This window comes from Corynebacterium testudinoris, assembly GCF_001021045.1.
Classification (GTDB): domain Bacteria; phylum Actinomycetota; class Actinomycetes; order Mycobacteriales; family Mycobacteriaceae; genus Corynebacterium; species Corynebacterium testudinoris.
Genome location: NZ_CP011545.1, coordinates 2,170,905 through 2,396,759, shown reverse-complemented (window position 1 = coordinate 2,396,759; position 225,855 = coordinate 2,170,905). Strand labels below are relative to the sequence as shown.

Annotated in this window: 214 protein-coding genes, 10 tRNA genes, 3 rRNA genes and 1 pseudogene (2 of these 228 running past the window's edge); 135 read left to right on the top strand and 93 right to left on the bottom strand. The window is 63.2% G+C overall.

Annotation, left to right across the window (positions count from 1 at the left end; all coding sequences use genetic code 11):
* The 3 genes in view from CTEST_RS13145 to CTEST_RS11520 are tightly spaced (at most 22 nt apart) and all read left to right on the top strand, a layout consistent with a single transcriptional unit that may run on beyond the window.
* Positions 1–728: the 3' portion of a DUF6779 domain-containing protein gene (locus CTEST_RS13145; protein WP_144413280.1), read on the top strand. 256 nt of this gene lie to the left of the window's left edge; 728 of the gene's 984 nt are visible here — the last part of the coding sequence; the start codon falls outside the window, past its left edge; its stop codon occupies positions 726–728.
* 22 nt (positions 729–750) lie between these two features.
* Entirely contained in the window at positions 751–1,479 is a 729-nt protein-coding gene (locus CTEST_RS11525; protein WP_047253851.1) for a 6PGD fold domain-containing protein, read from the top strand.
* Positions 1,476–2,288, top strand: a complete 813-nt coding sequence (locus CTEST_RS11520; protein WP_047253850.1) for a pantoate--beta-alanine ligase — start codon at positions 1,476–1,478, stop codon at positions 2,286–2,288. Before CTEST_RS11525 ends, CTEST_RS11520 begins: the two co-directional genes overlap by 4 nt.
* Here CTEST_RS11520 and CTEST_RS11515 read toward each other — a convergent pair.
* The 4 genes from CTEST_RS11515 to CTEST_RS11500 form a co-directional block, all read right to left on the bottom strand.
* Positions 2,285–3,256 (bottom strand): ArsA family ATPase, encoded by a 972-nt coding sequence (locus CTEST_RS11515; protein WP_047253849.1) that lies wholly within the window; start codon positions 3,254–3,256, stop codon positions 2,285–2,287. The two genes, CTEST_RS11520 and CTEST_RS11515, sit on opposite strands and share 4 nt — an antisense overlap.
* Positions 3,247–3,507 (bottom strand): cory-CC-star protein, encoded by a 261-nt coding sequence (locus tag CTEST_RS11510; protein ID WP_047253848.1) that lies wholly within the window; start codon positions 3,505–3,507, stop codon positions 3,247–3,249. The genes CTEST_RS11515 and CTEST_RS11510 overlap by 10 nt, the downstream gene beginning before the upstream one ends.
* Before the next feature lie 12 nt (positions 3,508–3,519).
* Complete coding sequence (locus CTEST_RS11505) at positions 3,520–5,235, bottom strand: carbon starvation CstA family protein (RefSeq protein WP_047253847.1); 1,716 nt, start codon at positions 5,233–5,235, stop codon at positions 3,520–3,522.
* A gap of 259 nt (positions 5,236–5,494) precedes the next feature.
* Complete coding sequence (locus CTEST_RS11500; RefSeq protein ID WP_047253846.1) at positions 5,495–7,576, bottom strand: PhoX family protein; 2,082 nt, start codon at positions 7,574–7,576, stop codon at positions 5,495–5,497.
* Positions 7,577–7,771: 195 nt separating this feature from the next.
* Here CTEST_RS11500 and CTEST_RS11495 point away from each other — a divergent pair, with 195 nt between their 5' ends.
* On the top strand, positions 7,772–8,947 hold the full coding sequence (locus tag CTEST_RS11495; protein ID WP_047253845.1) for a globin domain-containing protein: 1,176 nt from the start codon (positions 7,772–7,774) through the stop codon (positions 8,945–8,947).
* Here the strand turns inward: CTEST_RS11495 and CTEST_RS11490 are convergent.
* On the bottom strand, positions 8,944–9,138 hold the full coding sequence (locus CTEST_RS11490; RefSeq protein ID WP_047253844.1) for a hypothetical protein: 195 nt from the start codon (positions 9,136–9,138) through the stop codon (positions 8,944–8,946). The genes CTEST_RS11495 and CTEST_RS11490 overlap by 4 nt on opposite strands.
* A gap of 10 nt (positions 9,139–9,148) precedes the next feature.
* The gene (locus CTEST_RS11485; protein ID WP_047253843.1) at positions 9,149–10,123 is read right to left on the bottom strand and encodes an SPFH domain-containing protein; all 975 of its coding nucleotides are present in this window, start codon (positions 10,121–10,123) and stop codon (positions 9,149–9,151) included.
* 189 nt (positions 10,124–10,312) lie between these two features.
* Between CTEST_RS11485 and lysS the strand changes: the two genes are divergently transcribed.
* A complete protein-coding gene (gene lysS / locus CTEST_RS11480) occupies positions 10,313–11,905 on the top strand; it encodes a lysine--tRNA ligase (protein WP_047254438.1) in 1,593 nt (530 codons plus the stop codon).
* A 6-nt stretch (positions 11,906–11,911) separates the two neighbouring features.
* On the opposite strand, the gene CTEST_RS11475 is transcribed toward lysS, so the two are convergent.
* Positions 11,912–12,511 carry a hypothetical protein gene (locus CTEST_RS11475; protein ID WP_047253842.1) on the bottom strand — a complete coding sequence of 200 codons (600 nt, stop codon included), beginning with the start codon at positions 12,509–12,511 and terminating at the stop codon, positions 11,912–11,914.
* A 359-nt stretch (positions 12,512–12,870) separates the two neighbouring features.
* Between CTEST_RS11475 and CTEST_RS11470 the strand changes: the two genes are divergently transcribed.
* Together CTEST_RS11470 and CTEST_RS11465 are read left to right on the top strand one after the other, a co-directional pair.
* The gene (locus CTEST_RS11470; protein ID WP_052844389.1) at positions 12,871–14,139 is read left to right on the top strand and encodes a DUF418 domain-containing protein; all 1,269 of its coding nucleotides are present in this window, start codon (positions 12,871–12,873) and stop codon (positions 14,137–14,139) included.
* Positions 14,140–14,234: 95 nt separating this feature from the next.
* Positions 14,235–15,668 carry an MDR family MFS transporter gene (locus CTEST_RS11465; protein WP_047253841.1) on the top strand — a complete coding sequence of 478 codons (1,434 nt, stop codon included), beginning with the start codon at positions 14,235–14,237 and terminating at the stop codon, positions 15,666–15,668.
* Positions 15,669–15,672: 4 nt separating this feature from the next.
* On the opposite strand, the gene CTEST_RS11460 is transcribed toward CTEST_RS11465, so the two are convergent.
* Entirely contained in the window at positions 15,673–16,710 is a 1,038-nt protein-coding gene (locus CTEST_RS11460; RefSeq protein ID WP_047253840.1) for an SDR family NAD(P)-dependent oxidoreductase, read from the bottom strand.
* Between the two features lie 231 nt (positions 16,711–16,941).
* Here CTEST_RS11460 and CTEST_RS11455 point away from each other — a divergent pair, with 231 nt between their 5' ends.
* Positions 16,942–19,668 (top strand): ATP-dependent Clp protease ATP-binding subunit, encoded by a 2,727-nt coding sequence (locus CTEST_RS11455; RefSeq protein ID WP_047253839.1) that lies wholly within the window; start codon positions 16,942–16,944, stop codon positions 19,666–19,668.
* Positions 19,669–19,686: 18 nt separating this feature from the next.
* The gene (locus tag CTEST_RS11450; RefSeq protein ID WP_083985758.1) at positions 19,687–19,857 is read left to right on the top strand and encodes a DUF4236 domain-containing protein; all 171 of its coding nucleotides are present in this window, start codon (positions 19,687–19,689) and stop codon (positions 19,855–19,857) included.
* A 5-nt stretch (positions 19,858–19,862) separates the two neighbouring features.
* On the opposite strand, the gene CTEST_RS11445 is transcribed toward CTEST_RS11450, so the two are convergent.
* The gene (locus tag CTEST_RS11445; RefSeq protein WP_047253837.1) at positions 19,863–20,726 is read right to left on the bottom strand and encodes an HhH-GPD family protein; all 864 of its coding nucleotides are present in this window, start codon (positions 20,724–20,726) and stop codon (positions 19,863–19,865) included.
* Positions 20,727–20,767: 41 nt separating this feature from the next.
* Between CTEST_RS11445 and CTEST_RS11440 the strand changes: the two genes are divergently transcribed.
* Positions 20,768–21,394, top strand: coding sequence for a carbonic anhydrase (locus tag CTEST_RS11440; protein WP_047253836.1), 627 nt, complete (start codon positions 20,768–20,770; stop codon positions 21,392–21,394).
* A 64-nt stretch (positions 21,395–21,458) separates the two neighbouring features.
* On the opposite strand, the gene CTEST_RS11435 is transcribed toward CTEST_RS11440, so the two are convergent.
* Positions 21,459–21,656: a hypothetical protein gene (locus tag CTEST_RS11435; protein ID WP_047253835.1), complete on the bottom strand. Its 198-nt coding sequence runs from the start codon at positions 21,654–21,656 to the stop codon at positions 21,459–21,461.
* Between CTEST_RS11435 and CTEST_RS11430 the strand changes: the two genes are divergently transcribed.
* The 3 genes from CTEST_RS11430 to CTEST_RS11420 all read left to right on the top strand — a co-directional run bounded on the left by CTEST_RS11430 (position 21,656) and on the right by CTEST_RS11420 (position 23,065).
* Entirely contained in the window at positions 21,656–21,970 is a 315-nt protein-coding gene (locus tag CTEST_RS11430) for a hypothetical protein (RefSeq protein WP_047253834.1), read from the top strand. The two genes, CTEST_RS11435 and CTEST_RS11430, sit on opposite strands and share 1 nt — an antisense overlap.
* 21 nt (positions 21,971–21,991) lie before the next feature.
* On the top strand, positions 21,992–22,321 hold the full coding sequence (locus CTEST_RS11425; RefSeq protein WP_047253833.1) for a hypothetical protein: 330 nt from the start codon (positions 21,992–21,994) through the stop codon (positions 22,319–22,321).
* A gap of 69 nt (positions 22,322–22,390) precedes the next feature.
* Positions 22,391–23,065 (top strand): hypothetical protein, encoded by a 675-nt coding sequence (locus tag CTEST_RS11420; RefSeq protein ID WP_047253832.1) that lies wholly within the window; start codon positions 22,391–22,393, stop codon positions 23,063–23,065.
* Here CTEST_RS11420 and CTEST_RS11415 read toward each other — a convergent pair.
* Complete coding sequence (locus tag CTEST_RS11415) at positions 23,052–25,040, bottom strand: sucrose-specific PTS transporter subunit IIBC (protein ID WP_047254436.1); 1,989 nt, start codon at positions 25,038–25,040, stop codon at positions 23,052–23,054. The genes CTEST_RS11420 and CTEST_RS11415 overlap by 14 nt on opposite strands.
* Positions 25,041–25,166: 126 nt before the next feature.
* On the opposite strand from CTEST_RS11415, the gene CTEST_RS13710 reads away from it, so the two are divergent.
* A complete protein-coding gene (locus CTEST_RS13710) occupies positions 25,167–25,319 on the top strand; it encodes a hypothetical protein (protein ID WP_158408168.1) in 153 nt (50 codons plus the stop codon).
* Positions 25,320–25,401: 82 nt separating this feature from the next.
* Here the strand turns inward: CTEST_RS13710 and CTEST_RS11410 are convergent, their stop codons facing one another.
* The 4 genes from CTEST_RS11410 to CTEST_RS11395 all read right to left on the bottom strand — a co-directional run bounded on the left by CTEST_RS11410 (position 25,402) and on the right by CTEST_RS11395 (position 29,910).
* Positions 25,402–26,763 carry a glycoside hydrolase family 32 protein gene (locus CTEST_RS11410; RefSeq protein WP_047253831.1) on the bottom strand — a complete coding sequence of 454 codons (1,362 nt, stop codon included), beginning with the start codon at positions 26,761–26,763 and terminating at the stop codon, positions 25,402–25,404.
* A 29-nt stretch (positions 26,764–26,792) separates the two neighbouring features.
* Positions 26,793–27,860, bottom strand: a complete 1,068-nt coding sequence (gene disA / locus CTEST_RS11405; protein ID WP_047253830.1) for a DNA integrity scanning diadenylate cyclase DisA — start codon at positions 27,858–27,860, stop codon at positions 26,793–26,795.
* An 11-nt stretch (positions 27,861–27,871) separates the two neighbouring features.
* The gene (gene radA, locus CTEST_RS11400; RefSeq protein WP_047253829.1) at positions 27,872–29,275 is read right to left on the bottom strand and encodes a DNA repair protein RadA; all 1,404 of its coding nucleotides are present in this window, start codon (positions 29,273–29,275) and stop codon (positions 27,872–27,874) included.
* Between the two features lie 77 nt (positions 29,276–29,352).
* Positions 29,353–29,910, bottom strand: coding sequence for a hypothetical protein (locus tag CTEST_RS11395; protein ID WP_144413278.1), 558 nt, complete (start codon positions 29,908–29,910; stop codon positions 29,353–29,355).
* Between the two features lie 270 nt (positions 29,911–30,180).
* Here CTEST_RS11395 and CTEST_RS11390 point away from each other — a divergent pair, with 270 nt between their 5' ends.
* The 6 genes from CTEST_RS11390 to CTEST_RS13985 all read left to right on the top strand — a co-directional run bounded on the left by CTEST_RS11390 (position 30,181) and on the right by CTEST_RS13985 (position 35,253).
* Positions 30,181–30,765 carry a CarD family transcriptional regulator gene (locus CTEST_RS11390; RefSeq protein WP_047253827.1) on the top strand — a complete coding sequence of 195 codons (585 nt, stop codon included), beginning with the start codon at positions 30,181–30,183 and terminating at the stop codon, positions 30,763–30,765.
* 7 nt (positions 30,766–30,772) lie between these two features.
* Positions 30,773–31,501, top strand: coding sequence for a 2-C-methyl-D-erythritol 4-phosphate cytidylyltransferase (gene ispD / locus CTEST_RS11385; RefSeq protein WP_236686178.1), 729 nt, complete (start codon positions 30,773–30,775; stop codon positions 31,499–31,501).
* The gene (gene ispF, locus CTEST_RS11380; RefSeq protein WP_047253825.1) at positions 31,498–31,986 is read left to right on the top strand and encodes a 2-C-methyl-D-erythritol 2,4-cyclodiphosphate synthase; all 489 of its coding nucleotides are present in this window, start codon (positions 31,498–31,500) and stop codon (positions 31,984–31,986) included. The genes ispD and ispF overlap by 4 nt, the downstream gene beginning before the upstream one ends.
* Before the next feature lie 302 nt (positions 31,987–32,288).
* Positions 32,289–33,170: a PRD domain-containing protein gene (locus tag CTEST_RS11375; protein WP_047253824.1), complete on the top strand. Its 882-nt coding sequence runs from the start codon at positions 32,289–32,291 to the stop codon at positions 33,168–33,170.
* Complete coding sequence (gene nagE, locus CTEST_RS11370) at positions 33,167–34,756, top strand: N-acetylglucosamine-specific PTS transporter subunit IIBC (RefSeq protein WP_047253823.1); 1,590 nt, start codon at positions 33,167–33,169, stop codon at positions 34,754–34,756. The genes CTEST_RS11375 and nagE overlap by 4 nt, the downstream gene beginning before the upstream one ends.
* An 11-nt stretch (positions 34,757–34,767) precedes the next feature.
* Complete coding sequence (locus CTEST_RS13985; protein WP_047253822.1) at positions 34,768–35,253, top strand: PTS sugar transporter subunit IIA; 486 nt, start codon at positions 34,768–34,770, stop codon at positions 35,251–35,253.
* A gap of 123 nt (positions 35,254–35,376) precedes the next feature.
* Here CTEST_RS13985 and CTEST_RS11360 read toward each other — a convergent pair whose 3' ends face one another.
* The 5 genes from CTEST_RS11360 to CTEST_RS11340 all read right to left on the bottom strand — a co-directional run bounded on the left by CTEST_RS11360 (position 35,377) and on the right by CTEST_RS11340 (position 41,896).
* Positions 35,377–35,814, bottom strand: a complete 438-nt coding sequence (locus CTEST_RS11360) for a helix-turn-helix domain-containing protein (RefSeq protein ID WP_052844388.1) — start codon at positions 35,812–35,814, stop codon at positions 35,377–35,379.
* Between the two features lie 602 nt (positions 35,815–36,416).
* Positions 36,417–37,199, bottom strand: a complete 783-nt coding sequence (locus CTEST_RS11355; protein WP_047253821.1) for an ABC transporter ATP-binding protein — start codon at positions 37,197–37,199, stop codon at positions 36,417–36,419.
* Positions 37,199–39,175: a dipeptide/oligopeptide/nickel ABC transporter permease/ATP-binding protein gene (locus CTEST_RS11350; protein ID WP_047253820.1), complete on the bottom strand. Its 1,977-nt coding sequence runs from the start codon at positions 39,173–39,175 to the stop codon at positions 37,199–37,201. The genes CTEST_RS11355 and CTEST_RS11350 overlap by 1 nt, the downstream gene beginning before the upstream one ends.
* Positions 39,175–40,140 (bottom strand): ABC transporter permease, encoded by a 966-nt coding sequence (locus CTEST_RS11345; RefSeq protein WP_047253819.1) that lies wholly within the window; start codon positions 40,138–40,140, stop codon positions 39,175–39,177. Before CTEST_RS11345 ends, CTEST_RS11350 begins: the two co-directional genes overlap by 1 nt.
* Before the next feature lie 133 nt (positions 40,141–40,273).
* The gene (locus CTEST_RS11340) at positions 40,274–41,896 is read right to left on the bottom strand and encodes an ABC transporter substrate-binding protein (RefSeq protein ID WP_047253818.1); all 1,623 of its coding nucleotides are present in this window, start codon (positions 41,894–41,896) and stop codon (positions 40,274–40,276) included.
* A gap of 289 nt (positions 41,897–42,185) precedes the next feature.
* Between CTEST_RS11340 and CTEST_RS11335 the strand changes: the two genes are divergently transcribed.
* The gene (locus CTEST_RS11335) at positions 42,186–42,899 is read left to right on the top strand and encodes a FadR/GntR family transcriptional regulator (RefSeq protein WP_047253817.1); all 714 of its coding nucleotides are present in this window, start codon (positions 42,186–42,188) and stop codon (positions 42,897–42,899) included.
* Here the strand turns inward: CTEST_RS11335 and CTEST_RS11330 are convergent.
* Genes CTEST_RS11330 through CTEST_RS11320 form a run of 3 tightly spaced genes read right to left on the bottom strand, consistent with a single transcriptional unit; the run spans position 42,896 to position 45,436 of the window.
* A complete protein-coding gene (locus tag CTEST_RS11330) occupies positions 42,896–43,591 on the bottom strand; it encodes an N-acetylmannosamine-6-phosphate 2-epimerase (RefSeq protein ID WP_047253816.1) in 696 nt (231 codons plus the stop codon). The genes CTEST_RS11335 and CTEST_RS11330 overlap by 4 nt on opposite strands.
* Positions 43,592–43,594: 3 nt before the next feature.
* Positions 43,595–44,500 carry an ROK family protein gene (locus CTEST_RS11325; RefSeq protein ID WP_047253815.1) on the bottom strand — a complete coding sequence of 302 codons (906 nt, stop codon included), beginning with the start codon at positions 44,498–44,500 and terminating at the stop codon, positions 43,595–43,597.
* A 6-nt stretch (positions 44,501–44,506) separates the two neighbouring features.
* Positions 44,507–45,436 carry a dihydrodipicolinate synthase family protein gene (locus tag CTEST_RS11320; protein ID WP_047253814.1) on the bottom strand — a complete coding sequence of 310 codons (930 nt, stop codon included), beginning with the start codon at positions 45,434–45,436 and terminating at the stop codon, positions 44,507–44,509.
* Between the two features lie 151 nt (positions 45,437–45,587).
* Between CTEST_RS11320 and CTEST_RS11315 the strand changes: the two genes are divergently transcribed.
* The 4 genes from CTEST_RS11315 to rlmB are packed head-to-tail and all read left to right on the top strand — an operon-like array spanning position 45,588 to position 49,905.
* On the top strand, positions 45,588–46,742 hold the full coding sequence (locus tag CTEST_RS11315) for an N-acetylglucosamine-6-phosphate deacetylase (RefSeq protein ID WP_047253813.1): 1,155 nt from the start codon (positions 45,588–45,590) through the stop codon (positions 46,740–46,742).
* A 16-nt stretch (positions 46,743–46,758) separates the two neighbouring features.
* Entirely contained in the window at positions 46,759–47,553 is a 795-nt protein-coding gene (gene nagB, locus CTEST_RS11310; protein WP_047253812.1) for a glucosamine-6-phosphate deaminase, read from the top strand.
* 10 nt (positions 47,554–47,563) lie between these two features.
* Positions 47,564–48,955, top strand: a complete 1,392-nt coding sequence (gene cysS / locus CTEST_RS11305; protein ID WP_047253811.1) for a cysteine--tRNA ligase — start codon at positions 47,564–47,566, stop codon at positions 48,953–48,955.
* Positions 48,956–48,963: 8 nt separating this feature from the next.
* Entirely contained in the window at positions 48,964–49,905 is a 942-nt protein-coding gene (gene rlmB, locus CTEST_RS11300; protein WP_047253810.1) for a 23S rRNA (guanosine(2251)-2'-O)-methyltransferase RlmB, read from the top strand.
* Between the two features lie 8 nt (positions 49,906–49,913).
* On the opposite strand, the gene CTEST_RS11295 is transcribed toward rlmB, so the two are convergent.
* On the bottom strand, positions 49,914–50,771 hold the full coding sequence (locus CTEST_RS11295) for an alpha/beta hydrolase family esterase (RefSeq protein WP_236686091.1): 858 nt from the start codon (positions 50,769–50,771) through the stop codon (positions 49,914–49,916).
* A gap of 47 nt (positions 50,772–50,818) precedes the next feature.
* On the opposite strand from CTEST_RS11295, the gene CTEST_RS11290 reads away from it, so the two are divergent.
* Positions 50,819–51,910, top strand: coding sequence for a LacI family DNA-binding transcriptional regulator (locus CTEST_RS11290; RefSeq protein ID WP_047253809.1), 1,092 nt, complete (start codon positions 50,819–50,821; stop codon positions 51,908–51,910).
* Here CTEST_RS11290 and otsB read toward each other — a convergent pair.
* From otsB to thrE, 5 genes are read right to left on the bottom strand one after another with little or no spacing between them, the layout of a single operon-like run.
* Positions 51,870–52,619 (bottom strand): trehalose-phosphatase, encoded by a 750-nt coding sequence (gene otsB, locus CTEST_RS11285; protein ID WP_047253808.1) that lies wholly within the window; start codon positions 52,617–52,619, stop codon positions 51,870–51,872. The genes CTEST_RS11290 and otsB overlap by 41 nt on opposite strands.
* 58 nt (positions 52,620–52,677) lie before the next feature.
* Complete coding sequence (locus CTEST_RS13140; protein ID WP_052844387.1) at positions 52,678–53,130, bottom strand: hypothetical protein; 453 nt, start codon at positions 53,128–53,130, stop codon at positions 52,678–52,680.
* Entirely contained in the window at positions 53,127–54,539 is a 1,413-nt protein-coding gene (locus CTEST_RS11275; protein ID WP_047253807.1) for an alpha,alpha-trehalose-phosphate synthase (UDP-forming), read from the bottom strand. The genes CTEST_RS13140 and CTEST_RS11275 overlap by 4 nt, the downstream gene beginning before the upstream one ends.
* A 9-nt stretch (positions 54,540–54,548) precedes the next feature.
* The gene (locus CTEST_RS11270; protein ID WP_047253806.1) at positions 54,549–54,878 is read right to left on the bottom strand and encodes a hypothetical protein; all 330 of its coding nucleotides are present in this window, start codon (positions 54,876–54,878) and stop codon (positions 54,549–54,551) included.
* Between the two features lie 48 nt (positions 54,879–54,926).
* On the bottom strand, positions 54,927–56,387 hold the full coding sequence (thrE, locus tag CTEST_RS11265) for a threonine/serine exporter ThrE (RefSeq protein WP_047253805.1): 1,461 nt from the start codon (positions 56,385–56,387) through the stop codon (positions 54,927–54,929).
* 79 nt (positions 56,388–56,466) lie between these two features.
* On the opposite strand from thrE, the gene CTEST_RS11260 reads away from it, so the two are divergent.
* The 4 genes from CTEST_RS11260 (at position 56,467) to CTEST_RS11245 (ending at position 58,680) form a co-directional block, all read left to right on the top strand.
* Positions 56,467–56,539 (top strand) — tRNA-Thr (locus CTEST_RS11260).
* Positions 56,540–56,739: 200 nt separating this feature from the next.
* On the top strand, positions 56,740–57,108 hold the full coding sequence (locus CTEST_RS11255) for a hypothetical protein (protein WP_052844386.1): 369 nt from the start codon (positions 56,740–56,742) through the stop codon (positions 57,106–57,108).
* A 275-nt stretch (positions 57,109–57,383) separates the two neighbouring features.
* A complete protein-coding gene (locus CTEST_RS11250) occupies positions 57,384–57,638 on the top strand; it encodes a hypothetical protein (RefSeq protein ID WP_047253804.1) in 255 nt (84 codons plus the stop codon).
* Positions 57,639–57,717: 79 nt separating this feature from the next.
* Positions 57,718–58,680, top strand: a complete 963-nt coding sequence (locus CTEST_RS11245; protein ID WP_047253803.1) for a diaminopimelate dehydrogenase — start codon at positions 57,718–57,720, stop codon at positions 58,678–58,680.
* Here CTEST_RS11245 and CTEST_RS11240 read toward each other — a convergent pair.
* Genes CTEST_RS11240 through CTEST_RS11230 form a run of 3 tightly spaced genes read right to left on the bottom strand, consistent with a single transcriptional unit; the run spans position 58,643 to position 61,861 of the window.
* Positions 58,643–59,953, bottom strand: coding sequence for an MFS transporter (locus CTEST_RS11240; RefSeq protein WP_047253802.1), 1,311 nt, complete (start codon positions 59,951–59,953; stop codon positions 58,643–58,645). The genes CTEST_RS11245 and CTEST_RS11240 overlap by 38 nt on opposite strands.
* Positions 59,954–59,970: 17 nt before the next feature.
* Positions 59,971–60,486, bottom strand: coding sequence for a TetR/AcrR family transcriptional regulator (locus CTEST_RS11235; protein WP_047253801.1), 516 nt, complete (start codon positions 60,484–60,486; stop codon positions 59,971–59,973).
* Positions 60,476–61,861: an MFS transporter gene (locus CTEST_RS11230; protein ID WP_047253800.1), complete on the bottom strand. Its 1,386-nt coding sequence runs from the start codon at positions 61,859–61,861 to the stop codon at positions 60,476–60,478. The genes CTEST_RS11235 and CTEST_RS11230 overlap by 11 nt, the downstream gene beginning before the upstream one ends.
* Positions 61,862–61,942: 81 nt before the next feature.
* Between CTEST_RS11230 and CTEST_RS11225 the strand changes: the two genes are divergently transcribed.
* The 5 genes from CTEST_RS11225 (at position 61,943) to CTEST_RS11205 (ending at position 67,735) form a co-directional block, all read left to right on the top strand.
* Positions 61,943–63,694: a pyruvate dehydrogenase gene (locus tag CTEST_RS11225; RefSeq protein ID WP_047254431.1), complete on the top strand. Its 1,752-nt coding sequence runs from the start codon at positions 61,943–61,945 to the stop codon at positions 63,692–63,694.
* A 4-nt stretch (positions 63,695–63,698) separates the two neighbouring features.
* Positions 63,699–64,703 (top strand): alanine racemase, encoded by a 1,005-nt coding sequence (locus CTEST_RS11220; protein WP_047253799.1) that lies wholly within the window; start codon positions 63,699–63,701, stop codon positions 64,701–64,703.
* 41 nt (positions 64,704–64,744) lie between these two features.
* A complete protein-coding gene (locus CTEST_RS11215) occupies positions 64,745–65,500 on the top strand; it encodes a MerR family transcriptional regulator (RefSeq protein ID WP_047253798.1) in 756 nt (251 codons plus the stop codon).
* 82 nt (positions 65,501–65,582) lie between these two features.
* Positions 65,583–66,299 carry a response regulator transcription factor gene (locus CTEST_RS11210; protein ID WP_047253797.1) on the top strand — a complete coding sequence of 239 codons (717 nt, stop codon included), beginning with the start codon at positions 65,583–65,585 and terminating at the stop codon, positions 66,297–66,299.
* 101 nt (positions 66,300–66,400) lie between these two features.
* The gene (locus CTEST_RS11205) at positions 66,401–67,735 is read left to right on the top strand and encodes a sensor histidine kinase (protein ID WP_047254430.1); all 1,335 of its coding nucleotides are present in this window, start codon (positions 66,401–66,403) and stop codon (positions 67,733–67,735) included.
* Here the strand turns inward: CTEST_RS11205 and trpB are convergent.
* A complete protein-coding gene (gene trpB / locus CTEST_RS11200) occupies positions 67,732–69,066 on the bottom strand; it encodes a tryptophan synthase subunit beta (protein ID WP_047253796.1) in 1,335 nt (444 codons plus the stop codon). The genes CTEST_RS11205 and trpB overlap by 4 nt on opposite strands.
* A 278-nt stretch (positions 69,067–69,344) precedes the next feature.
* Here trpB and CTEST_RS11195 point away from each other — a divergent pair, with 278 nt between their 5' ends.
* From CTEST_RS11195 to CTEST_RS11185, 3 genes are read left to right on the top strand one after another with little or no spacing between them, the layout of a single operon-like run.
* Positions 69,345–70,019, top strand: coding sequence for a TetR/AcrR family transcriptional regulator (locus tag CTEST_RS11195; protein ID WP_047253795.1), 675 nt, complete (start codon positions 69,345–69,347; stop codon positions 70,017–70,019).
* On the top strand, positions 70,016–70,942 hold the full coding sequence (locus CTEST_RS11190; RefSeq protein ID WP_047253794.1) for an ABC transporter ATP-binding protein: 927 nt from the start codon (positions 70,016–70,018) through the stop codon (positions 70,940–70,942). Before CTEST_RS11195 ends, CTEST_RS11190 begins: the two co-directional genes overlap by 4 nt.
* Entirely contained in the window at positions 70,939–71,763 is an 825-nt protein-coding gene (locus tag CTEST_RS11185; RefSeq protein WP_047253793.1) for an ABC transporter permease subunit, read from the top strand. The genes CTEST_RS11190 and CTEST_RS11185 overlap by 4 nt, the downstream gene beginning before the upstream one ends.
* A 10-nt stretch (positions 71,764–71,773) precedes the next feature.
* Here the strand turns inward: CTEST_RS11185 and CTEST_RS11180 are convergent, their stop codons facing one another.
* Genes CTEST_RS11180 through CTEST_RS11170 form a run of 3 tightly spaced genes read right to left on the bottom strand, consistent with a single transcriptional unit; the run spans position 71,774 to position 73,073 of the window.
* Positions 71,774–72,058, bottom strand: coding sequence for a 2Fe-2S iron-sulfur cluster-binding protein (locus tag CTEST_RS11180; protein ID WP_047253792.1), 285 nt, complete (start codon positions 72,056–72,058; stop codon positions 71,774–71,776).
* Positions 72,046–72,615 carry an esterase/lipase family protein gene (locus CTEST_RS11175; protein WP_236686089.1) on the bottom strand — a complete coding sequence of 190 codons (570 nt, stop codon included), beginning with the start codon at positions 72,613–72,615 and terminating at the stop codon, positions 72,046–72,048. The genes CTEST_RS11180 and CTEST_RS11175 overlap by 13 nt, the downstream gene beginning before the upstream one ends.
* Before the next feature lie 32 nt (positions 72,616–72,647).
* Positions 72,648–73,073, bottom strand: a complete 426-nt coding sequence (locus CTEST_RS11170) for an HIT family protein (RefSeq protein WP_047253790.1) — start codon at positions 73,071–73,073, stop codon at positions 72,648–72,650.
* Between the two features lie 69 nt (positions 73,074–73,142).
* Between CTEST_RS11170 and purD the strand changes: the two genes are divergently transcribed.
* From purD to purL, 10 genes are all read left to right on the top strand, one after another.
* Entirely contained in the window at positions 73,143–74,420 is a 1,278-nt protein-coding gene (gene purD / locus CTEST_RS11165) for a phosphoribosylamine--glycine ligase (protein WP_047253789.1), read from the top strand.
* Between the two features lie 41 nt (positions 74,421–74,461).
* Positions 74,462–75,580, top strand: a complete 1,119-nt coding sequence (locus tag CTEST_RS11160; RefSeq protein ID WP_047254429.1) for a pyridoxal phosphate-dependent aminotransferase — start codon at positions 74,462–74,464, stop codon at positions 75,578–75,580.
* Between the two features lie 16 nt (positions 75,581–75,596).
* Positions 75,597–77,036 (top strand): adenylosuccinate lyase, encoded by a 1,440-nt coding sequence (gene purB, locus CTEST_RS11155; protein WP_201774849.1) that lies wholly within the window; start codon positions 75,597–75,599, stop codon positions 77,034–77,036.
* Positions 77,037–77,080: 44 nt separating this feature from the next.
* Entirely contained in the window at positions 77,081–77,974 is an 894-nt protein-coding gene (locus CTEST_RS11150; RefSeq protein WP_047253787.1) for a phosphoribosylaminoimidazolesuccinocarboxamide synthase, read from the top strand.
* Between the two features lie 31 nt (positions 77,975–78,005).
* A complete protein-coding gene (locus tag CTEST_RS11145) occupies positions 78,006–80,114 on the top strand; it encodes a S9 family peptidase (RefSeq protein WP_047253786.1) in 2,109 nt (702 codons plus the stop codon).
* 54 nt (positions 80,115–80,168) lie between these two features.
* On the top strand, positions 80,169–80,807 hold the full coding sequence (locus CTEST_RS11140; protein WP_083985589.1) for a DUF2334 domain-containing protein: 639 nt from the start codon (positions 80,169–80,171) through the stop codon (positions 80,805–80,807).
* A gap of 55 nt (positions 80,808–80,862) precedes the next feature.
* On the top strand, positions 80,863–81,357 hold the full coding sequence (locus tag CTEST_RS11135; protein WP_047253785.1) for a glutathione peroxidase: 495 nt from the start codon (positions 80,863–80,865) through the stop codon (positions 81,355–81,357).
* An 83-nt stretch (positions 81,358–81,440) separates the two neighbouring features.
* Positions 81,441–81,686, top strand: coding sequence for a phosphoribosylformylglycinamidine synthase subunit PurS (gene purS / locus CTEST_RS11130; RefSeq protein ID WP_047253784.1), 246 nt, complete (start codon positions 81,441–81,443; stop codon positions 81,684–81,686).
* Positions 81,683–82,354 carry a phosphoribosylformylglycinamidine synthase subunit PurQ gene (gene purQ, locus CTEST_RS11125; RefSeq protein ID WP_047253783.1) on the top strand — a complete coding sequence of 224 codons (672 nt, stop codon included), beginning with the start codon at positions 81,683–81,685 and terminating at the stop codon, positions 82,352–82,354. Before purS ends, purQ begins: the two co-directional genes overlap by 4 nt.
* A 15-nt stretch (positions 82,355–82,369) precedes the next feature.
* Entirely contained in the window at positions 82,370–84,646 is a 2,277-nt protein-coding gene (purL, locus tag CTEST_RS11120; RefSeq protein ID WP_047253782.1) for a phosphoribosylformylglycinamidine synthase subunit PurL, read from the top strand.
* A gap of 63 nt (positions 84,647–84,709) precedes the next feature.
* On the opposite strand, the gene CTEST_RS11115 is transcribed toward purL, so the two are convergent.
* On the bottom strand, positions 84,710–85,213 hold the full coding sequence (locus CTEST_RS11115) for a BLUF domain-containing protein (protein ID WP_236686088.1): 504 nt from the start codon (positions 85,211–85,213) through the stop codon (positions 84,710–84,712).
* Entirely contained in the window at positions 85,206–85,409 is a 204-nt protein-coding gene (locus CTEST_RS13615) for a hypothetical protein (RefSeq protein WP_144413277.1), read from the bottom strand. The genes CTEST_RS11115 and CTEST_RS13615 overlap by 8 nt, the downstream gene beginning before the upstream one ends.
* 160 nt (positions 85,410–85,569) lie before the next feature.
* On the opposite strand from CTEST_RS13615, the gene trhA reads away from it, so the two are divergent.
* Positions 85,570–86,253 carry a PAQR family membrane homeostasis protein TrhA gene (gene trhA / locus CTEST_RS11110; RefSeq protein WP_047253780.1) on the top strand — a complete coding sequence of 228 codons (684 nt, stop codon included), beginning with the start codon at positions 85,570–85,572 and terminating at the stop codon, positions 86,251–86,253.
* Here the strand turns inward: trhA and CTEST_RS11105 are convergent.
* Positions 86,204–86,698: an acetyltransferase gene (locus CTEST_RS11105; RefSeq protein WP_047253779.1), complete on the bottom strand. Its 495-nt coding sequence runs from the start codon at positions 86,696–86,698 to the stop codon at positions 86,204–86,206. The genes trhA and CTEST_RS11105 overlap by 50 nt on opposite strands.
* A gap of 290 nt (positions 86,699–86,988) precedes the next feature.
* On the opposite strand from CTEST_RS11105, the gene CTEST_RS11100 reads away from it, so the two are divergent.
* Positions 86,989–88,341, top strand: a complete 1,353-nt coding sequence (locus CTEST_RS11100) for an HNH endonuclease signature motif containing protein (protein ID WP_144413276.1) — start codon at positions 86,989–86,991, stop codon at positions 88,339–88,341.
* 38 nt (positions 88,342–88,379) lie between these two features.
* Here CTEST_RS11100 and CTEST_RS11095 read toward each other — a convergent pair whose 3' ends face one another.
* Positions 88,380–89,372, bottom strand: a complete 993-nt coding sequence (locus tag CTEST_RS11095) for an acyl-CoA thioesterase (protein WP_047253778.1) — start codon at positions 89,370–89,372, stop codon at positions 88,380–88,382.
* A 34-nt stretch (positions 89,373–89,406) separates the two neighbouring features.
* Between CTEST_RS11095 and CTEST_RS11090 the strand changes: the two genes are divergently transcribed.
* From CTEST_RS11090 to purM, 3 genes are read left to right on the top strand one after another with little or no spacing between them, the layout of a single operon-like run.
* On the top strand, positions 89,407–89,790 hold the full coding sequence (locus CTEST_RS11090) for a sterol carrier family protein (RefSeq protein ID WP_047253777.1): 384 nt from the start codon (positions 89,407–89,409) through the stop codon (positions 89,788–89,790).
* A gap of 35 nt (positions 89,791–89,825) precedes the next feature.
* Positions 89,826–91,316 (top strand): amidophosphoribosyltransferase, encoded by a 1,491-nt coding sequence (purF, locus tag CTEST_RS11085; protein ID WP_083985752.1) that lies wholly within the window; start codon positions 89,826–89,828, stop codon positions 91,314–91,316.
* A 34-nt stretch (positions 91,317–91,350) separates the two neighbouring features.
* A complete protein-coding gene (gene purM / locus CTEST_RS11080; protein ID WP_047253775.1) occupies positions 91,351–92,415 on the top strand; it encodes a phosphoribosylformylglycinamidine cyclo-ligase in 1,065 nt (354 codons plus the stop codon).
* 87 nt (positions 92,416–92,502) lie between these two features.
* Here purM and CTEST_RS11075 read toward each other — a convergent pair whose 3' ends face one another.
* Both CTEST_RS11075 and ygfZ read right to left on the bottom strand, forming a co-directional pair.
* Positions 92,503–92,733: a DUF3073 domain-containing protein gene (locus tag CTEST_RS11075; protein ID WP_047253774.1), complete on the bottom strand. Its 231-nt coding sequence runs from the start codon at positions 92,731–92,733 to the stop codon at positions 92,503–92,505.
* Between the two features lie 214 nt (positions 92,734–92,947).
* On the bottom strand, positions 92,948–94,021 hold the full coding sequence (ygfZ, locus tag CTEST_RS11070; protein ID WP_047253773.1) for a CAF17-like 4Fe-4S cluster assembly/insertion protein YgfZ: 1,074 nt from the start codon (positions 94,019–94,021) through the stop codon (positions 92,948–92,950).
* Between the two features lie 43 nt (positions 94,022–94,064).
* On the opposite strand from ygfZ, the gene CTEST_RS11065 reads away from it, so the two are divergent.
* Positions 94,065–94,973 (top strand): aminodeoxychorismate lyase, encoded by a 909-nt coding sequence (locus tag CTEST_RS11065; protein ID WP_236686087.1) that lies wholly within the window; start codon positions 94,065–94,067, stop codon positions 94,971–94,973.
* On the opposite strand, the gene CTEST_RS11060 is transcribed toward CTEST_RS11065, so the two are convergent.
* Positions 94,970–95,629, bottom strand: coding sequence for an FABP family protein (locus CTEST_RS11060; protein ID WP_047253771.1), 660 nt, complete (start codon positions 95,627–95,629; stop codon positions 94,970–94,972). The two genes, CTEST_RS11065 and CTEST_RS11060, sit on opposite strands and share 4 nt — an antisense overlap.
* A gap of 40 nt (positions 95,630–95,669) precedes the next feature.
* Between CTEST_RS11060 and CTEST_RS11055 the strand changes: the two genes are divergently transcribed.
* A complete protein-coding gene (locus CTEST_RS11055; protein ID WP_047254427.1) occupies positions 95,670–96,707 on the top strand; it encodes a diacylglycerol/lipid kinase family protein in 1,038 nt (345 codons plus the stop codon).
* On the opposite strand, the gene CTEST_RS11050 is transcribed toward CTEST_RS11055, so the two are convergent.
* Positions 96,704–97,462 (bottom strand): LmeA family phospholipid-binding protein, encoded by a 759-nt coding sequence (locus CTEST_RS11050; RefSeq protein ID WP_052844383.1) that lies wholly within the window; start codon positions 97,460–97,462, stop codon positions 96,704–96,706. The genes CTEST_RS11055 and CTEST_RS11050 overlap by 4 nt on opposite strands.
* Positions 97,463–97,496: 34 nt before the next feature.
* Here CTEST_RS11050 and mshD point away from each other — a divergent pair, with 34 nt between their 5' ends.
* The 5 genes from mshD to pstB all read left to right on the top strand — a co-directional run bounded on the left by mshD (position 97,497) and on the right by pstB (position 102,740).
* On the top strand, positions 97,497–98,393 hold the full coding sequence (gene mshD, locus CTEST_RS11045; RefSeq protein WP_047253769.1) for a mycothiol synthase: 897 nt from the start codon (positions 97,497–97,499) through the stop codon (positions 98,391–98,393).
* Between the two features lie 224 nt (positions 98,394–98,617).
* On the top strand, positions 98,618–99,736 hold the full coding sequence (pstS, locus tag CTEST_RS11040; RefSeq protein WP_047253768.1) for a phosphate ABC transporter substrate-binding protein PstS: 1,119 nt from the start codon (positions 98,618–98,620) through the stop codon (positions 99,734–99,736).
* Between the two features lie 182 nt (positions 99,737–99,918).
* On the top strand, positions 99,919–100,977 hold the full coding sequence (pstC, locus tag CTEST_RS11035; protein ID WP_047253767.1) for a phosphate ABC transporter permease subunit PstC: 1,059 nt from the start codon (positions 99,919–99,921) through the stop codon (positions 100,975–100,977).
* Positions 100,978–100,992: 15 nt separating this feature from the next.
* Positions 100,993–101,919 (top strand): phosphate ABC transporter permease PstA, encoded by a 927-nt coding sequence (pstA, locus tag CTEST_RS11030; protein WP_047253766.1) that lies wholly within the window; start codon positions 100,993–100,995, stop codon positions 101,917–101,919.
* A 47-nt stretch (positions 101,920–101,966) separates the two neighbouring features.
* Entirely contained in the window at positions 101,967–102,740 is a 774-nt protein-coding gene (gene pstB, locus CTEST_RS11025; protein ID WP_047253765.1) for a phosphate ABC transporter ATP-binding protein PstB, read from the top strand.
* A 68-nt stretch (positions 102,741–102,808) separates the two neighbouring features.
* Here the strand turns inward: pstB and phoU are convergent, their stop codons facing one another.
* Positions 102,809–103,546, bottom strand: coding sequence for a phosphate signaling complex protein PhoU (phoU, locus tag CTEST_RS11020; protein WP_047253764.1), 738 nt, complete (start codon positions 103,544–103,546; stop codon positions 102,809–102,811).
* Between the two features lie 68 nt (positions 103,547–103,614).
* Entirely contained in the window at positions 103,615–104,763 is a 1,149-nt protein-coding gene (gene dusB / locus CTEST_RS11015) for a tRNA dihydrouridine synthase DusB (RefSeq protein WP_047253763.1), read from the bottom strand.
* Between the two features lie 265 nt (positions 104,764–105,028).
* Between dusB and CTEST_RS11010 the strand changes: the two genes are divergently transcribed.
* The 3 genes from CTEST_RS11010 (at position 105,029) to CTEST_RS11000 (ending at position 107,334) form a co-directional block, all read left to right on the top strand.
* On the top strand, positions 105,029–106,531 hold the full coding sequence (locus tag CTEST_RS11010; RefSeq protein WP_047253762.1) for an acetyl-CoA hydrolase/transferase family protein: 1,503 nt from the start codon (positions 105,029–105,031) through the stop codon (positions 106,529–106,531).
* A 134-nt stretch (positions 106,532–106,665) separates the two neighbouring features.
* Positions 106,666–106,738: transfer RNA gene (locus tag CTEST_RS11005), tRNA-Lys, on the top strand.
* 92 nt (positions 106,739–106,830) lie between these two features.
* Positions 106,831–107,334 (top strand): hypothetical protein, encoded by a 504-nt coding sequence (locus CTEST_RS11000; RefSeq protein ID WP_047253761.1) that lies wholly within the window; start codon positions 106,831–106,833, stop codon positions 107,332–107,334.
* A gap of 19 nt (positions 107,335–107,353) precedes the next feature.
* Here the strand turns inward: CTEST_RS11000 and CTEST_RS10995 are convergent, their stop codons facing one another.
* From CTEST_RS10995 to CTEST_RS10985, 3 genes are all read right to left on the bottom strand, one after another.
* The gene (locus tag CTEST_RS10995; RefSeq protein ID WP_047253760.1) at positions 107,354–108,028 is read right to left on the bottom strand and encodes a DUF6891 domain-containing protein; all 675 of its coding nucleotides are present in this window, start codon (positions 108,026–108,028) and stop codon (positions 107,354–107,356) included.
* 54 nt (positions 108,029–108,082) lie between these two features.
* Complete coding sequence (locus tag CTEST_RS10990) at positions 108,083–108,460, bottom strand: MmcQ/YjbR family DNA-binding protein (RefSeq protein ID WP_047253759.1); 378 nt, start codon at positions 108,458–108,460, stop codon at positions 108,083–108,085.
* A gap of 68 nt (positions 108,461–108,528) precedes the next feature.
* Positions 108,529–108,972, bottom strand: coding sequence for a DUF6069 family protein (locus CTEST_RS10985; RefSeq protein ID WP_047253758.1), 444 nt, complete (start codon positions 108,970–108,972; stop codon positions 108,529–108,531).
* 94 nt (positions 108,973–109,066) lie between these two features.
* Between CTEST_RS10985 and CTEST_RS10980 the strand changes: the two genes are divergently transcribed.
* On the top strand, positions 109,067–109,537 hold the full coding sequence (locus CTEST_RS10980) for a MarR family winged helix-turn-helix transcriptional regulator (protein ID WP_052844382.1): 471 nt from the start codon (positions 109,067–109,069) through the stop codon (positions 109,535–109,537).
* A 15-nt stretch (positions 109,538–109,552) separates the two neighbouring features.
* On the opposite strand, the gene CTEST_RS10975 is transcribed toward CTEST_RS10980, so the two are convergent.
* Complete coding sequence (locus CTEST_RS10975; RefSeq protein WP_047253757.1) at positions 109,553–110,230, bottom strand: cation transporter; 678 nt, start codon at positions 110,228–110,230, stop codon at positions 109,553–109,555.
* A 26-nt stretch (positions 110,231–110,256) separates the two neighbouring features.
* On the opposite strand from CTEST_RS10975, the gene CTEST_RS10970 reads away from it, so the two are divergent.
* Positions 110,257–110,589: a thiol-disulfide oxidoreductase DCC family protein gene (locus CTEST_RS10970; RefSeq protein WP_047253756.1), complete on the top strand. Its 333-nt coding sequence runs from the start codon at positions 110,257–110,259 to the stop codon at positions 110,587–110,589.
* Here CTEST_RS10970 and CTEST_RS10965 read toward each other — a convergent pair whose 3' ends face one another.
* On the bottom strand, positions 110,590–110,925 hold the full coding sequence (locus CTEST_RS10965) for a metal-sensitive transcriptional regulator (RefSeq protein WP_201774811.1): 336 nt from the start codon (positions 110,923–110,925) through the stop codon (positions 110,590–110,592).
* Between the two features lie 93 nt (positions 110,926–111,018).
* On the opposite strand from CTEST_RS10965, the gene CTEST_RS10960 reads away from it, so the two are divergent.
* The 5 genes from CTEST_RS10960 (at position 111,019) to CTEST_RS10940 (ending at position 112,417) form a co-directional block, all read left to right on the top strand.
* Positions 111,019–111,091: transfer RNA gene (locus tag CTEST_RS10960), tRNA-Glu, on the top strand.
* A gap of 23 nt (positions 111,092–111,114) precedes the next feature.
* Positions 111,115–111,188: transfer RNA gene (locus CTEST_RS10955), tRNA-Asp, on the top strand.
* A gap of 633 nt (positions 111,189–111,821) precedes the next feature.
* Positions 111,822–111,895: transfer RNA gene (locus CTEST_RS10950), tRNA-Asp, on the top strand.
* Positions 111,896–111,924: 29 nt separating this feature from the next.
* Positions 111,925–111,997 (top strand) — tRNA-Phe (locus tag CTEST_RS10945).
* A 129-nt stretch (positions 111,998–112,126) separates the two neighbouring features.
* The gene (locus CTEST_RS10940) at positions 112,127–112,417 is read left to right on the top strand and encodes a GNAT family N-acetyltransferase (protein ID WP_047253755.1); all 291 of its coding nucleotides are present in this window, start codon (positions 112,127–112,129) and stop codon (positions 112,415–112,417) included.
* 5 nt (positions 112,418–112,422) lie between these two features.
* Here CTEST_RS10940 and epsC read toward each other — a convergent pair whose 3' ends face one another.
* Together epsC and cysK are read right to left on the bottom strand one after the other, a co-directional pair.
* Positions 112,423–112,989, bottom strand: coding sequence for a serine O-acetyltransferase EpsC (epsC, locus tag CTEST_RS10935; protein WP_047253754.1), 567 nt, complete (start codon positions 112,987–112,989; stop codon positions 112,423–112,425).
* 85 nt (positions 112,990–113,074) lie between these two features.
* The gene (gene cysK / locus CTEST_RS10930; RefSeq protein WP_047253753.1) at positions 113,075–114,007 is read right to left on the bottom strand and encodes a cysteine synthase A; all 933 of its coding nucleotides are present in this window, start codon (positions 114,005–114,007) and stop codon (positions 113,075–113,077) included.
* 307 nt (positions 114,008–114,314) lie between these two features.
* On the opposite strand from cysK, the gene ramA reads away from it, so the two are divergent.
* The 7 genes from ramA to CTEST_RS10895 all read left to right on the top strand — a co-directional run bounded on the left by ramA (position 114,315) and on the right by CTEST_RS10895 (position 126,388).
* The gene (gene ramA / locus CTEST_RS10925; protein ID WP_047253752.1) at positions 114,315–115,157 is read left to right on the top strand and encodes an acetate metabolism transcriptional regulator RamA; all 843 of its coding nucleotides are present in this window, start codon (positions 114,315–114,317) and stop codon (positions 115,155–115,157) included.
* Between the two features lie 29 nt (positions 115,158–115,186).
* Entirely contained in the window at positions 115,187–116,440 is a 1,254-nt protein-coding gene (murA, locus tag CTEST_RS10920) for a UDP-N-acetylglucosamine 1-carboxyvinyltransferase (RefSeq protein ID WP_047253751.1), read from the top strand.
* 625 nt (positions 116,441–117,065) lie between these two features.
* Positions 117,066–118,595, top strand: a 16S ribosomal RNA gene (locus CTEST_RS10915).
* A 464-nt stretch (positions 118,596–119,059) separates the two neighbouring features.
* Positions 119,060–122,157: ribosomal RNA gene (locus tag CTEST_RS10910) — 23S ribosomal RNA — on the top strand.
* Between the two features lie 187 nt (positions 122,158–122,344).
* Positions 122,345–122,462: ribosomal RNA gene (rrf, locus tag CTEST_RS10905) — 5S ribosomal RNA — on the top strand.
* The 16S, 23S and 5S rRNA genes sit together here, the layout of an rRNA operon.
* A 467-nt stretch (positions 122,463–122,929) precedes the next feature.
* A complete protein-coding gene (locus CTEST_RS10900; protein WP_083985588.1) occupies positions 122,930–123,805 on the top strand; it encodes an ABC transporter ATP-binding protein in 876 nt (291 codons plus the stop codon).
* 12 nt (positions 123,806–123,817) lie between these two features.
* On the top strand, positions 123,818–126,388 hold the full coding sequence (locus CTEST_RS10895; RefSeq protein ID WP_047253750.1) for an ABC transporter permease: 2,571 nt from the start codon (positions 123,818–123,820) through the stop codon (positions 126,386–126,388).
* Here the strand turns inward: CTEST_RS10895 and CTEST_RS10890 are convergent.
* The 3 genes from CTEST_RS10890 to CTEST_RS10880 are packed head-to-tail and all read right to left on the bottom strand — an operon-like array spanning position 126,380 to position 128,434.
* Positions 126,380–126,706: a fluoride efflux transporter FluC gene (locus CTEST_RS10890; RefSeq protein WP_047253749.1), complete on the bottom strand. Its 327-nt coding sequence runs from the start codon at positions 126,704–126,706 to the stop codon at positions 126,380–126,382. The genes CTEST_RS10895 and CTEST_RS10890 overlap by 9 nt on opposite strands.
* Positions 126,703–127,002, bottom strand: coding sequence for a fluoride efflux transporter family protein (locus CTEST_RS10885; RefSeq protein ID WP_047254423.1), 300 nt, complete (start codon positions 127,000–127,002; stop codon positions 126,703–126,705). The genes CTEST_RS10890 and CTEST_RS10885 overlap by 4 nt, the downstream gene beginning before the upstream one ends.
* A 13-nt stretch (positions 127,003–127,015) precedes the next feature.
* Complete coding sequence (locus CTEST_RS10880) at positions 127,016–128,434, bottom strand: alanine/glycine:cation symporter family protein (protein WP_047254422.1); 1,419 nt, start codon at positions 128,432–128,434, stop codon at positions 127,016–127,018.
* A 185-nt stretch (positions 128,435–128,619) separates the two neighbouring features.
* Between CTEST_RS10880 and pgm the strand changes: the two genes are divergently transcribed.
* The 5 genes from pgm (at position 128,620) to CTEST_RS10855 (ending at position 131,950) form a co-directional block, all read left to right on the top strand.
* Positions 128,620–130,281, top strand: a complete 1,662-nt coding sequence (gene pgm, locus CTEST_RS10875) for a phosphoglucomutase (alpha-D-glucose-1,6-bisphosphate-dependent) (RefSeq protein ID WP_047253748.1) — start codon at positions 128,620–128,622, stop codon at positions 130,279–130,281.
* Between the two features lie 75 nt (positions 130,282–130,356).
* A complete protein-coding gene (locus CTEST_RS10870; protein WP_376701801.1) occupies positions 130,357–130,857 on the top strand; it encodes a DoxX family protein in 501 nt (166 codons plus the stop codon).
* A gap of 30 nt (positions 130,858–130,887) precedes the next feature.
* Complete coding sequence (locus CTEST_RS10865) at positions 130,888–131,616, top strand: DsbA family protein (RefSeq protein ID WP_047253747.1); 729 nt, start codon at positions 130,888–130,890, stop codon at positions 131,614–131,616.
* Between the two features lie 153 nt (positions 131,617–131,769).
* Positions 131,770–131,842 (top strand) — tRNA-Ala (locus tag CTEST_RS10860).
* Positions 131,843–131,877: 35 nt separating this feature from the next.
* A tRNA-Ala gene (locus tag CTEST_RS10855) sits at positions 131,878–131,950 on the top strand.
* A 309-nt stretch (positions 131,951–132,259) separates the two neighbouring features.
* On the opposite strand, the gene CTEST_RS10850 is transcribed toward CTEST_RS10855, so the two are convergent.
* Entirely contained in the window at positions 132,260–132,910 is a 651-nt protein-coding gene (locus CTEST_RS10850; RefSeq protein ID WP_047253746.1) for an NAD(P)-dependent oxidoreductase, read from the bottom strand.
* Positions 132,907–133,833 carry an EamA family transporter gene (locus CTEST_RS10845; protein ID WP_083985587.1) on the bottom strand — a complete coding sequence of 309 codons (927 nt, stop codon included), beginning with the start codon at positions 133,831–133,833 and terminating at the stop codon, positions 132,907–132,909. Before CTEST_RS10845 ends, CTEST_RS10850 begins: the two co-directional genes overlap by 4 nt.
* Positions 133,834–133,911: 78 nt before the next feature.
* Between CTEST_RS10845 and CTEST_RS10840 the strand changes: the two genes are divergently transcribed.
* Positions 133,912–134,793: a LysR family transcriptional regulator gene (locus tag CTEST_RS10840; protein WP_047253745.1), complete on the top strand. Its 882-nt coding sequence runs from the start codon at positions 133,912–133,914 to the stop codon at positions 134,791–134,793.
* 1,271 nt (positions 134,794–136,064) lie between these two features.
* On the opposite strand, the gene CTEST_RS10830 is transcribed toward CTEST_RS10840, so the two are convergent.
* Positions 136,065–139,250, bottom strand: coding sequence for a DEAD/DEAH box helicase (locus CTEST_RS10830; protein ID WP_047253743.1), 3,186 nt, complete (start codon positions 139,248–139,250; stop codon positions 136,065–136,067).
* An 80-nt stretch (positions 139,251–139,330) separates the two neighbouring features.
* On the opposite strand from CTEST_RS10830, the gene CTEST_RS10825 reads away from it, so the two are divergent.
* The gene (locus tag CTEST_RS10825; RefSeq protein ID WP_047253742.1) at positions 139,331–140,683 is read left to right on the top strand and encodes an FAD-dependent oxidoreductase; all 1,353 of its coding nucleotides are present in this window, start codon (positions 139,331–139,333) and stop codon (positions 140,681–140,683) included.
* A gap of 71 nt (positions 140,684–140,754) precedes the next feature.
* On the opposite strand, the gene CTEST_RS10820 is transcribed toward CTEST_RS10825, so the two are convergent.
* Both CTEST_RS10820 and CTEST_RS10815 read right to left on the bottom strand, forming a co-directional pair.
* Entirely contained in the window at positions 140,755–141,618 is an 864-nt protein-coding gene (locus CTEST_RS10820; protein ID WP_144413275.1) for a nucleotidyl transferase AbiEii/AbiGii toxin family protein, read from the bottom strand.
* Positions 141,615–142,172 carry a type IV toxin-antitoxin system AbiEi family antitoxin domain-containing protein gene (locus tag CTEST_RS10815; protein WP_047253741.1) on the bottom strand — a complete coding sequence of 186 codons (558 nt, stop codon included), beginning with the start codon at positions 142,170–142,172 and terminating at the stop codon, positions 141,615–141,617. The genes CTEST_RS10820 and CTEST_RS10815 overlap by 4 nt, the downstream gene beginning before the upstream one ends.
* A gap of 273 nt (positions 142,173–142,445) precedes the next feature.
* Here CTEST_RS10815 and CTEST_RS10810 point away from each other — a divergent pair, with 273 nt between their 5' ends.
* The gene (locus CTEST_RS10810; protein WP_047253740.1) at positions 142,446–143,012 is read left to right on the top strand and encodes a dihydrofolate reductase family protein; all 567 of its coding nucleotides are present in this window, start codon (positions 142,446–142,448) and stop codon (positions 143,010–143,012) included.
* A gap of 15 nt (positions 143,013–143,027) precedes the next feature.
* Positions 143,028–144,002 carry an NAD-dependent epimerase/dehydratase family protein gene (locus tag CTEST_RS10805; protein ID WP_047253739.1) on the top strand — a complete coding sequence of 325 codons (975 nt, stop codon included), beginning with the start codon at positions 143,028–143,030 and terminating at the stop codon, positions 144,000–144,002.
* Here the strand turns inward: CTEST_RS10805 and CTEST_RS10800 are convergent.
* Positions 143,953–145,722 carry an ATP-binding cassette domain-containing protein gene (locus CTEST_RS10800; RefSeq protein ID WP_052844381.1) on the bottom strand — a complete coding sequence of 590 codons (1,770 nt, stop codon included), beginning with the start codon at positions 145,720–145,722 and terminating at the stop codon, positions 143,953–143,955. The genes CTEST_RS10805 and CTEST_RS10800 overlap by 50 nt on opposite strands.
* Positions 145,722–146,783, bottom strand: coding sequence for an ABC transporter permease (locus tag CTEST_RS10795; RefSeq protein WP_083985585.1), 1,062 nt, complete (start codon positions 146,781–146,783; stop codon positions 145,722–145,724). Before CTEST_RS10795 ends, CTEST_RS10800 begins: the two co-directional genes overlap by 1 nt.
* 93 nt (positions 146,784–146,876) lie before the next feature.
* Here CTEST_RS10795 and CTEST_RS10790 point away from each other — a divergent pair, with 93 nt between their 5' ends.
* Entirely contained in the window at positions 146,877–147,584 is a 708-nt protein-coding gene (locus CTEST_RS10790) for a TetR/AcrR family transcriptional regulator (protein ID WP_083985583.1), read from the top strand.
* Here CTEST_RS10790 and CTEST_RS10785 read toward each other — a convergent pair.
* Complete coding sequence (locus tag CTEST_RS10785) at positions 147,504–148,271, bottom strand: SDR family NAD(P)-dependent oxidoreductase (RefSeq protein ID WP_047253738.1); 768 nt, start codon at positions 148,269–148,271, stop codon at positions 147,504–147,506. The genes CTEST_RS10790 and CTEST_RS10785 overlap by 81 nt on opposite strands.
* A gap of 52 nt (positions 148,272–148,323) precedes the next feature.
* On the bottom strand, positions 148,324–149,349 hold the full coding sequence (locus CTEST_RS10780; RefSeq protein WP_047253737.1) for a zinc-dependent alcohol dehydrogenase family protein: 1,026 nt from the start codon (positions 149,347–149,349) through the stop codon (positions 148,324–148,326).
* A gap of 128 nt (positions 149,350–149,477) precedes the next feature.
* Here CTEST_RS10780 and CTEST_RS10775 point away from each other — a divergent pair, with 128 nt between their 5' ends.
* Complete coding sequence (locus CTEST_RS10775) at positions 149,478–150,356, top strand: helix-turn-helix transcriptional regulator (protein ID WP_047253736.1); 879 nt, start codon at positions 149,478–149,480, stop codon at positions 150,354–150,356.
* A gap of 8 nt (positions 150,357–150,364) precedes the next feature.
* Entirely contained in the window at positions 150,365–151,582 is a 1,218-nt protein-coding gene (locus CTEST_RS10770; protein WP_083985582.1) for a chloride channel protein, read from the top strand.
* Here the strand turns inward: CTEST_RS10770 and CTEST_RS10765 are convergent.
* The 4 genes from CTEST_RS10765 to CTEST_RS10750 form a co-directional block, all read right to left on the bottom strand.
* Positions 151,518–152,549 carry a helix-turn-helix domain-containing protein gene (locus tag CTEST_RS10765; protein ID WP_236686086.1) on the bottom strand — a complete coding sequence of 344 codons (1,032 nt, stop codon included), beginning with the start codon at positions 152,547–152,549 and terminating at the stop codon, positions 151,518–151,520. The genes CTEST_RS10770 and CTEST_RS10765 overlap by 65 nt on opposite strands.
* Positions 152,550–152,558: 9 nt before the next feature.
* Positions 152,559–153,521, bottom strand: a complete 963-nt coding sequence (locus CTEST_RS10760) for an alpha/beta hydrolase (RefSeq protein ID WP_047253733.1) — start codon at positions 153,519–153,521, stop codon at positions 152,559–152,561.
* A gap of 87 nt (positions 153,522–153,608) precedes the next feature.
* Positions 153,609–154,229 carry a response regulator transcription factor gene (locus tag CTEST_RS10755; RefSeq protein WP_047253732.1) on the bottom strand — a complete coding sequence of 207 codons (621 nt, stop codon included), beginning with the start codon at positions 154,227–154,229 and terminating at the stop codon, positions 153,609–153,611.
* On the bottom strand, positions 154,226–155,386 hold the full coding sequence (locus CTEST_RS10750) for a sensor histidine kinase (protein ID WP_047253731.1): 1,161 nt from the start codon (positions 155,384–155,386) through the stop codon (positions 154,226–154,228). Before CTEST_RS10750 ends, CTEST_RS10755 begins: the two co-directional genes overlap by 4 nt.
* Before the next feature lie 152 nt (positions 155,387–155,538).
* On the opposite strand from CTEST_RS10750, the gene CTEST_RS10745 reads away from it, so the two are divergent.
* Positions 155,539–156,588, top strand: a complete 1,050-nt coding sequence (locus CTEST_RS10745) for an ABC transporter permease (protein ID WP_047253730.1) — start codon at positions 155,539–155,541, stop codon at positions 156,586–156,588.
* On the top strand, positions 156,585–157,277 hold the full coding sequence (locus CTEST_RS10740) for an ABC transporter ATP-binding protein (protein WP_047253729.1): 693 nt from the start codon (positions 156,585–156,587) through the stop codon (positions 157,275–157,277). The genes CTEST_RS10745 and CTEST_RS10740 overlap by 4 nt, the downstream gene beginning before the upstream one ends.
* Here the strand turns inward: CTEST_RS10740 and CTEST_RS10735 are convergent.
* The 3 genes from CTEST_RS10735 to CTEST_RS10725 all read right to left on the bottom strand — a co-directional run bounded on the left by CTEST_RS10735 (position 157,208) and on the right by CTEST_RS10725 (position 159,816).
* On the bottom strand, positions 157,208–158,164 hold the full coding sequence (locus CTEST_RS10735) for an alpha/beta hydrolase (RefSeq protein WP_047253728.1): 957 nt from the start codon (positions 158,162–158,164) through the stop codon (positions 157,208–157,210). The two genes, CTEST_RS10740 and CTEST_RS10735, sit on opposite strands and share 70 nt — an antisense overlap.
* Before the next feature lie 64 nt (positions 158,165–158,228).
* Positions 158,229–159,218, bottom strand: a complete 990-nt coding sequence (locus CTEST_RS10730; protein WP_047253727.1) for a MerR family transcriptional regulator — start codon at positions 159,216–159,218, stop codon at positions 158,229–158,231.
* The gene (locus CTEST_RS10725; protein ID WP_047253726.1) at positions 159,205–159,816 is read right to left on the bottom strand and encodes a HEAT repeat domain-containing protein; all 612 of its coding nucleotides are present in this window, start codon (positions 159,814–159,816) and stop codon (positions 159,205–159,207) included. Before CTEST_RS10725 ends, CTEST_RS10730 begins: the two co-directional genes overlap by 14 nt.
* Positions 159,817–159,968: 152 nt before the next feature.
* On the opposite strand from CTEST_RS10725, the gene CTEST_RS10720 reads away from it, so the two are divergent.
* Entirely contained in the window at positions 159,969–160,391 is a 423-nt protein-coding gene (locus CTEST_RS10720; protein ID WP_047253725.1) for a pyridoxamine 5'-phosphate oxidase family protein, read from the top strand.
* 7 nt (positions 160,392–160,398) lie between these two features.
* On the opposite strand, the gene nadE is transcribed toward CTEST_RS10720, so the two are convergent.
* Positions 160,399–161,235: an ammonia-dependent NAD(+) synthetase gene (nadE, locus tag CTEST_RS10715; RefSeq protein WP_047253724.1), complete on the bottom strand. Its 837-nt coding sequence runs from the start codon at positions 161,233–161,235 to the stop codon at positions 160,399–160,401.
* A gap of 205 nt (positions 161,236–161,440) precedes the next feature.
* On the opposite strand from nadE, the gene ykgO reads away from it, so the two are divergent.
* The 4 genes from ykgO (at position 161,441) to nrdE (ending at position 165,242) form a co-directional block, all read left to right on the top strand.
* On the top strand, positions 161,441–161,563 hold the full coding sequence (gene ykgO / locus CTEST_RS10710; protein WP_005511141.1) for a type B 50S ribosomal protein L36: 123 nt from the start codon (positions 161,441–161,443) through the stop codon (positions 161,561–161,563).
* Positions 161,564–162,216: 653 nt separating this feature from the next.
* On the top strand, positions 162,217–162,450 hold the full coding sequence (gene nrdH / locus CTEST_RS10705) for a glutaredoxin-like protein NrdH (RefSeq protein ID WP_047253723.1): 234 nt from the start codon (positions 162,217–162,219) through the stop codon (positions 162,448–162,450).
* A 152-nt stretch (positions 162,451–162,602) separates the two neighbouring features.
* A complete protein-coding gene (gene nrdI / locus CTEST_RS10700; protein WP_047253722.1) occupies positions 162,603–163,043 on the top strand; it encodes a class Ib ribonucleoside-diphosphate reductase assembly flavoprotein NrdI in 441 nt (146 codons plus the stop codon).
* A gap of 51 nt (positions 163,044–163,094) precedes the next feature.
* Positions 163,095–165,242, top strand: coding sequence for a class 1b ribonucleoside-diphosphate reductase subunit alpha (gene nrdE, locus CTEST_RS10695; RefSeq protein WP_083985744.1), 2,148 nt, complete (start codon positions 163,095–163,097; stop codon positions 165,240–165,242).
* 68 nt (positions 165,243–165,310) lie between these two features.
* Here nrdE and CTEST_RS10690 read toward each other — a convergent pair whose 3' ends face one another.
* Positions 165,311–166,021: a FadR/GntR family transcriptional regulator gene (locus CTEST_RS10690; RefSeq protein ID WP_144413274.1), complete on the bottom strand. Its 711-nt coding sequence runs from the start codon at positions 166,019–166,021 to the stop codon at positions 165,311–165,313.
* A 330-nt stretch (positions 166,022–166,351) separates the two neighbouring features.
* Here CTEST_RS10690 and nrdF point away from each other — a divergent pair, with 330 nt between their 5' ends.
* The 7 genes from nrdF to CTEST_RS10655 all read left to right on the top strand — a co-directional run bounded on the left by nrdF (position 166,352) and on the right by CTEST_RS10655 (position 174,809).
* Positions 166,352–167,356 (top strand): class 1b ribonucleoside-diphosphate reductase subunit beta, encoded by a 1,005-nt coding sequence (gene nrdF, locus CTEST_RS10685; protein ID WP_047253719.1) that lies wholly within the window; start codon positions 166,352–166,354, stop codon positions 167,354–167,356.
* A gap of 132 nt (positions 167,357–167,488) precedes the next feature.
* Complete coding sequence (locus CTEST_RS10680; protein ID WP_047253718.1) at positions 167,489–167,701, top strand: heavy-metal-associated domain-containing protein; 213 nt, start codon at positions 167,489–167,491, stop codon at positions 167,699–167,701.
* Positions 167,702–167,703: 2 nt separating this feature from the next.
* The gene (locus CTEST_RS10675; protein ID WP_201774810.1) at positions 167,704–169,686 is read left to right on the top strand and encodes a heavy metal translocating P-type ATPase; all 1,983 of its coding nucleotides are present in this window, start codon (positions 167,704–167,706) and stop codon (positions 169,684–169,686) included.
* A gap of 366 nt (positions 169,687–170,052) precedes the next feature.
* Entirely contained in the window at positions 170,053–171,804 is a 1,752-nt protein-coding gene (gene ctaD / locus CTEST_RS10670) for an aa3-type cytochrome oxidase subunit I (RefSeq protein WP_047253717.1), read from the top strand.
* 131 nt (positions 171,805–171,935) lie between these two features.
* Positions 171,936–173,219 (top strand): phosphoserine phosphatase SerB, encoded by a 1,284-nt coding sequence (gene serB / locus CTEST_RS10665; protein WP_047253716.1) that lies wholly within the window; start codon positions 171,936–171,938, stop codon positions 173,217–173,219.
* On the top strand, positions 173,216–173,947 hold the full coding sequence (locus tag CTEST_RS10660) for a peptidyl-tRNA hydrolase (protein WP_047253715.1): 732 nt from the start codon (positions 173,216–173,218) through the stop codon (positions 173,945–173,947). The genes serB and CTEST_RS10660 overlap by 4 nt, the downstream gene beginning before the upstream one ends.
* 85 nt (positions 173,948–174,032) lie before the next feature.
* Positions 174,033–174,809, top strand: a complete 777-nt coding sequence (locus CTEST_RS10655) for a hypothetical protein (protein ID WP_047253714.1) — start codon at positions 174,033–174,035, stop codon at positions 174,807–174,809.
* On the opposite strand, the gene CTEST_RS10650 is transcribed toward CTEST_RS10655, so the two are convergent.
* The 3 genes from CTEST_RS10650 to CTEST_RS10640 form a co-directional block, all read right to left on the bottom strand.
* Positions 174,797–176,764: an ATP-dependent DNA helicase gene (locus CTEST_RS10650; protein WP_047253713.1), complete on the bottom strand. Its 1,968-nt coding sequence runs from the start codon at positions 176,762–176,764 to the stop codon at positions 174,797–174,799. The two genes, CTEST_RS10655 and CTEST_RS10650, sit on opposite strands and share 13 nt — an antisense overlap.
* Positions 176,765–176,771: 7 nt before the next feature.
* Positions 176,772–178,094, bottom strand: coding sequence for a nicotinate phosphoribosyltransferase (locus CTEST_RS10645; RefSeq protein ID WP_047254414.1), 1,323 nt, complete (start codon positions 178,092–178,094; stop codon positions 176,772–176,774).
* 72 nt (positions 178,095–178,166) lie between these two features.
* A complete protein-coding gene (locus CTEST_RS10640) occupies positions 178,167–178,706 on the bottom strand; it encodes a CAP domain-containing protein (protein ID WP_047253712.1) in 540 nt (179 codons plus the stop codon).
* 174 nt (positions 178,707–178,880) lie between these two features.
* On the opposite strand from CTEST_RS10640, the gene clpS reads away from it, so the two are divergent.
* The 10 genes from clpS (at position 178,881) to purU (ending at position 185,891) form a co-directional block, all read left to right on the top strand.
* Positions 178,881–179,168: an ATP-dependent Clp protease adapter ClpS gene (gene clpS, locus CTEST_RS10635; protein WP_047254413.1), complete on the top strand. Its 288-nt coding sequence runs from the start codon at positions 178,881–178,883 to the stop codon at positions 179,166–179,168.
* Positions 179,169–179,183: 15 nt separating this feature from the next.
* Positions 179,184–179,726: a DUF2017 domain-containing protein gene (locus CTEST_RS10630; RefSeq protein WP_047253711.1), complete on the top strand. Its 543-nt coding sequence runs from the start codon at positions 179,184–179,186 to the stop codon at positions 179,724–179,726.
* Positions 179,727–179,730: 4 nt separating this feature from the next.
* Entirely contained in the window at positions 179,731–180,696 is a 966-nt protein-coding gene (locus CTEST_RS10625; protein ID WP_047253710.1) for a P1 family peptidase, read from the top strand.
* Between the two features lie 13 nt (positions 180,697–180,709).
* On the top strand, positions 180,710–181,369 hold the full coding sequence (locus CTEST_RS10620) for a rhomboid family intramembrane serine protease (protein WP_376701802.1): 660 nt from the start codon (positions 180,710–180,712) through the stop codon (positions 181,367–181,369).
* A gap of 81 nt (positions 181,370–181,450) precedes the next feature.
* Positions 181,451–181,930: a MarR family winged helix-turn-helix transcriptional regulator gene (locus tag CTEST_RS10615; protein ID WP_047253708.1), complete on the top strand. Its 480-nt coding sequence runs from the start codon at positions 181,451–181,453 to the stop codon at positions 181,928–181,930.
* A gap of 19 nt (positions 181,931–181,949) precedes the next feature.
* Positions 181,950–182,777: a glutamate racemase gene (murI, locus tag CTEST_RS10610; RefSeq protein ID WP_083985576.1), complete on the top strand. Its 828-nt coding sequence runs from the start codon at positions 181,950–181,952 to the stop codon at positions 182,775–182,777.
* Between the two features lie 57 nt (positions 182,778–182,834).
* Positions 182,835–183,602: an MBL fold metallo-hydrolase gene (locus tag CTEST_RS10605; protein WP_047253706.1), complete on the top strand. Its 768-nt coding sequence runs from the start codon at positions 182,835–182,837 to the stop codon at positions 183,600–183,602.
* An 18-nt stretch (positions 183,603–183,620) separates the two neighbouring features.
* On the top strand, positions 183,621–184,352 hold the full coding sequence (rph, locus tag CTEST_RS10600; protein ID WP_047253705.1) for a ribonuclease PH: 732 nt from the start codon (positions 183,621–183,623) through the stop codon (positions 184,350–184,352).
* Positions 184,352–184,963 carry a non-canonical purine NTP pyrophosphatase gene (locus tag CTEST_RS10595; RefSeq protein WP_047253704.1) on the top strand — a complete coding sequence of 204 codons (612 nt, stop codon included), beginning with the start codon at positions 184,352–184,354 and terminating at the stop codon, positions 184,961–184,963. Before rph ends, CTEST_RS10595 begins: the two co-directional genes overlap by 1 nt.
* A 10-nt stretch (positions 184,964–184,973) precedes the next feature.
* Positions 184,974–185,891: a formyltetrahydrofolate deformylase gene (gene purU / locus CTEST_RS10590; RefSeq protein ID WP_047253703.1), complete on the top strand. Its 918-nt coding sequence runs from the start codon at positions 184,974–184,976 to the stop codon at positions 185,889–185,891.
* Here purU and CTEST_RS10585 read toward each other — a convergent pair.
* The 3 genes from CTEST_RS10585 to CTEST_RS10575 are packed head-to-tail and all read right to left on the bottom strand — an operon-like array spanning position 185,888 to position 187,318.
* Positions 185,888–186,502 (bottom strand): hypothetical protein, encoded by a 615-nt coding sequence (locus CTEST_RS10585; RefSeq protein ID WP_047253702.1) that lies wholly within the window; start codon positions 186,500–186,502, stop codon positions 185,888–185,890. The genes purU and CTEST_RS10585 overlap by 4 nt on opposite strands.
* Before the next feature lie 28 nt (positions 186,503–186,530).
* Positions 186,531–186,890: a DUF3817 domain-containing protein gene (locus tag CTEST_RS10580; protein WP_047253701.1), complete on the bottom strand. Its 360-nt coding sequence runs from the start codon at positions 186,888–186,890 to the stop codon at positions 186,531–186,533.
* On the bottom strand, positions 186,887–187,318 hold the full coding sequence (locus tag CTEST_RS10575) for a membrane protein (protein WP_047253700.1): 432 nt from the start codon (positions 187,316–187,318) through the stop codon (positions 186,887–186,889). The genes CTEST_RS10580 and CTEST_RS10575 overlap by 4 nt, the downstream gene beginning before the upstream one ends.
* A gap of 79 nt (positions 187,319–187,397) precedes the next feature.
* Here CTEST_RS10575 and CTEST_RS10570 point away from each other — a divergent pair.
* Positions 187,398–187,482, top strand: a tRNA-Leu gene (locus tag CTEST_RS10570).
* 629 nt (positions 187,483–188,111) lie between these two features.
* Positions 188,112–189,047: a DUF559 domain-containing protein gene (locus CTEST_RS10565; RefSeq protein ID WP_047253699.1), complete on the top strand. Its 936-nt coding sequence runs from the start codon at positions 188,112–188,114 to the stop codon at positions 189,045–189,047.
* Here CTEST_RS10565 and CTEST_RS10560 read toward each other — a convergent pair.
* Genes CTEST_RS10560 through CTEST_RS10545 form a run of 4 tightly spaced genes read right to left on the bottom strand, consistent with a single transcriptional unit; the run spans position 189,044 to position 194,258 of the window.
* Complete coding sequence (locus CTEST_RS10560; RefSeq protein WP_083985574.1) at positions 189,044–190,093, bottom strand: zinc-binding dehydrogenase; 1,050 nt, start codon at positions 190,091–190,093, stop codon at positions 189,044–189,046. The genes CTEST_RS10565 and CTEST_RS10560 overlap by 4 nt on opposite strands.
* A complete protein-coding gene (locus CTEST_RS10555) occupies positions 190,090–190,944 on the bottom strand; it encodes a PRD domain-containing protein (RefSeq protein WP_047253697.1) in 855 nt (284 codons plus the stop codon). The genes CTEST_RS10560 and CTEST_RS10555 overlap by 4 nt, the downstream gene beginning before the upstream one ends.
* A gap of 8 nt (positions 190,945–190,952) precedes the next feature.
* The gene (locus tag CTEST_RS10550) at positions 190,953–192,347 is read right to left on the bottom strand and encodes a glycoside hydrolase family 1 protein (protein ID WP_047253696.1); all 1,395 of its coding nucleotides are present in this window, start codon (positions 192,345–192,347) and stop codon (positions 190,953–190,955) included.
* 27 nt (positions 192,348–192,374) lie between these two features.
* Positions 192,375–194,258: a beta-glucoside-specific PTS transporter subunit IIABC gene (locus CTEST_RS10545; RefSeq protein ID WP_047253695.1), complete on the bottom strand. Its 1,884-nt coding sequence runs from the start codon at positions 194,256–194,258 to the stop codon at positions 192,375–192,377.
* Positions 194,259–194,470: 212 nt separating this feature from the next.
* Between CTEST_RS10545 and CTEST_RS10540 the strand changes: the two genes are divergently transcribed.
* The 3 genes from CTEST_RS10540 (at position 194,471) to acpS (ending at position 205,663) form a co-directional block, all read left to right on the top strand.
* Entirely contained in the window at positions 194,471–195,430 is a 960-nt protein-coding gene (locus CTEST_RS10540) for a Gfo/Idh/MocA family protein (protein ID WP_047253694.1), read from the top strand.
* Positions 195,431–195,765: 335 nt separating this feature from the next.
* Positions 195,766–204,813, top strand: coding sequence for a type I polyketide synthase (locus tag CTEST_RS10535; RefSeq protein ID WP_047253693.1), 9,048 nt, complete (start codon positions 195,766–195,768; stop codon positions 204,811–204,813).
* 448 nt (positions 204,814–205,261) lie between these two features.
* Positions 205,262–205,663, top strand: coding sequence for a holo-ACP synthase AcpS (gene acpS / locus CTEST_RS10530; protein ID WP_047254412.1), 402 nt, complete (start codon positions 205,262–205,264; stop codon positions 205,661–205,663).
* Here acpS and CTEST_RS10525 read toward each other — a convergent pair.
* From CTEST_RS10525 to CTEST_RS10515, 4 genes and pseudogenes are all read right to left on the bottom strand, one after another.
* Positions 205,660–205,950, bottom strand: a complete 291-nt coding sequence (locus tag CTEST_RS10525; protein WP_047253692.1) for a winged helix-turn-helix domain-containing protein — start codon at positions 205,948–205,950, stop codon at positions 205,660–205,662. The two genes, acpS and CTEST_RS10525, sit on opposite strands and share 4 nt — an antisense overlap.
* Positions 205,947–206,381, bottom strand: a complete 435-nt coding sequence (locus CTEST_RS13865; protein ID WP_047253691.1) for a hypothetical protein — start codon at positions 206,379–206,381, stop codon at positions 205,947–205,949. The genes CTEST_RS10525 and CTEST_RS13865 overlap by 4 nt, the downstream gene beginning before the upstream one ends.
* A gap of 60 nt (positions 206,382–206,441) precedes the next feature.
* Positions 206,442–206,555, bottom strand: a pseudogene (locus CTEST_RS13860) (TetR/AcrR family transcriptional regulator); the annotation flags it as partial.
* Positions 206,556–206,718: 163 nt separating this feature from the next.
* On the bottom strand, positions 206,719–207,864 hold the full coding sequence (locus CTEST_RS10515; RefSeq protein WP_047253690.1) for an ABC transporter ATP-binding protein: 1,146 nt from the start codon (positions 207,862–207,864) through the stop codon (positions 206,719–206,721).
* Positions 207,865–208,162: 298 nt separating this feature from the next.
* Between CTEST_RS10515 and CTEST_RS10510 the strand changes: the two genes are divergently transcribed.
* From CTEST_RS10510 to CTEST_RS10495, 4 genes are all read left to right on the top strand, one after another.
* Entirely contained in the window at positions 208,163–209,488 is a 1,326-nt protein-coding gene (locus CTEST_RS10510; protein ID WP_047253689.1) for an ABC transporter substrate-binding protein, read from the top strand.
* 77 nt (positions 209,489–209,565) lie between these two features.
* Complete coding sequence (locus CTEST_RS10505; RefSeq protein WP_047253688.1) at positions 209,566–210,411, top strand: carbohydrate ABC transporter permease; 846 nt, start codon at positions 209,566–209,568, stop codon at positions 210,409–210,411.
* Positions 210,408–211,289, top strand: coding sequence for a carbohydrate ABC transporter permease (locus tag CTEST_RS10500; RefSeq protein ID WP_047253687.1), 882 nt, complete (start codon positions 210,408–210,410; stop codon positions 211,287–211,289). Before CTEST_RS10505 ends, CTEST_RS10500 begins: the two co-directional genes overlap by 4 nt.
* Before the next feature lie 13 nt (positions 211,290–211,302).
* Positions 211,303–211,908 (top strand): MusI family membrane protein, encoded by a 606-nt coding sequence (locus CTEST_RS10495; RefSeq protein ID WP_047253686.1) that lies wholly within the window; start codon positions 211,303–211,305, stop codon positions 211,906–211,908.
* A gap of 3 nt (positions 211,909–211,911) precedes the next feature.
* Here CTEST_RS10495 and CTEST_RS10490 read toward each other — a convergent pair whose 3' ends face one another.
* Together CTEST_RS10490 and bcp are read right to left on the bottom strand one after the other, a co-directional pair.
* Positions 211,912–212,583, bottom strand: coding sequence for a TetR/AcrR family transcriptional regulator (locus CTEST_RS10490; RefSeq protein ID WP_047253685.1), 672 nt, complete (start codon positions 212,581–212,583; stop codon positions 211,912–211,914).
* Positions 212,584–212,589: 6 nt separating this feature from the next.
* Complete coding sequence (gene bcp / locus CTEST_RS10485; protein ID WP_047254411.1) at positions 212,590–213,060, bottom strand: thioredoxin-dependent thiol peroxidase; 471 nt, start codon at positions 213,058–213,060, stop codon at positions 212,590–212,592.
* A 118-nt stretch (positions 213,061–213,178) separates the two neighbouring features.
* On the opposite strand from bcp, the gene CTEST_RS10480 reads away from it, so the two are divergent.
* Positions 213,179–213,457 (top strand): DUF3618 domain-containing protein, encoded by a 279-nt coding sequence (locus tag CTEST_RS10480; protein WP_047253684.1) that lies wholly within the window; start codon positions 213,179–213,181, stop codon positions 213,455–213,457.
* A complete protein-coding gene (locus tag CTEST_RS10475) occupies positions 213,457–214,050 on the top strand; it encodes a DUF305 domain-containing protein (protein ID WP_052844378.1) in 594 nt (197 codons plus the stop codon). The genes CTEST_RS10480 and CTEST_RS10475 overlap by 1 nt, the downstream gene beginning before the upstream one ends.
* Here the strand turns inward: CTEST_RS10475 and CTEST_RS10470 are convergent.
* The gene (locus tag CTEST_RS10470) at positions 214,047–214,613 is read right to left on the bottom strand and encodes a nicotinamidase (RefSeq protein WP_047253683.1); all 567 of its coding nucleotides are present in this window, start codon (positions 214,611–214,613) and stop codon (positions 214,047–214,049) included. The two genes, CTEST_RS10475 and CTEST_RS10470, sit on opposite strands and share 4 nt — an antisense overlap.
* Before the next feature lie 48 nt (positions 214,614–214,661).
* Here CTEST_RS10470 and CTEST_RS10465 point away from each other — a divergent pair, with 48 nt between their 5' ends.
* The 3 genes from CTEST_RS10465 (at position 214,662) to CTEST_RS10455 (ending at position 216,965) form a co-directional block, all read left to right on the top strand.
* Complete coding sequence (locus CTEST_RS10465) at positions 214,662–215,912, top strand: glutaminase (RefSeq protein ID WP_047253682.1); 1,251 nt, start codon at positions 214,662–214,664, stop codon at positions 215,910–215,912.
* Positions 215,909–216,232 (top strand): hypothetical protein, encoded by a 324-nt coding sequence (locus CTEST_RS10460; protein WP_047253681.1) that lies wholly within the window; start codon positions 215,909–215,911, stop codon positions 216,230–216,232. The genes CTEST_RS10465 and CTEST_RS10460 overlap by 4 nt, the downstream gene beginning before the upstream one ends.
* Positions 216,233–216,302: 70 nt before the next feature.
* Entirely contained in the window at positions 216,303–216,965 is a 663-nt protein-coding gene (locus CTEST_RS10455; protein ID WP_047253680.1) for a membrane protein, read from the top strand.
* 219 nt (positions 216,966–217,184) lie between these two features.
* On the opposite strand, the gene CTEST_RS10450 is transcribed toward CTEST_RS10455, so the two are convergent.
* A tRNA-Lys gene (locus CTEST_RS10450) sits at positions 217,185–217,260 on the bottom strand.
* Positions 217,261–217,529: 269 nt separating this feature from the next.
* Between CTEST_RS10450 and CTEST_RS10445 the strand changes: the two genes are divergently transcribed.
* The 4 genes from CTEST_RS10445 to CTEST_RS10430 all read left to right on the top strand — a co-directional run bounded on the left by CTEST_RS10445 (position 217,530) and on the right by CTEST_RS10430 (position 221,882).
* Positions 217,530–218,711 carry a L,D-transpeptidase gene (locus CTEST_RS10445; protein WP_047254409.1) on the top strand — a complete coding sequence of 394 codons (1,182 nt, stop codon included), beginning with the start codon at positions 217,530–217,532 and terminating at the stop codon, positions 218,709–218,711.
* 27 nt (positions 218,712–218,738) lie between these two features.
* Complete coding sequence (locus CTEST_RS10440; RefSeq protein ID WP_047253679.1) at positions 218,739–219,278, top strand: GNAT family N-acetyltransferase; 540 nt, start codon at positions 218,739–218,741, stop codon at positions 219,276–219,278.
* A 14-nt stretch (positions 219,279–219,292) separates the two neighbouring features.
* Positions 219,293–220,153 carry a MurR/RpiR family transcriptional regulator gene (locus CTEST_RS10435; protein WP_047253678.1) on the top strand — a complete coding sequence of 287 codons (861 nt, stop codon included), beginning with the start codon at positions 219,293–219,295 and terminating at the stop codon, positions 220,151–220,153.
* Positions 220,154–220,223: 70 nt separating this feature from the next.
* Positions 220,224–221,882 carry an NAD-dependent malic enzyme gene (locus CTEST_RS10430; RefSeq protein ID WP_047253677.1) on the top strand — a complete coding sequence of 553 codons (1,659 nt, stop codon included), beginning with the start codon at positions 220,224–220,226 and terminating at the stop codon, positions 221,880–221,882.
* A gap of 372 nt (positions 221,883–222,254) precedes the next feature.
* Here CTEST_RS10430 and CTEST_RS10425 read toward each other — a convergent pair whose 3' ends face one another.
* The gene (locus CTEST_RS10425) at positions 222,255–223,493 is read right to left on the bottom strand and encodes an IS256 family transposase (RefSeq protein WP_047253676.1); all 1,239 of its coding nucleotides are present in this window, start codon (positions 223,491–223,493) and stop codon (positions 222,255–222,257) included.
* A 47-nt stretch (positions 223,494–223,540) separates the two neighbouring features.
* Here CTEST_RS10425 and CTEST_RS10420 point away from each other — a divergent pair, with 47 nt between their 5' ends.
* The 4 genes from CTEST_RS10420 to CTEST_RS10405 form a co-directional block, all read left to right on the top strand.
* Positions 223,541–224,575 carry a threonine/serine exporter family protein gene (locus CTEST_RS10420; RefSeq protein ID WP_330217652.1) on the top strand — a complete coding sequence of 345 codons (1,035 nt, stop codon included), beginning with the start codon at positions 223,541–223,543 and terminating at the stop codon, positions 224,573–224,575.
* A gap of 114 nt (positions 224,576–224,689) precedes the next feature.
* Entirely contained in the window at positions 224,690–225,274 is a 585-nt protein-coding gene (locus CTEST_RS10415) for a TetR/AcrR family transcriptional regulator (RefSeq protein ID WP_158408167.1), read from the top strand.
* Entirely contained in the window at positions 225,271–225,630 is a 360-nt protein-coding gene (locus CTEST_RS10410) for a DoxX family protein (protein WP_047253674.1), read from the top strand. The genes CTEST_RS10415 and CTEST_RS10410 overlap by 4 nt, the downstream gene beginning before the upstream one ends.
* Positions 225,631–225,677: 47 nt before the next feature.
* Positions 225,678–225,855: the beginning of an MsnO8 family LLM class oxidoreductase gene (locus tag CTEST_RS10405; RefSeq protein ID WP_047253673.1), read on the top strand. The gene runs 728 nt beyond the window's last position; 178 of the gene's 906 nt are visible here — the first part of the coding sequence; the start codon lies at positions 225,678–225,680; the stop codon falls past the right edge of the window.

Here is a 225,855-nt window from a genome sequence, read left to right as displayed (position 1 = left end):
GGGCCGGAACCCCCTCCCAAGAACTGGAGCTTCTCCAGGAGATGCGGACCCGCGAGTCCGAAGTCCTGGCCGATATCCAACGCGAGCTCAAAGCCCTGCGCGCCCAATTGGAAGACCTCTCGGGCCGCGAGTTCGGCTATGAACCTGCCTCCCTGCGCGCGGAGGCCCGCCGGATCCTCGAGTTGGAGGACGCCGCTGCCGTGGCTGCAGCGCCCACGCCGGAACCCGAGCCCGAGCCGGAGCCCTACGAGTCTCCCGTGCCGGACTTCAGTCACATCCACACCGGCCCGCCGTCCTCCGATGCCGTCGCCGGTCGCCTGGGCCAGCAGGAGACCCCGTCGCGCCCGATCCCGAACCCGTTGGCCGAGCTCATTGCAGAAAACCAGCGGCGCGAGCAGGAAACCACCCGGGCTTTCAGCACGGGCGCCTTCGAAGCCGTGTCCTGGGAACAGGGTGGGGTGCACCGCACCGAGGAATCGTTCACCGAAACGTTCACCGAGACGTTCGCAGAGGTGGAAACCCCCGAAGAGGAGACCCCCGAGGTCACCCCAACCTATGTGGGGCGGCATGGCGCTGGGTTTAACGTCGTCACGGAGGAACCCGATGTAGCTGAGCCCGTCACTCCCGAGCCGGTGATCAACGAGGGCCGACGCGGGCGTCGCCGCCGCGATGAACAGGGCGGAGTCTCCGTGGCTGAGCTCCTCGCCCGTTCCCAGCGCAACGAGTAGAACTAACCACTGAGGAGATTTCATGCAGGCACCCCGGATGCGGGTGGGCGTGTACGTCGATAGTGACCAACACCATCGTGAGCAGTTGGCTCGGCTTCCGGAATTAATGGAAAGCGCGGGCCATTACCTGCATTGGCCCGTGGGAGGTTCCCTGCCGTGGGAGGACATGGACTTGATCCTTCTCATGGTGCGAGAGAGCTCCTTGGCGGAAGCAGTGGATGCTCTTGAGCCGCATATTCGACGCGGCCAGATTGTCGTTCATCTGTGCCTTGCCCAGGGCGTGCAGGTCCTTGACCCACTCGAGGTGAAAGGCGCAGTGGTCATCGCGGCCGGACGGTTGAGCGATACCCACTGGGCTGTGACCACGGTGGATGAGATGGGCTATTCCGTCGCCGAAATCATGCTTGCGGAGATCGGAGCCAACGTCATTCACGTGGCTGATGGCGAGCGGTTGGCCCTCGCTGCTGCCATGACCTATGCGGATGCCATTCGAAGCCTGCGCCACGATGCCGTTGACATGGTAACCAATGTGCTCGGGAATGAAGAAAAAGCTGAGGAGATCATCAACTCCGATTTCTACTTCGCTGGACCACCTCCCGTCATGGGACCCGGTGGTTTGTCTGAGCAGTGGAAATCTATTTCCGACCCCGGGTTCGCGCGGATCTTCCGCGATACGCAGCGCCGCTTGGGCGAATTAACGCAACAAGACGATGTAGAGCTGTGGGCGATCGGCCGGGAGGGGCTGTCATGAGTTTTGAGTTTGGGCAGGCACACGAGTTCTCCACCGCGAACATCTCTGTCTTCGCGCGGGCCATGCGCACGACGGGGCGCCCCGTGGTGTTGGTTCCGTTGGGAGAAGGTCTGCACGCGGGACACATTGCCCTGATTAGAGCCGCGCGACGCCTTCCGCGGGCGGTCGTCATTGTGGCCTGGGCTGGAACGGATGTCCCGGCTGAGCTGGCGGCGGAAAACGTCGACGCCGTGTGGGCTTATTCCGCGGAGGAATTGTGGCCCAAGGGCCTGCGGACTGTTGTCCGCCCGGCTGATCACCGCCTGGAACCGGTGGACGAGCTTGCCCGCGTGCTCACCCAGCTGCTCACCCAGCTCAACATCGTTGGCCCGAGCGATATCGTCGTGGGGGAGAAGGATTACGAGCAGATCCGCGCCCTGCAATCAGCCGTCACGGACCTGCATGTACCGGTCATGGTGCATGGCGTGCCGACGGTGCGCATGCCCGACGGGATCGCGGTGTCCCTCCGCAATGCGAACGTGGACGAGGCTGCACGAGAACAAGCTCTCGCTCTTTCCGCGGCGCTCACCGCGGGTGCACACGCCGCTGAACAGGGGGCGGACGCCGTGCTGGACGTCGCCCGGTCAGTGCTGGCGACCGCGGGTGTGGAGCCGGAGTATCTGGAGGTCCGCGGCCCCGACCTCGGGGAAGCGCCAGATAGCGGGGATGCCCGGCTGCTCGTCGCCGCCACAATCGGCGGCGTACGCCTAATCGATAACGTGGGCCTGCCCTTAGGTATCGGCTTCCGCAATTTAGGGCAAGAGCACTAGCGCAGCAGCGCGGCGAACTCCTCGACTCCGGCGAGTCCGGTGATCTCCCCGGACTGGAGGGGGAGCTGGACCACGGGGACGTCGTTAAGCGATAGGGCCCGCAGGGCCTGCTCTTCCAACGCATGCCGATGCGCGAGGAAGTCACCTTGGTCGACGGGTGAGCGACGATTGACAATGCACCCGCCGACGCGGACGCCGGAGGACCGCAGCTCCCGATAGAACTCGTGGGTTTCCTGGACGGGGAGGCGCTCGGCGGTGAGCACGATGAAAAACACACACTGCTGAGGATCGGTGAGCACGGAGCGGAGTTTTTCAAAGCGGGCGCGGCGGGCGAGCAGCAGGGAACGCAGCTGTTGATTGCGCCGATCGACGGGGTTGAGCGCGCCGGTGACAATGTGATCGCGACCAGTCGGGGCCAACCCACGCGCCACCGATGACAGGTGCTCGGACTTGGCGCGCCGGTCGAGAAGGCCATCGGTCCACGCCGCCATGAGCTCCGGGAGGGCCATGAGGCGGGAGGTATGCCCCGAGGGAGCGGTGTCGAAGACAACGTGGTCATAGTTGTCGGCTTCGGTGTCCACCAGGGAGGCGATCCGCTCCAGGATCGCCGCCTCGTGGGTGCCGGGGGACTGAGCGGCCAACTCCAGGTGCTTTTTCACCTCGCCGTGGAGGTGCTCCGGCATCATCCCCCGGATCGTGTGACCGACGTCCTTGAGGTGCTGGGCCGTCGTGGCTGCCGGGTCGAGCTCAATGACATCGAGGTTGTCCCGCACGGTGGTGATGCGGTCGCCGATGCGCCGCTCCCACAGGTGGCCCAAGTTGTGCGCGGGGTCGGTGGAGACCAACAAGACCTTCTTGCCGGACTGTGCGAGGGCCGTGGCGGTGGCCGAGGCCACCGTCGTCTTGCCCACCCCACCCTTCCCGCCGAAGAAGATAACGCGGGTGGAGTCAGTGAGGTCTAACAGCATTGAATGTTCTCCAAGGGTGAGTGTTCCATGTTCATCCGGCGGTGCCAGTCATGGAAGTCCTCGTAGATGATCGGCAGCATCTCTAGGGTGTAATAGCTGGCGGGGTTCGGGACGCCGAGGGCTTCGGACATGACCAGCATCATGAACAGGTCATCTTCTTGTTGCTGAGCTTTGACAAACATGGCCCGGTAGGGGCCCGCGTAGTACTCGGTGAGCCCGTCCGTGAATGCCTTCAGCTTGTCCCGAAACATCGACACAGAGACCTAGCCCTTCTGCGATACCGAGGCAGGCAGCGGGGCATCGGTGTCATCGTCGGTCCACACCACCGGCTCCTCGTTGCGGGCCCGGTTCATCGCGGCGAAGGCCTCGATGGTGACCCAGATGGCGCAGATGATGATGACGATGTCGAGGGCGAGCAGCAGCCAGTTCTGGGCATCGTAGAAGCCGCGGATCTGAACAACTGCGGCCCACATGGAGACCACGAGGACGAACACCAGCGGGATGAGGACCGGCCAGGTTGGGCGGCGCAGGCGGGTGAGGATGACGCAGATGATGGACAGCGTCAGGGCCGCCATGAGCTGGTTCGTGGTACCGAAGAGCGGCCAGATGAGCATGCCGCCGGAACCGTCGCCGCCCGCGGAGAAGGTGAGACCCAGGGCCACGATGATGACGATGAAGGTGGCTACCGCGCCGGTGATCTTCACCCCAACGATCTCGCCGATTTCCTGGACCACGAAGCGCTGAAGGCGGACGCCGGTGTCCATCGTGGTGGCCGCGAAGAGCACGGCCATGGTGGCGAGGATGGTGGCGGACAGGGAGTTCGGGATACCCAGGCCCTCGTTGATGAGGTTGCCGCCGCCTTCGACGAAGGCGTTGACGCCACCCTTGTTGAAGGCGGTGTAGATGGCTTCCCAATCCTGAATGGTCTTGAAGCCAGCGGTGGTGGCGATGATCGTGCCCAGGGAGAGCAGACCCTCGCCGATGGCGCCGAAGTAGCCGACGAAGCGGGCGTCGGTTTCCTTGTCCAGCTGCTTGGCAGAGGTACCGGAGGCGACGATGCCGTGGAAGCCGGAGATCGCACCACAGGCGATGGTGACAAAGAGCAGGGGCCAGATCGGCGGGGTGCCCGCGGGCAGGTTCGCGTTGACGGCCGGGGCGACGATGGTCGGGGCGGTGAAGATGAACGCGGCGTAGAGAATGCCCAGGCCGACGAACAGCTGGAGGCCGTTGATGTAGTCACGCGGCTGGAGCAGCACCCACACCGGCAGGAGGGAGGCGATGCCGCCGTAGATGAACAGGACGACGATCCAGAAAGCGTTCGGGCTCATGCCGAGGACGGAATCCGGCAGGGCGATGGGGAAGCGGTCGCCGATGATCATGAGGGCGTAGAGGACGACCACGCCGACGACGGAGACGAGCGGCAGGTTCCACTTGAAGCGGTAGATGGCCTGGCCGATGAACAGGGCGACGATGATCGCGCCCCACGTCGGGATGACGGCGCTCGGGGTGGAGACGAGCAGGTTGGAGATCACCACCGCGAAGGCCGCGACGACCATGAGCAGCAGCAGGAAGATGACCACCAGGAAGAGGTTGCGGCCGCGGGCGCCGATGTAGCGGCCCGACAAGGTGCCGATGGACTGGCCCTTGTGGCGCTGGGACGCCCACAGTGCGCCGAGGTCATGCATGCCGGCGATGAAGACGGTGCCGATGGTCACCCACAGGAATGCAGGCAGCCAGCCCCAAATAACAGCGACGGCCGGGCCGACGATGGGGGCGGCTCCGGCCACGGAGGTGAAGTGGTGTCCCCACAGCACGAACTTGTTGGTGGGGACGTAATCCACCCCATCGGTCATCGTGTGAGCAGGCGTCTTATAGCCATCGGAGAGCTGGTAGACCTTCTTCCCGAGGAATCGGGAGTAAAGGAAGTAGCCAGCCAGCATCATGCCGACGCCGATGAAGACAAGGATGAGTGAGTTCATCTGGTTCCTCGGTTGGAGTGAAAAGGCCGCGGAATCGTCAAAGACGGCGCCGTACGCCAGGTTTTGTCAAGGTCACTGCTAACCTTCTCACATAAAGTGGCATAGGTCACCCGGGGGGTAGGGGATGGGATGACAATCACTGATCCGCCCAGGATATAACCACCCACATGGGCCGCCCATTCAGCGCGTGGGGGTAGAAGCACATGCGGAAACAAGGCCCCACAGTGGGCAACTGTGGAGCCTTGCAAAGGGAAGGTGGCTAAGCCTTAGCCACGCCGATCTGACCGCCGTCGGCCTTCCAGACCTGCGCCACGGCGGGGCGCGGTGCCGAGCTGCCACCGTCCGGCCAGTGGGAAGCAGGCTTTTCGACGGTCGCGTCATCCGTCTCACCCGGGTGCTGGACGTTAACGATCACCCGGTTTTTCTCTACGATCGGCCCACATGTCTCGGCCGCAAACGGCACGGTAAGGAAGCACTTCACCTCGCCGCGGTTGTTGCCCTCGACGGTCATGGCGTACAGGCCGTCGTTAGAACCGAGGGCGTTGCCGTCGGTGGAGATCCACAGGTTGCCAAACTCGTCGAAGGCCAGGTTGTCTGGGCAGGAGATCGGAGAGACCTTGGCCTTGTCGAAGCCGCCGAAGTAGGTGTACGCCTCATCCGGATCGCCGCAGACGAGCACGAGATCCCAGGTGAATTTCTCGCCCGCGTGATCATCGTCGATCTCCATGACGAGGCCGTTCTTGTTCTCCTTGATCGGGGCGTACTCCCGGACGTCTTCCTTCGACTTCTCGGCTGCGCCGCGGTACTTGTTGTTGGTCAAGGCCATGTAGACCTTGCCGGTGGTGGGGGAGATCTCCACATCTTCGGGGCGGTCCATCTTGGTTGCGCCGACGGCATCGGCGGCCTCGCGGGTGAAGATGGCCACCTCTTCGCCGCTGAACCCATCGACGTGGGATTCTGCCTGGCCATTGGCATCAACCGTCATGAGCTTGGCCCAGCGGCCCTCGCCGTCGAAAGCTCCATCGGACGGCAGCTCGCCGGAACCGTCGATCTCACTCTGCGGGGAGTTGCCCTCCATGATCGCGACATAGAGGGTGCCCTCGTCGAGGATGGTCATGTTGTGCGCCTTATCGCCCTCCTTCATCTTCTTGGCGGAGACGAACTTGTACAGGTACTCAAAGCGGGCGTCATCGCCGGAGTAACACACGATCGTGCCGTCATCGGTGATGTGGATGTTGCCGGCCTCATGCTTGAAGCGGCCGTTGGCCATGTGCTTGACCGGGGTGGAGGTGGGATCAAAAGGATCGATTTCCACGAGGTAGCCGAAGCGGTTGAACTCGTTGGGTTCCTTGGCTAGATCAAATCGGGGATCGAAGCGCTCCCACTTACGGTCCGACTCACCTTCGGAGGCGCCGAAGCGGTCGACGGAGGTGCGGGTCCGCTCGTCGCTGACCCCGTCGGCGTTGGCGAAGTAGATGTCGAAGTTCTCTTCGCCGGAGAGCATCGTGCCCCACGGGGTCAGACCGCCGGCGCAGTTGTTGAAGGTGCCCAGCACCTTGGTGCCGGTGGAATCGGTAGAGGTTTTCACGTAGTCAGAGCCAGCGCCCGGGCCGACGAGGCGGAACTCCGTCGTGCCGGTGATACGCCGGTTGAGGGGGCCGAACTCGCGCTTGAGTTCCCCGGTCTCGCCGACCTTGGACACCTCGAGGATGGTGTGGCCGTGGTTGGCGATGCCGATGCGGGCCTGCTCCTCCGTCGGGTTCTCCGGGTCATAGTTGGGGAACATCTGCGGCTCGGTGGTGTATTCGTGCGAGCAGACATACACCATGCGGTTGGGGTCCGAGGGGTGCTCGAACAAGCCAGCAAAGTCATTGTTAAAGCCGAACTGCTGCTCGGCGGCCGCGAGGGTCTGGTTGTTGATGTCGAACTCCGGGGCACCCTCGATGACCGGGTCGCCCCAGGCGATAAGGACGGACTGTTCGTAGCCGGTGGGGACGGTGACCTTGTCATCCTCGTTGGGGGCGACGACGTCGAATTGCAGACCCTTGGCTGACTGGTGGTCCGCGCCGGTGGAGTCCGTGGTGGCCGTCGCAGAGGCTCCGCTGGCGGCCGTTTCGTTGGCGGGGGAGCAGGCGGCGAGGGCAGCGCCGCCGCCGACGGTGAGCACGGTCAGTCCGCCGGCCTTGAGTGCCGAGCGGCGGGAGATGAGGTCACCGAAGTAGGGGTTGTCAGTCGGGTTCTCGCATTTACCGAAGCACGCATTGCCGCACTTGTACGTGCAGGTCAGGGAACTGCGGGAGCTGGTGAACTTGCTGGAAAGAAGGTTGAGACCCTTCAACATCGTGGTGCCCTCCAAGGCTTAAACCGAAAATGAGACGGACTGAACGTTAGGGAGAGCAGGTGTCCAGGCGGCCATATTGAGGTGAAGAGTCAGTGAACTCCGCCACTATTAATTAAGTACGGCAAAAGCCGGGTAAAATCGCCTCCACGTCCAGAATGGACGGTACCCAGCAGCCAGAAGGAGTGACCTGACCTCGTGTTTGTCCCTACCCAACCCACCTCCCGCCACCGCCAATTAACTCCCGAGCATGAGGAGACCATCAAGGCCACCCTCCCGCTTGTCGGCGGGAACATCGCCACCATCGCCCAGACCTTCTACCGCACCATGTTTGCCAAGCACCCCGAGCTGCTGGCACACACCTTCAACCGCGGAAACCAGAAGTCCGGCGAACAACAGAAGGCGCTGGCCGCCTCCGTGGTCACGTTCGCGAGCATGCTCGTCGACCCCACTGCCCCCGATCCGGTGGACTTGCTCGCTCGGATTGGGCACAAGCATGTATCACTGGGAATCACGCCGGACCAGTATCAGATCGTCCACGACAATCTTTTCGCCGCGATCGTCGAGGTGCTCGGCGCGGACGTTGTCACCGCAGAGGTAGCCGAGGCGTGGGACGAAGTCTATTGGACGATGGCGGAGATCCTCATCTCCTTCGAGGAGGCGCTCTACGCCTCCGATGGCGTCGCGCCGGGCGACGTCTTCCGCGACGTCACCGTCACCGCGAAGGAGGAACTCAGCCCCACGGTCACCTCTTACACCCTGCGCGGAAACCTCACCGAGCACCGTCCTGGCCAGTACACCTCCATCGGGGTTGTGCTTGACGACGGTGCGCGTCAGTTGCGGCAGTACTCCATCATCGGTGGTACGGCCACCGAATACACCATCGCGGTTGAGACCGAAGGTGAGGTATCGACCTTCCTGCGCGAGCGCATCGAGGTCGGCGACACCATTCAGGCCACCCTCGCCGCCGGCGACTTGGTGCTGGAGGATTCCGACGCCCCCGTCGTCCTCATCTCCTCCGGCATCGGCTCCACCCCGATGGTGGGCATGCTCGCCCACCTCGCCGAGACCGGCTCCGATCGTCCGACCCTGTACCTTCACGCAGATGCCTCCGAGCATGAGGACGCTCAACGCGCTCAGGCCCTGGCCTTGTTAAATAAACTGCCCCGTGCGGAGGCGGAGATTGCTTACCGCGCGGAGGGGGAACGCGTGGACGTCGATACGCATGACCTTGCTGGTGCTGATGTCTACCTCTGTGGTGGCAACGACTTCCTCCAGGCGGTGCGCGGCGACTTGCTGGAATTGCCCGCCGACAAAGCCCCCAAGTCGGTGCGCTTTGAGCTGTTCTCGCCGAATGACTGGCTGCTGAGCTAGTCCTGTTTGGGCGGCCGCCCACGCCGCGGCAGGTCACCCACCCCACGGGGAAGGCGACCCGCCCGGCGTAGGCTATCGCGCAGCATGACCTCAATCTGAGCGTTCACGCTGCGCGACTCGTCGTTTGCCCAGCGCGCAATGGCCTCGTGGACCGCCGGGTCCACGCGCAGGGGAATGTTCTTCCGTGCCATCGCGGAAAACCTAGGAGTACAAGCTACCGGTGTTGATGATGGGCTGGGCGTTGGAATCTGAGCACAGCACGACCAGGAGGTTCGACACCATCGCGGCGCGCCGCTCGGGATCGAGCTCAACGATGTCCTTCTCCTCCAGCTGGTCGAGCGCAGCTTCGACCATGGTGACGGCACCTTCGACGATGGTCTCGCGGGCATCAACGATCGCGCTGGCCTGCTGGCGCTGCAGCATTGCCTGGGCGATCTCCGGGGCATAGGACAGGGCGGAGATCCGGGCCTCGAGGATCTCCAATCCGGCCACCTTCACGCGAGCCGCGACTTCATCGGCGAGTTCCTGCGACACCAGATCCGTGGAACCCGACAGCGAGGGATTGTGCGACGTGCCGCCATCATAAGGATGCGACGTCGCGACATGGCGCAGAGCCGACTCGGCCTGAGAATGAATGAACTCATCCATGTCCTCCACCGAGAACGTCGCCTTCGCGGTATCGGCGACCTGCCACACGATGATGGCGCCGATGACCACCGGGTTTCCGCCTGAGTCATTGACCTTGATGGTGTTCGTTTCAAAGTTACGAACGCGCACGCTCACCTTGGTCGAGTTGGCCAGCGGGGGAATGAGTGACAAGCCGGTGCGCCGATTGGTACCCAGGTAGCGGCCGAAGAATTGGACCACTCGCGTATGACCGGGCGAGATGATCTTGACCATCCCGAACATCACGAGCGAAATGATGAAGATGGGCACCGAAAGAATCAGGAGACCGACTCCACCGTTGCCTGCGTCGGCGAGAATGATCGCCCGGATGAACATGGCAATGCTGCCAATAAATAGGAGCGCGGCGACGATGATGGTGGCTCCGGCGAGGCCGGGACCGCCCGTCCATCCGTCCTGCTCGGTGACGTTGACTTTCACGCCGTCGTGGCCGACGGGGCGGTCGGCCACCTCGGCCTCGGGGATGTTGGTGTTCGGTGTCGATGGCGACATGGTGGTGAGTCCTTTCTTGCTTAGAGCGGACAATTAATCTGATATCAGAATACATAATCTGATATCAGATAACAAGGGGCGGCTGATCTTCCTGATCGGACGACGAGCTTTGTGGAGCCGACGAACGCACAAAGTGCCTCCCGCGCAGCGTTCTGTATCGGTGACCTCGATGGACTAGTCTTGGGTGTCGTGACTGAGCAGAAGAAGCCCCAGGTAAAAAAGGCCGAGACCGGCAACGATCTTCCCGAGCAGCTGCGCATCCGCCGCGAGAAGCGGGCGCGCCTCATGGAGTCCGGCATCGATCCTTACCCCGTTGTCGTCGACCGCACTATCTCTTTGCGTGACCTGCGGGAGAAGTTCGTCGTGGTGGCGGAAGGAGAGGACGTCGACAAGCAAGAAGGCGTTACCTACCTGCAGGCCGGCGAGGAGACGGACGCCGAGGTGGCCGTCACCGGCCGCCTGATCTTTATGCGCAACACCGGCAAGCTGTGCTTTGCCACCCTGCAGGACGGCGACGGCACCCAGGTGCAGGCTATGTTGTCGCTGGCCATCGTCGGCGAGGAGTCCCTCGCCGCCTGGAAGTCGGACGCCGACTTGGGCGATTTCGTATCGGTCCGCGGGCACATCATTGCTTCTCGACGCGGCGAGCTGTCCGTCATGGCCACTTCCTGGCAGATGGCCTCGAAGTCGTTGCGTCCCTTGCCCGTCTCTTTTGCTGAGATGAGCGAGGACACTCGGGTGCGTCACCGCTACACCGACCTCATCATGCGGGAGCAGGCGCGCAACAATGCCCTGACGCGCATTAAGGTCATGCGGGCGTTGCGCCATCACCTAGAGGACGAGGGCTTCCTTGAGGTAGAAACCCCGATGCTGCAAACCCTGCACGGTGGTGCGGCGGCGCGCCCGTTCCAGACGCATTCCAATGCCCTGGACATTGACCTGTATCTGCGTATTGCTCCCGAGCTGTTTCTTAAGCGCTGCGTGGTCGGCGGCATTGACCGGGTGTTTGAGGTCAACCGCAATTTCCGCAACGAGGGAGTGGATTCTTCCCACAGCCCGGAGTTCGCGATGCTGGAGACCTACCAAGCGTGGGGTGATTACAACGATGGTGCGCGCACCATCCGCGAGCTCGTGCAGGCCGTCGCCATGGACGTGTTTGGCTCCACCACGGTGACGTTGGCCGACGGCAGCGAGTACGACCTGGGCGGAGAGTGGACGACCATTGAGATGTACCCCTCGCTCAACGAGGCGCTGGCGCGGAAGTTCCCTGGCCAGCCGGAGGTCACCATCGACTCCAGCGTGGAGGAACTGAAGGCAATCGCCGAAGTCGTCGGGCTCGATGTTCCCGCTAAGGGTGGCTGGGGGCACGGCAAGCTCGTCGAGGAGATCTGGGAGGTGCTGTGTGAGGATCAGCTGCACGGCCCGATCTTTGTCAAGGATTTCCCGGTTGAGACCTCACCCCTGACCCGTCAGCATCGGTCCAAGCCGGGCGTGACCGAGAAGTGGGACTTGTACATTCGCGGCTTCGAGCTGGCCACCGGCTACTCCGAGTTGGTGGACCCGGTTATCCAGCGCGAGCGTTTCGAGGACCAGGCCCGCCTGGCCGCCGGAGGCGACGACGAGGCCATGGTCTTAGACGAGGACTTCCTCCGCGCGATGGAGCAGGGCATGCCCCCGACCGCTGGTTGCGGCATGGGCATCGATCGGCTGCTCATGGCCCTGACCGGCCTGGGTATTCGGGAGACGGTGCTCTTCCCCATCGTCAAGCCGGAACAAAAGTAGGTCAGCCTAGAGGGCGGTGAAGGCGCCGTCCTTGAAAGTGAAGCCGCTGCCGTCGTAGATACCGGTGAAGGTGCCGTCGGCGGATTGGGTGAAGCGGAAACCGAACAGGTCGACGCTCTCGCCCGCCGCGAGGCGCTCGCCACCGATGCCCATTGTGTGGGGGCCGGAGGTAAACCCTTCGTGGAACCCGATCTCCGGGTTGTAGGCAACGATGTTGGATGGGACCGTGGTGTTAAACCAGGGAACCTCGGGCGGGTCCTGATAGGTGGCGCCGCAACGTTCGAAGCGCGGCGGGTGATTATCCACGGGGTTGGGGGCTCCGTGGACTTCCTTAAACGTGCACTGCAGGGTGTTATCTGCCGAGGTGACCATCCACCAGGTGACGTAGTTGTTGTCCACGACGGTGAACTCGCTGGGGTAGCGCTCGGTGGTGTAGGCCGGCTGTTCCGGCGCGATGGCGCGCGTCGTTCCCGTGGAACTGGGCGTGGCGGAGGTGGTGCTGGCCTCAGTGCTTGTGGCGTCATCGCGCGCTTCGCCGATGGTGCATCCGGTGAGGAGTAGACCGGCGGCGAGGAGTCCCGCGAGGGCGGGGCGGCGCGAGAGCATGGCGGTGGGGACCTCCGACGGATAGTTCAGATCTTGGCTGAAGACTACGTGGCCAGTGCACAGGATTGTCGACGGCTGGCGTGAGTGTCCAACCTCGAATATCTTACTCCCCCTGATGGGGGTGGTTGGCCTGGCGGTGACGCGGGCCGGGGCTGGGAGCTTGCTGTACGAGCCCGCTCCGGGGGAGTGGCGTGCGATATGCGGGGACGGGATATGGCCTGGTGGGACTTCCGGCTATCTCAGGAGCCATTCAGGATTGGCCTGAGGTTAAGTTAAGGGAAGTGGGGAGTCCCTTAGTCTGACATCAGTGCTTTTAAGCCCATTCTTAACTGACTGACTCTGACCCTGAGGAGCCCGCCGTGACAGGCACCACCGCAGAACCCACATTGGCACCCGTATCTAAGGCCCGTCGCATCCTCGCGCTCGACGTCTTGCGCGGAATTGCCATCCTGGGCACCTTGCTCACCAACATTTGGATTTTCTCCGGCTCCGTCGTCACCGAAGTCCCAGAAGTAGACGGCTTCCTCGGATCCTTCAACCGTGTCTCCGGCACCGTGCTCAACCTGTTCACGGATGGCAAGTTCATTGGATTGCTCACCATCATGTTCGGCATTGGGTTGGAGATCCAACGCCAATCCGCCATCCGCCGCGGGGAGCCCTGGCCGGGCCGCTACCCCTGGCGGGCCCTCGTGCTTATTCTCGACGGCCTGCTCAACTACATCTTCATCTTCGAGTTCGACGTCCTCATGGGTTACGGCCTCACCGCACTCGTTGTCGCCGCCGTCATGGCGCGCAGCCCTCGAGCGCAGAAAATCTGGATGTACATCGGCCTTGGCGCCCACCTCTTCTTCATTGCCCTCTCATTCTCTGGGACGTGGCTGCTGGGCAAGCTCATGCCCGACTTTGCTGATGCTGGCGAGCGGGGCTCAGACATTGTGGAGCCTGGGCGCGACGTGTTTATCGCGCCCAGCACTACGGATTCCTACTGGGAAATGGTCGGTGACCGTCTGAGCAACTTCCTCGGTGGTCGGGGCGAAATCCCCATCATGTTCGTCATGGGATTGGGGCTCTTCCTCGTCGGTGCCCATCTCTATCGCGCTGGACTCTTCCTGCCCGAATCGGTCCGCCTGCGCCGCATTGTCATGGCGGTCGGCTTCGGCATCGGTATCCCGCTGGACTGGACCTTGCGGTTGACCGAGTTCGGCGCGGGGTACGCCACCCGCTATGGCACCTCCCCGCTGGTGGCCTTCGGTGTGCTCGCTGCCGTCGCCGCGTTCTATGCCAACCGCGACAAGCTCGGGCTGTCCGGAAAGTGGCTCTCTTTAGTGGGGCGAATGGCGCTGACCTGCTACATCCTGCAAAACCTCATCGCCTCCATCATCTTCTACGACTGGGGATTCGGTGTGGCGGCCAAGATCCAGGGGCAGTGGTACACCCTGGCCACCCTGGGTATCTATGTGGGAATCAGTGCCTTCCTCATCGCGCTGTCGGCGGTGTGGTTGCACTACTTCCGCCGGGGGCCGGTGGAACTGCTGTGGCACCGGGGCGTGGATGCGATCGCTGACGCGGCGGATGCCGCGAAGGAGCGGCGACGCGGGCGTCGAGAAGCGGCGAAGCCGGTGGGGTAACCCTCCGGACCAGGGGAGATCGCTAGATTTGCGTTCATGTCAACAAAGCGCTAGTGTGGTGATCTTTCCCCTGATCCATTTTGAGAGGACCCAACGTGAGTTCCCGGACCACCTCCCGACCCGACAAACTGCCCGCAGATGTCAAGGTCATCCTCACCGTGTTGGTCACCTCCGCACTGGTGATGTTCCTCAATGAGACCATCCTGTCGGTCGCGCTGCCGTCCATCATGGAGGACTTTAATATTCAGGCCACCACGGCCCAGTGGCTGACCACCGGATTCCTGCTCACCATGGCCGTGGTCATCCCCACCACCGGCTGGGTGCTGCAGCGCTTTAGCACCAAGCAGGTATTCCTCGCCGCCGTGTCCAGCTTCCTCGTTGGCACGATCGTGGCGGCGATTGCCCCCAGCTTCGAGATTCTGCTCACCGGCCGCATCATCCAAGCCGCCGGTACCGCGTTGATCATGCCGCTGCTGATGACCGTTGCGCTGACCGTCGTGCCTGCCAATCGACGCGGCTCCATCATGGGCATCATCTCCATCGTCATGTCCGTCGCCCCGGCGCTCGGCCCGACCGTGTCCGGATTCATCCTCAACCGGTTCACCTGGCACTGGCTGTTCTGGATGGTCGTGCCCCTGATTACGCTCGCGCTGGTCTTGGGCGCCTACTTCATCCGCAACGTCGGGGAGACCACCACGGCGCCCCTCGATCCGCTCTCCGTCATCCTCGCCGCGTTGGCGTTCGGTGGACTGGTCTACGCACTTAGTTCTCTGGGCACGCACCCGCAGATGGCGATGACCCTCGGGGCGGTTGGCGTGGTGGCGCTGGCCATTTTCGTCTGGCGCCAGCTCAAGCTGGAAACTCCGCTGCTCAACCTCAGCCCCTTCACCATCCGCAACTACACCGTCTCCGTGGTGGTGGCGCTGCTGGTCATGGGTACGTTGCTCGGCGTGGTCATGGTCCTGCCGATCTACCTCCAGACCGCCCTCGGCGTCTCCGCGCTGGTGACCGGCCTGCTGGTCATGCCGGGCGGCCTCGCTTCCGGGCTCCTCGCGCCCTTCGTCGGTCGCCTCTACGACCGTGTTGGCCCGCGTCCCCTGGTCATCCCCGGTGCGCTGTTGCTGACGGCGGGCGTGTGGTCAATGACCCGCCTGGACATCAACTCCACCACTGTTGAAGTGGTCACCATGCACCTGACGTTCTCGCTGGGATTGTCGTTGCTCATGACTCCGCTGATGACCACCGCGTTGGGCTCGCTGCCCTCGCACCTCTACGGGCACGGCACCGCCATCCTCAACACCCTGCAGCAACTGGCGGGCGCCGCAGGCACCGCCGTGCTCATCGCCGCGCTGTCCTTCGGCACGCAAGCGGCCATGCGCGGCGGCGCTGACCTGGCTCAGGCCACTGCCGATGGCGCGCACACCGCCTTCGTTGTCGGCGGCATCTTCGCCATCCTCGTCCTCATCGCCAGCCCCTTCGTGGCCAAGGTGGCGGAGGAACAAGACAGTAACAAGACAGTGCAGCAGTGAGGAATTAAATCGCCGACCAGCCGCCATCGTTAGGCAAGATTGCACCGTTGACGCTCGCCGCGTCATCGGAAAGCAGCCACACGATGGCGGCTGCCTGCTGCTCCGCAGTGCTAATCGACGTCGTGTTAGACCGGTAAGCTGCCAGCCGTTCGCTGCCGAAGGCACCCACCTGTTCGGGAATGGGAATGCCCGTCATCACCGCACCGGGGGCGACGGCGTTCGTGCGAACTCCAGCGTCGGCGTACATAACAGCCATCGACTTCGTGATGCCCACCACCGCATGCTTGGACGCGGTATACGCCACGCCCGCGCAAGAACCGCGCAGGCCTGCTTCGGAGGCAACGTTGACAATGGACCCGCCGCCGTTGGCCAACATGTGAGCGCTCACGGCGCGGCTGAGCCGAACTAACCCATCGACATTGACGGCAAAGACCCGCGACCACATCTCATCAGACACCTCATGCAGGGCAGAAAAGTCATCCATGATGCCGGCGATATTGGCCAAGCTCGCAATCCCGTCGCCCGCGGCAGAAAGGATCTCCTCGGCGGCTCCTGCTGCCGTGAGATCGGCCGTGACGGTGACCAACTGCTCGGGGGTGGTGCCGGCGGCGTCGACAAGCTCGGTGAGGCGCTGCGCAGAGACATCAACCGCAACCACCCGCGCGCCCTCACCGAGGAGTTGCAGAGTCGTGGCGCGGCCAATGCCGTTGGCGGCGCCGGTGACAATAACCGTCTTGCCCGCGAAGCGGCGGCCCGCGATGGCCGGAGTCGCCTCCGCATCGATCGTCGGAGGGAGGTGACCGCCATTGGCCTCGGCGACGAGACCATCAATGGCGTCGCGGGTCATTTTCCCACCCGACAACTCCACCAGCTTGCCCAACGGCAGGCTATAGGCGGGTTTGAGGGCATCGACATCGGAGCCGGCGGACTCCAGGAAGGACCTTAAGACAGGCCCTCCGGTGGGATGGTTGAGCCACGCGTCGATGGTGTCGTTGGCGGTGATGGGGGAGCTGGCGGGGGAGCTGGCCTGGGATGCGTTCAACGTCGTACTCCTTTGATAGTGCAGTGAGGTGGAGCAGGTGAAGTCCTTGACAAAAGCGTAGCTGCGATCGCGAAAAAGAGGCCCACAAAGGCCTGTTCGCTACCGGCGTACATGCCCTCTACCAGGGAGAATGAGCGAAAAACGGACCTTGATAAACCGAGACGCAAATAGAATGTCCGTTGCGAGCGTTAGAGTAGTTAACAAGTTAGGAACAAAAGGTTAGGGGTAGACATGTTCGAACGGTTCACCGACCGCGCACGTCGCGTTATCGTCCTCGCACAGGAGGAAGCGCGCATGCTCAACCACAATTACATTGGCACGGAGCACATCCTGCTCGGCCTCATCCATGAGGGTGAGGGCGTGGCAGCGAAGGCTCTGGAGTCCATGGGTATTTCCCTGGATGCCGTGCGCTCTGAGGTCGAGGAGATCATCGGCACCGGAACGCAGCCGCACACCGGCCACATTCCTTTTACTCCGCGCGCCAAGAAGGTCCTCGAGCTCTCCTTGCGTGAGGGGCTGCAGATGGGACACAAGTACATCGGTACTGAGTTCCTGTTGCTCGGCCTGATCCGTGAGGGTGAAGGCGTGGCCGCCCAGGTGCTGGTCAAGCTCGGCGCTGATCTGCCGCGCGTGCGCCAGCAGGTTATCCAGCTGCTCTCCGGCTACGAAGGTGGCCAGGACAATAACCCGGAGGTGACCCCGGATGCCGCCGCTGGCGGTCCCGTCGGCGCCGGCGCTGGTGCCGCTCGCGGTGGCCAGCAGGGCCAGGGAGGGACGGGCGATCGCTCGAACTCGCTGGTGCTGGACCAATTTGGTCGCAACCTCACCCAGGCTGCCCGCGATGGCAAGCTTGACCCGGTGGTGGGGCGTGAGAAGGAAATTGAGCGCATCATGCAGGTGCTCTCGCGTCGTACCAAGAACAACCCGGTGCTCATCGGTGAGCCCGGCGTGGGTAAGACCGCTGTTGTTGAGGGCCTGGCGCTCGACATTGTTAATGGCAAGGTGCCGGAGACGCTGAAGGATAAGCAGGTCTACTCACTCGACCTGGGTTCTTTGGTGGCCGGTTCCCGCTACCGCGGTGACTTCGAAGAGCGCCTGAAGAAGGTGCTCAAGGAGATTAACCAGCGCGGCGACATCATCTTGTTCATCGATGAGATTCACACTCTCGTTGGTGCCGGTGCCGCTGAAGGCGCTATCGACGCTGCCTCCCTGCTCAAGCCGAAGCTGGCTCGCGGTGAGCTGCAGACCATCGGTGCCACGACGTTGGATGAGTACCGCAAGCACATTGAGAAGGATGCTGCGCTGGAGCGTCGTTTCCAGCCGGTTCAGGTCCCGGAGCCTTCCGTCGAGCTGACCATTGAGATTCTCAAGGGTCTGCGCGACCGCTACGAGGCACACCACCGCGTCTCCATCACTGATGGTGCTCTGGTCGCCGCCGCCAACCTCTCCGATCGCTACATCAACGATCGTTTCCTGCCGGACAAGGCCGTCGACCTCATCGATGAGGCCGGAGCTCGCATGCGCATCAAGCGCATGACTGCCCCGGAGGGCCTGCGCGAGATCGACGAGCGCATCGCTGACGTGCGCCGCGAGAAGGAAGCCGCGATCGATGATCAGGACTTCGAGAAGGCAGCCGGCCTGCGCGATAAGGAGCGCAAGCTGGGCGAGGAGCGCGCTGAGAAGGAAAAGCAGTGGCGTTCCGGCGACCTCGAGGAGATCGCGGAGGTCGGCGAGGAGCAGATCGCCGAGGTCCTGGGCACGTGGACCGGCATCCCCGTGTTCAAGCTGACCGAGGAAGAGTCCTCTCGCCTGCTGCGCATGGAAGATGAGCTGCACAAGCGCATCATCGGCCAGGACGATGCCGTCAAGGCCGTCTCCCGCGCCATCCGCCGTACCCGGGCAGGCCTCAAGGATCCGAAGCGTCCTTCCGGCTCCTTCATCTTCGCCGGTCCCTCCGGTGTGGGTAAGACGGAGCTGTCCAAGGCTCTGGCCGAGTTCCTCTTCGGTGAGGATGACGCGCTCATCCAGATCGACATGGGCGAGTTCCATGACCGCTTCACCGCCTCCCGTCTGTTCGGTGCACCTCCCGGATACGTCGGATACGAGGAAGGTGGCCAGCTCACCGAGAAGGTCCGCCGCAAGCCGTTCTCTGTTGTCCTCTTCGACGAGATCGAGAAGGCCCACAAGGAGATCTACAACACCCTCCTGCAGGTCCTCGAAGATGGTCGTCTCACCGACGGCCAGGGTCGCGTCGTCGACTTCAAGAACACCGTGCTCATCTTCACCTCGAACCTGGGTACGCAGGACATCTCCAAGGCCGTGGGCATGGGCTTCACCGGCTCCTCTGAGACCGACACCGATGCGCAGTACACGCGCATGAAGAACAAGGTCAACGACGAGCTGAAGAAGCACTTCCGCCCCGAGTTCCTCAACCGCATCGACGAGATCGTGGTCTTCCACCAGCTCACCCGCGAGCAGATCGTCGAGATGGTCGAGCTGCTCATCGGTCGCGTCGAGCGTGCCCTAGCCCCCAAAGACATGGGCATCGAGCTCACCGACAAGGCCAAGGCCCTGCTTGCTCAGCGTGGCTTTGACCCGGTCTTGGGTGCTCGTCCGCTGCGCCGCACCATCCAGCGGGAGATCGAGGACGCCATGTCCGAGAAGATCCTGTTCGGTGAGCTCGGCGCCGGCGAGATTGTCACCGTCGATGTCGATGGTTGGGACGGCGAGGACAAGAACGTCGACTCGGCTGTCTTCACCTTCACCCCGCGCCCGAAGCCACTGCCGGAGGGAACCTTCTCGGAGATTTCCCCCGAGGCAGCCGAGGCAATCCGCGAGGTAGAGACCGACCTGGTTGTGTCCGACACCCCGGACACCATCCCGGATGATCTCAGCGAGGTTGGCAGCAACACCGACGAAGGCCCGCAGGGCGGCGCGCAGCCGCAACCACAGGTCTAAGCGTATAGAATGCCCACCATGGGCATCACCTATCGCAAGCGCAAAAAGGTTGGCAAGAACAGTTGGATCAACATCTCCGGCTCGGGCGCCTCGGCGTCCACCCGGGTTGGCCCACTGACCATCAATAGTCGTGGTGGCCTGTGGGTCAGCCTGCCCGGCGGCTTGAACTTCCGCGGCCGCTGGAAGTAAGTCAACTACTGCGGCAGCAAGAAATGCCCGTCGCTGTTCTGCTCGGCTAGCCCGTCCACCAGCAACGACTCCAACGCCCGTGTGCGTTGACCCTCCTTCGGCCACACCAGGTCGATGTCGGTCAGCGGCACGGGCGTTTCGGCATTCCGCAGCACATCCATGATGAGCCCCCGCACCTGCCGATCCGTGCCCGTGAACTTTTGCACCTTCTTTTTTGCCAGCTCCTCCGGGAGTGGTTCCGGGCGGCCGGCGGCGACCCACGCGCACGTCGATAAGAGCGGACAAGCACCGCACTTCGGGTTCGTCGCTGTGCACACCAACGCACCCAGCTCCATCATCGCGGCGGAAAACCGCGGACCATCCTCTTCGGGGAGGAGGTCCGCCACCTTGGCCAACTCGCTTCTCGACGCCGCCCCTGCCAGGTACTTCCCCTCCACCGCCCGGCGGTACACCCGCCGCACATTGGTATCCACCACCGGCACATTGTGCCCATAGGCAAAACAGGCCACCGCCCGCGCGGTGTAGTCACCGATCCCCGGAAGCTCCAACAGCTTATCGACGTCCCCCGGAACCCGCCCTGCGTGTTCCTCCACGATGACAGCAGCACATTCCAGCAATCGCAAGGCCCGCCGCGGGTAGCCCAGCTTGCCCCACGCCCGCAGCACATCCGCCGGGCTGGCCTGCGCAAACGCCTCCGGAGTGGGCCAACGCTCCATCCACTCCCGCCAGATCGGCTCCACACGCGCAACCGGAGTCTGCTGGCTCATCACCTCCGAGAGCAACACACCCCACGCCGTCGTGCCGGGCTCGCGCCACGCCAAGGGGCGTTCGTGATCGTCGAACCATTGAAGAAGTGCAGGGGCGAACATGATGATCGAGTCTAGGTGCCCCAGGGCTTACACTTGTAGTTATGCCGATGAAAGAAGTTGCCCACCAACCGCAAGCTGTGTGGGAAGCCCTCCAAGCCGGAAACAAGCGCTTCGTCGAGGAGGCACTCCAGCGACCCAACCTTGACACCGTTCGCCGCATGGAACTGCGCTCCGGACAATCCCCCCGCGCGGTCATCCTCTCCTGCTCTGACTCCCGCGTGCCCGTCGAGCTGGTTTTTGACGTCGGCCTCGGCGACCTCTTCGTCGTCCGCACCGCCGGCGAAATCCTCGACCCCTCCGTCCTCGGGTCCATCGAATACGCCATCAAGAGCCTCGAAGTTGACCTCGTCGTGGTCATGGGCCACGAATCCTGCGGCGCCGTAGCCGCCACCGCCGAAGCCCTCGACGGCGGCGCCATCCCCGACGGCCTCGAACGCATCCTCATCGAAAAAGTCGCCCCCTCCATCCTCGAAGCCCGAGCCCGCGGCATGTCCACCACAGACGACTACGAACGCCAACACATCGAAGAAACCGTCGTCCAGATCAAGCACCGCCTCTGGTCCCTGCGCGACCGCATCGACGACGGCCGCTGCGCCATCGTCGGCCTGCGCTACCGCCTCTCCGACGGCGCCACCGAACTGGTCATCGCCGACGGGGTGTCGCCCTAATCCTGGTCACCGACGTGGGGCGGGGAGCAATGGAACCAATAGTTCTTGCTGAGGATGTTTTCCGCTACTGCCCCGCGGCGTTGTTGAAGCCGTCCGCAAGCTGTTCACCGACCCCAAAGAGTGGTCCGAAGTCGAGATAGCGAAAGCGAATCGGGTGCTGGATAGAGTTGCGGCGCTGGGTCGGGGCGTTTAACCAAGAGATCTCTTGTGAGCTGATAGCGACTGTTTGTTTTCCAGAAGATTGCAAGGAGGCGAAACTCATTGACTGACGTACATCTTCACAGTTGGACTTTTAAATCGTTTCCGGCAGAAGCCGCCTTGCTCAGCTACTCGGATGATCCTGATTGGGCGTACAGCGTCTCATTCTCTATGGTCGGCGGTGAGTACGAGGACGGGGTTGATGAGATGCTTGACCTTCTTGACTTACGCCAGGTCACCCCGGTACCTCGCGACGTTGTTGAAGCCGTCCGCAAGCTGTTCACCGACCCCGAAGAGTGGTCCGATGAGGAGATAGAGAAAGCGAATCGGGTGCTGGATAAAGTTGCGGCGCTGGGTCGGGGCGTGGAGTTTTCTTAGTGGCCGTAAAGAGGAGTTCAGATGACCAACGAACTACACCCCGACGTGTACAGGAACGCGGCGGCGGAGGCTGCTCTTCTCGAATACGCCGACGATCCGGACTGGGCCTTCTCGGCATCTATGGATATGGTGTGCGGCGAGTACGTCAACGGCGTGGAGGACCTGCTGGACATGTTCGACCGTTTGCAGGTGACCCCAGTCCCGCACGATGTCATCGAAAACGCTCGGAAGGTGCTCACTAACCCCGAGGAGTGGTACGAAGTTGAGATAGCGAAAGCTAACCGCGTTCTCGATAAGGTTGCCGCACTAGGTGAAGGCGATCCCGGCGCAGGGGTCGTTGGATCATCCTGACCCTTCACCTTGGGACACGCTACGGCGGGGTGCCGCAGGTTAGGCGCACAAAGTTTTAGAGTGTTAGGCGTGAGCAACCACAATCCCCGCCGACTCCCCGCCGAGATCTACGCTCGACGCCGCGTCGCCGCCATCGTGATCGTGTTGGTGGTCGTCGGCCTGCTCGTGTGGGGAATGGTGTCCTTCGCCAACCGTGGTTCGACGACGGACCCGGGAGCTACGGCGGCGTCGACAAGCGTGCCGACGACCTCGGCTACTTCTTCACCGGCCACCACATCCGAGACGTCAGAGGCTCCCACTTCTTCTAGTGCGAAGCCCTCGCAGAGCAAAGAGCCGAACCCCAACGCGAAAGACTCCTGCGAGCTCGCCGATCTTCGCATCACCGCGACTAGCGACCGACCAAACTACGTCGGCGATGTGCAGCCGAAGTTCTTCATGACAGTGGAAAACCCCACTGCCGCAGATTGCGTGGTCAACCTCGACGAGGATGAGCTGCGCTTTGAGGTCTATGACTTGGCCACCAACAACCGCGTGTGGGCCGACATCGATTGTTACCCCTCTGTACTCACTGGCGAGGAAACCTTCGAGGCCGGTTCCGAGCGCTCCTTCCAGGCCGTGTGGTCTCGCTTGGGTTCGCAGCCCGGTCAGTGCAATAGTCGCCAGCCGGTGCCAGCTGGCTCCTACTTCCTGCACGGTGTGATCGGCAATAACGCCTCTGACGCCTACCCGTTTAACCTGAGCTAGTTACCGCTGGTTGGGGATCCACCGTCAGCAAGCCTTGTCCCGCCGAGATAAGCCCCGGCACGTTGAGTTCGGGAGCGGGCAGAACCGGCCCCGTGCGCTTGGAGTTGGACACGACCACGGGGGTGGTCACCTCGTAGCCTGCTCCGGTGATGCCAGCGATGTCGAACTCGCAGAGGACGTCACCGGCCTGCACTTCCTGGCCCTGAGTGGCTAGCGGCGTGAAGTGCTGGCCTTTGAGGTTGACGGTGTCGAAACCGATGTGCATGAGGACATCGACGTTTTTCCCGTCTGCGCCCTGGGTACGGATGGCGAAGGCGTGTCCGGAGGGGAAAGCGACGATAACTTTGCCACTGACCGGGGCGATGAGTTTGCCCTCATCGGGGATGATGGCCAGACCTGCTCCCAGCTTCCCCTGGGCAAACATGGGATCAGAGACTGAGCTTAGGCTGGTCACGGTTCCGGTGAGCGGGGCAATGATTCCGAGGGCATCATCAGAGGCGACCTGGGTGGGCAGGGCCTCCTCGGCACTGGTTGCGGCAACAGCCGGGGCGTCGGGATCGATCGTTCCCTTGGTTCGCTTGAGGTAGATCGCGTAAGCAAAGGCGGCGGCGAAGGCGATGATAAACGTAATGACGGCGCAGACGAGGAACATCGGGATGTCATTGGCCCGGATGGACACGACGCCGAGGAAGCCGGCGGCACCGAGGGCGACGGCCTTGACGTCGAAGATCGCGATGAGCGCGCCACCGATCGCGGCGGCACCCATGCCGATGAAGAATGGCCAGCGCAGTCGAAGGTTGACACCGAAGATTGCGGGCTCGGTGATGCCTAGGACAGCGGAAACGCCGGAGGCGCCGGCCAGGCCCTTGAGCTTCTCATTCTTAGTGTGGAAGAACACCGCGAGCGCCACTGCACCTTGGGCGATATTGGCCATGGAAGCGGTGGCGAAGATGAAGGAACCACCCTGGGCGAACAGCTGCAATTCCACCGGCGGGAACGATTGGTGTAGGCCAGTGATGACGATCGGGGAGTAGATGAGGCCGAAGAGGAAGCCACCAACTGGGCCGCCAAAGTCATAAACGTTCTGCAGCCCGACAGCGAGCATGTCACCCAGCCACCGCATGGCCGGGCCGACCGCAGCGAAGGTGAGGAAACCGGTGATCAGGAGTGTCACAACCGGGGTAATGAGGAAGTCCGCCGTGCCCTTGAGCTGCTTGTGCAGGAATTTTTCAATCGTTGCCAGGATCCACGAGACGACTAGCACCGGAAGCACAGTTCCCTGGTAGCCGGCCTGCGCCACGTCCAGGCCGAAGATCGACCAGAACGGCATCTGCCCGGCTTCCAAGGTCGCGGCCACGTCGTAGCCGTTGACCAGCGCCGGCATCACCATCGCCATACCCATACCGGCGCCGAGGAACTCGTTGCCGCCGAAGCGCTTGGTGGCGGTGAAGCCCACGAGGATCGGCAGGAAGGCGAAGGGGGCAGAGGCCAGGAGGTTGATCAGCTCGGCCATACCGGAAATGGATGGCCAGCGCTCAACGAGCGACTGCGGACCAAAAAGATCCGGCGCAGTCAGGATGTTGTTGATCGCCATGAGGAGACCGCCACCGACGAGGATGGGGATCAGTGGGACGAAGATATCGGCCAGCACCTTGATGGCGCGGGTGAACCAGTTGCCGCCCTGCGAGGCGACGTCCTTCAGTTCTTCCGTGGATACAGCGATGCTCTTCGTGGTGATGTCGTCGAGCTCCCGGAAGACGTTGTTGACGTCACCTGGGCCGACGATGATTTGGAACATTCCGCCGGTCTCAAAAGTGCCTTTGAGATCCGGGTCATCCTCAAGTGCCTGCTTATCGACGATCGCGGTATCGCGCAGCACCATCCTCAATCGGGTCGCGCAGTGGGCGGCGGCCACCAGATTCTCCTCGCCGCCGACGGCGACGAGGATCCTCTCCGCCACTTGCCGGTGCTCCATGTTGGTTCCCTTCCGTTCGGACATGATCGGGCATCTGCCCTCATTCAACCGGGCTGAGCAGGAAAGAGCAAGGATTATCACTACGGAAGGCCAAATGTGTCACATCTCTCAGGTAGCGTGGGTAAGATGAAAAAGCTCCTGGTCTTCGCCATCGTCCTCATGCTCTTGGCCACCGTGCTGAAGGCAAACCTCGGACCGATCGAGTTGGCCATCATCCTTATCGTGGCTGTCCCCTTGGCGTGGCTGGTGGCCCGAAGAGTTGGCACAAAGCCCCGCTAGGGGAAAACACGTTGTGGGAACGGCGCGCGCAGCTGCGCACACTACAGCGCCCGGAGCAGGGAAAATGCAGGGGCGTACTGTTTTAGCCCGCGCCGTGGGTCCGAGTGATCGGCTCCCAGGTCGCACCCTCAGTGGGGAAGACCACGCTGCTGAAGCACACCGTTCCGCCTCCGGCGCTGATTTCCAGGGCGCAGCCGTCGAGGAAGATTTCTACGTCGCCGGGTTGGCAGGCGACGGTGCGGGTATCGCCATCAATGCTCAGTGAGAGCTGCGGTGTGGGCCCGGGGCGATACGTCAGCTCCGCTCGGTCTTCACCGGCGCTATCGCGCACCACGAACGTGACGCTGCGATCGTGGAGGTGGTCGCGCACCACCTCCACCGGCGTGATGAGCTCTTGGCGCAATGCCCGATCGGACAGGGTGAGTCGGCGGGGAACGGTGAGACAATGCACCCAGCCCTCGGCCTCCACGGACGGAGTGTCGTCTTGGTCGGGGAGGCCCATCCACCCCAGCATGAGGGCGGAGTCCGGGCCGTTCTCGGCGATGACCTGAGGGGCGTAGAACTGGTGCCCGAAGTCGAGTTCGCTGAATCCGCGGAGGACCTCGAAGGTGGTGCCGTGAAGTCGGCCGACGAGGTACCCGCAGTTGTCTTTGCTGGCGTAATGGGTGGTGCCGTCGACGTCGACAAGCGGATCGAGACCCTGCGGGCAGATGATGAGGACCTCAAGGTCCTCGCCGGTCGATTGATCACGCATGCTCAACAGGTTGGGGCATTCCCACATGTAGCCGCCGGGGATGAGATCCGGTGCGGTGCCCGGTTCGGCGCCGGAAACATCGAAGGTTAACTGCCCGGCGAAATCCCAAGAGACCAGGTCATCGGAACGGTAGAGGACCACTGCGCCAGTTTCGTTCGAACGCTGAGCTCCCAACACCATCCGCCAGGTGGTGCTACCGGTGGGGTCGACGGTGATCATCGGATCGCGGTAGTGGCTGGTGAAGCCGGGGGCGGGGGCGTCGATAAGCGGATTGGCAGGGTGGCGACGATAGAAGCCACCCTCGGGGCCATCCGGGCTCTGCACAGTGACCGAGTTTTGAGTGGCCTGGCGCAGCGGCGGGCCATCCTCGCGGGTGACCTTGAGGTTGCCGGTGTAGAAGAGGTGAACCGTGCCGTTCTCATCCCGGACTGCGCCGCCGGAATAGCATCCGTGCAGGTCATAAGGGGCATCTGGGTAGAGCGCGTCGGGGTGGTGCTGCCAGATGAGGGCGTGCTCACCGCTCAGGGTCGTGGTGGCGTGACCCCACCCAGTTCGCTTGGTGCCGAAGGGAAACGCCGGGTCCTTTTGGTAGTACACGTGCAGGGTATCGCCGCTGAGGAAGATGCCATTCGGGTCGTTGAGGCGACCCGTGGGGGCAGTGAGGTGATAGCGGGGGCGCGCAGTAGCCATGCACCCCACAGTAGCGGGGCGCAGTGGGGCTATTTTCTAATTCGACGCAACCCCTCATGGATGTGCCGGGCCCACAAATGCCCGACGTTATCGATCCCAGCCAGGTCCTCCTCCGACGCTGACACCAGGGCGTTGAGGTCGCCGCAATGGCCGATGATCTTGTTCATGAGGAACATCTGCACGCGGGGCACCCGGCTGAGCAGCCGGTAACCGCGCGGCACGATCCACTGCGTGAGGGATTCCTCGGTGGCGGGCAGGCCCAAAATGCGGGCGACGTTGGCTGGTTTGAGCAGGTCAGCATCGCTGAGGCTATCCAGAGCGGCCGTGGCCTGGGCGACTTCTTCCTTCGTGGGCGGACCCGCGGTGATGAGGTAGTCCCGGATGAGCAGGTCGATGTCGTGATCGTTGTCGCCGCGGAGCTCACTGAGCTGCAGCTCCAGTTGGCGCCCGGCGGTACCCAGCTCGAGGACGTCACGGTCTAGATCCAGGCCGACGCGCTTGACCATGAGCTCACGCTGCAACACCGACACCACATCGGCGACGGTGGCGTAATCATTGACTTCGGCGACGAATAGCCGCTGGTTAGCGTGGTCGAGGCGGGAACGATAGCGCTCCAACGTGCCCAGGGCTTGATTGGCGCGGGTGACAATAGTTGCCGGCGCATCGAGGACGTGGCGGCCACCCTCCACATACAAGGTGATCACGCTCATGGATTGGCTCACCGCGATGACCGGCCGCCCGGTCTGCAGGGCGGTGCGCTCGGCGGAACGATGCCGGGTGCCGCTCTCCTTCGTGGGAAACGTGGGGGAGGGCATGAGTTGGACGTTGGCGCGGCGGATGCGGGTGCCATCGGTAGAGAGGATGACAGCGCCATCCATTTTGGACAGCTCTCGGACTCGGGTGGCGGCGAAGGCGACATCGAACTCGATCCCACCATCGCACAGGCCGGTGACCTCGGGGCCATCACCCAAGACGATGAGGGCGCCGGTGTGCCCGCGGACGATGCGGTCGAGGCCGTCGCGCAGCTCGGTGCCGGGCGCTAGGTGCTGCAGCGTTTCCCGCAGGGTTGCCGCGGGCAGGGGAGAACTATCGCTCATGAGGGGTGATTCTATCCTTTCGCCGCTAGTTCAATGGCCTCGCGCAAAGTGGCCGCCTGGACCACCCGCATCCCGGCCACGGTGATCTTCTCACCGGCGGGAACGATGGCGAAGTCATAGCCCAAGCGGGCGGCCTCAGCCAGGCGACGGCCCACGGATGGCACCCGGCGGATTTCCCCGGCCAAACCGACCTCGCCGATGACCACCGTCTTGGGCGGCAGCGGTTTCTCGTGCAGCGAGGACCAGGTGGCCAGCGCGACGGCCAGGTCCGTAGCCGTCTCGGAGATCCGCATCCCGCCCACGGTGGCCAAGTAAGCGTCCTTCTCGTTGGTCCGCTCGCCTGCCCGGGCCTGCAACACCGCCAACACCATGGGCACGCGGTTGTTGTCCAACCCGGTGACTACACGCCTAGGGTTCTTCGCCACTGGATCGACGGTGAGGGCCTGGACTTCGGCGAGCATCGGCCGGACCCCATCCATCGCGACGGTGACGGCTGAACCGTCAGGAGTCTGCCCGCGGTGGGAGAGGAACAGACCAGACGGGTCCGGGACCTCGCGGATGCCCTCGGCGGTTTGCTCGAAACAGCCAACCTCATCCGTGGCGCCGAATCGATTCTTCATGCCCCGCAGCATGCGCAGTGAAGATTGACGGTCTCCCTCAAAGTTGAGGACCACGTCCACCAGGTGCTCCAGTACACGGGGGCCGGCGACATTGCCATCCTTGGTCACGTGCCCCACCAACAGCACTGGGATGCCCGACGTCTTAGCCAGAGTGGTCAGCGCGGCGGTGACCGCACGGGACTGGGCCACCCCACCGGCCACGCCTTCCACCCCCGCGGCATGCATCGTCTGCACCGAATCGACGATGAGCAGGGACGGCTTGAGCTGTTCGACGTGCCCGAACACCACATCCAGATTCGACTCCGCCGCCAGATACAGCGAATCCTTCAACGCATCGGTGCGGCCCGCCCGCACCCTCACCTGCCCGGCTGATTCCTCCGCCGTGACGTACAAAGCAGTGCGAGCCTTGCCATCGCCGTCGGGCTGAGAGGCCCAGCGGCTAGCCACCTCCAACAACAACGTGGACTTACCCACTCCGGGCTCACCCGCCATGAGCACCACCGAGCCGGGCACCACTCCCGAGCCCAATACGCGGTCTAATTCCCCGATCCCTGAGGACACCGCCGTCGCCGCCGCCCCATTGATCTGGGTGATGGGCATGGCTGGGTTGGACGGCGTGAGGCCACGCGGTACCTCCCCCGACACCGCGGCCGTTGCAGCGCTACCCGCCTTAGACGCGACAGCCGATTCCACGAGGGTGCCCCACGACCCACAATCAGGGCAGCGGCCAAGCCACTTGGGGGAAGAGTAGCCACACTCGGAGCAGGTGTGGACAGAACGTGCTTTACGGGCCATGGGCTTAACAATAGAGAGGCACCCCGACACAACCGCATGGGGCCGTGCCGGGGTGCACTTAAACTGCGAAAAGAACTCTAGTGAGCATCGCCTTCGGTCTCCGGGCGAACAAATTCTCCGGACTCAATCTGCGGTGCAGAGATGGTGGCAACGACGTTGACGTCACCGGAGTCGAAGGAGAACACGACCGGGAGGTTGCCGCCGATAGCGAAGTCGGCGTTGTCCAGGGAGGTCGCGGTGTAGTCGATGCAGCCGACGCCGTCAGCCTGCGGCATGGCGCGCAGTGCCTCGGCGGAGTCGCCGACGAGGACGCACTCGCGGGCGAGGGAGGCGGTGGTCAGTTCGACCGGATTGCCGTCCACCTCGACGGATTCGAGGGTGTGGTCGACCAGGGCGGTGTCCTGGTTGATGGCGGTGAACTTGAGGGAGGCCCCGCCGTCCTCGTCCACGATGACGGTGACGTCGCGGACAGCGATGGTGCCATCCTCGGAGTCAGCCGAAGCGCCGTTCACCGCAGCCACCTGGGAAGAGGTCTGGGTGATCTGGCCGGCGGAGCACGATGCCAGTGCCAACGCAGAAAGGGCGGCTACGGAGATGATGCCGCCGCGGCGGGCGGCCGACTTCAGGGACTTCACGAGGGGTCCTCCAATGGATTGTTGTCACCTAAGTTCTATCAGCGTCTTACCTTAGTAGCTTTCAATGCTCCACACACAGTTCCTGTTAAACCTCTCTCGGAATGCGGGGGGAGTCGGGGGCAAACTTTCGACCTAGCTGCACCTGGGACGACAACCGCGCCGCTTCAAATCGGGCTGCCGCTGAGATAACTGCAGGTGGGAGGCGTGGTAGAATGGCCGATCAAGTATGCCGAAACACGGTGCCCCGCAGGGGGAGCACAAGGAGTGGGAATGGATTTCAAGGTCGGGGACGTCGTTGTCTATCCGCATCATGGCGCTGCCAAGATTGCTGATATCGAACATCGGGTGATGGGCGGCGAGGAACTGGAGTACTTGGTCCTGCAGATTAATCAGTCTGACTTGGTTGTCCGCGTGCCTTCCAAGAACGCGGAGCTCGTCGGTGTCCGCGATGTCGTGGGCGATGAGGGTCTGAAGAAGGTCTTTGGCGTGCTGCGGGAGACTGATGTGGAGGAGGCTGGCAACTGGTCTCGCCGCTACAAGGCTAACCAGGAGCGCTTGGCGTCCGGTGATGTGAACAAGGTCGCGGAGGTGGTGCGTGATCTGTGGCGCCGCGATCAGGATCGTGGTCTTTCCGCTGGTGAGAAGCGTATGTTGGCGAAGGCTCGGCAGATCCTCGTTGGTGAGCTCGCGCTCGCGGAGACGGTCGATGAGGCGAAGGCAAATGAGTTCTTGGCCCGCGCGGAGGCCTTCGTTGAGGCCGATGCCGTTGATGCTGAGGATCGGGTGCTGGAGGATGGCATTGACGCTGACCTCGATGATTTGAACTTCGACGATGACGACGAGCTCGACGACTAAGACCTCCATGCGGGTCATCGCGCTCGTCGCCGCCGCGGGGCAGGGGACGCGCCTCGGGGCGTCTGTCCCGAAGGCGTTCGTGCCGTTGCGGGGCCGTTCGCTCGTGGAGCGTTCCGTGACGGCGATGATCTTTTCGCAGGTCGTCGATGAGGTCATTGTGCTCATCAGCCCTGACATGGAGGGCTATGCGCGCTCGCTGCTTGGCTCCGCCGGACTTTTTGAGGCCGAGATCCCCGTTCGCCTCGTCCATGGCGGCGGCGAGCGCGCCGACAGCGTCTGGGCCGGCCTGCAGGCCATCCCCGATGACAACGCCGTGGTGCTCATCCACGATGCCGCCCGCGCACTCACTCCACCAGGCATGATCGCGCGGGTCGCGGGAGCCGTCCTCAGCGGATCCCCCGCGGTCATCCCCGTGATCCCCGTCGTCGACACGATTAAAAAAGTGCTTAACGACGCCGTCCTTTCCACCCCCGAGCGTTCCGCCCTCCGGGCGGTGCAAACCCCGCAGGGCTTTGACTTGGCCTCCCTCCGGGAGGCCAACCGGGCCTACTTTTCTTCGTCTGATGCGGGGTTCGTGGCCACGGATGATGCCAGTCTCATGGAATGGCGGGGCGTTGATGTCCGTACGGTCCAGGGTGATCCGATGGCCTTCAAGGTCACCACTCCCATTGACATGATGCTCGCTCGCACCATCACCGACGAAGCCGAACCCACCATTTTCGAGGTCCCTTCATGATTATTCCCCGCGTGGGTATCGCCACCGACGCCCATCAGATCGAGCCGGGCAAACCGTGCTGGATCGCCGGCCTCCTCTTCCCCGGCGTCGACGGCTGTGAGGGTCACTCCGACGGCGACGTGGTCTCCCACGCGGTGGTGGACGCGCTCCTTTCGGCGTCAGGCCTTGGTGACCTGGGCTCCTTCGTCGGTGTCGGGCGTTCCGAGTACGACGGGGTGAGCGGTGCACGCCTGCTCCGGGAATGCCGCGAGCTCCTCGAATCCTCCGGTTTCACCATCGGCAACGCCGCCGTCCAGCTGGTGGGCCAGTCCCCGAAAATGGGGCCGCGCCGGGAAGAAGCCGAGCAGGTATTGTCCGCCCTTGTCGGCGCCCCCGTCTCGGTCTCCGCGACGACCACTGACCACCTTGGGTTCACCGGACGCAGCGAGGGTCGCGCGGCCGTCGCCACGGCGGTGGTGTGGCGTCGTGATCCCGAAACACCGTGACCGCTAACCCCATTATGGGGCAATGTGTCCCCGGTCACTATTCGCGCCGTGGCGGGAAAACTCCCTGCGTGTGGGGCCAATGATCCCGAGAAACTACTAAGTAGTTCACAGGCAGACCTCATCGTTGCAGGTCGCCGACTCTGGATATCCGTACCCCAGGGGGTTACTCTCAGAAGTGTCCTTACCCCCTCTGGGTGTTACTGATCCGATCAGGCATTACTGGAAATTGGGCGCCACTACCCCGTCGTCGGGTGTCATCTGATGTCGGATGTGTGGAGTGCCCTGTTTACCTAGGAGCCACCGTGGTCGAGTCGCATCCCCGAGTTGTGCGAGTGCTCAGCAACAATGCTGTCCTCGCACGCGTGGGTGACGATGATTCCGATGACGGGGGACTCGTTCTCGTCGGAAGGGGAATAGGATTCGGCCGCCAGGTCGGCGACCCGGTGTCCGCCACCGCAGACCAGCGGCAATACATCGAGCTCAGCCCCGATAAGGTCCAGCTGCTCACGTCACTCAACGCCCTCGATCCTTACGTCATCGAGACCATCTCCACCGCCGTCGACTTGGCGGCCGACCTGCTTGGCGAGCTCCACCCATCGGTCTACCTCGTCCTCGCCGAGCACCTCTCCTACGCCGTCGATCGAGTCGGAAAAGGCGAGGTCATCCGCAACTCTCTCCTCGAGGAAATCAAAGCCGTCTTCAGCGCCGAGTTTGGCGCGGCCGAACTCATCGTCCAGTACCTCAATTCCCACCTCACCGTCGACCTGCCTATCGACGAAGCCGCGTTCATCGCCCTCCACCTCAACGCCGCCCGCAGCGGCGTCACCGTCAAACAACCCCTGGCCAAAGCCAACGAACTGGCCGGACTGGCCACCTTCGTTCGCCACCGCCTCCCCCGGGAGGTAGGGACGGCGTCGACAAGCGACGACGGCCTCATCACCACCCTGACCTACGTGCAACGCCGCGCCCGGGCCGGGCAATGGCGCGACAACCATGCCCAACGATCCATCGCCCGGGACCTCCCCCGCGAATACGACCTGGCTGAACAGGTCCTATGCCGCATCCTCGACACCGCAACGCTTCCCCGCGAAGCCGCCGGAGAAGCCGCATACCTCGCGGTGTTCCTCCACGGCTGGGAACAAACTTCACAACTTAAAACACATACGAGAAAGGAACAGTCATGAAAAACACAATCATGACCGCCCTCCAACGGCTAGGGCGCGCCCTCATGGGTGCCGTTGCCGTCATGCCGGTGGCCGCGATCTTGATGGGCATTGGCTATTGGATCGACCCCGTTGGCTGGGGCGAAGATAACATTGCTGCCGCAGTTTTGATTAAGTCTGGCTCTGCCGTTTTGGACAACCTCGGTTGGATCTTTGCCATTGCGATCGCCTTCGGCCTTGCCAAAGACTCGAATGGTGCCGCAGCACTATCGGGCTTCCTTGGTTTCGCCACGATCAAACTCCTCATCGGCCCAGAATCCGTCGCCGGGTACAAGGGGATTGATTTGGAAGCTCTTGAAGGTGACGCTGCACTGGACTGGGCCGCACATGGTTGGGCAGCAGTGAATGACAAGAACGTCCTCATCGGTATTTTCGTCGGCATCCTTGCTGCCTGGGTCTATAACCGTTTCCACGCTACAAAGCTGCCGGATGCCCTGGCCTTCTTCGCTGGCCGCCGCCTGGTACCAATCCTCACCGCAATCTTCTCGATCGCGCTGGCCGGAGTTCTTTACATCGTTTGGCCAGTGCTCTACAACGTACTGTTCAACTTTGGCGAGTGGATCCAAGGTATGGGAGCCGTCGGCGCCGGCATCTATGGTTTCGTCAATCGTCTCCTCATCCCGACCGGTCTGCACCACGCCCTCAACTCGATCTTCTGGTTCGATGTCATTGGCATCAATGACATCGGCAAATTCCTTGGCGGCGGAGAGACCATCGCCGCTGCCGCCGCGGCTACGTCCGCCATGGACTGCCCCGGTGTCTGGGCCGACGGCGTGTGCCAAGTCGAAGGAATTGTCGGCCGCTACCAAGCAGGCTTCTTCCCGATCATGATGTTCGGACTCCCCGGCGCAGCACTAGCTATGTTCCTGCGAGCCGACTCCCGTCGGAAGAAGGCAGTCGGCTCACTGATGCTGGCTGGTGCTCTTGCCTCCTTCTTCACCGGCGTGACCGAGCCGCTCGAGTTCTCCTTCATGTTCCTCGCCCCGCTGCTCTACCTCGTGCATGCAGTGCTCACTGGCATTTCCGTCGGGATCGCGGCAGCCTTCGAATGGACCGCAGGCTTCGGCTTCTCCGCAGGATTTGTCGACATGTTCTTGTCCTCCCAGAACCCGCTCGCCAATGAGTGGTGGATGCTCCTGGTGATGGGCGTGTTCTTCTTCGCCCTGTACTTCGTCATCTTCTACTTCCTCATCGGGGTGCTGAACATTAAGACACCCGGTCGTGGTGACGAAGACATCGATGCTGGTGCGACCCTTGACGAAGATGCAGAGGTGTCCGATGTTGCCCGCCAAATCATCGCCGGACTCGGAGGGGAAAATAACATCAACTCCATCGACCACTGCACCACTCGGCTCCGCGTGACCACCAAGGACTACGTTAAGGTCGACGAAGGCGAGATCAAGAGAGCCGGAGTCGCCGGAGTGATCCGACCCTCACAGAACAACGTCCAGGTTGTCATCGGCACCAATGTCCAGTTCGTCTACGACGAAGTCGCCCGCCAACTGAAGTCCAGCAACGCTGTCCTGCAGGGCGAACAAGAGCTTTAGGAGCCTGAGAAATGTTCGGCTTTAACAAAACCACGATTGACCTTCACGCTCCCTTTGACGGCACGGTCATTCCCGTCAACGAGGTTCCTGATCCCGTCTTCGCGCAGGCCATGGTTGGGGATGGTTTCGCCCTCATCCCCGACGAAACCTCCGACGTCATCGAAGTCTGCGCGCCTGCGGACGGCAAGCTGGTCAAGGTATTCAATACCCTCCACGCCTTCGCGCTGGTAACCCCAGAGGGGTTAGAAGTCTTGGTCCACATCGGATTGGACACTGTCGAACTCAAGGGAGAAGGCTTCACCGCACTGGCCGCCGTGGGAGACTCCGTGATGGTGGGGCAACCCATCATTCGGGTTGATGCGGCGGCTCTCCGAGGTCGGGGAACTCAGCTGACCACCCCAGTCGTGATGACTAACAAGAAGCAAATTGGTCGGATGAAAGTCTCGGCTGGTCCTGCCAACAGCGGCGCGCATGCGTGCACGGTGACGATGGCCTAGCTGCTACACGAGGGGCGGTTCGCGTTAGTCGCGGGCCGCCCCTTTTTCGTGCGGGAAGCCGCAGGGGAGTAAGTCCGGCGCTAATACCGATTGCCAAGGATTTGCTCTGATGAAAGCGGATTTCTAGCTCCGTGACTCCTGTTTCTCGAGCTCATCTTCCAGCCCCATTAGTTTAAAGATTTCCCGTTGCTTTTCTTCTTGAAGCTTCTCGCGGAAGGTAACGACGTCTGCGGACAGGAGCCTGTGGTGGCTTCCGACCTTGTGGGCAGGAATTCTTCCGTGCCGTATGTGCTTCATCAACGTGGGCCTGGTTATGCCGAGCATGGAGGCCGCAGTTGTCGTAGTCACTTCCCGGGGTAGCGTCGAGACGGAAATGGGGAGATTTTCCTTGATGGAGGGGAGCATCGTGGCGATCACGGCATTTAACTCTGGGGGCAGCACGCGTCCGGTGGAGGTCTGGAACTCTGAAGCGTCTCCACCGAGGGCGTCGATGAATGCGGCGGCGGATCGTTGTTCCTCCGAGGTGAGGAGGATAGTCCGTTCGCTGATGGTGATGCTCATTGGTGTGCTCCCGTCAAGTGCTGCACGACCCTGCCTTGGCAGTGCCCGGCAAAGGATATGTGCCTAGTGTACGGCGTTTCACTTACAAGTGAAAGGGCCATGACTTGAAACATTGATTATTGGACAAATCCTGTCCCAACTCCGACCCGGTGCCGGGGCATCGTCCAGGTCAACGCTGTGACTGAGTAAGAAGGGTGCTCGCGGAAATAGTGCGGAGACCGCGGTTCCGCCCATCGTCAGCCAGCCGCAAGGATCTGGCTCCGCTGGGCGACGAATCCAGCACTTCCTAACAACTTCGCGGGTGTGGAAGGGGGTTTGACCTCGGAGTTGTTAGGAAGTGCGGGTTTCGGGTTTCTCGCGCGAGCCGCCCGAGCAGTGTCCGTAGGGTCGAGGGACAAGAGACGCCGGGGCTCGGCTTTGCACCGCTGGGTCGGCGAAAACAGCGCTTCCTAACAACTTCGCGGGTGTAGGAGGGGGTTTGACCCCGGAGTTGTTAGGAAGTGGTGGTTTTGGGTTCGACCGACACAGGATCGCATCTTTGGAACTATTCAGGCGGTGACGCGAAAATGGGGCCCGCAGGCCCCTTTTCCACCTTCTAAGGCCTAAAGCAGGGAAGGCGTAGCTGCAAGTAGCGTTCGCGTGTAGTCCTGCTGGGCGTTATGGAAGATCTCTTGAGTGGTGTTCTCCTCAATGATTTCGCCCGCCAGCATAACGCAGATGCGGTCGGAGACGTAGCGCACGGTGTTGATGTCGTGGCTGATGAACATGAGGCCGAGGCCGAGCTCCTTCTTCAGATCGAGAAGGAGATTGAGCACCTGGGCACGGACGGAGACGTCGAGGGCCGAGGTGGGTTCGTCGGCGATGATGATGTCCGGGTCGAGGGCGAGGGCTCGGGCGATGGCGACTCGCTGACGCTGGCCGCCGGAGATCTGGCGGGGCAGGACATTGAGCGCGGATTGGGGGAGGCCGACGAGCCCGACAAGTTCCCGGACACGCTTGACCTGCTCGGCGCGGGTGCCGATCTTGTGGACGTGGAGGGGCTCGAGGAGCTGTTCCTCGACACTCATGCGTGGGTTGAGTGAGGTCGAGGGATCCTGGAACACGACGGAGACGGATTTGCCCAGCTCGGTGCGTTGCTTGCCGCGGCCGGTCATGGGTTTGCCCTTGAACAGGACTTCGCCTTCGGTGGGGCGTTGCAGGCCGACGACGACCCGGGCGAGGGTTGATTTGCCACAGCCGGATTCGCCGACGACGCCGACGACCTCGTCACGGTTGATGTGGAAGTCGACGTGGCGGTTGGCGTGGACAAGGTTGGGCTTGAAGAGCTTGCCGGTGCGCGCCTTGTGGATGACGGAGACGTCGCGAAGCTCGATGACGGGGGTCATTACTTTCCTCCCAGCTGGAGCAGGGCATCGGTGGTGGCGTAGTAGTGAGTGCCGTCGATGAGTCGCATGGTGGGCTTCTCATCGGCGCCGACGCCGCGTTTAGCGGAGCGAGGTGCGAAGCGGTCTCCCTCGACGAAGTCGCTGGGGGAGGGGACGGTGCCGGGGACCTGGTAGAGGCGGTCGGCACCGGCTTCGATGGATAGGACGGATCCGAGGAGCCCACGGGTGTATTCGTGGCGTGGGTCGGAGAGGATCTCGCGGGTGGTGCCTTGCTCGACGACCTGACCGGCGTACATGACGGTGATCTTGTGGCTGAGGCGACCAACGAGGGCGAGGTCGTGGGAGACGAAGACCATGGCGAAGCCGAGCTTCTCGCGCAGGTCATTGAGCAGATCGACGACCTGGGCCTGGACGGTGACGTCGAGGGCGGTGGTCGGCTCGTCGGCAATGAGCAGGCGCGGGTTGCGGGTCAACGCCATGGCGATGAGGACGCGCTGGCGCTGGCCACCGGACAGCTCGTGCGGGTAGGACTTGAGCGTGCGCTCGGGGTCGAGACCAACGAGCTTGAGCAGGTCCTCGGCGGAGCGCTGGCCACCACGGCGGGTGAGCTGCTTCATCTGGCTGCTGATGAGCATCGATGGGTTCAGGGAGCTCAGGGCGTCCTGGTAAATCATGGCGATGTCATGGCCGCGCAGAGCGTTGTGCTGCTTGGCGTTGAGCTTGAGCAGATCTTGGCCATCAAACAGGATCTCGCCGGTGATGCGCGCGGTGGGTGGCAGCAAGCCCATGATCGCCATGGCGGTGATGGACTTGCCACAGCCGGACTCGCCGACCAGACCCATGGTTTCACCCGGGGCGACGGAGAAGCTGACGTTGTCAACGATGTTGACCTCGCCGTGCGCGGCAGGGAAGGCAATGGAGAGGTTCTTCACCTCGAGCAGCGGGGTGGGATCGCCGGTGAATTTCAGGCGGCGATCGTCGTTGAGCTCGGCGTCACGCAGGGCGGACAGGGAGAGGTTGAGGGCTTCGGCGGCCTCCTCCTCGGTGATCTGACCGAGAGCGTTGGAGGTGTCGGCGACCTCTTCGTCCTTTTGGACGTTGGGGCGGTACTTGATGGTGGGGGACGCGAGGGCGTCGGTAAGCCCCTCGGAGAGAATGTTGAGCGACAACACGGTGATGAGGATCATCAGGCCCGGGAAGAAGGTCGGCCACCAGGCGCCGGAGAGCAACAGCTGCTTGCCGTCGGCGAGGATATTGCCCCAGGAGGGCTCCGGCGGCTTCACGCCGGCGTTAATGAACGACAGGGACGCCTCGAACACGATGGCATCGGCGACGAGCACCGTGGCAAACACGGCAATCGGGGCAATACAGTTACGGGCGACCTGCTTAACCAGGATGCGGGCGGTCGAAGCGCCGAGGACCTGGTTGGCGGCGACGTAATCCTCGCCGAACTCGCTGAGCACGTTAGCACGGACCACGCGAGACAGCTGCGGGACGTAGAGGAAGCCGATCGCGAAGACGAGGACCGGGAGGGCGTTGCCGAAGACGGCGACGAACACGGCGGCCAGGGCGATACCGGGGAAGGACATGATGATGTCGAGGATGCGCATGAGCACCTCAGACACGACCTTGCCCCCGGTGGCGGCGATGGAACCCAGGACGGCAGCCACAGCCAGGGCAGCACCCGTGGCAGCGAGGCCGATGATGAGCGAGGAGCGGGCGCCGTAGACCACGCGCGAGAAGATGTCGCGGCCAATGGCGTCGGTGCCAAACCAGTGCTCACTGCTGGGGGACTGGACGGGGATGCCCGAAGCCAGCGGATCGTAGTTGGTCAACAGAGGAGCGAAGATCGCGCCCAGGCCGACCAAAGTGAGGATGACCAGGGCAATCTTCGAGGACAAGGACATATTCTTGAAGCCGGTGAAACGGCCGCCAGCCTTGGCTTCGAGCTTGGAGGTGGTTTTCCCGCGTAGCATCAGATGCTCCTGATTCGTGGGTTGACGAGGACGTAGAGCATGTCCACGACGATGTTGACGAGGATGAAGGCGATCGCCACCGTCAGGGTGACACCCTGGACAAGGTAGACGTCATTGCGGGTCACGCCGTCGAGAATGAGCTGGCCCATGGCCTGGATGTTGAAGATGATTTCAATGATGACCGCGCCACCCATGAGGTAGCCGACGCGCAGGCCCAGCACCGTGATCGGGGTGATCAAGGCGTTGCGCAGCACGTTGCGGGAGATAACTTCGCCCTTGGGAATGCCTGCACCGATGGCGGTACGAACATAGTCCTTGTCCAGCTCTTCGACCATGGCGGTACGCACCACGCGGGCGAGGGAGCCGGCGACGGGGACCGCGAGAGCGAGGGCGGGCAGGAAGATGTTGTTGAGGTAGATCTGCGGATTCTCCGCAAACGGCACCCACCGGGCGACGAGCGCGGGGAACATACCCCAGCCGCCGGGAATGTCACCCAGCCACTGGATGAGCAGGATCGCCAACCAGAAGGAGGGGGTAGCCAGCGCGGCAATGGAGAACACGCGGATGAGCTGGTCAGGCCAGCGGTCACGGTAGAGGGCAGCGATAACGCCGAAGACGAGCGCGATGATCACCGCGATGAACAAACCGAGGAAGGTCAGCTGCAAGGTGATGGGGAAGGCCTTGGCGACGACGTCGGTAACTGAGGCGTTACCGGTGGTCGTGCCCAGGTCGCCCTGCAGCATGCCGCCGAGGAAGTGGAAGTAACGGATGAGCAGCGGATCGTTGAGGCCATTGGCCTCGCGGTAGGCCTCGAGAGCATCGGGGGAGGCGGATTCGCCGAGAGCGAGTCGCGCCGGGTCCGCCGGGCTGAAGGACATGATGAAGAAAACGAGGAAGGTGACGCCGAGCACCATGATGGGGAGGGCGAGGAGGCGTCGGCCAATGAGTCTGAGCAAATTGGACATGAGGGCTAGGGGCTCCTGTGGGAAGGCACATGCGAATTGCACGCAAAAACCGGGGCCTGAGCAGACGGTCGGTCTGCGACCGGACCCCGGTTGCTGGTGGTGATGCGGGTAAAGAGGGTTACCGAAGAACCGACTATTCGGTGGTGCCCACGTTGACGAAGCTCAGGCCGGTCAAAGCGATCGGCTTGAAGTCAACCAGAGTGTCGGCGTTCCACGCGGTCGGGGCCTTGCGGTGGAACAGCGGGTAGAGGGGGACCTCCTCGGACAGCAGATCGAAGATCTGGTTCCAGGAGTCCTGCGCATCGGAGGTGTCGGTGGCCTTGATGCCGGCGTCGAGAAGCTCTTGAATCTTGTTGTAGGACTCGGAGCCCTTCCAGTGCATACGGGTGTCGGTCCAGGTGTCACCGGCGTACCACCAGCGCAGGAGCAGATCGGGGTCGTTGCCGAAGACGGACGGGTCACCGGGGGCGATGACGACATCGTAGGATTCCGGCTTACCGTCGATCGTGTTGTACACGTCGGAGGACTTGCGCTCGGTGAACTCCACGGCGATACCGAGGTTGGTCAGCGACTCCTGGATGAGCGGGGTGCACTTCTTCACCCAGTCATGGTCGGTGCACAGCATGCGCAGGCTGGTAACACCGGCCTCCTCGAACAGCGACTTCGCCTTGGACTCGTCGTAGGTGTAGACCGTGGACGCCTCGTGGTAGTTCGGGTGCTCCTTCTGTAGGAAGCTGGTGGCGGCAGTGGCCTGGTCGAGCATCGCGGTGGTCAACACGTTGTCCATGTTGATGCCGTACATGAATGCCTGGCGGGCCTTGACGTCGCTGAACTTGTTCGACGCGTCGTGGTTGAACATCGCGAACAACAGACCGAAGCCCTGGATGGACTCGACGGAGCTGTTGGCCTTGAGCTGATCGATGTTGAGGTACGGCACCGAGTCGATCGCCTGGGCGGAACCGGACTGGATGGAGTTGATGCGGGTGGAGGCATCCGGGATGATCTGCCACTCCATCGAAGCAGCGCGAGCGGGGTAGTTGCCGGTGTAATCGGCGAAGCGCTCGAACTTGACGGACTTGGAGGTGCCGCCGTTGTCGGTCATCTTGTAGGGGCCGGTGCCGGTCGGGACGGCGTCGAAGGCCTTGGCGTCGGCTTCCACGATGGCCTTGGGCACGATCTTGACCACGGCGAGGCGGTCGGCGAACAGGCCGGTGGAGTGCTTGAGGGTGAAGGTGACGGTGTTGGCGTCTTTCGCCTCGACCTTCTCGATGAAGGGAATGAAGGAGGCGTAGAGCGACTTGTTCGCCGGGTCGAGCACGCGCTCGAAGGAGAAGACGACATCGTCGGCGGTGACGGGGGAACCGTCGTGGAAGACGGCGCCGTCACGGAGCTTGACGTCGTAGGTAGTGCCATCGCTGGCTGCCGGGAGCTCGGAGGCGAGGGCGGCGTAGATCTCGCCGGTGGCGGGATCCATCTCCGTGAGGCCTTCGAGGGTGTGCCAGTTGGCGGCGATGGTCAGCGCGGAGGTGGTGATCATCGGGTCATAGCCGTTGGTGCCCAGCTCGTAGGAGATGGCGGCGTGGATGGTGCCATCCTCTTTGGGGGTACCGCCGCCGGCGGCGCCGGAGGTCTGGCCGCTGGACGAACCGCCGTTGTCAGACGGGGCACAGGCGGCCAGGCCGGCCGACACGCCAGCAGCGGCCGCGAGGACACCGGTCAGTCGCAAAAACTGGCGGCGGGAGACGTTGGAGCTCATAGTCTGGTTCCTTTCCCTTAAGGGATGGCAGGGATCATTGTTAAGTTATGAGGTGTCTAGGGCGAGGCGGAGGACCAACCTCTGCCTCAAACCATACATCAGACATCTGATGTGTTCTATGATCTGATGTAGTTAACATAGAAACATCCATCACACCCCCGCTGTTCCTGCCGTTGAGGTCACAGTTTTAGACTTAATGAGACATCAAACAAGGCGGAACTGCACCCCCAAGCGGGGGCGAGAGTGTCGGGCTTCCCGCCCAAGATTCGCCCCAAAGAGAGGATTGCTCATGGTTCGCAAGCCACGCAACGCGGCGCGCGAGGCAGAAGAAGGCATCAAGGATTACATCCGGACGCATCGCCTCCGAACTGGGGATCTTCTGCCCTCCGAATCCGTCCTCTGCGAAGAACTCGGCTGCTCCCGCTCCTCCCTGCGCGAGGCAGTGCGCACGCTATCCAGCCTCGACGTCGTCGAGGTGCGCCACGGCCACGGAACATTCGTCTCCGACATGTCGCTGGCACCCCTGCTTCGGGGGCTCATCCTGCGGATCACGCTGGATTTGGAGAACTCGCTAGAAAACCTCATTCACGTCATCGACACCCGCCAGGCCCTCGACCTCTCCGTCGCAGAAGAACTCGCGGCCGCCTACCGCGGTAAGTCGATGGACCACCTCCACCTCCTCGTCCAAGGCATGCGCGACCAGCATCAAGCCGGACGGTCCTTCGCCACCGAGGATCGAAGATTCCACGCGACGCTCCTCTCGCCGCTGGAAAATCCCCTGGTGAAGGAACTCTCGGAGGCGTTCTGGCAGGTCCACATGCAGGTTCTGCCGCAGTTGAAGCTGTCCATGCCGGAAGACATCGAGCTCACCATCGAGGCCCACGCCGACATGCTCGACGCCCTCGCAGCAGACGACCCGGAGGCCTACCGCGAGGTCGTGCTGCGGCACTATGCGCCGCTGCGCCGCCTGCTCGGCATGGGGCAGCGCGACAAGTCCGCCTAGCGCAATTGCGCCGCGAATTGTGCGGTGATCCACCCGGGGTCGGTGATCGAGGTGCCGACGATGATCGCGTCGGCGCCGGCGATGAGGCCGTGGGCGGCTTCGGCGGGGGTGCGGTAGCGGCCTTCGCCGATGAGGAAGGGCTCGTCGCCGAGGAGTGCTCGGGATTCGCGCACGCAGTCAAGGTCGGGGCCGTCGGTTTTTGGCCGGTCGGGGGTGTAGCCGGCCATGGTGGTGGACATGAGGTCGACGCCGGCTTCGAAGGCGGCGCGGACTTCGTCGGGGGTGGCGCAGTCGGCCATGATGAGTGCGCCGGCGGCGTGGGCGGCGGCGACTTGGTCGTCGAGGGTGGAGCCGTCTTGGCGGGGGCGGAAGGTTGCGTCGACGCAGACGACGTCGGCTCCGGCCCCGGCGACGGCCTCGACGGAGGCGACGGTCGGGGTGATGTAGACGCCTTCGGCGCCTTCTTTGGTGAGGCCGAACACGGGGACTTGGCCCTTTAGCTTGTCGACGATCGCGCGGATGTCATCCAGCCCGCCATAACCGCCGCAGCGGATCGCCGCGGCCCCGCCGTCGACGCAGGCCCGGGCGACGGTGGCCAGGGTGTGGGTGTCGCGCATGGCGTGGCCGTCGGGGGCTTGGGCGGAGACGATGAGGCGCCCGCGCAGGGAGGTGGTGAGGTCGGTGGCGTTCATGAGTTACTCCTTGGAGCGGGCGTAGGCGGCCGCGGCGACCAGGGGTGCCGTCGGGCCCAGGGTAGTGGTGTAGACGGGGACGTCGGCGTTGACGGGCAGGCTGCCGTGGCGCAGGCCGCGGGCGAAGGGCTCGCGGATGAAGTCGCCGATGGCGCCGACGCCGCCGCCTAAGACGACGGCGGAGAGGTCGAGGAGGGTGACCAGGGCGCCGATGGCGCGGCCGAATCCGGCGAGGTTTCCTTCGATGACGTCGGTGGCCAGGCGGTCGCCGCCGCGGGCGAGGGTGATGATCTCGGGCAGTTCGAGCGGGGCGGCGCCGGAGCGTTCGTTGTAGTAGCGGGTCAGGCCGGTGCCGCTGGCGGAGGTTTCGCAGCCGACGGCGTGGCCGTCTAGGTCCGCGCACACGAAGTGGGCGGACTCGCCGGCGCTGCCCGTCGGGCCGCTGAGAAGCTGATGCTTATCGACGATCGCGCCACCCACCCCAGTCCCCAACGACAGGTAGAGCACACGGCCACCACCAAGGTGTTGTCCCGCGCCGAGAAGGTGCTCGCCGAAGGCCCACACGCGGACGTCATTGTGGCAGGCCACGGGCGTGCCGGTGAGGGTGGCGATGGTTCCCACGACGTCTGTGCCCGCCCAGCCGGGGATGGTGTCGCCGTTGTAGACGATGTCATTGTCGCGGACGACGCCGGGGGCGCCGACCCCGACGCGGGTGATGCGCAGGTTGAGCTCGGCGGCGTCGGCAAGCGAGCGGCGCGTGGCCTCCGCGACCTGACTCAGCGTGCGGCGTTCCGCGACGAGGCTGGGGACGCGCCCCGGCCGCAGGATCTCACCGGGGTGATCGTCGGGGACGAGGCCGTGGGCGATTTTCGTGCCGCCGATGTCGAGGGCGAGAGTCGCGCTGCGCATCGGGGCCTACTTCAGGCCGTACTCGTCGACGACGCGGCCGATGACGGCCAACTCCTCGTCGTTGAGGGCCTGGTGCGGCGGGGCCATCCGACCGCTGTCGAACACACCGAGGTGGACCAGGGCGGCCTTGAAGCCGCCGAGCCCGGCCGAGGATCCACCCATGCGGGCCGGATCGCCCGCGGTGGCGATACCGAACAGGCTGGTGATCTTCGTCTGCAGCGCAGCCGCCTCTTCCCACCGCCCTTCGGTGCACAGGCGAGCTAGCTCGACGTAGCCGGCCGGATCGACGTTGCCCAGGCCGGGAACGACGCCGTCGACGCCGCACAGGTAAGCCAGGTCGACGGTGGTTTCTGAGCCGGTGAGCACGAGGAACTCGTCCAGCCCGGCGGCGCGCTTGGCATCGACCATGGCGCGGGTGGCGGCATCGACGCCGCCGGAATCCTTCACGCCGTGGATGTAGCCGGCCGCGGCCATCTCGATGAGCAGCCCGGCGTCGAGGGTGTAGTGAACGCAAATGGGGATGTTGTAGGCGAACAGCGGTACATCGGGGGCCATCTCGTGGATGAGGCGGAAGTGCTCGATGACCTCATTGCGGTGGGTGCGCACGTAGAACGGGGCGGTGGCGACGAGGCCCTGGGCGCCGCTGGCGAGGGCGTCGGCGACGTGCTCGGCCACCCGCGGGGTGGTCATGTCGATGACGCCGGCGATGACGGGGACGCGCCCGGCGGCCTGATCAACGATGGTGGACACGGCGACGCGGCGGTTCTCGCGGGTAAGGAAGGCCATTTCAGCGGAGGAGCCGAGGGCGAAGAGTCCATCGACCCCGCCGTCAATGAGCCGGTCGACGAGTCGGCGAAGGCTTTCAGTGTCAACGCTGAAGTCGGCGTTAAAAGGGGTGAGGACGGGTGGGATGACACCGCGGAACGTGGCGGTCATGGGGTTCTCCTGGAGGTGGGCCGGGAAGGACGGTTGTTAAAGGTGGGCGCAGGCGGCGTGAGAAATTCCCGCGGTCACCAGGGCAAGTTCCTAGACATAAGACATCATACCTCTAGTGGACAGGTCTTGTCTCCCGCCCTATTCTGGAGACGTGAAAGAGTTCATTGGAAAGCTCGTCAACGCGCACGGCGTGATCCCCTACGCCCGCCTCAGCATCGACGGCGCGGACATCGCCGCCATCGACCCGCTCCCCGGCCTTCCAGATGACAAGGCCCTCACCTTCGTCCCCGGCTTCGTCGACCTCCACAACCACGGTGGCCTGCGGGGATCCTTCCCCACCGCCACCGCCGAGGAAGCCCGCATCGCCGCCAACTACCACCGCGCGCACGGCACCACGACGATGCTCGCCAGCTTGGTCTCCGCGACGGAAGCCTCAATCCTCGCGCAGGTCCCCGTCCTGGCAGACCTCTGCGACGAGGGTGTCCTCGCCGGAATCCACCTCGAAGGCCCCTTCGTCAACGCCTGCCGCTGCGGTGCCCAAGACCCCGCCGCCATCATCCCCGGCGACCCCGACCTGCTCGACCGGGCAGCGCGCGCCGGACGCGGGCACGTCCGCCAGATCACCTTCGCCCCCGAAACCGCCCACGCCCACGCCCTGCTGGAGGTGTGCGCAGCCCACAACATCATCGTCTCCCTCGGGCACACCGACGCCTCCTTCGAGCAGACCAGGGACTTTATTAGTGACGCCGTGGCAGCCGACGTCACCATCACCGCCACCCACCTGTTCAACGCCATGCCCCCGCTGCACCACCGCGCGCCGGGTGCTGCCGCCGCACTCATCGCCGCCGCAGCCGAAGGCAAGGTCAGCGTGGAACTTATTGCCGACGGCGTGCACCTCGCCGATGGCACCGTCGACATGGTTATGCGCGCCGTCGGCGACGAAGCCTTCTTCATCACCGACGCCATGCAAGCCGCCGGTATGGACGACGGGGCATACAACCTCGGCACCCTTGATGTCGTCGTCGCCGGGGGAGTGGCCCGACTGGCCACCACCGACGGCAGCGAAGGCGCCATCGCCGGGGGCACCTCCACCCTCGCGGAGCAATTCACCCGCCACGTGGCCCGCGGCGTCGACCTCACCACCCTCGTGGCAGCCACCTCGACCACCGCCGCCCGCGTGCTCGGGATCGGCGATCGCGCGGGGCACCTCGCCGTGGGATCCCCGGCCGATATGGTGGGGCTGGATGCGGATGGCAACGTCGCCGTTGTGGTCGCCGCCGGCCAGATCATTACTGATAACCGCTAAGAAGGAAACAGACACTGTGGAATTGATCATTCGCCCCACCTCCGCCGACGTCGCCGTCACCGCCGCGGACGTCCTCGCCGAGCACGTCCGCCGGGGAGCCACCCTCGGCCTGGCTACTGGCTCCACCCCCGTGGCCACCTACCAAGAACTCATTCGCCGATATGACGCCGGCGAGCTCAGCTTCGCCCAGTGCCGTGCCTTCCTCCTCGACGAATACGTCGGCCTGCCCCGCGATCACGAGCAGAGCTACTACCGCACCATCCGCCGCGAATTCACCGAGCACATCGATATTCCCGATGCCCGCGTGCAAAGCCCCGACGGCACCGACCCGAACCCCACCGCCGCGGCCGACCGCTACGAGATGGCTATCGTCGAGGCCGGGGGCATCGACATCCAGCTGCTGGGCGTGGGCACCAACGGCCACATTGGCTTCAATGAGCCCGGGTCCTCACTGGCATCGCACACGCGCCTGAAGACCTTGCATCCGCAGACCGTCGCCGACAACGCCCGCTTCTTCGATTCCGCCGACGAGGTTCCCATCCACGTTCTCACCCAGGGTTTGGGCACGATCCGCAACGCCCGGCACCTGCTCCTGCTGGCCACTGGCGAGGGTAAGGCAGACGCCGTCCGCCGCCTCGTCGAAGGCCCTGTCGCGGCATTCTGCCCGGCCTCAGTCCTGCAGCTCCACGAGTTCGCCACCGTCATTGTTGATGAAGCCGCCGCCAGCGACCTGCAGTACAAGGAGTACTACCGCTTCGCCGAAACCAAGAAGTCGCAGTGGCAGGGCTGGGGCGGGTGGAATCTCGCCTAGACTTGTCCACGTGACATTACGCATATTCGACACCGCCACCCGCACCCTCCGCGATTTCGAGCCTGTCCGCGCCGGACATGCCTCGATCTACCTGTGTGGCGCCACCCCCCAGGCGGTGCCCCACATTGGGCACGTCCGCTCCGGGGTGGCCTTCGATATCGTGCGCCGCTGGCTCATGGCCCAGGGCTATGACGTCGCCCTCGTGCGCAATGTCACCGACATCGATGACAAGATCCTCACCAAGGCCGCCGAGCATGATCGGCCCTGGTGGGAGTGGGTGTCCACCCATGAGCGCCACTTCACCTGGGCCTACGACCAGCTAGGTGTTCTGCCCCCATCGGTCGAGCCGCGCGCCACCGGCCACGTCACCCAGATGGTGGAGTACATGGAGCGGCTCATGGAGCGCGGCTACGCCTACGTGGTCGACGGCTCGGTGTATTTCGACGTCGCCGCCTGGGTCGCCACCGAAGGCTCGGACTACGGTTCGCTGTCGGGCAACCGGGTCGATGAGATGGAGCAAGGGGAAAGCGATAACCAGGGCAAGCGCTCGCCGCAGGACTTCGCGCTGTGGAAGGCCGCCAAACCGGGTGAGCCGTCCTGGCCGACCCCGTGGGGCGCGGGCCGCCCCGGCTGGCACCTCGAGTGCTCCGCGATGGCCACGTGGTACCTGGGCGAGACCTTCGATATTCACGGCGGCGGCCTCGACCTGCAGTTCCCACACCACGAGAACGAGATCGCGCAGGCCCACGCCGCTGGCGATGGGTTTGCTAACTATTGGATGCACAACCACTGGGTCACCATGGCCGGTGAGAAGATGTCCAAATCCCTGGGCAACGTGCTCTCGGTGCCGCACATCTTAGAGCTGGTGCGCCCGGTGGAATTGCGCTACTACCTGGGCTCTGCCCACTATCGCAGCATGTTGGAGTACTCTGAGGCGTCGCTGCTCGAAGCGGCTGCCGGATACCGGCGCATCGAGGACTTCCTCGCCCGCGTCGGCCCGGTCGAGCTCGGGGAATGGACACCTGAGTTCGCTGCCGCCATGGACGACGACTTCGCGGTGCCGCGCGCACTCGCCGAAATCCACACGGCGGTCCGTGCCGGTAATTCGGCGTTGGCTGCTGGAGCGGGCGATGATGCCGTCCGGCTCGCCGCCTCCGTCCGCCGCATGGCGGCGGTGCTCGGCGTTGACCCGCAGGACCCGCAGTGGGCTGAGGGGGCGTCGATAAGCGAAGGAGCGATGGCCGCTCTCGACGTCCTCGTTGGCGCTGAGCTGCAGCGCCGCACCACCGCCCGGAAAGACAAGGATTGGGCATCCGCCGACGACGTCCGTGACCGTTTAACGGCCGCTGGCATCGACGTCACCGACACCCCCGACGGCCCGCAGTGGTCGCTGAAGAATTAGGAAAAGATATGGCTAAGCAGGGACGACCCGGGGCACGCAAGACCAACAAAAAGGGTGCCGTCAAGGGATCCGGCGGGCAGATCCGCCGCGGGCTCAAGGGCAAGGGGCCGACGCCGCGCGCGGAGGACCGCGAGTACCACGCCGCGCATAAGCGCAAGAAGCTGGCCGAGCGCCGCGCTCAGGGACGCCACGTCAAGGAAGAAACCAACGAGCTCGTCGTGGGCCGCAACCCGGTCATCGAATGCCTGCACGCTCGCGTCCCCGCCTCGGCGCTGTTCGTTGCAGAAGGCACCGGCGCCGACGATCGCCTCTCCGAAGCTGCGACGCTGGCCGCCTCGCGCGGCATCCCGATCATCGAGGTCCCGCGCTTCGAGCTGGACAAGATGACCGGCAACGGCATGCACCAGGGGATTGGCCTGCAAATTCCCCCGTACAAGTACACCGACGTGCACACCCTCATCGCCGACGCCGCCCGCGAGGTGGAGCCCGGCATGTTCGTCGTGCTGGACAACATCACCGACCCCCGCAACCTCGGCGCCGTCATCCGCTCCGTCGCTGCCTTCGGGGGCCACGGCGTGGTCATCCCCGAGCGTCGTGCCGCTGGCGTGACCGCCGTGACCTGGCGCACCTCCGCCGGAACCGCCGCTCGCCTGCCCGTCGCCCGGGAAACCAACCTCACCCGCGTGCTCAAGCAGTTCAAGGACAACGGGTACCAGGTCGTTGGCCTCGACGCCGGTGGGGATTTCACCCTGGACACCTACGACGGCGGAACCGACCCCGTGGTCATCGTCGTCGGCTCGGAGGGCAAGGGCATCTCCCGCCTCGTCCGCGAGAACTGCGACGTCATCATGTCCATCCCCATGGAGGGCTGGGTGAACTCCCTCAACGCTTCCGTCGCGGCGGGCGTGGTGCTCAGCGAGTTCGCCCGCCAGCGGAGGGCAAGCAACTAGCAGTTGGGTTAGTCCCAGCCGAAGAACTGGGCGAGGACGTCCGCGGCGACGATGGCGTCCGTCCCCGGCCCAATCACCGTGGAGTGGATCACCTTCGGCGCCGGCACGACGTGCCCCATTCCCTCCACGCTCCACAACTCCACGCCCGGCTTGCCGTCGCGGGCCCAGGTATCGATGGATACCCCATCGAGCACCCTGCGCGCATGGTCTCCTGCACCCAGGCCATTGACCGTGGCAAAGGAGGCGGCCGAATCCTGCGCCGAGAGCAACTCCCCGCGCAGGTGCTCATGATCCAGGCCAGCGACCCCGCCTTCGTAGTGGACAATGGCGTCCGCGGTGCCATGAATCGCCAGGTAGGGCGTCGGTTCCGGCGTGCCCAAGCCATCGAGCAGATTGTTCGGCGCGGGCAGGGTGGCTGCGAAGGTGGCAGCCCGGGTGAGGAGGCCGGGGGCGTCGAAAAGCAAACGAATGACCATCTGACCACCGTTAGAGAACCCGCAGGCGAAGACCTGCGCGGGGTCGATGCCGCGGTGGGTGACGGCCCAGGAGACCAGCGCGCGAGTGAAGCCAACATCGTCGATGCTGAGCTCGCGGGTGCGCTCGCCCAACAGCAAGCGGGCATCATTGAAGTGGCGTTCCACCCCATCCGGGTAGATCAACACCGTCCCGGTGCGGGCGGCAATCGCGTCGAAGGTGCGGCCGGTGAAATTGCGGGCCACGTTGCCGTTTTGCAGTGACCCATGGAAGTAGAACAGCAGGCGCGGATTCGCCGGGAGCACTCGTGGAGTGACCATAACGAAGGTGCGTTCGCGGCCGCCGTGGCGTAGCTTCACGCGCTCGGAGGAGTACGGTTCCGGTTCCTTCACGGCGATCAGTCTAACCCCTGCTAGATTCCCCTGCTAGATTCAGACTCATGCTTAAACGTGGGCGGACAGTGGGGACTCTCGCGTCGTTGGCAGCGGAGTTGGGGGTGTCGCGGACGACGGTGTCCAACGCCTACAACCATCCTGACCAGCTGTCGAAGGATTTGCGGGAACGGATCCTCGCGGCGGCGGAGGCGCGCGGCTATCCCGGCCCGGACCCCATGGCGCGTTCCTTGCGCACGCGGCGGGTCGGTGCCATCGGCGTGCTGCTCACGGAGCATTTGTCTTATGCCTTTGAGGATCAGGCGTCGGTGGATTTCCTCGCGGGCATGGCGGAGGCGACGTATGGCACGGATTCTGCCTTGACGCTCATTCCGGTTGGTCCGGAATCGGGCGAGGATCAGGCGTCGGCGTCGGCGCTGGTGGGGCGCTCGGTGGTGGATGGGTTCGTGGTGTATTCGGTGGCGAAGGATGATGTGCATTTGTCGGCGGCCCGTGCTCGGCATCTGCCGGTGGTGGTGTGCGATCAGCCGACGGATACGGATCTGCCGTTCGTGGGCATCGATGATCATGCGGCGATTCAGCCCGCCGCCCGCGCGCTCATCGACGCCGGGCATACCAAGATCGGGGTGCTGTGCATCCGCCTGCATCGGGTGCGTCTCGATGGCCCCGTCTCCCCGGAGCAGCTCACCTCCGCCGACATGCACGTCCAGCGCAGCCGCGTGCAGGGGGCGTTGGAGCAGTTCGCCGCCGCGGGCATCACGGAGGTCCCCGTGGTCACCCGCCACATCAACGATCGGGAGCACTGCCTCGATGCGGCCCGTGAGCTGCTAGAAACCCACCCGGAGCTCACCGCCGTGCTGTGCACGACTGACTCGATGGCCATCGGCGTGCTCAATTACGCCGAGCAGCAGGGCCTGAGCGTGCCTGAGGATCTGTCGGTCACTGGGTTCGATGGCGTGCGGTTCGCGCTGTGGCGCGACCTCACCACGGTCATCCAGCCGAACCGGGACAAGGGGGCTGCGGCGGGCCGCATCCTCCAAGAGCTTATCGACGCCCCCCAGGATCACATCGCCCCCCGGCACATCCTGGAGACGACGTTTAATCCAGGCTCAACCGTCGCTGCTCCAGCAGCTCGCTAAAGAGCTTGCCGACGGCCGCGGTATCCGCAATCCGCATCGTCGCGGCAGTCTCCCCCTCACCGACTTTCACGCCTAAGTCCTGTGGGCGCAGGGCGAGGAAGCCATCCTCGTCCGTGGTGTCATCGCCGAGAAACAGGGCGCGGCTGGGTTGCAGGCGCTCGATCGTCGCGGCGATCCACGTGCCCTTGTTGACGTTGGCGACGGAGAACTCCACGATGTTCTTGCCCACAATCATGGACATCCCCGCGTGATCCAACGCCACGGCCCGGGCCAGCAACTGCTTCGCCGCCGCATCATCGGAGGTGGCCAACTTAGCCACGTGGAGCACCCGCTGGAACGGCTTGGCCTCCACGAACGCGAGCGGCTGCGCAGCGATGAGCGGGGCCAAACGATCCTCGATGTCGGAGAGCTTAGCCGCCATCTCCTCCGTCAACTCCACCCCATCAACGTCCGATTCCGCGCCGTGCGACCCGGAAAACATCACCGGCGGCTGCAGGTGACACACCTTATGCAACCCCTCGAGGTGCCGGCCCGACAACACCGCGACGTGCGTGTTGGGCAGCGCGGCGAGCTCCTGCAGGGCGATCACCGCCTCGGGGTTGACGGGGACGTCATAAGCGTCGGTGGAAAATCCGGCGATAGTCCCATCGAAATCACTGACAACGAGGAGGCTATCGGCGGTGGCGAGGTCGTGGAGGGAGGCGCTCATATGCCCCACCTTAATCAAGCCCGAGGCGCGGTTTCGGGGAATGAGACTAGATCAACGTCTATCCCAGCGACGACAGACCAATCGCAGGCCGGTCGATCTCGTCGCCGCGCAGCGTGAGAGTGAGCTCGGTGTCATGGGGTTGATACAGGTCAAAGGTCGCGCCGGGCACCAGGAGAGCACTGAGCTGCTCATGGGTCCACGCCGCGCGGCAGTCGGCGGGCGCGGCTTCGACCTCGATGCGATCAATGGTGACGGACTGGGCATCCTTGGCGGCCACCGTGGCACCATCGCGGGTAAACGTCACCGCGCCCTGAATCGGCGAGCAGCCCGTAGTACCAGCCAGGGAGGCCTCGCCGAACGCCAGCGCGCCACCGACCGGGACCGCCGCCGGGGCACCCGGATCAGTCCAAATATTCGTGACCTGCCAGGTGGCCTCGGTGATGGTGGGCGGCGGGGCGGAACAAGCGGCGAGCACGCCCACAGCCGCGATGGCTAACACCCGGGCCTTCATGACTCCACCTTAGCCAGGGCGTCGAGGAAGGACCCCGCCCACACATCGACATCGTGCTCCATCACCTGGGCGTGCATGGCCAGCATCCGCTCCCGGTGCACCTCCGGGGTCGTGCTCAATCCCGTGGCCGCTGTTGCGATCGCCCGCTTAATGGATTCCACATCGAAAGGGTTGCACAGGTTGGCCTGGGGAAGTTCGATGGCCGCTCCAGCAAACTCCGACAGCACCAGTGCTCCCGACCCATCGCCGTGGCAGGCTACGTACTCCTTGGCCACCAGGTTCATGCCGTCTTTAAATGGGGTGACCAGCATGATGTCCGCCGCCTCATAGTAGGTGCGCAGCTCCGCCTTGGGCAGTGATTGGTGCAGGTAGTGGACCACCGGATGGCCCATGGAACCGAAGCGGCCATTGATGCGGCCCACGGCTTCCTCCACCCGGGAGCGAGCCTGGCGATACTGCGCGATGCGCTCGCGCGACGGCGTCGCAATTTGTAAGAAAACCACCTCATCCGGGTCCAGCGCCCCGGATTCCAACAACTCCTCAAACGCGAGGAGGCGCTGCAAGATGCCCTTGGTGTAATCGAGCCGATCCACACCGAGCAGCACCGTCCGCGGATTGCCCAACGAGGCCCGCAGGGCCTCGACGCTGCCTTCCACCCCCTCGCCCAACGAGGTGGGGTCGATGGAGATGGGGAACGCACCGACGCCGACGCGGCGGCCATCGGTATGCACGTGGGCGTCGATAAGCCTGGTGGAGGCTGAACCACTCACCTCGTGGCCCGCACGACGAGCAAGATCGAGAAAGTTGTTGGCACCGGACTCGAGGTGGAAACCGATGAGATCCGCGCCAAGCAACCCACGGATCGTCTCATCGCGCCACGGCAGCTGACGAAACAGATCAGCGCCGGGGAAGGGGATATGCAGGAAGAAACCAATGCGCAGGTCAGGGCGCATCTGGCGCAAAATTCCGGGCAGCAACTGCAGCTGATAATCCTGCACCCACACCGTCGCACCCTCCGCGGCGACCTCCGCCACCTCCGTAGCAAAACGCAGGTTGACGTCGCGGTAGATGTCCCACCAATCGCGATGATAAATGGGGGTGACAATGAGATCGTGATAGAGCGGCCAGAGCGTGGCGTTAGAAAACCCCTCGTAGAAGCCCTCAAAATCCGCCGACGACAACCTCACCGGATGGAGGAGCACCCCACCATCAGTGCGGAAGGGCTCAGGCGCCTCATCAGCGACCCCCGGCCACCCAACCCAGCACCCCTCGTGGCGCTCCAAGACAGGCGACAGCGCGGCGACCAACCCACCCGGACTCGGAGCCCACGTGCGGGTGCCGTCGGGGGAGGTGTGCAGATCAACCGGAAGGCGATTGGCCACCACCACGAAGCTGTTGTCACCGCTCATGAGCAGAGACTAAGCCTTCTTGGTCGTCTTCTTAGTGGTCTTTTTAGTGGCCTTCTTTGTCGCCTTCTTGGTGGCTTTCTTAGCAGCCTTCTTCGTCGTCTTCTTCGCTGCCTTGCGGGTGCGCTTAGTGGGCTTCGGCTCCGCGTCCTCCAGCTCAGCGGCAACCTTCTTGTACACGAGGCCCTTCGGCTCCACGCCGAGCATGCACATCAACGTCACGCCATCGAGGAAGTCGGTCGAATACGTGGCGACGATGCGTCGAGCGCCGGCAGCGGTCTCCTCCTCCACGGCATGCATGGCTTCGGGGGTGGGGCGGGTATCGGTGACCTTGGGCGGCACAAATCCTCCTGTAAGCGGTCCGGGGTGGAACAGACAGTCAATTCTACGTCACGAGCGAGGAATTTTCCTCTTCCGGCGATCAATTTGCTGGAACGTCAGCCGGCGGCTCTGCCGGAAGTAACGATAAAGATTCAACGTCGGCGGGCGGCGCAAGCGACGGGCCACCCACTCGCCGAGGACCACGCCCGCCGCCAGGCCACAAGCAATAGCCAGCGCGAGCGCGATATTGGTGAAGCCCACGAGCATCTGCTCATGCATCGACGCGTACATGCCCCGATACACTGCCAGGCCCGGAAGGAAGGGCGTGATGCCCGCGATGGCCGTGATAAGCGGTGGAATAAGGAAACGACGGGCCAGCAGACCACCGGCGAGGCCAATGACGACCGCCGCAACCGAAGCCGCGACAACCGGACCAACGCCAAAGGGCAACAACGCGAAATAGTAGAAAGCGCTACCAGCCAGCGCCGTCAGCGCGGAGATCACCACCGAGGACCACTCCGCGAAACACGCAATGGCAAACCCGGCAGCCGCCACCGCACCGGAAAACACGCGCACCGAACTCGACGTGAAGTTCGGCGGAGGGCTCGTCTCCAGCGGCGGCAGAGAAATCCCCATCATCGCCGTCAACGAAATACCAATACCCACCCCAGCGACGATCGCCCCCGTAAACAACATCGTCTCAAAAAAGCGTGCCGACGCCGTCACCGGCGCCCCCGTAATCCCATCCTGCAACGACTGCACCAAGGTCAAACCTGCCAACAAAACAATGATGCCCGACGCGATGATCTGCGACGGCGTAATCCGCACACCCAGCTCAGCCGCCAACGAATAGATCACAGCCGCCGGCAGCGTAGCGACGATCCCGCCAAACACATTCTGAAAAAACGTCGGCAACTGCTTCCGGCCCAGCCACGTATTCATCGCCATGATGAGGCTCGACGTACCAAACGCCGTCGCCGCCACCAACCAACCACCGCCGAGCATGACAGCGACCGCACCACCCATCAACCCCCACCCCATGATGGACGTCCACGTCCCATACTGGGCAGGAGCAGCAGCCAACTCATCGAGAATCCGCTCCGCCACCTCCGGCGGCGTGGCACCCGCCTGGATCGAACGAATCAACCGGTCCACTTCCGACAACTTGGAAAAATCCATCGTCATCTTCCGCACCACCCGGAACACATTCACCGGAGTCTTCCGATTCTGCCCAATAGTGGTGAAGATCGTGATCGTGTTCATCGTGATATCCACATGGCAATAATGCAGACCATACGCCGACGTCACCGCATGAATCTGCGCCTTCGTATCCGAATTCGACGTCCCCGACGACAGCAAAATATCGCCGATCCGCGCCGCCAAATCCATCACCGCCGCCACCTGCGTGTGGTCAGTCAGATCAATAGGAGCCAGCGGGGAGGGCGGCGGGGCAGCCTTAGCGGCGTCGATTGTCGCGATCCGGCCCGAACCGGTGAGGAAAGACGCGAACTTCTCAGTCAACGTGGACACGGTGCGCAACCCTAGCAGTTTCCGACGCCGCCCACTGCTGCGGTACTATTCCCACTCAGCGGGGTGAGAGCTTCGCGGTGCTGGAGTGGCGCAATCGGTAGCGCAACGGTCTTGTAAACCGTAGGTTGCGAGTTCAAGTCTCGTCTCCAGCTCAGTGATTTGTAGCGGCCTGGGGTCGGGGGCTGGCGTCGCGAGGAGCCCGTCGCGATCAGGGCGTCGCGAGTGCCAAAATTCTCTAGAATGTAAATTCCGATTTTCCGCGACCTGCGGAAACGTGAAGCAGCCCGATGTATCTTAGAGAATTTTGGCACCCTGCCGGGTTACGCCACTGTTTGATCAGCAATGAGGGACAATGCCAATAGCATCTGAAGAGTCAGGCCGGATCACCCTGTGCCCGGACTACGGCTCGGCTTGGGGACTCTGGTCAGATTCTCCCCTGAGCGCCCCGAAGGCAGGGGAGCTACTGACCCCCACGCACTTCCAATTCAGCGAGGATCTCACGGCGGCATTACGACTCTGGATAGACCAGTGGCGGCTGAATTATGCCGATGCGCCCGAGACATCCTCCCCCTCGTGGAGATACGGATTCGATCGGGAGTCATGGGCGAAGGACGGCGATGAGATCGCTCGCCTCATCGGGGAAGAGCTGTCTGGATTCGAGGTCGATCGGCTCTACCGCTTGTATCTGAAGGATCCAGTGCGATCGAGTGACGTTGAGTGATTAAGGGAGTGAGTGGTGTAGATGCTGATCAAGGTCTCGTCTGGTTCGTTGCAGGCTGATGTCGCGATCAGGGCGTCGCGATCAACATAGATTCTCTAGAATGCATAGCCCGGTTTTCCACGACCTGCGGAAACGCGAAGCACCTCGGCGCATTCTAGAGAATCTATGTAGGCCATCCGATCGCACCAATTGACCTTGTACCGTGACAATGCATCGGGTGAGAGCTTCCGAAATTTTGGTATTGAAAATGGGCCACCAGCGGATACGCTAACGGTATGACCTTCGCAATACCCGAGCGAACCTCAGTCACCCTGTCCGAGGACCTCCGAGCCCGGATCGCCACCCTGCCCGATGGGCCTTTGCCTAAGAACGCGTCGGCGTCGGACCTCATCAGTTGGCTGGTTGAGCGTGGTGTGGGCGTTGAGGAGGAGGCGTCAGAAATGCGGGCGTATGCGGAGTTGGGAGCTGAACAGGCGCCCTTTCGGGAGGGTATGCGCAGACGTCGGAACCGTAGGCGGCTTGGCCTGTAATTCCCGCTCGCCGAAGCAGCTAAGTGTGTCATCCTGGTAGTCGACAAACTAGTCCCCACACCTTGGCAAGGAGCAGCACATGGCAGATATCAGGATCGCGATTGTTGGGTATGGCAACCTGGGCAAATCGGTGGAGAAGCTCGTGAAGGCGCAGCCGGATATGAGTGTCGCGGGGGTGTTTTCGAGGCGTCAGTCGTTGGATACGGACGCACAGGTGTGGCCGGTCGCGGACTTCCGCAAGTACGTCGATGAGTTTGATGTCGCGGTGTTGTGTCTGGGTTCGGCGACGGATATCCCGGAGCAGGCGCCGGAGTTCATTCGTTACGCGAATACGGTGGATACCTACGATAATCACCGTGATGTGCCGCGGCACCGGGCGCAGATGAATGAGATTGCGCGGGAGAATGGCACTGTCGCGATTGTGTCTACGGGTTGGGATCCGGGGATGTTTTCGCTCAATCGCACGATGGCGTCGGCGATTTTGCCGGGGGCGGCGCAGCACACGTTTTGGGGTCCGGGGTTGTCGCAGGGTCATTCGGATGCTTTACGACGCATCGCTGGTGTCCACAAGGCAGTTCAGTACACCATTCCTTCTCCCGAGGCCCTCGCCGCTGCGCGGCGGGGCGAGGCAGGAGAGTTGACGGGTAAACAGGCACACTTGCGGCGTTGCTTTGTTGTGGCGGATGAGGCGGATCGGGAGCGGATTGAGCATGAGATTCGCACGATGCCGGATTATTTCGTGGGCTATGAGGTCGAGGTGAACTTCATCGATGAGGCGACCTTCGACGCCGAGCACACTGGCATGCCGCATGGCGGGCACGTTATTACCGCCGGTGATACGGGTGGGTTTACGGAGACGATCGAGTACACGTTGGAGCTGGATCGGAACCCGGATTTCACGGCGGCGGTGGCCCTCGCGTATTCGCGGGCCGCGCACCGGTTGAAGGAGGCTGGCCAGTCGGGTGCGTTCACGGTTCTTGAGGTGGCGCCCTACCTCATTTCGCCTACGCCGCTGGAAGAACTGGTCGCGCGCGACGTGTAGGGTCCGCCACCGGTAGCAGAAGGAGTGCTCCGACGAGGAGCACGAGTCCGATGCCGAGGATGCCCACCCGGTCGCTGCCCCCGCCGAGGGAAACGAAGAGCCCGAACAGGGCGGGGGAGAGCCAGGACACCGCGCGCCCGGTGGTGACGTAGAGGCCGAAGAGTTGGCCCTCGGTGCCCAAGGGGGCGACGCGGGAGAGGAATGAGCGGGCGGCTGATTGGGCGGGGCCGACGAACAGGCACAGGGCCAGGCCAAAGATCCAGAACATGCGGGGGCCGTCGACGAAGTAGAGCACGGCGGAGGCACCGATCATGAGGGCCAAAGAGGCGAGAATGATGGGCTTGGGGCCGATCTTGTCATCGAGCCAGCCGCCGAGCATCGCGCCGATGGCGGCGGCGACGTTGGCTGCGACGCCGAAGAGGAGGACGTCGCCGGGGGAGAGCCCGTAGACGGTGACGGCGAGGATGGCGCCGAAGGTGAACACGCCAGCTAATCCGTCGCGGAAGACGGCGGAGGAGACGAGGAAGAAGACCGCATTGCGGTCAACGTGCCAGAGGTCGCGGATGGTGCTGAAGAGACGTCGATAAGCATTGAGGACGCCGCGGGTTTCGGGCGCGCCGGAGGGCGGGATCTCGGGGACGCGGAGGAGGACCGGAATGGCGAAAACGCCGAACCAGATGGCGGCGAAGACCGCCACCAAGCGGACGTTGAGGCCGCCGTCGGTGGGGATGTGGAACAGGCCGCCATCCCCGGCGATGAAGCCGATGTAGCAGGTCAGCAGTAGTACGATGCCGCCGGCGTAGCCCATGCCCCAGCCGAAACCAGAGACCCGGCCGACGGTTTCGGGCGTGGAGATCTGGTTGAGCTGCGCGAAATAGTTCACTTCGGCGAACTCGAAAACCACCGAAGCGACCGCCATGATGAGCAGGCCGAGCCAGAAGTAGATCGGGGCATCATTACGTACGGCGAACAGCGAAGCCATGAGCGCGACGGTGACGAATGTCCACACCGCGAGGGAGCGGCGGCGGGTGCCACGGATATCGGAACGCTGACCCATGACGGGGGCAACAACCGCAATGAGCACGCCCGCCACGGCCATCGCCCAGCCGTACAGCTGGGTGGGGGTGAAGGCGGAATCGATCGTCGTTCCCACCGAATCGGTGAGGTAGACGGCGAAGATGAAGGTGACCAGGACGGCATTGAACGCAGCCGAACCCCAGTCCCAGAATGCCCAGGAAGTAACCGTCACCCGGTCGGTGCGAACGTGGTTCATGCTGGGAAGCTTAAGGGCTACTCCGGGATTTGGCGCAGGATCGAGTCCACGAGATGAGTTCGTTGCTCAAGCGTCAGAGTGTTGTGATGGACGTGATCATGCGCCCACAGGCCATAGGCCATGAGGAGGAACGGATACAGTTCGCTTTCCGGGGCGACCGTCATCCACTGGCTTTCCATGCTTTCCCACAGGTCAGGCAGGCCGTCGTGGGCGCGGGACTCGATGCACATGAGCAGTTCGGCGCGTTCGGCGTTACCACCCATGCTCTGCACAACGGCCCGAAGGCGCTGGGTATCGCTGAGCTCGGAGGCCGGTGCCCCGGCGATCTCCTCCAACTCAGCCTCCCAGGTGTCAATGAAGTGCTGGATGATCCCGCGTAGCAGCTCCAGACGGGAGGGAAAGTGATAGATGATGCCGGATTTGGACAAGCCGGATGCGTCGGCGAGGGACTCGTAGCTGACCGCGTCCACGCCGCGGGCTTCGATGATGCCGATGGCGCCCTGAATGATGACGTCGCGTTTGCTAGTGCGCATTACCCGCTCCCTTGGGGTTGCCGCGGAAGCACCAGCCGGTGACCACGGCACAGAGGGCGGCGACGGCGGCGAGGACGACCAAGATTCGGAAGTATGCCGTGTCGTAGGACCCGGTGGACAGGGTGAGCACCGGCAGGAGGCTGCCCAAGACTGCGACCGAGAGCAGGGTGCCGAACTCGTAGGAGACCTCTTCCACACCGGCGGCCATGCCCGCGCGGCGAACCGGGGCGGAACCGACGATGGCGGTGGAGGAGACCGACATGATGGAGCCGGCGCCCGCGCCGACGAGGGCGAGTGAGGCGACGAAGCCCGGCATGATGTCCGCGGTGCCGAAGTAGATGGCCAGGCTCACGCCCAGGGCCACGGCGATGAACCCGCCGGTGATGAGGGGAATGAAGCCAACGCGGTGGAGGAACGCGCCGCCGAGGATGGAGAAGGGGAAGGCGGCGACGGTGACGGCGATGACGAGGAGGCCTGCCTCCAGTGGGGAGTAGTCCAGGGAGATTTGGAAGCGCTGCGTGGTCAGCAACTCCAGGCCGGCGACGGCGAACATCGCACCACCGGCGGCCAGGACACCGCCGGAGAAGATCCGGGAGCGGAAGATATCGAAGGCCAGGAGCGGATCGGCGAGGCGGCGTTGGCGGCGGGTGAAGGCGATGGCGCCGGCGATGCCGATGACGAGGGCCGCGGACAGTAGCCACCACTTGCGGTCGGGGTTGGCGGTCTCCTTGATGGTCATGACCAGGCCTGACAGGGCGAAGAGGGCATAGAGCGAGGAGATGGCGTCCCAGTGCTTGTCCGGGTTCGGCATGTTGGCCGGGGCGACGACGACGGTGGCCACGAGCGCGATGATGACGATGGGGACGTTGATGAGGAAGATGGAGCCCCACCAGAAGTGCTCGAGGAGGAGGCCGCCGACGACCGGTCCCGCTGCGGCGCCGAGCACGGCGACCGAGCCCCACACGCCGATGGCGGTGTTGCGCTCGCGCTCATCGGTGAACGTGATGCGGATGAGTGCGAGGGTGGCGGGCATCATGACGGCGGCGCCGAAGCCGAGGAAGGCGCGGGCGGCGACGAGCAGCCAGGCGTCGGGAGCGAAGGCGGCGGCGAGGGAGGCGACGCCGAAGACGACGAGGCCGACGATGAACATGAGGCGATGCCCGATCCGGTCGCCGAGCGTGCCGGTGCCCAGCAGCAGGCCCGCGAGGACCAGAGGGTAGGCATTGATAACCCACAGGCCCTGGGCATCATTCATGTGGAGTTGCTCGCGCAGCTCCGGCAAAGCGGTATAGAGAATTGAGTTATCCACGCCGATCATGAGCAGGCCAAGCGAGATAACGAGCAGGAATGTCCAACGTTGTAATGCGGTACTCACGGCGCGTAACTGTACCGAACGTTTGTTACAGTTTCAAAATCCTCCCTGCGGGAAAATGTGACCACGGGTACCTTCGGTGCCATGGAAAACACTTTCGCACGACAGTTGATCAGCACCCTCGAGCGGGAAGGAGTGCAGCGAATCTACGGCGTCGTGGGCGATAGCCTCAACCCCATCGTCGACGCGATCCGCGACTCCGAGATCGAATGGGTACACGTTCGCAATGAGGAGGCCGCCGCGTTCGCTGCCGGGGCGGAATCCCTCATTACCGGAAAGCTCGCCGTGTGTGCCGGCTCCTGCGGCCCGGGCAACACTCACCTCATTCAGGGTTTGTATGACTCCAACCGCAATGGCGCCAAGGTCTTAGCCATCGCCTCCCACATCCCCAGCAACCAGATTGGTTCGCACTTCTTCCAGGAGACCCATCCCGAGCAGATTTTCCAGGAGTGCTCCGGCTACTGCGAGATGGTGAACTCGGCGAACCAGGGCGCCCGCATCCTGCACCACGCTATCCAGTCCACGATGGCGGGCAAGGGCGTCTCAGTCCTCGTTATCCCCGGCGACATCGCGGCCGCCGAAGCTGGCGATCAGATGTTCCTCGATTCGAAGATTGCGACGGGGCAGCCGATCGTCTTCCCGGACCCCGCTGAGGCCGCCGCCCTGGTCAAGGCCATCAACGAGGCGGACTCTGTCGCCCTCTTCTGTGGCGCTGGGGTGAAGAATGCCCGCGAGCAGGTTCTCGCCCTGGCGGAGAAGATTAAGTCCCCCATTGGACATGCCTTCGGCGGCAAGATGTACATCCAGTACGACAACCCCTTCGACGTCGGCATGTCCGGCCTGCTGGGGTACGGCGCCTGCTACGACGCCACCCACGAGGCTGATCTGCTCATTCTGCTGGGCACCGACTTCCCCTACTCGGATTTCCTGCCGTCCAAGAACGTCGCCCAGGTTGATATTGATGCGTCCCACATCGGCCGCCGCACCACCATCAAGTACCCCGTGGTGGGTGATGTCGCCGCCACGATCGAAAACATCCTGCCGCACGTGGAGGAAAAGGGCCGAGAGTTCCTGGACAAGCAGCTGCGCAACCACGCCAAGATCCTCGGCGGCGTCATCGATGCTTATGGCTCCAACGCCGAAAAGCACAAGCCCATCCACCCCGAGTTCGCCGCCTCGCTCATCGATGAGCTGGCGGACGAAGACGCCATCTTCACCGTCGACACAGGCATGTGCAACGTGTGGGCGGCGCGCTACCTGACGCCGAATGGGCGTCGAGAAGAAGTTGGCTCTTTCCGCCACGGAACGATGGCCAACGCCCTCCCGCAGGCCATCGGCGCCCAGTTCGCCGACCGCGACCGCCAGGTGGTCACGTTCTCCGGCGACGGCGGCCTGGCCATGCTCCTCGGCGAGCTGCTCACCGTCAAGCTCCATGACCTGCCGATCAAGACGATCGTGTTCAACAACTCCTCCCTCGGCATGGTCAAGCTGGAAATGCTCGTCGCCGGCATGCCCGAGTTCGGCACCGACCACGAGCACGTCAACTACGCCGATATCGCCGCCGCCATGGGGATCAAGTCCGTGCGCATTGAGGATCCGAAGAAGATGCGCAAGCAGCTCCAGGCGGCGCTGGCGGAGCCTGGCCCGGTGCTCATCGATATCGTCACCGATGCCAACGCGCTGTCGATCCCGCCGAACATCACGTGGGAGATGCTCATCGGCTTCTCCCGCGCAGCCACCCGCACTGTCTTCGGCGGTGGCGTCGGCCGCATGGTCGATCTCGCGCGCGCCAACCTCCGCAACATCGGCGCGGCCGCGACCATCGAACGCTACTAGCCCCGTGACCCCCGTCGTCCGCATCGACCTCGACCGCCTGCGCGCGAACATCGCGAGCATGGCGGCCTCGGAGATCCCGCTGCGCCCGCACGTGAAAACGCACAAGATCCCCGAGATCGCCCGCTTGCAACTGGCGGCTGGGGCGCGCGGACTGACGGTGGCCACGGTCGGCGAGGCCGAAGTCTTCGCCGACGTCACCGACGACATCTTCATCGCCTATCCCCTGTGGGCCGACGATCGCCTCGCCGCCCTGTCCAGGCGAGTCTCGCTCACCGTCGGCTGCGACTCCATCGAGGCGGCTTCCCGCCTCTCGCTTATCGACGCCCCCGTTCCCCTTCTCATCGAAGTCGATTCCGGTCACCACCGCTCCGGCGTCCCCGTGGAGGAGGTCGATGCGCTGGCCCGCCAGATTCTTGACCTCGGCCTGGAGGTGCGTGGTGCCTTCACCTTTCCCGGGCATTCCTACCAACCGGGACAAACGGCTGCCTCGGACGAAGCCGCGGCCCTAAGCCAAGCGGGCGAAATCCTGCGAGATCTGGGCATCCGCGACCTGATCCTCTCCGGTGGATCTACTCCCTCCGCCCGCGCGGCGGATGCAACAGTGCTCACCGAGCTGCGCCCCGGCGTCTACGTGTTCAACGATGCCCAGCAGCTCGAACTTGGCACCTGCGGGTGGGAGGACATTGCGCTGACCGTCCGGGCAACGGTGGTCTCGCGCCGGGTGGACCTCCACCAGGTCATCCTCGACGCCGGTTCCAAGATTCTGGGCTCTGATCGCCCAGCCTGGGCCAGCGGGTTCGGCCGGATCATGGGCGTGCCCGATGCGCGGGTGACGGCCGTGTCCGAACACCACGGCACCGTCGCCTGGCCGCCCGGCGAGCCTCTCCCAGCAATCGGCGAGGAGGTCGACGTCATTCCCAACCATGTCTGCCCCGTGCTCAACCTCGTCGACGAGGTCGAGGTCTCCGACGGCAGCCGATGGGTCGTCGCGGCCCGCGGGAAAAACTAGGGGTTGCGCTTGACGCGACGTCAACGAGCAGAGTGTTTCTTGTGACCGATTATCACATCAGCGACGCCGCTGACATCCTCAACATCACCACCCGCACGCTGCGGCATTGGGACCACATCGGGTTGTTAGTCCCCGGCTGGCGCACTAGCGCCGACCACCGGCTCTACACCGACGAGGACCTCGATCGGGCCCTGCAGATCCTCGTCTACCGCGAGGCGGGCCTGCCACTCAAGGAGATCGCCGAGCTTATCGACGTCCCCGGCACCGCAGCCGAGAAGCTGCACCGTCAGCGCGTGGTCCTCGTGGAGAAAATCGGTCACCTGCACCGGATGGTCCGGGCAGTGGACAACCTTCTCGAAGGAGGAGACACCATGAGCATGGAAGAAAAGATCGAGCTGTTCGGCAAGGAGTGGCCCGGCTACCAGCAGGAAGCCGAGGAGCGCTGGGGTAACACCCCGGAGTGGGAGCAGGCCCAAGCCAAGCAGGCGGACATGACCCGTGAGGACTGGGTGGCCGTTAAAGAGGAGCAAGACGCGTTTGTCGCGATGCTTGCCGACGCCGCAGCGCGCGGCGTCGCGCCGGGAACGGCGGAGGCGACCGCGATCGTCGATAAGCATCGGGCCAGCATCGCGCAATGGTACGACATGACGCCGGCGAAGCAGGTGCTCCTGGCGCGGATGTACACCTGTGACGAGCGCTTCAACGAGACCTATCAGGGTCATGCGGATTACCTGTTGGCACTGGTGGAGGCCCAAGCGGAGAAGGAGGGCGTCGACCTGGCGTCCGTCGAATGGTAGTCAGCTAATTCCCAGAGTTCACCCAGGGCAGTCGAAGAGCCATCGAGTTCAATCGAGGCATCGACTGTGAAAGTGATGGACAATGGAGAACATGAACGAAATCCAGCCCGAAGTGAAGGTCCTCGTCGTTGATGACGAACCCAACATCGTTGAGCTGCTCACCGTAAGCCTGAAATTCCAAGGCTTCGAAGTGCGCACCGCCAGCTCTGGGACCGAAGCCCTCCGCATTGCCCGGGAGTTCAACCCCGATGCCTACATCCTCGATGTGATGATGCCCGGCATGGACGGCTTTGAGCTGCTGGGCAAGCTCCGTTCTGAAGGCCTCGATGGTCCGGTGCTCTACCTCACCGCCAAGGACGCGGTAGAAAACCGGATCCACGGCCTCACCATCGGCGCGGATGACTACGTGACCAAGCCGTTTTCCCTCGAGGAGGTGATCACCCGCCTGCGGGTTATCCTCCGCCGCGGCCACCTCGTGGACAACGCCAGCGACGACGCCACGATCAGCTACGCCGACCTCACCCTCAACAATGAGACCCACGAGGTGATCAAGGCCGGCAAGGTCGTCGAGCTCTCACCCACCGAATTCAACCTCCTGCGCTACCTGCTGCTCAACGCCGAGGTTGTGCTGTCCAAGTCGAAGATCCTCGACAACGTCTGGCACTACGACTTCGGCGGCGACGGCAACGTCGTCGAATCCTACATCTCCTACCTGCGCCGCAAAGTTGATACCGGCGACGTCCCGCTTATCCAGACCGTCCGAGGAGTCGGGTACGTCCTGCGGACACCACGCCAGTGACTATCCCGCCCTACCCGGCCTCAGAAACCGGAACCGATTACGGGCGCGGCGACCTCACAGCAGAATCGACGACCTGGAACTTCCGCCTCGGCCACCGCGATCTGCCCCTGCGGACCTGGCTCGTCATCATCATTGTCCTCATCTCCGGTCTAGGCCTGGCGGGCAGCTCGGTGGCGGTCTCCTCCATCATGCGCGAGGTCACCTACGCCCAGGTCGACGACGAACTCATCAACTCCGCCAGCGGCTGGGCTCGGAACGAAGGCATCTTCAACGCCGACCGAGGCCCGCGCCCGCCGTCGGACTACGTGGTGCTCAAGCTTTTCGATGACGGCTCCAGCGTCATCTTCAACGACCCCGGACCCAGCCTCGACCTGACCGGCCTGGAAGTGGAAGGGCCGCCGCGGACGATCCACTCCTCCAGCAACGAGAGCTTCCGCGCCATCTCCTTCCGAGAAAACGGCGTGACCACAGTCGTCGCCCGCACCTTGGAAGGCGAGCACACCCTCCTGCTTGGCCTGGCGATGGTCCAAGCCGTCATCAGCCTGCTCGTCCTCGCGATCCTCGCGCTCCTGGGCTACTACTTCATCCGCCAAGCCATGGCACCCCTGCGCGAAGTCGAACGCACCGCGAAAGCCATCGCCGACGGCGACCTCGACCGACGCGTCCCCCAATGGCCCCGCGGCACCGAAGTCGGCCAACTCGCCTACGCGCTCAACATCATGCTCGGCCAACTCCAAGACTCCATCGAATCGGCGCAAGAAAAGGAAGCCCAAATGCGTCGCTTTGTCGGCGACGCCTCCCACGAACTGCGCACCCCGCTGACCTCCGTGCGTGGCTACACCGAGCTCTACCGCTCCGGCGCCACCGATAACGTGGACCTGGTCTTCCGCAAAATCGACGCCGAATCCCAACGCATGAGCCTGCTCGTCGAAGACCTGCTCGCCCTCACTCGAGCCGAAGGTGCCCGTTTAGAACGCGCCAAGGTTGACCTGCTGGAAACCTCCCTCGCCGTTGCCAGCTCCGCGCGCGCCGCCTTCCCCGGCCGCTCCGTCGCCGTCATCAACTCCACCTCCTCCATCCCCATCGTCGAAGGCGACGCCGCCCGCCTCCACCAAGTCCTACTCAACCTCGTCTCCAACGGGCTCATCCACGGCGGCGAATCCGCCGCAGTCTCCATCGAGCTCTCCCTCGACGGGAACGACGTCTTAGTCAGCGTGCGTGACGACGGCCGCGGCATGCCCCCAGACGTCGCCAGCCACATCTTCGAACGCTTCTACCGCGAAGACGCCTCCCGCTCCCGAGCCTCCGGCGGCTCCGGCCTCGGCCTGGCCATCACCAAATCCCTCGTCGAAGCCCACCGCGGCACCATTTCCGTGAGCTCTGTTCCCGGCGAGGGCAGCGAGTTCATCGTTCGGCTGCCGCGGATGGCGGACTAACCCTGCTCGGCTTCTAGTTCCGCCTCCAAGTCAGCGATGGCACCGGCGACGTTGGGAGCATCAACGCGGTGGACCATCGGATCCTCATCTGCGGCGTCACCCAACAGTCGGCGCACGTAGTTGAGGTCCTTATCGCCTCGCCCGGAGAGATTGACCAAGTAGATCTTTTCCTCGGTCGAGCCTTCGGCCAGCTTGAGTGCGTGCGCTAGAGCATGCGAAGACTCAAGAGCCGGAATGATGCCCTCGTAGCGAGTGAGCAGCCGGAAGGCCTGGAGAGCCTCGGCATCGGTAGCCCCGACGTACTGTGCCCGGCCGGTCTCCAGCAACCACGCGTGTTCCGGGCCCACGCCCGGGTAATCCAGACCAGCGGAAATGGAATGGGAGTTGAGCACGTCCTCGTCGCCCTCGCCGAGCATGACATACGACCGCGAGCCGTGGAGGATGCCTTCGCGACCCCGTTCCAGCGGGGCGCCGTGCTTGCCGGTATCGAGTCCCTCGCCGGCGGGCTCGACGCCAATGAGCTGGACGTCCTTATCGTCGTAGTACTCCGCGAAGGCGCCGATGGCATTGGAGCCGCCGCCGACCGCGGCGATGACGGCGTCGGGAAGCCTGCCCGTCTCCTCCTGGATCTGGGCGCGGGATTCCTTGGAGATGATCCGGTGGTACTCCTTGACCAAGCTGGGGAAGGGGTGCGGACCGGCAGCAGTTCCCAGCAGGTAGTGGGTGGTGTCGTAGGACTCCACCCAGTCCATGAGGGCGACGTCGACAGCATTTTGCAGCCCATTGCCTCCGTCTTCATTGACGGCGACGACCTCCGCGCCCATGAGGCGCATGCGGTAGACGTTGGCGGTTTGGCGGGCGATGTCGCGGGCGCCCATGTAGATGGTGCAGCTCATGCCAAAGCGGGCGGCCGCCATCGCCGTGGCGGTGCCGTGCTGGCCAGCGCCGGTCTCCGCGATGAGTCGAGTCTTACCCAGGCGCTTAGCCAGCAAGGCCTGCGCCATCACCTGGTTACCCTTGTGGGCGCCACCGTGAACAAGATCCTCACGCTTGAGGAAGATCTGGGCCTTCCCCTCCCGCGGCAAGTTGACCAGCTCCGTGATCGGAGTGGGCCGGCCGAGATAGGAGCGGTACAGCTTGTCCAACTCGGCGTGGAACTGGGGATCCTCCAGAGCTACGGCGTAGGCGCGTTCCAGCTCGTCGAGAACTGGCAGCAGCATGGGCGGTACGAACTGGCCACCGAATCGACCGAAGTAAGCGTTGAGAATCGTCGGGCGGGCTTCGCCCTCCGCAAGCTCGGGATTGGGGTGAAGGCGGGGAGTGAGGTCCATGAATATAACAATAGGGATGGCCAGCGACGGTTACGGGCGGTTCCGCAAACTTGCCCTCCTTTGGGCGTTTGCTCGGTGACGCCTCGGGTGATTTCACGCTCCGGAAAGGGCTCCTTCAACCGTTCTGCAGGGCTCAACGGGAGTGACCTCGACGTGGTGATATCACACGGCATTCGCCCATGACGAGAAGTGTGCACGGTTGCAAGTATTTCGGTATTGAACCAGGAGGCGGGACGAGGTCTTGACTAGGAGCTGAATGGCCGTTTAGTCTACTAACTATGCATTCAGTATCTGAGCCCTCCGATTTGACGGGGCGCGCCCGGATCCGAGACGCGGCGATCGAGTTGTTCGCGGAACGGGGGTTCCACAAGACGAGCGTGAAGGCGATCGCGGAATCCGCCGGGGTTAGCCCTGGTCTGGTGATCCACCACTTCGGGTCGAAGGATGAGTTGCGGCGCGTCTGCGACGAGTATGTGATCGCGAAGCTGATTGATGAGCGATTCGCCTCAGCGGAGACTCCCTCCGCGGACTTGGTGCAGGCGCTACTGGCCGAAGCGACGAGCGCGGGGCCGAAGTTTAGCTACCTTGCGCGTCTACTGGTCGAACCGGGTAAGGCCGGTGACGAACTGTTTACCCGACTAGTGGCGAGCACGGAGCGGAACCTGGCCCTTGGGCGTGAGACTGGGTCGATCATGCCTGCGTCTGACCCTGAGGCGACCGCGATGCTGGTGACCGTGTTTGGAATTTCGCAGTTCCTCGTCCGCGATCGCTTCGCACAGGCCTTGGGGGCTGACCCCTTCTCCGCTGAGGGCGCGGCACGGCTCACGCTCCCGACACTCGAGATCTTCACCGAGGGTCTCTATGCCAACTCGGAGCTGCTGACGGCGGCTCGAAATGCCCTCGCCGGACAGAGCGAGGCCGTACCTGACGAAGGAAAGGGATCTCAGACATGAGCGCTGTTATTGAGACACGAGAGTTGCAGAAGAAATACGGAAAGCATCTCGCCGTCGATGGAATCAGCCTGCGCGTCGACCAAGGCTCGGTGTTCGGGTTGATTGGCCCGAATGGTGCGGGCAAGACGACGGTGTTGCGGATGCTGGTAGACATCATCCGTCCTACCGCTGGCGAATTGTTGGTCCTCGGTCGCGCACCGCGGAGTTCGGGTACGGCGCTGCGGCGTCGGATCGGCTACCTGCCTGGTGAGTTGAAGCTGGCCGAACGCATCCAGGGCGGCACCCTCTTGCGCCATCTGGCTCAGATCAGCGGCCCGGTCGAGCCGGGCATGATCGAATCGCTGGCTGAACGGCTGGATCTTGATCTCAACCGGCCAGTGCGTGCGTTGTCGAAGGGGAACCGGCAGAAGCTGGGGCTGATCCAAGCCTTCATGCACCGTCCCGAGTTGTTGATCCTCGACGAGCCGACCAGTGGCCTGGACCCTCTGATCCAACGGGAATTCCTGGCGATGGTGCGGGAGGCACGCGAGGCGGGCCAATCGGTTCTGCTCAGTTCGCACATCCTGACGGAGATTCAGCACACGGCCGATGACGTGGCGGTGCTCGCCGGGGGCAAGATTGTGGCCCACGGCGACGTGTCGTCGCTGCGGCTCTCCAGCGTTTCCCACCTGCGCGCCGTGCTTGCTGAAGCCACCACCGACACGGTGAGGGCTACGCTGTCGGCCGTGCCAACAGTGGATGACCTCGTCACGGAACCGACTGCTTCGGGTGGTTTAGTGCGGATCACGGCCACCCTCCGAGGCGAAGCCGATCCGGTGGTGAAAGCTCTTGCGCAGTTCACTGTGCGTGACCTCACGATCGAAGAACCAGACCTCGAAGAGTCGATCCTCGATCTCTACACACGAAAGGACGGCACCCCATGACTACAACAATGAACACTCGCGTTTCCAAAGCGGCAGCTCCGATCTTCTCCCGGCACCTGGTGGACGGCTGGCGCGGGCAACTTGGATGGTCGGTCGGCATCGCGGTGGTGATCGGCCTGTATCTGCCGTTGTTCCCCTCGTTGCAGTCTCCAGATCTCGCGCAGTTGATTGACGGCCTCCCGTCCGAACTGGTCAACGCACTTGGGTTCGATCAGATCGCCAGCGGCGCTGGCTATACCCAAGCGGCGTTCTTCGGCTTGCTCGGGTTCGTGCTTGCGGCGATCGCCAGTATCTCTTGGGGCTCAGCATTCATCGCGGGTACCGAGGAATCCGGGAGGCTCGAGCTCACTCTTGCCCATGCCGTCGGGCGCACGCAGTACGCGCTCGAAAGCGCAGCCGCGCTCATCGTCAAAATGCTCGCTCTCGGTGCCGTGGCATTCCTGCTGATCTTCGTGCTCAATACCCCGGCCGAACTCGATCTGTCCGGAGCAAACCTCCTGGCTACCACCCTTGCCTGGGTCTCCCTCGGTCTCGTGTCGGGGCTCGCCGCTCTGGCATTCGGGGCGATGACGGGGCGTCGCTCCTGGGCCATCGGTGCCGGAGCAGGCATCGCGGTGGTCGGCTACGGTCTCAACACAGTCGGCGGCACGAGTGACAACCTGGATTGGTTAACCATCTTCTCTCCTTATTACTGGGCGTTTGGCCGCGACCCGCTCGCAGAGGGCTTCGACTGGGGTGGGCTCGCGCTCTTGTGGGGTCTGTCGATAGTTCTCGTTGGCATCACCGCCTGGGTGCTATCCCGCCGCGACATCCTCGGGTAACCCACATTGGTCACTCAAACTCCACCCGGTAGGGCCCGTCGTCCTTCCGCCGGGTTTGGCAGGCGAGAGTTTGGTCTTCGTGCTTGATCTCGTAGGGGGAGAGGACCTCGTTGTTGTCCATGGTTGATGCGCCGCCGGTGAGGGTGCATTGGCAGGTGCCGCAGTGACCTTCCATGCAGGAGTAGTAGGCGGGGATGGCGTGGTCGAGGAGGGCGTCGAGAAGCGTGCGGTCGGCGGGCCAGGCGAAGTGGTACTCCACGCCGTCGACGCGGGCGGTGTGTTCTATGGGGTCCATCGCAGGGCCTGGATGGTCTCGTCGGCGAGGCCGGGGAGGTATTCGTGGCGGATGCCGTGGACGTTGATGATCTCGCCGAGTTCGCTGGAGGAGCGGGGGACGTAGTGGTCGCGGTCGGAGATGATGGAGACGACGCGAGTACCGGCTGGTTCGGTGGCCTCGATGGGGCGCATCAACTCGGTGGCGCCGCGGCCCAGGAAGGCACGGGCGCTGAGGGAAAAGAGCTGGTTGGGCGGGTTGGGTAAGCCACGGAACGTGGCGCCCAGGCCGACCAACGTGCGGACCTTGCCGGGGAAGCGGTGCGCAATCCGCAGCCCCAGGAGGGCGCCGAGGGAATGGCCGACGATGTCGAAGGGAGCTGCGGGAGGGAGGGCGTCGATAAGCTCTGTTAAAGAGTCATCCAAGGAGACGGTGCCGCGGCGGCCGTAGGCTGGCGCGACGACGGGGATGCGACGGGCGATGAGGGCGCGGGCGGTGCGTTCGAAGTTGCCCGGCGAGCCCATCAGGCCGTGGACGAGCACGACGGGCGTGCCAGGGAACTCGGGAAAGTCCGGCAAGCGCCCGCGGTGGGGGACCCAGCGCAGGAACGTCAGAGGGGCAGTCCGTTCTCATCGGTGTCGAGGATCGCGCGAATCTTCGTGGCGGCGGCGTCCATCTGGGCCGGGTCGGTGGCATCCATGGCCAGGGCCTGGGAGAAGTCGTAGTCGCTCATCCGGTCGGTGGGGAAGACGTGGATGTGGGCGTGGGGGACGTCGAATCCGGCGATGACGTAGCCGGCGCGGGGAGCGTCGAACGCCTCTTGCACGGCGCGGCCGACGTTCTGGGCGACATCGTTGAGGGCCATCCACAGCATCGGCGGGAGATCGGTCCACCGGTCGACCTCCTTGATGGGGACGACGAGGACGTGGCCGTATCGCAGAGGCTCAATGGTGAGAAAGGCCACGACCTGGTCGTCGCGGTAAACGAAGCGGCCGGGCAGCTCGCCATTGATAATTTTGGTGAACACGCTACTCATGGAACCTAGGCTACCTGCGTGGGTTAGTAGTCGGCGCGGTTGGGAGGGCTACCGATTAGACTGCACCCCATGCGCATTCTCGTGATCGGATCGGGCGGCCGCGAACACGCCCTCCTGAAGGGCCTGGCAGCGGACCCCGCCACCACTGAGCTTCACGTCACCCCCGGAAACGGCGGGATGGCGGACTTAGCCACGGTGCACTCTTCGGCCGGGGCGGTGGATGATGGTGCGGCGATGGTGGCGCTGGCTACCTCGATCGAGGCTGATCTGGTGGTCATCGGCCCGGAGATCCCCCTCGTCGCGGGCGTGGCGGATGATCTGCGTGCGGCTGGGTTCGCGGTGTTCGGCCCGAGCAAGGCGGCGGCGCAGCTGGAGGGGTCGAAGAAGTTTGCCAAGGAGGTCATGGAGGCCGCGGGCGTGAAGACCGCGCAGGCGGAGCAGGTCCTCCCGGGCGCGTCTGAGTCCGAGATCGAGGCGGCGATTGATCGTTTCGGCCCGACCTGGGTGGTCAAGGATGATGGCCTGGCCGGTGGCAAGGGCGTGGTGGTGACGCCTTCCCGTGAGGCGGCCTTGGAGCATGTCCGCGCCGTGCATTCCCTGGGCAACCCCGTGCTGTTGGAGTCTTTCCTCTCCGGGCCGGAGGTGTCGCTGTTTTGCCTGGTCGATGGTGAGACGGTGGTCCCGTTGCTGCCCGCGCAAGATCACAAGCGCGCCTTCGACAACGATGAGGGCCCCAACACTGGCGGCATGGGCGCGTACACGCCGCTGCCGTGGTTGCCGGCCGATGGCGTGCAGCGCATCGTCGACGAGGTCTGCGTGCCCGTCGCCCGCGAGATGGTCAGGCGCGGCACTCCTTACTCCGGTCTCCTCTACGCCGGTCTGGCCTGGGACACCGATGGCCCCTGGGTCGTGGAGTTCAATGCCCGCTTTGGTGATCCGGAAACTCAGGCCGTCCTGGCGTTGCTGGAGTCCCCGCTGGCCACCGTCCTGGCCGCCGTGGCCAACGGCACCCTGGCGCAGTTGCCGCCACTGACCTGGTCGGATGCCTACGCCCTCACGGTCGTGCTCGCCGCCGCGGGCTATCCGGAGTCGCCGCGCACCGGCGATGAGATCAGTGGAGAGATGCTTTTCGACGCCGCCCGGGTCCTCCACGCAGGCACCGCCCGCACTGCGGACGGCACCCTCGTGTCTAGTGGTGGCCGGGTGCTCAATATCCTCGGCGTGGGTCCGACCCTCGAGGATGCGCGCGCGGATGCCTACGCCACCATCGCCAACATTGACCTCGATAGTTCCTTCTACCGCCGCGACATCGCGCTGCCAGCCGTGCAGGGTGAGATAAGGGTATGAGTCTTCTCAGCCAGCGCGCCCACGTCCAACCTTTCCGGGTCATGCAGATGCTGGACCTGGTGCACCGGCGGCGTCGGGAAGGCAAAGACACGATCATGCTGTGCGCGGGACAGCCTGCGACGGGTGCTCCCGCGGTGGTCGTGGATGCGGCGGCGGAGGCCTTGGGGGCGTCAACCCTGGGTTATACCGAGGTCATCGGCGACCGCGATCTGCGCGACACGATCGCCGGGTGGCATTCCTCGACGTATGGCGTGGACACCTCTGCCGCCAACGTCATCGTCACCACTGGTTCCTCGGGTGGTTTCGTCGCGGCGTTTCTCGCCGTTCTGGACCATGGCGACGCCGTGGCCTTGAGCTGCCCGGGCTACCCGGCCTACCGCAACATTCTTGAATCCCTCGGCGCCCGGATCATCGACCTGGAATGTGATGAATCCACCCGCTTCCAGCCGACGGCCGCGATGCTCGAGGCGCTGCCGGCTGAGGACCGCCCGAAGGCCGTCATCGTCACCTCCCCGGGCAACCCCTCCGGCACCATCATTGACCCGGAGGAGCTGGAGCGCATCGCCCACTGGTGCGACGCCAACGATGCCGCGTTGATCTCCGACGAGGACTACCACGGCATGAGCTTCGGCCGACCCCTGGCCACCGCCCGCCAATTCTCCGACCAGGCCATCGTGGTGGGCACCCTGTCGAAGTACTTCTCCATGACCGGCTGGCGGATCGGCTGGCTCATCGTCCCCGATGAACTGGTCACTCCGTTAGAAAACCTCCAGGCCTCGCTGGCACTGTGTGCCCCGGCGATTTCGCAGAGCGCCGGGCAGGCCGCCTTCTCCACCGCCGCCAGGGAGGAACTTGATCAGCACATCACGCGCTACGCCGCCGCGCGAGAGGTGCTGCTGGAAGAACTACCCCGCCTCGGATTTACCCGCTTCGCCAACCCCGACGGTGGCCTCTACTTCTGGGTGGATGTCTCCCACGTCACCGCCGACTCGGAGGCCTGGTGCCACGAGCTCGTCGACGAGATCGGGGTGGCCTTCGCCCCGGGCATCGATTTCGACCCGATTCATGGCCATCAGTGGGTCCGCCTATCCTTGTGCGCGCCGGAGGCAGACACCCGAGAGGCATGTCGGCGCCTGGGAGCCTACCTAGAACGGAACTAGCGGTTTCCGTGCGATAATCGGGGGCGTGTCTGAAAAGAAGAAGATCGCCAACGTCCTGTCCAACCGCTACGCATCCGCCGAGCTGACTGAACTGTGGAGCGCCGAGCACAAGATCATCCTCGAGCGGCAGCTGTGGATCGCGGTGATGAAGGCACAGCGCGACCTGGGCGTGGACATCCCGGCGGAGGCGATCTCGGCATATGAGGCCGTCGTTGAGCAGGTAGATCTGCAGTCCATCGCGGACCGCGAACGGATCACCCGCCACGACGTGAAGGCCCGCATTGAGGAGTTCAACGACCTCGCCGGGCACGAGCACATTCACAAGGGCATGACCTCCCGTGACCTCACGGAAAACGTGGAGCAGCTGCAGATCTTCCAGTCGCTGGAATTGGTGCACGGCAAGGCGGTGGCCGTGGTGGCACGCATCGCCAGCCGCGCCAGCGAGTACCAGTCGCTGGTGATGGCCGGTCGCTCCCACAACGTCGCCGCCCAGGCCACGACCTTGGGAAAGCGGTTCGCCAGCGCGGCCGACGAGATGCTGGTGGCCATTGAGCGCACCGAGGACCTGCTGGAGCGCTACCCGCTGCGCGGCATCAAGGGGCCGATGGGTACCTCGCAGGACATGCTCGACCTCATGGGCGGCAACGAGTCCAAGCTGGCATCGTTGGAAACCTCGATCGCTGATTACTTGGGATTTCACCGCATGTTTGATTCGGTGGGGCAGATCTACCCGCGCTCCCTCGACTTCGATGCTGTTTCTGCACTGGTGCAATTGGGCGCGGGCCCGTCGTCGTTGGCGCACACCATCCGCCTCATGGCAGGCAATGAGACCGTGACGGAGGGATTCAAGGAGGGCCAGGTCGGTTCCTCGGCGATGCCGCACAAGATGAACGCCCGTTCCTGCGAGCGCGTTGGCGGCCTGCAGGTTATCCTGCGTGGCTACCTCACGATGGTGGCTGACCTGGCGGGCCAGCAGTGGAACGAAGGCGATGTGTTCTGTTCCGTCATCCGTCGCGTCGCGCTGCCCGATGCTTTCTTCGCGCTGGACGGCATGTTCGAGACATTCCTCACGGTCCTCGATGAGTTCGGGGCTTTCCCGGCCATGATTGATCGCGAGTTGGAACGCTACCTGCCGTTCCTGGCCACGACCCGCATTCTCATGGCCGCGGTGCGCGCCGGGGTGGGGCGTGAAACAGCGCACGAGGTGATTAAGGAAAACGCTGTGGCCGTGGCGTTGAACATGCGCGAAAACGGCGGCGAGCAGGACCTCATTGAGCGCCTCGCGGCGGATGAGCGCCTGCCCATGACGCGGGAGGACCTCGATGCCGCGCTGGCGGATAAGCACGCGTTTATCGGCGCCGCAGAGTCCCAGGTGGCCCGGGTGGTCAGCCGCGTGGAGGCACTCGTGCAGATGCACCCACAGGCCGCCTCCTACCGTCCCGGCGAGATCCTCTAACGAGCATTTCCCAACGACCTTGCGCAGGTCTACACTGCCTTATCATGCGCCCTGAGCTTTCCGACTACAACCATCTTTCCGCAGGCAAAGTCCGGGAAATCTACGAGGTCGACGACGACACCCTTCTCATGGTCGTCTCCGATCGCATCTCCGCATACGACCACATCCTCGATCCGGAGATCCCCGACAAGGGGCGGGTGCTCACGGCAATGAGCGTGTACTTCTTCAACACCATCGACTTCCCCAACCACCTCGCCGGCCCCGTGGATGACCCGCGAATCCCCGAGGAAGTCCTGGGACGGGCACTCGTGGTGAAGAAGCTGAAGATGCTCCCCTTCGAATGCGTGGCGCGCGGCTACCTCACCGGGTCGGGGCTCAAGGAATACCGAGAGAACGGCACCGTATGTGGCGTGCCATTGCCGGAAGGGCTGACAGAAGCGTCGAAGCTGCCGGAGCCGATCTTTACCCCCGCCACCAAGGCGGAGCTCGGTGACCACGATGAAAACGTGAGCTTTGACGCGGTCGTCGACAAGCTGGGTGAAACCCGGGCGAACGAACTGCGCGATGCCACCTTGAACATCTACGCCGAGGCCGCCGCGCTAGCGGAGGCGAAGGGGATCATCCTCGCGGACACCAAGTTCGAATTCGGCGTGGACGAGGACGGCACGCTGGTGCTCGCCGATGAAGTACTCACCCCCGATTCTTCCCGCTACTGGCCGGCCTCCTCCTATGAGGAGGGGCAAGTGCAGCCGAGCTTTGACAAGCAGTACGTGCGCAACTGGCTGACCGGCCCGAAGTCGGGCTGGAAGGTGGACGGCGACACCCCGCCGCCGGCACTGCCCGGATCAGTCGTCGAGGCGACCCGCGAGCGCTACATCGAGGCCTACGAGCGGCTATCGGGAAGCAAATTCTGCACCTGGGTAGGCTCCTGCGTCTAACCCCAGCAACCGGCGGCTACCATCGGACACCATGAGTTTGCAGCCGCCCATCGCCCCCCGCCACCCCGTTGCCCGCGAGTTCCACGGGCACACCTTCGTTGATGATTATGAATGGTTGCGGGACAAGGAATCCGCCGAAACGACCGAGTACCTGGAGGCAGAGAACGCCTACACCAAGGAGCGGACGGCTGACCTGGAGGATCTGACGGAGGAGATCTACGGGGAGATCAAATCGCGCATCAAGGAAACCGATATGTCGGTGCCCGTGCGCGCCGGGAACTATTGGTACTACGGCCGCACGATCGAGGGGAAGAACTACGGCCTGAGCTGCCGCATCCCCGTCGCTGAGGGGCAGGATCCGTGGGTGGCTCCCGTCATCCCGGAGGAGGGCGCGGTCGAGGGCGAGCAGGTGCTCCTCGACCTCAACGAGCTGGCCGAGGGACATGAGTTCTTCTCCCTCGGGGCCTCCTCGGTGACCACGTCCGGCCGCTACCTGGCCTACTCCGTGGACACCGCCGGCGATGAACGCTTTGACCTGTTCGTCCTCGACCTCGAGACCGGTGAGCTCCTCCCGGACCGCCTGACCGGCATCTTCTACGGCGCGACCTGGGCGGGGGAGGAGTACCTGTTCTACCAGCGCGTCGACGAAGCGTGGCGCCCGGATACCGTGTGGCGCCACCGCATCGGCACCGACGCCTCGGAGGATGTGTGCGTGTTCCGCGAGGAGGACGAGCACTTCTTCACCGGCGTCGGTTCGACCCGCTGTGAGAACTACCTCATCATCGAGGCCGCGTCCAAGGTCACGTCCGAAACCCGCGTCCTCGCCCTGGACAACCCCGAGGGCGAGTTCGAGGTCCTGTGGCCGCGCGAAACCGGCGTGGAGTACAGCGTCGATCACGCCGTCATCGAGGGGCAGAGCCGCTGGATAGTCACCCACAATGCGACCGGCCCGAACTTCGAGGTCGGCGAGTGCAGCGTTGCTGACCTGCCGCCACTGCGCGAGCTCACCGTCCTCATCCCGCACCGCCCGGACAGTCGCATCGAGGGCGTGGACACCTATCGCGACTTCATCGTTGCTGCTTATCGACGCGGCGCCATCGGGCGCCTGTCCGTCATGGAACTGGTGGACGGCGCCTACGGTCGCTTCGAGGAACTCGCCTTCGACGAAGAGCTTTACACCGCCGGCTTCGGCGGCAACCCCGAATGGGATGCCCCCATCATCCGCCTGTCCTACGGCAGCTTCACCACTCCCGCGCGCATCTACGACTACCGCGTGGCCACCGGCGAGCGCACCCTGCTCAAAGAGCAGGAGGTGGTGGGCGGCTACGACCGCAGTGAGTACACCGCCTACCGCCTGTGGGCCACCGCCCCCGATGGCGAGCAGATCCCAATCTCCGTGGTTCACCGCGCCGATCTCGACCTGTCGGCGCCCCGCGCGGCCGTGCTCTACGGCTACGGTTCCTATGAAAGCAGCGTCGACCCCAGCTTCTCCGTCTCGCGCCTGTCCGTCATGGACCGCGGCATGATCTTCGCCGTGGCGCACGTGCGCGGCGGCGGCGAAATGGGCCGCGGCTGGTACGACAACGGCAAGCAACTAAGCAAGAAAAACACGTTCACCGACTTCATTGCCTGCGCGGATGAGCTCATCTCAACAGGCCTCACCGCACCCGACCGACTCGTCGCCGAAGGTGGCTCCGCCGGTGGCCTGCTCGTGGGCGCGGTGGCCAACCTCGCCGCCGACCGCTTCGTCGGCGTCCAGGCCATCGTCCCCTTCGTTGACCCGCTGACATCGATGCTCAAGCCCGAGCTCCCCCTCACCGTCACCGAATGGGACGAATGGGGCAACCCCTTCCACGACCAGGAGGTCTATGAATACATGGCCTCCTACGCGCCCTATGAGAACATCGAGGCCAAGCGCTACCCCAACATTCTCGCCGTGACCTCGTTCAATGACACCCGGGTGCTCTACGTGGAGCCCGCCAAGTGGATCGCCAAGCTTCGCGCCACGGCCACGGGTGGGGAGTTCCTGCTCAAGACCGAGATGTCCGCTGGGCACGGGGGAGTGTCCGGCCGCTACGACCGGTGGCGCCAGACGGCCTTCGAATACGCTTGGACAGTGCGCACGGCGGGGGCAGCCTGACCCGGTGCCTTTCTCGCCGCGACAGACCGGCCGCGCCGTGAAATAATCACGGTCATGCGCGGCCGACTCCTGGTGTCTATTTCCAGCATCTTCTCCGACACCAGGGCCGCAGTGGATTCCCTGGTGGGTGAGCTCGACCGGGAGGGCATCCCGGTCTCCCTCCTCATCGCCCCGCACATCGACGGCAACTGGCACCTGGCCAAAGACCCAGACACCCGCGCCTGGCTGGGCGAGCAACAAGCTTCCGGTCGCTGTCTCATCCTCAACGGCTTTGATCAGGCGGTACAGGGCCGGCGCTCCGAGTTCGCCAGCCTGGCCGCCCACGAAGCGCGCCTCCGCCTGGCTGGTGCAACGCGGCAAATGGACAAGCTCGGCTTTTCCACCTCGATTTTTGCCCCGCCCCGCTGGCGCCTCTCGCCCGGCACCCTCGAGGTCGCCCCCTCCTTTGGTTTTCACGCTCGTCGCCTCCACCCGCGGCCTGCACCACCTCACCGACGGAACCTTCGAGCAATGCCGCAACCTCTCCGTGGGCGAGGGCTTCGGCGCAGCCAAGTGGTGGCGGCGCAACATCATCACTGCGGCGCACCGTGGTGCGGTGCGGGGCAACACGATCAGGCTGTCGGTCTCCGGGCGCAACGTCGAAGAAAAGAAGGTTGCCCGAGACTTCCTGCAGGCCGCCGTGGCGGCTCGTGACCATGGGGCCCAGCCATCCTCATATGGGGCTTAGATCGGGGCTACTGTGGATTCCATGACGGATCTGCTGAACATCCCCGTAACCCTCAACCAGGGCACCGAATCGTCCCTCGCCGACATCGCCCCCAATTCGCTCATTCTGCTGGTCAACACCGCCTCCGAGTGTGGGCTCACGCCGCAGTACCGCGGTCTGCAAAAACTTCAGGAAACCTACGGCGCGCGCGGCTTCACCGTGCTCGGCGCCCCGTGCAACCAGTTCAATGGTCAGGAGCCGGGCACCGACCAGCAGATCGCCAACTTCTGCGCCCTCACCTACGCCATCAGTTTCCCGCTGCTGGCCAAGATCGATGTCAATGGCGAGAGCGCTCACCCGCTCTACCGCGAGCTCACCCAGGTCGAAGACGCCGATGGGGAGGCCGGGGACGTGGCGTGGAATTTTGAGAAGTTCCTCATCTCACCGGACGGAGACGTCATTGAGCGCATCCGCCCGCGCGTGGAGCCGACATCCTTCGAGATGACCAAGCTCATCGAGGCGAACCTGCCGCGCTGACCCCGCCTTCGCACGGGTAGGCTCCCCGCCGGGTAAGGGGTTAGACTGAGGCGGACCAATTCCGGCGAAGATAAGGGAAAACTGTGGCCCGTGTTGTTGTGAATGTCATGCCGAAGGCGGAAATCCTTGACCCTCAGGGTCAGGCTGTCCATCGTGCATTGGGGCGCATTGGCGTCACCGGTGTCAGCGATGTCCGCCAGGGCAAGCGCTTTGAGCTGGAGGTCGACGATTCCGTCACCGCCGCTGACCTGGACAAGGTCGCCGAGACGCTTCTCGCTAACACCGTCATCGAAGATTTTGAGGTCGTGGGCGTGGAGGTCGCTTCGTGACCGCAAAGATCGGCGTCATCACTTTTCCCGGCACGCTTGACGACGTCGATGCCTCCCGCGCCGTCCGCATCGCCGGCGCCGAGGCCGTTGACCTCTGGCACTCCGACGCCGACTTGCGCGGCGTCGACGCGGTCGTCGTCCCCGGCGGCTTTTCTTATGGTGACTACCTGCGTTCCGGCGCCATCTCGGCGTTGGCACCGGTCATGCAGTCGGTGATCGACGCCGCGGGCAAGGGCATGCCGGTCCTGGGTATCTGCAACGGCTTCCAGGTCCTCACCGAGGCCCGTCTGCTCCCTGGTGCTTTGACCCGCAACCAGGGCCTGCACTTCCACTGCACCGACACCTACCTGGAGGTCACCAACGCCGACACGGCGTGGACCTCCGATTTCGAGCTCGGGCAGAAGATCCTCATCCCGGCCAAGCACGGCGAAGGCCGCTTCCAGGCTGACCCCGCCACCATCGACGAGCTGGAAGGGGAAGGCCGAGTGGTCTTCCGCTACACCGATAACTACAACGGTTCCGTCAACGCCATCGCTGGCGTGACCAACGAGACCGGCCGGGTGGTGGGCCTCATGCCGCACCCCGAGCACGCCGTGGAAAAGCTCACAGGTCCGTCCATCGACGGCCTGGGATTGTTCCTGTCCGCTATCGGCAAGATCGCAGCCTAGGAGGCCGTGGAAAATATGACAGTTCACAACGACACGGTCGCCGCTGCCCAAGCCGATCCGGATGCCCCCCAGCCCTACGCCGAGCTGGGTCTCAAAGACGATGAGTACCAGCGCATCAAGAACATCCTCGGCCGCCGCCCCACCGCCGCCGAGCTGACCGTTTACTCCGTCATGTGGTCGGAGCACTGCTCGTACAAGTCCTCCCGGGCGCACCTGCGCTACTTCGGCGAGACCACCACCCCGGAGATGGCCGAGAAGATCCTCGCCGGCATCGGTGAGAACGCCGGAGTGGTCGACATCGGCGACGGCAATGCCGTCACCTTCCGCGTCGAATCCCACAACCACCCCTCCTACGTCGAGCCCTACCAGGGTGCGGCCACCGGTGTCGGCGGCATCGTCCGCGACATCATGGCCATGGGCGCCCGCCCGATCGCCGTCATGGATCAGCTGCGCTTCGGCCCAGCCGATGCCCCCGACACCCAACGCGTCCTCCCCGGTGTTGTTCACGGCGTCGGCGGCTACGGCAACTGCCTCGGCCTGCCCAACATCGGCGGCGAGACCGTCTTCGATGAGTCCTACGCCGGAAACCCCCTGGTCAACGCCCTGTGCGTGGGCACCCTCAAGGTTGAGGACCTCAAGCTGGCGTTCGCCTCCGGCACGGGCAACAAGGTCATGCTCTTCGGCTCCCGCACCGGCCTTGATGGCATTGGCGGCGTCTCCGTTCTCGCCTCCGAGACCTTCGAAGACGGCGCCGAGCGCAAGCTCCCCGCCGTCCAGGTCGGCGACCCCTTCGCTGAGAAGGTCCTCATCGAGTGCTGCCTCGACCTCTACCACGCGGGCGTGGTCGTGGGCATCCAGGACCTCGGCGGTGCAGGCCTCGCCTGCGCCACCTCCGAGCTGGCCGCCTCCGGTGACGGCGGCATGCGCATCAACCTCGATGCCGTCCCGCTGCGCGCCGAGAACATGACCGCCGCTGAAATCCTCGCCTCCGAGTCCCAGGAGCGCATGTGCGCCGTGGTCACCCCGGAGAATGTAGAGAAGTTCAAGGAGATCTGCGCCCACTGGGATGTCACCTGCGCCGAGATCGGCGAGGTCACCGACGAGGATGACCGCCTCGTTATCACTCACCTCGGCGACGTGGTTATTGATGCCCCGCCGTCCAGCATCGACGACGGCCCCGTCTACGACCGCCCCTACGCTCGTCCCGCGTGGCAGGATGACCTGCAGGTCTACGTCCCGGTTGAGCGCCCCGCCGACCTCAAGCAGGCCCTGTTGGACATGGTGTCCTCCCCGGCACTGTGCTCGCGTGACTTCATCACCGAACAATACGATCGCTACGTCCGCGGCAACACCGTCAAGGCGAAGTACTCCGACGCCGGCGTGCTGCGCATCGACGAGGACACCAACCGTGGCGTCGCCGTTTCCGCCGACGCCTCCGGCCGCTACACCAAGCTCGACCCCAACACCGGTGTGCGCCTGGCACTGGCCGAGGCCTACCGCAACGTCGCCGTCACCGGCGCCCGCCCCGTGGCAGTCACCAACTGCCTCAACTATGGCTCGCCGGAAAACCCCGACGTCATGTGGCAGTTCCGCGAGTCCGTCCACGGCCTCGCCGACGGCGCCAAGGAACTGGGCATCCCCGTCTCCGGTGGCAACGTCTCCTTCTACAACCAGACTGGCGACGAGCCCATCCTCCCGACCCCCGTCGTCGGCGTCCTCGGCGTCATCGACGACGTCCACCACGCCATCGGGCACGACCTCGGCTCCGTCAACGAGCCAGAGGTCCTCGTGCTCCTCGGTGAAACCTTCGACGAATTCGGTGGCTCCATCTGGCAGCAGATCTCCGGCGGCGGCCTCAACGGCCTCCCCCCAAAGATCGACCTCGCCAACGAAGAGCGCCTGGCTGACTTCTTCGACGGCAACACCCTGCTCACCGCCGCCCATGACCTCTCCGAGGGCGGCCTAGCGCAGACGGTCGTCGAGATGGCCATCCGAGCCGACCTGGGCGTCGAGCTCGATCTCTCCGCCGTCCACGACGACGAGTTCGTCGCGCTGTTCTCCGAGTCCGCCTCCCGCGCGGTCGTCGCCACCACCGCCGACCGCGTTGATGCTGTTCTCGAGCGCGCCGCCGAATTCGGTGTCCCCGCCGTCCGCATCGGCGCCACCACCGAGGGCCGCGACTTCGTCGCCGGTTCCCTCACCGCGTCCCTTGATGAGCTGAAGGATGCTTGGCAGTCCACCCTGCCTGACCTCTTCGGTCACGCAGTGGGAGCTAACTCGGTCGTCGAGTAGCTCTGTGAAGAAGGCCCCAGGGTGCAGCGAACGCTGCGCCCTGGGGCCTTTTCCGATTCAGCGTTAGGACGCCGGAACTCCCACCGCATCTTCTGCTTCCCGAACCTTGATCCACAGCGAAAACTCCCGGATCGCACGCGAGATGACGTCCTGATCGGTTGAAGTTGTGGCGTCGGAGAAACTATCGCGCATGTCCGCGAGCGGATGTTTCTTCGACGGCTCGGGAATGCGAAACCCCATGCTCCAATTCGGGAATGAACGGGCTGCGCCGGGTTCGTCGATAATCACTCGCACATCCGTGTGCCGAGGATCCCGCGCAATGCTCTCCATTAACGAACCAATCGCCTCGGGCGACCCCTCCAGAAACTGCACGAAACGGAAATCGCGGTACAGCAGGAATCCCGTGATGTCAGCATCAGCGTTGTGCGACCGAGCTGCTGTCAGGATCTCCTCCATCTCTTCATTGCCCGGATGACCGGCGGCGATACTGGTGTAGACCAGGTATCGCAGTGGATTGCTTATCGACGTCGTCGTACCAGCTGGCACCATATCTCCCGGCTCACTCATTGTTGGTTACTGCCTGGGCAGCTTCTTCGAAGCTGCCGAATTGTCCGAGACTTTTACTATCGGTATCGAAGGCAGAAAAGGAAGGATGGTTACTTCCTTGGGAGCTCTCCCGGACGTAGCCCACCACTGAGTCTCCTACGCTGGCAATGAAGAAGTCCTCTTCCACCGCTGACCAGGTGATCGATCGTTGATTCACGTGTAGGCCACCCCTCTCTTAGTTAATGCCTTCTGGCTAATATATAGAGAATATCAGTGGTTGCGGCGAACTAGTGGGGCAGGGCGGGGTGTCGGTCTAGCTTGGCCGCTGACTGCGGGCAGGCGTAAGGTTACGGTTCCGTAGCCTACGTTCTCGGAAGATGGTGCACATGTACGTCGAGCTGACCCGCACAGTCCTAGACCGGGGCCCACGCCCTATCACCCGCGGCTGGTTCCACTTCTTCGCGGCCATCATGTCCGTGGTCGCCGGGTCTGTGCTGTCCACCGTCGCCTGGATGACCTTGCCCTGGTGGCAGGCCCTGGGCGTCACCGTCTACGCCGTCGGCGTCGTGGTGCTTTTCGGAGTCTCGGCCGCCTATCACCTCGGCCACTGGCGGGAAACCCGCACCGTCGCCTGGTGGAGACGAGCCGATCACGCCACCATCGCGGTCTTTATCGCCGCCACCTACACCCCGCTCTGCCTCATCGTTTTGACCCCAGTGCAGGCAGCCTGGATGCTGGGAGCCGCGTGGATTGGAGCACTTGCCGGAGTGGTCCTCAACCTGGTGTGGATCGATCACCCACGCTGGCTAGCGGTCACTGTCTACATGGTCCTCGGTTGGCTCATCGTCCCACTCATCCCACAGTTGTGGTCCTCCGCTGGCCCGGCAGTTGTCTGGCTGCTGTTCGCAGGCGGGCTCATCTACTCCGTCGGCGCCCTCATGTACGGTTTCCGCTGGCCAGGAAGAGACGCCCGCGTCATCGGCTATCACGAGCACTTCCACGTGGCGACGATCATTGCTGCCGCCATCCACCAGATCGCCGTCTGGATGGTCGTGGTCTAGCTCGACTAATCTTCAAATGCAGGAGGGGGTACGGGCGTCCCGCCTCGTCCGTATCGCTGCGCCCAGTGACCTCGAATCCCCGATTGAGGTAGAAGGCTGTGGCCTGCTGGTTCTGCTCATTGACGTCAACAGCTATAGCGCCGAGTTCTCGGACCGCATGAGCCAACAGTGCCGAGCCCACCCCAGTGCCCCGTTCCGCTGCGGCGATAAACAACATTTCCAGGTTGCCGTCGGCGACACCCGAGAACCCGATGGGCTGCCCATCAAGTTCAGCCACCCAGAGGTCGACGGCGGGAAAATAGTCGGAAGCTAGCTTGCTCTCGATCGCATCTCGATCCTGCTCCGACAGGAAGTCGTGGCTCGCATCGACGGAACTCCGCCAGATTTTCACCAGCTCCGGGTACTCCGCGACCCCAACGGTAGGGCGAATTTTCACCTCAGACATGGCATGCTCCCTGCTCAACCAACTGGCTTACATCCTATGACGAGGAAGGGCATGTCTGTTGCTCACTGCCGATCGCATAGTCGCACACAGTGGCGAGCGACGGTGTTTCTGTAGCCTCGTTCAGAATGAGCCGAGGTGCGCAGGTGTGGCCTAGTCGATTGAGGTGCACGTAGTGTTCAGGTGCCAAGAAATCTCCAAAAAAGTTGCCTCCACCCCTTGCGTGGATCGCTTGCGTATTCTAACATTGGAATTAGAACACGCAAGCGAAGGTCGGGAGGGGGTGAACGCACGTGAGTATTGAGATTGTCTACTCAGGCAAGCCACGAGCGCTTACTCTCGACCCCAGCACGTCACTGGTGGAGGCGCACCTTAAAGAGGTGCTTGCCCGCCCCCAGCACTACTACGCTGTTAGTTCACCTGATGATCCTGTTGCTCGTCGGGGAACGCGGATGCGCCAAGAAGACCACGAACTATGGCAATCGGTCCTGCCCGGTGATGATGATGACGTCGACATGGTGCTTGCTCGGTTGCGGCGTTCGTTGGGGCGTGGGGATCAGTTCCTGATGTCTGCGATCAGTGCCCACCATCGCCTCAACGAACTGCCCCAGTTAAAGGCAGTCCAAGAGCAGCACTTCCATCTTGACCTACCACGGCTGAAGGTCATTGATAGTGTCCTGTGCAAAGCAGACACGACTGTCTTAGAGCACCTCGATCTCATTGACACTGAACTAGCGGAGTTTCTTACCCCTACCCGGGCGAATCAGATCTTGCCGACGGCAGGCAAGATCAAAAACCGTCTGAACGCGATCATTACGATGCTTGATGATTCGATCTCTGCTGAGGATCCCGCACCACCACCGGTTGATAGTGTCTCGATAGCCTTCCGCGATGGCAGGGGTCTGTTGCATGCTGATCTTGATGGGATCACCGCCCAAGAGATAGATCTGCGTATCCGCAGGTATGCGATCATTCACGGGGTTAGCCAGGCGGAGGCACTCGTAGCGTTGATCAGGGGGGAGGGGGCAACGAATGTCACCCTCAACCTGTATCGGGCATCGGATATCCCGACTGCCCCGGGGTGGGTGTCTGGGGTGGGGTATCTGACGCTTCAGCAGACGGAGGATCTGCTGAACCGGGTTGGTGCGGAGATTGATCTTGATGCGATCGCCCAAAAGGTTTCGTCTGCGTATGCGACCCCTGCTGATATTCGTTCCTTGGTGGTTGGTCTTGATGGGACGTGTGCGGTGGGTGGGTGTGATACTCCTGGGCATCGGGCGCAGATGGATCATCGGGTGAATCATGCTGATGGTGGGCCCACGACGGCAGCAAACCTCGCTGCGTTGTGTGTGAAGCATCATGCGATGAAAACTGACCGGCGGGTGACTTATGTGTTGGATCCGGTGACGAGGCGGAAGTACTTCCTCTTCGATGATGGGTCGTGGGCGGAGTCCGAAGGTGATGGCCCGCTAGCTCCTAGCGAGCGGCGGTGGCTGCAGACGGTATCCCAACGCATCAGCAAACGCAGGGCGAGGATCCGGTCGGAGTCCCAGGCTCAGAGGAAAGAGCAAGGCGAACCGGAGAAACCACCACCACCTAGCGAACGTTCTAATTGCTCTGAGTGGGGACGTCCTTTTGAAAGGTGACCGCCGAGGCGGCTACTAGCGCTGCACGCTATCAGCCGCTAGTCCAAGTGCAGTGGTCGGGCCAGAGGAATCAGGGGAGTGGGCGCATACTCCGAACGCAACTTGCGCAGGGTCCGGGCGTGCTCGGCCAAACGGACGTCCTCGGTGGTGCGGGGCGTGAACTGGCGAGCAGGCAGGGCGAGGCCGTCGTCGTCAGTCGCCAGGTAGGTGATGGTGGCATGGATGGCGGTTTGCAGAGCGCTGCGCCCGCCGCGGGGATTGCCGGAGCGCACGTGCACTGACATCTGCATCGACCGGGAATCAGTGCGCATCATCCGGGCGTCGACTTCGATGAGATCACCAATGGAAATGGGGCGGTAGAAGCGAATCCCGCCGGCGTAGACGGCGACGGTGTGCTCGCCGGACCACTCCATCGTGCAAGCGGCACCAGCCTCGTCGATCCATTCCATGGCGGTGCCGCCGTGGACTTTGCCACCCCAGTTGATGTCGGTCGGCTTTGCCAGGAAGCGGTTGATGAGACGCGGAGCTTCGGAGGGGCCGTCGTAGGTTTGTTCTTCCATTTCGGCTTCGATGGCCTTGCGGAGGTCGATGCGGGAGACGGCGGCGTCGAGGACTCGGCGTTCCTCATCTGTCTCGGGAATGAACTCCGGCACGGCTTGGGTTTTGCCGGTGGCGGTGTCCTTGGCTACGAAGATGACCAGGCAGTCGCAAGCGCGAGTGAATACGCCTTCGCGGGGATCGGCGGAGAACACCTCGTTGACAATATGCATCGAGGAGCGCCCGGTCATCGCGATGCTGGAGCGCACTTCGACCATGTGGCCGGATGGAATCGGCCGATTGAAGTGAATATGCCCGACGTAGGCGGTCACGCAGTACGTCGATGACCACTGCACCGCGCACGCATACGCTGCCTTATCAATCCACTCGAGCACCCGTCCGCCACTGACTCCGTGGTTGCCGCGCATGAGCACGTCGGTTGGTGCGGCCAGGAAGCGCAGAGTGAGCTTGGGGGATTTCATCGTATGAGGCATGGGGACAAGATTACCGACACTAGGATTGACCACCATGAGAAGCTCCGTTGACCCAGCCGCGACCCGTGCCGCCGTTGAGGCGGTGGGGGCGTGGATTGTGGACCCCGGGGGCGTCGATAAGCCTTCTCGTGCATTGCTTGCCGACGCCGTCCGTCGCACCGCCCGCACCCTCGCGCAGGATGCGCCGGGGCATGCGGTGGAGGTGCGGGTGCCGCCATTTGTGGCGGTGCAGTGCATCGCCGGGCCCGCGCATACGCGCGGGACCCCGCCGAATGTTGTCGAGTGCGATCCCCTCACCTGGCTGCAGCTGGCCACGGGTGCTGTGCTTTTCGACGCCGCCGTTGCCGAAGGTCGCGTCGACGCCTCCGGGTCGCGGGCGGCGGAGGTAGCGCGTTGGTTGCCAATCATTAGTCAGTGACCGGGTTCCATACTAAGGTTGGGCACGTGGTATTCATGGATCCCTCCAGGACCGACTTCGATGACCAAGGTGAGACGGAACCCCGCGAGGAATGCGGGGTTTTCGGAGTGTGGGCCCCCGGCGAAGAAGTAGCCAAGCTGACCTATTTCGGACTGTTTGCCCTGCAGCACCGCGGCCAGGAGGCCGCCGGTATTGCGGTGGGCGACGGTGAGCGCATTGTGGTGTTCAAGGACATGGGCCTGGTGTCGCAGATCTTTGATGAGAGCTCGTTGGAGGCTCTCCAAGGCAATGTCGCGATCGGGCACACTCGCTACTCCACCGCCGGTGGCAAGAAGTGGGAAAATGTTCAGCCGATGTTCCGCACCTCGCCTGATGGGACGGACGTGGCGTTGGGGCATAACGGCAACCTCATTAATTACGTCGAGCTTCATGATGAAGCTGCGGATCGTGGGCTCATCGACCCGGCCGTGGTGTCGTCCGATACGGCGGCTATTACGGCGCTGTTGGCGGAAGATGTCGCTGACGGCCGTTCTGTCCTGGACGCCGCGAGGGCTTTGCTGCCCCGTGTTAAGGGTGCTTTCTGCCTCACGTTCACCGATGGGCACACCCTGTACGCTGCGCGTGATCCGCAGGGTGTGCGACCGCTGGTGCTGGGTCGGCTTGATCGGGGCTGGGTTGTCGCCTCGGAAACGTGTGCGCTTGACATCGTTGGTGCAGCGTTCGTCCGGGAGATCGAACCCGGCGAGCTCGTGGCCATCGATGAGTCCGGGGTGCGCACCATCCGCTTCGCGGAGACCGATCACAAGGGTTGCATTTTCGAATACGTCTACCTTGCGCGCCCCGATTCGGTGATCCGGGGGCGTTCGGTCAACGCCACCCGCATCGAGATTGGTCGCCGTCTGGCCCGCGAATATCCGGCTGACGGCGATATCGTCATCCCGGTCCCGGAGTCCGGCAACCCGGCCGCCGTCGGTTATGCGCGGGAGTCCGGCATTCCCTTTGGTCAGGGCCTGGTCAAGAACGCTTATGTGGGGCGCACATTCATTCAGCCTTCGCAGACGCTGCGGCAGCTGGGCATCCGCCTCAAACTCAATCCGCTGCGCGAGGTCATTGCCGGCAAGAAGCTCATCGTCGTTGATGATTCGATCGTGCGCGGCAACACCCAGCGCGCGTTGATTCGGATGCTGCGGGAGGCGGGGGCAGCGGAAGTACACGTGCGGATCGCGTCGCCGCCGGTGAAGTGGCCCTGTTTCTACGGCATCGACTTTGCCAGCCCGGGTGAGCTCATCGCTAATGCCGTGACCGGCAGCGATGACAACGAGGCCGCGGTGGTCGAATCGATCCGCAGCGCCATTGGCGCGGATTCCCTCGGGTTTGTCTCCATTGAGGAGATGGTGGAAGCCACGGAGCAACCGGCCGACCAGTTGTGCCGTGCTTGCTTCGACGGCAAATACCCCCTGGGGCTTCCCCAAGGAAACCCCAACGCCGATCTAGTTGATAACCTGCTCAAGGCCCAGAACAGCTAAAACGTAGCTTAAAGACGAAAGAGACACGACACTCATGAGCGAAAACCAGGGTACGTCCTACGAAGCCGCCGGCGTCTCCATCGAGGCCGGAGACCGGGCCGTCGAGCTATTCGCCCCACTGGCGAAGAAGGCGACCCGCCCGGAGGTGCGTGGCAGCCTGGGCGGTTTCGCTGGGCTCTTCGCGCTGGGCAAGTACAAAGAGCCCCTCCTCGCGGCGGGCTCCGACGGCGTGGGCACGAAGCTGGCTGTCGCTCAGGCGATGAACAAGCACGACACGATCGGCATCGACCTGGTGGCCATGTGCGTGGATGACCTCGTCGTCTGCGGTGCTGAGCCGTTGTTCCTGCAGGACTACATCGCCATCGGCAAGGTTGTTCCCGAGCACGTTGCTGAGATTGTTTCTGGCATCGCCGAGGGGTGTATTCAAGCTGGTTGCGCTCTCCTCGGTGGCGAAACGGCGGAGCACCCCGGCCTCATGGCCGAAGGGGAGTATGACGTCTCCGCCACCGCCGTCGGCGTCGTGGAGGCTGACGAGCTTCTTGGGCCTGATCGCGTCCGCGCCGGCGATGTCATCATCGGCATGGCCTCGTCGGGGTTGCATTCGAATGGTTACTCGCTGGCTCGCCACGTTCTTTTGGAAAAGGCTGGCCTCCCGCTCGATGGTTACGTTGAGGAACTGGGCCGCACTCTCGGCGAGGAAATGCTCGAGCCCACCCGCATCTACGCCAAGGACTGCCTGGCTCTGGCGGCGGAATGCGAAGTGCGCACCTTCTGCCACGTCACCGGCGGTGGGTTGGCGGGCAACATGGTCCGCATCATGCCCGAGGGAGTTGTCGCGGAGATGAGCCGCGGCACCTGGACTCCGGCGCAGATCTTCCGCACTATCGCTGACCTGGGGAAGGTCTCGCGGGAAGAGATGGAAAAGACCTTCAACATGGGGGTTGGCATGGTCGCCGTCGTGTCCCCGCAGGATCGTGACCGCGCTCTGGCGATGCTGGCCGCCCGCCACATTGATGCCTGGGTGCTCGGCGAGGTTCGCCCGGCCGCCGAGGGGGAGACCGAGCGGGTCATCCTGAGCGGGGAGCACCCCGGGTTCTAGGCAGAAGACACCACAACGCCGCACCCTCCCAGGAAAGGGGAGAGGGTGCGGCGTTAATGGGATAAGCGTACTGAGCCAGACAAATTATCAGCGAGCGCGGCGTGAAGGTGCGCTCACATCATCCTCGTCCTCGGACCAGCCTGCGTAATCGGCGTACTGGTCGTCGTCGGAATAGTCTTCGTCATCATCGGAAGAGGATTGACGAGGGCTCTGCGTGGAAAGCTCTCGCTGGAGCGAGTCCAGATCCATCTCGGGCGTGTTGTACTTGAGCTGGCGTGCAACCTTGGTCTGCTTTGCCTTCGCGCGACCGCGTCCCATGGCCTGACCCCCTTGAGGTATGTGAGAGCAATCCAGGGAATTCGGATGCCCCATCGGCTTTACGTCTGTGTGTATTCCTGTAGAACACAATAGCCTGAACAACCGTAAAAGTCCGCACCGCACCCCTGAGCAGCGATTCTGACTGATCTATAAGGAAATACAGAAGATAGGTCAGTCGATTATGGGGTGAGCCGGGGGTATACGACGCTAGACATTAGTTGCCGCGCAAGCGGTTGATAGCGGCGCGCCCGGCCTGCTCAGTGTCCTCGGTGGGCAATGACGTGGGGTCAACGAGGGCGGAGACATCGCCGATGCGGAGCTCGCCGCCGAGAGCGCTTCGTTTGACCAATGCCAACGCGATGGGGCCGAACTCGTGGTCGTGCACCACGGTCCCCACCCGACCGATGGTGCGGCTGCCGCTGGCGCCGGAGATGTCGGCGCCGGGGGCGGGGAGGGTGGGGGCGGAGCCGTCGAGTTGGAGCATGACCAAAACGCGGGGCGAGCGGCCGAGGTTTTCCACGCGGGCGACGGTCTCCTGGCCGCGGTAGCAGCCCTTTTCCAGGTGAACTGCGCCGGGGGAGGAGCCGCGACCGATCCAGGAGGGCACCTCGTGTGGAATGGACTTGTGGTCCAAGTCTACGGCGAGCTCCGGCTCGAGGGCACGGACGCGGGCCGCGGTGAAGGCCATGAGGCCGGCGAGGCGGTAGCCAGTGGCACGCAGCTCCTCTACTGCCGATACCAGGGTGGCACGCTCGACGAGTAGATCCCGGCGGCCCACCTCTCCCCACTCCACCTCGCGGGAGGCGAGGACGGTGGGGGGTAGGGGGACGTCGATAAGCGGGGACACAACGGTGAGGACGGCGATGTCCACCGCTTCGACCGTAACCTCCGACCAGAAGATCATCTTCTGCAAGAAGGGAAGGAGGGTCGCGGCCTGGGCCGCAGGAAGATCGAGGTAGAAGTCCTCGCCCACGCGCAGGACGTCGGCGTGGTGGAGGACGTGGCCCTGAATGTCCAGGTCGAGGGCAGCGGCGGCGAAACCCGCCGGGGCATCATCGAGCTTTTGGGACAGCAGATTGTTGAGGAAGGTCGCGGCATCCGGCCCACTCACCCGAATGACCGCCCGGTGGGAGCGGTCGATGACCACGGCGCCGCGTTGCTCACCGAGGGGATCGCCGTAATGCCACGCCACCCCCTCAGAATCGACGGCGGCGTCGGGCCCCTGGGCGGGGGCAGCGCCGGGGTAGTCAAGGAGTGGAGAACGATACGTTGCGGAGTCAGCGGTCACACTCCCCGATGGTAGCGCGTGAAACCAGGCATAATCTATGGTCATGAAGTCCTCTGCCCCGATCATCTATGTTGTCGAACCCTTCGGGGGGTCCATTCGGCGGCATAACCCCACGCTACCGATGGTGTACTGGGATGATGCCGCCGTCACCCGCGGCGACGGAGTGTTTGAGACTCTCCTGGTGCGGCAAGGGCGCGCAGCCAACTTTGAGCGTCACATGGATCGCTTCCGCAGTTCCGCCGAACTGATGGATCTGCCGGACCCGGGGGTGGCGCAATGGGCCGAGGCGACCGAAGCGGCGGTAGCGGAGTGGACTGCCCAGTCTGACGAGGATGCGCGCTGCGTGTGGACGTATACGCGCGGCCGCGAATCCACCGGCATTCCTTCGGCTTGGCTGACGGTGCGCAGCATCGATGAGCAGGTGGTGGCTCAGCGCAGCACGGGCATCAAGGTTATGACTGCTCATCGGGGCTATTCGCTGCACACGGAAGACTCCGCAGACTCCGCCGAGCCGCCCGCCCCCTGGCTCATCGTCGGCGCGAAAACCCTGAGCTACGCGGCGAACATGGCGGCGTTGCGCTACGCCCGCGCGCAGGGCTTCGACGACGTCATCTACCTCGATCCCGACACCGGCAAGGTCCTCGAAGGGGCGACGTCGACCGTGGTCACCGTCCGCAAGGGCGGGAAACTCCGCACCCCAACGCCGGGCCCGGACATCCTGCCCGGCACCACGCAGGCCGCCCTGTTCGACTACGCCGAACGCCACGGCTGGCGGTGCAAGACCAAAGACATCACGATGGACAGGCTTTACGACGCCGAGTCGGTCTGGCTCGTCAGCTCCGTCCGGGTGGCCACCCGCATCACGCACCTCGATGGAGTAAAGCTCCCGGTGCCCAGCCACAAGGAAGAGGCGGAGATCCGGGAGCTCATGGATAAGGCGTTGGGCCGTTAGCCGGCAACGCGGTGCAGCTGCGCTGACATCCGCGGGTGCATCGTGCCATCGACGAGGCGCTCATCGACCCAGCCCAGATCGTTATTGGGCATGAGGCCGTAGAGGCGCTTGCCCGGGCCGAGGCCTTCCGGGCCGGTCGACGTCACCATCGTCGAGGCGGACTCTAACTGCCAGGCGCGCTCGTTGAGGGGCTCGCCGTAGTAAATCTCGGCGACACCGGAGGAATTAACGCAGGTGACCTCGATCTCGTCGCTGAGTGAGATGCACCAGAAACCCGATTCGCGCTGGTCGGCGCCGATCGGCTCTCCCTCCTCGTTGAGCTTCCAGATGCGGGATTCATACGTGAGGTAGTTTTCGCCGTCGTGGGCGAAAATGATCTGCTGGCCGAAGGCGTACTGGCCCTCGGGGGTGTCCGCCTGGCCTTCCCCGCGCCACACGCCGACCAGCGGCAGGAGGGCGAGCAGCCCGTCGTGCAGGTTCGGCCCATAGCGCAGGTTAGCGGTGTCATCGGCGACGGGCAGGTCGCCGAGATCTAAGGTCGGGATGTTGCGCTGGCTGGTCGACTTGGACTGCTCGGCGGCGAGGTTGACGGCGTCGCTGCCGCTCAGGGTGTCGGCAGGGGTAGTCGGGGGTGTCTGATCGGGCTCTTGAGTCATGCGCCCCAGCCTAGTAGTTGTCCAGCTAGGCTGGCTCACCGTGCGCGTCTTGCTGATCATGAACCCGAATTCGACCTCCCAGACGGATGGTCTATTTCGACGCATCATCCCCGCGCTGCGTTCGGTTCCGGGTCTGCGCCTGCGCGGGGTGTTCACCCACCATGCCGGGCACGCGGAGGAGATCTGTCGGGGCCTGACCCGCGCCGATTGGGACTTGGTCCTGGCGGTGGGCGGGGATGGGACGGTGAACGAGGTCATCAACGGGCTGTTGGGCCCCGCGGGCGCGGACACACCTTCCCCGCAGTCGCTGCCGGCCGTCGCGGTCATTCCCACGGGTTCGGCCAATGTGTTCGCCCGAGCGTTGGGTTTTCCCTCCGAGCCCGTCGCCGCCACGACGATGCTTGTGCAGCTGTTGCGGGAGGATTTGCGCCGCACCATCTACCTGGGCACGTGGAATGACCGCTGGTTCGCGGTCAATGCCGGCTTTGGGATTGATGCCGATGTCATCGCCCGGGTCGACGAGGCCCGTCGCTTAGGGTTCGCGGCCACGCCCCTGCGCTACCTCAACGCGGCGACGATGGTGTGGATCCGGGCGCGCCGCACACCGCCGCGCATCGACGTGGTGGGCACCGATGCCGCCGGTCAGCGCCTCAACCTCAGCGAACTACCCCTGTTCGTGGCCTCCAACACCAACCCGTGGACGTTCCTCGGGCCGTTGCCGGTGGTGACGAATCCGCGCAATTCCTTCGAGCTGGGGCTGGGGTTGTTTGGGCTTACCGATACCTCGGGGGTGCGCGGGATCTTGAGCATGCTGCACCTCGTCGGCTTTGGTCATCGCCCAGTCATCGAGGACTGGTTGGAAAAGCGCACGGTCCAATTCGACGACGTGACTCAGGTGACCTTGTCGTGCCCGACTAAGGCACGGTTCCAGGCGGACGGTGAATACGTCGGGGAGTTCCAGCGCGCGGATCTGGCGTCGCATGCGGACGCGTTGGAGGTGTTCGCCCCGCGGGAGGCGTACCCGGTTAGCTCACGGACGTGGCGCCGGGTCCTCCGCGACTTCATTCGGGTGCATTAATCCTTATCGTTGTCCACCGCGATGGGGGAGAGCCCGCGCATCTGTACTGTCACGTTGTGCTGTTCGGCCTGGAAGTAGATGGACCCGCCGCCGAGGGTGACCGAGGCGGCGCGGCCGCCAAGCGGCAGTTTGAGGGTGTCCAGTGAGTACGTGAAGGCGGTGCGGATGTCGTCCTCGCGGCCTGCGGGGGCGTCGATAAGCTCGGTGGGCGTCATGGAAAACTGGGTGCCGGTCAGGCGCAGATCAACGATGACGGTCACGGGCTCGGCGAATCCGGGGGGAGTGCCGATGAGCTGGGCTTCCGCTTCCGTGCCGCCCGCCGGTGAAATGTTATATGGATTGGAAATGTCAAGGTCAGTCATGTCGATGAGGTGCCCGAGCGCCACCCCATCGAGGCTGATCGAACGCGAGCGCTTCTCCGCCTTCACCCCCGCAATATCGCCCGAGAGCACCTGCGCGGGAGTGACCGCCAGCTTTTCGTAGCGAGTGGCCACGTTAATCATGCCGAGCCCCTCCACCTCGACGTCGAGCGCACGAGCCTCCACGTAGGGAATCTCGTCGGTGACCAGGGCGGACAGGTAGGGGAAACCGCCGACGTACACCGGAGGGTTGGTTTCCAGGTTCGCCGCCTCCTCCACGGCGAAGGAAATCCGACGCTCGACGCGACTGGCGGCGACGTTGTCCACCAGCCACAATCCGCCGAGAATCACCGCCACAGTGGTGAGGAGAATGAGGGGCAGACGAGGAATCGACACCTCTCTATATCTACCAGCGCCTACCCTGTAACTCATGTTCATTGAGACGCTCAGCCTGCCAGATCACCCCGAACTCGCCGCCCGAGTCCGCGACATCGCCACTCGCGCCGCCGCCGTCGATGGGGTCGATCCCCTGTCGGAGCAGTTCCTGCTCGGGCTTATCGACGCCCGCCTGGGTCACCGCCATCACCTCGCCCGCGACGGTGAGCACGTGCTCGGCGTCGCCGCCTTCGACGGCTCCGCGTACGAGTTGGTGGTGGACCCTGATCGGCGGCGCGCTGGCGTGGGAGCTGCCCTGCTGACCTCGGCGGGGGAGTCGGACGTGTGGGCGCACGGGGATCTCCCAGCGGCGCGGGCCCTGGCGGCTGCCGTCGATCGGGTACCCACGCGCCGCCTGCTGGTGATGGCCGTGGAGGGAGACGCGCTGAGTTCGGTGGCCTCGTACCATGAGCGCGATGATGTGCATCCGCTCAACCTGGCGGAATCCATCGCCACGTGGGGGCGGGACGCGGTGGAAGAAAAGTGGCTCGCGGCGAACAATGAGGCCTTTTCCTGGCACCCTGAGCAGGGAGGATGGGACCGCTCGAGGCTTAGCCGCGCGCAGGAGGCGGACTGGTTCTCGCCCGACGATGTCCTGTTCTTGTGGACTCCGGAGGGGAAGATGGCCGGCTTCCATTGGACGAAGTGGCACACGGAAGTATCGCCCGCCTTCGGAGAGGTCTACGTGGTGGGCCTTGCGTCAGCGTTCCGCGGCCGCGGCATGGGCGATCCCCTCCTGCGCGTGGGTCTGGAACACCTAGCGGGCAAGGGCGCGAACCGGGTTGTCCTCTACGTAGAAGCGGATAACGAGGCGGCCGTGAAAGCCTACGATCACCTCGGTTTCAACGTTGTTGAGGAACATGTCGTCTACTCGGTAGCGCATTCTGGGTGACGTGTATCTCAGAAAAGCGCCTGCGGCAAGAAAGTTTTTCTGAAGCTTGCGAAGTGTTAACGATCCGTTCATCTGATGAGGTCCTTGGGTTAACCGACACCCCTTAGGTTTGTTCTCTGTGAGCAACTGACAGGTTCCCCGGCTGAAAATTGTCGGGGATTTCTACTGTGACTACAGACTTGCTCGGACTACTACCACCTGATCTTGACCGGAAAGGTTCTCCCGTGACCCGCAACTTCAAGCGCACTGCAGCCGTCATCGGCCTCGTTGCTGCCGGCTCTGCCGCCCTCGTCGCCTGCTCCGAATCTGAAAGCGGTACCTCCGGCGCTGGCTCCGCCACCGGTGGTGCCACTGTTGAAGGCCTGTCAGGCGCTTCCGGCCAGCTCGTTGCGGAAGGTGCATCTTCCCAGCAGAACGCCATGGACTACTTCAACGTGAAGTACCAGCAGGCCACCAACAACGCCGCTGCTCTCTCCTACACCCCTTCCGGTTCCGGTTCGGGTCGCACCAACTTCATTGGCAACCAGGTCAAGTTCGCTGGCTCCGACTCCCCGCTCTCCGCAGAGCAGGTTGCCCCGGCCGCTGAGCGCTGTGGTGGCAACGATGCCTGGCACCTGCCCTTCGTCATCGGCCCGGTCGCCATCGCCTACAACCTCCCCGGCGTCGACTCGGTGAACCTGTCCATCCCCACCGTGGCCAAGATCTTCAAGGGCGAGGTGACCACGTGGAACGACCCGGCTATCGCCGCTGAGAACGAGGGCACCGACCTCCCCGACACCGCTATCTCCGTGGTCTACCGCTCCGATGAGTCCGGTACCTCCGACAACTTCCAGAAGTTCCTCAAGGCCGCAGCTCCTGAGGAGTGGGACACCACCGGTCAGCAGTTCCCCGCCGCCGTGGGCGAGGGCGCTAACGGCTCCAACGGCGTGACCACCCAGGTCGGCCAGATCGACGGCGGCATCACCTACGTCGAGTCCGGCTTCGCTACCCAGCAGGAACTCGGCATCGCGAACCTCGATTTCGGCTCCGGCCCCGTCGAGCTGAGCACCGACTCCGTCGGCATCGCCCTGGACAACCTGGAGTTCAAGTCCACCGGACACGACATGGTCGTTGACACCGAGGCTCTCTTCGGTTCCACCGACGCTGGTTCCTACCCGCTGATCCTCACCACCTACGAGATCGTCTGCTCCGCCGGCTACGACGAGAACACCTCCAACCAGGTCAAGGACTTCCTGACCGTCGCCCTGGCCAACCAGGATGAGGGACTGGCTGATCTGGGATACATCCCGGTCACCGGCACCCACCACGAGCGTCTGGCCGAGGCTGTCGAGGCAATTCAGTAAATTCGCCTCTGGCCGGTAAGAGTGGACAGTGATCTGCCAGTCCGGCCGGGTGGAGAGCCAGTTCCCTCCACCACGTCGCAGCCCCCGATAGCGTTCACTTTCGCCCTCGGGGGCGCTGGCGCGTCACTGCCCAAGTCTCACGCCATATCCTTCCCGCTGAAATTCAAAGGAATCTGTGCCTCATGGCAAGCAACCGTCCGACCGCGGATGAGCAGGTGAACCAGTCCGAGCAATCGGCAGTCCCTCACACCGTGGCCACCCTCGGCAACACCACACAATCAGATACCCCCATTGTGAAGGACGGGGGAGGGGTCAAGCGGCCCGGCGACCGAGTCTTCGAGTTCTTCGCAACCTCCTCCGCCACCCTGATCACCGTCATCATCGCGGCGATCGGAGCCTTCCTCGTCTGGCGCGCCGTTCCCTCGCTCAACCGCAACGTGGACGGTTGGCTCGGCTTCTTCACCTATTCCGGCCAGTGGAATACCTCCAACACTGAGGCGATGCAGTTCGGCATCCCGAACCTCTTCGCCGTCACCGTGCTCATCTCCGTCGTCGCGCTCATCATCGCGATGCCGATCGCGTTGGGCATCGCGGTGTTCCTCTCTAACTACGCCCCGCGCCGGATGGTGAAGCCGCTGGGTTACCTCGTGGACATGCTGGCCGCCGTGCCCTCGATCGTCTACGGCCTGTGGGGCTGGCAGGTGCTCGGCCCGGCGCTGCAGAACTTCTACGAGTGGGTCCACGGCTGGGGCGGAGGATTCTTCCTCTTCACCACCTACGCCAACTCCCCCTCGTTCGCGACCGGCCGCAACATCATGACCGGTGGCATCGTCCTGGCAGTGATGATCCTCCCGGTCATTGCCGCCACGGCCCGCGAAGTGTTCATCCAGACGCCCAAGGGTCAGGTCGAGGCAGCTCTCGCCCTCGGCGCGACCCGCTGGGAAGTCGTCCGCATGACGGTCCTGCCCTTCGGCCTCTCCGGCTACATCTCCGGATCGATGCTTGGCCTGGGCCGCGCACTGGGAGAGACGATGGCGCTTTACATGGTCGTCTCGCCCTCCTCGGCCTTCCGCTTCTCCCTGTTTGATGGCGGCACCACCTTCGCCACGGCGATTGCTAACGCCGCACCCGAGTTCAACGACGACATCCGAGCCGGCGCCTACATCGCCGCGGGTCTGGTGCTGTTCCTCCTGACCTTCGTGGTGAACTCCATTGCCCGATCGATCGTCTCGAAGAAGTAGGCGGAGGAAAACACCATGACTAACAACGTCGATACACTCACCCCGGGCCCGAACCAGCTCGGCTCCGTCAGCTCCTTCTCGCACATCTCGCAGGGGCGCAAGACCACGAACACCATCGCCACCGTGCTGGTGTACGCCACCATGGCCATCGCGATGATCCCGCTGATCTGGGTGTTGTGGGAAGTTATTTCCCGCGGCATCGCCCCGCTGCTCACCGCCGATTGGTGGACCCGCTCCCAGCAGGGCGTCATGTACCACAACCCCGGCGGCGGTGCCCTCCACGCGATCCAAGGCACCCTGATCCAGACGGGCATCACCTCGTTGCTGTCCATCCCGATTGGCATCTTCACCGCGATCTATCTCGTGGAATACTCCAACGGCAACCGCCTGGGCCGCATCACCACCTTCATGGTGGACATCCTCACCGGTGTCCCCTCGATCGTCGCCGCCCTCTTCGTCTTCACCACCTGGATCACCCTCTTCGGCTTCCAGCGTTCCGGCATGGCCGTGGCGCTGTCCCTGGTCATCCTCATGGTGCCGGTGATCATCCGCAACACCGAGGAAATGCTCCGCGTCGTCCCCATGGACCTCCGCGAGGCGTCCTACGCACTTGGTGTGCCAAAGTGGAAAACCATCGTCAAAATCGTCCTCCCGACGGCACTGTCGGGCATCGTCACCGGTGTCATGCTGGCCATCGCCCGCGTCATGGGCGAGTCCGCACCGGTCCTTATCCTCGTGGGATCCAGCCAGGCCCTCAACCCGGACCCGTTCAACGGTCCCATGTCCTCCCTGCCCCTCATGATGCTGGACATGTACAAGGCCGGCACCTCCCCGGCAGTTCTGGATAAGCTGTGGGGCGCCGCCCTCACCCTGGTCCTCATCATCGCGCTGCTCAACATCGGCGCCCGCGTCATTTCCGCGAAGTTCTCGGTCAAGCAGTAGCGCGACCGCACCCCAGACTAGAAGCACAAGTTCACAGGAGTAAGACGATGTCCAAGCTCGCACTCAATGACGTCAACATCTACTACGGCGATTTCCACGCCGTGCAGAACGTCAACATGCAGATCCCGGCCCAGGCCGTGACTGCCTTCATCGGCCCCTCGGGGTGCGGTAAATCCACCGTCCTTCGTTCCATCAACCGCATGCACGAGGTCATCCCGGGCGCGTACGTCAAGGGTGAGATCCTTCTCGACGGCGAGGATATTTACGCCTCCAAGGTCGACCCGGTATCAGTGCGCAACACCATTGGCATGGTGTTCCAGAAGGCCAACCCGTTCCCGACGATGTCCATCGAGGACAACGTCGTAGCCGGCCTTCGCCTGTCCGGCGAGAAGAACAAGAAGAAGCTCAAGGAGGTCGCCGAGAAGTCCCTCCGCGGCGCGAACCTGTGGGAAGAGGTCAAGGACCGTCTGGATAAGCCGGGCGGTGGCCTCTCCGGTGGGCAGCAGCAGCGCCTGTGCATCGCCCGTGCGATCGCCGTTGAGCCCGAGGTTCTCCTCATGGACGAGCCCTGCTCGGCCCTCGACCCGATTTCCACGCTGGCTGTGGAGGACCTCATCCACGAGCTCAAAGAGGACTTCACTATCGTCATCGTGACGCACAACATGCAGCAGGCTGCCCGCGTCTCCGACAAGACCGCCTTCTACTCCCTCGAGGCCACCGGCAAGCCGGGCCGCCTCGTGGAGTTCGGGGACACGAAGAAGATCTTCGAGAACCCGGATCAGAAGGAGACCGAGGACTACATCGCTGGCCGCTTCGGATAACCCGCGATACCCGAGACCCGCCCGGTGAACTGCACGTCAGTTCGCCGGGCGGGTCTTTTTTTGGAGTTTTATTGGCGACGCCGCGAGAACTGCCGCTCCAGCTCCGCGAAGCGCTGCGCCATGTCGGCCTCCGCGCGATCGCTTTCTTTCTTAGCCAGGTACTGCTCCGGCATGAGCCCGGAGGAGAGGTAAACGATGCGGGCAGCGACGTTGACACAGTGATCGGCGTAGCGCTCGTAGTAGCGGGCGAGCAGCGCGACGTCGACAGCCTCCCGGGTCGAGTGGGCCCATTCCCGCTGGGTGAGCAGGGTGAGCATGTACTCGTTGAGGTCATCCACGGCGTCATCATCCTCGGCGAGGACGAGAGCGACATCGGCATTGGGGTCAACGAGGATGTCTCGGGTTTTGGTGGCCATCTCGGAGACGAGGCGGGCCATCTCCTGGAAGTAGCCCACCGTCTCCTGGGGGATGGCGAGCGAGGGGTGGCGGCGACGCGCGGCCTTAGCAATGTGCATCGCGAGGGCAGCCATACGTTGGAAGTCCTCGACGATGTAAATCGAGGAGACGACCTGGCGGAGGTCGCGGGCGACGGGGCCTTCGAGGGCGAGGAGCTGCACGGCACGCTCTTCGGAGCGAACCCGTAGTTCTTCGAGAGCATCGGCCGACGACAGGGCGTCCTCGGCGGACTCGAGCGATCCTCTGAGCAGCGCGTCCGAGGCATTAGACATGATGGAGTGCACCGAATCGCACATGATGATGAGATCATGAGCGAAGTTGTCTAGGTGTTCTCGAAAGGCGATACGCATGCATCTAGCATAGGAGGTCGCCGAGCATTCCGCCTCTTGATGAGCACTAAAATGCCTGAAGTGCTCAGCTATCCACCCGAGTTCATGGCCTCCGCGCCAGCGGACGGGACCATCTCGTCTTGAGGATCATCCAGCCAGCCGTCGGGCAGAGCCACCTTGGCGGAGGAGCCTTGACGCCCGCGGGGCCCCTCGGCGTCGTCGGCCATGGCCGGGGATTCGCTCCACGGCTCGAGCATTCCTCGCAGTTCCGCCTGGGAGGTGATCTTGGCCAGTCCCGAGCGGACCTCGCCGCCGACGGGGAAGCCGCGCAGGTACCAGCCCATGTGCTTGCGCAGGTCGCGGCAGGCATGCTCTTCGCCGTCGTGGGCGGCGAGCAACTCGGCGTGGCGCATGATGATGCGGGTGACCTCACCGAGGGTCGGTTGCGGCGGTAGCGCCTCGCCGCGCAGGCCCGCCGAGAGCTCGGCGAACAGCCAGGGCCGGCCGAGGCAACCGCGACCGACGACGATGCCATCGCAGCCGGTCTCATTCATCATCCGGCGGGCGTCGTCCGCACTAAAGATGTCGCCGTTGCCGAAGACGGGGACCCCGGAGCCGTCGAGGTGCTCCACCAGGCGGGAGATTTCGGACCAGTCGGCGGCACCGGAGTAGCGCTGCGCGGCGGTGCGCGCATGGAGGGCGACGGCGGCCGCGCCCTCGTCGACGGCGATCCGCCCGGCGTCGAGATGCGTGTGGTGCTCGTCGTCGATGCCCACGCGGAACTTCACCGTGACGGGGATGTTCGAGCCTTCGGTGGCTTTGACGGCCGCCGCGACGATGGAGGCGAATAGGCGCCGCTTGTAGGGGATCGCCGATCCGCCGCCGCGCCGGGTGACCTTAGGTACGGGGCAGCCGAAGTTCATATCGATGTGATCGGCGAGGTTTTCCTCAACGATCATTTTCGCTGCTTTGTAGGTGTACAGCGGGTCGGTGGTGTACAGCTGCATGGAGCGCGGGTTTTCGTCCGGTGCGAACGTTGTCATGTGCAGCGTCTTCTCATTGCGCTCGACCAGCGCGCGGGCGGTAATCATCTCGCAGACATAGAGTCCGGACACGGTCCCGGTCTTTTCCACCTCCTGCTCGCGGCACAGGGAACGGAACGCCACGTTGGTTACCCCGGCCATGGGGGCAAGGACGACGGGGGAGTTCAACGTCAGGGGGCCGATTGCTACAGTCACAGGCCATATTCTCCCCCGCGGGGGTAGGAGAACCCAAACTTCGGCCGATTGACCTTGCAGGATTCGTAGGATTTCACATTGCTGCCAGCTTTGCGGCGTAACGGCGCGAATATCCGCTAATGTGGTGAACGTAACTAACAGGCGCGAGCCACCCATGGTCGTCACAGTGATGGTTCATGTGGTCACATGCGCGCGCCCGAGGTGAACATCATCCCCAATGCATTCAGTGGGCCCAGAAGTCGGCCCCGTTCCCAGGAGGTACTTTATGTCCGATCGGATCGCCAACGCCCAGCTGCGCGGCAAGGTCATGTCCGCAGATGAGGCGGCTCAGTTCATCGATAACGGTGACAAGGTGGGCATGTCCGGATTTACCGGCGCCGCTTACCCGAAGGCAATCCCGACCGCGATCGCCAAGCGTGCCAAGGAAGCCCAGGCTAAGGGCGATTCCTACCAGGTGGACATCTTCACCGGCGCCTCAACCGCTCCGGACTGTGACGGTGTCATGGCCGAGGCCGGTGCCATCCGCTACCGCATGCCGTACCAGTCTGACCCGATCATGCGTAACGCCATCAACGCCGGTGAGATGAAGTACCAGGACATCCACCTGTCCCACTCCGGCCAGTACGTGGAGCACGGTTTCTTCGGCCCGCTCAACGTGGCCGTGGTGGAGGCCACCCGCATCACGGAAGAGGGCCACATCATCCCCTCCTCCGGCGTCGGTAACAACGTTGACTACCTCGATGCCGCTGAGAAGATCATCATCGAGGTCAATGAGTGGCAGTCCCTCGACCTGGAGGGCATGGCGGATATCTACCGTATCCAGCACCTGCCGAATCGCACCCCGATTCCCATCATCAACTCCGGTGACCGCATCGGCAAGACCTACATCGACATTGATATCAGCAAGGTCGTCGCGATTGTGGAGACCAATGCTCCCGACCGCAACGCCCCCTTCAAGCCGATCGATGACGTGTCCAAGCAGATCGCCGGCTACTTCCTCGACTTCCTGGAGGGAGAGGTCAAGGGCGGCCGCCTGACGTATGACAACTACATCATGCAGTCCGGTGTCGGTAACGTGCCCAACGCCGTGATGGCTGGCCTGCTGGACTCCAAGTTCGAGAAGATTGAGGCGTACACCGAGGTCATCCAGGACGGCATGGTGGACCTCATCGATGCCGGCAAGATGGCCGTCGCTTCCGCCACCTCCTTCTCCCTTTCCCCGGAGTACGCGGAGAAGATGAACGCTGAGGCCAAGCGTTACCGCGAGTACATCATCACCCGCCCGCTGCAGGTCTCTAACCACCCGGAGGTTATCCGCCGCGTTGGTTTGATCTCCTCCAACGGCATGATTGAGGCCGACATCTACGGCAACATCAACTCCACTCACGTCGCCGGTCAGCGCATCATGAACGGCATCGGCGGCTCCGGTGACTTCACCCGCAACGCCCGCATCTCCACCTTCATCTCCCCGGCTGATGCGAAGGGCGGCGACATCTCCGCCATCGTCCCGTTCGCTTCCCACATCGACCACACCGAGCACGACGCTATGGTTGTCATCACCGAGTACGGTGTCGCCGACCTCCGTGGTCTGGCTCCGCGTGACCGCGTGGCCAAGATGATCTCCATCGCGCACCCGGATTACCGTCCGCTGCTCGAGGAGTACGTGGAGCGCGCCAACAAGTCCAAGTTCCACCAGACCCCGCACGACCTGGACACCGCTCTGGCCTTCCACCAGCGCTTCCTGGCTACGGGTTCCATGAAGGCTTAAGCCTTCCCGGCATGGTGACGGGCTCCGCTCTTTCGAGCGGGGTCCGTCCTTGCTTGTCGACGCCCCCGTGTCCCCCACGGTGCGAGGGGTCAATTTCCTCCCCGGCGCGGGGAGACGTTAGTATTTGTGATCACGGGCCTCTAGCTCAGTTGGTAGAGCTACGGACTTTTAATCCGCAGGTCGTGGGTTCGAGCCCCACGGGGCCCACTAGTGCGCGTCTTAAACCTTCCGCCGCGCCTTCTCCGCAGGGGCGGGCGCCATGCATGTGCCAGACTTGTTGGGGAGGAGGTGTGTGGCGGATGGAATGGTGGGCGCATTCGTTCGGCTGGGGATCGTTAGCGGCGCTGGCGTGTGGCGCGGTGTTGATCGCAGTGGAGTTCATCGCCCCCTATGCGTTTCTCAATGACTACCCGGCCGATATCCGTGAACGCGCACCGAAACCGACCCCGATGCAACGACGAACAGGGAACATCGGAGGCCTCGTGTTCGTCCTGACCCTCTTTGCCGGAGTCAGCAGCGTCGTGTGGGCCTGGGGCGCAACCCACCCCGATACGGGGTTTGTCGAGCTGGCGTTGATGGCTTTGGTCGTCTTCGTCCTATTCGCGATCTTCGACATTGTCGTCATCGACTGGCTTATCATTTGCACTTTGCGGCCGCGCCGCCTCGTCTACCCCGGCACCGAACACTGCGCGGGCTGGCGCGACTACAGATTCCACGTCGAAGAACAACTCCGCCCGCGCGCGGTGCTCGTCCTGATGGGCGCGAGCTCGCTTATAGGACTGCTCGTTTGGAGCCTGACCTGAACTCCAATCGACCTGAAGACTAGCTCCGGGGCAAGCGCGCCATGAATTGCACATCGTGGAGCACGACGGTGCGTTCCCAGTCCCCGTCCCAGCTAGCGTCGATTCCTTCAGCTTGGGCGGCGTTGACCAGCTGCGTGGAGATGAACTCGCAGCCGGCTTGGTATTCGCGAACGTCGAACTGCGGTTTGCCGAAGAAGCCCTTGCGCTTGGGTGTCACGAATGCTTCGGCGACGACACTGGCGTCGCCCGGTTGGAGTGCTAGCTCAACAGCTTGAGATTCATAGATCACGACTGCCCCGCGAAGCCCGGATGCCCGATGGGGTGCCAGGGCATCGACGGCGTCTGCTTCGCTGTTGACGGGCAATGCCCACTCGGCTGCGATGCCCTGTTCGCGAAGGCGCCTAGCGATGCGATCGAGTGGCCAGCCTTCGGCGGGCCACTGACTTTGCTGGGCAAGCCGTGCCTGCCACAGTGCCTCGGCGAGTTCGCCGAAGACTTCAGGGCCTTCGTCGGGCACTGGAATGACCCCGGCAGAGGCCAGCTCCAGCATGCTTGCCTGCAGCGACGCCGTACTGTCAGTGGGCCGGGGGACGAGCAAGTGCGGCCATAGGCCATCCAGGGTGTCAGCGTCGAAAATGGCAGATGCGGGGCGCCCGCTCGGGAGGATGATCTCGGGCCTGTCGTTCGGATTCATGTCTAAACCTTAACAGCGGTGAGCCTGCCCGGGAATGGCCTGGACAATATTTAGTTACCTGCCGAAAGTGGCCGGATCGACCGGCCACGTCGACTTGGGCAGGTTGCGTTCAATCACGAGCAAGTAGGACTCGGTGACGAGGTCTTCGACGAGTTGCGGGTCGAGATCGCCACCGGGGTGCAACGTGATCCAGTGCTTTTTGTTCATGTGATAGCCCGGCGTGATGCTCTGGTGGCTGCTGCGGAGCAGGTGGCTCACTCCTGGGTCGGATTTCAGGGTCACAAGGGGCTTGCCGTGGAGCTTCGTTTGTAGCATGAAGACCTTGTATCGGACTTTGAAGACATCCCAGTCTGGCCCGAACGGATGATCAAGATACACGCCGGGTAGTTCGAGTGCCCGTGCCGCCGCTTGTTGCTGGATCTTGTCATCCACTCGGTGCTCCTCACTTGGCTCGCGGCATGAAAGTGCCCCTAGACAATGTTCATTCTAGGGGCGGGTTGCTACTGGTTGTTGGCGGGGATGCGCAGCGTCATGGCGAGGAACCAGGCCACACCGGCGACCACGTGCATGGCGCCGAGGGACAGGGCAGTTGTCCAGTCCGGGGAGCTGGCAAGTGCGGCGATGGACAGGATGCCGAAGGCGAAGCCAGCCCAGGCGGACCAGACGCGCACCTTGGACCACTGGCGAGCGAGTAGCCAGGTAACCAGGCCTGCCAATGCTAGGGGCGCAATCGAAGCGATGACGACGGGTATCCAACCGATCGCCATGGGCTCAGGGCTGGAGGGGTTGGACATAGTCATTGCTGCGCCAGCGGCCTTGCCGATGAACAAAAGGACGAGGTTGATTGCGGCTGTGGCGGCTCCGGCGATGAGTGCGCGGGCCCAGATGGGTGGGGTTGCCTGCTCGTTGGTGAGGGTGGGGCGGGTAAGGGTTTCGGTGGTCATGAGGAGTACTCCATAGTTGAGTTGGTCAAGTAATCGACATAGTAGCACATAATTGAGAAAGTCAACTATTGAGTTGGTCGGCTATGATGAGGACATGACATCGCACGCAGAAGACTCCGTGACTACAGAGGGGCGCATGCACGAGGCATGGAGACTCTCGCAGCTAATGGTGATGCTTGCGGAGCAATCCAAGGCCGACTTCGCCGCCACCATTGCCCCCCTTGGCCTGCCAATTCATCTGGCGCGAGCCCTGGCGATCCTGGATGAGCCGGCGCCGATGAGCGACCTGGCCGAGCACCTGTGTTGCGACCGTTCCTACGTCACCTCGCTGGCTGACCAGCTCGAGGAACGGGGACTGGCCGAACGTGTTCCGGGGGCCGATAGGCGAGTGAAGCTTCTGTCCCTCACTGAGGAGGGCCGGGCTCAACGCGACCGCATCGTGGCGGCCGTATCCACGCACAGCATGATGATCACCAGGCTTGACGACGCCCAGCGTGCCGCACTCCTGCCGTTCCTTGAGCAACTCCTGGGAGAACCAGGCACCTGCACCGCTATGCAGGAGTAGGCGCAAGGGGGCTGCCTATTTGGGTGCGTCTCCAGCGCAGCAATCGGGATGCTCGCCAGTCAATGACGCCACCGGCGCGGCACAGCAGGCATCGCCTCGCCAGGCCTCCCTGCCCTCGCGGATGGCGAAGCCAGCAATGACGAGCGCCGCGAGGGGATCAGCCCAGGACCAACCGAAAAGGCTGTTGAGGAGGAGACCCACCAACAAGGCCGCCGAGAGGTAGCTGCAGATGAGAGTCTGCTTCGAATCAGCAATCGCGGATGCGGAGCCAAGCTCGCGCCCGGTGCGCCGCTCAATCCAACTGAGGAAAGGCATGACGGCCAAGCTCAGCGCGGCCAAGACGATACCCACCGTGGAATGCTCGGGCTGGCGCAGGCCGGTGAGGGACAGGAGGGCGTCGATAGTGACGTAGGCAGCCAAGCCAAAGAATGACACCGCGATCAACCGCAGGGCGGTCTTCTCACGCCTCTCAGGATCGGGGGAAGCGAACTGCCAAGCAACCGCTGCCGCGGAGAGCACTTCGACCACGGAATCCAGCCCGAAACCGATGAGAGCGGGGGAGGACGCCGCCCCGCCAGCGAGGAGCGCGACGATCGCCTCGACGACGTTCCAGCTGATCGTGATGGCCACAATGATGCGAATTCGACGACGCAACACATGCGTGCGCTCCCGGGACAGCAATGACGTGCTCATGATGGACTCACTCTACGCTGCCTAGGATGAAGCGCATGGAGTTCATCTACGACCGCGATTGTGGTTTCTGTCAACGCAGCGCCACCCAGCTGCAGAAACTCGCGCCGGGCATCACCATTCGGCCCGCGACCCTGCGCCACCACGCAATCTTTCGCCGCAACGGCCACGATTGGCTGGGGCACCACGCAATCGGGGCAGCACTCGCAAACGGAGCTGAGGGACGGGTGCTGCGGGGCGTCGGCAAGCTCCTGAATGCCAACATCCTCGACCGGCCCTTCGGAGCCATCTACCGCCTCATCGCGAGCCAACGCCACCGCCTCTCCAGTCTGGTGGGCGCGCCCGCGTGCACCATCACCTAACTAGGACTTCACCAGCTTCTGGATGGCCTTCATAGCCTCCTCAATCTTGAGATCCGCAGCCTCCCCTCCCTCCTGAGCCGCACCAGTCACACAGTGCTTAATGTGATCCTGCAGCAGGGCCAAGGCGACGTTCTCCAACGCAGAAGTGACCGCCGAAACCTGAGTAAGAATATCGATGCAGTACTGATCCTCATCGATCATCCGATGAATACCCCGAGCCTGCCCCTCGATGCGCTTGAGACGGGCGAGATACTTAGCCTTGTTTTCGTTGTAGCCGTGAACGTTGGGCTCGTGGCACGAACACGTCACGTTGTCGTCATTCAGGGTGTCGCTCATAATGACTTCACCCTAGCGTTTCCCAGGCACATGCTGCACGTTTTGTTCTTCACTACGCATCAAGTATTGTTCAAAGGCAGCCAAAATTGGCAGGCCCCCATCGTCTAGAGGCCTAGGACACCGCCCTTTCACGGCGGCGACACGGGTTCGAATCCCGTTGGGGGTGCGAGGTCTAACCTCATGTTTCAAGGCCCTGTGGCGCAGTTGGTTAGCGCGCCGCCCTGTCACGGCGGAGGTCGCGGGTTCAAGTCCCGTCAGGGTCGCAGAAGCAAGGAAGCGCCGGTTCCGGAGAAATCCAGAACCGGCGCTTTCGTCGTGCGTGGGGTGGCTTTGGGTTAAGTAGCAATATGTGTGTCCGATATGCGTCGTAGCTCCCGGTCATCGTGCTGAAACCGCCGGATAATTGCTCGGCACGACGGGCATCGATTGCTGGTTCGTCGTGATCGCGACGGCCTGATCTCGACAACTAGGTCCGTCCGGGGAATGCGACCTGGGGTTATGGGTTGGGCGCTGCGTTCGGGCCGCGATCAGGGCGTCGGGATCAGGAGTCCTTCCGACATTTAGGCCTTTTGGCGGCCGCTGGCGGGAAACGACCTGGGGTTTTGCGTTGGGTGCTGTGTTCGGGTCGCGATCAGGATGTCGGGATCAGGAGTCCTTCCGACTTTTAGGCCTTTTGGCGGCCGGTGGCGGGAAACGACCTGGGGTTTTGGGTTGGGCGCTTCGTTCGGGTCGCGATCAGGATGCCGGGATCAGGCGCGGTGGGGAGACGGGAGCCGCAACACGCCGAAAAACGATGTGAGCTGCAGATTTGTGGGAACATTCAATCTCTGTGTAAAGTGAATTCTCGTGCAACAGGGCAGCCCGCGAGGGGTGTCAAGAAGTACACAAATGAATAAGGCCCTGTGGCGCAGTTGGTTAGCGCGCCGCCCTGTCACGGCGGAGGTCGCGGGTTCAAGTCCCGTCAGGGTCGCTGAAATAGTCTCTTCGGAGTCTGTTTCCGGCCAGATAGCTCAGTCGGTAGAGCGTCCGCCTGAAAAGTGGAAGGTCGCCAGTTCGATCCTGGCTCTGGCCACAATTACCCCCTGTTCGAGGTTTCTCGGCAGGGGGTTTGTGCTTCCTGAGAATCAATGGGTGTCCAGAATCCTGATATCAGGGCATACTTGTCGTTTGAAGCTAGAAACAACGACAAGGAGTCAATGACATGTCTGAGACGCAGCACTCAGTAGAGCACAACGAAGCAAAGCATCGATACGAGATCAGGGTTGATGGCCGCGAGGCTGGCTATGCCGCCTACGTGCCCCGTCCCGGTGGCGTCCTAGACTTCAACCACACTGTTGTGGATCAGGCGTTCCGCGGCCGCGGCCTGTCCACGCCGCTGATCAAGGCAGCGCTTGACGACGTCCGCGCGGCGGGCGGCACCGTGCGTCCGTCCTGCTCGGCGGTGCAGCATTTCATCGCCAAGCATGAGGAGTATCGCGACCTCGTCGCTTAAGTGCGTTAGAGGAAGTAGTCCGGGTCGACGAGTTTGATCTTCTCGTCCTTGGCCCGGGGGCGGTTCTGGGCCGGGATGCCCGTTGCGACGTGGTCGCGGGGGACATCCTTGGTCACCACGGCGTTGGCGCCGACGGCGGAACCCGTGCCGATGGTGATGGGGCCTAAGACCTTGGCTCCGGCACCGATGGTGACGTTGTCTTCGATGGTGGGGTGGCGCTTGGTTTGCGTGAGCACCTGACCGCCGAGGGTGACGCCGTGGTAGAGCATGACTCCGTCCCCGATTTCCGTGGTTTCACCGATGACGATGCCCATGCCGTGATCGATGAAGAAGCGGCGGCCGATGGTGGCGCCGGGGTGAATTTCAATGCCGGTGAAGAAGCGGTTGAGCTGCGCGAGGATGCGGGCGGGTCCGCGGAGCGCGCGCTGCCACATCCAGTGGGCGACGCGATGAGCCCAGATGGCGTGAAGCCCGGAGTAGACGAGTGCGTTCTCTATGTCGCCGCGGGCCGCGGGGTCGTGTTCGCGGGCGTTGTCCAGATCTTCGCGGATTCTCTTCACCAGGCTGTACATGGGTACAGAGTGTAACAGCGAAACCCGCCCTATCCTGCAGGTGAAAGCTAAACCTGCGGGAGGGGCGGGCGTCGATAAGCGAATATTAGTCGCGGATGTCCTCGAAGAGGACGGTGGAGATGTAGCGCTCACCGAAGTCGGGGATGACAACGACGATGGTCTTGCCGGCGAACTCGGGGCGCGCGGCGACCTCGAGGGCGGCCTTGACGTTGGCGCCGGCGGAGATGCCGCCGAGGATGCCGTCCTTGACGGCGAGCTCGCGCGAGGTGGAGATGGCGTCCTCGTTGGAGACGGTGATGACATCATCGATGACCTTGCGGTCGAGGATCTCCGGGATGAAGTTGGCGCCGAGGCCCTGGATCTTGTGGGGGCCAGCCTTGCCAGCGGTGAGCAGCGGGGAAGCCTCGGGCTCTACGGCGAAGATGGTGACGTCCGGCTTGCGCTCCTTGAGCACCTGGCCGACGCCGGAGACGGTGCCGCCGGTGCCGACGCCAGCGACGAAGGCATCGATGTTGCCCTCGGTGTCGGCCCAGATCTCCTCGGCGGTGGTGTCGCGGTGCACCTGCAGGTTGGCCTGGTTGGCGAACTGGCGGGCCAGGATGGCGTTGTCCTCGCCTGCGGCGATCTCGTTGGCCTTGTCCACTGCACCCTGCATCCCGGCTGCTCCGGGGGTGAGGACGATCTCGGCGCCGTAAGCGCGGAGCACGACACGACGCTCGACGGACATGGTCTCCGGCATCGTGAGGATGACCTTGTAGCCGCGGGCGGCGCCGACGAGGGCGAGGGCGATGCCGGTGTTGCCGGAGGTGGCCTCGACGATGGTGCCGCCGGGCTGGAGGGAACCGTCGGCCTCGGCGGCATCAATAATTGCCTTACCAATGCGGTCCTTGACGGAGTTGGCCGGGTTGAAGGACTCAACCTTGGCCAGGACGGTGGCGCCGAGGCCCTCGGTGATGCCGTTGAGGCGGATAAGGGGCGTGTTGCCGATCGTCTCGAGAATGTTGTTGTAGATAGCCATGCGGAAGTGCTCCTTGAGTGCATTGGATTCGGTCTGTACCTAGACTGTACACCATCGAACTAGACAGCACGGTATGTAGGATTTAGACCGGACAGTTTTAGCGGGCTAGCGGGGGTGAAAGGCGTCCCGGTGCCTGCACCCCTGCCCCGTGTACCTCGAAATGTCCATTCAATGGCGCTATCTGGGGAGTGGTGATTATAAATTACCCCCGCTGCGGCGTTATAATGCCCAATTGAAGCAGAAAGTGGCCACCGCTAGGTGTACCCCGGGTACACCTAGACGGGTGTCCCCGCAGGAGGGTAACCCCATGGATGCACAGCGACTCAAAGATGATGACGAAGCGGTCCGCGCCGCACTGACGTCTCTCAAAACCGCCACCGGAATTCCGGTGACCATGTACGCCTCACTGTTGCCGGACAACCGCTTACAAATCACCCACTGGGTCGGCCTGCGCACCCCGGCGCTGCAAAACCTCATCATTGATTCCGGCACCGGTGTGGGCGGTCGCGTCGTGAGCACTCGTCGGCCCGTCGGCGTCTCCGACTACACGCGGGCCAACATCATCTCCCACGAGAATGACCGCGCCATCCAAGATGAAGGCCTGCACTCGATCGTCGCGGTTCCGGTGATAGTCAAGCGTGAGATCCGCGGCGTCCTCTACGTCGGCGTCCATTCGCCGGTGCGGCTCGGCGACAAGGTCATAGAAGAAGTCACCATGACCGCCCGCACCCTCGAGCAGGAACTGGCAGTCAACTCTGCTTTACGACGATTCGATGGCGGCAAGGTGGGCTCCTCCAAGGCAGGTCGCGTCATGAACGGCGCCGAATGGGAGCAGGTTCGCTCCACCCACTCCAAGCTGCGCATGCTGGCCAATCGCGTGGAAGATGATCTCCTTCGCCGCGAATTGGAGCAGCTCTGCGACCAGATGGTCAGCCCCGTCCGCGTTAAGCAGTCCACCAAGCTCTCCGCTCGTGAACTTGATGTTCTCTCCTGCGTGGCGCTCGGGCACACGAACGTCGAGGCCGCTGAGGAAATGGGCATCGGCGCCGAAACGGTCAAGTCCTACCTGCGCTCCGTGATGCGCAAACTCGGCGCACACACCCGCTACGAGGCAGTGAACGCCGCCCGGCGCATTGGGGCCCTGCCTTAACGCTGGCGACTCGGCTACGCTCGGGAACCGTGAAGGAACGATTTCTAGTCAGCGGAGGCGCCCGCCTGCAGGGCGCCGTGAAAGTCAGCGGCGCGAAAAATAGCGTGCTCAAACTCATGGCGGCGGCCTTGCTCGCCGAGGGCACCTCGACGTTGACAAATTGTCCAGAAATTCTCGACGTCCCACTGATGAAGGATGTCCTCGAAGGTCTCGGTTGCACCGTGTCCATCGATGCGGACGTTGTCCGCATCACCACACCTGCACACCTGACTCCCGACGCTGACTTCGATGCCGTCCGTCAGTTCCGTGCCTCCGTGTGTGTCCTCGGGCCGCTGACCGCCCGCTGCGGCCGGGCAGTGGTGGCCCTGCCGGGAGGCGACGCGATCGGCTCCCGCCCCCTCGACATGCATCAGTCCGGACTGGAAAAGCTCGGCGCCACCACACGGATCTCTCACGGCGCCGTCGTCGCCGAAGTGGAGCAGCTGCGCGGGGCGCACATCTCCCTCGACTTCCCCTCGGTGGGAGCTACCGAGAACATCTTGACGGCTGCCGTGCTCGCCGAGGGACGAACCGTCCTGGACAACGCCGCCCGCGAACCCGAAATCGTCGACCTCTGCGAGATGCTCAACTCCATGGGCGCCATCGTCGAGGGTGCGGGCACCTCCACCATCACTATCGACGGCGTGGAGAAACTGCACCCCACCGAACATGCCGTCGTGGGCGACCGGATCGTCGCAGGCACGTGGGCCTACGCCGCCGCCATGACTCAAGGCGATATCACCGTCGGTGGCATCGCCCCCCGCCACCTGCACCTCGCGCTGTCGAAGCTCAAGGTGGCTGGCGCGGACGTGGAGACCTTCGAGAACGGATTCCGGGTTCGCATGAATCGACGCCCCGATGCCGTCGACTACCAGACCCTGCCCTTCCCCGGTTTCCCCACCGACCTGCAGCCCATGGCCATCGGCATCTCCTCCATTGCCAACGGCATGAGCGTCATCACCGAGAACGTCTTCGAGTCTCGCTTCCGCTTTGTCGACGAAATGGCACGCCTCGGGGCGAACGCCACAGTCGACGGCCACCACGTTGTCCTGCACGGCATTGATCAGCTCTCCTCCACTGAGGTGTGGAGCTCCGACATCCGAGCTGGGGCTGGCCTCGTGCTGGCGGCCCTGGTAGCCGACGGCGTGACCACCGTCCACGATGTCTTCCACATCGATCGCGGATACCCGAAATTTGTCGAGCAGCTGCAGCAGCTCGGGGCGAACATTGAGCGTGCTTTCTAGCCCTCATTGAGCCTGCGATTTTTGTGGCGTGACCTGGGAAGTTGTGTTGGTCTGTGTGGGTGTGTAACTTTAATCAGGTCAGCGCGACCGACAGCGCCCCGCAGACAGACACTTGAGAAGAGAGTCTGGATTGCGTGCCGGCGAGAGGAAAACAGGCCCTGACCAAATATCTTCACTAGCTCATCTGCTCATATTGTCTACCCCCTGTGGTGGTAGGTGGTGTGTAGGGGTGTGGTGATGTTGTGTGAGAACTCAATAGTGTGCCAATGTACTTTTGTTTGTGATGATGATTGTGCTGTTGGCCAGCTGTGCCTGCCGGCGTGTTGTTGGTGGGTGTGGTTGGTGTGTGCCGGGTGGTACCTTTTTTTGGATCGGGTGCCACGGTAAATAACGCGCCATGTGCATGACTCTTGCCTGTGTGGTGGGGGTGTGTGGGTGGTGAGTGTGTCCGGTGCGTGCAGTGATGTGAATCGTTGTCGTATATTTTTTTAAGCCCACCTCTTGTTTTGCCCCGTCGGGTGTGGGGGTGGGTGTGAGCAGTTGATGATTTATTTTTGAATCGTTGGTTGTTTGTTTTTTGGTTGGGAATTTGGGCTCTGCCTTGAATTGTTTCTTCTGAAATTTTTTTATGGAGAGTTTGATCCTGGCTCAGGACGAACGCTGGCGGCGTGCTTAACACATGCAAGTCGAACGGAAAGGCCCTGCTTGCAGGGTACTCGAGTGGCGAACGGGTGAGTAACACGTGGGTGATCTGCCTCGTACTTCGGGATAAGCTTGGGAAACTGGGTCTAATACCGGATATAACCTTCCTTTAGTGTGGGGGGTGGAAAGTTTTTTCGGTACGAGATGAGCCCGCGGCCTATCAGCTTGTTGGTGGGGTAATGGCCTACCAAGGCGTCGACGGGTAGCCGGCCTGAGAGGGTGGACGGCCACATTGGGACTGAGATACGGCCCAGACTCCTACGGGAGGCAGCAGTGGGGAATATTGCACAATGGGCGCAAGCCTGATGCAGCGACGCCGCGTGGGGGATGACGGCCTTCGGGTTGTAAACCTCTTTCGCTAGGGACGAAGCCATCCTTTGGGGGTGGTGACGGTACCTGGATAAGAAGCACCGGCTAACTACGTGCCAGCAGCCGCGGTAATACGTAGGGTGCGAGCGTTGTCCGGAATTACTGGGCGTAAAGAGCTCGTAGGTGGTTTGTCGCGTCGTCTGTGAAATTCCGGGGCTTAACTCCGGGCGTGCAGGCGATACGGGCAATACTTGAGTGCTGTAGGGGAGACTGGAATTCCTGGTGTAGCGGTGAAATGCGCAGATATCAGGAGGAACACCAATGGCGAAGGCAGGTCTCTGGGCAGTAACTGACGCTGAGGAGCGAAAGCATGGGTAGCGAACAGGATTAGATACCCTGGTAGTCCATGCCGTAAACGGTGGGCGCTAGGTGTAGGGGTCTTCCACGACTTCTGTGCCGTAGCTAACGCATTAAGCGCCCCGCCTGGGGAGTACGGCCGCAAGGCTAAAACTCAAAGGAATTGACGGGGGCCCGCACAAGCGGCGGAGCATGTGGATTAATTCGATGCAACGCGAAGAACCTTACCTGGGCTTGACATATACGAGATCGCCGCAGAGATGTGGTTTCCCTTGTGGTTCGTATACAGGTGGTGCATGGTTGTCGTCAGCTCGTGTCGTGAGATGTTGGGTTAAGTCCCGCAACGAGCGCAACCCTTGTCTTATGTTGCCAGCACGTTATGGTGGGGACTCATGAGAGACTGCCGGGGTCAACTCGGAGGAAGGTGGGGATGACGTCAAATCATCATGCCCCTTATGTCCAGGGCTTCACACATGCTACAATGGTCGGTACAACGCGTTGCCAGCCCGTAAGGGTGCGCTAATCGCTGAAAGCCGGCCTCAGTTCGGATTGGGGTCTGCAACTCGACCCCATGAAGTCGGAGTCGCTAGTAATCGCAGATCAGCAACGCTGCGGTGAATACGTTCCCGGGCCTTGTACACACCGCCCGTCACGTCATGAAAGTTGGTAACACCCGAAGCCAGTGGCCCAACCCTTGTGGGGGGAGCTGTCGAAGGTGGGATCGGCGATTGGGACGAAGTCGTAACAAGGTAGCCGTACCGGAAGGTGCGGCTGGATCACCTCCTTTCTAAGGAGCTTAAGTATTTTTTTCCCGCGCACCGTTGGTGTGGGTGATGGTCACAGTTGTGGTTGTTGCTTGACATCTGGTTGTGGTGTGTGGGGTGGTGGTTGGTGGTCACGAGTGTTGACCCGCTGCCGTTTTATTAATCGGGTGGATCGCATGCCACGTGTGGTTGATGGTGTGGTTGTTGTCGCAAGCGTTGAAGGTTTTTGTGCATTGGCATGCTGTTGGGTGTCTGGGACAACATTGTTGTTTCGACTGTGATCATCCATGTTGTTTACTTCCCTTGTGCCTCTTTTGTGGGGTGGGTGGTGGATGGGTGGGTGGTGTGTTGTGTGAGAACTGTATAGTGGACGCGAGCATCTTTATTTTTTGTTGTGCTGTGAGTCTATGGGCTTATAGTGTTGTGTTTTTTATGCTCCGCATGCTGCGTGCTTGCCTTTTTGGGGTGGGTGTGTGGTGTGTGGGGTGTGTGTTTGTGTAAGGGCGCATGGTGGATGCCTTGGCATGCTGAGCCGATGAAGGACGTGTGAGTCTGCGTTAAGCCTCGGGGAGTTGACAACTAAGCGTTGATCCGAGGATGTCCGAATGGGGAAACCCGGCCATCGTTATGGGTGGTCACCTCACGATGAATTCATAGTCGTGGTGGAGGTTGACGCGGGGAAGTGAAACATCTCAGTACCCGCAGGAGAGGAAAATAAATAATGATTCCGCTAGTAGTGGCGAGCGAACGTGGATGAGGCTAAACCGTGTGTGTGTGATACCTGACAGGGGTTGCGCATGCGGTGTTGTGGGATGCATCTTGGTGGGGCTGTCACCTCATCGCGCATTATCTCAAGTTGAGCGGGAGTGGTCTGGGATGGCCTACCGGAGTGGGTGAGAGTCCCGTACGTTAATAGCTTGTGGTGTGTGTTGGTGTTTTTCCCGAGTAGCAGCGGGCTCGTGAAATCTGCTGTGAATCTGCCGGGACCACCCGGTAAGCCTAAATACTCAGTGTGACCGATAGCGGATAGTACCGTGAGGGAATGGTGAAAAGTACCCCGGGAGGGGAGTGAAATAGTACCTGAAACCATGTGCTTACAATCCGTCAGAGCACCTCTTGTGTGTGATGGCGTGCCTTTTGAAGAATGAGCCTGCGAGTCAGCGGCATGTCGCGAGGTTAACCCGTGTGGGGTAGTCGTAGCGAAAGCGAATCCTAACGAGGGTGTTGTTAGTGGCATGTCCTGGACCCGAAGCGGAGTGATCTACCCATGGCCAGTGTGAAGCAGAGGTAAGACTTTGTGGAGGCGCGAACCCACTTAGGTTGAAAACTGAGGGGATGAGTTGTGGGTAGGGGTGAAAGGCCAATCAAACTCCGTGATAGCTGGTTCTCCCCGAAATGCATTTAGGTGCAGCGTTGTGTGTTGCTTGCTGGAGGTAGAGCTACTGGTTGGTTGAGCGGGACGACAATCTTAGCAATGTCAGCCAAACTCCGAATGCCAGTTAAGTTGAGCATGGCAGTGAGACTGTGGGGGATAAGCTTCATAGTCGAGAGGGAAACAGCCCAGATCGCCGGCTAAGGCCCCTAAGCGTGTACTAAGTGGAAAAGGATGTGGGATCGCGAAGACAGCCAGGAGGTTGGCTTAGAAGCAGCCATCCTTGAAAGAGTGCGTAATAGCTCACTGGTCGAGTGGTTCTGCGCCGACAATGTAGTGGGGCTCAAGTACACCGCCGAAGCCGCGGCAACAACCCATCCTTTGGGGTGGGTGTTGGGTAGGGGAGCGTCGTGCACTGCTGTGAAGCGTTACCGTGAGGGGGCGTGGAGTGTGTGCGAGTGAGAATGCAGGCATGAGTAACGATTGATGAGTGAGAATCTCATCCGCCGGATGACTAAGGGTTCCTGGGTCAAGTTCGTCTTCCCAGGGTGAGTCGGGACCTAAGGCGAGGCCGACAGGCGTAGTCGATGGACAATCAGTTGATATTCTGGTACCCGTGTATGTGCGCCCATGTGTGAATCAGTGATACTAACCACCCGCGATCATCATCGGACTGCAGTTTTGCTGTGGTTGGTGGTGGGAGTGCGTGGGGCCTGATCTGGTAGTAGCCAAGTGATGGGGTGACGCAGTGGGGTAGCCGCGCCACTTATTGGATTGTGGTGTAAGCGTGTGGCACGAGGGGAGTGGTAAATCCGCCCCTCAATGTGTGTGAGGCGTGATGCGTAGCCCTTTGTGGGTGAATGTGGTGATCCCGTACTGTCGAGAAAAGCCTCTAGCGATGTATGTATATGGCCCGTACCCTAAACCGACACAGGTAGTCAGGTAGAGAATACTAAGGCGTTCGGGTGAACTGTGGTTAAGGAACTCGGCAAAATGCCCCCGTAACTTCGGGAGAAGGGGGGCCACTGTTGGTGATAGAACATTTCGTTTTTGAGCTGGTGGTGGTCGCAGAGAATAGAGGGAAGCGACTGTTTATTAAAAACACAGGTCCGTGCGAAAACGTTGAAGTTGAGGTATACGGACTGACGCCTGCCCGGTGCTGGAAGGTTAAGAGGACCTGTTAGATCTCCCTTGTGGGGGTCGAAGCGGAGAATTTAAGCCCCAGTAAACGGCGGTGGTAACTATAACCATCCTAAGGTAGCGAAATTCCTTGTCGGGTAAGTTCCGACCTGCACGAATGGCGTAACGACTTCCCTGCTGTCTCAACCACAGGCCCGGTGAAATTGCAGTACGAGTAAAGATGCTCGTTACGCGCGGCAGGACGAAAAGACCCCGGGACCTTCACTATAGCTTGGTATTGGTGTTCGGTTCGGTTTGTGTAGGATAGGTGGGAGACTGTGATCATGTGACGCTAGTTGTGTGTGAGTCGTTGTTGAAATACCACTCTGATCGGATTGGATACCTGAACCTTGGCCCATGATCTGGGTTGGGGACAGTGCCTGGTGGGTAGTTTAACTGGGGCGGTTGCCTCCCAAAATGTAACGGAGGCGCCCAAAGGTTCCCTCAGCCTGGTTGGTAATCAGGTGGTGAGTGTAAGTGCACAAGGGAGCTTGACTGTGAGAGTGACAACTCGAGCAGGGACGAAAGTCGGGACTAGTGATCCGGCACCTACTTGTGGAAGTGGTGTCGCTCAACGGATAAAAGGTACCCCGGGGATAACAGGCTGATCTTCCCCAAGAGTCCATATCGACGGGATGGTTTGGCACCTCGATGTCGGCTCGTCGCATCCTGGGGCTGGAGTAGGTCCCAAGGGTTGGGCTGTTCGCCCATTAAAGCGGCACGCGAGCTGGGTTTAGAACGTCGTGAGACAGTTCGGTCTCTATCCGCCGCGCGCGTAGAAACTTGTGGAAGGCTGTCCCTAGTACGAGAGGACCGGGACGGACGTACCTCTAGTGTGCCAGTTGTTCCGCCAGGGGCAGGGCTGGTTGGCTACGTACGGAAGGGATAACCGCTGAAAGCATCTAAGCGGGAAGCCTGTTTCGAGATGAGGTTTCGTGTGAGGTCCCCTGTAGATGACGGGGTTGATAGGCCAGATCTGGAAGCATTGTAAGGTGTGGAGGTGACTGGTACTAATAGACCAACAAAACACACACACATTTGACTGCTGTGGTGGTTGGTGGGTGTTTTTTACGCAACGTAACAAAAAAAATGAGATCATCTGATTGCCCTTGTTGGGGTGGTTGGTGGTTCGCGTCCATTATGCAGTGTCTGACACAGCACACTCGTGTCACAGAACGAAACACGTCCACCCTCGGTGGTGGGTGTTGTTCTGGTGGGTGTGTCGGTGGTTGATGGCAGCAGGGAAACGCCCGGTCCCTTTCCGAACCCGGAAGCTAAGCCTGGTTGCGCTGATGGTACTGCACCTGGGAGGGTGTGGGAGAGTAGGTTACCGCCGACACTAAAAACTTAACAATAGTGAGCTAGACCCTAGAGGGGGTTTCGTAGCGCCGAGGATATCGGAGCTACGGGACCCCCTCTTTGGCATGCCCACACCAAAACGGAGGTGGGTGGTTCTAGGTCATGGTGGGGAATAGGCGCGTGTGAGCAGTGAAGCTACGCAGCTCGGCGTTCGGGCGGGCGAAAGAACCCTTCCCTGGCCGTGGTATCACGCCAACAGAGGGCGAGCGGCCAATAGCCCCGTCGTGCGGTTTGGGGGACAACTACCACCTGGCCGTCGAGCCCCTCGGAGTCGGCTCAACGTGACATCGAGGCGCCGAGAAGGAAAGATGGGGGAGTTCCCTGATGTGGCTCTTTGGCGTCCTCCAGTAGATTTGATGGAGTGTTGAATCCCGTCTGGGCTAGATTCACGCGCGAGAACAATATGCACATGTGTATGACCTATTGCTTTGAGGAGCAGAACTCACGATGACTGATCAGAACACCCCGGAGCAGGAGATCCCCCAGGAGGTGGGCTCCGAGACAAGCGAGGCACGCGAGACGAGCGATACCAGCGACACCAGCAACGCCCCCCGTCACTACAAGGACGAGCTTCCCAACGATGGAGAGTGCGAAGTCCCTCCGGCTGCGGCCCGTGCGGTGGGCCTGTTTAAGCAGTACGGCAAGGACGAGACCAGTGTGACTGCGTTGGATCACGTGGACGTGTCGTTTGTGAAGAATCAGTTCACGGCGATCATGGGCCCGTCGGGCTCGGGTAAGTCGACGCTGATGCACTGCATGGCTGGGTTGGACTCGGCGTCGGGTGGTTCGGCGTTCATCGGTGATACGGATTTGTCTCAGCTTCGGGACAAGGAGATGACGGCGTTGCGGCGTGACCGCTTGGGCTTCATTTTCCAGTCGTTTAACTTGGTTCCGACGTTGACGGCGGCGGAGAATATTACGTTGCCGTCGGATATTGCTGGTCGTCAGGTTGATCAGGAGTGGTTCGATGAGATCACGGGTCGCCTGGGGTTGGCTGATCGGTTGACGCACCGTCCGGCGGAGTTGTCGGGTGGCCAGCAGCAGCGCGTGGCGTGTGCGCGGGCCCTGGTGTCTCGTCCGGAGATCATTTTTGGTGATGAGCCGACGGGCAACCTGGATTCGAATTCTTCGCGCGAAGTGTTGGACATTTTGCGGACGGCTGTGGATCAGGATGATCAGACGGTGGTTATCGTGACGCATGATGCGAAGGCTGCATCCTATGCAGATCGGGTGGTGTTCTTGGCGGATGGTCGTCTTGTCAAGGAGCTGCACAATCCGGCGATCGATGAGATCCTGGCCTACATGGCCGGCATCGAAAGCTAGGCGGCTGTTTTTATGGCTTCCAAGAATTCCACTATGCGCAGGGTGAGCCTGCGCAATATTGCTTCCCATAAATTGCGTCTGGCACTGACGGTGTTGGCCGTGGTGTTGGGTACGGCGTTTATTTCGGGTGCGTTTATGTTCACGAATTCGCTGTCGACGACCTTTAAAACGGCGGTCAGCAGTGCGTACGAGGGTGTGGATGCTGTTGTTCAGCCCGGCGAGGGCATGAATGGGATCTCGGCTCAGTTGCGGGACGAGATCGCGCAAGACCCGATGGTCAAGAATGCTAACGCTATTGCTAGCACCACGGTGGTGATGGCACGGGCGGATGAGACTGCTATTCAGACGGGTGGCGGTACGTCGAGTCTGTCGATCTGGTACCCGGAGAATGAGCGGGTCGGTGAGACGCTGACCATGACCGATGGTGAGCAGCCGGCGGGGGACAATGAGATCGTCCTCAGTAAGGCGAGCGCCGAGCGTTATGGGATCAACCTCGGCGATAGTTTGTTGGTGGTGGACCCGCAGGCCCGCCATGAGATGACGGTGTCGGGTTTCTATACCGCGGAGCTGGATCAGGGGACGTCTCTGCAGGCTTTCATGGCGCAGGGTGCTTACCTGGATCGCTTCACGGAGGATGGGACGGTCAACCGTGTGGTTCTTTCGGCGGCAGATGGCACGTCGGATACGGAGCTGGTGGATCATCTGACGGCCACGTACCCGGATGTCACGGTCGAGACGGGGCAGAAACTCGCAGACGATATGTCGGAGGCGATGACGAGGGCACTGTCCTTCGTGAATTACTTCCTCGTGGCCTTTGGTTTGGTGGCGCTGCTTGTTGGCACGTTCCTCATTGCTAATACGTTCTCGATGATCGTGGCGCAGCGGACTAAGGAGTTCGCGTTGCTGCGGGCGTTGGGTGCGGCGCGTCAGCAGATCACGCGTTCGGTGGTCTTCGAGGCCGGCGTTGTCGGTGTCGTGGGTTCGGCGTTGGGTGTCGTCGCTGGCATGGGTCTAGTCGCGGTGATCAAGGCGATTATGTCGTCTCGTGGCATGCCGATGCCGGATTCGGGTTTGGGCTTATCGATGTCGTCGGTGGCCGTTCCGGTCGTGCTTGGCACCATCGTCACCATCATTTCGGCGTGGATGCCTGCCCGTCGGGCGGGCTCGATCCGTCCGGTGGAGGCGATGCGGTCGACGGAGGCGTCGAGTGATCAGTCGCTCACGGCACGCACCATCGTGGGTGTAGTGCTCATCCTGCTCGGCGCTGTTGCGGCTCTGGCTGGCGTCCTCCTGGGAGATTCGTCGACGTCGACGCGCGCGATTCTCGTTGGTATTGGCGCATTCGGCGTGATCGTTGGTTTCTTCTTCGCCGGTCCGGCGTTTTCTTTGCCGATCGTGCCCACGCTGGGGCGGGTGATCGGTGTGCCGTTCGGGGCCGTCGGCAAGCTTGCGTCGACGAAATCTCGCCGCAATCCGCGGCGTACCGCGACCACTGCTTTCGCCTTGACGCTGGGTGTGGCGCTGGTGACGGCGATCGGCATGCTGGGCGACACGATGAAGACGTCGATTTCCGATGTCGTGGAGAACAACGTCACCGCCGATTACGTCCTGCAGGGCCCGACGAATGGTAGCTTCCCGGTTCCGGCGGCGGTGCCCGATGCGGTGCGCGATACCGCCGGGGTCGGCGAGGTGGTGACCATGTCCATGGCGCCGATTAAGGCCGGTGAGACGGGGTTCTCTATGGGCTTTGGCCCGCAGTTCCAGACCTTCCTGCTCGATGGCAACTTGGAGGACATGGCGCACGCGGAGATGCGCGAGGGCAACGTCAACCTCAAGGACAACCCTGGCATCATCGCCACGACGGACTTCGCGGATAGGCAGGGTTGGAAGGTCGGCGATACGCTGCAGCTCAGCTCGCCGGATATTTCTGCCAACACCGTCGAGGCGAAGGTCATCGGCATTTTCGAGCCGAACAACGTGATCTCCAACATGGCGATCTCGACTGACCTGGCGAAGGAGATTGTGCCCCAGGCGGCGATCAGCGTGCAGATGGTCGGCGTCAACGGCGACGGCTCTGTTGATGATGCGCAGCTGCGCACGAATTTGGAGGAGGCCGTCAAGGGCTTCATCGTCATGCAGGTGCTCAGCGCGCAGGAGATGGCGAGCCAGGCTGGTCAGTCCATTGATCAGATGCTCAATATCCTCTACGGGTTGCTGGCGCTCGCGGTGATCATCGCGATCCTTGGCATTGTGAATACGCTGACGTTGGGTGTGATTGAGCGTCGTCAAGAAATTGGCATGCTCCGCGCGGTGGGTTCGCAGCGCCGTCAGGTGCGCACCATGATCACCCTCGAGGCGGTGCAGATCGCCGTGTTCGGTGCGGTGATGGGCGTGCTCATCGGCCTGGGTCTGGGTTGGGCCTTCCTCAAGGTCCTCTCGGACGAGGGGCTGGATGTTATTTCCGTCCCGTACAACATGGTTGCGTGGATGCTCGGCGGTTCCGCCATCGTGGGTATTTTCGCCGCGGTGTGGCCGGCGAATCGGGCGGCGAAAACTCCGCCGCTGGATGCGATCTCAGACTAGGGATCCCAGCCATACGCCGGTGAGACCGGCACTCAGCGTCGCTGCTGCGTACATCACCATTGTGCGCCAGTGGCGCTTTGTCATGAGCTCACCCAGTTCCCGCGCGAGGGTGGACCAGGTGGACAGTGCCCCGGCGAAGCCGGTTCCCCACAGCAGGGCGTGGGCATCGTGCTTGGCGACGACCGCGCCTACCACCACGCAGGCGAGCACGTTCGCCGTCCAGGTCCCGGCGAGCCCGCCGGGCCACCGAGACAACACCCAGCGCCCAAGTCCCCCGAGGAAGCCGCCGACGGCGACGAGTGCCACCGCGGTGCTCATAGCAGGTCCCCGAGCAGCCACGCGCCGACGCACCCGATCAAGGTGAGCGCGGCGTAGGCCGCGCCGACGGTGAGGGAGGGGGCGAGGGTGAGTGACGCGAACGTCGAAAAGCTGGTGAAACCGCCCAACACCCCGGTGCCCCAGAAGGGCCCCGGGCGGAGGCGACCCATGAGAAAGGAGCCGAGGAGATTGACCGCGAGTAGCGGCCACATCCCGGCTCCAAGGATTCCCTGGGCAGCGAAGCGGAGGAGGGCGCCGAGGGCGGCGCCGATTCCCACGGCGAGCGGTTCAGGGATCACCTGTCACAGGTTACTTCCAGTCGCTGCCCTGGGCGCGGAGGAACGCTGCGACATCCTCTGGCGAGGCCCGCAACTTCGGATCGAATTTGAGGTACGCCCTGGTTTCTCGCGCGACCAGCCCGGACAGGACGAGCAGGCCGATGAGGTTCGGCAGCGCCATGAGGCCGTTGGCGAGGTCGGAGAAGGACCAGACGAGCTCGAGCTGCACCGTCGCGCCGACGAACGCCATGATGGTGAAGATGATGCGGTAGGGGACCGTGCCGCGGCGGCCGACCAGGGACTCCAGCGAGCGTTCACCGTAGTAGGACCAGCCGAGGATGGTGGAGAAGGCGAAGAAGATGATGGACAGGGAGACGATCGTGCCGCCCCACTGGCCGGGCAGGACGGTGGAGAAGGCCTCGGCGGTCATGGTGCCGGCGGTGGCGCGGCCCTGGTCCCACACACCCGAGGTGACGATGACCAGGCCGGTGATGGTGACCACGATGAGGGTGTCAATGAAGGTCTGCGTCATCGAGACCAGGCCCTGACGCACCGGGTGGGAGGTTTTGGCGGCGGCGGCGGCGATGGCGGCGGAGCCCATGCCGGACTCGTTGGAGAAGATGCCGCGGGCGACACCGAACTGGATGGCCAACATGATGCCGGCGCCGACGAAGCCACCCGTGGCGGCGGTGCCGGTGAAGGCGTCGGTGAAGATGAGGCCGATGGCGGCGGGGATCTGGCCGGCCTCCAGCACGAGGACGGTGATGCCGCCGAGGATGTAGATGATGATCATCATGGGCACGAAGGCAGCGGTGACGCGGCCGATGGCCTGAATGCCGCCGAGGAGGACGGCGCCGAGCAGAACGAAGATGATGACGCCGGAGGCGTACGTGTCGAGGCCGAAGGTTCGCTCCAAGTTCGCAGAGACGGCGTTGGCCTGGGTGAGGTTACCGATGCCGAAGGAAGCGATGACGGCGAACACCGCGAAGGAGAAGGCGAGGACCTTGCCCACGGGGCCCTGGATGCCGCGCTTGAGGTAGTACTGCGGGCCGCCGGACTGCTCGCCCTTGGCGTCCGTGGTGCGGAAGCGCACGCCGAGGAACGCCTCGGTGTACTTCGATGCCATGCCGACAAGGCCGGTGACCCAGATCCAAAACAGTGCGCCCGGGCCGCCGACGGAGATCGCCGTGGCCACGCCGACGATGTTGCCCACGCCGACCGTGGCGGCCAGTGCCGTGGTGAGGGCCTGGTAGTTGGAGATATCTCCCTTTCCGCCCTCATCAGATCTATCAATGAGCCCGTGGCGCAGCGCGCGACCCAGGGTGAAGAACTGAATCCCGCCGAGGCGAATGGTGAGGTAAAGACCCGTGCCCAGCAGGAGAGGGATGAGGAAGAAAGGACCCCAGACGATTCCGCCCAGGGTGTCGAGGAGATTCTGCAAAGATTCCATGGATAGAAAGTACCGCCGGGTGAGCTGGATCACCATATAATTGTGATAATCCAATCCAAAGTACTCACTCCCTGCCCCCTGGCGGGGGTGATCCGTCGCCGCTTACTGATCCGTCCCTGCGCGAGCGAGACCGGCGGACGACAATGTGGGTTAATCCCTGCCTCATCCATGAAGGAGCACCCAAGATGGCACACGAGCGCGCGGGCCAGCTAGCCCGCCCCGAGGACCTCATCGACATCGCCGAGGTGGTCACGGCCTATTACACCCGCATCCCCGACGTTGAAAACCCCGACCAGCAGGTCGCCTTTGGCACCTCCGGGCACCGCGGTTCCTCCCTGGACACGGCCTTCAACGAGAATCACATCCTGGCCACGACCCAGGCGATCGTCGATTACCGGCGCGCCAACTCCATTGGCGGCCCCGTCTTCATCGGCCGCGACCCCCACGCCCTCTCCGAACCCGCGATGATCTCCGCCTTGGAGGTGTTGCTGGGCAACAACATCACCGTGCTTGTCGACGATCGTGGGCGCTACACCCCCACACCAGCCGTCTCCCACGCCATCCTCGCCCACAATGCGGGCCTCGCCGGTGGCGTCACTGGCACCGATCCACTGCGGGCCGACGGCGTCGTCATCACCCCCTCCCACAACCCGCCCCGCGATGGCGGCTTCAAGTACAACCCGCCCTCCGGCGGCCCGGCCGACACCGACGCCACCGATTGGATTGCCGCCCGCGCCAACGACTACCTCCGCGCCGGGCTCGACGGAGTATCTCGGGTGGCAGTGGCGGGCGTGCTCGACCCCCGCGCGGAGCGCTACAACTACCAGGACACCTACATCGCCGACCTGCCCAACGTGGTCAATATCGACGCTATTCGCGGCTCCGGCCTGTCCATCGGCGCCGACCCCATGGGCGGGGCCTCCGTCGACTACTGGGGTGCGATCGCTGATGCCCATGGCCTCAACCTCACTGTGGTCAACCCCCTCGTCGACGCCACCTGGCGTTTCATGACCTTAGATACCGACGGCAAGATCCGCATGGACTGCTCCTCTCCGGACTCCATGGCCTCGCTCGTGCACAACCGCGACAAATTCGACATCGCCACCGGCAACGACGCCGACGCCGACCGCCACGGCATCGTCACCCCCGACGCCGGGCTGATGAACCCGAACCACTACCTCGCCGTGGCCATCGAGTACCTCTTTGGCAACCGCCCCGGCTGGTCGCCGGATACCGCCGTGGGCAAGACCCTCGTCTCCTCCTCCATGATCGACCGGGTGGTGGGCAACCTGGGCCGACGGCTGGTCGAAGTCCCCGTCGGCTTCAAGTGGTTCGTCCCCGGCCTGATCGACGGCACCATTGGTTTCGGCGGCGAAGAATCCGCCGGCGCCTCCTTCCTCCGCCACAACGGCACCGTCTGGTCCACTGACAAGGACGGTTTGATAATGGACCTGCTGGCTGCCGAGATCACCGCCGTCACCGGCAAGACGCCCTCCCAGCGCTACGCCGAACTCGCCGCCGAATATGGTGCGCCCTTCTACGCGCGCACCGATGCGGAGGCCAACCGCGAGCAAAAAGCTGTGCTGAAAAACCTCTCCCCGGAACAAGTGACAGCTGACACACTCGCCGGCGAAGCCATCACCGCCAAGCTCACCAACGCCCCCGGCAACGGCGCCCCCATCGGCGGCCTCAAAGTCACCACCGAAAGCGCCTGGTTTGCGGCCCGACCTTCGGGAACTGAAGACAAATACAAAATTTACGCCGAGTCCTTCCGAGGGGAAGAACACCTCCGAGAAGTACAACAGGAGGCGGAGGCATTAGTTAGCGATGTCCTCAAAAATGCCTGACCGATGCCTGTGACGTGCTGATGTGGGTGAATTCATGTAGGCCCCCATCGGCTCCGTGGGCTAAAGTCTGTTGGCGTGTCCACTATTGAACAGACCGATGCACCAACCGGTGCACGTTCGTGGTTTACCCGCTCGGTGCTTCTCGACGCCGTCAGTGCCTTCGCGCGCTTCTTCATGGCCTACACCTGGATCTCAGCGGGCATTCCCAAACTGAACGACCACATGAACATGACGCAGGCGATCACCGCCTACGAAATCTTCACTCCCCAGTTCTCCGACTTGCTGGCTCGCATCATCGGCCCACTTGAAATAGCCGGCGGCGTGATGCTCCTCCTCGGGCTGTTCCTGCGCCCAGCCAGCAAGGTCGCCTCCGTGGTACTGGTGCTGTTCATCATCGGCATTGCTTGGGCGTGGATCGGCGGCCTCGTCATCGACTGCGGTTGCTTCAACATTGAGCCCAACGTGGACAAACAGGCCATGGACTACCTCATGACCATCCTGCGCGACATCGGCTTCTTGGCACTCAGCGTGTGGACGATTTACCGTCCCTTCAAGAAGTTTGCGATCTACCCCTGATCCCCAACTAGAGCAAGGTACAAAATTACAGTGAGCACCAAAAAGGTCACCAACCCCAACGCCAAGGGCGGCTCCGGCTTCCTCTGGGCCATCCTCGCCGTCATCCTCATCGCCGCCGTCGTGATCGGCTACATCGTTATCTCCGGCCAGGGAAAGAAGACCGAGCACCTCGCCGACCGCGAGACCGTTGCCGTCGACTTCGCGTCCAACCTCGGCGACAACGCCGTGACCCTCAAGTCCGCCAACGCCGCAGCCGACGCCCCAGCCGTCGACCTCTACGAGGACTTCTCCTGCTCCTACTGCGCCCAACTGGCCAAGAACACCGACGAGCAGATGAAGGAAGCCCTCGACGAAGGCAAGCTCGTGGTCAACGTCCGCACCCTCAACTTCCTTGACCGCGGCAACCCCGACGGCCACTCCACCCGCGCCGCCGCCGCCATCCTCGCCATCGTGAACTCCGGCGACACCGAGCTCTACTGGAACTACCGCGCCGCCCTCCTCGAAGACCAGGAAGAGATCTTCAACAAGTGGAGCAACGACGACTTCGCCGATGCCGCCGTCGCCCTCGGCGCCAACGACGACGTAGCCAAGGCCATCCGCAACGGTGACTACCACGACGAAGCCGTCAGCGTGACCACCGCCAATGCCGACAAGCTCAACTCCGAGACTGGCCAGGTCTCCTCCCCGCGCGTGCTCCAAAACGGCAAGGATGTCGACGTCGCCGACATCAGCCAGTGGATCAACGCAGTGGTGAAGTAGTCACTATTGATTGGCGTTGTGGTCCGGCCCCTCCCCCTTGAGCTGGGGGAGGGGCCGGGCCGCTTCTTGCTTCGTCCCTTGGGTGTTGCCTGGTGACCTGTGGATTTGTTCGCACCACCGCCAGGAGTGTAGATTTACATGAGTTGAAAGCAAGGGGCTATGGCGCAGCTGGTAGCGCACCACACTGGCAGTGTGGGGGTCATGGGTTCGAATCCCATTAGCTCCACTGTTTCCCGCAAGGGAAGCTGAAAAACAACTAAAGGGGCTATGGCGCAGCTGGTAGCGCACCACACTGGCAGTGTGGGGGTCATGGGTTCGAATCCCATTAGCTCCACTTTTTCTCTACTTTCTTTTGGCACCTGACCTGGGATTTTCGGGTTTTGGTTTTAGCGCGGCGAACGGTTCATTGAGCTGGATCGCCGTTTTTCTTTTCCCGCCGAGCGAGGCGGCAAAACCCGCACTTCCTAACAACTTGTTGGGTTTGGAAGGGAGATTGACCCCGGAGTTGTTAGCAAGTGCGGGTTTTGGAGTTCCTCGCACGGGCAGTCGGAGTGCTCGTAGGGTCAAAATGTGTTGGACGTTGCCCGAGTTCCAGCCTGATCCCCGTGGTGAAGGTGCTGGTTTCAGCGTGTCGACCACTGAGTTAGGGGACGACTCCGTAAGCGACTGTGAAGTGCGGGTCACTAGTGGGTTGTTCGAGCTCATCAATGACAGCGATTGCGAAGTCCGGAGCGGTAATGCGCGAGGCTCCATTCATGTCGGTCACTAGTGTGGTGGTACCGCGTTGATAGCTGCCTGTTCGTATCCCCGCTTCGAAGATGGCAGGCGGGCTGAGATATACCCAGCCGGTGTACGGGTGCTCCTGGCAGGCGTGGAACTGACTCAGGCTTGCCTGTGCGATGGATTTCCATTCCTTGGGGACGTAGTCAGGGTCATCGATCAGCAGCCGGTCTGAATAGTTCGGAGAGCGTAGCGGTGCGGAACCGCCGACAATGAGCACGCGCGTACCCTGACGAGCCGCTGCGTCGAGGAAACCGCTCGTCAAGGACGCGAGCTGTTCCATTTCTCCTGGAGCGAGACGGATGGTGAGCACGGCGGCGTCGATATCGGCCAACACCGGAGCCACAGCCTCAGTGTCGGCGACATCGACCGCTTGGACTGCAAGCCGGCTATCTTCGCGGATGGTGGTACCAGCGCGGCGCGAGGCCGCGACGACTGCATGTCCTCGGGTGAGGGCTTCTGAGACGATGGCGCTGCCGGCCATGCCGGTAGCACCGAAAACGGCGATTTTCATGAGGAGATTTGTACCTTCTGTTTCGGGGAAGGAAGTTGGCCAGCGACCATCGCGATGAGAGCGAGCGCAAATCCAAGCAGTTGGGTGAGAGTCAGGGCCTCGCTTGCGATCACAGCACCGAGGATTGCGGCGATGAGCGGAGACAACAGGCCTAGCAGTGCCGTCGCCGTCACGGGGAGGCGGCGGATACCGGCGAACCAGATGGTGTAGGCGACGAGCGTCCCGACGATGCCAAGCCAGGCGTAGCCGAGCCAGGCGATGCCATCGATAGTGGGCGGAACGCCGTCGATAAGCAGAGAAGGCAACAGGAGAACGAGGCCAGCGGCAGTGAGTTGCCATCCCGCGAGGCCTATCGGAGAGATCCCCTCGGGGCGCCCCCATTTTTTGGTGAGAACGACGCCGATGCCCATCGATGCTGCTCCGCCGAGACCAGCAAGGATTCCCATCAAAGACATTGCTGCGTCCGGCCCGATGACCACGAGAGCGACGCCGATCATGCCGAGCACGCCCCAAAAGACGCGCCAGACCGATAGTTTCTCTTGCAGGATTGCGACGGCCAGGAACGCGATCACGATCGGCTGTGACGCTCCGAGTGTGGCTGCGACGCCGCCGGGGAGTTCCTGAGCAGCCATGAAGAGCAGCGGAAAGAAGGCACCCATGTTCAGCGTGCCGAGCACGAGGCTCTTCCACCACCAAGAACCTTGCGGCAGCTGCCGTGCAAGCAGAAGTGCTATCAGCCCGGCTGGGAGCGAGCGCATCATCGCTGCGAAAAGGGGGTGGCCCTCCGGAAGCATGTGCGTGGTGACGATATAGGTCGTGCCCCACACCATCGGAGCGAATGCTGTCAGCACTGTCCAGCTCGCTGGACTGGAGGCATCAGTCAGTACGCCCGGAGGCACCGGAGCAGGAATCTTGTTGGTCATACAACTATGGTCGAACCATTCTTTCAATGAGTCCAACAGATTATTGTCATATCAAGCATGAACTGAGATCATAGATTGATGGAGTTGCAACAAATGCGGTATGTCGCCGCTATCGCGGAGGAGCAGAATTTCACCCGAGCAGCTGAGCGATGTTTCGTAGTGCAATCAGCGCTCAGTCACCAGATCAAAGCACTCGAACGCGAACTCGGAGTCAAGCTATTTGCGCGAAGTAGCCGTCGGGTAGAGCTCACTGCGGCCGGTGAAGCGTTCCTAGTGCAGGCGCGGGCGAGCCTGGATGCTGCCGATCGCGCTGTCTCGGCTGCAGCGGCGGCGAACGGAGAAATTCGCGGCACGCTAACTGTTGGTGTAATCCCTACCGTCACCACGATCGATATTCCCGCCGCCCTTGGCACATTCCACCGCACTCATCCTGCAGTCCGAATCAAGCTTCACAGTGGGGGAAGCGACGAATTCATCGCTGCGATCAAGGCGGGCAGCATGGATGTGGCAGTCCTCGGGCTTCCGGACAGCACGCCACCTACAGGAGTGAACACACACGTGCTTGCTAGGGACCGGCTCGCCGCCGTCGTGTCGGCCGAACATCCGCTAGCAAAGCGGCACGAGTTCCAGCTGGCGGACCTCACAAATGAAGCTTTTGTAGATTTTCCGGCGGGGACACCTGGTCGCATACCCTCCGATCTCGCGTTCCAAGCTGTGGGCGTTTCTCGTGAGGTCACATTCGAGGCGATGAGCACCGAACTGATCCTCAATTTGATCCGTCAAGGTCTCGTCATTGCGTTGCTGTCGCCGACTCTTATTCCGGCTGATAGTCGCGATCTTCGAGTAATTCCGGTCGAGTCAGGGCCAACCCGAGTCGAGTACCTAGCGTGGAGTAATTTCAACCCGACGCCGGCGGCACAGGCGTTTCTCAAAAGCCTCCCGCTGCCTCTGGCTCCATAAGCCGGACGGTATGAGGACCACATCGAATCGGGGAAAACGTACTTCGAGAGCACGAATCATCCCCGAGAGCGTCCTACTAAAAGATGGCAACGGGCAAGCGGGACTTACAATTGTTTGGTGATCGTAGCGGTTGAAGGTCCCAGCGCAGCAGGAAAGACGACCTGGTGCCGGTCTGCAGCGCCGGAGTACGTCGAAGAATACCAACCCACCGGTGTTGAGCCGGATGGAAGTGACCCCGTGGTCCAAGCTACGTACTGGACAGAAGTCAACGCAGATCGTTGGGAACAAGCTATTGCTCTCGAGCAAAGATCGGGACTTGCGATCTGCGATAGTGATCCTCTTAAGCTGCACTACTCGTGGTGTTTGGCTCGTGTTGGCGCAGCGCCAGTTTCCCGTTTCCTCAGCGAATTTGCTGCAGTCGGTGAAGCGATGCGCTTGAAGCGGATCGGTTTCGCGGACACGGTTTTGTTGTCAGTGCCGGACGAGGAGAGTCTTCGCTTGCGGAAGGAGGGTGACCTCACTCGATCGCGGCGCTCCTTTGAACTGCACGTTCGGCTACGGGAGCCGCTTGAAGAGTGGTACGAGACATTGGAACGCTTGCGTCCTGGCACCGTTAGACGGGGGCCTCTGCCCGTCGGCGCGGAAGATCTTGAATCACTCCAATCTGAAGACCGATACGATCTGGAGATGCTTCGGGCATTTGCTTCTGCGCTGCCGCGAGTCAAGGAGCCATGAAACCCTGTCTTCGGTTTGGAGTCGGAGAGTGGTCAGTCGATGAGATCAAGGCCGGCGCCGAGAGCCTTGAGCGTATGCGAGGGTAGTTCGACTTGATGCTCTGCCGCATTGGGGTGGAACGATGTAGCTCGTGCATAGGTGAATACTGAGGCTGCTGCACCGACGACTACACACTCAGGCTTACAGCGATTGAAAGTGGATCTGCTTGCTCGCGATGCGCTCTCGCACCATGTTTGGGTTGAACGGATATCGGAGAGTTTGACACTGATCCGCCGCCATCAACGAGTCCCCCTCGTATCTACCTACCTCGGGAGTGTGGAGCTCGATCGCCGGCTCGTTTTGCCGAGACTGGACTCTTCCGGCGCGAAAAGCTCGACAACGACCTTCCTGCTTTCGCCACGATGCCTACCTGTGGCTTTTAGGAGAGCACGCACGTCGACGCACATCAAGGGGTCGGGACGGCCCTTGCACCGTCATCCTGCCTGTTTTATCGAAAGGCAGAAACACCACTCTCGGGGACTTGACCCATTGCTTGCCTAACGAAGCGCATTGGAAAGATCGCGGAAGTAGTTATATTGCTTCCAGAAGCGGCGATCGCCGATAACGTACAGCCGCCGTTTCGCTCGGCTAGCTGCGACATTGACCAGGTTGGGGGTGCTGGCCCAGTAGGCAGGAGCGCCGGGTTTGTTGGGGTCGCCCCCAAGAACGAGGATGACAACGGATGCTTCGCGCCCTTGAGCAGTGTGAATGGTGCCTGCTCGGAGGCTTTCGTACTTGCGGGTGAGATTCTGGAGTTTGTTTGCGACATCTCGGAATGGGGTGATGACGATGATCTCTGACGGTGGAATCCCTTGGCTATCTAGGTAGCCAAGAGCCTTTTCCAGTCGCCGGATTTGGTTGGGTTGGTAGTGGCTTCCGGGGTTGCTTGCAGGCTCGTCGGCCCAGTAGCTGACGGCGACAACGGGTTTGTCCGGGCTGTCGAACTGATCGCTCGCGAGATCTCGGTAGACGCCGTCGACCATGAGGTTGTTGTAGGCGATCTGGTTGCACAGGGAGAACATGGGATCGTCGCAGCGGCGGTGTACGCGCAGGGGCGCGCTTACCCAGGATTTCTCTTCGCCTTGGTCTAGGAAGGTTCCGAAGGGAGTGACGCGGTCAGCAAGGGTTTGTACTGAGGCGCGGGGTGGAATCCAGGTGGTGCTGATGCCGTAGCTATGGGCGATGTGCCGCTGAGCTTTCTCGGGGATTGTGACTACTGGTTCGAGCTGGAGCGGGTCGCCTACTGCGATGGTGCGCTGTGCTCGCCAGATCATACCGGCGGCAAACTGGGGTGACGATTGCCCGGCTTCGTCAATGAGAAGCCAGCCGATTGCTTCCGCGCCGATGCCCTCGAACATGCGGCTGGCCGACGCGAAAGTCGTAGAGATCAACGGAACGACTAGGAAGAAGTGTTGCCAAGCGGCTTTAATTTTCCCTGGTTCGAGGTCGCGAGGTGAGTTTCCGGAGAGGACATCGCTAGCGGCACGGAGACCTTCGAGCATTTCGCGTGCAGCATTGGCGAGGAAGTCCTGATGGAGTTGGAGAGCTGCGACGAACAGGTCAGAGCGGGCGGAGTTCAGTTCCTCGTCAAGCCACGGGGCGTGCAGTTCGCGTTCATCGCCGATCCATGCCGGCCCAGGATAAGCAGTGCCTAATCGCTCCTCGTCTTTGGCGCACTCTGCCCGCAATTTGGCTAGGTTTCTCTGAACGCTCTTAAGTTCCCGTTGAGCTGAGGACAGGTGATTGCCAAGTTGCCGCACTCGCTCCTCTGTCTCTTGCACCACAGCTGCCGCTTCTCGCTGGCTGTTTTCAGTCTCTACCAGCTCTAGCAGGAGCTCGTCGTGGTGGCTTCTCCAGTCACGGATCGCCTGTCCGAATGAAAAGATCGTCTCCAGCGCGCCGGGCTTGGCGGCGAGATGTCGTCCGTGGCTCTCCGCAGCCTGGGCGCGAACAGCTTCTCTCTCCTCATGGTGTGTTTGGCACTGGGAGAGGTTGCTTTGAGCCTTCTTTAAATGCTTGCTAACCAGCTCGACCTCCGATTGGAGTTCAAGTGCGCGTCTGGGTAACTCGCGCACCCTCCGGAGTCGATGCTGTGCCTGCGCCCGCTCCCGGAGGAGCGTGTCTACTCGCTGTTCAGCTATGTGAAAGGCTTGGCGTGCATCGGTCCAGGGGGTGAAGGCAACGTCGCCGTCGCGCCATTGCTTTAGGCGGGTCTGCATCCGGGGGACGCTGTCTTCATCAAATTCTTGGTTCTTCGAGGGTTTCTTATCGAACCAGAAGGATGATAGGAAGGCGGACCGGTTACTCTTCTTGCCGAGGCGTGCGGCCACCAGCCCCCAGGCGGAGGGAGTTTTGGAAGTACCGGCTCGGAGGACTTCAGTGGCGATTTCGCTGAAGTAGTCAAGGTGGCCGCGCCATGGTGCATCGACTGCGGATTCTTCGGGAATTTCAGTGGTGACGTTTTCGACGGCCGCGTTGTTTGCCGATGCAACGACCATCTCAAATCCCGTCAACTCGGGTGTGAGCTGGCGAACCTTCCGCGGGTATCCCGCCCTATCATTCCAGCGGTGAGTGACCTTGGTGAAGGCATCGGTAGGTTTCTCAAGTGCTGCAAGGCGGCGGGCTCGTTCTACAACGTTTCCAGCAAGGATGTCGCGCAGCATGGTCGTCTTACCGGTACCGGGAGGTCCGTTGACACCCATGAGGCCAGCGCCGCGGCCAAGACCATTTAGCGCTCGGTTGACGGCAAATTGCTGGCTCAGTGCCAGCGAATGCTGTGGATTACTGGGCCATCGGCCCTTGGGCAAGCGCTCGATGGAGGTCCATGCATCTACAGCATCCGGCTGCTTGATAACGTCGGTCCGGGTAGAGGTTGGGAGTACTTTGTCGCCGGTGAGATACGCGGTGAGGCCCTCGCCGCAATTTCCGAGCGCGACATGCTTACGCACGGTGGCGAGGTCGTCGAGGTAGAAGCTATTGAGGAAATCTGCGCCCTTCCCCTCGGTGTCTTCTTCATCGACACGTGACGGTAACACCGCGACACTTTGAATGACGATGCGGTTGTCTGCGAGGTCATTAAAACCGTTGACACCGGCAGCACGGTGAGAGAGCTCCAACAGCTGCACTAGCGAGTCCGAGTCGAGAGGCGGAGGTGGCTCGTCTGGGCCGGCTTGGCGCCGTCGGCCCTCCAAGGAATCGATCGACTTCATCAGTTCCTTCGAAGCATCTTCGAACTCATCCATCCAGCGCGAATCGTTCGGTCCTGATTCCCGAATGCGACCAGCAGCCCAGAGTGCGGAAGATAAAATTCCTGAGTCGGTGACTAACCGGCCGTCGTTATCTACGATGATCCCGGCGCAAGCGCTCTCAGCATTGGGCCGATTGTCATATGCGTCGGGGTCTGCGCCGAAGAATTGTTCCAAAGCCTCGTACGTTGCCGCGAGTTTGTAGACGCCGAGAAATACCGTGTGTTGCCAGACCCGCTGCTTGCCATAGAGCGGACGGGCAGACGGAAGAGTGTCCCAGGGAAGAGGATTGCCGGGCCTCCACTGGATCACTTGGCGATCGGCTGGCTGGGTGGCTTCCCGAGGCACCACTGGCACTTGCTGTGGGCTGAACAGCTCCAGCATCCACCAGAACGACAGGATCCGCAGGCTCTCTCTTCTATCTCGAACGGCTTCCATGCCCCTCATCTTGCCTCACCGTCCCGACACGTGAGTCTGAGCTAGGTTGGAGGCAAATCGCCGACGATGGGAGTTCGACCATGACCACGCTTACTCCGCAGCTATTGATTATCGGGTGGGGCAAGGCTGGCAAGACGCTCGCCGGCCGCGCCGCGGATGCTGGTTGGGAGGTGGTGTTGGTCGAGCGTTCGCCGCAGATGTACGGCGGTACCTGCATCAACATTGGCTGTGTTCCCACGAAGGACCTTATTGTTTCGGCAGAGGCGAAGCGCGCCGGGGATGATCCGGCGGCTTATTTCCGGGAGTCGGTGGAGGGTCGGGATGCTCTGATCAGGAAGCTCAATGCCGCTAACTATGCGATGTTGGCTGATCGCGAGGAGGTGACCCTGCTCGACGGTGAGGCTCGGTTCGTGGGGCCGCATGAGGTGGTCGTCGATACGCATGACGGTGAGGTGCGGGTGAACGCTGAATATATTGTTGTCAACACTGGCACGATGCCGCGGCCGTTGGATGTTCCGGGTGCCGACGGCCCGCGGGTCTTCGACTCGACGACCATCCAGCACATCGATCCGTTCCCCAAGCACCTCACCATCATTGGGGCGGGGTTCATCGGTTGCGAGTTTGCCAACATGTTTTCCCTTTTCGGTTCGAAGGTGACGATGTTGGATGCGGGGCTGGAGTTCCTGCCGCGCCTCGATCGCGATGTCGCCGATGCCGTCTCCGCTCTCTTCGTCGAGCGGGGCATCGACGTGCAGCAAAACGCGAAGGTCACCGCCATTGGTGCCGATGGCTCGGTCAACGCTGGTGACAAGATTGATTCCGACGCCGTCCTCATCGCCGCCGGTCGCACGCCCGCCACGGCGGGCTTGGGGCTGGAGGAAGCCGGGATTGCGACCGACGGTCGGGGCTTTATTGTCGTCGATGATCAGCTGCGGACGAGCGTCGATAATGTTTTTGCCACCGGTGACGTTAATGGTGGGCCGCAGTTCACCTACATCTCACTCGACGATTTTCGGATCGTTGCCGACGCCCTCTTCGGGCCCGGCGCCCGGCGCCGAAGCGATCGGGTCGCCGTGCCGAACGCCACGTTCATCACTCCGCCGCTCGCGACCGTTGGCATGGGCGAAGCTGACGCCCGCGATAGCGGTCGCAATGTCCTGGTCGGCAGCCTGCCGGTAGCCAAAATCGCCGTGATGCCACGTCCCAAGATCGTGGGGGAGACGCACGGCATCATCAAACTGCTTGTCGACGCCGACAGTGACGAGCTGCTGGGCGCCACCGTCTTCAGCATCGATGCCCAGGAAGTTATTAACCTTCTGGCCCTAGCCATTCGCTCGGGCACCACGGCAACGGAGCTCCGCGATGGCATCTGGACTCACCCCTCGTCCACCGAGGCGCTGAACGGGGTGCTCAACAATCTGCGGCCGCTGTAGTTTGAGCGCTAGGGATCGAGGCGGCCTGTCTGGCTTGAGCAATTGACCTTGTTGCCGCATAACGAAGCTCGTTACTCGAGCGATCGCGAGTCTCCGCGACTGAAGGCGGGGTCGAGATATGACGCTACGAGAGTCATTTGGTCATCTAGATCTGCTTCGCATAGCCCCTCCAGTTTGTGTTTGCGGCGCCACGCTGCCCATTTAGCCTGTCCCACTTTCCCGTAGCCGCTGACGTGCGGTGCGATTGATTCCAGGGCAACACCACGATAGCGAGCTACAGCTCGCGCGGACTTGAACAGCTCGTCAGTGTCGATTCCCTGCCGGGCGAGTTGAACAATGTCCACGTAGTCACGCCACCGAGTGCTGGTGATTCCCCGTTCGAGGATGGTGACACCTTTCTCGGCGATCGATGTCTCCGGTGCGTATCCGAGTATTGAGATGGGCGTGCCCAAGATACGGTCGATGCGGACTTCACGGGGAGCAGGAAATATTGGATCCCCGGTGGAGACATCCCACGCAGCGGTGCCTTTCCATGCCCCTATCGACACACCGACTCGGACTCGGAAGCCAGGGTAATCGGAATGCTCACGGATCTCCTGCACGCTGATTGAGTCCAGGTTGAAAATCACTCCATCATCAACCTCAACGCCGGCTACATCATGGACGACAGACACGAGGCTATCGATAGAAACTTCCGTTCCGACAGCATTCGAATCTGCGTCTTTTGTAGCGCGGCGTACGCCGTATGCCGCAAGTAGGACTCCACCTTTGAGTACGAAATTTTTCGCGTGGGGAGTGCGAGTCAGGCGATCCAAAAAAGATTCCAGAGTGTGCCGGATCAAGTACTCCTGCGTGGGCACACCGGCGCTGGCGACTATGGTTGTTGCCCGTGCTTCGGACTGAATCAGACGGAAAACCTCTTCGCCTCTACTCATGTCAACACCTCTAAAGCCCGGAGCATGGGAGACTTGGCGCGAGGTAGCTGTGACGCTATCTCGATGAGCCGAGCGGGCTTGCCGCCTCTTTGGAGCCATGTCTTCAATGCTTCCAGGGGCAACTCATATCCAACCGCGCCTCTCAGGCGAAACGCGTCTGCAATCGACCTTTCCGGCGAATAGATTCCAATTGTCTGTTCCGTCCCTGGGATCAGAATCTCCTCTCGGCCGATGTTAAAGGTGGCGCGGTCAAACTGATGCCACGCGATCGTTGCCGGGGTCGCTGGCGTGCGTACCCCACGTGGAATCGCCACATCCATCGCTGCTGGAATCTCGACCGTCAAATCGTGATGGGCGAGCGCCGATGTGAGGCAAATAGTCGCATCTGGGCGCCGCGTCGCAGCCTCAATCCAGTCCCAGTCTGAAGCTGAAGAATCCGAAGGCAAATAGATGCCTCGAGCAATCCTCTCCACCCGTCCAGCCCGAGCTGCGCGGTATAGGCTGCTACGTGAGAGACCTGCATCTTTGGCTGTGCCTGGCGTCAACGTGGGCATCGATGCCAACTCCTTCATGGGACGAAACGTGTACAGGTAACTCTAGCTGAGGATGAATCGTTCCACCAGGGCTAGCTAGAGTGTGCTTGAGCTCCCCTTGAAGGTGACAGATGCCGTAGGATTCAGCGACACCCAGTGGCGACTATCGACGTCATCCAACCCGAAAGGGTGAAAGATTCGATGCACTAAGCCAATCGATGTGAAGTAGCCGCAACCGACGCCACGACAACTGAACAAACGCACCATCTCACTCGACCGACAGGAGAAGACGAGATGAGACCGCTTCGATACTCAATCAATGTCACGCTTGACGGCTGTTGCCATCACGAGGCTGGGTTGCCGCCTGACGAAGAGTCAATGGCTTTGTGGACTGCAGAGATGGAACGGGCCGACGCTCTCATTTTCGGTCGGGTGACGTATCAGATGATGGAATCTGCCTGGCGAAAGCCGGCATCCGGTGAGTGGCCGGAGTGGATGGAAGAGTGGCAGATTCCATTTGCCGAAGCGATTGACCGCGCTAAGAAATACGTCGTATCAGCGACCTTAGAAGAAGTCGACTGGAATGCTGAACTACTCCGGGGCGACCTCAGAGGCCAGATTGAGACACTGAAGCAAGAAGAAGGCGAAGGGCTCTGGGTGGGAGGCGTCACGCTCCCCCTGGCGTTAGCGGACCTGGGTCTGATCGATGAGTACGAGTTCCTACTCCACCCAGTGCTGGTTGGGCACGGCCCCACGTTGCTTTCCGGTCTGCGGGAAAGGGTTGAACTCGACCTGGTGGAGCATCGGTCATTCCAGTCGGGCGCCATTGCCCTTCGGTACCGGCCCGCACATCGACGATGATTGGATGCTGAAAACGTGAAGGTTCTCCTGCTCGGCGGTACGGCCATTCTGGGACACACAATTGCCACGGCCGCGTTGAAGCGTGGCCACGAGGTCACCTGCCTGGCACGCGGGAACGGCGAGGTCCCGCACGGGGTGACCTTTGTCCGCGCGGACCGGGATCGAGATGATGCGTTGGGGGTAGTGTCGGGCGAGGTATGGGACGTGGTCATTGACCTGACCCGTCAGCCGGTGCACGCTCGGCGAGTGGTGCGAGACCTCGATGCGCAGCACTGGATCTTCGTCTCTTCCACCAGTGTCTACAGCAGGGGAGACGTGCTCGAACAGGACGAGTCGGCCCCTCTCGTTGATGCTCTTGACGGCGACTACTTCACTGATCCTGCCCAGTATGGCCCCGCGAAAGTGGCGTGTGAGAACTTCTACCGCGGACACAGCGCGTCGCACACGATTGTTCGGCCGGCGTTGATCGGCGGCGATGGGGACGACACTGGAAGGAGCGGCTACTACCCTTGGCGCTTCGCCCACCCGACCGGTGAAAATGTGGTGGTGCCGGATCCGACTCACCCCATCGCGCTTATCGACGTCCGCGATCTCGCCGAGTGGATCGTCGAGTGTGCGGAGCAGCGTCACTGCGGCATTTTCAATGCCGCGGGAGAGACGATGACGCTAGCGGACGTGCTGGATCTGTCGCGGGAGATTACGGCCAGCACGGCGGTGCCGTGGGTACTCAGCAATGAGGCTCTCGCTGACTTTGATGTTGCAGCGTGGATGGGTCCGCGGTCACTGCCGTTGTGGGTCAACGATCCCAGCTACCGCTATGTGGCGACGTTCAACTCGGCCGCCGCCCGCGAGTGCGGATTGGTGCTGTCGCCGCTGAGGGAAACGCTGGTCGCGGCGCTGCGCTATGAGGAGCGCCGCCAGGAACCGCGGCTAGCGGGGCTTAGTGACGAGGAGGAGAGGGAGATTCGGCGGAAGCTGTCCGGCGGGTAGCCAGCATCATCGTTTCCTCTAGCGTGGCTTGGCCCTCGGTGACGGTGAAGGCGCCGTTGAGGGGAGCGAGTGCCACCGAGACTTCGGAGGGGTGGGCGCCGGGGAGGCGGAGGACGCGGCCGTCGAGAAGCGCGGCGAAGCCGGCCCCGCGGAGCAGACGGAAGGCGCGTTCCCAATGATCTGTGGTGACGGTCAGGGACCGGTGTGACGCGGTGATGTCGGCGACGCGGCCGTCGCTAAGCATGACCAGGCGATCGCATTGCTGGGCTTCCTGCATGTAGTGGGTGGTGACGAGCACGCCCGTGCCGTTGTCTGCGGAACTGCGGAGGTTGCGCCAGAGGCGGGCGCGGGTGAGCGCGTCCATGCCGGAGGTGGGTTCGTCGAGGACCAGGAGCTCGGGGTGGTGTCCGGATGCGGCGAGGTAGGCGAGAATGCGCTTGGTCCCCAGAGACAGGGCGGCGACGGGGGAGCGGCCGAATCCCTCGGCGAAGGCGCGGGCTTCATCGCTGACCGGGATGCCATAGACGGAAGCCGCGAAGTCGAGATTCTCCATCGCGGACAGGGTCGGGTAGAGGCCGAGACCCTGGGCGACGTAGCCGATGCGACGCCGACCGTCGAGAGTGGGCGGGGAGCCGAAGAGCGTGGCCTCGCCGGCGGTGGGGGTTTCCAGGCCGAGCAGGATGCGCATGAGCGTGGTCTTTCCGGCGCCGTTTCCACCGAGCAATCCGACGATTTCGCCGGGTTCGACGTGGAGGGAGACGCCGTCGAGCGCGGGGAACGCGCCGTACCTGCGGCTGATGTTGGCGGCGTGGACGAGCGGGGCGTCGATACGCTGTGGTGGCGTGCTGCCGGTGACGGGGAGACCTGCGGTGGTGTCATCGCCGATTCCTTCGCGCAGGAGCAGCGCGATGCTGGTGTTTTCCAGATCTCCGGGTGCGGGGGTGAAGCCCTCCGGGCCGTGCGTGGACGCTTCCCAGTGGTAGACGGTGTTGGCCCGCCGCCAGCTTGTGGGGGAGTCGAGTTCGCGCCGGGCGGCGGCGAGGGTGAAGGGTGCTTCCCAGATGGTGCCGGGAGTTTGCGCGATGACCTCGTCCGGGGTGCCGGAGGCGAGCAGGTTCCCCTCGCCGAGGAGGAAGAGGCTGTTGGCGCGCTCCGCCTCGTCGAGATAGGTCGTGGCGAAGACGACGGTCGCGCCGTCTGCGGCGGCACCGGCGATGAGGCTCCACAACTCCGCGCGGCTGATGGGGTCGACGCCGGTGGTGGGTTCATCGAGAAGCACGAGGCCGGGGCGGTGCATGGTGGCGAGGATGACACCGAGTTTTTGCCGCATGCCACCCGACAGCCGCCCGGCGAGCCGCTTGGTCACGTGGTCTAGGCCGGCGAGTGTGAGCAGCTCAGCGGCCCGGGATTCTTTCGGATCGAGGTGGTAGGCCCGGGAGACGAACTCGATGTTCTCCGCGACGGATAGGTTGCGCCAGACGCCGGATTCGCCCGCCAGGTAGCCGATGTTTTCGCGTTCGACGGGAAGCCCGGTGGTGGTGCCGTCTGAGGCGGACAGGCGGCCGGCGAGGAGCTTGAGCAGGGTGGATTTGCCTGCCCCATCACCACCGATGAGCGCGGTCACGGTTCCTGGTTGAAAGGCCCCGCTGAAGCTGTGGAGGGCGGTTTGCGCGCCGAAACGCACGGAGACCCGGTCGAGGTCGATCGTGACGGGGCGCATTAGCGGGCACCTCCGTGGGTGAGGGTGTGGCGCATTCGCGCGGTGGCGGCACCAAACGCGACGATGGCCATGACGGTGAGGACCGTGAGGGGAAGCCAGAGGCTCGTGAGGTCGGCACCCCGGAGCATGACGCCCTGCGCGATCTCCCGGAACCAGGTGAGTGGCAGGATATAACCGATCCAGCGCACCCCCAGCGGCATGGCATCCAGAGGAAATATCAACCCCGAGAGCAGTACTTGCGGCACGACGAACAGGATCGCCATCTGGATCGACTGCCCGGTGCTTTGCGAGACCGAGGAAATGAGCACCCCGATTCCGAGGACGACCAACAGGAAAATAAGGGCGGAGATGCTGAACAACCACAGGCTCCCGACGAAGGGAACTCCGAACAGCCACACCCCGAGGGCGGTGACGGCCGCCATATCGACGAGTGCGAGCAGGAAGTAAGGGATGATTTTGCCCAGGATGATCGCCGACGGTCGCAGCGGCATGACCGCCAGTTGCTCCAGGGTGCCCGTCTCCCGCTCACGGACGAGCCCGATGCTGGTGATGAGCGCGCCGATGAACAGCAAAATCAGGCCGATGAGGCCCGGGACCATCACCCACGACGTCTTCAGATCCGGGTTGAACAGCACCGTTGGGGGCTGCGTGACGCCCAGCTGCATGGCAATGCGCTGCGTGGCCTGCGCGCTGAACAGGCTGCTTCCGTCGACGTAGACGTGCATCCGGTCCGTCAAGGGTGCTTGCGCACCATCAAATTGCTTTGCGACGACCACCGCATTGGCTTCCTGTCCCTTGAGCAACGACTGCGCATCTGCGTCACCCAGTGTTGGATCAACGCGGGTGATGTCCACCTCGTCTTTGATGGCCGGGTTGCTGGCGATGGCAGAGGACACCGTTTCTGCATCCGGCCCGACGACGATGACCTGCACTCGCTCTACCGAGAAGTTTGCCGCGTAGCCAAAGATCACCAGGAGCAACACGGGCAGCGCGATCAGCATGGCGAGCGTGCGGCGATCACGTGCTAGCTCTCGAAATTCCTTCACAATCAGGGCTTTCATTGCCCCACCTCCGTATTTCATCGGTTGATGAAATATATGTTAGCGGATTTCATCACGCGATGAAATAGGGGAGCACCTGATACCGTTGGTCACATGAACAAGGGGAGAAAAGCGGAGGCGGTGGAAGCCCCCCGCCGCGGACCTCGGCCGTCTGGGAAAGCGGGCAAGGAGCAGATTCTTGAGGCGGCGACCCGGGAGTTTGGTGAATACGGGTACCAGGCCACCACCATTCGCAAAATCGCCGAAGCCGCCGGAGTGGATTCCAAGCTGGTGCACTACTACTTCGGCACCAAAGAAAGCCTGTTTACCACGGTGATTACCGAAACCTTCCGCTCGCGCGGGTTCCCCGACATCCTCCTCCCCGAGGGCGAAGGTAGGGATGGGTCACCGGGAACCCGATACGTTCTCGCCGTCCTCACCGCACTCGAGGACCCCAGTATGGGCCCCGCCTTCATCGGTCTTGTCCGCGGCATCGGAACCCATGACGAGTCTCGGCGGATCTTTCTCCGCTTCGTTACCGAGGAACTCCTGGGGACCTTCGCACCCCGCCTTGGTGTGGAACACCCCGAAACGCGGCTCTCCCTGGCGGGTTCGCAGCTGCTTGGGCTCGTCTTCGGCCGCTATGTACTGAAAGTCCCGACCATCGCCGGCCTCCCTGCCCGGGAGCTGGCCCGCGTAGTCGGCCCCACCATTGATCGGTATGCATTCGGTGACATTGAGCTAGAAGCCGACGGTCTGACCGCCGTCGACCACGAGCGAGTGACCAATGGCGAAGCCACCGAGGTCGGAGCACAGCCATAAGGCGGCGGAGGCGATTTCCTCTGGCCTTCCCATGCGGCCGATCGGCTCTTGAGCAATGACCCGTGCCCGCCCTTCGGGGGTGCCCCCGGAAAAGCGATCCATCATGGGGGTGTCGATGATCCCGGGGCAGATCGCGTTGATCTGGATGCCGTCCGCGGCGTAGTCCAGTGCGGCTGATTTTGTCATGCCGAGGACTCCGTGTTTGGTGGCGGCGTAGGCGGCTTGGCCGCGGATTCCTACCACTCCGGCACCGGAGGAGATGTTGATGATCGATCCACCGCCGGTACGTCGCATCGCAAGAATCTCGTACTTCATAGCCAGGAATACGCCGCTGAGGTTAACCGCGAGGAGGCGGTTCCACTCTTCTTCGGTGATGTCTTCGAGCGGTGCCGGAGGTTGTTCGATCCCAGCATTGTTGATGGCGACGTCGATCCTGCCGAACCGTTCCACCGTGCCCGCCACCGCCTTTTCGAGGTCGGTGCTCCTGGCCACGTCGCAGACGGCGACGTGGGCTCGGCGGCCGCGGTCCTCCACGAGGCGTGCAGTGTCGAGCAGGCTTTCTTCTCCGAGGGAGGCCAGTGCGACGTCCGCGCCTGCGTCGGCAAATGCGAGGGCGATGGCTCGCCCGATTCCGGTGCCGGCTCCGGTAATGAAAGCGACCTGGCCGGTGAAATCTACTGTGATCATGAGTAATCCTTTCTGACGTGCTTTATTTCGACCCGCGGATCGCCGGGGGTGGTTACAGAGTGAGCAGCACTTTGGTGGCTGTGCGTTCGTCCATTGCTTGGTATCCCTCGGCGGCGCGGTCGAGGGGGAGCGTGAGGTCGAAAACCTTTCCCGGGTTGATCGTGCGGTCCCAGATCAGCTGAATCAGCTCGGGCAGGTAGCGCCGGACGGGGGCGGGGCCGCCGTGGAGGTGGACCTCGGCGAAGAAGAGTTCGTCGGCGGGGATCGAGACGCCGCCGTGGGCGACGCCGACGAAGCCGATGTGGCCGCCGGGGCGGGTGGAGTGGATGGCCTGGCGTAGGGATTCCTCGGTGCCGACGGCCTCGATCACCGAGTGGGCGCCCAGGCCGCCGGTGAGTTCCTTGATCTTCGCCGCGCCGGCCTCACCGCGTTCGGTGACAATGTCCGTGGCACCGTACTCGAGGGCTAGCTTTTGGCGCTCGGGGTGACGGCTCATGGCGATGATGCGCTCGGCGCCCATTTGTTTGGCCGCGAGCACGCCCATGAGTCCGACGGCCCCATCGCCGACAACGGCGACGGTCTTGCCGGGTCCGGCCTGGGCGGCGTCGGCCGCGAACCAGCCGGTCCCCAGGACGTCGGAAGCGGCCAACAGGGAGGGGATGAGATCTTCGTCCGGTAGGCCGGGCGTCGCAACGAGGGTGCCATCGGCGAACGGAATGCGGGCCTTTTCCGCCTGAGTGCCTACTGTCACGGAGACGAATTCGCCGTTGACGCATTTGGAGGGGTACCCGGCGGCGCAAATCTCGCAAGTGCCGCAGGAGATGACGAAGGAACCGACAACGAAGTCGCCGGGCTTGACGGTGGTGACGTCCGAGCCGACTTCTTCGACGATGCCGACGTATTCGTGGCCCATGGGGGTGTGGTCGGCGGGCTCGACCCCGCGGTAGGGCCAGAGGTCGGAACCGCAGATGCAAGTGGCCACTAGGCGGAGGACGGCATCGGTGGGCTCGATGATTCTTGGGTCGTCGCGGTGTCCTATGGTGATTTTTCCGGGGGCGTCCATGATGACTGCGCGCATTGTTACTCCTTGACTAGGTTTCTTTGCTTAATCAGAAGAACACGCACGTTCACTCGCGCGGGAGACTCTGTTGATGGTGGTACCGGCAGAACCTCCCATGCACGACGGGGTAGTCGTACCGTGGAAGCATGGACAACCGAGCTGAGGTGCGCGAGTTTCTGACCTCGCGCCGGGAACGCATCACGCCCGAACTGGTCGGCCTGCCCGCGGGCGGCAACCGTCGAGTCGCGGGCCTGCGGCGGAGCGAAGTCGCCACGCTCGCGGGGATGAGCGTGGAGTACTACACCAAGCTGGAGCGCGGCCACATCAGTGGTGCGTCGCCCGACGTGCTCCACAGCCTGGCTCAAGCATTGCTTCTCGACGACGCCGAGCGTGCCTACTTGTTCGATCTGGCCAGCGCGGCCAGCCCGGTTGGCAGGCCCCGTAAGCGCCGCAGTGGGAAAGGGTGGAATCCGGGTCCCGGATTGCAGTGGGCATTGGACGGTTTCAGCGCCGGACCGGCGTTTGTGAGGAATGGCCGCATGGACCTGTTGGCGGTGAATCCCCTGGCGAGGGCCTTTTATGACGAGTTGTATGACCTGCCAGATCGGACGCCAAACATCGCCCGGCATACATTTCTTGATGAACGAGCTCTTAATTTCTACCCCGACTGGGATGGATTCGCCGACATTACGGTCGCAATCTTGCGGACCGAGGCTGCCCGAGATCCGCACAACAAGGAACTCCACGATCTCATCGGAGAATTGTGCACTCGTTCCGATGAGTTCCGTACTCGCTGGGGCAAGCACAACGTTCGCCACCATGGCAGCGGTGTCAAGTATTTCCATCATCCGGTCGTTGGCGATATGGCGCTGGCGTATGAAGGCATGGATATGGAAGCACATCATGGGCTTACGTTTACCGTGTACTCGCCGGAGCCGGGTTCACCGTCGGAGGAGGCGATGCGTTTGCTGGCGTTGTGGGCGGATACCCGAGACTTCGGAATAGCGGGTGCCAACTTCTTATAATCACATTCATGAACGCAACGACACAGCGCCCGCGAGTGAATCCGCGGCTCGCGCTGCAGGCCTTAGGTTATGGCGCTATCGCCGGGCTGACTTCCATCCTCACGTTCAAGGGGATGACCTGGCTGCAGCACCTGGTGTGGGACGGCCTGGGACTACCCATCTATGTCACCATTCTTCTCGGCGGGGCCTTGCTCATTCTCATTGGTTGGTGGGCACCGACGGAGGACTTGGAGACGTTGCTTCGCCATTCGGAGGATCCTGGTCACTTGCCCCGGCGCGCGGTAGCGGCGACGGCGTTCGCCGCGATCGTTGCCGTCGCTTTCGGTGGGGCGATCGGCCCGGAGGCAGGCATCGTGGCGGTGGTGGCGCAGATGTCGGCGATTGTGACGCACTTGATTGCGCGGGACGTCGATACGCAGCGGGTGATTGGGCAGGCCGGGAACGCGGGCGCGCTCGGTGGTTTGTACGGCTCGCCGCCGGGAGCGGCGGCGATAGATGGTGATGATCTGGGGCAGGGCAAGGCCCTGCAGCTGGCGGCGGGATTTGCTGGATTCTTTGTGTTCGTGGGCGTCGCTAAGCTCACGTCCAGTGGGGAGGGCGGCCACATTGCGCTGCCCGCCATCGGGGAGCCACAGCCGTTCCTGCTGCTGGTCGTGGCCGTGGTGGCGGCCGCTGCGGGGCTGCTGTTCCGCGGGCTCCATCATGCGTTCGAGCAGGTCACGGCTGGTATCAAGCGCCGGTGGTTGGTCGTTGCTGGCGGCACGGTGTTGTTTGCCGCGCTGGCGACGGTGCAGCCGCTGCTTAGGTTCTCCGGGCATCACGAGCTGAATGATCTGCTGCCGCTTATCCAGAATTCGCAGTGGTCGCTCCTGCTCGCCATCGCGGTGGGCAAAGTGGTTGCCGTCGCGTTGTGCCTGGTCAGCGGCTGGCGGGGCGGAGAATTCTTCCCGCTGGTATTCACCGGCGCGGCGATCGGTGCGGCGCTGTCGGTGCTGCTGCCCGGGCTGGACGCAGGATCGGCGATGGCCACCGGCATGGTCGCCACCGCGGCCGTCGGGTGGAAACGCACGGTAGCCGTGCTGCTTATCCTCATCCTGCTTATCGACGCCCCCGTCGCCCTCCCACTCCTCATCGGCGCGGGAGTGGCCTACGTTTTCGGGCTTATGGTTCCACCAGCATCATCATCGCCGTCGCCCGCGCCCGATTCTCCAGCGCATCCACGCTGAAGCCGAGCTGGGCGGAGAGCTTGGACAACCGGCTGGCAACACTGCTGTGGTGGAGGAACATCTCCTCGGCGGTGGCGCGGAGAGTCCCGTTGCGGAGGTAGACGCGGAGGGTGTCCAACAGCTCGGAATCGGTCACCTTCGCGGCGCGAACGAGGTCCGGGATGCGGCTGGGGTCGACGTCGGTGCCGGGGGTGAGGAGTAGGAGGGCACCGAGGTCATCGGCAAGCACGACCGGGCGCTGTGCGTGGGTGTGGCGGCGGGCGAAACGAGCGGTCTCTGCCAGCAGGTGAATGTCCGTCGCGGCGGAGGCCAAGGACACCCCGGAACGTGCCGTGCCATCGGTCGACCACTCGGCAAACGGCGGGAGTGAAGAATCGTTGAGGAGCACCCAGTGGTCCCCATCCAGGTCGAGCTCGACGGCGCGGCCTGGGGTGGCGTGGCGGGGAATTGCCACACCAGCGTCCGAGGAAACGAGGACGCGGACCTGGAGGGAAGGGTCGATGTTGAGCGCGGCGCAGGCGGTGAGGACGGCGACCTCGTCCAGGGAAAACAGCAGGTTGCGGGTGTGGTCGGCGTCGCTGAGCTGCCGTTGGGGCGAGAGGATCGACGCGGCGGTGATCGCCATCCGATCAACGAGCATGTCGTCGAGCGGGAGGGGCGGACCTGGACGTTCGATCCACACTTTTCCCACGACCGACTCGCCAATCAGAATGTCTTTGGTGCGGGAGGCAGGCAGAAGGGGCTGTGGGGACCAGCGACCGCGGACGTCGCAACGCCGGGTGTCCACCTTGCCTGACCTGCTGGTGGTTTCGATGCCGACGACGCAGTTGGCCAGGGTGGCGCTGGCGCGCAGGAGGGCAGACATGTCGGCGCCGTGGCGCACGAGCGCATCGAAGTAATCGATAACGCGCACGAGACCGGCCGAATCTGCATCGAGTTCGGCCAGCCGATACATCAGGCCCTGCATCCTGCCAGCCTACTGGCTCTGGCTGGACAACCGGAGACCCACCTTGAGCGCATTGAGCGTCTCCGCCCCTGCGCGGCGGACCACCTCGGCCCCGGCTACCATCGCGCAGCCGTGGAAAGTGCCGGGGAAGGAATGCAACTCCACGCTGACGCCAGACTGGAGAAGACGCAGACCGAATTCGATTCCTTCATCGCGCAGCGGGTCGAGTTCCATGGTCTGGATATACGTCGGAGGAAGATTGCGCAGGTCCGTGGCGCGGGCGGGGGCGGCATACGGGGAGACGTCGTCTCCTGCGTGCTCGGGTCCGAGGTAGTACTTCCACACCATCTCTGCCAGGGGGCGGTTGAACACGGGGGTATCAACGAAATCAGCCATGGAGACGGTGCGCAGGCGATCGTCGAGAACCGGGATTTCCAGGACCTGGAACGCGACGGGGATGGTCCCCTCGTCGCGGGCCCGTAGGACGGTCGCGGCGGCGAGGCATCCCCCGGCGGACTCGCCGCCGACGGCGATGCGGGTGGGGTCGAGGCCAAGGTCGGCGGCACGTGAATGGAGAAAGGTCAGCGCGGCGTAGCAATCGTTAGCCGGGCCGGGGAACGGGGTATCGGGGGAAAGACGGTAATCAATGCTGGCCACGGCGATGCCGAGTTCGCGGACGACGCTGGTGGAAAAGGCGTCGCTGGCGGCCGCCGACCCCACGACGAAGCCGCCACCGTGCATCCACATGAGGACGGGCACCGGGCCGGACGCGGACGCTGGGGTGAGCAGGCGGACGGAGACATCCGGGTCCGTGCCCTCACCGGGGGCCTGGAGGAGCTGCACGCTGACACCCTCGTAGGAGAGGTCGGCGAGGAAGGCGGTGACGAAGTCGTCGAGCGCGGCGCGGGAGGAGGGGACATCGCTGAAGTCGGCGTCGGGAAGCATGGCGACGGCGGCGGCGAGCTCGGGATCGAGTGTGGGGAAGGTGGTCATGAAGGAAAACCTACTGGCAGTTGTGATGCCAGTCACCCGCGGGGCGTCGGGTATGCGGGGGACGTCACCCGACAGGAGAGACAACCGCTAGCGCAGGATCCCGCTCTCCCGGGCACTGGCCACGGCCGCTGTCCGCGAGGACACGTCGAGCTTGGTGTAGATGTGCGCCAGGTGGGACTTCACGGTGGCGTCGCTGATGAATAGTCGCTGCGCGATCTCCTCGTTCTTTGCACCGGTGGCGACGAGCCCCAGGACCTCGATCTCCCGCGCACTCAAGGTTGGCTGCGGGGAGCGCATTCGCGCGAGGAGGCGGCCCGCGATGGCGGGGGCGAGGGCGGTTTCCCCGGCGGCTGCAGCGTGGATGGCGGCGAGGAGCTCGTCGAGCGGGGAGTCTTTGAGCAGGTATCCGCTGGCCCCGGCCTCGACGGCGCTGAGGATGTCGCTGTCGGTGTCGTAGTTGGTGAGCACGAGCACCGCCGGTGGGTGGGGTAGCGCCCGGATGAGTCGGGTCGCGTCCGCCCCGGTGTCCTCGGTGCCAAATTGTAGGTCCATGAGCACGAGGTCGGGGGAGTGCTCACTAGCGAGCGCTACTGCCTCCTCCGGGGAGGTGGCCTCGGCGATGACGGCGATGCCGGGGTCATTGGACAACATGGCGCGCAGGCCAGTGCGCACGACGGGGTGATCATCGGCGATCACGAGGCGGATCATGGGTGGCCTCCGGTGCTGGGAATCAAGGGCAGGTCGGCGCGGACAGTGGTGCCCTCGCCGGGTGTGGAAGTTACCGAGAGGGTGCCGTCGAATTGCTCGACGCGCTCGCGCATGGCCTGCAGGCCGAAGGATTCGGCTTCGTGGAAGCCGCGACCGTCGTCAAGCACCTCCAACGTGGCGGTGCTGGCATCGGCGAGCAGGGTGATGGAAATGCGGGAGGCGTCGGCGTGGCGGATGGCGTTGGACAGGGCGCCTTGGGTGATGCGCAGCAGCGCGGTCTGGATGCCCATGGGCAGGTCAACGTCTGCGGCGGTGACCTCGATGGGGATCTCCGCGCGGCGGGATTGCTCCGCCCCGAGCCTGCGCAGCGCCGCCGCCAGACCGTCCTCGAGGCGACTGGGCGTGAGCTCTCGGATGATTTGGCGCGTATCGGCGAGGCTCTCGGCCGCGGTCTCCCGGGCCAAGGTGAGGTAGCCCGCCGCGGGTTCGGGGGTCGTGGGCTCGGCGGCCTGCAACAGCATCTGGATGGACGATAGGCCCTGGGCGACGGTGTCATGGATATCGCGAGCCAGCCGGGCCCGCTCCGCGAGTGCTCCTTGTTCGCGCTCCGTGTCGGCGAGCTGCGCGCGGGTGCGCATGAGCTCGCTGAGCAACTGCTCCCGCGCCTGCGCCTCCCGGGTCAGCGCGCGGTAGGCCAACCCGATGAGCAACGCGACCCCGGCGCCGATGAGCGGCCCGATGACCCCGCCAACGCTAAAGCCCAGATGCAGCCCAAGCGCCACGATGGCGAAAGCGGTGGCGAGGATGATCACCACCGCGGAACTCGCGCCGGGCAGGAGGTGAAGGTAGAGGAAGAAGAGGGGAAAGACCAGGTAGGCGCCCTCGGGGCTGAGCCACGTCAGCGCCGCCCATAAAACGGTGAGCACGATGATCCAGCCCAGGCTCGCGGTTCCTGGCTGACCGTCCGATCCCCGCGCCGCCCATGCGCCGAGCAGGTAGACCGCCACGAAGGCGATGCCGACGACCAGTACCCACGGCGCCACCGGCGAGGACACCGCGAAGGCCCGCACGATGGCGAAGCCCGTCAGCCCCACGAGGAGGGCGTGCAGCCCGAGGCGCAGGCCGGTGAACACGGGGGCGAGGTTCGAATGTGACATAGCGGTGTCAAGCCTAGGGGAGTGCTCGGCGGGCGCCATCAACAGAAATGATGACTCCGAAAGCGCAGGTTCAGCCGATGCTGTTCGACCCCCGGCGAGGGGAAGCTCAGGGGGTAGCTCGCACAAGGAGTGCTGGGCAGGAAAGGAAAGCTGTGTTTGTCGCTTGGAAGGAACTGCGGTTCGCCCGCGGAAGATTTGCGCTCATCGGGGTGGTGGTGGCGTTGATTACCCTGCTCGTGGGGTTTCTCTCCGGCCTGACTGGGGGCCTGGCGGCGCAAAACGTTTCTGCGGTGCTCAGCATCCCCGCCGACCGGATCGTCTTGCAGCAGCCGAGCACGGGCAGCCCCAGTTTCTCCACCTCTTCCCTCAACCCGGATACGGTGCGCCAGTGGCAGGACGCGCCCGGGGTTGAGTCGGTGACCCCGATCGGCATCTCGCAGACCCGGGCCGCCCGCGCAGGGTCGGAGGAGCCCACCGGGGTTGCCCTGTTTGGCCAGCCTTCGGGTCTGGCCGAGGGGGAGGTTGAGCTGTCCAGCGGCGCCGCCGAGGCACTGGATGCCCAGGTCGGCGATACCGTGACCATCAATAGCCAGGATGTCACCGTCGCCGCCGTGGGCGAAGATCTCTGGTACAGCCACACCCCCGTGATCACGATGAGCACGCCCACCTGGAGCGAGCTGAGCCAGCGTGTCGGCGGGACCGGCGAACCGACAATGCTGGCGGTGACGGGGGAGCCGGACTGGGCGGACGTCGATAAGCAGGCAGGCACCGTGGCGCAGACCCCGCTGGCCAGCCTCTCCGCCCTCGACGCCTTCTCCTCCGAGATCGGCTCGCTGGGCCTCATGATCGCCATGTTGTTTGGCATTTCCGCCCTCGTCGTCGGCGCCTTCTTCACCGTCTGGACGATGCAGCGCGCCGGCGACATCGCCGTCCTCAAAGCCCTCGGCGCTAGCACCGCATCACTCGTGCGCGACGCGCTTGGCCAAGCCCTCATCGTGCTAGCCGTGGGCATCGGCGTCGGATTAATCGCCGTTGTTGGCCTCGGGGTTGCGGCAGGCCAGGCCCTGCCCTTCGTGTTGAGCCCGCTCACCACCCTCGCCCCGGCTGCCATCTTGGCGCTGCTCGGGCTCCTCGGCGCGGCGTTCGCGCTGCGCATTGTCACCTCCGCCGACCCCCTCACTGCCCTCGGGAGCAACCGATGATTGAACTCCGCAACGTCACCCTCACCTTCCCCGACGGCGCCAGCCGCATCACCGCCGTCGACAACGTCAGCCTCCGCGGCGAGGACGGCGTGGTCACCGGCATCACCGGCCCATCCGGCTCCGGAAAATCCAGCCTCCTCGCCGTCGCCGCCACCCTCATCCGCCCCGACTCGGGCTCCGTCCTCATCGGTCGGGGAGAAAAGCTTATCGACGCCGCCGTCCTCAGCCCCCACGACGCCACCGCCCTGCGTCGCAGAAGCATCGGGATTGTCTTCCAACAATCCGCCCTGCTCCCGGCCCTCACGGCCCGCGAGCAGGTGCAGGTCATGGGTCGGCTTGGCGGCCAGGCACATCGATCGCTTATCGACGCCCGCGTGGACGATCTCCTCGCCGCCGTCGGCCTCTCCGCCCACGCCGACAAACGCCCCCACCAACTTTCCGGAGGACAACGCCAGCGCGTCGCCATCGCCCGCGCCCTCGTCCACGAACCAGACATCCTCCTCGTCGACGAACCCACGAGCGCCCTCGATCAGGAACGTGGCGCGGAGATCATGGAGCTCATCGCCCGCCTCACCCACGAGCGCGACACCGCCACGCTGCTAGTCACCCACGACCTCATTCACCGTTCGGCCCTCGACGAATTAGTGACAGTGGTGGACGGGCGCGCAGCCATGACGAGTTCCGTCTGATGGCGATCGCTGACCGCGCTGGGAAACGCCGAAGAGCCGTGGAACGTGCCGGGGAAGCAATGCATCTCCACACTGACCCCCGCCTGCAGGAGCCGCAGACCATAAGCAATGGCCTCATCCCTCAACGGGTCAAGCTCCATCATGGAGATATACGTCCGAGGGAGACCACTGAGATCCGCCGCGAGGGCAGGAGAAGCGTCAGCGTTGTCCATGCCATGGTCGCCTAGGTAGAAGCGCCACATGAACTCCGCGCTCGGTCGGTTAAACACAGGGGTGTCGACGAACTCCCTCATCGATACCGTCGACATTCGGCTATCCAGCACAGGAATGTCCAACAGCTGAGCTGCGATGGGAATCTGACCCTCATCACGCGCCCGGAGGACAGTGCTGGCCGCGAGGCACCCACCCGCGCTCTCCCCGCCGACCGCGATGCGGTCCGGGTCCAGGCCCAGCTCGGCGGCATGGTGATAGAGGTAAGTCAGGGCCGCGTAGCAATCATCATGTGCGCCGGGGAAGGGGACTTCCGGGGCGAGGCGATAATCAACACTCGCGACCGCCATGCCCCACGTGCGAACGAGCGTGAGGGCGAAGGCGTCACTGTCCTTGGCCCGGCCGAGGGCGAAGCTGCCGCCATGAATCCACAGCAGGACGGGGAGAGGGCCGGTGTCTTCGCTGGCGCTGTCGGGGGTGAGGAGGCGGATGACAGCCTCGGCGACTGCAAGCTCGCGAACGGTGACGCCGTCATAGGACAGCTCGGCCAACGCGGCATCGGTGGCCTGGTTCATCGCTTCACGAGCCGCCGGGAGATCAATGGTGTCGTAGTCCGGCTCCGGCATCATCGCCACGGCAGCTGCGAACTCGGGATCGAGGGTAGGAAAGTGCGTCATGGGGCAAACGTACAATGCTGTGTGAGGCACGTCACCCGCAGTGCGTCGGGTATCGGGAGCCCATCTACCGACAACGCATCGCCATGAGGTAGCGGGCCGTATGCGCTACCTGCGGGGAAGCATCATCCGCCAAGCGTGCCAACAGTGCATCAGCCCCTGGACCGGGGATCCCGGCGAGCGACTCGGTCAGCCGGTGCCGAACGGAGTCCTCGGCCCCGGCGAGCTCCGCAGCGAGGGCCTCGGTGATCTCTGCAGCGTAGCCATGCTCGACCGCCAGCAGCTCTAGAACATCGGCGGCCTCCACGTCCTCGCGGCCCGACACGATGAGCTCCACCAGACCCGCAACCGCATCCACCTCACCTAATCTGCCTCGCTCCATGGCCGCCCAGCCCCGCACCTGGGGATCGGCGTGCGCGATGGCGCCAGCTAAGGCCTCCAACGACTGCGCTGAACCGATCTTCCGCAGCATCATCGCCGCCCGGCGTTGTCGATCAGGCGAAGCGGACGTTAAGACGGCTGTGAGGCGGGGCACCGCGGTGTCCCCGCCCTGCGCCACCACCCAGTCCAACGCACCGGCGGTGTTGGGATCGGACTCGGACAGGGCGGCGTCGATAAGCAAGGACAGATGACGCTCGGCGTCGACCGATAATGCCACCCGCAGCCGCTGGGAGGGCTCGGCGGCTCCGAGACCCCGCATGAGGCTCGTGGTGCGCAGCACGTCGGACCAGTCGACCGGATGGCTGGCGCGCACCAGCCGGAGAGTGCGCAACAGCGCCTTTTCTTGGGTGAGGCGCTCGCGGGTGCCGGTGATGAGGGCGTCGATAAGCGTGGTCGGGCTGAAACCCGGATCGCGGAGCACCTCCGCGACCTCCGACAGCTCCAACCCCAACGAACGCAACCCCTCGATGTGGAACAAACGCCGCAGATCCTCGTCCGAGTACTCGCGATACCCACCGGCGGTGCGCTCCGACGGACGGAGCACGCCGATTTTGTCATAATGCCGCAGCATCCGGGCGCTAACACCGGAAAGCTCGGACACCTCACCAATACGCACTGTGGAACCCCTCCTCCGGGTCAGCCATGATCCGCTCCGTCGCCAGCGCGTGGGCACGCACCACCTCCCGAGGATGATGCCGAGCACGCGCCACGACCTCCTCGGCGGCGGGACCCAACAGCGCGAACGCCTGGCTCAAGCTCAGCCGAACCTCACGATCTCCGCGGCCGAACTGCGACGCCAGCACCCTCGCCAGCTGGGGCTTCTCCTCCTCCGGGTAGAGGCCAGCCGCCGCGCGCCACGCCGTGCGGGCCACCTCATCATCCTCGTCGCGGAGCAAATCCAGAGTAATCGCCCGCCACGTCGTGGGATCCGCGATCTTAGTCAATGTATGCAGCGCCTGGCTGCGAGTCCGCGGCGACGTCGAACGCAGCTCGGGCAGCACGAGCTCCACCACCATCGCGTGATCATGGCGAGTCAAGGCCCAGGTCAGCATGTCCCGAACGAAAAAATCCGGCTCATGCGCGCACTGGGCGACGAGGGGCGGGATGAAATCCGGCTGCGGGCTCGTACCTGCAGCCAGGGCGGCCTGCAACCGGGTGGATGCGGCCGGTGAGGTCAACGCGTGTTGGAGCCGACGGTGGTCAATGGCGGTCATGGGGACCACCTCCTTTCCCTCAACATCCAAAACCATGACACAGTGACAAGGTCAAGGGCATCGCATGAGATGTCGCCAGCATTAGCGACGACGTATTCTAGAACCAACGACCGGCCGCACCCGCGACCGTGAGACTTCAGGAGTAGACCACCATGTCCATGAACGACAACGTTTTCCGCAAGCTCACCGTCGAACAATCCTTGGCTTACCTAGCCGACGTCCAGCCCGGTCGCTTGGTGCTGCACCGCAACAAGGACCTGGAGATCTTCCCGATCAACTTCGTCATCGATGGCGAAGACATCTACTTCCGCACCGCCGAAGGCTCCAAGCTCTTCACCCTCACCCTCAACCACGACGTACTCTTCGAGGCCGACGGCGTTGACGACGGCACCGCCTGGTCCGTCATCGTCCGCGGCACCGCCGAAGTACTAGAAGACAGTGCGGCAGTCGCCCACGCCGAAACCCTCGACCTCAAGCCCTGGGCCCCGACCCTCAAGTACAACTGGGTGCGCATCCAAGCCACCGAGATCTCGGGCCGAGAGTTCGAGATCGCCGAAGAACCGGAACGCTACTAAGCCACCACTAACGCCACCACGTTGAGGTGGGCTCCGGCGGCGTATGCCGCTTGTGATTGCCCACCGTCCACAGGTGCTCGATCCGCCTCCGGGCGTCATCGGGCACCTTTCGGCCTTCCAGGTAGTCATCGATGTGCTCATAGGTGACCCCGAGGGCGTGCTCATCCGGCAGGGCCGGGCGATCTTCCTCGAGATCAGCGGTGGGAACCTTCCGCCACGTGCTTTCCGGCGCGCCCAGCTCCCGCAGTAGGGCGGCACCCTGACGCTTATTCAAACCGGCGAGGGGGAGAAGATCAGCCGCGCCATCACCGAACTTGGTGAAAAACCCCGTGACGTTCTCCGCCGCATGGTCAGTGCCGATGACCAGCAGATTCTTCTCGCCCGCAATCGCGTACTGAGCAATCATCCGCTGACGAGCCTTCACGTTGCCCTTGTTGAAATCGCCGAGATTGCTCAGACCGATGGAGGCGGCGACGGCGCGGTCCATCGCCGCGGTGGCCTCTGCAATATTGACGGTCACGCTGTGGTCGGGGTTGATGAAACGCAAGGCCTCCTGAGCATCATCCTCATCGGCCTGAGTGCCGTGGGGGAGACGCACTGCCCAAAACTCCGCGTCCCGGCCTTGCTCGCGCAGATCGGTGACGGCCAACTGAGCAAGCCGACCCGCCAAAGTCGAGTCCTGCCCGCCGGAAATGCCCAGGACAAACCCCTTCGCCCCGGACGCCTTAAGATAATCCACGAGAAAGGCGACGCGGGCGTCGATCTCCGCGGCGGCGTCGATAATCGGCAAAGCATGCAGAGCACTGATAATGGAATGCTGCAAAGATTCGGGAGCCTGAGACATGCTGCCGATACTAGCCGCCACCGTTGCCCGAATCGCGGCCCACGAACAGCTAGGGCAATTGTTTTGGTGGATGAGGCAGGCGTCAGGTAACATATCTCCTCGTGTCATGGCTGGTGGACTCGCCGAGTACATCGGTGACAGATCCCCAGTCACTGCAGGAAAATTAGTCGCATTCCGATAACGCGCATACAGAAAGGAGCGCCCGATGAAGGTCCGCAAGTCGCTTCGGTCGCTGAAGAATAAGCCGGGCGCCCAGGTTGTGCGTCGTCGTGGCAAGGTCTACGTGATCAACAAGAAGGAGCCGCGCTTCAAGGCCCGTCAGGGTTAAGAGCTCGCCTCTGCATAATCGTCAGCCGTCCGCCTCCCGTTGGGGAGCGGGCGGTTTTCGTTATGCCTGCCCCAGCTTTGGCCGGCCGAGTCGGCGAAACCCGCACTTCCTAACAACTTGGCCGGTTTGGAAGGGCGATTGGCCCCGGAGTTGTTAGGAAGTGCGGGTTTTGGGTCGCATGTGTGGGTCAGGTGGTCGTTGCCCCATAACCTGATCCCGACGCCCTCCTCGCGACGGGAAGGCTGGCTGGCGAGGAGCGTCCTGGGGTTTTGGGCCCGGGCTAGCGTTCCGGTCGGGAGCAGGGCGTCGGGAGGATGCAGGCCGCAACCCGATGAGCATCACCAGCCCCACAAGACCGCAGCCGCCCCAGTTTATAACGATTTGGTAACTGCATACTGCCGGAAAAGCGCGCGAACAGCGGAAATCCCATCGGTGTTGTTCCGGGGCGAGCAATGCTTGCGGGGGCAAGGTCAACATGTGGGCCTGGTTGTGCTCACATCCTGGGAGTTTCATCCGTGTAACTACTATATATAGTGCTGGTTGCGCCCATTGACCACAAAGTATAGTGTCATTAACTGTCGCTACCGGGGAAACCCGGAGCACGGAAGAAGTGCCAGAAGCACGACAGACGACACAGATTGAGGACAACTCCCATGGCTATCACCCTCTACACCAAGCCCGCTTGCGTTCAGTGCAAGGCCACGAAGAAGGCTCTGGATCGTGCTGGTTTGGAATATGACACCGTGGACATCAGCCTGGACGATGATGCTCGTGACTACGTCCTGGCCCTGGGTTACCTCCAGGCCCCGGTGGTGGAGGCCAATGGTGAGCACTGGTCCGGGTTCCGCCCCGAGCGGATCAACAACCTGACTGCCGTCGTCGCCTAAGCTGCTCCGGCAGTGAAGTGGAGGCGATATCCCGTCGGGAGTCGGAGAGCCTCCGCTGAAACCTCCTCGCATCGCTGAGCCCGCCCACCACCAGCTGGGCGGCTTTGTTAGTTAGAGAACCCTCAAGCGTCAACTTAAGGAAGTGAAACGGCATGCTCGTCGTGTATTTCTCCTCCGCTACGGAGAATACTCGTCGGTTCGTCGATAAGCTTGGGCTTCCTGCCCAGCGGATTCCTCTGCTGAAAGCGGAGGAACCGCTGGTGGTGGATGAGCCTTACGTGCTGATTTGTCCGACGTATGGAGGCGGGGCGTCGATAAGCAATCAGAATTCGCGTCCCGTTCCGGTGCAGGTCATTCGCTTTCTTAATAACGAACACAATCGCAGCCTCATTCGTGCGGTGGTGTCGAGCGGAAACACCAACTTTGGTACTGATTTCGGGGTGGCCGGCGAGGTCATTTCCAAAAAGTGCCAGGTGCCGTATGTCTATCGCTTTGAACTGCTGGGAAACGATGAGGACGTGGAAATCCTCCGCGCGGGCTTGTTAGAGAACGCGGAACAACTCGGACTCCAGCCCGAACCAGCAGCTAGTTAACCTACCAACGAGAGTGAAAGGCAAGGAAACGTGACCACCACGAGCCAGCCCATGGGAAAGTCCGTCGCCGAGCCGGTGAGCCAGGCGGAACAGCTTGATTATCACGCGCTGAACGCGCTGCTCAACCTGTATGACGAGAAGGGTGAGATCCAGTTCGATAAGGACCGCGAGGCCGCGAACCAGTTCTTCCTCCAGCACGTCAACCAGAACACCGTGTACTTCCATGATTTGGAAGAAAAGCTGCATTACCTCGTGGAGAATCGTTATTACGAGCCGGAGGTGCTGGCGCTCTATGACTTTGACTTTATTAAGTCCCTGTTTAAGCGTGCCTACGCCTTCAAGTTCCGTTTCCAGACTTTCCTCGGCGCGTATAAGTACTACACCTCGTACACGCTGAAGACTTTTGATGGCCGCCGCTACCTCGAGCGCTTTGAGGATCGGGTGTCCATGACCGCCCTGTTCTTGGCCAACGGTGATCGTCCGCTGGCGGAGAACCTCGTCGATGAGATCATGTCCGGCCGTTTCCAGCCCGCGACCCCGACCTTCCTCAACGCCGGCAAGGCGCAGCGCGGCGAGCTGGTTTCTTGTTTCCTCCTGCGCATCGAGGACAACATGGAGTCGATCGGCCGTGCCATCAACTCCGCCCTGCAGCTGTCCAAGCGTGGCGGCGGCGTTGCCCTGCTGCTGAGCAACCTGCGCGAGTCGGGTGCGCCGATCAAGCACATTGAGAACCAGTCTTCGGGTGTTATCCCCGTGATGAAGCTGCTGGAAGATTCCTTCTCTTACGCCAACCAGCTCGGCGCACGCCAGGGTGCGGGTGCGGTCTACCTCAACGCCCACCACCCCGACATCATGTCCTTCCTGGACACCAAGCGCGAGAACGCCGATGAGAAGATCCGCATCAAGACTCTCTCGCTCGGTGTGGTCATCCCCGACATCACTTTCGAGCTGGCCCGCCGCAACGATGACATGTACCTGTTCTCGCCTTATGACGTCGAGCGCGTCTACGGCAAGCCATTCGGCGATATTTCCGTTTCTGAGCTGTACAACGAGATGGTCGAGGATCCCCGTATCCGCAAGACCAAGATCAACGCGCGCCAGTTCTTCCAGACGCTCGCTGAGATTCAGTTCGAGTCCGGCTACCCGTACATCATGTTCGAGGACACGGTCAACGCTGCGAACCCGATTTCCGGCCGGATCAACATGTCCAACCTGTGCTCCGAGATCCTGCAGGTCAACACCCCCTCGACCTACCACGAGGACCTCACCTACGAGCACATCGGTGAGGACATTTCCTGTAACCTCGGCTCGCTCAACATCGCCATGACGATGGATTCGCCGAACTTCGCATCCACCGTGGAGACGGCTATCCGTGGGCTCACCGCGGTCGCCGAATCTACCGCGATCAACTCCGTTCCCTCCATCCGCGAGGGCAACAACGCCGCTCACGCCATTGGCCTGGGGCAGATGAACCTGCACGGCTACCTCGGTCGCGAGCGCATGTACTACGGCTCGGAGGAAGGTCTGGACTTCACCAACGCCTACTTCGCCGCGATCCTCTACCAAGCTCTGCGTGCCTCCAACAAGATTGCCCGCGAGCGCGGCGAGAAGTTCGTCGGCTTCGAGGATTCCAAGTACGCCGACGGTACGTACTTCGACAGCTTCGACCCGGCCGATTTCCAGCCGGTGACCGACAAGGTCAAGGCGCTGTTCGCCGACTCCACCGTCACTGTTCCTTCTGCCGAGGAGTGGGCCGACCTCAAGGCCGAGGTCATGGAGCATGGCCTGTACAACCGCAACCTCCAGGCTGTCCCGCCGACGGGTTCGATTTCCTACATCAACAACTCCACCTCGTCGATCCACCCGATCGCCTCCAAGATTGAGATCCGCAAGGAAGGCAAAATCGGCCGCGTTTACTACCCGGCGCCGCACATGGACAACGACAACCTGGAGTACTTCCAGGATTCGTACGAGATCGGCTACGAGAAGATCATCGATACGTACGCCGTGGCCACCAAATACGTCGATCAGGGCCTGTCGTTGACGTTGTTCTTCAAGGACACTGCCACCACCCGCGACATCAACCGCGCTCAGATCTATGCGTGGCGCAAGGGCATCAAGACCTTGTACTACATCCGCCTGCGTCAGGTCGCCCTCGAGGGCACCGAGATTGAGGGTTGCGTCAGCTGCATGCTGTAGCTGTCTCGGCAGCATCTCGGCAGCTTTTCGACGTCCCCGCCCTGCCCGGCGTCAGCCGCCGGGCGGAGCTAGCGCTCCGCGTGTTCAGTATCCGAGAGCAGTGAGCGGGAGTAGTTTTCGGCGGCCACCCGGTCGCCGGAGGCGACGGCGGCCGCGAGGTCTTCGTGGGTGGCAATGGCGCGATCTCCGGGCATGGCCGAGATGTGGTCGTAGCGGCTTCTCGCTTCGAGGACGCAGAGCAGTGGGGGAATGAGGGCGGCGAACATTTCGTTGCCCGAGGCTTCCATGAGGAGTGCGTGGAAGCGCAGATCCACGTCGAGGAATGACTGCGAGGCTGCGCGGCCGGATCGGCTGAGCTCGCGCATCGTGGTGGCGAGTTCGACGAGTTCGGTTCGTTGCTGGGAGGACGCGGCCGCCGCGGCCAGGCGGGAAGCCTGGGGTTCGATTCCGGTGCGAAGCTCGTTGAGCGAGAGCAGTTGTGCGCGGCGTTGGGTGGGGGATTCCAGGCGCCAGTTGATCACGGCCTGGTCGAAGACGGCCCAATGCGCGCTGGGGCGGACGGTGATGCCGACTCGCCGCGATGAGGACACTAGCCCTAATTGTTCGAGGGCGCGCATGGCTTCTCGGGCCACGGTTCGTGAGATGCTGAAGCGGTCCCCGATGTCTTGGAGGGTGAAGGTCTTTCCCGGGGGAAGGATTCCGGAAATGATCTCGCGGCCCAGCTCGTTGAGAATTATTTCTACGAGCGGTGCGGCGGGTGTGCGCTGTGCCTCGGGCATCGGTGTTCGCATCCTTTTCGATGAGAGTTCACTTTCACCTGTGGATTTGCGTCGCCGGAGATATCAAAAGTCAGGTGAATTTATTCATGGCGGGCAAGGGTCACGTCAACATTATCGGATGAATACTTGCCGCGGCCAGTTTTTCTGTCTCAGAGTACTCCTAATCCGGTCCTAAAGTATGTGGCATGGCGGACATGTGCGTTCCGGGGAATCTCGGTAGAGTGGGACCCGTCGACTCGCCATTCCGTATCGTGGTGAGCATGCAGTTTTCTTGGGCTTTATCAGCCTTGGGTATAACGTCCATTTCCTTATTTAGAGCAGGGGTTTTCCATGTCTGATCCTTCTGAAAGCCACGAGTACGACCCGTACGTTGACTCCCATGGCGGCCCGGTGTTGGCTATCAACTGGAACGAGGTTCCGGATGAGAAGGACGCGGAGGTGTGGGATCGTCTCACGGGTAATTTCTGGCTTCCGGAAAAAGTCCCGGTGTCCAACGATTTGAAGACCTGGGCCACGCTCAATGAGATGGAAAAGCAGGCCACGATGCGGGTGTTCACGGGCCTGACCCTGCTGGATACGATCCAGGGAACGGTAGGCGCTGTGTCGATGTTGCCGGACGCCAGCACTCCGCACGAGGAGGCTGTCCTCACCAACATTGCGTTCATGGAGTCGGTCCACGCCAAGAGCTACTCCAATATTTTCATGACGTTGGCCTCGACCCCCATGATCAATGACGCTTTCCGCTGGTCGGAGGAGAATGAGCACCTCCAGCGCAAGGCCAAGATCATTTTGTCCTACTACGAGGGCTCTGATCCGCTCAAGCGCAAGGTGGCCTCCACGATCCTGGAGTCCTTCCTCTTCTACTCCGGCTTCTACCTGCCGATGTACTGGTCGTCCCACGCCAAGCTGACCAACACCGCTGACATCATCCGCCTCATCATCCGCGATGAGGCCGTCCATGGCTACTACATCGGCTACAAGTATCAGCAGGCCGTGGCCAAGGAAACCCCCGAGCGTCGCGCTGAGCTGAAGGAATACACCTTCGACCTCATCTACGATCTTTATGAGAATGAGGAGCAGTACACCGAGGATCTTTATGATCCGCTCGGCTGGACCGAGGATGTCAAGCGTTTCCTGCGCTACAACGCCAACAAGGCCCTCAACAACCTGGGCTACGAGGGGCTCTTCCCGGCGGATGAGACTCGTGTCTCCCCGGCCATCCTCTCGGCGCTGAGCCCGAATGCGGATGAGAACCACGATTTCTTCTCTGGCTCCGGTTCTTCCTACGTCATCGGTAAGGCGGAACACACCACCGACGACGACTGGGAGTTCTAGCCCCACTCGCCCTTTTGGCCCGTACCGGCGCATTGTTGCCAGTGCGGGCTTTTTCTTGGCCCAACCCCTTGAAAATACCCCCCATGGGTATATGGTGGAGGTGAACCAACCCCGAGAGAAGGAGTCACCACCATGGCAACCACCACCGAATACCAGGTCACCGGCATGAGCTGCGGGCACTGCGAATCCGCCATCCGCAGCGAAGTTTCGGAGATCCCCGGCGTCACCGCCATCGATGTCAGCGCCGCCACCGGACGCCTCGCCGTCACCTCCGAGACGCTTATCGACGACGCTGCGGTCCTCGCCGCCGTCGATGAGGCCGGTTTCACCGCCGTCAGGAGCTAGCCATGGATATGGACCACGATCACCACGAAGGGGGACACGCTCACCACGTCGCGCAGTTCCGGCGACTGTTTTGGATCATGCTGGCGTTTTCCATCCCGGTCGTGGTCTTCAACGACATGTTCGCCGACCTCATCGGTTATTCGCTTCCCGATGCCGAGTGGGTCCGCTGGGTATCCCCGCTGTTGGGCACCGTCATGTACGGCTGGGGCGGCCGACCGTTTCTTAGTGGCGGGCTGAGTGAGATCCGTGCCCGCAAGCCCGGGATGATGCTGCTCATTGCCCTGGCGCTCACCGTCGCCTTCCTGGCTTCGTGGGGTGCGAGCCTGCACCTGCTGAGCCACGAATTGAACTTCTGGTGGGAGCTGGCCCTCCTGGTGGTCATCATGTTGCTGGGTCACTGGATCGAGATGCGTTCCCTGGCGCAGACCACCTCTGCGCTCGATTCCCTCGCTGCGTTGCTTCCTGATGAGGCCGAAAAGGTTGACGGGGACGATGTGGTGAAGGTCGCGCCCGCCCATCTCGCCGTTGGCGATGTCGTGATCGTCCGGCCGGGGGCGTCGGTACCCGCCGACGGGGTCATTGTCGAAGGCTCGGCGTCGATGGATGAATCGATGGTGACGGGCGAGTCCCGGGCTGTCCGGCGTGGGCCCGGCGACCGAGTTGTCGCCGGCACGATCGCCACCGATTCTGGCCTTCGCGTGGAGGTGACCGCCACCGGCGATGACACCACGCTGGCGGGCATTCAACAGCTTGTTGCCGATGCCCAGGCCTCCTCATCCCGCGCCCAGCGCATCGCGGACACCGCCGCCGGCTGGCTCTTTTGGTACGCCCTCGGCACGGCCATTCTCACCGCCATCGTGTGGACCGTGTTGGGTCGGCCGGATGATGCCGTCGTGCGCACCATCACCGTCCTCGTCATCGCCTGCCCGCACGCCCTCGGCCTGGCCATTCCGTTGGTGGTCTCCATTGCGACCGAGCAGGCGGCCCGCGGTGGCATCCTTATCAAGGATCGGCTCGCGCTCGAATCGATGCGCACCATTAATACAGTGCTCTTCGATAAGACCGGCACCCTCACCAAGGGTGAGCCGACCGTCACCGCTATCGACGCCGTCGACCGCACCGACGATGAGGTCCTCGCGCTCGCCGCGGCCGCCGAGGCGGACAGTGAGCATCCGCTCGCCCGAGCAATCGTCGCCGCCGCGCGCACCCGCGAGCTTGAGGTGCCCCAGGCCGTCGGATTCTCCTCGTCGCCTGCTGTCGGGGTACGCGCCGAGGTCGGCGGCCACAGGATCGAGGTCGGTGGACCCTACCTCCTCAAACAACACGAACAATCCGAGCTCCCCATCGCCGCACAATGGCGCGAGGAGGGCGCGATCATCCTCCATGTGCTTGCCGACGGCCGCGTCATCGGCGCCCTGCGCCTCGCCGACGAGATCCGTCCCGAATCCCGGGAGGCCGTCGAGGCGTTGCACGCCATGGGCGTCGAGGTGGTCATGATCACCGGCGATGCCGAGGCGGTCGCCGAGTCGGTGGCACGCGAGCTTAAAATCTCCCGCGTCTTTGCGGGGGTGCACCCGGAAGATAAAGCAGCCAAGGTTGCCGAACTGCAACAGGAGGGTCGCAAGGTCGCGATGGTGGGCGACGGCGTCAATGACGCTCCCGCCTTGGCTCAGGCGGACGTCGGTATCGCCATCGGAGCGGGTACGGATGTCGCCATTGCGTCGGCCGGTGTCATCCTCGCCTCCGATGATCCCCGCTCGGTCATCTCTGTCTACGAACTCTCCCGTGCCACGTATCGGAAGATGAAGCAGAACCTGTGGTGGGCGGCGGGCTACAACCTCATCGCCGTCCCCTTGGCTGCGGGCATTCTCGCCCCCATTGGGTTCGTGCTCCCGATGAGCGTGGGCGCGATCCTCATGTCGGCCTCCACAGTCGTCGTCGCGCTCAACGCCCAGCTGTTGCGGAGGCTTGATCTTCGCCCTTAAGGCGTGCATTCCCGGGGTCCCAGGTTGGCAAGAAACTGGGGCTTCCGGGGGTAGTAGGGGCAGGCTCCATCTAAAGGTTGATTACTACCGGGGGGAGTTTCCAGTTCCCCGTCCAGGCCAAGAATGCCAATGTCCCTGTTCGCAGGTGTGTCTTGGGTCACTGGTGCGGGTGGGTTCTGGGGTAAACCCCGCGTTTTGCGTCATTGCCCCACGTATTCATGTGTTTTTGAAGGGGTAGCGAGTTAGACTAACGGTTGTCTCCAGCCCCAATAGGCTGGATTGTCTCTTACGCGCCTTCAAAATGTGAGGTCCGGTAAAGGCTTGGCAGTCCGACAGTCGCGGATTGCCTCGTATTCAGGAGGAACTATGACCGCTGTGGCACCACGGGTGGACGATTACGCCCACCCGGAACGTCCAGAACCCACAGGCCATGCCCGCAAGGGCTCCAAGGCCTGGATGATGCTGACCACCACCGACCACAAGCAGCTGGGCATCATGTACATCATCATGTCCTTCAGCTTCTTCTTCCTCGGTGGCTTGATGGCCCTGCTGATCCGCGCGGAGCTGTTCTCCCCGGGCATGCAGTTCCTGTCCAACGAGCAGTTCAACCAGCTGTTCACCATGCACGGCACCGTGATGCTGCTGCTCTTTGGTACCCCGATCGTCTGGGGTTTCGCTAACTTCGTTCTGCCGCTGCAGATCGGCGCTCCTGACGTGGCATTCCCGCGTCTCAACGCTTTCGGCTTCTGGATTACCACGGTGGGTGGCGTGGCCATGCTCGCCGGCTTCCTCACCCCGGGCGGTGCTGCTGACTTCGGTTGGACCATGTACTCCCCGCTGTCGGATGCCGTGCACACCCCGGGTGTGGGCGCTGACCTGTGGATCGTCGGCGTCGGCGCCACCGGTGTCGGTACCGTCGCTTCCGCGATCAACATGCTCACCACCATCCTCACCCTGCGCGCACCGGGTATGACGATGTTCCGTCTTCCTATCTTCACCTGGAACATTTTCGTCACCTCCGTCATCGCCCTGATGATCTTCCCGCTGCTGCTGGCCGCCGCCCTCGGCGTGCTCTACGACCGCAAGCTCGGCGCACACATCTACGACACTGCCAACGGTGGCGCCATCCTGTGGCAGCACCTGTTCTGGTTCTTCGGCCACCCCGAGGTCTACGTCCTCGCGTTGCCGTTCTTCGGTGTTGTCTCTGAGGTCATCCCGGTCTTCTCCCGCAAGCCCATGTTCGGCTACATCGGCCTGGTCTTCGCTACCCTGTCGATCGGCGCTCTCTCCATGGCTGTGTGGGCGCACCACATGTTCGTCACCGGTGCGGTCCTCCTCCCGTTCTTCTCGTTCATGACGTTCCTGATTTCGGTCCCCACCGGCGTCAAGTTCTTCAACTGGGTGGGAACCATGTGGAAGGGTCACATCACGTGGGAGACTCCGATGATTTGGTCCGTCGGCTTCGTCGCGACCTTCCTCTTCGGTGGCCTCACCGGCATCATGCTGGCCTCCCCGCCGCTGGACTTCCAGCTGGCAGATAGCTACTTCCTTGTCGCTCACTTCCACTACACCCTGTTCGGTACCGTCGTGTTCGCCTCCTTCGCTGGCGTGTACTTCTGGTTCCCGAAGATGACGGGCCGCATGCTCGACGAGCGTCTGGGCAAGATCCACTTCTGGTTGACCTTCGTTGGCTTCCACGGCACCTTCCTCATCCAGCACTGGCTGGGCAACATGGGCATGCCGCGTCGTTACGCCGACTACCTGGACTCGGATGGTTTCACCACCCTCAACCAGATTTCCACGGTGTTCTCCTTCCTCCTCGGCGCTTCCGTCATTCCGTTCATCTGGAATGTCTTCAAGTCCTGGCGCTACGGCGAGGTTGTTACCGTCGACGACCCGTGGGGCTACGGCAACTCCCTCGAGTGGGCTACCTCCTGCCCGCCGCCGCGCCACAACTTCACCTCCCTGCCGCGTATCCGCTCCGAGCGTCCTGCGTTCGAGCTGCACTACCCGCACATGGTGGAGCGCATGCGTCGTGAGTCTCACGTGGGACACCACGACGAGCGGGCTGAGAAGACTCAGTCCCCGTCCCCCGCAGCAGTTGGCTCTGACAACTAAAGGTGCCCGGCCCCCCGCCCGGGGGCTGACCAGCCCTACCTCGTAGAACCTCCGACTGATATTCGACCCCCGGTAGAGATCCACTCTCTCCCGGGGGTCGAAGCATCAACAACAGGAAAGTACCTGCCACCGTGGCCGCACACTCATCGAACCATGACAATCCCGAGGCACTCCAGGTCTCGCTGCAGGACGGCCTGCAGCCGGCCGTCATCACCGTCTCTGGCCCTGACCGCCCCGGAGTCACCGCGTCCTTCTTCCGCGTGCTCTCCGCCAACGATGTCCAGCTTCTCGACGTCGAGCAGTCCCAGTTCCGCGGTTTCCTTTCGCTCGCCGCCTACGTCGGCTTCCACCCCGAGCGAGAAGTTCGCCTGCGCGAGGGTCTCACGGAGACCTTACGGGCGCACGGGCAGAAGGTGACCGTCGAGATCGTCGACGGCGTCGTGCAGTCCCGACCGCGCTCGACCCACGTTGTTGTGGTCATGGGTAACCCCGTCACCGCCGCAAACGTATCCTCCATTGGCCAGACCCTGGCCAACTACGGCGCGAACATTGACCGCATCCGGGGCATCGCCGATTACCCGATCACCGGCCTGGAGCTGATGATCACCATCGCCAACCCGGAGCCGGGTGGCGGGCAGGCTCTGCGTAAGGCGCTCGCCGAGCTGACCGGCCAGCTGGGGGTGGATATTGCCATTGAGCGTGCCGGTTTGCTGCGCCGTTCGAAGCGCCTCGTGTGCTTTGACTGCGATTCCACGTTGATCACGGGCGAGGTCATTGAGATGCTGGCTGCCCACGCTGGCAAGGAGGCCGAGGTCGCGGAGGTGACTGAGCGGGCCATGCGTGGTGAGTTGGACTTTGAGGAGTCGCTGCGGGAGCGCGTGGCCACGCTGGCGGGCCTTGATGCCTCGGTGATTGACGCCGTCGCTGCCGACATCGAACTCACCCCCGGCGCCCGCACGACCATCCGCACCTTGAAGAAGATGGGCTACCGCACCGCGGTGGTCTCCGGCGGGTTTAGCCAGGTGCTCGAGGATCTGTCTGCGGAGCTCGAGTTGGATTACACCCGGGCCAACACTCTAGAGATTATCGATGGCAAGCTCACGGGCAAGGTCATCGGCAAGGTTGTGGATCGGGCGGCGAAGGCGGAGTTCCTGCGGGAGTTCGCCGAGGACTCTGGCTTGAAGATGTACCAGACCGTTGCCGTCGGTGATGGTGCCAACGACATCGATATGCTCTCTGCGGCGGGCCTGGGCATTGCCTTCAATGCCAAGCCGGCTCTCCGTGAGGTGGCCGATACGTCGGTGAATCATCCTTTCCTCGATGAGGTCCTCCATATCCTGGGTATCCCTCGCAATGAGATCGACGATTCGGACCTGGAGGATGGCACGTTCCATCGAGTCCCCCTCGACCAATGACCGATTCCCTCGCCTTCGCGCACGCGCTCCTCGTCGAGCGGGTGAGCAGCGACCGTCACGCCCGGTCCGAGGACCCCGCCGACCCGGACACCGTGCAGGCGATGCAGATTGCCTTGCACGTGCCCAAGTCAGATCCACCCCACCGCACTGACCTGCTGGAGGCGACCGCCCGCGCGGTCGTGAGCGTGTGCCTGGCGGAGGAGGTCGCCACCGATGAGGCGTGGCGGACCGGCCTCGAAGACTGGTATGACCACCTCATCCGCAAGGTGGCCCGCCGGGCGCGGAACAAGGCGTGGGACGATGTGCAGGCCGTCCCGGGGATTACGATGAGCGCCGCCGGGGCCCAGGCCCGCGCCTTCGTCCCGACCGCAGTCAGCCGCGTCCCCGACGCGGTACGCAAGTTGCAGATCCAGGGGACAGAATTGCCTGCTGATGCCCCCGGCCCCGTCGACCCCGATGTCCCCACCATCGTTATCGATGCTGGTTTGGCTATGACCACCGGCAAAGCGGCCGCGCAGGTCGGCCACGCCAGCATGCTTCTGGCGGCCGACCGCGACCTGGAGTGGGTCCGCGGGTGGGCGGAGAAGGGTTTCCCGCTCAACGTGCGGGAGATTCCCACCTCGCAATTTGAGGAGTGCAGCAACCGCCCTGGTGCGGTGCAGGTGCGCGATGGGGGCTATACGGAAGTGGCTCCGGGGACGCTCACGGCTGTCGCGTATGCACCGTGACGCCCGATACTAAATCTCGCTAAGTTACTTCCCGCGTGGCATACTCTTGTGGTCCAAATATTTTTCACGAGAATGGGGAGTCACTGTGACCCAGCCATATGATCCTTATAGCGCTAGCGAAGGGGAGAATTCCGGCTACGCCGGCTATTCCGAGAACCCGCAGGCTTTCGATACCTCAAACCGCACGATCGATGCAGTAGAAAGCTTCACGCAGGGGTCGAAGGCTCTGTTCAGCAACTTCCTCCCGTGGGTGTTGTCCTTCTTGGTGTACTTCGCGGTCAGCGTGGGCATCGTTTTGGTAGCTATCGTCCCGATCATTGTGTCCAGCGACGTGACCACTGACGCGTATGGAAACGAGCAGCCCCAGTTCACGCCGCTTGGTGTGATCGCCCTGGTCGTGGCCTACCTCCTCCTGTTCGCCGTGAGCTTCGTGTGGAGCCTCAACATGTACCGCAATGGTGTGCGCCAGGTGCGCGGTGAGAATGTCACGTTCGGTGATTTCTTCAAGCTGTCCGGTCTTGCTGCGCCGCTGGGCGTGTACCTCTTGGTGTCTATTCTGACTCTGCTCGGCATGGTGCTGTTCATCATTCCGGGCCTGGTTGTTGCGTTCTTCCTTTACTTCGCCCTCAGCTTGGTGTTCATTCGCCCGCAGGATGGCGTTTTGGGTGCGCTGCGCAATTCCTTCCAGATTGTTAAGGCCAACCCTGGTGCCACGTTCTTGATCGTTTTGTTCACCATCCTATTGCAGGGCGTCGGTAGCCTCATCGTCATCGGCATCATTGTCGCGCTGCCGATGACGATGTGCATCGTCGCTCACGCTGCCCTCAAGGCCAGCGGCGAGCCGATTCCTTACCGCTCCTGAACCAAGCGGCTCAGGGCACCGCGTACGACCTTCGGGTCGGTGGTGTTCCAGAATCCGGGCATGGAGGCCCGGAGGAATGAGCCGTAGCGCTTGGTCACCAGGCGGTTGTCGAGCACGGCCACGACACCGCGGTCGGTGACCGAGCGCAGCAAACGCCCAGCACCTTGGGCGAGGAGAAGGGCCGCATGGGTGGCGGCTACTTCCATGAATCCGTTGCGTCCCTCGGCAGTCGCGGCCTCTTTGCGGGCCTGCAGCAGCGGGTCGTCTGGGCGGGGAAACGGGACCCGGTCGATGAGCACGAGGGAACACGATGCCCCCGGCACGTCCACGCCCTGCCATAGGGTGAGGGTGCCGAAGAGGCACGTGTTGTCGTTTTTAGAAAACTTGTCTACGAGGGCGCCGGTCGCGTCGTCGCCCTGGCACAGGACGTCGAAGGGCAGGCGCGCGCGCATGGCCTGGGTGGCTTGTTCGGCGGCGCGTCGGGAAGAAAACAGCCCGAGGGTGCGTCCGCCGGCGGCCATGATGAGCTCGTAGATCTCGTCGAGAGTCTCGGGGGAGAGGCCATCGCGTCCGGGATCGGGCAGGTGGCGGGCGGTGTAGAGGATGCCCGCCTTCGCCGGATCGAAGGGGGTGCCCACGTCGAGGGAATCCCACGTGCCCTTCGGCAGGCCCCAGGCGGCGGCCATCGCGTCGAACCGGCCACCCAACGTCAGCGTGGCGGAGGTCAGCACGACGGTTTGTTCGGCGAACAGCCGGGAGTGCAGCAGCCCGGCGACGGACAGGGGTGCCACGGTGAGGACATCGCCGCGGCGCTCGTCGCGGTCGAGCCAGACGACGTCGCGCTGCGCGGCGGGATCGGTCTCAGCGAAGACGTCGAGGATCCGCACGACGGCGTCGTGAAGCTCCATGAGATGGTTGCTCAGGTTGTGCCGCTCGGCTGCCTTTTCCGGGTCGGCCGCAGCCTCGCCCTCGGGGGCGCGGGCGACGGCGTCGCGAAGCGACCACAGGGAGTCACGCAGTCCAGCGAGGGGGCCGTGGGCGTCCTCGCTTATCGACGTCCACCTGCCCTCCGGCAGGTCTTCAGCCATCTGCAACCAGTCATCAACAACCTCTTCGAGCTTGGTGTCCTTGCCGTCCGCGTCGAGCTTGCCGGCGCGCTTCGCCGCAAGCTTGAGCGTGGCGGAGGAGAGCTCGTTGGTGGCGACGGACGTGATGCGGCCGTCGAGCTCGTGGGCCTCGTCGATGATGACGGTGTCATGCTCGGGGAGGATGTTCGCGTCGGCGAGGGCATCGATGGCCAGCAGCGCGTGATTGGTGACGATGATGTCCACCTCGTTCGCCTCCCGGCGCGCGAGCTCGGCGAAGCAGTCCTCGCCGTGGGGGCAGCGGGTCGCGCCCAGGCACTCGCGGGAGGTGACGGAAACCTGCCGCCACGCCTGATCGGGCACGCCGGGTTCGAGGTCATCGCGGTCGCCGCGGGTCGTTTCCTGCGACCACTCGTGGACGCGGGCAATGTGGCGGCCAAGCCAGGACACGTCAGCCTCATCGATGAGCGCGTCCGCCGGATCCTCGACCGCGCCGATTCGGTTGAGGCAGACGTAGTTCGACCGCCCCTTCATGATGGCGAAGGTCGGTCGGCGCTCCATGAGCGGCTCCAGCGCCTCGACGAGGCGGGGCAGATCGCGGTCGACGAGCTGGCGCTGCAGGGCGATCGTCGCCGTGGAAATGATGACCTTGGTGTTGTTGGCCTGCGCATGCCGAATCGCCGGGACGAGGTACGCCAGCGACTTACCGGTACCAGTGCCGGCCTGGACAGCGAGGTGCCGCTCGCCCTCCAAAGCGGCGGTGACGGCCTGCGCCATCCGCACCTGACCATCCCGGCGGGTGCCGCCAAGGGCGGCCACCGCGGCGTCGAGAAGCTCTTCTGTGGACGACGTCAAGGGTTGTTCAGACACAGTGAGGCTACCGACGTTCGGCGGGGAAACCGACGAACCGGATGGAAATGGAGGGCTCATCGCGGGACAGGGCGAGGCCCTCCCACGGGAGGGTGAGCAGCTGAGACGCGAGGTAAGCGCGGGAATCATGCAGGCTCGGCAGGTTGTCCAGCACCTCACCGTCGCGCACCAGCGGGGTAGACAGCACGGCGGACTTCAGGTGGCCGACCTCCGGATCGGGGGAGTCGAAGGGGTACACGAGCTCCTCAACGGCAACGCCGGAGGCGCGGTAAGTGCGCAGGGCCCGCTTCGCCCCGCCGGTCATGCCCTTACCACTGGAACGCTTGGACACGGGATGCCCATCAACCTCGACGAGCTTGTACACCATGGACGCCGTCGGCGCGCCGGAGCCGGTGACCACGGACGTACCCACACCAAACGCATCGACGGGATCGCCGCGCAGGCCCGCAATAGCGAACTCATCGAGGTCGGAGGAAACGACGATGCGGGTGTTGTGGGCACCCAAATCATCGAGTTGCTTGCGCACCCGGCGGGTCACAGCGCCCAAATCACCGGAATCGATGCGGACCCCACCCAACTCCGGCCCGGCGACCTCAATTGCCGTCTCCACGCCCTTGGTGATGTCATAAGTGTCCACCAACAACGTCGTATCAATACCCAGGGATTCGATCTGCGAGCGGAAGGCCGCAGCCTCGTTGGGTGTGCCATCCTCATCGATGTGCAACAGCGTCCACGCGTGCGCCGACGTACCGGACGCAGGGATGCCATAACGATGCGCGGCCTCCAAGTTGGAGGTGGCCTCAAAACCCGCGAGATACGCAGCCCGAGAGGCCGTCACCGCCGCATACTCATGCGTGCGACGCGACCCCATCTCAATGATCGGACGGCCATCGGCGGCAGTAACCATGCGGGCAGCCGCCGACGCCACCGCCGAATCAGAATTCATGATGGAGAGGATGACCGTCTCCAAAATGACACACTCCGCAAAGGTGCCCCGCACGGTCAGCAGCGGCGAATAAGGGAAGTAGAGCTCACCTTCCCGGTAACCATCGATTTGCCCGGTAAAGCGATAATTGCGCAAATACTCCAAAGTTTCCTCGTCGAGGAAATCGAGGGTAGCCAGCTGCGCGTCGGTGAAAACAAAATCCTGCACGGCGTGCAACACTCGGGCGGTACCGGCCACCACCCCATACCGCCGCTCATTGGGCAGGCGACGGGAGAAAACCTCGAAGGCGCAGGCACGATGGGCCGTGCCATCACGCAGGGCGGCCTGCAGCATGGTCAGTTCGTACTTGTCCGTCAGCAGCGACGTCGAACGATTCTGGGGCAGGGAAGACGCTTTGACCGTGTTATTGACCGTGTTCACACCGCCCACCTTAACGCAGCAAGGACACCAGCCGGGCTAGCGGGAGAATTGGATAGCCACCCACACCCGGCCCTGGGATTGGGCCACGCCGATCCCGTAGAAGGTGTGCTCCGGGTCGACGAGGACATTGAGGTGGGACCCGGATCGGATCCAGGCGTCGACGAAGTTATACGCATTGGCCTCACCGACGGGAAGGTTGTGCTGGATCATGGCCACGTTGGTGTCGGTCGCTTCTTCCCTCCCCAGCACCGCGGTGTGCTCGGCCCACTTCTGGGCCTGGAGCTGCAACTCGAAGGGATCCATGATGGCCGGCTTGACGGTGGCGTTGTGCCGCAGCTCCAGGATCGCCGTGTTGAGCTCAGTGCGGATCTCTTCCAGGTGGGCCTGCTCCTCCGGGGAGGGCGATTCGTAGGATGAGTCGGTTCCGCCGGGCTGAGCACCTGGTGTGGTGCCTTGGGTGGCGCCGAGAACCATCGTGAGGATAAGACCAAGGGCGCTGACGAAAAACCCAATGTGGCGCAGCAGATCGCGGAATCCGCTTGGGCTGTTCAACAGCTGGTTGAGTCCGGTGGCCATGACGGTAGATCGCTTCCTGGTTGGTTCCCGATGGTGGAGGCCGCATCGAAGGCGTAACTGGCCTCGAACCTACAACATTGTCCGGCCCACCACCACCGGTTCCGCCCGCGAACTGCTCGGGTGACTAGGCTGTGTGACATGGACTGCCCACATCTGATGAGTTCGCCGATGCCCATGGCGACCCCGGAACTCGACGAGGCCATTGAGGTCAACGTCGCCACGGCCGAGAACTTGCCGTGGATGTGCATCGTCTGGGATGACCCGGTCAATCTCATGAGCTACGTGGCTTATGTCTTCCAAACCGTGCTGGGATATGACCGCAAGCGGGCGACGGAGTTGATGATGCAGGTGCACACCGAGGGCAAGGCAGTTGTCTCCTCGGGTGAGAAGGACAAAGTTGAGGGCGACGTGAAGAAGCTGCACGTCGCTGGCCTCTGGGCCACCATGCAGCAGGCGGGATAGGCGAGGGTAGCTGCGATGAAGAATTGGAAGAGGAAGAAGGGTCTCATGCGGGCCCCGAAGTTCACCACGGTGCTGGAGCCGATGGAGCGTGAGGTGCTGGGCAATCTCACCGCCGCGGTGAGCGAGGCGATCATGGCCCGCGCGCAGTCAGCGCCCCGGGACGAGTTGTCTGAGCTCACCGGCATTCCTTCCGGCCACAAGGATGCCCCGGAGGATCCGGCGATGGCGCGCCTGCTGCCCGACTTCGAGCGGGAGGGCGATGAGGAATACGAGGGCGATAATTCCCTCCTGCGCAGCCTCCACGAGAACGATATTTGTCGCGCAAAGCTGGCCAACCTGCAGGTCATCGCCGAGGTCGTGGGCCCCGATGGTGGCGTGGAGCTCACGCTGAGCGAGGAGCAGGCATGGGCTTTCATCGCCGGGCTCAACGATCTGCGCCTTTATCTTTCTGCCACGCCCGGGGGCATCGACGAGGCGGTTGACGCGGACCGCGAGATGCTCGTCGAGTGGCTCGGCTTTAACCAGGACAGCCTGCTCACCGCACTCAAAGGGGAGTAGCGCCATGGGTGGCCTGCTTATCGACGTCCCCGGTATCCAGCTCGGCCACACCAGCCTGGGGGACACCGGGGTCACCGTCGTCCTAGCCGGTCCCGCAGGCATGACAGCGGCTGTCGACGTCCGCGGGGGTGGGCCCGGCACCCGCGAGACCGATCTGCTGGCACCACACAACACCGTCGATCGCGTCCACGCGATCGCGCTGTGCGGCGGATCGGCCTTCGGCCTCGCCGCCGCCGACGGTGTCATGACCGAATTGGAACGGGCCGGCATCGGCTTTCCCGTCCTCGGCGAGGAACGCGAGGGACCCCGGGTGCCCATCGTGCCCGCCGCCGTCATTTTCGATCTCTTCGTCGGCGACCCGGCCCATCGTCCGACCGCCGCCGATGGGGCGGCGGCGACCCGCGCTGCGCTGACGGGCGATGGTGGGGACGCGGGGACGTCGACAAGCATTGGTGCTGGATGCGGAGCCACCGCCGGAGTGCTGCGCGGCGGATTTGGGCAGGCCAGCGTCCAGGTGGGGGAGTACATGGTCGCGGCCGGCGTGGTGGCCAACCCGGTGGGCTCGGTAATTGATCCGCGGACGGGCCGGCTGTATGGCGATCCCCGGCTCGCGGCCGTGGACCTCGAGCGCTTCCGCGCCCTGGAGCCTCCCGCAGCACAGCTCAACACCACGATCGGCATTATTGCGACCACTGCGCCGGTGACCACGGCGCAGGCCCAACGCTTGGCGATGACCGGACACGACGGCATCGCCCGCGCCATCCGCCCCGCCCATTCACCCCTCGACGGTGACACCCTCTTCGCGGTGTCGACGGCCCCCGCCCCCGGGTTGGTCGACATCCCCACCCTCGGCGAGCTGTGCCGGGCCGCGGCGGACGTGGTCGAAGCCGCCATCGTCGCGGCAATCATCGGAGCCGCGCCGGGCTATGGACTGGGGACCTACGCTGCCTTAACCACCGCTAACCGTTAATCTGGGTGGCACTATGACTCAGTTTCCTGTGACCCCCACGCCTGCGGTGCCCGCCCGCAAGAAGCGTTCTCCCATGCGTTCCGGCTTGCTGTTTGCCGGGATTTACGTCATATCAATTTGGGCTGTCCATATAATTAACGCGGTTATTTTCGGTGGAAACCTCGTCTATTTCGGTATCCATCCGCTCGACTTGTCATCGGTGTGGCACATTTTCACCTCGCCGCTTTTACATGCGAACATTGACCATCTCATTTCCAATACGGTGCCAGGAGCGATATTTAGTTTCCTCGTGGGAGCATCCGGGGCGCGAGTGTGGTGGGAGGTAACCGCTTTTGTGGTGATTCTGGGTGGCGCCGGTGTGTGGTTACTCGGCGGAGTGGGCACCAATCATATTGGCGCTTCCGGCCTGGTGTACGGGTGGCTGGCGTACCTGCTGGTGAGGGGAATTTTCAATCGCAGCCTTTCACAGATCCTCACGGGCGTCATTCTGGGCGTGTTCTATTCCGGTCTCGTGTGGGGCGTTTTGCCCGGCGTGCCGGGCGTCTCGTGGCAAGCGCACCTATTCGGGGCTATCGGGGGGATTGCCGCGGGTGTTTTGATTACGTCCGATGACCCCCCAGCCTTGCGGGAAAAGCGGCGCCAGAAGCAAATTTCGCGTGGGAAATTAAGTTAAATTTTAGGATTTACCAGGTTTTTCTCAGAGCCTGAAAAGAATGGTCACATCAACCGTGAAAATGCGCTAGTATATGGCAACATGAAAGCGAATGAGTTGCCGGTGTTCATTGAACTCAACGACCAAGAGACGAGCACCTGGACCCACATATGGGCCTTTCACTCTGGCATTCACTCACGCTTAGATTCGCGGCTGAAGAAGGAAGCGGGCCTCAGCCACGTTGAATACCTCGTGCTGTACAACCTCGCCCGAGCGGGCGGGCGCCGCCTCCGCATGAGCGATCTCGCGCAGGCCTGCCATATGACCCTGTCGCACTTCTCCCGCGTCATCACCCGCCTCGAATTGCAAGGCATGGTCGCCCGAATGCCAGACTCCGTCGACGGCCGCTCCACCCTGGCCGAAATCACCGAGCAAGGCTCCGCACTGCTCGCCCTCGCCAGCCCCGGCTTCGTCTCCGAAGTCCGCTCCATGGTGTTTGACCACCTCGAACCGGAAGAATCGGCGGCCCTGGGCAACGCCATGCGCAAACTCGCCACGGCCGCAGTGGAGCGCCGCAACTAGCGCTACCATGGGGGCCGTGATGACCTCCTCCACCCCTGGATCCACTCCGGGACCCGATGCCCCCATTGGCATCTTCGATTCCGGCGTCGGCGGACTAACGGTGGCCCGCACCATCGTTGACCAGCTCCCGCACGAATCGATCATCTACATCGGTGATACGGCCAACGGCCCCTACGGCCCGCTGCCCATCGCCGACGTCCGTGAGCACGCCACCCGGATCGCCGATGAGCTCGTCGAGCGGGGCTGCAAAATGCTGGTCATCGCCTGCAACACCGCGTCCGCTGCGTTCCTCCATGATGCGCGGGAGCGTTACGACGTCCCGGTCGTCGAGGTTATCCAGCCCGCCGTCCGCCGCGCCCTTTCCACCACCCGCAACGGCCGCATCGGCGTCATCGGCACCGTGGGCACCATCAACTCCGGCGCCTACCAGGACCTCTTCGCCATCAACCCCGGCGTCGAGGCGTTCGCCCAGGCCTGCCCCAGCTTCGTCGACTTCGTGGAGCGGGGCATCACGTCCGGGCGACAGATCCTCGGCGTGGCCGAGGCTTATGTGGAACCGCTGCAGGCGGCGGGCGTCGATACGCTGGTGTTGGGCTGCACGCATTACCCTCTGCTGACCGGCGTGATCCAGCTGGCCATCGGTGACCATGTCACCCTCGTGTCCTCCGCCGAGGAAACGGCGAAGGATGTCCTGCGGGTGCTGACCAGCCGTGACCTGCTGGCCGACCCGAACGCCGACCCCGTGCGGCTTTTCGAATCGACCGGTGATCCCGAGAAGTTCGCCCACCTGGCGGAGCGCTTCCTCGGCCCCGGCCTCACGCAGGTCCACCAGTCCGCTGCACGCTGAGAATTGTCCAGGTGCGTTGGACTCGAAAAATACCCGCATTCGTGGCACAGTTAACCCATGAAGTTGACCATCCTCGGTAGCTCCGGAAGTGTGGGAGCTCCCCAGAATCCGGCCTCCGGATACTTGGTGTCCGTGGATAACTCCCCCTCGGTGATCATCGATATGGGCCCGGGAGTATTGGCCGCGCTGCAGGACGTGCAAGACCCCAGCGATGCCCACGTGGTGTTCAGCCACCTCCACCCCGACCACAGCCTCGATTTCCCGTCGCTGCTGGTGTGGCGGCGTTTCCACCCGACGGACCCCGCCCGCGGACGCAACCTGTGCTTCGGCCCGTCGACGACGGAGTCCTTTTTTGGCCCCCTCTCCGCCGACCCCCCGGTCATCAGCGACGACATGTCCGATACCTTCGCGTTCACCCCCTGGACGTTGGGGGAGGAGCACCTCCTCGGCCGCGTGTCCATCACCCCGTTTCCGGCGGTCCACCCGGTCGAGGCCTACTCCCTGCGCATCCGCGAGCACTCCAGTGGCACGGTCATCGCCTACTCCGGCGACACCGGCTGGAATGACCAGCTCATCGAGTGTGCCCGCGGCGCTGACCTCTTCCTCTGCGAGGCCACCTGGTCGGACCGGGAAGATGACGTACCGCCGGACATGCACCTCAGCGGCCTCGAAGCCGGCCGGGCAGCGCGCCTGGCCGGGGTGGGAAAGCTCATGCTCGTCCACATGCCCCCGTGGGCAGATCCTTTCTCCGCCCTCGCCGCCGCCCGCCGCGAGTTCGACGGGCCCATCGAGATCGGCCTGCCCGGGATGGTGATCGAGTTCTAAGCCGGTAGCCTGAGGGGCATGACTTCTGATTTCACGCGTGCCGATGGCCGCGCTCTCGACCAAATGCGCACCGTCCGCATCACCCGCGGCTTCACCAGCAACCCCGCCGGCTCCGTCCTCGTTGAGTTTGGCAACACCCGCGTCATGTGCACCGCCTCCATAGAACTGGGCGTTCCCCGTTTCAAGAAGGGCTCGGGCGAGGGCTGGCTCACCGCCGAATACTCCATGCTCCCGGCCTCCACCCACGATCGCATGCCGCGTGAGTCCATGCGCGGCAAGGTCAAGGGCCGCACGCACGAAATCTCTCGCCTCGTTGGACGCGCCCTCCGCGCCGCCGTTGATCTTTCCCAGCTCGGCGAGAACACCATCAACATTGACTGCGATGTCCTCCAGGCCGATGGTGGCACCCGCACCGCCTCCATCACTGGCGCTTATGTTGCGCTTGCCGACGCCATTGCCGTCCTCCAAGAACAGGGCGTCGTTCCCGGCAACCCGCTCCTCCCGCCCGTCGCCGCCGTCTCCGTCGGCCTCGTCGAGGGTCACGTCTGCCTCGACCTGCCCTACGAGGAGGACTCCCGCGCCGAGGTTGACCTCAACGTCGTCATGACCGAATCCGGCCACTTCGTCGAGGTTCAGGGCACCGGCGAGCACGGCGACTTCGACCGCGCCCAGCTCAACGCCATGCTCGATTCCGCTGAGAAGGGCTGCCTCGAACTCGTCGCCGCCCAAAAGGCCGCGCTGGGAATCTAATGCAGCTGCTCGTCGCCTCCAACAACGTCAAAAAGCTGGCAGAACTGGAAAAGATGCTTATCGACGCCGCCGTCACCGGCGTCGACATCCTCCCACTGTCCGCCGTTCACGCCTACTCCGAGCCCATCGAAGATGGGCGCACCTTCGCCGACAACGCCCTCATCAAGGCCCGGGCCGGTGCCTCCGCGACCGGTCTGATCACCATCGCCGACGACTCCGGCCTCGCCGTCGACGAACTCAACGGCATGCCCGGAGTGCTCTCCGCCCGCTGGTCCGGCCACCACGGCGACGACGCCGCCAACAACGCCCTCCTCCTGGCTCAGATGGCCCACGTCCCGGACGAACGGCGCGCCTGTGCCTTCGTCTCCGTGTGCGCCCTGGTCACCCCCTCCGGCCAGGAGTTTCTCGCCGAAGGCCGCTGGGATGGCCACCTCCTGCGCGAACCAATCGGTGCGAACGGCTTCGGCTACGACCCGCTGTTCCTCCCAGCCGACGACATCGCCGCCGGGCGCTCCTCCGCGCAGCTGAGCCCCTCCGAAAAGAACTCCCTGTCCCACCGCGCGAAGGCGCTGGCCCAACTAGTGGAGGTCATCCGAAACCTGGCGGACTAATATGCCAGGAATGACTCCGCTGAACACCGACGATCCCCGCAACCGACCCAGCACACCCTCCGGCGAGCGCCAATACGTGCTCACCCTCGGGTGCCCGGATGCCACCGGGATCGTCGCAAAGCTTTCTACCTTCCTCGCGGACAAGGGCGGCTGGATCACCGAAGCCGCCTACTTAACCGACCCAGAAAACAACTGGTTCTTCACCCGCCAAGCCATCCGCGCCGAATCAGTCTCCGAAACCATCGACGAACTCCGCGAAGCCTTCGCCCCCGTCGCCGCCGAATTCGGCCCCCGAGCCCACTGGCGACTCTGGGACACCGCCGAGCTCAAGAAAGCCGTCCTCCTCGTCTCCCGCGAAGGCCACTGCCTCCACGACCTCCTAGGACGCGTCGCCGAAAACGACTACCCCATGGAAGTCGTCGCCGTCGTTGGCAACCACGACAACCTCGCCTACATCGCCGACAACCACGGCGTTCCCTTCCACCACGTCCCCTTCCCCAAAGACGCCGTGGGCAAGCGACGCGCCTTCGAAGAAGTGGCCACCATCGTCAACAGCTACGAACCAGACGCCATCGTCCTCGCCCGCTTCATGCAAATCCTCCCACCCGACTTCTGCGAAATGTGGGCCGGCCGCGTCCTCAACATCCACCACAGCTTCCTCCCCTCCTTCATGGGAGCCCGCCCCTACCACCAGGCCCACAAGCGCGGCGTCAAACTCATCGGCGCCACCTGCCACTACGCCACCCCCGACCTCGACGACGGCCCCATCATCGAACAAGACGTCATCCGCGTCACCCACCAAGACACCCCCGAAGCAATGCAACGCCTCGGCCGCGACGCCGAAAAACGCGTCCTCGCCCGCGGACTGCGCTACCACCTCGAAGACCGCGTCCTCGTCTACGGCAACCGCACCGTCGTCTTCGACTAACCAAACACCTCCGGGTTGTCCCTCCGCAGCTGCTCCGCCTCCTCCGGCGGCAACGGGAACGACGGCGCCGGAACCCACTCCGGCACCGGAATCCACCACAACGTCGGCTGCCGCTCTGCCATGAAGAACCCAGCCCCAGACTCGTGGCCAAAAGCTAACTCATCGACCGTTTCTTGCATGATGAAGAACCCATCCACCTGCAGTTCGCTCTGAAAGCCCAGGGGAACCGCATCTGCGGTGAGGCGGGCAAACTCCTCGCGCGCGGCGGCGTCGGCAAGCAACTCGCTGGGAACAAACATGCCGTCCGCCAACTCGATACCCCGGCTTTCGCCGCCTGAACGAGTGGGCATCGGCTCCGCGAGATCCAGATCGCACACAATCGGCGACTCCGACAACCCACCGCCGATAATGCACCGACTGCCATTGGAAAACGAAAACCGGTAGCTCCCATCCTCCGCGCGCAGCGTGTCAGGGTCTACCGGCTGAAAAGAATCGTCGTATGTGCTCTCACCCGACGTCGGATCCACCACTTCCTCGGTGGTGGCGGGCGTACTACAACCCGCCACAATGACAGAAGCGAACAACGCCATCATGGCTACAGGTAGTTTCATGCCCCTACATTGCCACACATTGGTGCTGCTAGTCGAGGTGGAAAGCAGCCTTGACCTCGCGGCGTCGATTAGCTTCCACAATGAAGGACAAGAAAGGCACCACACCAGCAATCGCCGTGGTGAACCACACGACCGGCTTCCAGCGGGCCTTCAACCCCAAATTCAACACCGACAACAGATAAATAATGAACGCCCACCCATGCAAAATGGCCACCCACGTCGCCCACGCCGGGATCTCCACCTTCAGCACATACTCCAGCACCATGCGCACAACCAGGATCAGCAAGAAAACACCGGTCACCCACGCTGAAACGGAAAAGAACTTGAGGGCGTTAGCGACTCGCCTCTGGCGCTCCGGATGAATCTTCGCTGTGGTCTGAGTAGTCATGAGGTGGGTTCTCCGTTGTCTGTGCGGTCTCGGGAAGCGCCACGGCGCGGCGTATTGATCTCATTAAAAGTGTCGACGTCAATAGTGGGACGCTGAGGCAAAAAATCCTCATCGATCTCCGTGACCTGCTCACGGAACCTCTTCTCGTCCGCCTGGTAGAGAAACTCCGCATCATCAGCGCTATTCGACGCCTCGATCATGTCGTTCTCATACTCCAAATACTTGCGATACGCGAAGACGAAAAACGCCCCAAACAGCGGCCACTGCAACGCATAACCCAAATTCTGGAAAGTGCCCGATCCCTCCTGGAACCGAGACCACTGCCACCAAGCAAGCGCCAGCGTGCAGCCGACCGCGAGAGTGAGAAATACCAGGTGCGAAGCCCGCACCCTCTTCCGCTCCCGCTTCTTACCATTGTCGTCGCTCACGGTTACACACCCTACCCTCCATCAACCAAAAGGCTTAGTTCTGGGTCTGCCCGCAGGCAAGGTATGCTGTCTCAGGTACGCGCCCGTGGCGGAACTGGCAGACGCGCTGGATTTAGGTTCCAGTGTCTTAGGACGTGAGAGTTCAAGTCTCTCCGGGCGCACCACTCAAAGCTGCGGGGCCAGATGAAGTCTGGTCCCGCGGCTTTGTCGATTCTGCGACTGCGTGGTGCGGCCTTGGGGTTTGTGGTGACGCTGGCGGGTGTGGGCGTCGAATAGCGGCCTTGTGTCAGTACGAACCGTGAGTTGGGTGGGTGCTTGCTGCGGTCTTTGGGGTTTGTGGTGACGGTGGCGGGTGGTGGGCGTCGATTAGCGGCCTTGTGCCAGGACGAACCCTGAGTTGGGTGGTTGGGTGGTGCGGACTTGGGGTTGGTGGTGACGCTGGCGGGCGGTGGCGTCGATTAGCGGCCTTGTGTCAGTGCGAACCCCGAGGCGGGGGTGTGCTTGGTGCGGTCTTTGGGGTTTGTGGTGACGGTGGCGGGTGGGGGCGTCGATTAGCGGCCTTGTGTCAGGACGAACCGTGAGTTGGGTGGGTGTGTGGTGCGGCCGTGGGGGTTTGTGGTGACGGTGGCGGGTGGGGGCGTCGATTAGCGGCCTTGTGTCAGGACGAACCCTGAGTTGGGTGGGTGCTTGCTGCGGTCTTTGGGGTTTGTGGTGACGCTGGCGGGTGGTGGGCGTCGATAGGCGGCCTTGTGTCAGTGGGAACCGCTGGGGCCGGGGACGGGTCTAACAGAGCATGAGAGACCACGACTGGCCGGCTGGCAAGGACTATTACACGACTCGGGAGTTACGCGAGCACGGATTTAGCGAGTATGTGCTGACCAGGCTCGTGAGGGAGGGGAAGCTCAGCAGGATTGTGCGCGGGATTTACACTCGCGCTGCGGTGACAGGGCGGCTGGTGCTGGAGGCAGTCAACGAGCATAAGCCGCACTTGGTGTTTAGCGGCAAGACGGTGGCGGAGTTGTACTTGGGGAAGGAGATCTCGTTGCCGCTGCACGCGGTGGTGGAGCGGGGCTCATCGACGGCGCAATCTGCGGTGGTCAGGGTGCGGGAGCGCAGGAGGGTCGATGTGCGGATGATCGCCAATGTGCGGGTGGTGAGTGCGTTGGTCGCGGCGGGGGACGCGACCGCTGTGGAAACGGCGCGGGAGCTGCTGGAGGTGCGTTATGCCAGCAAGAAGGGCAGGGAGGATTTTGAGAGGGACAGGCAAGCGTTGGTGCGATTGCCGAAGAAGACTGCGCGGATGGTGGCCGCGGCGGCGGTGGGGGCTGACTCGTGGACGGAGCGGAGGCTATTCCGCGAGTTGCAGGCGAGGGGTTGTGGGGGATTTGAAGGGAATGCGCAGCTGGGGCCGTATCGTTTTGATGGGGTGGATCACCAGGCGCGGGTGGTCGTGGAGGTCAATGGGTTTGAGTATCACGGCGCCCACAATCGGAAGAACTACACGAAGGACGTGTGGAAGCTCAATGCCGCGCAGCGCAGGGGCTATATCGTGCTGTGGTTTACGGAACACTGCGTGGAGTGGCATTTGGGGACGGTCGTGGAGATGGTGATGGACACCGTGAAGTGGCGGCGAGAGACCCGGGAGGGGAGGGCACCGGCGATGCCGATGAAAGTGGAGGAGGCGGGTTTGTGGCGCTGGCATGCGACCTTCACCCACTTGGAACCCTAGGGCGTGAGCATCACCTTGAGGGCGGTGCGGGAGTCCATGGCGGTGTAGGCGGCGGGGGCGTCGATAAGCGGGAGGGAAAGGTCGAAGACCTTGCCTGGGTTGATCTCACCGTTTAAGACCTGGGTGAGCGCGGATTCCAAGTAGGCGCGGACGGGGGCGGGGCCGCCGGTGAGGCTGGCGTTTTTGCCGAATAGGGAGCCGAAGCCGATCGGGGCGGATTCGTATTGGGGGACGCCGACGCGGGAGATGACGCCGCCGGGGCGGACGATGCCGTAGGCCTGCTCGTAGGCGGGCATGTGGCCGACGGCCTCGAGGACGACGTGGGAGCCTTCGCCGTTGGTGAGGGCCATGACTTCGGCGATGCCTTCGTCGCCGCGGGTGGAGACGACGTCGGTGGCGCCCCACTCGACGCCGAGATCGGTGCGGTCGCGGTGGCGGCCCATGAGGATGATGCGCTCGGCGCCCATCTGCCGGGAGGCGAGGACGGCGGAGAGGCCGACGGCGCCGTCGCCGATGACGGTGACGGTTTTGCCGGGGGACACGGAGCCCTTGAAGGCGGCGTGGTGGCCGGTGAGATAGACGTCGGAAAGCGAGAGGAAAGAGGCGAGGAGACTGTCGTCGGCGGTGTCAGGATTGATGTCGGGGATGACGACGAGGCTGCCATCGGCAAGCGGGATGCGGGCGAGCTCGGCTTGGAGGCCAGCGGCCTCGGGCGTGCCGTAGAAGCCGCCGTGCGGGCAGTTGGTCTGGAGGCCTTCGCGGCAGAATTCGCAGGTGTTGTCCTGGAAGGCGAAGGGGGCGATGACGAAGTCGCCCTTCTTGATGTGTCGTACTTCCGGGCCGACCTCTTCGACGACGGCGATGAGCTCGTGGCCCATGGAACGGCCGTGCTCGCGGGCGGGCATGTCGTGGTATGGGTGCAGGTCAGAGCCGCACACGCAGGCACGGATGGTGCGGACGAGGGCGTCGGTGGGGAAGTGGATGATGGGATCCGGGACGGTGTCGACGCGGACATCACCGGCGCCGTACATCAGTGTGGCTTTCATGATTCTGCCTCTCTGGAGGGTGACAGGTCTGAGCTTAATCGCGCGACGTGGAGCGCGAGGTAGGCGACTTCGTCTTCGGTGAGGGGGACCCCGAGGCGGAGTTCGAGAACCCGAGCAAGGCGCTGAGCGCACTGGACAGCCTCCGGGTGGGAGACCTCGAGGCTGGAGGCGAGCACTGCCATGCCTTCCTTGAGTTGGCGGCCGTCGCGGGCGCGGACGAAGAAGTAGCGGAGGTGAGTGATGAAGCGGGCGGCGGAAATGGAGGAGCGGTCGATGGAAGTGTCGTAGGAGGAGTCGATGATCTCGAAGAGCTGGGAGAATACTCCGGTCATGGTGTAGGTGTCGGAGAGGTCATCGGTGTGGAAACCGGCGTTGACCAGGTGCAGGGCAACGGCCACGGCTTCCGAGTCCGGCAAGTCCACTTCCACCTGCGAAGAAACCTTTTCGACGATCGCGCGAGCCGCGGCGTATTCATCCGGGTACAGGTGGGAGACTTCCGCCTGCAGCGGGTGTGGCCCCAGGGCCACCCCGCCCTGGGCCCGCTGAACGGCGAAGGAAAGGTGGTCGGCGAGAGCGACGACGGTGGCGGGACCTGGGGAGGCGGGGAGGGTGGCGGTGAGGGCGTCGTCGGCAAGCATGACGAACTCGGGATCGATGGCCGAGAGCATGCCAGCGAGGTGATCCCTATCGCGGCCCTCCTCGGGGACGAAGGTCCGGGTGACCTTGGCAGTGTCAACAACCGCGCCGGGCTTCATCTGGAAGCCGACACCCCAGCCGGTGAGGATGACCTCGCGGCCGGAGCCGTCGGTGGCGAGGACGACGTTGTTGTTGAGTACCCGGACTACCTTCATGTACTTCCTTAATCGGTCAGCGTTGCGCCGTTGGAAGCAATGACGTCGCGGTACCAGTGAAAGGACTTCTTGCGGTATCGGTCCAGGGTACCGGAGCCATCGTCGTGGCGATCGACGTAGATAAAGCCGTAGCGCTTGGACATTTCGGCGGTGGAGGCGGAGACGACGTCGATGCAGCCCCAGGAGGTGTAGCCAAGCAGGTCGACGCCATCCTCGATGGCTTCGCCGACCTGGATGAGGTGGTCGCGCATGTACGCAATGCGGTAGGAGTCGTCGACGGTGGGGCCGTCGGGGGTCGCGGTAAGAACGTCTTTGGCGCCGAGTCCGTTTTCGACGATGAACAGTGGCTTTTGCCAGCGATCCCAGTAGTCGTTGAGGATGATGCGCAGGCCGACGGGGTCGATCTGCCAGCCCCACTCGGAGGCTTCGAGAGTTGGGTTGGGGACGCCACCAATGAGGTTGCCCTCACCCTTGATTTGTTTGGTGGGGTCGGCGGTTTCGCATACGGACATGTAATAGGAGAAGGACACGAAGTCGACGGTGTTGGCCAAGTCAGCGCGATCGGCGTCGGTGATGTCGAGGTCGATGCCTTGTTCCCGCAAGGTGCGGAGGAGGTAGCCGGGGTAGTAGCCGCGGCAGTGGATGTCGCCGAAGGCGTAGTCGCCTTGGGAGGCCTGAAGGGTGGCGAGGGCGTCCAGCGGGGAAGGAGTCAGCGGGTAGCGCGGCACGGCGAGGATCATGCAGCCGATCTGGTTGCTCGGATCAATCTCGTGCGCGATGCGGGTGACCCGGCCGCTGGCAACAAGTTCGTGGTGCATCGCCTGGTACAGCTCCTGCCGCGAGGGTTCTGGCTTATCGATGCCGCCGAGGATCGGAATGTGCAGCAGAGAATTGATCTCGTTGAAGGTCAGCCAGTAGCGGATGCGGCCGCGGTAGCGGGTGAACAGAGCGCGGGCGTAGCGCTCGAAGAAGTCGATGAGGGCGCGGTTGGTCCAGCCTCCGTAGTGGCGGGCCAGGTGCAGTGGGGTCTCGTAGTGGCTGATGGTCACCAGCGGTTCGATGCCGTACTTTTCTAGCTCGTCGAGGATGCGGTCGTAGAAGGCCAAACCCTCTTCATTGGGTTCGGTTTCGTCGCCGTTGGGGAAGATGCGCGACCAGGCGATGGAGAAGCGGTAGACCTTGAATCCCATTTCGGCGAACAGTGCGATGTCCTCGGCGTAGCGTTCGTAGTGGTCGATCGCCACCAGTTTGAGGTTGTCGGGGGTGGGGCCGTCGGTGGTCTCGTGGACGACTCCGCGCGGCAGTACGTCCTGGATGGATAGGCCCTTGCCGCCCTGGTTGTAGGCACCTTCGATTTGGTTGGCGGCGGTGGCGCCGCCCCAGAGGAAGTTGTTCGGGAACATGAGTATCTCCTTGAGTGAGTGAGTGGTTTAGGGGGTGACCAAGATGCCGGCTTCACCGGCGAGCGAGGACACATTCGGTGCGACGTTGCGGACATCAGCCAATGTGCCGGAGTTGGTGACTACGAGCAGGGTCGTGGCTTCGTACCCGGCCGCCGCAATGGCCGCCAGGTCTGCGGTGACCAGCGGTTGCCCTGCCGTGACGACGTCGCCCTTGGCCACGTGCGGGGTGAATCCCTCGCCCTTCATCGCGACGGTGTCCAAGCCCACGTGCACGAGGACCTCGATGCCTTCGGGGGATTTGATACCAAAGGCATGGCCGGACTTTGGCGCCGCGATGACGGTGCCGGAGACGGGTGCGATGACCTCGCCGTCGGCGGGTAGCACGGCGAGCCCGGTGCCCATTGCGCCAGAGGCGAAGACTTTGTCATCGACCTGGTCGAGCGGGATGACCTCGCCGCGGACGGGGAGGAGAATGGCGGTGGTGCCGGAGGGGACGTCGATAGTCGTGTCCTCGGGGCTGGAAGGAACAGCTGCCTCCTGTTTCTCCAGTCGCGGCATCACAATCCACGTGCCGATGAAGGCCACGATCATGGCGACGACGATGCCGCTGAAAGCCATGATGAGGTTGCCGCGGCCGAGGAGCGCGGGTGTGGCCAGGACCGAGGGGAACACGAAGGTGTTGAATGCCGCGCCGCCCATGGCGATGATGGCGCCGCCGATCGCGCCGCCAACGCAGCCGAGATAGAAGGGGATTTTCAGCGGCAAGGTGACGCCATACACGGCGGGTTCGGTCACTCCGGCGAGGATGGCGGAGACGGTGGCTGGGCCGGCGACCTTGCGGCGAGCCGCCACCTTCGAGCGGAGGAAGACGGCCGCGGTGGCCGCACCTTGGGCAAGGACTGGCGCCATGAGTACCGCCATGATGCTGCTGTAACCCTGCGTGGCGATGTCATTGAGGAAGACCGGCACGAAGCCCCAATGCAGGCCGAACATGACGAAGACCTGCCAGAACCCGCCCATGAGGGCGCCAGCGAGCCACGGGGCGACGTGGAACAGCCAGGCGATGGCGTTGGAAATCCCATTCGACGCGATCATCGTGATGGGGCCGACTGTGAACAGGACCAGCGGGACCATGATGAGCACGCACAACAGCGGAGTGCCGAAGGTGCGGATCGCGCCGGGCAGTACCCGCTCCAGCCATCGTTGCAGGTAGCCGGTCAACCACACGGCGAGGATCGCGGGGATGACGGAGGACGCGTAGCTCATGGTGATGAGAGGCAGGCCGAAGAGGGTGACTGGTTCCTCGACGCCGCCGAGTGCGACCACGGTGGGGTAGACCAGCGGGGCGACGACGGAGAGAGCAATGAAGTCGTTGACCTTGAATTTCCGGGCGGCCGTCAGTGCCAGGTACAGCGGCAAGAAGTAGAACACCGCGTCTGCCATGGCATTGAGCACGAGGTAGTTCGTGCCCTCGGTATCAATCCATCCGAATTGCACCGACATCGCCAGGAAGGCTTTGAGCAGCGCAATTCCGGACAGGCACCACAAGATCGGGCTAAAGAGGGAGGAGATGAGGTCGATGAGCCGGTTAAACAGGCTGCCTTGCGGCCCCTCATCCTCGTCTTCGGAGGCCTCCTTGACGGCCTTGGTGGACATGCCGTCGACGTCGACAATCGCCTGGTAGGCGAGAGCCACATCGTTGCCGATGACTACTTGGTGCTGCCCACCGGCCTTCACCAGTGTGATCACGCCGTCATGCTTCTCGACGCCCGCGTCGTCCACCTTCGCGGCATCCTTGATCTTAAAGCGCAGCCGGGTCGCGCAATGCGTGACAGAGCGGATGTTGTCTGGTCCGCCAAGCGCAGCCACGACTCCTTCGGCCAAGGGCCGGAAGGCGGTTTTCGTTGCCATGTCGTCCTTCTCTCTTGGTGCTAGAACTGGTCCAGGAACGCAAAAAGACCCGAGCCGCAGGCCATGCTTGACGCATGGTCTGTTGCTCAGGTCTTGCCCCGTGAGGGTTACAATCCTTGGTCCAACCCTTCAAGGGGCTGGTCTCGCTCACCATTATGTGACAGCCTTTTGTTAAAAGCAACAGGTGAGACGGACACCATAAAGGAGTAGCCATGAAGTTAGCCGTCCTCGGCGCCGGGAAGATCGTCAACGAGTTCCTCCCGGAAGCCAAGAAAATCCCTGGTCTGGAGCTCGCGGCGATCTATGGGCGCAGGCGGGAAGTGCTGGAGCCGATTGCGGAGGAGTTCGACATCCCGCGGGTGTACACGGACGTGGACGAATGCTTGGCCGACCCCGGGATTGACACGGTGTGGGTGGCAGTTCCGAACACGCTGCACTTTGAATTCAGCCGCGCGGCGTTGTTGGCGGGCAAGAACGTCATCTGTGAGAAGCCCTTTGTTTTGGAGTCGGCGCAGTTGGAAACGTTGGCTGAGCTGGCCCGCGAGCGGGGTCTCATCCTCGTGGAAGCCATCACGACGGTTCATTCAGAGTCGTTCGGGTACTTGCGTGATCTCCTGCCTTCGCTGGGCACGTTGAAGCTGCTCAGTAGTGAGTATGCGCAGTATTCGTCGCGCATGGATGCTTTCCGCGCGGGTGAGCCTCTTCACCCGTCCTTTGATCCCGCGCACGGTGGTGGGTCGCTCATGGATTTGGGTGTGTACGCCGTGCACGTCATCGTCGGGTTGCTCGGGCAGCCGAAGGCGATTAGCTACGCGCCGAACATTGAGCGCGGTACCGATACCTCGGGCGTGCTTACTCTCGAATACCCGGAGACCACGGCCATCGCGGTTTTTGGCAAGGATTGTGACGGCCCCAACCGGACCATCCTGCGCGGGTTGGATGGGTATGCGCTGTGTAGCGCCCCGCCCAATGAGCTCAGCGGAGTTGTTCATCGGCGGCGCGGCGAGGAGGAGCAGGTGTGGGAGCCGGCGCCGCAGTCGCACCGGATGATCGCGGAGTTCGTGGAGTTTGAGCGTCTCATCCGGGAGGGGGATCTCGCCGCCCGCGATCGTCTGCTGGAGCACAGCGCGATCGTTGTTGGCGTGTTGGAGGCCGCCCGCCGGAGCCTCTGAGGCCTCCGGGCGGGGCCTGTGGCAGATACCCTCACCCCCTCCCTTGGGTGACCCCGGTCACCCTGCGGGGGTGTGGGGGCGTGGCCCCGGTGGGGGTGCGGGGACGTCGATAAGCTGCTGCGTTCCCCTGCAAACGCATTGACGGGCAGGCCCCCTGGCCACCGGAAACCTACGGCATCGTAGGTGTGGGGCGGGAAAAGATCGCCGCGACATGTCGGCGAAAGATGACGCTTTCCTCAGGTTTATGTGGCATATTTGGCTATCAAAACTTGTGGGCAGATTCGGCCTGCGATTTTCGCCAGCAACAAACAGGAAACACAGGAGCGAGCACTCACGTGACCGATTACAGCACTTCCGTCAGCGCAGACCGCCTGATCGACCGTTTTGCATCCGAGCCGTTCGCCCTGGCCTTCGCCGGCCAGGGATACGACTGGTTGAAGACTCTGCGCACCGCGGTAGCCGCCGGCGTAGGCACCGCCATCAGCTCATTGGTCGACGGCGCCGCCTACAAGCTCGGCCCCGTCGCCGATGACCTCGCCGGCACCCGCCCCTTCGGGTTCGACCCGGTCGCCTGGGCTAAGACGGAAGAAGGCCCGGACTTTGACATCAACCAGGCCGCCATCAGCGTGCCGGGCATTTTCGCCGCTCAGCTCGGGGTGTTGGAGTCGCTGGACCGCCAGGGTCTCGAACTCGACCGATCGGTTGCCAACTTCGCGCACTCGCAGGGCGTGCTGTCCTCCATGCTGCTCGACGGCGAGGCCGAGTCCGATGAACTCCTCGCCATCGCCCAGCTCATCGGCGCCGCGCTCACCCGCACCGCCCGCATGACCGGCCTCATCCAGCAGGGCGAGCAGATGCCCATGATCGCGATCTCGGGCATCACCCGCGATCAGCTGCAGCTGGCCATCGACCATGCCACCGCGGACGTGCCGGAAGAGCTGCGTCCGGTGATTGGCCTGCGCAATTCTCGTGACGCCTACGTGCTCGTCGGCCGCCCCCAAGACAACGCTGCGGTGCAGGCCCTATTGGAGAAGTTCGCGCGCAAAGACGCCAAGGCGATCGAGAATAAGGAGCGCGGCGGAGCCCCCTTCGCGCCCCGCTTTAGCCCGCTGCCCATCCAGGCCGCGTTCCACCACCCGGTGATGAACGCCGCCGTCGAGCAGACCGTCGCCTGGGCGGAGAAGGCCGGCCTGGACACCAGCGTCGCCCGCAAGGCCGCCGAGTTCGTCCTCGTGCGCCCCGTCGATTGGCCCGCCGAGCTCGATGCCGCCATCAACGCCGGCGCCCGCTGGATCCTCGAGGTCGGCCCCGAGGGTGGCATGACCCCGCTGACCCGCAAGATCATCGCTGGTCGCGGCGTCGGCGTCCTCGACGTCTCCGGTACCGCCGGGCAGGCTGAGCTCTTCGACACCGGCCTCGCACCCGAGCTGCCCGTCGATTTCGCGCAATTCGCCCCGCGCCTGCTCAAGATCAACGGCCAGACCCGCCTGGTGACCAAGTTCACCGAGGTCACCGGCTACACCCCGATGACTCTGCCGGGCATGACTCCGTCCACGGTCGACCCGGTTATTGTCGCCGCGGCGGCCAACGCCGGCCACTGGGCTGAGCTCGCCGGTGGCGGCCAGGTCACCGAGGAGTACCTGGACAACAACATCGAGCGCCTCACCGAGCTGCTGGAGCCGGGCGTCAACGCCCAGTTCAACTCCATGTTCCTCAACCCCTACCTGTGGCGCATGCAGATCGAAGGCAAGCGTCTCATCCCGCGTGCCCGCGCTAATGGCGCGCCTATCGACGGCGTCGTGGTCACCGCCGGCATGCCGCCGCGCGACGAGGCCGTCGCGCTGGTCAAGGAACTGCGCGAGGCCAACATCCCGTGGGTCGTGTTCAAGCCCGGCGCGGTCAAGCACATCACCAACGTCCTTGCCATCGCCGACGAGATCCCTGAGATCCCTGTCATCATTCAGGTCGAGGGCGGTAAGGCGGGTGGCCACCACTCGTGGGAGGACCTCGATGAGCTCCTCATCGCCACCTACGCCGAGGTGCGCAAGCGCCCCAACACGATCCTGGTTGTCGGTGGTGGCATCGGCACCCCCGAGCGCGCCGCCGAGTACATCACCGGCACGTGGGCCACGGCTCATGATCTGCCGGTCATGCCGGTCGACGGCATCCTCGTGGGCACCGCCGCTATGGCCACCCTCGAATCCACCGCGTCGGAGGCCGTCAAGCAGGCGCTTGTCGACGCCGCCGGGTCCGACGAGTGGGCCGGTGCCGGCCGCGTCTCCGGAGGCATCGCCTCCGGCCGCTCCCAGCTCGGCGCGGACCTGCACGAGATCGACAACTCCTTCGCCCAGGCCGGTCGCCTCCTCGACGAGGTTGCCGGTGATGACGAGGCCGCGCAGGCCCGCCGCGAGGAGATCATCGCCGCCATTAACAAGACCTGTAAGCCCTACTTCGGCGACCTGGAAGAGCTCACCTACGCGCGGTGGCTGTACCGCTACCTGGAGATCTCCGGCCCCTGGGAGGGGGAGTGGATCGACCGGTCCTGGTTCAACCGCTTCGTCGAGATGGTTGAGCGCGCCGAGTCCCGCCTCACCTACGCCGACCACGGCGAGTTCGTGGCTCGGGTGACGGTGGATGAGGACGCGCCGGGCGCGAGCCTCGACAAGCTCGTGGAGCTCTACCCCGATGCGTTGAGAGATCGCCTGCACCCGGCCGACCGCGCGTGGTTCATCAAGCTGCTGACTAACCCGGGCAAGCCGGCGAACTTCGTGCCCGTCATCGACGGCGATGTCCGCCGCTGGTGGCGCTCGGATTCGCTGTGGCAGGCGCACCATCCGCGCTACACCGCCGACGAGGTGTGCATCATTCCGGGCACGGCCGCCGTCGCGGGCATCACCCGCCTCAACGAGCCCGTCGCTGAGCTGCTGGGCCGCTTCAACCAGGCCTCCATCGACGCCCTCGAGGCGGCCGGTGAGCCGGTCGTCGAGGTCACCCAGTCGGTCGTCGAGCGCGTTCTGCGCGCCGCCGGTACCTACTGGGCCGGCCGCCACCAGGCATCCTTCGTCGAGCGCCTCGGTGCGCCTGAGGCATGGATGCTTTCCGACGGCCGCGCCACCCACGCCCCCACCGGCGCCACGCTGGTCGCCGAGGATGCCGAGCATGCCGTGCTCACCGTCCCGCTCGCCGGTTCCACCGGCTTCGGCACCACCACGGACCTCACGGTCCGCTTCACCGTCCCCGCCGACGCCCCGCTGTCCGCATCACCGCTGGTCACCCAGGAGGATGCCGACGCCGCCATGGCCGAGCTCACCCGCGTCGCTGCGGGTGGAACCCTCGCCGAGATCGTCGACGGCCGCGCCGAGTGGACCACCGTCCTCGACGCCGGGATCCTCGCCGACTACGACAACGTCACCGCCGGCTACTTGCCCTCCGACCTGGCAGCGCATGACACCGCCCCGGACGTCCTCGTCGGGCGCGCCTGGCCCGCCGTGTTCGCCGCCGTCCGCTCCGCCGTCATCCCCGGCACCGACTCAGCCTCCGTCGTCGAAGGCATGCTCTCCCTCGTGCACCTCGAGCACCACCTCAAGATGCTGAACACCTTGCCCTCGGTTGTCGATGGCCCGGTTGAGCTGCACATTTCCGCCGCCGCCGACGAAGTTTCCGATACTGACATGGGCCGCGTCGTCGTGGTCCGCGCCACCATCGACGCCAACGGAACGCCACTGGCCACCCTCTCCGAGCGCTTCGCCATCCGCGGGCGCAATGGCAAGATGACCGCCCGCACCAACACCTCCGCGCTGCCGTCCGTCGTGGATTCCCCGCGCTCCTTCCGGGCCTTCGCCCGCGTCGTCGCACCCGAATCCATGCACCCGTTTGCCGTCGTCTCCGGCGACCGCAACCCCATCCACGTCTCCGACGTCGCCGCCGGACTGGCCGGACTGCCGGGCGTCATCGTCCACGGCATGTGGACCTCCGCCATCGGCGAACTCGTCGCCGGTGCCGGCTACCAGGACGATGCCGCCTCGACCCGCCCGCAGCGCGTCGTCGAATACACCGCCACGATGCTCGCCCCGGTCCTTCCGGGCCAGGTCATCGAGTTCTCCGTCGAGCGCACCGGCGTGGACAACCGCCCGGGCTGCGGCGAGGTCCGCTCCGTCACCGCCACGGTCGACGGCAACCTCATCATGTCCGCCACCGCCGTCATGGCCGCCCCCATCACCTTCTACGGCTTCCCCGGCCAGGGCATCCAGTCCCAGGGCATGGGCATGGAATCCCGTGCCTCCTCGGCCGCCGCCCGCGAGATCTGGGATCGCGCCGACGCCCACACCCGCTCCAAGCTGGGCTTCTCCGTCTTGGAGATCGTGCAGAACAACCCGACCGAGGTCACCGTCGCCGGTGAGCGTTTCTCCCATCCGGACGGCGTGCTCTTCCTTACCCAGTTCACCCAGGTCGCTATGGCCACCCTCGGCTGCGCCCAGATCGCGGAGATGCGTGAAGCCAACGCCCTGAACAAGCGCGCTTACTTCGCTGGCCATTCCGTCGGCGAGTACAACGCCCTGGCCGCCTACTCGGGCGTGCTCTCCCTGGAATCGGTCGTGGAGATCGTCTACCGCCGTGGCCTCACCATGCACCGCCTGGTCGAGCGCGATGAGGAAGGCCTGTCCAACTACGGCCTCGCCGCCCTGCGCCCGAACAAGATGGGTCTGACCGCGGACAACGTCTTTGACTACGTCACCGAGCTCTCCCAGAAGACTGGCGAGTTCTTGGAGATCGTCAACTACAACATCGCCGGTGTCCAGTACGCCGTCGCCGGCACCCGCGGGGGTCTCAAGGCCCTTAAGGCTGACGCGGAGAAGCGGGCCCCGGGCCAGCGCGCGTTCATCATGATCCCCGGCATCGACGTGCCCTTCCACTCCAGCCACCTGCGCGACGGCGTGGGAGATTTCCGCGAGCACCTGGATTCCCTCATCCCTGAGGCCATCGATCTGGACATCCTCGTTGATCGTTACATTCCCAACCTCGTGGCCCGCCCGTTTGAGCTGACCCATGACTTCGTCGAGTCCATCGCTAACGTCGTCGATTCGCCCTACATCACCGATATCCTCGCCGATTTTGATGCCGCCGCGGCCGATGAGCAAAAGCTCGCCCGCGTCCTGCTCATTGAGTTGCTGGCCTGGCAGTTCGCCTCCCCGGTGCGGTGGATCGAGACCCAGGACCTCGTCCTGCGCGACCACGCACACGGTGGTTTGGGCGTTGAGCGCTTCGTCGAGGTTGGCGTCGGTTCCGCCCCGACCCTGGCCAACATGATGGGCCAGACCCTGCGCCTGCCCACCTACGCTGGCAGCACCATCGAGGTGCTCAACGTGGAGCGCGATCGCCCGGTGGTCTTCGCTACCGATGAGGTCGTGCGCGAGGTCGCCGTCGTCGAGGAGACCCCGGCCGCGGAGGAAGCTCCCGGCGCGACCGTCCCCAACGAGGCGCCGATCACCACCCCGGCTCCCGTTGCCGCTCCCGGCGCGGGCACCCCGGATGACATCGCCTTCACCCCGGGCGATGCCACGGAGATGCTCATCGCCATCTGGACGAAGGTCCGCCCGGATCAGATGGGCTCGACGGATTCGATTGAGACGCTCGTGGAGGGTGTGTCGTCCCGCCGCAACCAGCTGCTGCTCGATCTCGGAGTGGAGTTCGGCCTCGGCGCCATCGACGGTGCCGCGGATGCGGAGCTGGAGGCGCTCAAGGCCACGGTGACCAAGATGGCCAAGGGCTACCAGGCCTTCGGTCCCGTGCTTGGCGATGCCGCCGCCGATGCCCTCCGCCGCATCACCGGCCCGACCGGCAAGAAGCCCGGCTTCGTCGCCGATCGCGTCACCGGCACGTGGCAGCTCGGCCCGGGTTGGGCCAACCACGTCGTCGCCGAGGTCGTCATCGGCGCCCGCGAAGGCGCATCCCTGCGCGGCGGCGATCTGGCCACTCTCTCCCCGGCCACCCCGGCCTCTGCGTCGGATCTGGAGTCGCTTATCGACGCCGCCGTCCAGGCCGTCGCCGCCCGCCGCGGCGTCGCAGTGGGCCTGCCTTCGGCAGGCGGTTCCGCCGGTGGAGTCGTTGACTCCGCCGCCCTCGGCGAGTTCGCCGAGCAGGTCACCGGCAAGGATGGCGTCCTCGCGGCCACCGCGCGCACCATCCTCACCCAACTGGGCATCAGCGAGCAGGCCACCGCCTCCCTCGACGATGACGATGACAACGCCGGCCTGTTCGACCTCGTCTCCCGCGAGCTGGGGTCCGATTGGCCCCGCCAGGTCGCGCCGCGTTTCTCGGCCGCCGAGGCCGTGCTTCTCGACGATCGCTGGGCATCCGCCCGCGAAGACCTCACCCGCGTCAGCCTCGGCGAGATCGCCGAGCGGGACGTGGATGTGACGGGAACGGGCGAGGCCGTCGCCAAGCAAGCCAGCTACCTCGGACTCGACGGACTGGCCGCACAGGCCCGCGACGAGCAGGCCCTGGCCTACTCCGCGGACGTCGCCGTGGTCACCGGCGCCTCCCCGAACTCCATCGCCGCCGCCGTGGTCGAAGACCTGCTGGCCGGGGGAGCGACCGTCGTGGTCACCACCTCCAACCTGTCGCACTCGCGCGTCGAGTACTACAAGTCCCTCTACGCCTCCGCCGCCCGCGGTACTGCCGCCCTGTGGGTCATCCCCGCCAACCTCAACTCCTTCGGCGACCTCGATGACATCATCGAGTGGATCGGAACCGAACAGACCGCCACCGTCAACGGGCAGAAGAAGGTGCTCAAGAAGGGCCTTGTCCCGACGCTGCTCTTCCCCTTCGCCGCCCCCCGCGTCATGGGCTCGCTCGCCGACTCCGGCCCCCAAGCCGAATCCCAAATGCGCCTGCTCCTGTGGGCCGTCGAACGCCTCATCGCCGGACTGTCCGAGCTCGGCACCGACACCAACGTGGGCACACGCCTCCACGTCGTCCTCCCCGGCTCGCCCAACCGCGGCCGCTTCGGCGGCGACGGCGCCTACGGCGAATCCAAAGCCGCCCTCGACGCCCTGGTCACCCGCTGGACAGCCGAGCCCGTCTGGGGTGATCGCACCAGCCTCGTCCACGCCTTCATCGGCTGGGTCCGCGGCACCGGCCTCATGGGCGGCAACGACCCGCTCGTCGACGCCATCGAAGCCAAAGGCGTGCAGACCTTCTCCACCGAAGAGATGGCCGAACTCCTCCTCTCCCAGATCACCCCGGAAGCCCGACAGGAGGCCGCCAACGCCCCCATCATCGTCGACTACACCGGCGGACTCGGAGAGTCCGACGTCAACATCGCCGAGCTGGCGCGGGAGGCAGCCGCTGAGGCGGAGGCTGAGGCTGGGGGCGTCGATAAGCACGAAGAACCGCGCACCCTACGCGCCCTGCCGACACCGTACCAACGCTTCGACTGGACCAACCCCAACTTCGACGGCGTGACCCAAAAACTCGACGACATGGTCGTCATCGTCGGCGCCGGCGAAATGAGCCCCTACGGCTCCGCCCGCACCCGCTTCGACGCCGAACTCACCGGCGACCTCACCGCCGCCGGCGTCATCGAACTCGCCTGGACCATGGGCCTGATCACCTGGGACGGCGCCTGGTACGACGCCGACGACAACGAACTCGAAGAAGCCGACATCTTCGACCGCTACCACGACGAGGTCCTCGCCCGCGTCGGCGTCCGCCGCTACCACGACGACTTCTTCATGGTGGACAACCTCGCACCCGAACTGACCACCGTCTACCTAGACAACGACCTATCCTTCGCCGTGGCCACCAAGGACGAAGCCAAGACCTACGTCGACTCCGAACCCGACCACACCTCCGCCCGCTACGACGACGAAACCGGCGAGTGGACCGTCACCCGCCACGCCGGATCCGCCGTCCGCGTCCCGCGCCGCATCACCATGTCACGCTTCGTCGGCGGCCAAATCCCCGAAGGCTTCGACCCCTCCGTCTACGGCATCCCCGCCGACATGATCGACAACCTCGACCGCCTCGCACTGTGGAACCTCGTCTGCACCATCGACGCCTTCCTCTCCTCCGGATTCTCCCCCGCGGAACTACTCCGCGACGTCCACCCCGCCCGCGTCTCCTCCACCCAAGGCACCGGCATGGGCGGCGTCGAATCCATGCGCTCCCTCTACATCGACGGCCTGCTCGCCGAACCCCGCGCCAACGACATCCTGCAAGAAGCCCTGCCCAACGTCGTTGCCGCGCACGTCATGCAGTCCTACGTCGGTGGCTACGGCCAGATGATCCACCCCGTCGCCGCCTGCGCCACCGCCGCCGTCTCCGTCGAAGAAGGCGTGGACAAAATCCAACTCGGCAAAGCCGACTTCGTCGTCGCCGGCGGCCTCGACGACCTCTCCATCGAAGGCATCACCGGCTTCGGCGACATGGCCGCCACCGCGCCCTCCGGGGAAATGGCTGCCAAGGGCATCGAGCACCGCTACTTCTCCCGCGCCAACGACCGACGCCGCGGCGGCTTCATCGAGTCCGAAGGCGGCGGCACCCTGCTCCTCGCCCGCGGATCCGTCGCCGCCGACCTGGGCCTCCCGGTCCTCGGCGTGGTCGCCTTCGCCGAGTCCTTCGCCGACGGCGCCCACACCTCGATCCCGGCCCCGGGGCTCGGCGCTTTGGGAGCCGCCCGCGGTGGCGTCAACTCCCGCCTCGCCCGCTCGCTCGCCCAGGTCGGCGTGACTGCCGACGAAGTGTCGATCATCTCCAAGCACGACACTTCCACCGCAGCCAACGACCCCAACGAGTCCGACCTGCACGAACGCATCGCCGCCTCCATCGGCCGCGCCGACGGCAACCCGCTGTACATCATCTCCCAGAAGACCCTCACCGGCCACGCCAAGGGCGGCGCCGCAGCCTTCCAGATGATCGGCCTCACCCAGGTCCTGCGCTCCGGCCAGGTCCCGGCGAACATGTCCCTCGACTGCGTGGACCCTGTCCTCGCACAGCACGAACACCTCGTCTGGCTGCGCAAACCGCTCAACCTGCGCCAGTGCCCGCCGAAGGCCGGCCTGGTCACTTCGCTCGGTTTCGGCCACGTCTCCGCTCTCGTCGCGATCGTCCACCCGGGCGCCTTCTTCGAGGCCCTGCGCCAGGAACGCGGGCATGAGGCAGGCGATGACTGGTGGGCCCAGTCCATCGCCCGCGAGGAAGCCGGCCTGCGTCGCATCGTCGACGGCATGTACGGTGGCGCGCCGCTCTTCGAGCGCCCCGCCGACCGCAACCTCGGCGGAACCGGCGACTCCGTCAAGGCCCGCGAGGCCGCGGTCCTACTGGACCACGACGCCCGCCTTATCGACGGCGTCCTCCGCACCGGCCAGGAAATCGACGCTTAAGTTCGCTTTCCGACGCCCGCCCCCTGCCCATCCTTCCCGGATGTGCAGGGGGCCATTGCGTTGTTGCCTCTTTGGGGTTCGTGGTGACGCTGGCGGGGGATCCGGCCGGGTTTGGCGTTTAGGTCACCACGAACCGTGAGTTTCCGGGCGGCACCAACTCCATTTGGGGTTCGTGGTGACGCTAGCGGTCGGATGGGCCGTGTTGGGTGCTTGCGTCACCAGGAACCCTGAGTTTCGGGGCGGCACTAACCTAATTTGGGGTTCGTGGTGACGGTAGCGGTCGGATGCGCCGCGTTTGGTTGCTTAGGTCACCAGGAACCCTGAGTTCCAGGGCGGTGCCAACTTCTTTGAGGGTTCGTGGTGACGCTGGCGAGGAAGCAGGCTGGGATTGGTGTTTGGGTCACCAGGAACCCTCGAAAGTGGGAGGGGGTGTGGGACGATGGTGGGCATGTACAACGTTGGGGTCGATATCGTTCATGTGCCTGGGTTTCGGGAGCAGCTGGCAATGCCGGGATCGAGCTTCGAGAATGTGTTTAGCGCGTTGGAGCTGCGGGTAGCGGACAATCGGCCTGATCGGGGGCTACATTTGGCGGGGCGGTGGGCTGCGAAGGAGGCCTTCATTAAGGCCTGGTCGCAGGCCTTGTATGGAAGGCCCCCGGCGATGTCGCCGGAGGCCGTGGACTTCCGCGAGATTGAGATTCGGCCGGACCGTTGGGGACGGGTGGACGTCGATACGCGGGGTGTGGTGGCGGACGCTGTGCGGGGCAGTATCGGGGAGATACGGACCAGTTTGTCGATTAGCCATGATGGTGACTATGCGACAGCAACGTGCCTGGTGCTGACTGATTAGAGGGCGATGGCGCGAAGAGCGGCGAGGTGATCCTGCCAGGCACGTTCGCCCTGTTTAGACATTGCCAGCCGGGTGGTGGGTTTCTTGCCAATGAAGGATTTCTTCACGGCGACGTAACCAAGTTCTTCGAGTGCGGATGCGTGCTTGGAGAGGGTGGAGTCGGTGGTCTGAAGGTACTCGCGGGCTTGCTTGAAGGAGATCTCGGTGACGCCCGCGAGGGTGGCCATGAGGGAGAAGCGCAGGGGGTTGGTGAAGGCGGGGTTGAGCTGGGCGCGTGGGTGGGTCACTTCTTGTTCACCGCGACAATGTCCCAAATGGGGCCGAGGACGGCGACGGCCATGAATCCGGCTGCCAGGGCGATGCCGTGGCCGAGGGTGAACGATGAGTTGAGGAAGGAGACCACGGCCCATAGGACGACCCAGACGCCGATCATGACGGTCCACCGGGTGTTGAAGCCGCGGCGGGTGGGCGGGGACAGGGCGGTGGCTCCGGCGGTGAACGCGACGCCGATGCCGACCCATAGGCTGCCGGCGATCCAAGCGGGGGCAGGGGTCGAGTCGGTGACGTTGGCGTAGGCGAGGCCGATGGCGGCGATGGCGCCACCGGCGCAGAGGGCGATGTAGCAGAGCCAGGCGAGTGAGACGCCGGCGGCGTGGCGGGTTGTGGTGTTGGCGTAGTCGAGGAGGATGCGGGCGTTGTCGGGGGTGTGGGGTTCCATAGCCCTAACTATAGAAACAACTTTCCACTCTGGCAAGTACTTTCTGCAAATTAGTTTGTTGGTGGCCACCGCGAAGAGGTACGCCCCGAGCATTCGCTTGATCTCGGCGACGATGGACTCGAAGCGGGCTTCGACGTGGGATTCGTCGCGAACGGCATAGTTGAGCAGGGATGTCTCCGCCCGCGTCGCTATCGTCCACCCGGGCGCGTTCCTCGCAGCGCTGTGCCAGGAACGCGGTGCTGAGGCAGCTAACGAGTGGGTCCGGCAGTCTGGGCAAGCTCAACGAGGTCGATCGGGGACTCAACCCTGATCGACCTCGTTGCTCGGTGTATTTCTCCTAGGACGGCAGGCGCTCGCCTGTCGACGCCGAGAATGCGTGCAGGGCGCCGTCGTGGACGCGGATGTGCACGACTGAGCCCGGTGCGGGCGCCAGGTTCGGCTGCGCGCGAATGACGATCTGGTTGGTTTCTACCTCGTCCGGGTTCGACTTCGTGCCCGAACCTAGATCGCCGCCGCCGACTAGTCGGCCGTAGATGTAGGAATCAGATCCGAGCTCCTCGACCAGGATGACTTCGACGGGGATGGTGCCGGTCTGGGCTTCCGATTCGGGCACGATGTCGAGGGCTTCGGGGCGGAATCCGATAATGACTTGGCCGTTGTCTTCCGCGCGCATCGCCTCCCGGGTGGCGGCCGGGATGTGCACCGTCGCGGCACCTAGGGTGGCGGTGCCGTCCGGGGTGACGGCGAAGGTGCCGAGGTTCATGGCAGGGGAGCCGATGAACCCGGCGACGAACTCGTTGGCCGGGGTCTCATACATCTCCCGTGGGGTACCGACCTGCTGCAGCACGCCGTCTTTGAGGACCGCGATGCGATCGCCCATGGTCAGGGCCTCGGTCTGGTCGTGGGTGACATACAGGGTGGTCACGCCGAGCTCCCGCTGCAGCGAGGCGATCTGGGTTCGGGTCTGCACGCGCAGCTTGGCGTCGAGGTTGGACAGTGGTTCGTCCATGAGGAAGACCTGGGGGCGGCGGACGATGGCGCGACCCATGGCGACACGCTGGCGCTGGCCACCGGATAGGGCTTTGGGCTTGCGGTCGAGGTAGGGGAGCAGGTCGAGGCTGCGGGCGGCCGCTTCGACCAGCTGGTCGATCTCCGCCTGCGGCTTTTTCGCGATCTTGAGCGCGAAGCCCATGTTTTCCCGGACGGTCATGTGCGGGTAGAGGGCGTAGTTCTGGAAGACCATGGCGATATCGCGGTCTTTGGGTGCGACGTTGGTGACGTCTTTGCCGCCGATGTGGATGCTGCCGGAGTTGATTTCTTCCAGGCCCGCGAGCATGCGCAGGGCGGTGGACTTGCCGCAGCCGGATGGGCCGACGACGACGAGGAATTCGCCTTCGGCGATTTCTAGATTGAGTTTGTCGACCGAGGGCCGGTCGTTGCCAGGGAAGTGGCGGGTGGCGTTGTTGAACGTGACGTTGCCCATAAAAGTGATGCCTCCATCGGCGGGTACGCGCCGAACGATCCGTAGTGAGAGGTGGGTAAGGGACTTCAGGCCAGACGGGTTGTGACCTACGACAAGTGGCAGGCGTTCTGTGACTTATCTTGGCCTCAAGATAGCATGAGCCCAAGCACCTCCGAGAACCAGCTCTACTTCCTGTTCATCTTCCTGTTGATCGGAAATTTGGTAATTGAACAACTTGGCGTAAGGTTGTGACTGTCAACTCACACCATTTGTGTTTTTAAGTTCGTCACATTTAGCACCTCCAAGGGAGATCATGAGTATGAGTAAGTTTTCCCGCCTTTTAGGCACCCTCGGGGCCAGCGTCCTCGCCGCTTCGGCGCTTGTGGCCTGCGGCTCCAGTGAAGACACCGCGGACGTCTACTTCCTCAATTTCAAGCCGGAACAGGACGCCGCCTACCAGGCCATCGCCAAGAAGTACACGGAGGAAACCGGCGTCCCCGTCAAGGTCGTCACCGCTGCCTCGGGCACCTACGAGCAGACCTTGAAGTCCGAGGTCGCCAAGTCCGATGCCCCCACCCTCTTCCAGATCAACGGCCCCGTTGGCCTGCAAACCTGGCAGAGCTACGCCGCTGACATCACTGACCTCGACGCCACCAAGGCGCTCAACGCGGACATTGATCCACTGAAGGGCGAGGACGGCAAGATCTACGGCTTGCCGTTCGCCGTCGAGGGCTACGGCATCATTTACAACGAGGAGATCTTCGACAACTACTTCGCGCTCCCCGGCGCGCCCGTCGGCTCCTTGAATGAGGTCGACAGCTTCACCGAGCTCAAGGCCGTCGCTGAGGACATGCAGTCCAAGGCCGACGAGTTGGGCATCAACGGCGTGTTCGCCTCCACCTCTTTGGCTTCGGGCGAAGACTGGCGTTGGCAGACCCACCTGGCCAACCTGCCCGTGCACCAGGAGTTCGTCGATCTCGGCGATAACCGCCCGGCGGAGCTGGAGTTCAAGTACAACGCGGAGTTTAAGAACCTCTTCGATCTGTACCTCGACAACTCCACCGTCCCGCGCACTCTCACCCCGTCGAAGGCTGTGTCCGATTCGATGGCGGAGTTCGCGCTCGGCCAGGCTGCGATGGTCCAAAACGGTAACTGGGCGTGGAGCCAGATCAGCGACGTCAACGGCAACGTGGTCAAGAAGGACAAGATCAAGTACCTGCCGATGTACATGGGCCTGCCCAATGAGGCTTCTCAGGGCTTGGCGATTGGCACCGAGAACTACCTGGCGGTCAACGCTAAGGCCTCCGAGCTGGATCAGCAAGCCTCCCGTGATTTCGTCAACTGGCTGTTTACTACCGACGAGGGCCGCGCACTGGTCGTCAGCGATCTCGGCTTTATCGCTCCGTTCGACGGCTTCACTGTCGCCGACACTCCGGACGATCCTTTGGCCAAGGAGATCGCGGCGAACATGACCGATTCGACTAAGACCGCCATTCCGTGGGACTTCCAGTACTTCCCGTCCCAGCAGTTCAAGAACGATTTCGGCCAGGCCTTGGCGCAGTACGCCACCGGCAACCTGGACTGGAACCAGGTCGTTGAGACCTTCCGTGACTCTTGGGCAGCCGAACAGGCCGCGCTGAAGTAAGTCACTTGTCCCGCCCGCTGGCCGCCCCTTCTAGGCGGCGGTCAGCGGCACTACTCGGTATCTGAAATGGATATTCGATGCAAAGATCACTGAAGAAGTATTTCCCCATCTTCGTGCTGCCCACGCTGATTGCTTTCGCCATCGCGTTCCTGGTGCCGTTCATTATGGGTTTCCTCCTTTCCTTCGCCAGTTTCACCACCATCACCGACGCTTCGTTTGTGGGCGTGCAGAACTACGTCGACGCCTTCGGGCAGCGCGAAGGGTTTGTTCGTTCCTTCGGATTTACCGCTCTCGTCGTGGTGGTTTCCCTGGTCACTGTCAACCTTTTCGCCTTCGCCATCGCCTGGGTTTTGACCAGGAAGCTGGCCGGCACCAACTTCTTTCGCACCGTCTTCTTTATGCCCAACCTCATCGGCGGCATCGTGCTGGGCTATACCTGGCAGTCGATGATCAACGCTGTGCTGGCTAACTACGGCACCACGATCGTCGCCGATTGGAAGTACGGGTACGTGGGCCTGATCATCCTCATCAACTGGCAGTTGGTGGGTTACATGATGATCATCTACATCGCCGGTCTGCAAAACGTGCCCCCGGAGCTCGTGGAGGCCGCAGAGATCGACGGTGCCAACAAGTGGATGGTTTTGCGCCATGTCACCATTCCGATGGTGATGCCGTCGATCACCATCTGTTTGTTCCTCACTTTGTCCAACACCTTCAAGATGTTCGACCAGAACCTCGCTCTGACCAATGGCGCGCCCCAGTCGCAGACGGAAATGGTCGCGCTTAATATCGTCAACACCATGTTTAACCGCATTGGTGTGGAGGGCGTGGGCCAGGCCAAGGCCGTCATCTTCGTGGTGGTCGTCGTCGTGTTCGCCCTCTTCCAACTGCGGGTGACCAGAAGTAGGGAGGTCGAGGCATGACCGCGCCAACGCTGGACAAGCCACACACCAAGGAACGCTCCACTAGCCGCGGGCCCGCCGCACTATTCATTTATGCGGTGCTCGCCTTCTTAACGCTCGTGTTCTTAGGCCCGATCTTCTTCATCTTCATGAACGCGTTTAAGAACAAGCTCGCCATCGCCAACGATCCCTTCGCCATCCCCCTTGGCGATATGTGGGTCGGCCTGGAGAACTTCGTCACCGGGCTTATGCGCCAGGGTTTCGGTTGGGCGATCGTCTGGTCGTTTACCATCACCATTTTGTCGGTCATCGCGATTGTGTTTTTCTCGGCACTCACCGCCTATTACATCGTGCGGGTGAAGACGTGGTGGACGAACGCCTTGTATTACATGTTCGTCTTCTCCATGGTCATCCCGTTCCAGATGGTGATGTTCCCTACGGTCAAGATCGCCGACATGCTTAACCTGGCCAACCCCATCGGCATCGTGGTGCTCTACCTCGGTTTCGGCTCCGGGTTGTCGGTGTTCATGTTCGTCGGCTTCATCAAGTCCATCCCCCTGGAGATCGAGGAGGCAGCGATGATCGATGGTTGCTCCCCCCTCCAGAACTATTTCCGCGTGGTGCTGCCGATGTGCAAGCCCACGGCGATCACGGTCGCAATCTTGAACGCGATGTGGGTGTGGAACGACTATCTCTTGCCTTACCTCGTCATCGGCCTGTCGACGCGGTACAAGACGATTCCGGTGCTCATCCAAAGCTTCGTCGGCTCGCATGGCAACCGAGATATGGGCGCAATGATGGCGATGCTGGTCCTGGCGATTATCCCGATCATCGTTTTCTACATGTCTGCCCAGAAGTACATCATCGAGGGCGTCGCTGCCGGCGCCGTGAAGGGATAGCCAAACTAAGGTGATGCGTCTCGACGGCCGCCTCTACTCCGCGCTTTCGTTGCTTGCCGACGTCGTCGTGGTCAACGCCCTACTCATCCTCACCAGCCTGCCACTAGTCACCGCCGGCTCTGCGAGCCGGGCGGCGGCGGCGGTGTTGGGGTCGATGATTGAGGGGGAAGGTTCGAGTCGGAGTAAGCAGTTTTTCCGGGAGTTTGCCCGTGGCTGGCGGCCGGTCACGGCGTGGTGGTTTATCTCATCGGCGGTGTTGTTGTTCGCTGTCTATGAGCTTTCGGTAATCCTGCGAGCGGGCCTGACTGCCACCCTGACCTTCATGTTTGCCGCCGCAGTGTTGTCTGGGGTGATCGTTATCTCAGCGGTCTCGGTGTGGTTTTATCCCCTGCACGCCCAGAATCCCCAGCCCCTGCGCGAGTCTTTCGCCAAGGCCGTCCTGAGCGCAATCCGTTTCCTGCCGCGTACCCTGGGCGCCCTGGCGGTTGCGGCCGCCGTGCCGCTGCTGTTGTTCTATATGCCCGGTATCTGGCCGGCGGTGTTGTTCTTCATGCTCATCTGCGGGTGGGCGGCGTTGTATTACGTCATGCTCCTGATCCTGAATGTGGAACGAGGATAGCCCCTAGCCAGTGGCTACCGCGAACAGGTACGCCACGAGCATCCGCTTGATCTCGTTGACGATGGACTCGAAGCGCGCGTCATCGCGGGATTCGTCGCGGACGGCATAGTTGAGCAGGGACGACACCGTGTGCACAAGCAGTCCGGCCAGCTGGTGGCGCTCTTCCGGGGAGGAGGCGGGGGAGAGGGGGGCGACGACGTCGGAGATGATGTCGAGCATCTGTTTTTCGGTCGCGGCGGCCGTGGCGCGGGTGGTGGGGGTGGACTGGACGGCGTGCCAGACGGCGCGGCGCGAGGGGTCGTCGTGCCACATGCGGGAGAGGTGGTCGATGAACTCGTCGAGGATGTCGGGCCACTGGAGGGCGGGGACGCGCTCGGAGAACTTCTTTAGTTCGGCGACGTTTTCGGCGGTGTCGACGCGGTCGAGTTCGCAGATGAGGACGTATTTGTTGGCGAAGAACTGATACAACGTGCCGATGGGCACGCCGGCGCGGCGGGCGACTTCATCGAAGGTGAAGGATTCGAAGCCGACGTCGACAAGCACGCTCCGCGCGGCGGTGAGGATGCGGTTGAACCGCTCCCGACTGCGGGCCTGCGCGGGACGACGCCGGGGGACGAGGATGCCGTCTTCGGTGGCGTCGGCTGCGGCGGCGTCGATGATCGTGTCTTCACTCATGCGCAACTATCCCAGGTCGCGGAGGAGGCGTGCGACGTGGCCGGTGGCGCGGACGTTGTATTGGGCAAGGCCGATGGTGCCGTCGGGCTCGATGAGGAAGGTGGAGCGGATGACGCCCTGGACGATCTTGCCGTAGTTTTTCTTCTCGCCGAATGCGCCCCAGGCTGTCATGACGGCTTTGTCCTCGTCCGCTAGGAGGGGGAAGGTGAGGTCGTGGTCGGCGCGGAATGCGGCGAGCTTCGCGGGCGAGTCGGGTGAGATGCCCAGGACCGTGATGTTCTGGTCGTTGAGCTGGGTGAGGGAGTCGCGGAAATCGCAGGCTTCCTTCGTGCAGCCTGGGGTGTTGGCCCGTGGGTAGAAGTAGACGAGGACCCGTTGACCGGCGTAGTCGCTGAGGGAGACGGTTGCTCCGGTGTCGTCGGGGAGGGAGAAATCTGGGGCCTTGTCACCAACGGCAAGACGTGAGGGTTCTGTCATGTCCTCCACCATACCGTTCGCGTGCGCGGATACCTGCGTGTGCACCGGGAAGGCGCGTTACACTAACGTGGGTTAAAACTTGAACGTCCATAAGCACAATGTGAATCGGGAGAACCTAGTGGCACGAGATATTGATGATATCCAGCGCGACATCGAGCGCACCCGTCGCCAGCTCGCCAGCACCCTGGATGAGCTCGCGACCCGCAGCAAGCCGCAGAACCTGGTCAATGATGCCAAGCGCGAGGCGTACCTCAAGGTTCAGGACCCGCAGGTGCAGAAGATTCTCGCTGGTGTCGGTGTCGCCGCCGTGGGCATTGTGACCCTGGTGGTGCTGCGTAACCGCAAGCGCAGCAGCGACATCAAGGAGCTGCAGCGGATGCTCGCCGGCCGCGTCTAATGCGATTGTCGCGGATCCTGGGGGCTCTCCTGGCAGCGGCACTGGTGGCGGGATGTACCCCTGAACCAGCTCAGCCGCAGCAGGCGGAGAACATGCAATCCGAGCGCACTGATGCGATGCCGGCGGAGGCCAATGACACTGACGTCCATTTCCTGGGGATGATGGTGCCGCACCACCAGCAGGCGATCGACATGGCTGCGGTGCTACTCGCCTCGGATGTTACTGACCCGGAAGTCCGGGATCTCGCCGAGCGCATCCGCGATGGCCAGGAGGCGGAGAACGCCCAAATGAATGAGTGGGCGCAGCAGTGGGGGATTGATGCGGATATGGAGTTGCATTCGCACCACATTGCCAATGGCATGGTGTCGCCGGGGGTGTATGAGTCTTACGCCGCGCTGCAGGGGGAGCAGCTGCGCACGCGCTTTCTGGAGCTCATGCACTTCCACCACCAGGAGGTGATCGCCATGACGCAGGATGAGGTCGATGGGGGTGGCTATCAGCCCTTGCGGGACATGGCTACGGAGATGATCGCGGTCCAGACTGCGGAGATGGCGGAGATGGAGCGGCTGTACGGCGGGGTGCCGGTTCCTTAGCTCAGTTGGGCGCCGGAGCCGACCATTTCGGCGAAGGCGGCGTCGCCGCGTTGCTTGTCGACGGCCGCGCACAGGTCCGTGAGCACCCGCACCTCAAAGCCTTCGTCGAGGCCGTCGAGGACCGTCGCCCGCACGCAATGGTCGGTGGCAATCCCCACCACATCAAGCTTGTCGACACCCCGCTGCCGCAACCACTGCGCCAAGCCTTCGCCGCCTTCGGCGGCTCCTTCGCCGCCTTCGGCGGCTCCTTCGAAGCCGGAGTAGGCGGCGGAGTGGGCACCTTTGCGGAAGAAGGCGTCGATAAGCGTGGTGTTTAAAGCCGGGTGCAACTCGGCGCCGGGGGTGCCCGCGACGCAATGCACCGGCCACGTGTCGAAGTGACTGCCCGGGTCGATATGCCAGTCCTGCGTGGCGACGACGTGACTGTAGCGCTCGCCATGGCGCGCCACATGCTCGGCGATGAGGGCAGCTACCTCCGCGCCCTGGTCAGTGGCGAGGCTCCCACCCGGGCAAAAATCATTCTGGACATCAACGACGATGAGAGCGGTGGCTGGGCTAGACATGTGGTTCAGCTTAGTCGGCGGCGCGCGACGGTAAGTAAGCTCAACGATATGCAGACGCCCATCCCGGAATACCTGGCCGATCTTCTTGACGATGTCCGCGACCAGGACGGAGGCGACGTCGCCTCCTACATTCCCGAACTCGCCGCCGCCGACCCCTCCCGCCTCGCCATCGCCTTCTGCACCACCAGCGGCCACGTCTACTCCGCGGGCGACGCCGACGTGGAGTTCACCATCCAATCCATCTCCAAGCCATTCGTCTACGCCCTCGCCGTCCAGGAACTGGGTGCCGATGCCGTGGCGGAGGTCGTCGGCATGGAACCCTCCGGCGAAGCCTTCAACGAGCTCTCCCTCGACGACAACGACAAGCACCCCGTCAACCCGATGATCAACGCCGGTGCCATCGCCGTCAACCAGCTCATCAACGGCGAAGACTCCACCGTCGAAGAGCGCGTGGAAAAAATCCGCGTGCTGTTCTCCCGACTCGCCGGGCGCGAACTCACCATGGACTCGTCGCTGTGCTCCTCCGAGTTGGAGGGCGCTGACCGCAACCTCTCCATCGCCCACATGCTGCGCAGCTACGACATCATCCACGACGACGCCCACGACGCCGTCACCAGCTACACCGGCCAGTGCGCCATCCTCGTCACCGTCCGCGACCTCGCCATCATGGCCGCCACCCTCGCCAACGGCGGCACCCAGCCCATCACCGGCGAACACATCCTCGACCCCAAAACCTGCCGCCTCACCCTCGCCGTCATGAGCTCCGCCGGCATGTACGACGGCGCCGGCCGCTGGATGGCCAACGTCGGCATCCCCGCCAAATCCGGGGTCGCCGGCGGGTTGATCGGTAACCTGCCCGGCCAGCTGGGCATCGCCACATTGTCGCCGCGTCTCGACGCCCAGGGCAACAGCCACCGCGGCGTCAAAATCTTCGAACGCCTCTCCGAAGACATGGGCATGCACCTCATGGCATCCGACTACTACAGCGCGCCGGGCATCCGTTCCATCACCCGCGACGGCGACCACACCATCGTCCGACTGCAAGGCACGATCAACTTCTCCGCCGCCGAAAGCATCCTCCACGACCTCACCAGCCAAACCCTCGGCGGCTCCGAAATGGTTCTCGACATCTCCCGCGTCACCTCCTTCAACCTCGTCGGCCGCCGCATGGTCAAAGAAGGCCTGCGCCGCTTCCGCGAGCAAGGATTCGACGTCGCCGTCTATGACCCCGAGGGCGTGCTCACCGACCTCGAATTCTCCGACGGCACAACCGCCGACACCGTGGGAGCCTTGGTGTGACGGCGCTGATCCTGCTCGGCCTCTCCACCCTGGCCATCATCACCGGGGTGGTCCTCATGGTGCGCAAACGCTCCGAGATCAACGGGTTCCCCTGGTTCTGGGTGTTCTTCGGCATCATGGTGATGTCCTGGGTCGTCCTCGTCACCATGTCAGTCGGCATGGACATGGTCTCCTCAGGCAGCCAGACGTACTCCACAGACTCATCATCGGCACACATGGATATCTTCCAGATCTACAACTACGTCGTCACCGCCGCCCTGGCCCTGGCCGTAGTGGGCGTCATCGGCTCCGTCTGGGCCTGGAAGAAGCGCCGTTACTGACCACCCAGGTTGAGCGCCTAGAGTTGTCCCCACCTCACCCCGCCTCACCCTGCTTCCCCGAAGGACCTAGATGTTCCAGGCCGTAATGTTCGCGCTGATGGACTCGCTCAATGCGCTTCTCATCGGCATCATCGTCGCCCTCGGCGTCATGCTTCCCCGCGGAGCACGCTACCGGCAGATTGTTACGCGCCTCGTCTTCGGCGACTGGCTGGGAGTCCTCCTCCTCGCCCTCATCACCCTGCTCATTTTCGACGGCCTGGGTGACGTCGTGCGCCGAGCCCTGGAAAGCCCCATCTTCGGTTGGGTCCTCATCGTCGTCGGCGTGGTCACATTCCTTCTCACCGTGCGAGGATCCGGGTCGGTGGACACCAAGGTGATGAACCGCTTCCTCGAGCCCCTGCAAAACCCGAGCTTGAAGACAGTCGGGGCGGGATTCGTGCTCGGCGTCGTGCAGTCCGCAACTTCTGCTCCATTTTTCCTGGGCTTGGGCCACCTCTCCGCCGGCGATTTCTCCGTGACCACCCGCTACATTGGCCTGCTCTTCTACGCCAGCCTGGCACTGAGCCTGCCCGCAATCTCAGCCGTCTTCATCGGCCTCGTGCGGGCATACCCCTACAGCCCCTTCGGTCGAGCCTTCGAATACCTCCGCCAGCACAAAGAGCTCACGGTCAAGGCCAGCGGTTACATCGTCGCGGCGGCGCTGACGATCTACGGCATCGTGTTGCTGGTGTAGGGATCATGGCATCGTCTGAGGGCAGCGCTCCGATTGGCCCGCTCAGTCAGCGAAACCCGCACTTCCTAACAACTTGGCCAGTTGGGAAGGGGGTTTGACCCCGGAGTTGTTAGGAAGTGCGGGTTTTGGGATCCTCTTGCGAGCCGAACGAACCGTGCTCTTGCCCGACCCCTAAACTCTAAGGCCCCTACCCGTTTCCGCAGGTAGGGGCCTTACATGTGGTGCGCCATCAGGGACTCGAACCCCGAACCCACTGATTAAGAGTCAGTTGCTCTACCAATTGAGCTAATGGCGCTTAGGTTGTTTCCTGCTCGTTCCCGTTGCGGGGGCGTGCTGGCAACGAAGAAAAATATAACAGGCGTGTGGTGTGGTAGTAAAATCGCCTGGTCATGGGTTGAAAACTGGCTGGATTGTGCGTGGGGGAGATGGGCGTTCCTGTGTGTAAAGCAACAGTTCGGTGACGAAACCACTTTTTGGTCCAGTGGAGGGCCTGAAGTGGTGGGGGCGGGGCTAGGCTGGACTCGATTATTGGGCAATTTTGAGGTGTGAGTAGTGAAAATTTCGATGTCCGCCGTGAGGCGGGTGGCAGTGTTGACGGCAGTCACCATGTGCGCGGCGGTGGGACTGGCTGCGTGCACGCTGGATAGGCAGCAGGGTGCGGAAGGGGAGGCGTCGATAAGCGAGCCGGAGGCGAAGTTGGCGCCGACGATGTCGGTGAAGGATGGCACCAAGAAATATGACCCGGCGACGCCGGTGACGGTGGAGTCGCAGGATGAGGGCCTTGCGAGTGTGGAGATGGTCAATGAGGACGGGAAGGTCATCCAGTCCAAGTTGAGCGAGGATACGAAGTCCTGGACCACCGATGAGGTGCTCGGTTATAACCGGACGTATACCGTCACGGCGAAGGATAAGAATGGTGAGACGACTAAGTCCACCTTCGCTACGGCGACGCCGACGAGTGTTGCGTCGGTGGCGCTGTCCCCGCTGGATGGTTCGACCGTGGGGGTGGCGCAGACGATTGCGTTCCGTTTCTCGCAGGCGATCCCCGACCGGCAGGCAGCTCAGGATGCGATCAGCATTACGACGGAGCCGAAGGTGGATGGTCAGTTTTTCTGGCTGAATAATCAGGAGGTGCGCTGGCGTCCGGAGCAGTATTGGACTCCGGGGACGTCGGTGGCGGTCAAGGCTGATATTTATGGCCAGGAGCTCGGCGATGGGGTGTACGGCGACTCGAATAATGCGGCGAAGTTCACCATCGGCGATGAGGTGATGACGGTGGTCGATGATGCTACCAAGACGATGACCGTGACCAAGAACGGCGAGGTGCTGCGATCGATTCCGGTGTCGCTGGGTGCGGATCGTTGGCCGACGCCGAACGGGACGTACATTATCGGCGACTCGCATAGTCAGCTTCTCATGGATTCGGAAACCTTCGGGCTCTCGCATGATTCCGGCGGCTACAAAACGATGGTCGATTACGCCACGCAGATGTCCTACTCCGGCATCTACGTCCATGCGGCCCCCTGGTCGGTGGGCCAGCAGGGCTATTCCAACGTCTCCCACGGCTGCATCAATGTCACCACTGAGGCCGCCAACTGGTTCCAGAACACGGTCAAGCGCGGCGATCCGGTCGTGGTAAAGAACACCATCGCCGGCACGCTCTCGGGCTATGACGGCCTGGGCGATTGGAATATCCCCTGGGAGACATGGAAAAAGGGCAACGTTAATGAAACCAGCTCCTGGTAAGGGGTTGGGCGGCTAAGCTTGGCAACCATGAACCTGTGGGAAGTCAAGGACGTCCGCCTGCACGGCGGAGGTATCGTGCTGCGTCCGCTTATTAGCGCCGACGCGGCCGACCTCTACGCCTGCGCCCAGGATCAGCGCATGATCGACTTCACCACCATCCCCCAGCCCTACACGCTGGACATGGCGGAATCGTTCATCGCGGGCAGCGCTGACACGGATGACGTGCGGTTGGTGATGACCGCGGACGATGATGATCGCTTCCTGGGGAGCATCGAGTTGCGGGTGACTAATAAAGATGCCGGGATTTATGACATCGGCTATCACACCGCGCCCTGGGCCCGCGGGCGTGGCCTGCAGTCCGTGGCGCTTCGCCTGGTCCTGGAGTACGCCCTGGCCGGGGGTGCCAAGCGGGTAGAGGTGAAGGCGCGAGCGGATAATGCCGCCTCCCGGCACGTGGCCGAAAAGGCAGGCGCCCGCTTTGAAGGTATTGCCCGGAAAGCCGAGTTCCACCGCGGCGAGCACTTTGACCTGGCGGTGTACGCCGTGGTGGAGGGAGACAGCGTCTAGTTAGGTTGGCTGCGATGACATGGGAAGTGCTCCGACGCACCGGCCAGGCGAATGACTTGACGACGAGTGGGCAGGCAGTCGCGCGGTTTTATGAATCATCGCTGCCCGGGGCAGCGTTCATGAACTTGCAACAGGTGGCGTCTGCCTCGGGGGTGAGCACCGCCTCGGTGACGCGCTTCGCGCGGAAGCTGGGGTTTGAGGATTTCCGGGACATGGCGGCGTCGTTAAGCACAGATGCCCGCATGGTGCTGGAACGGCCGGGGGACCGCATGGCCGCGCCGCACTCGCCGGTCGTGGTGGCCGATCGGTTTACGCTCGCCGGGGACGACCTGGATGCCACGGCTCTCTCCCTCGACGCGGAGCACGTTCAGCGGGCCATCGACGTGATGTGCGATACCTCCCGCCCCCTCATGCTGGGCGCGGTCGCTTCGGGCCAGCCGTTGCTGGAACACGTCGGACTGTTGCTGTCGTTTATCCGTGGTGGCGTGCACATCCTCGGCGGAACCGACCGATGGCCGCACGAGATCGCCGACCTGAGTAGCCAGCACGTTGTTCTCGCCACGGCCTATGACCGCGATCCGTTGCCTATTCTTCATCTCCTGGAGCGGGCGCGCGCCGTGGGGGCGACCACGATCGCGATCACGAATGTGGTGACCAGCCCGCTGTTGGCGATGGCCGACGTCCCGTTGCGCCTGCGGACGGGGCCGGGTACGCCGTTCGGGAGTCGGGTGTCCCTGCTGGCCACCCTCGAAGTTCTCCTCGAGGGGGTCGCGGATGCTCAGCCCGAGGGGCACCGGCGCGCTGATGCCATTGAGTTGTCCTTCGATGCGTTAGGCATACATCCGGCGAAAAACCCTAGACCGTTTGAAAGTTAAGTGACATACTCGGGTGGTAGCTGTTGCTGTAGCGACAGACTTTCCCGATTGGACACCGACGGAGGTCCACATGTCATCCCTTCCTGAGTCTCTTGCCGATTCTCTTGCCGATTCCCTCCACACCAAGGGAACCGCCTACACCCGTGAAGAACGAGCCAGCTTGGGCCTCATCGGTCGGTTACCCTCCGCCGTGGAGACCCTCGACCAGCAGGCTGCCCGCTGCTACGCGCAGCTGTCCTCCTACGAGGACAACCTGCAGAAGTACATCTATCTCGACCAGCTGCACAACCGCAATGAGACGGTGTATTACCGCCTGCTCACGGACCACATGTCCGAGCTCTTTCCCATCGTCTACGACCCGACCGTCGGTGAAGCGATTGAGAAATGGTCTCGCGATTACCGCCGCACGCGCGCCGTCTACCTCTCCATCGACCGCATCGAGGACATTGAGGCATCCTTCGACACCCTCGGGCTCGGCCCGGACGACGTCGACCTGCTCGTGTGCTCGGACGCGGAGGAAATCCTTGGCATCGGTGACTGGGGCGTCAACGGCACCGACATTTCCGTGGGCAAGCTGGCAATTTACACCGCCGCCGCGGGCATCCACCCGGGTCGTACCATCGCCGTCAACCTCGACTGCGGCACCAACAACGAGGACCTGCTCAACGATCCCGCCTACCTGGGCAACCGTTACTCCCGCGTCCGGGGAGAGAAGTACGACGAGTTCATCGCCGAATATCTCAAGGTTGCCGCGAAGAAGTTCCCGAATGCCCTCCTGCACTTCGAGGACTTCGGCCCCTCCAACGCCCGCCGCATCCTGGTCAACAACGCGGACACCTACCGCATCTTCAACGATGACATGCAGGGCACCGGCGCCATCGTCATGTCCGCCGTCTTCTCCGGCATGAAAGTCACCGGCCAGACCTTCGCCGACCAGCGCCTCGTCGTCTACGGCGCCGGCACCGCCGGAACCGGCATGGCCGACCAAATCCATGCCGGCATGGTGCGCGCAGGGCTGTCCCCTGCGGAGGCCACCTCCCGGATCTGGCTTATCGACGTCCGCGGTCTCGTCACCGACGACATGTCAGACCTTCCCGACTACCAACAGCCCTACGCCCGCCCCGCCGCCGAGGTGAGCGATTGGAACCGCACTGACGGCCACATCCGCCTGCTCGAGGTTATTCGCCAGGTCAAGCCCACCATCCTCATCGGCACCTCGACCGACCACGGCGCCTTCACTCGCGACGTCATCGAGGCCATGTGTGACGGCGTCGAACGCCCCATCATCCTGCCGCTGTCCAACCCCACCAGCCGCATCGAAGCAAGCCCCACCGACATCATCCCGTGGAGCAAGGGCAAGGCGCTCGTCGCCGCCGGAATCCCGATCGAACCCTTCGACTATGACGGCACCCGCTTCGTCATCGGCCAGGGCAACAACGCGCTTCTCTACCCCGGACTGGGGCTGGGAACCATCGTGTCCGGTGCCAAGCACGTCACCGACGGCATGCTCCTCGCCGCGGCCGAGGCCGTCGCATCCCAGGTCGACCCGACCTCCCTCGGCGCGGCCATCCTGCCAGATGTTGCCAACCTGCGAGCCTCCTCTGCCACGGTTGCCGTCGCGGTGGCCAAGCAGGCGGCCAAGGACCAGGTTGCCACCATCGAGCACGATGACCTGGTGCAGGCCGTGCAGGATGCCATGTGGGAACCGACCTACGCACGGGAGAACTGAGTTGGAAGAAACTGCTACGCGTGACGACGCCCAGCGGCAAGCCCTCCGGCTCATCGTCACGAATCTGCTGGCCAATGGCCACACCACACAGGGCACCATCGCTGCGGTCCAGGACGCGTCGCGGCGGTGGGGCCTCGACCTCGACGTCGTACCAAATTGGGACCACACCCTGCTGGTCAACCGGGCAAACGGGCAGGTGTATCTCGATGTACCCACCTCGCCGACTGCGGTCAACATGCACGTCGTCGCCGAGACGAAGAGAACTCTTACTTCTTCCTCGGTCAAGTCCGCGGGAGTGGTGTTTCTACCTTTCGATAAAACTGAAGGCCTAACGACCCCAAGGGCCGGCACGCACCCGATACCAATACCGGTTCATGCCACCACCTCAGCCTTCTCACCGGGGTCAATGATATTAGCCCTCATCAGCGTCTTGGTCTGCTCCAGACTCGTCAACGACATATACCGCTTCTGCTGAATCCAATCATCATGCTGCTCCGCCAACACAGCCCCCACCAAACGGATCACAGCCTCACGATTGGGAAAGATGCCCACGACATCAGTACGCCTACGGATCTCCCGATTGAGCCGCTCAGTCGGGTTATTCGACCACACCTTCTTCCACACCGACTTCGGCGTATTCGTAAACGCCAACAGCTCATCCAACGACTCCTCCAGATAGTCAGCAACATGCGGAAACCTCTGCTCGCAAAACGCCACGACCTCCCTCGCCTGGGCCCACACCGATGCTGCATCCGGTTGCTGGAAGATCGTGTGGAACATCGCCGATAACGTCGGCCACTGCGTCTTCGACACCAGCCCGGAGAGATTCTTGGCGAAATGGGTCCGACACCGCTGCCATGACGCATTCGGTAATACCTCGCCGATCGCGTGCTGGATACCCAGGTGCGCGTCACTAGTAACCAGGTACACCTCGTTAAGGCCCCTAGCCTTAAGATCCCGGAAGAACCCAGTCCACGACGCTGATGACTCTGCGGTGGCGACCTGCATGCCCAATAGTTCCCGGTAGCCTTCAGCATTAACCCCGGTGGCCAACAACACGGAGGTTTTCACCACCCGTCCGCCTTCGCGGACTTTCATGGTTAACGCGTCACACGAGACGTAGAGATACGGGCTGGTATCCAATGGTCTGGTGCGGAAGTCCTCGACCATGGTGTCGAGTTCTTTGGCCATCTCGGATACCTGGGACTTCGAGAGGTTGTTAATCCCGAGGGTGGCGACCAGGTCGTTCATCCTGCGGGTGGAGACCCCTTTGAGGTAGCAAGTGGCGATCACGGTGGTCAGGGCTCGTTCGGCTCGGGTGCGTCGTTCCAGCAGCCAGTCGGGGAAGAAGGAGCCGGTGCGTAGTTTCGGGATGGCGACGTCGATGGTGCCCACCCGGGTGTCGAGGTCGCGGTGGCGGTAGCCATTGCGGGTGTTGACGCGAGCATCGCTGGTGGTGGCGTAATCGGCGCCGCAGACCTGATCGGCCTGGGTCGACAAGATTTGGTTGATGAAGCTTTGGAGCATCTGCCGCATCAGGTCCGGCGAGGCCTGGGAGAGCAGGTCGTCGAGGTAGGTGGTCGGGTCGATAGAATGAGGGCCAGCGGCCATCGTGGGTTGTCCTTTCGAGGAGATGTAGGAGTTGATTCGAAAGGTACCTGCGGTGGTCGCCCACATTTTCCCTGGGGGTCGTCACCGGCAGCTACAGATACACCACGCTAGAGGACATAACCTCTTCCTCCGACGAGGCTGAGGTTCTAGGCCCCACGCTGTTCCAACACTCCAAGCTCAAGCCGTATTCTGACCCCGTCTTTGCCCTGGCGTGTATGACTGGAGCCACAGCGCTGGCCATCATCTTCGGTTCCCGGCAACCCCTCGAACTAGCCATCATCGCTGTGGTGGCCGGGATTGGTGGCCTCGTACGGCGACAATTGGGCCGCTTCCACGTCAGCCTCGTTGGCCAAGCCCTGGGCGCCGCACTCATCGCCGGGATCACCGCCTCTGCCGTGCATGCCGGTTCAACAGCGAACCTCTCCTTGCTCGTCGCTCTCTGCCCAGCGATGGTTTTGGTTCCCGGGCCACATCTACTCAATGGGCTTCTCGATCTAGCAGGACTCCACATCGGCATCGGGATTGGTCGCCTCACCTACGCGCTCACCATCCTCGCGGCCATCTGCGCAGGGCTCATCCTTGGGCTGATAGCAACGGGTGGGCTTCCACCCTCGAATGCCGCGGTGAACGAACCGACAATTCTGGTCGACACCGCGGCGGCCGCCGTAGCGGGCGCGTCCTACTCCGTCTACTTCGGTCTCCGCCCCCGCCACCTCATCTGGCCCGTGGCGATCGGCGCCATTGCCCATGTGGTTCGCTACGTCCTGCTCTACCAACTGGACTACAACGGAGCGGTTGCGGCCTTCGCGGCCTGCCTGGTCACGGGCCTTCTCCTCACTCCCGTTGCTCATCGCATGCACCTGCCCTTCGCAGGCATCGGCTTCGCCTCCGTGGTCGCGCTCGTGCCGGGAGTCCTGGTGTTCCGGGCCACCTCCGGAATAGTCGAACTGGCCAACAGCCCAACCACGGATTTGCTCCTCGCGACGTCGAGTGACCTTTCCAATGCCCTCCTCACGATGCTGGCCATGGGCGCTGGTCTGGTCATTGCTCATCGGCTTGCTGGGCGGTGGTGGGTGCGGTGATTCGTGGATCAAGGGACGCGTGAAGAATGCTCGGCTCCCGATCCTGGCGTTTTGCATCGCATGCGGCTAGGCTGAACGTGTTCAATGAACATGTTCAGTCTAGGGAGTGATTGCGTGAGCGAGGCGAGGGAAACTCAGAGACGCGAAACGGAATCCCGAGTGCTTAAGGCCGCTGGTGAGCTCTTCCAGGCCAAAGGCTTCGCGGTGACCACGGTTCGCGATATCGCCGCGTCGGCCGGGGTGAGTACAGGCACCGTCATGTCGGTCGGAGATAAAAACGCACTCCTCGTTGCCTGCTTCGACCGACGCATCGAGGAGATTCATCGGCGGCGAACGGAGGATTCCTTGGCAGATTCTGCGGGCGTTGCAGAGCACATCACTGCGCTGGTCAGTCCCTTCGTGGAGCTGTTCACCAGCGACCCGGAACTTTCCCGCACGTACGGTTCCGTTCTCGTTTCCGGCCACACCGAATCAAGCATCTTCACGGAACTTGCCAGTGTCCTCATTTCCGAAATCGAGACCGTGGTGCATTCCGCCGGAATACCCAACGCACATGCACTCGCTGAGAGCATCTACTTCGCCTACATCGGACGGCTTTTTACCTGGTCAGCGAAGAATGACCACGATCCCGAACAATTAAAACAAAGCCTCAACCGCATCGTCGCAGCAATCTGCCAAACACAAGGGTCCCTAGAATGAACCTTCTCCCAGAGCCCTGGTGGCTACCCGCACTGTTGGCCGCCGTACTTCTTATTGATGCGATCGCGTCGATCAAGCCTCCCAAGTTCATCAGCGACTGCCTCACCGGAGTCGGCTTCCCACGCGAATGGTGGTGGACGCTGATCGCGATCAAGCTCCTCGCGGTCACTGGACTCATCATTGGAATGTGGGTTCCCGGAGTCGGCCTCGCCGCCACCTGCGGAGTTATCGCCTACTTCCTCTGCGCAGCCGCCGCCCACCTCCGGGCCCGCTTCACCGGAGTGTCCTTTTGGATGAACTGCCTCGGCATGCTTGCCTTTTCGGTCCTCGTGCTCGTGTTCTCTTTCCTGCTGTAGGCCCGTGCGCTGGGGAGGTTGCCCAGGCTCCGCCTACTCTGGGGGCCATGCGTTTCTCTGTCCTCGACCGGGCCAATGCCATCGGCGGCTCATCCACCACGGCGGATGTCCTGCAGGGAGTGATTGACCACGCCCGCCACGTTGAGGCCCTTGGTTTCGACCGCTTCCTCGTTGCCGAACATCACGGCGTCCCAGGCATCCCCGGGACACAGCCGGCGATGCTAG

Excerpts from the sequence above, each read along its gene's own strand:
- CTEST_RS11525 (WP_047253851.1), top strand. The coding sequence starts at position 751 with ATGCAGGCACCCCGGATGCGGGTGGGCGTGTACGTCGATAGTGACCAA.
- CTEST_RS11520 (WP_047253850.1), top strand. The coding sequence starts at position 1,476 with ATGAGTTTTGAGTTTGGGCAGGCACACGAGTTCTCCACCGCGAACATC.
- CTEST_RS11515 (WP_047253849.1), bottom strand. The coding sequence starts at position 3,256 with ATGCTGTTAGACCTCACTGACTCCACCCGCGTTATCTTCTTCGGCGGG.
- CTEST_RS11510 (WP_047253848.1), bottom strand. The coding sequence starts at position 3,507 with ATGTTTCGGGACAAGCTGAAGGCATTCACGGACGGGCTCACCGAGTAC.
- CTEST_RS11505 (WP_047253847.1), bottom strand. The coding sequence starts at position 5,235 with ATGAACTCACTCATCCTTGTCTTCATCGGCGTCGGCATGATGCTGGCT.
- CTEST_RS11500 (WP_047253846.1), bottom strand. The coding sequence starts at position 7,576 with ATGTTGAAGGGTCTCAACCTTCTTTCCAGCAAGTTCACCAGCTCCCGC.
- CTEST_RS11490 (WP_047253844.1), bottom strand. The coding sequence starts at position 9,138 with ATGGCACGGAAGAACATTCCCCTGCGCGTGGACCCGGCGGTCCACGAG.
- CTEST_RS11485 (WP_047253843.1), bottom strand. The coding sequence starts at position 10,123 with ATGTCGCCATCGACACCGAACACCAACATCCCCGAGGCCGAGGTGGCC.
- CTEST_RS11475 (WP_047253842.1), bottom strand. The coding sequence starts at position 12,511 with ATGCTCTCGCGCCGCCCCGCCCTCGCGGGACTCCTCGCCGCCGGTCTA.
- CTEST_RS11455 (WP_047253839.1), top strand. The coding sequence starts at position 16,942 with ATGTTCGAACGGTTCACCGACCGCGCACGTCGCGTTATCGTCCTCGCA.
- CTEST_RS11450 (WP_083985758.1), top strand. The coding sequence starts at position 19,687 with ATGGGCATCACCTATCGCAAGCGCAAAAAGGTTGGCAAGAACAGTTGG.
- CTEST_RS11445 (WP_047253837.1), bottom strand. The coding sequence starts at position 20,726 with ATGTTCGCCCCTGCACTTCTTCAATGGTTCGACGATCACGAACGCCCC.
- CTEST_RS11440 (WP_047253836.1), top strand. The coding sequence starts at position 20,768 with ATGCCGATGAAAGAAGTTGCCCACCAACCGCAAGCTGTGTGGGAAGCC.
- CTEST_RS11435 (WP_047253835.1), bottom strand. The coding sequence starts at position 21,656 with ATGAGTTTCGCCTCCTTGCAATCTTCTGGAAAACAAACAGTCGCTATC.
- CTEST_RS11425 (WP_047253833.1), top strand. The coding sequence starts at position 21,992 with ATGACCAACGAACTACACCCCGACGTGTACAGGAACGCGGCGGCGGAG.
- CTEST_RS11415 (WP_047254436.1), bottom strand. The coding sequence starts at position 25,040 with ATGGAGCACCGGCAAGTGGCGGAGAGGATCCTCGTCGCCGTCGGCGGC.
- CTEST_RS13710 (WP_158408168.1), top strand. The coding sequence starts at position 25,167 with ATGAAAAAGCTCCTGGTCTTCGCCATCGTCCTCATGCTCTTGGCCACC.
- CTEST_RS11410 (WP_047253831.1), bottom strand. The coding sequence starts at position 26,763 with ATGGCTACTGCGCGCCCCCGCTATCACCTCACTGCCCCCACGGGTCGC.
- disA (WP_047253830.1), bottom strand. The coding sequence starts at position 27,860 with ATGAGCGATAGTTCTCCCCTGCCCGCGGCAACCCTGCGGGAAACGCTG.
- radA (WP_047253829.1), bottom strand. The coding sequence starts at position 29,275 with ATGGCCCGTAAAGCACGTTCTGTCCACACCTGCTCCGAGTGTGGCTAC.
- CTEST_RS11390 (WP_047253827.1), top strand. The coding sequence starts at position 30,181 with ATGGATTTCAAGGTCGGGGACGTCGTTGTCTATCCGCATCATGGCGCT.
- ispD (WP_236686178.1), top strand. The coding sequence starts at position 30,773 with ATGCGGGTCATCGCGCTCGTCGCCGCCGCGGGGCAGGGGACGCGCCTC.
- ispF (WP_047253825.1), top strand. The coding sequence starts at position 31,498 with ATGATTATTCCCCGCGTGGGTATCGCCACCGACGCCCATCAGATCGAG.
- nagE (WP_047253823.1), top strand. The coding sequence starts at position 33,167 with ATGAAAAACACAATCATGACCGCCCTCCAACGGCTAGGGCGCGCCCTC.
- CTEST_RS13985 (WP_047253822.1), top strand. The coding sequence starts at position 34,768 with ATGTTCGGCTTTAACAAAACCACGATTGACCTTCACGCTCCCTTTGAC.
- CTEST_RS11360 (WP_052844388.1), bottom strand. The coding sequence starts at position 35,814 with ATGAGCATCACCATCAGCGAACGGACTATCCTCCTCACCTCGGAGGAA.
- CTEST_RS11355 (WP_047253821.1), bottom strand. The coding sequence starts at position 37,199 with ATGACCCCCGTCATCGAGCTTCGCGACGTCTCCGTCATCCACAAGGCG.
- CTEST_RS11350 (WP_047253820.1), bottom strand. The coding sequence starts at position 39,175 with ATGCTACGCGGGAAAACCACCTCCAAGCTCGAAGCCAAGGCTGGCGGC.
- CTEST_RS11345 (WP_047253819.1), bottom strand. The coding sequence starts at position 40,140 with ATGTCCAATTTGCTCAGACTCATTGGCCGACGCCTCCTCGCCCTCCCC.
- CTEST_RS11340 (WP_047253818.1), bottom strand. The coding sequence starts at position 41,896 with ATGAGCTCCAACGTCTCCCGCCGCCAGTTTTTGCGACTGACCGGTGTC.
- CTEST_RS11335 (WP_047253817.1), top strand. The coding sequence starts at position 42,186 with ATGGTTCGCAAGCCACGCAACGCGGCGCGCGAGGCAGAAGAAGGCATC.
- CTEST_RS11330 (WP_047253816.1), bottom strand. The coding sequence starts at position 43,591 with ATGAACGCCACCGACCTCACCACCTCCCTGCGCGGGCGCCTCATCGTC.
- CTEST_RS11325 (WP_047253815.1), bottom strand. The coding sequence starts at position 44,500 with ATGCGCAGCGCGACTCTCGCCCTCGACATCGGCGGCACGAAAATCGCC.
- CTEST_RS11320 (WP_047253814.1), bottom strand. The coding sequence starts at position 45,436 with ATGACCGCCACGTTCCGCGGTGTCATCCCACCCGTCCTCACCCCTTTT.
- rlmB (WP_047253810.1), top strand. The coding sequence starts at position 48,964 with ATGGCTAAGCAGGGACGACCCGGGGCACGCAAGACCAACAAAAAGGGT.
- CTEST_RS11290 (WP_047253809.1), top strand. The coding sequence starts at position 50,819 with ATGCTTAAACGTGGGCGGACAGTGGGGACTCTCGCGTCGTTGGCAGCG.
- otsB (WP_047253808.1), bottom strand. The coding sequence starts at position 52,619 with ATGAGCGCCTCCCTCCACGACCTCGCCACCGCCGATAGCCTCCTCGTT.
- CTEST_RS13140 (WP_052844387.1), bottom strand. The coding sequence starts at position 53,130 with ATGAAGGCCCGGGTGTTAGCCATCGCGGCTGTGGGCGTGCTCGCCGCT.
- CTEST_RS11275 (WP_047253807.1), bottom strand. The coding sequence starts at position 54,539 with ATGAGCGGTGACAACAGCTTCGTGGTGGTGGCCAATCGCCTTCCGGTT.
- CTEST_RS11255 (WP_052844386.1), top strand. The coding sequence starts at position 56,740 with ATGCCAATAGCATCTGAAGAGTCAGGCCGGATCACCCTGTGCCCGGAC.
- CTEST_RS11250 (WP_047253804.1), top strand. The coding sequence starts at position 57,384 with ATGACCTTCGCAATACCCGAGCGAACCTCAGTCACCCTGTCCGAGGAC.
- CTEST_RS11245 (WP_047253803.1), top strand. The coding sequence starts at position 57,718 with ATGGCAGATATCAGGATCGCGATTGTTGGGTATGGCAACCTGGGCAAA.
- CTEST_RS11240 (WP_047253802.1), bottom strand. The coding sequence starts at position 59,953 with ATGAACCACGTTCGCACCGACCGGGTGACGGTTACTTCCTGGGCATTC.
- CTEST_RS11235 (WP_047253801.1), bottom strand. The coding sequence starts at position 60,486 with ATGCGCACTAGCAAACGCGACGTCATCATTCAGGGCGCCATCGGCATC.
- CTEST_RS11225 (WP_047254431.1), top strand. The coding sequence starts at position 61,943 with ATGGAAAACACTTTCGCACGACAGTTGATCAGCACCCTCGAGCGGGAA.
- CTEST_RS11210 (WP_047253797.1), top strand. The coding sequence starts at position 65,583 with ATGGAGAACATGAACGAAATCCAGCCCGAAGTGAAGGTCCTCGTCGTT.
- trpB (WP_047253796.1), bottom strand. The coding sequence starts at position 69,066 with ATGGACCTCACTCCCCGCCTTCACCCCAATCCCGAGCTTGCGGAGGGC.
- CTEST_RS11195 (WP_047253795.1), top strand. The coding sequence starts at position 69,345 with ATGCATTCAGTATCTGAGCCCTCCGATTTGACGGGGCGCGCCCGGATC.
- CTEST_RS11190 (WP_047253794.1), top strand. The coding sequence starts at position 70,016 with ATGAGCGCTGTTATTGAGACACGAGAGTTGCAGAAGAAATACGGAAAG.
- CTEST_RS11185 (WP_047253793.1), top strand. The coding sequence starts at position 70,939 with ATGACTACAACAATGAACACTCGCGTTTCCAAAGCGGCAGCTCCGATC.
- CTEST_RS11180 (WP_047253792.1), bottom strand. The coding sequence starts at position 72,058 with ATGGACCCCATAGAACACACCGCCCGCGTCGACGGCGTGGAGTACCAC.
- CTEST_RS11170 (WP_047253790.1), bottom strand. The coding sequence starts at position 73,073 with ATGAGTAGCGTGTTCACCAAAATTATCAATGGCGAGCTGCCCGGCCGC.
- purD (WP_047253789.1), top strand. The coding sequence starts at position 73,143 with ATGCGCATTCTCGTGATCGGATCGGGCGGCCGCGAACACGCCCTCCTG.
- CTEST_RS11160 (WP_047254429.1), top strand. The coding sequence starts at position 74,462 with ATGCAGATGCTGGACCTGGTGCACCGGCGGCGTCGGGAAGGCAAAGAC.
- CTEST_RS11150 (WP_047253787.1), top strand. The coding sequence starts at position 77,081 with ATGCGCCCTGAGCTTTCCGACTACAACCATCTTTCCGCAGGCAAAGTC.
- CTEST_RS11145 (WP_047253786.1), top strand. The coding sequence starts at position 78,006 with ATGAGTTTGCAGCCGCCCATCGCCCCCCGCCACCCCGTTGCCCGCGAG.
- CTEST_RS11140 (WP_083985589.1), top strand. The coding sequence starts at position 80,169 with ATGCGCGGCCGACTCCTGGTGTCTATTTCCAGCATCTTCTCCGACACC.
- CTEST_RS11135 (WP_047253785.1), top strand. The coding sequence starts at position 80,863 with ATGACGGATCTGCTGAACATCCCCGTAACCCTCAACCAGGGCACCGAA.
- purL (WP_047253782.1), top strand. The coding sequence starts at position 82,370 with ATGACAGTTCACAACGACACGGTCGCCGCTGCCCAAGCCGATCCGGAT.
- CTEST_RS11115 (WP_236686088.1), bottom strand. The coding sequence starts at position 85,213 with ATGAGTGAGCCGGGAGATATGGTGCCAGCTGGTACGACGACGTCGATA.
- trhA (WP_047253780.1), top strand. The coding sequence starts at position 85,570 with ATGGTGCACATGTACGTCGAGCTGACCCGCACAGTCCTAGACCGGGGC.
- CTEST_RS11105 (WP_047253779.1), bottom strand. The coding sequence starts at position 86,698 with ATGTCTGAGGTGAAAATTCGCCCTACCGTTGGGGTCGCGGAGTACCCG.
- CTEST_RS11095 (WP_047253778.1), bottom strand. The coding sequence starts at position 89,372 with ATGCCTCATACGATGAAATCCCCCAAGCTCACTCTGCGCTTCCTGGCC.
- CTEST_RS11090 (WP_047253777.1), top strand. The coding sequence starts at position 89,407 with ATGAGAAGCTCCGTTGACCCAGCCGCGACCCGTGCCGCCGTTGAGGCG.
- purF (WP_083985752.1), top strand. The coding sequence starts at position 89,826 with ATGGATCCCTCCAGGACCGACTTCGATGACCAAGGTGAGACGGAACCC.
- purM (WP_047253775.1), top strand. The coding sequence starts at position 91,351 with ATGAGCGAAAACCAGGGTACGTCCTACGAAGCCGCCGGCGTCTCCATC.
- CTEST_RS11075 (WP_047253774.1), bottom strand. The coding sequence starts at position 92,733 with ATGGGACGCGGTCGCGCGAAGGCAAAGCAGACCAAGGTTGCACGCCAG.
- CTEST_RS11065 (WP_236686087.1), top strand. The coding sequence starts at position 94,065 with ATGAAGTCCTCTGCCCCGATCATCTATGTTGTCGAACCCTTCGGGGGG.
- CTEST_RS11060 (WP_047253771.1), bottom strand. The coding sequence starts at position 95,629 with ATGACTCAAGAGCCCGATCAGACACCCCCGACTACCCCTGCCGACACC.
- mshD (WP_047253769.1), top strand. The coding sequence starts at position 97,497 with ATGTTCATTGAGACGCTCAGCCTGCCAGATCACCCCGAACTCGCCGCC.
- pstC (WP_047253767.1), top strand. The coding sequence starts at position 99,919 with ATGGCAAGCAACCGTCCGACCGCGGATGAGCAGGTGAACCAGTCCGAG.
- pstA (WP_047253766.1), top strand. The coding sequence starts at position 100,993 with ATGACTAACAACGTCGATACACTCACCCCGGGCCCGAACCAGCTCGGC.
- pstB (WP_047253765.1), top strand. The coding sequence starts at position 101,967 with ATGTCCAAGCTCGCACTCAATGACGTCAACATCTACTACGGCGATTTC.
- phoU (WP_047253764.1), bottom strand. The coding sequence starts at position 103,546 with ATGCGTATCGCCTTTCGAGAACACCTAGACAACTTCGCTCATGATCTC.
- CTEST_RS11010 (WP_047253762.1), top strand. The coding sequence starts at position 105,029 with ATGTCCGATCGGATCGCCAACGCCCAGCTGCGCGGCAAGGTCATGTCC.
- CTEST_RS11000 (WP_047253761.1), top strand. The coding sequence starts at position 106,831 with ATGGAATGGTGGGCGCATTCGTTCGGCTGGGGATCGTTAGCGGCGCTG.
- CTEST_RS10995 (WP_047253760.1), bottom strand. The coding sequence starts at position 108,028 with ATGAATCCGAACGACAGGCCCGAGATCATCCTCCCGAGCGGGCGCCCC.
- CTEST_RS10985 (WP_047253758.1), bottom strand. The coding sequence starts at position 108,972 with ATGACCACCGAAACCCTTACCCGCCCCACCCTCACCAACGAGCAGGCA.
- CTEST_RS10980 (WP_052844382.1), top strand. The coding sequence starts at position 109,067 with ATGACATCGCACGCAGAAGACTCCGTGACTACAGAGGGGCGCATGCAC.
- CTEST_RS10975 (WP_047253757.1), bottom strand. The coding sequence starts at position 110,230 with ATGAGCACGTCATTGCTGTCCCGGGAGCGCACGCATGTGTTGCGTCGT.
- CTEST_RS10970 (WP_047253756.1), top strand. The coding sequence starts at position 110,257 with ATGAAGCGCATGGAGTTCATCTACGACCGCGATTGTGGTTTCTGTCAA.
- CTEST_RS10965 (WP_201774811.1), bottom strand. The coding sequence starts at position 110,925 with ATGAGCGACACCCTGAATGACGACAACGTGACGTGTTCGTGCCACGAG.
- CTEST_RS10940 (WP_047253755.1), top strand. The coding sequence starts at position 112,127 with ATGTCTGAGACGCAGCACTCAGTAGAGCACAACGAAGCAAAGCATCGA.
- epsC (WP_047253754.1), bottom strand. The coding sequence starts at position 112,989 with ATGTACAGCCTGGTGAAGAGAATCCGCGAAGATCTGGACAACGCCCGC.
- cysK (WP_047253753.1), bottom strand. The coding sequence starts at position 114,007 with ATGGCTATCTACAACAACATTCTCGAGACGATCGGCAACACGCCCCTT.
- ramA (WP_047253752.1), top strand. The coding sequence starts at position 114,315 with ATGGATGCACAGCGACTCAAAGATGATGACGAAGCGGTCCGCGCCGCA.
- CTEST_RS10900 (WP_083985588.1), top strand. The coding sequence starts at position 122,930 with ATGACTGATCAGAACACCCCGGAGCAGGAGATCCCCCAGGAGGTGGGC.
- CTEST_RS10895 (WP_047253750.1), top strand. The coding sequence starts at position 123,818 with ATGGCTTCCAAGAATTCCACTATGCGCAGGGTGAGCCTGCGCAATATT.
- CTEST_RS10890 (WP_047253749.1), bottom strand. The coding sequence starts at position 126,706 with ATGAGCACCGCGGTGGCACTCGTCGCCGTCGGCGGCTTCCTCGGGGGA.
- CTEST_RS10880 (WP_047254422.1), bottom strand. The coding sequence starts at position 128,434 with ATGGAATCTTTGCAGAATCTCCTCGACACCCTGGGCGGAATCGTCTGG.
- pgm (WP_047253748.1), top strand. The coding sequence starts at position 128,620 with ATGGCACACGAGCGCGCGGGCCAGCTAGCCCGCCCCGAGGACCTCATC.
- CTEST_RS10850 (WP_047253746.1), bottom strand. The coding sequence starts at position 132,910 with ATGAAAATCGCCGTTTTCGGTGCTACCGGCATGGCCGGCAGCGCCATC.
- CTEST_RS10845 (WP_083985587.1), bottom strand. The coding sequence starts at position 133,833 with ATGACCAACAAGATTCCTGCTCCGGTGCCTCCGGGCGTACTGACTGAT.
- CTEST_RS10840 (WP_047253745.1), top strand. The coding sequence starts at position 133,912 with ATGGAGTTGCAACAAATGCGGTATGTCGCCGCTATCGCGGAGGAGCAG.
- CTEST_RS10830 (WP_047253743.1), bottom strand. The coding sequence starts at position 139,250 with ATGGAAGCCGTTCGAGATAGAAGAGAGAGCCTGCGGATCCTGTCGTTC.
- CTEST_RS10825 (WP_047253742.1), top strand. The coding sequence starts at position 139,331 with ATGACCACGCTTACTCCGCAGCTATTGATTATCGGGTGGGGCAAGGCT.
- CTEST_RS10820 (WP_144413275.1), bottom strand. The coding sequence starts at position 141,618 with ATGAGTAGAGGCGAAGAGGTTTTCCGTCTGATTCAGTCCGAAGCACGG.
- CTEST_RS10815 (WP_047253741.1), bottom strand. The coding sequence starts at position 142,172 with ATGCCCACGTTGACGCCAGGCACAGCCAAAGATGCAGGTCTCTCACGT.
- CTEST_RS10810 (WP_047253740.1), top strand. The coding sequence starts at position 142,446 with ATGAGACCGCTTCGATACTCAATCAATGTCACGCTTGACGGCTGTTGC.
- CTEST_RS10800 (WP_052844381.1), bottom strand. The coding sequence starts at position 145,722 with ATGCGCCCCGTCACGATCGACCTCGACCGGGTCTCCGTGCGTTTCGGC.
- CTEST_RS10795 (WP_083985585.1), bottom strand. The coding sequence starts at position 146,783 with ATGAAAGCCCTGATTGTGAAGGAATTTCGAGAGCTAGCACGTGATCGC.
- CTEST_RS10790 (WP_083985583.1), top strand. The coding sequence starts at position 146,877 with ATGAACAAGGGGAGAAAAGCGGAGGCGGTGGAAGCCCCCCGCCGCGGA.
- CTEST_RS10785 (WP_047253738.1), bottom strand. The coding sequence starts at position 148,271 with ATGATCACAGTAGATTTCACCGGCCAGGTCGCTTTCATTACCGGAGCC.
- CTEST_RS10780 (WP_047253737.1), bottom strand. The coding sequence starts at position 149,349 with ATGCGCGCAGTCATCATGGACGCCCCCGGAAAAATCACCATAGGACAC.
- CTEST_RS10775 (WP_047253736.1), top strand. The coding sequence starts at position 149,478 with ATGGACAACCGAGCTGAGGTGCGCGAGTTTCTGACCTCGCGCCGGGAA.
- CTEST_RS10770 (WP_083985582.1), top strand. The coding sequence starts at position 150,365 with ATGAACGCAACGACACAGCGCCCGCGAGTGAATCCGCGGCTCGCGCTG.
- CTEST_RS10765 (WP_236686086.1), bottom strand. The coding sequence starts at position 152,549 with ATGCAGGGCCTGATGTATCGGCTGGCCGAACTCGATGCAGATTCGGCC.
- CTEST_RS10760 (WP_047253733.1), bottom strand. The coding sequence starts at position 153,521 with ATGACCACCTTCCCCACACTCGATCCCGAGCTCGCCGCCGCCGTCGCC.
- CTEST_RS10755 (WP_047253732.1), bottom strand. The coding sequence starts at position 154,229 with ATGATCCGCCTCGTGATCGCCGATGATCACCCCGTCGTGCGCACTGGC.
- CTEST_RS10750 (WP_047253731.1), bottom strand. The coding sequence starts at position 155,386 with ATGTCACATTCGAACCTCGCCCCCGTGTTCACCGGCCTGCGCCTCGGG.
- CTEST_RS10740 (WP_047253729.1), top strand. The coding sequence starts at position 156,585 with ATGATTGAACTCCGCAACGTCACCCTCACCTTCCCCGACGGCGCCAGC.
- CTEST_RS10735 (WP_047253728.1), bottom strand. The coding sequence starts at position 158,164 with ATGACGCACTTTCCTACCCTCGATCCCGAGTTCGCAGCTGCCGTGGCG.
- CTEST_RS10725 (WP_047253726.1), bottom strand. The coding sequence starts at position 159,816 with ATGACCGCCATTGACCACCGTCGGCTCCAACACGCGTTGACCTCACCG.
- CTEST_RS10720 (WP_047253725.1), top strand. The coding sequence starts at position 159,969 with ATGTCCATGAACGACAACGTTTTCCGCAAGCTCACCGTCGAACAATCC.
- nadE (WP_047253724.1), bottom strand. The coding sequence starts at position 161,235 with ATGTCTCAGGCTCCCGAATCTTTGCAGCATTCCATTATCAGTGCTCTG.
- ykgO (WP_005511141.1), top strand. The coding sequence starts at position 161,441 with ATGAAGGTCCGCAAGTCGCTTCGGTCGCTGAAGAATAAGCCGGGCGCC.
- nrdH (WP_047253723.1), top strand. The coding sequence starts at position 162,217 with ATGGCTATCACCCTCTACACCAAGCCCGCTTGCGTTCAGTGCAAGGCC.
- nrdI (WP_047253722.1), top strand. The coding sequence starts at position 162,603 with ATGCTCGTCGTGTATTTCTCCTCCGCTACGGAGAATACTCGTCGGTTC.
- nrdE (WP_083985744.1), top strand. The coding sequence starts at position 163,095 with ATGGGAAAGTCCGTCGCCGAGCCGGTGAGCCAGGCGGAACAGCTTGAT.
- CTEST_RS10690 (WP_144413274.1), bottom strand. The coding sequence starts at position 166,021 with ATGCCCGAGGCACAGCGCACACCCGCCGCACCGCTCGTAGAAATAATT.
- nrdF (WP_047253719.1), top strand. The coding sequence starts at position 166,352 with ATGTCTGATCCTTCTGAAAGCCACGAGTACGACCCGTACGTTGACTCC.
- CTEST_RS10680 (WP_047253718.1), top strand. The coding sequence starts at position 167,489 with ATGGCAACCACCACCGAATACCAGGTCACCGGCATGAGCTGCGGGCAC.
- CTEST_RS10675 (WP_201774810.1), top strand. The coding sequence starts at position 167,704 with ATGGATATGGACCACGATCACCACGAAGGGGGACACGCTCACCACGTC.
- ctaD (WP_047253717.1), top strand. The coding sequence starts at position 170,053 with ATGACCGCTGTGGCACCACGGGTGGACGATTACGCCCACCCGGAACGT.
- CTEST_RS10660 (WP_047253715.1), top strand. The coding sequence starts at position 173,216 with ATGACCGATTCCCTCGCCTTCGCGCACGCGCTCCTCGTCGAGCGGGTG.
- CTEST_RS10640 (WP_047253712.1), bottom strand. The coding sequence starts at position 178,706 with ATGGCCACCGGACTCAACCAGCTGTTGAACAGCCCAAGCGGATTCCGC.
- clpS (WP_047254413.1), top strand. The coding sequence starts at position 178,881 with ATGGCGACCCCGGAACTCGACGAGGCCATTGAGGTCAACGTCGCCACG.
- CTEST_RS10630 (WP_047253711.1), top strand. The coding sequence starts at position 179,184 with ATGAAGAATTGGAAGAGGAAGAAGGGTCTCATGCGGGCCCCGAAGTTC.
- CTEST_RS10625 (WP_047253710.1), top strand. The coding sequence starts at position 179,731 with ATGGGTGGCCTGCTTATCGACGTCCCCGGTATCCAGCTCGGCCACACC.
- CTEST_RS10620 (WP_376701802.1), top strand. The coding sequence starts at position 180,710 with ATGACTCAGTTTCCTGTGACCCCCACGCCTGCGGTGCCCGCCCGCAAG.
- CTEST_RS10615 (WP_047253708.1), top strand. The coding sequence starts at position 181,451 with ATGAAAGCGAATGAGTTGCCGGTGTTCATTGAACTCAACGACCAAGAG.
- murI (WP_083985576.1), top strand. The coding sequence starts at position 181,950 with ATGACCTCCTCCACCCCTGGATCCACTCCGGGACCCGATGCCCCCATT.
- CTEST_RS10605 (WP_047253706.1), top strand. The coding sequence starts at position 182,835 with ATGAAGTTGACCATCCTCGGTAGCTCCGGAAGTGTGGGAGCTCCCCAG.
- rph (WP_047253705.1), top strand. The coding sequence starts at position 183,621 with ATGACTTCTGATTTCACGCGTGCCGATGGCCGCGCTCTCGACCAAATG.
- CTEST_RS10595 (WP_047253704.1), top strand. The coding sequence starts at position 184,352 with ATGCAGCTGCTCGTCGCCTCCAACAACGTCAAAAAGCTGGCAGAACTG.
- purU (WP_047253703.1), top strand. The coding sequence starts at position 184,974 with ATGACTCCGCTGAACACCGACGATCCCCGCAACCGACCCAGCACACCC.
- CTEST_RS10585 (WP_047253702.1), bottom strand. The coding sequence starts at position 186,502 with ATGAAACTACCTGTAGCCATGATGGCGTTGTTCGCTTCTGTCATTGTG.
- CTEST_RS10580 (WP_047253701.1), bottom strand. The coding sequence starts at position 186,890 with ATGACTACTCAGACCACAGCGAAGATTCATCCGGAGCGCCAGAGGCGA.
- CTEST_RS10565 (WP_047253699.1), top strand. The coding sequence starts at position 188,112 with ATGAGAGACCACGACTGGCCGGCTGGCAAGGACTATTACACGACTCGG.
- CTEST_RS10560 (WP_083985574.1), bottom strand. The coding sequence starts at position 190,093 with ATGAAAGCCACACTGATGTACGGCGCCGGTGATGTCCGCGTCGACACC.
- CTEST_RS10555 (WP_047253697.1), bottom strand. The coding sequence starts at position 190,944 with ATGAAGGTAGTCCGGGTACTCAACAACAACGTCGTCCTCGCCACCGAC.
- CTEST_RS10550 (WP_047253696.1), bottom strand. The coding sequence starts at position 192,347 with ATGTTCCCGAACAACTTCCTCTGGGGCGGCGCCACCGCCGCCAACCAA.
- CTEST_RS10545 (WP_047253695.1), bottom strand. The coding sequence starts at position 194,258 with ATGGCAACGAAAACCGCCTTCCGGCCCTTGGCCGAAGGAGTCGTGGCT.
- CTEST_RS10540 (WP_047253694.1), top strand. The coding sequence starts at position 194,471 with ATGAAGTTAGCCGTCCTCGGCGCCGGGAAGATCGTCAACGAGTTCCTC.
- acpS (WP_047254412.1), top strand. The coding sequence starts at position 205,262 with ATGTACAACGTTGGGGTCGATATCGTTCATGTGCCTGGGTTTCGGGAG.
- CTEST_RS13865 (WP_047253691.1), bottom strand. The coding sequence starts at position 206,381 with ATGGAACCCCACACCCCCGACAACGCCCGCATCCTCCTCGACTACGCC.
- CTEST_RS10515 (WP_047253690.1), bottom strand. The coding sequence starts at position 207,864 with ATGGGCAACGTCACGTTCAACAACGCCACCCGCCACTTCCCTGGCAAC.
- CTEST_RS10510 (WP_047253689.1), top strand. The coding sequence starts at position 208,163 with ATGAGTAAGTTTTCCCGCCTTTTAGGCACCCTCGGGGCCAGCGTCCTC.
- CTEST_RS10505 (WP_047253688.1), top strand. The coding sequence starts at position 209,566 with ATGCAAAGATCACTGAAGAAGTATTTCCCCATCTTCGTGCTGCCCACG.
- CTEST_RS10500 (WP_047253687.1), top strand. The coding sequence starts at position 210,408 with ATGACCGCGCCAACGCTGGACAAGCCACACACCAAGGAACGCTCCACT.
- CTEST_RS10495 (WP_047253686.1), top strand. The coding sequence starts at position 211,303 with ATGCGTCTCGACGGCCGCCTCTACTCCGCGCTTTCGTTGCTTGCCGAC.
- CTEST_RS10490 (WP_047253685.1), bottom strand. The coding sequence starts at position 212,583 with ATGAGTGAAGACACGATCATCGACGCCGCCGCAGCCGACGCCACCGAA.
- bcp (WP_047254411.1), bottom strand. The coding sequence starts at position 213,060 with ATGACAGAACCCTCACGTCTTGCCGTTGGTGACAAGGCCCCAGATTTC.
- CTEST_RS10475 (WP_052844378.1), top strand. The coding sequence starts at position 213,457 with ATGCGATTGTCGCGGATCCTGGGGGCTCTCCTGGCAGCGGCACTGGTG.
- CTEST_RS10470 (WP_047253683.1), bottom strand. The coding sequence starts at position 214,613 with ATGTCTAGCCCAGCCACCGCTCTCATCGTCGTTGATGTCCAGAATGAT.
- CTEST_RS10465 (WP_047253682.1), top strand. The coding sequence starts at position 214,662 with ATGCAGACGCCCATCCCGGAATACCTGGCCGATCTTCTTGACGATGTC.
- CTEST_RS10455 (WP_047253680.1), top strand. The coding sequence starts at position 216,303 with ATGTTCCAGGCCGTAATGTTCGCGCTGATGGACTCGCTCAATGCGCTT.
- CTEST_RS10445 (WP_047254409.1), top strand. The coding sequence starts at position 217,530 with ATGTCCGCCGTGAGGCGGGTGGCAGTGTTGACGGCAGTCACCATGTGC.
- CTEST_RS10440 (WP_047253679.1), top strand. The coding sequence starts at position 218,739 with ATGAACCTGTGGGAAGTCAAGGACGTCCGCCTGCACGGCGGAGGTATC.
- CTEST_RS10435 (WP_047253678.1), top strand. The coding sequence starts at position 219,293 with ATGACATGGGAAGTGCTCCGACGCACCGGCCAGGCGAATGACTTGACG.
- CTEST_RS10430 (WP_047253677.1), top strand. The coding sequence starts at position 220,224 with ATGTCATCCCTTCCTGAGTCTCTTGCCGATTCTCTTGCCGATTCCCTC.
- CTEST_RS10425 (WP_047253676.1), bottom strand. The coding sequence starts at position 223,493 with ATGGCCGCTGGCCCTCATTCTATCGACCCGACCACCTACCTCGACGAC.
- CTEST_RS10410 (WP_047253674.1), top strand. The coding sequence starts at position 225,271 with ATGAACCTTCTCCCAGAGCCCTGGTGGCTACCCGCACTGTTGGCCGCC.